Raw genomic sequence first — 186,402 nt, 5'->3', positions numbered from 1 at the left:
TCGGCCGCCTCGCCGCCGACGTCGCCACGGTGCGGTCGGTCGCCGACGGCGTCGATGACCACTTCCCGGCCGGGGCTGGATCGGTCGCTGCGTTCGGCGGGCGCCGACCGGACGTCTGATCCGCGATGCCCGCGGGTCGGGGTCGGCGGCAGGGGGTCGCCCGGGCCGGACCAGGGCGGTCGCTGCGTCGGCGGGCGTCGACCGTACGCCGGACCGCCGTGCCCGAGGTTCGGGGCACGGCGGTCCGGGGTGGCCAGGAGTGGCCGGGCGGTGGTCAGGAGCCGGGGGTGTTGCCGGCGCCCTTCGTGGTGGCCGCGAGGTAGTCGCGGTTGAGCCGGCCGATCGTGTTCAGCGGGATGCCCTTCGGGCAGGCCACCGTGCACTCGCCGGCGTTCGTGCAGCCACCGAAGCCTGCCTCGTCGTGCGCGTCGACCATGCCGATCACCCGGGTGTAGCGCTCCGGCTGGCCCTGCGGCAGCAGCGAGAGCTGGGTGAGCTTGGCGGCGGTGAAGAGCATGCCCGAGCCGTTCGGGCAGGCCGCCACGCACGCGCCGCAGCCGATGCAGGCCGCCGACTCGAAGGCGGCGTCCGCGTTGGCCTTGGCGACCGGGGTGGAGTGCGCCTCGGGCGCGCTGCCGGTCGGCGCGGTGATGTAGCCGCCGGCGGCGATGATCTTGTCGAAGGCGCCCCGGTTGACCACCAGGTCCTTGATGACCGGGAAGGCGCTGGCCCGCCACGGTTCGATGTCGATCGTCTCGCCGTCGGTGAACTGCCGCATGTGCAGCTGGCAGGCCGTGGTGCCGCGCTGCGGCCCGTGCGCGTCACCGTTGATCATCAGGCCGCACATGCCGCAGATGCCTTCGCGGCAGTCGTGGTCGAACGCCACCGGGTCCTCGCCGTCGAGGATCAGCCGCTCGTTGAGTACGTCGAGCATCTCCAGGAACGACATGTCCGGGGACACGTCGTTGACCGGGTAGGTCACCATCCGACCCTTGTCCTCAGGGCCCTTCTGGCGCCAGATGCGCAGGGTCAGGTTCACTTGTAGCTCCGCTGCGTGGGGTGGACGTATTCGAACTTCAGGTCTTCCTTGTGCAGCACCGAGGGCTCACCGGTGGCGGTGAACTCCCAGGCCGCCACGTACGCGAACCGGTCGTCGTCGCGCTGCGCCTCGCCGTCGGGGGTCTGGTGCTCGGCCCGGAAGTGCCCTCCGCAGGACTCCTCGCGGTGCAGGGCGTCGATGCACATCAGCTCGGCCAGCTCGAAGAAGTCGGCCACCCGGCCGGCCTTCTCCAGCGACTGGTTCAGCTCCTCGCCCGTGCCGGACACCTTGACCCGCTGCCAGAACGCGTCGCGCAGGTCGCGGATCTCGCCGATCGCCTTGCGCAACCCGGCCTCACTGCGCTCCATGCCGCAGTGCTCCCACATGATCTGGCCCAGCTCGCGGTGGAACGAGTCGACGGTCCGGTCGCCGTTGACCGCCAGCAGCCGCTGGATGCGGTCCTCGACGTCGGTACGCGCCTCGACCGCCGCCGGGTGGCTGGCGTCGACCTTGTCGAGGGGGCCCGAGGCCAGGTAGTTGGCGATCGTGGTGGGCAGCACGAAGTAGCCGTCGGCGAGGCCCTGCATCAGCGCCGAGGCTCCGAGGCGGTTCGCGCCGTGGTCGGAGAAGTTCGCCTCGCCGATCACGAACAGGCCCGGGATGCTCGACTGGAGGTCGTAGTCGACCCACAGGCCGCCCATCGTGTAGTGCACGGCGGGGTAGATCCGCATCGGCACCTCGTACGGGTCCTCGCCGGTGATCCGCTCGTACATCTCGAAGAGGTTGCCGTACTTGGCCTCGATGGCCTTGCGGCCCAGCCGGTCGATCGCGTCGGCGAAGTCGAGGTAGACACCGAGCTTGGTGGGCCCGACGCCCCGGCCCTCGTCGCACACGTTCTTCGCGGCGCGGGAGGCGATGTCGCGGGGGACCAGGTTGCCGAAGGAGGGGTAGATCCGCTCCAGGTAGTAGTCCCGCTCGTCCTCGGGAATGTCGCGCGGGTTGCGGTCGTCGCCCTTGTTCTTCGGCACCCAGACCCGGCCGTCGTTGCGCAGCGACTCGCTCATCAGCGTCAGCTTCGACTGGTGGTCGCCGGAGACCGGGATGCAGGTCGGGTGGATCTGCGTGTAGCAGGGGTTGGCGAAGTACGCGCCCTTGCGGTGCGCCCGCCAGGTGGCGGTGACGTTGCAGCCCTTGGCGTTGGTGGAGAGGTAGAAGACGTTGCCGTAGCCGCCGGAGGCGAGCACCACCGCGTCGGCCATCTCGGTGCTGATCTCGCCGGTGACCAGGTCGCGGACGACGATGCCGCGGGCCTTGCCGTCGACGATGACCAGCTCCAGCATCTCGTGCCGGGCGTTCATCTCGACGTTGCCCAGGCCGATCTGCCGCTCCAGGGCCTGGTACGCGCCGAGCAGCAGCTGCTGGCCCGTCTGACCCCGGGCGTAGAAGGTGCGCTGCACCTGGGCGCCACCGAAGGAGCGGGTGTCCAGCAGGCCGCCGTACTCGCGGGCGAACGGCACACCCTGGGCGACGCACTGGTCGATGATGTTGACCGACACCTCGGCCAGGCGGTGCACGTTCGACTCCCGGGAGCGGAAGTCGCCGCCCTTGACGGTGTCGTAGAACAGCCGGTGCACCGAGTCGCCGTCGTTGCGGTAGTTCTTCGCGGCGTTGATGCCGCCCTGCGCGGCGATCGAGTGCGCCCGGCGCGGGCTGTCCTGGTAGCAGTAGGACTTGACGTGGTAGCCCTGCTCGGCCAGCGTCGCCGCGGCCGAACCGCCGGCCAGGCCGGTGCCGACCACGATCACCGTCATCTTGCGGCGGTTGGCCGGGTTGACCAGCTTGGCCTCGAAGCGCCGGGTCTCCCAGCGCTTCTCGATCGGGCCGGCGGGAGCCTTCGTGTCGGCGATCGGGTCGCCCTCGGTGAAGAGTTCCATGTCAGGACACCAATCCGGTGAGAACGGCGAACGGGACCACCAGGTATCCGGCGCAGAGCACCACGGCGAAGACGAGCGCGGCGTTGCGCGCCCGCCGCTCGCCCCGGGGTGTCTGCTGGCCGAGGCTGCGGAACGCGCTGAACGCGCCGTGGCGCAGGTGGAAGCCGAGCGTGACGATCGCCAGGGTGTAGAAGAGCGTGACGTACCAGCGCTCCGGCGCGAAGTCGGCGACGACGTTGCCGTACGGCTTGCCCTCGGTCCCGACCGGGTTGAGCGTGCCGGTGGTCAGGTCCAGGAGGTGGTAGATCACGAACAGCAGGATGATCACGCCGCCCCAGCGCATGGTGCGGGCCGCGTAGCTGCCCCGGACCTTCTTGCGGTGGGCGTACTTGACCGGGCGGGCGGCGCGGGCGCGCATCGCCAGCACGGTGGCGGCCCAGATGTGGGCGACGACGGCCACCACGAGGACGGTGCGCAGGATCCACAGGAACCAGACACCGGGCAGCAGCGGCTTACCGATGTCGCGCAGCCAGTGCGCGTAGTGGTCGAACGAGGTCTCCCCCGTGAACACCTTCAGGTTCCCGAGCATGTGGGCGATCAGGAACAGCACCAGCAGGATGCCCGTCACCGCCATGACGGCCTTGAGGCCGACGTTCGAGCGGATGGGCGACCGAGTTTTCGTCATTACCACGGGACCGACGCTAGGAGCACTTCGATCAGTCGTCCAATGCATCAAACTCGTAGTGTTAATAGCCTTAGGCTATGTAGATGCAGCTCCATCAGCTCCGGTACTTCGTTGCGGTGGCCGAAGTACGACATTTCACCCAAGCTGCCGACATCGTCGGCATCACTCAGCCTTCTCTCAGTAAGCAAATTCACGCTCTGGAGACCGACCTCGGGGCACCGCTGTTCGAGCGGGTAAGGGGCAACATCGCCCTCACCGCGGCGGGCGAGGTGCTCCTGCCGCTGGCCACCCGGATCCTCGCCGACGTGGAGACCGCGACCCGGGAGGTGCAGGAGCTGGTCGGGCTCCGGCGGGGTCGCGTCCGGCTCGGTGCGACCCCGAGCCTTGCCACCTCGCTCGCACCGCCGGTGCTGCGCCGGTTCCGCGACGCGCATCCCACCGTCGACCTGCGCGTCGAGGAGGGCGGCTCCCAGGATCTCGTGCGGGACCTGCTGCGCGGCGACCTCGACCTGGCCCTGATCATCATGCCGGCCCAGGGCGCGGACCCGGGTCTGCGGGTCGACCCGATCCTGCGGGAGAGCCTGGTGGTGGCCTCGGTGGGGGAGGTGCCCACCGCGTCGACGACCGGCGAGCTGCGCATCACCGACCTGCGCGACCAGCCGATGGTGATGTTCCGGGAGGGCTACGACCTGCGCGACGCCACCATCCAGGCGTGCCGCGAGGCGGGCTTCGAACCGAGCTTCGCGGTGGACGGCGGCGAGATGGACGCGGTGCTCAGCTTCGTCGAGGCAGGACTGGGCATCGCGCTGGTGCCGGGCATCGTGCTGGCCCGCCGCCCCGGGGTGCGGATCACCCCCCTCGCCCCGCCCGGGGTGCGGCGGACCATCGCGGTGGCCCGCCGCCGCGACATCGTGCCGACCCACGCCGGTCGGGAACTGCGGCGGATCCTGCTCGACTACATCCAGTCGGCGATCGACCGTGGCGAGCTGCCGCCCGGCGTGGAACCGCTGACCTGACGGGCCCGGCCAGGCCGGAGCCGCGCCGGCCGGCTCAGCGGCCCTCGGCGTCGTCCATCGCCCGGTAGATCCGCTGCTCGGAGACGGGGTACGGGGTGCCCAGCGCCTGGGCGAAGACGTTCACCCGCAACTCCTCGATCATCCAGCGGATCTGCCGGACGGCCGTCTCCTGGCGGCGGGCCGGCGGCAGGTTGGTGAGCAGGTCGTCGTACTCCTTCTGCACCACAGCGATCCGGTCCTGCTGCTGCTTGTCGCGCTGCGGGTTGCCGCCCAGCCGGTCCAGTCGACGTTCGATGGCGGTGAGGTAGCGCAGCAGGTCGGGCAGGCGCGCGTACCCGGTCTCGGTGATGAAGCCGGCGTGCACGAGGCCGCCGAGCTGGTTGCGGATGTCGGCCAGCGCCGCCACCACGGCCAGGTTGCGCGTCGCGTCGAGCCGCTGCTCGACCGCGTACGCGGCGGCGAGGACCTTGCGCACCCGGTCCATCACCTCGACGACTGTGTCGACCAGGTCGGCGCGGACCTTCTCCCGCAGCGCGGCGAAGCCCTCGGCGTCCCACGCCGGCCCACCGGCTTCGCCGATCAGCCGGTCGATGGCCGCGCCCGCCGCGTCCTCGATCAGTTGCTGCACACCGCCGTGCGGGTTGCGACTCAGCGCCAGCTTCGCCTCGTTGCTCAGCCGGCCCTGCAGGAACCGGGCCGGGGACGGCACGGTGAGCCGCAGCAGCCGACGGGTGCCCGCCCAGTGCGCCGCCTCCGCCTCGGCGGGGGAGTCGAACACCTTCACCCCGACCGTCGCGCCCTCGTCGACGAGCGCCGGGTACGCGGTCACCGCGTAGCCGGCGCGCACCTGCTCGATCGTCCGGGGCAGGGTGCCGACGCTCCACTCGCGCAGCCCCGTCCGGGCGACCTCCGGTGCGGCGGCCGCCACCACCTGGCGGACCTCCTGACGGAGCTGACGTTGCAGGGCCGGCAGGTCCTTGCCCTCGGCGACCGGCTTCTCGTCGGCGTCGAGCACCCGGAAGGTGACCCGCAGGTGGGCCGGCAGCTTGCCCGGCTCCCAGGCGTCGCGGGGCACGGTGACGCCTGTCATCCGCCGCAGTTGGCGGGTGAGCGCGTCCAGCAACGGCTCCTCGCCGGGTGTGATCGCGGCGAGCGCGGCCCGCGCGTAGTCCGGCACGGGGACGAAGTTGCGGCGGATCGCCTTGGGCAGCGTCCGGATCAGCGAGATCACCGTCTCCTCGCGCAGCCCCGGCACCTGCCAGTCGAAGCTCTCGGCCGGCACCTGGTTGAGCAGCGGCAGCGGGATGTCCACGGTGACGCCGTCGGTCGGCGTGCCCGGCTCGAAGCGGTACGTCAGCGGCAGGCTCACCCCCTGGGTCAGCCACTCGTCGGGGTAGTCGTTCTCGTCCACCCCGGCCCGACCGTCGTTGACCAGCACGTCGCGGGTGAAGGTGAGCAGGTCGGGCTGGTCCCGGCGGGTCGTCTTCCACCAGGTGTCGAAGTGCCGGCCGGAGACCACGTCGGCCGGGATCCGCTGGTCGTAGAAACCGAAGATGGTCTCGTCGTCGACCAGGATGTCGCGGCGTCGGGCGCGGCTCTCCAGCTCCTCGATCTCGGCGAGGAGCCGCTTGTTGTCCGCCCAGAACCGGTGGTGGGTCTGCCAGTCGCCCTCGACGAGGGCGTGCCGGATGAACAGCTCCCGGCTCAGCGCCGGGTCGATCCGCCCGAAGTTAACCTTGCGGGAGGTGACCAGGGGAACGCCGTACAGGGTGACCTTCTCGTAGGCCATCACCGCGGCCTGCTTCTTCTCCCAGTGCGGCTCGCTGTAGCTGCGCTTGACCAGGTGCTGCGCGAGCGGCTCGACCCACTCCGGCTCGACCCGGCCGGCGATGCGGCCCCACAGCCGGGAGGTCTCCACCAGCTCGGCGGCCATCACCCAGCGCGGCGGCTTCTTGAACAACGCCGAGCCGGGAAAGAGCGCGAACTTCGCGCCCCGCGCGCCCAGGTACTCGTGCTTCTGGGCGTCCTTCAGGCCGATGTGCGACAGCAGGCCCGGCAGCAGCGACTGGTGCACCTTCGGGGTGTCGATCTCCTCCGGCAGGTCCGCGCCGCCGCGCCGACCCGCACCCCGGCCGACGTCCGCGTCGTCCGAGGTGTCGCGCGCCGGTCGCCCACCCCGCCGGTCGCCGTCTCCGGGGGTACGCAGGACCTGGCGCAACTGGCTGACGATGTCCTGCCACTCGCGGATCCGCAGGTAGTTCAGGTACTCCGCCTTGCACATCCGCCGGAACGCGCTGGAGGACAGTTCACGCTGCTGCTCGCGTAGGTAGCGCCACAGGTTGAGGTACGCGACGAAGTCCGACTCCTTGTCGGCGAACCGGGCGTGCGCCTGGTCGGCCTGGGCCTGCTTCTCCGCCGGCCGCTCGCGCGGGTCCTGGATGGACAGCGCGGCGGCGATCACCAGCACCTCGGTGGCGCAACCGTTTCGTTCGCCCTCGACCACCATGCGGGCCAGCCGCGGGTCGACCGGCAACTGGGCCAGCCGCCGGCCCAGCGCGGTGAGCCGCTTGCCCGGGTCGGCCTCGGTCGGGTCCAGCGCGCCCAGCTCGTGCAGCAGGTTGACGCCGTCGGTGATGTTGCGCCTGTCCGGCGGGTCGATGAACGGGAACGCGGCCAGGTCGCCGAGCCCGATCGCGGTCATCTGGAGGATGACCGACGCCAGGTTGGTGCGCAGGATCTCCGGGTCGGTGAACTCGGGGCGGGACAGGAAGTCCTGCTCGTCGTAGAGGCGGATGCAGATGCCGTCGGACGTACGCCCGCAGCGGCCCTTGCGCTGGTTTGCCGACGCCTGGGAGACCGGCTCGATGGGCAGCCGCTGCACCTTGAGCCGGCTGGAGTAGCGGGAGATCCGGGCGGTGCCCGGGTCCACCACGTACTTGATGCCGGGCACGGTCAGCGAGGTCTCCGCCACGTTGGTGGCGAGCACCACCCGGCGCGAGCTGTGCGCGGCGAAGACCCGGTGCTGCTCGGCGCTGGACAGCCGGGCGTACAGCGGCAGGATCTCGGTGCCGAGCAGGGACCGCTTGGACTGCACCAGCTTGCCCAGCGCGTCGGCGGTGTCCCGGATCTCCCGCTCGCCGCTGAGGAAGACCAGGATGTCGCCGGACCCCTCGGCGGCCAACTCCTCGACGGCGTCGCCGATCGCCTGGATCTGGTCGCGGACGTTGTCCTCGTCGCCGTCACCGTCCTCGTCGCCCTCGGCCACCTCGACCAGCGGCCGGTAGCGCACCTCCACCGGGTAGGTGCGCCCGGAGACCTCGACCACCGGCGCGGGTACGCCCTGCGGCTCGTCGGCGGTGGGCGGGCCGGCGAAGTGCCGGGCGAAGCGGTCGGTCTCGATGGTCGCCGAGGTGATGATCACCTTGAGGTCGGGTCGGCGGGGCAGCAGCTCCCGCAGATACCCGAGGATGAAGTCGATGTTGAGGCTGCGCTCGTGCGCCTCGTCGATGATCAACGTGTCGTACTGGCGCAGCATCCGGTCGGTCTGCAACTCGGCCAGCAGGATGCCGTCGGTCATCAGCTTGACCAGGCTGCGGTCGCTGACCTGGTCGGTGAAGCGCACCTTGTAGCCGACCACGTCGCCCAGCTCAGTGCCCAGCTCGTCGGCGATCCGGTCGGCCACCGTGCGGGCGGCCAGCCGCCGGGGCTGGGTGTGCCCGATCAGGCCGTTGACGCCGCGCCCCAGCTCCAGGCAGATCTTGGGGATCTGGGTGGTCTTGCCGGAGCCGGTCTCGCCGGCCACGATCACCACCTGATGATCACGGATGGCGGCCGCGATGTCGTCCTTGCGGTCACTGACCGGCAACCCGGCCGGGTACGTGATCACCGGCACCGCCGCCCGCCGGGCGGCCAGCCGTTGCTCGGCCCGGGTCAGCTCGGCGGTGATCTCGGTAAGCGCCGCCTCCCGGCGCTGCGGGTCGCGCAGCTTGCGGGCACCGTCGAGGCGCCGCTGGAGCCGGCGTTGGTCGCGGAACATCAGGGGAGTGAGGCGGCGGTGCAGCTCGCGGACGGGATCGGTCGCGGCGGAGGCGGCTGGATTCTGCATGTCGTGCCCAAGGATAGGCAGCGCGGCGGCGGATCGCCCCTGGGTTACCGCCTCAAGCGGTGCGGCAGCGCGTCCACGGCCGTCTAGAGTTGCGGCCGACGTCGAGCGCTGGGGGGCCGGGATGGAGCTGCGGGACACCGACCGGGCGTTGGTGCAGGCCGCCACGGCGGTCGCCAAGCTGCGGTGCCGCAGCCAGCGCCACACCGGTGCGTCGGCCGCCCGGACCGCCGACGGGCGGGTGTTCTCCGGCGTGAACATCCAGCACGACAGCGGCGACACCTGCGCGGAACTGGTCGTGATCGGCACCGCCGCCACGCAGGGCGTGACCGAGCTGGAGACGATCGTCACGGTCACCGACCGGGGCCGCGCGGTCATCGAGCCGTGCGACAGGTGCGCTCAGGTGCTCGGTGCCTACTTTCCGTCGCTGCGGGTGATCGTCGGCGAGGTGGACGACCTGCGGGTGGTCCCGATCGAGGGCCTGCCCGGCTGACCGTCAAGAGCCCGCTCGGCTGACCGTCGAGGGTTCCGATTCGCCGGCTTCAGTCGCCGGAGGCCGCCTCCAGCATCGACCGGGGCATCGGCACGCTCTCGAACCGCACGTTGCCCTCGGGCACCATCCAACTCGTCACCCGTGCGACGAGCAGGCCGGCGCGGACGGCCGGATCGTCGGCGTAGAGCGCGCGTACCTCCTCCGGCGAGATCGAGAACACGACGAAGCCCCGCAGTTGCCCGTCGTCGGCGTCCAGGAACGGCCCGGCCGCCAGCACCAGCCCCTGCTCCACGAACCCCGCCTGATGGGCGAGGTGGGCGCTCTGCACCCGGTCGATCGCCTCCAGTGGCAGGTCCGGCGGATCCGACGGCCGGATCAGGAGGACGACCGTGTGCCTGTCGAATCGCATGCTCACACCCTATGGCGCGATCGGGGCCGGATGTCCCTCTTACGGGTGGCATCGGTGTTCTGTCGCACTTGTTTCCGTCCGCGAAACTCATTCTCTTATCGGGGAATGGGACGCGAATGGGAGGTGTGGCATGGTCACCAGACGAGGGCTGCTTGCCGCCGGTGCCGCCGGTGGCGCGGCGGTGCTGGTCCCGGCGGGCTCCACGGCCGCGGGCCGCGCGCTCGCCGGAGTGGCGTCGTTGGACGCCGCCGACATCCCGAAGTACGTCGCGCCGTTGCGGATCCCACCGGCGATGCCGGCCGTGGCGACCGGTCCGGAGCGGGACACGTACGTCATCGGCGTACGACAGTTCCGCCAGCAGATCCTGCCGCCTTCGTGGCCGCGTACGACGGTGTGGGGTTACGGCTCGACGGCCCACCCCGGCAGCTTCGGCTCTCCGGCGCCCAGCATCGTGGCGCGGGTGAACCACCCGGTGCGCGTGACCTGGGTCAATCAACTCGTCGACGGGCGGGGCGACTTTCTGCCGCACCTGCTGCCGGTCGATCCCACCCTGCACTGGGCCAACCCCGCCGGCGGAAACGCCAACCGGGACCAGCACGGCCGTCGCGACGGCGACCCGCGCGGATACCGCGGGCCGGTGCCCCAGGTGGTGCATCTGCACGGTGCACACAGCCCGCAGGAGAGCGACGGGCACGCCGAGGCGTGGTACCTGCCGGTGGCGCGCGATCTGCCGTCCGACTTCGCCGTCTGCGGAAGCGTGTACGACGAGTTCCGGTCCCGCTTCGCCGAGCGTTCCGGTCTGCGCTGGGCGCCGGGCTCGGCCACCTTCGAGTACGCCAACGACCAGGCGCCGGGCACCCTCTGGTACCACGACCACACGTTGGGGGTGACCGCCCAGAACGTCTACGCCGGACCGGCCGGCTTCTACCTGCTCGGCGGCGACGACCTGCCGGACGGGGTCCTACCCGGCCCGGGGCCGGCCCACGACGACCCTCCGGACGTCCGCTACCGCGATATTCCGCTGATGATCCAGGATCGGAGCTTCACCGCCGACGGCGAGTTGCTCTACCCGGGGGAGCGCTCGTGGCACGGCGCCGGCTCCACAATCGTGGTCAACGGTCGCACCTGGCCCAGCCTCACGGTGCAGCGGCGGCGCTACCGGTTCCGCCTGCTCAACGCCTCGAACAATCGTTTTCTGCTGCTGAGCGTGGCTGCCCACGCCACGGCGCGGCCGGCCCGCCCGGTGCTGCCGATCTGGCAGATCGGCAGCGACGGCGGGTTCCTGCCCGAGCCGGTGTCGCACGAACGCGTGGGCCTCGGCCCCGCCCAGCGGGTCGACGTCATCGTCGACTTCACCGACGTGCCCGCCGGGACCGAGCTGTACCTCGTCAACGAGGGACCCGACTGGGCGTACCGCGGTGGCCGGCCCGGGGTCGACTTCCCGCCGGCCGATCCGCGAACCACCGGGCAGGTGCTGCGCTTCGTGGTCACCGAGGCGACCGGCCCGGACCCGAGCGTGCCGCCGGAGCAGCTGCGGCTGCCGGCGCATCCTGGGCTGCCGGCGGCCCAGCGGGTTCGGCGGTTGTCGCTCAACGAGCGCATGTCCGGCTCGTCGGGGTCGATGACGATGCTGCTCGGCACCCTCGACGAGCGGGGCCGTCCTCGGCCCATGCGCTGGAGTGATCCGACGACCGAGCAGCCGACCCTCGGCGCCACCGAGGTGTGGGAACTGCGCAACTTCACCCGCCTGGTCCATCCGATCCACCTGCACCAGGCCCAGTTCGAAGTGCTCGGCCGCGGGCATTCGGGCCGGGTGCCGCCGGCTCCGGGGGAACGGGGACGGATGGACACGGTGCTCGCGTACCCGTGGGAGGTGACCCGGATCAAGGCGCGCTTCGACCTGCCCGGCCGCTACGCCTGGCACTGTCACCTCCTGGAGCACGAGGACAACGAGATGATGCGGCCACTGGACGTGCTGCCGGGCGGCGGTGCGGCGACCGGGGACGGCAGCACGGCGCGCGACCCGGACACGTCCGGGTCGGCATCGACCGACGCCGGTTAGGTCACTTTCTGCAGGTCGGCTAAGGTTAGGCGAACCTAAGCTCGAACGTGCAGGAGACTCGTGACCACCCTCGTCGACCGGCCGACGCCGGCCCGCAACCGGTCCGGTACCCGTACCGGCCGGCGGGTGGCCGTCACCGTCGGGGCGGCACTGGTGCTGCTGCTCGCCGTGCTGGCGAGCTTCGCGCTGGGCAGCCGGCCACTCGGTGTCGGTGCCGTGTGGCACGCCCTCGTCGCGCCGGACGGCAGCGACGCGAGCACGATCGTTCGGGAACTGCGCATTCCGCGTACCGCCCTGGGCCTCGCTGTCGGGCTCGCCCTCGCCGTGGCCGGGGTGCTGTTCCAGGCGCTCACCCGCAACCCCCTCGCCGAGCCCCGCATCCTCGGCATCAGCGCCGGCGCGTCGTTCGGCGTGGTGCTCGCCATCTCCGTCTTCGGCGTCGGCACGCTCGCCGGCTACGTCTGGTTCGGCATCGCCGGGGCGCTGGTCGCCGGGCTGCTGGTCTTCGCCATCGCCAGCCGGGCCCGCGAGGGCGCGAGTCCGGTCACCCTCGCGCTGGTCGGCGCGGCGCTCGACGCCAGCCTCGCCTCCGGGGTGTACGCGCTGCTCAGCATCGACGCCCGCACCTTCGAGGAGTACCGGTTCTGGGTCGTCGGCGGGTTGGCCGGCCGGGACCTCGGCGTCACCGCCCAGGTGCTGCCCTTCGTTCTCGTCGGGTTGCTGCTGGCGGTCCTGGTGGCCCGGGGCCTGGACGCGCTGGCCCTCGGCGACGACGTGGCGCGCGGCCTGGGCCACCGCATCGGGCTGGTCCGCCTCGGTGGTGGCCTCGCCGCGGTGCTGCTGACCGGCGCCGCGGTGGCCGCCGCCGGGCCGGTCGCCTTCGTCGGACTGGCCGTGCCGCACCTGGCCCGTGCCCTGGTCGGCGCGGACCACCGCTGGACCCTCGCCGTCTCCGCCCTGCTCGGGCCCGCACTGCTGCTCGGCGCCGACGTCGTCGGCCGGCTCGTCGCCCCGCCCGGCGAGATACCGGCCGGGATCATCACCGCCCTGATCGGTGCGCCGCTGCTGGCCGTGCTGGTCCGCCGCGCCCGGGTGGTGACCGCGTGACGACCGCCCAGCGCCCGGTCCCCGGCCCGGCAGGCCCCGCCGCCTCGCCCGGTGGCGGCTCTGCCCGACTGCCGGGACGGTCGCTGCTGCGGCTCGGCCCGGTCAGCCTGCAGATCCGCCGCCGGGCGGTGCTGGTCGCCGCCGTGCTGACCGTGCTGCTCCTGCTCGCGATGCTGCTCAGCCTGTCCCTCGGCACCCCGTACGTCGCCCCGGCCGACGTGCTGCGGGCGCTCTCCGGCGCGGGCACCCCGTACGACCTCGTCGTCTTTGATCTGCGGTTGCCCCGGATCGTGCTGGCCGCGGTGGCCGGGGCGGCCTTCGGCGTGGCCGGCACGCTGATCCAGAGCGTGGCGCGCAACCCCCTCGCCAGCCCGGACGTCATCGGCATCACCCAGGGCGCCGGCCTCGCCGCGACAGTGGCGCTGACCAGCGGTGCGGCGGCGGTGCTGGTGGCGCCGAGCGCGCTGGTCGGCGGCCTGCTGGCGGCGGTGCTGCTGTTCGCCCTCGGCGCCCGGCACGGACTGGCCGCGCAGCGGTTCGTCCTCGCCGGCGTGGCTGTCGCGTTCGCCTTCCGGGCGCTCACCGAGGTGGTCATGCTCACCGCCGACCCGATCGACGGGCTGCGGGCGCAGATCTGGCTGATCGGCACCCTCGCCGGCAAGGGCTGGACCGAGGCCGCCTGGATCGCCGGCACAATGCTGGTGCTGCTGCCGGTGCTGGCCTGGGCCGGCTGGGCGCTGAACAGCACCGCCCTGGACGACGACACCGCGCGGGGCGTCGGGCTGCGTCCCGTGGCCCGCCGGATCGGGCTCGCCGGCACCGGCGTGCTCGTCGCCGCGATGGTCACCGCCCAGGTCGGCGCCGTCGACTTCGTGGCGCTCGTCGCACCCCAACTGGCCCGCCGGCTGGTCCGCGCCGAACGGCCCCCGCTGGTCTGCGCCGCGCTGCTCGGCGCGCTGCTGCTGGTGCTGGCCGACCTGGCCGGCCGGCGGCTGTTCGCACCCACCCAACTGCCGGCCGGTGTGCTGACCGCCGCGATCGGCGGCCCGTACCTGATCTTCCTGTTGCTTCGTGGACGGCGGCGGTCGTCGTGACGCCCTCAAGGAGTCGTGTGATGCTCTCCACCCGCGACCTGGTCGTCGGCTACGACGAGAGGACCGTGCTCGACGGGCTCACCCTGGACCTGCCGACCGACGCGTTCACCGTCATCGTCGGCCCCAACGCCTGCGGCAAGTCCACCCTGCTGCGCACGATGGCCCGCCTGCTCACCCCGCGACGCGGCACGGTCCTGCTGGACGGCACCGCCATCCGTGACCTGCCCACCCGCGACGTGGCCCGCCGGCTCGGCGTCCTGCCGCAGAGCCCGCTCGTACCCGAGGGCGTCACGGTGGCCGACCTGGTCGGGCGCGGCCGGCAGCCGTACCAGCGGTGGTGGCGGCAGTGGTCGTCCACCGACGCCGCGGCGGTAGACGAGGCGATGAGCCTGGCCGACGTGGCCGACCTGGCCGACCGGCCCGTGGATAGCCTCTCCGGCGGCCAGCGGCAACGCGTGTGGATCGCCATGACCCTCGCCCAGGACACCGACGCCCTGCTGCTGGACGAACCGACCACCTTCCTCGACCTGGCCCACCAGGTGGAGGTGCTGGATCTGCTGCACCGGTTGCGCGTCGAGCGGGGCCGCACCGTGGTCGCCGTGCTGCACGACCTCAACCAGGCTGCCCGCTACGCCGACCACCTGATCGCGATGCGCGCCGGCGCGGTGGTGGCCGCCGGGCCGCCCCGGGAGATCCTCACCGCGGACCTGGTCCGGGATGTCTTCGGGCTGGCCTGCGTCGTCGTCCCCTGCCCGGTGACCGGAGCCCCGCTGGTGGTGCCCGCGCACACCGGCGGCCCCGCCCACACCGGCGGCCCCGCCGTCGGCGGCCCCGATTCGTCGACGGCGTCCGTACCGGACGCCCGACCCGCCACCGGCGACGCGGTCAACCCGCTCGCCGGCACGTACCCCTCGAAAGGACTCTGATGCGTCGTCTCGTCGCCGCTCTCGCCGCGGCCGTCGCCCTCGGGGCCGGCCTCACCGCCTGCGGTGAGAGCGACCCGGTCGCCGGCTCCGCCACCGGGGAGACCCGGGAGATCACCCACGCCATGGGCACCACCAAGGTCCCGGCCGACCCCAAGCGCGTCGTCGTGCTCGACACCGACAAGATCGACACGGCGCTCTCGCTGGGCATCACACCCGTCGGCGCGGCCACCGCAGGTGAGGCGAAGAGCTGGCCGACGTACTTCGGTGCGGACAAGCTCACCGGCATCAAGGAGGTCGGGGTGCTCACCGAGCCCGACCTGGAGGCGATCAACGCGCTCAAGCCGGACCTCATCCTCGGCAGCAAGTTCCGCCAGGAGAAGTTCTACGACGAGCTGGCCGCCATCGCGCCCACCGTGTTCACCGACAAGGTGGGCATCACCTGGAAGGACAACTTCCTGCTCGACGGCAAGGCGCTCGGCCGCGAACAGCAGGCCAAGGACCTGCTCGGCGCGTACGAGAAGCGGGCCAAGGACTTCGGCGCCACCCTCGGTGACCCCGCCGCCCGCAAGGTGTCGATCGTGCGCTTCATCCCGGGCAACATCCGGGTGTACGGCCCGGACTCCTTCTCCGGCATCGTCGTCGGCGACACCGGCCTCGGCCGCCCCGAGCGGCAGATGCTGGCCAACAAGGAGGACAAGCGCTTCGACCTGGTCAGCCCCGAGCGGATCAACGAGGTCGACGGCGACGTCATCTTCGTGACCGCGTACGGCGACAAGGCAGCCGCCGAGCAGGCCAAGGTGGCGGGCGGCACCCTCTGGAAGGGCCTCGGCGCGGTCAAGGCCGGCAAGGCGTACCCGGTCTCCGACGAGGTCTGGATGACCGGCATCGGCGTCGGCGCCGCCAACAAGATCCTCGACGACCTGGCCAAGTACCTCCCGGCCGCCTGACCAGCCGCGCACCCCGCGCGCCGGTCGCGTTTTCAAGATCCGCGCAACTTCGGAGAAACTGCTGCCTCACGAGCCTGCGAGGCAGCAGGATCCCTGAAGTTGCGCGGATCTTGGCCGTTGTGGTCAGCGGGGGTGGGCGCCAGCGCGAGAAGCCAGGGCGTGGCGGAGCTCGGTCAGGAAGCCGGCGAAGTCCTCGTGGAATCGCTTCGCGGTGACGTGCAGGACGATCCAGTCCTCACCGAGCAGACGGTTGAGGCGACGCCGGTCGCGGTGGAACTGCTCAGGATCGTGGTGCCACAATCCGTCGTACTCGACCGCCACCTTGAGATGGGGCCAGGCCAGGTCGAGACGGGCCACGAACTTCCCGTCGCGCTCCACGACGAACTGGGTCACGGGAGTACTCACCCCGGCGAGCACGATCCGCACTCGCAGTCGAGACTCCGGCGTCGACTCCGCCCCGGCGTCGGCCAGCTCGACCACCTTCGCCATGCTCTTCCAGCCTCGCCTACCGATCTGTGCTCGGGCGTCCGCGTGCAGTTGGGCGAGATCCACCAGGTGTTGGTGGGCGAAGCGGTCCACAATGGCGACAGCCTCCTCGGTCGGCAGCCATTGGGCCAGATCCCAACAGGTGCGCGTCGGGGTGGTCAGGGGGACGCCCTGACGTACCGTCACGTCGGTGACGGCAAGCGTGCCGGTGTGCACGACGAACCCTGACACCGGCCCGAATCGCTGGCCGGTGGGCACGAGCACCTCCACAGGCTGTGCGTCGGCGACCGATGCGGTGCCATAGAGCGCTGCCGCGCTGCGGCCAGCGATCACCACGCCGGGTGGCAGCACCCACTGCGCCGCGGCGGCGCAACGAGTGCGATGGGTGACTGTCAGGTTGGCATCCGCGTACACGTCCCGAAACAAGGGGCGCCATGCCGTGCTGCGCAGCTCCGTCCGGGTGAGCAGGCCTTGGGCGACGACGTGGGAGCCGCGAAAGACGCGCCCCCGCAGCCTCGGCGGCCGTCGTGGGGAAACAGGCATGACGTCACCCTGACCGCCAGGACTGCCGGTTGGCAGCCCCTGTGGATAACCCCGCGCAGCTCCCGACACGCCAAGATCCGCGCAACTTCGGGGTTCTTGCTGCCTCTCGACATCCTGAAGCAGCAGCATCGCTGAAGTTGCGCGGATCTTGGCGTACGTGGGGTGTGGGAGTCGGACAGGACAGCGGCGGTGGTCGGGGTTAGGCGGCGGTGGACCAGATGGCGCGGAAGGCGGCGGCTTCGCCGGAGAGCCATCGTTCGATCTGGTCGGGCTTGGCGTCGGCGGGTGTGCGGTGGGCCTGGCCCCGGCGGACGTCGACCAGGACCGGCTCGGCGTGCGGGAGGACCGCGTCCATGTGACGGGCCATCAGGTGCAGGGTGGCGAGCACCGACTCCTCGCTCGGTGGGGCCTCGTCGAAGTGCAGGCGGACCGCTTCGGCGCGGCCGTCGGCGTGGCGTACCCCGAAATGGGGGTTGATCTTGACGGGCAGGTCACCCAGCATGGCCAGGGCGTCGCGGGTCTGGGCGAGGTCGATGGCGGCCGGATCGCCGAGGGAGTGCAGCCAGGCCGTGGCACCGGGCACCAGGGCCTGGTAGAGCGGGCGCCACCGTGGCTTGACGATGTCGGCCACCCCGGCCAGGTGGGTGCCGCCGGTGTGGAAGGCGATGTCGGCCTTGAGCGCCTTGACGAACTGGCCGTGCGGGTTGAAGCCGGACCGGCTGGCGCGCTGCTTGCGCAGCCCGCCCACGAAGGTCGCCTTGGTGGGGCCGGTGCGGTCGACGTAGCGGGTGAAACCGAGCAACGTGGCGTACGGCGTGAGGGGCGTGGAGGCGGGCGCGGTCACGGGCGTCCTCCCAGTTCAGGAGCGGTATTAGTACATACATTCTAATCGACACCCCTGACATCGCCCAGTGAAAACGGAGGTGCGGAAGACGCGACAAAGGGGGCCGCCCGGCGTGCGGACGACCCCCTGTCGAAACGGTGGCTAGAGCTGGCCGACGTCCGTGATCCGGACGACCGCCGCCCCGACCTCGTCCGAGGCGACGAGGTCGATCTCCGCGCTGATACCCCAGTCGTGGTCGCCGTCCGGGTCGTCGAAGATCTGCCGGACGGTCCACCGCTCCCGGCCCTGCTCGATCATCAGCAGCGCCGGGCCGCGGGCGTCCGGCCCGACGCCTATCGAGTCGTACGCCTCGAAGTACGGCGCGAGGGCGTCGGCCCACGCGTCGTAGTCCCAGCCGTCCTCGGCGTCCAGCTCGGCGAGCAGGTCCCAGCGGCGCAGCGCGGCCAGCTCGACGCGGCGGAACAGCGCGTTGCGCACCAGCACCCGGAACGCCCGCGCGTTGCGGGTCACCGCGGGTGGCCGGTCGCTCAGCGAGGCGTGCGCCTGGGCCACCTCGGCCACGTCGGACGGGTTGCGCAGCCGCTCCCACTCGTCGATGAGGCTGGAGTCGACCTGGCGGACCAGCTCGCCCAACCACTCGATGAGGTCGATCAGCTCCTCGGTCTTGGCGTCCTCGGGCACGGTCTGGCGCAGCGTCTTGTACGCGTCGGCCAGATAGCGCAGAACCAGCCCTTCCGAACGGGTCAGCCCGTAGAACTGCACGTACTCGGTGAAGGTCATGGCCCGCTCGTACATGTCGCGGACCACGGCCTTGGGGGAGAGTTGGTGGTCGGCGACCCACGGGTGGCCCTGCCGGTACATCTCGTACGCGGCCTCCAGCAGCTCGGCCAGGGGCTTCGGGTGGGTCACCTCGTCGAGCAGTTCGAGGCGTGCCTCGTACTCGATTCCCTCGGCCTTCATCGCGGCGACGGCCTCGCCGCGGGCCTTGAACTGCTGTGCGGAGAGGATCTGCCGGGGGTCGTCGAGGATCGACTCGATCACGCTGAGCACGTCGAGCGCGTACGACGGGGACTCGGCGTCGAGCAGCTCGATGGTGGCCAGGGCGAGGGGGGAGAGCGGCTGGTTGAGGGCGAAGTCGAGCTGAAGGTCGACGGTGAGGCGGATCCGCCGGCCCGTCTCGTCCGGCTCGGGCAGCTCCTCGACCACCCCGCCGGCGCGCAGCGCCCGGTAGATGGCGATGGCCCGGCGGATGTGCCGGCGCTGGGCGGCCGGCTCCTCGTGGTTGTCGGTGAGCAGGTGCCGCATCGCCGTGAACGCGTCGCCGGGACGGCCGATGACGTTGAGCAGCATCGAGTGGCTGACCTGGAAACTGGAGGTCAGCGGCTCCGGCTCGGCGTCGACGAGGCGGTCGAAGGTGGGCTGGCCCCAGCCGATCGAGCCCTCCGGCGGCTTCTTGCGGACCACCTTGCGGCGCTTCTTGGGGTCGTCGCCGGCCTTGGCGAGCGCCTTCTCGTTGTCGATGACGTGCTCGGGGGCCTGCACCACGACCCGGCCGATGGTGTCGTAGCCGGCCCGGCCGGCCCGCCCGGCGATCTGGTGGAACTCGCGGTTCTTGAGCAGCCGGGTGCGCACCCCGTCGTACTTGGACAGGCCGGTGAAGAGCACGGTGCGGATCGGCACGTTGATGCCGACGCCGAGGGTGTCGGTGCCGCAGATGACCTTGAGCAGGCCGGCCTGGGCGAGGGTCTCCACGAGCCTGCGGTACTTGGGCAGCATGCCGGCGTGGTGCACGCCGATGCCGTGCCGGACCAACCGGGACAGCGTCTTGCCGAAGCCGGAGGTGAACCGGAATCCGCCGATCGCCTGGGCGATCATGTCCTTCTCGGCGCGGGTGCAGACGTTCACGCTCATCAGCGCCTGGGCGCGTTCCAGCGCGGCGGCCTGGGTGAAGTGCACGACGTACACCGGGGCCTGCTTGGTCTCCAGCAGCTCTTCGAGCGTCTCGTGCAGCGGCGTCATCGCGTACGAGAAGATCAGCGGGACCGGCCGCTCCGCCGAGCGCACGACGGCTGTCGGCCGCCCGGTGCGTCGGGTCAGGTCGTCGACGAACCGGGTGGTGTCCCCGAGGGTGGCGGACATCAGGACGAACTGGGCCTGCGGCAGCTCGATGATCGGCACCTGCCAGGCCCAGCCCCGGTCGGGCTCGGCGTAGAAGTGGAACTCATCCATGATCACCTGGCCGACGTCGGCCTTGGCGCCCTCGCGTAGCGCCAGGTTGGCCAGGATCTCCGCGGTGCAGCAGATGATCGGGGCGTCGGCGTTGACGCTGGCGTCGCCGGTGAGCATGCCGACGTTCTCGGCGCCGAAGACCTCGCAGAGCGCGAAGAACTTCTCCGACACCAGGGCCTTGATCGGCGCGGTGTAGAAGGTCGTCCGGCTGTCCGCGAGCGCCGCGAAGTGCGCCGCGATCGCCACCAGGCTCTTGCCCGAGCCGGTGGGCGTGTTCATGATCAGGTTGGCGCCGGAGACGATCTCGATGACCGCCTCCTCCTGATGGGGGTAGAGGTCGAGGCCGCGCTCCTTCGCCCAACTGGCGAACGCGTCGAAGAGGGTGTCGGGGTCGGCGCTTGTCGGCAGCGCGGCGGTGAGCGTCATATCCCGTCCATGGTGCCTGGATCATGCCCCCGCGCGCCAACCCGACCTCCGGCGGGCACCCGTCCGGGCCGGCTCGTCACCGTCGGCGGTAGATCAGGTCGGCGACCGGCCGCCCCGCGGTGATCGCCCGCCGCTCGAACTTCGTCACCGGGCGGTGCGCCGGACGCGGCGCGAAGCCGCCGTACGCGTCGACCAGCTCCGGGTCGGCGTCCAGGGTCTCCCGCATCGCCTGGGCGTACTCGGCCCAGTCGGTCGCGCAGTGCAGCGTCCCGCCGGGAACCAGCCGGGAGCGCAGCAGCGCCACGTGCGCCGGCTGGATGATCCGCCGCTTGTGGTGGCGGGCCTTGGGCCAGGGGTCGGGAAAGAAGATGTGTACGGCGTCCAGGACACCCTCGGGCAGGCCGCTGACCAGCTCCAACGCGTCGCCCTCGGCCACCCGTACGTTGCCGAGGCCACCGCGGTCCACCAGGTCGAGCAGGTTCGCGATTCCCGGCGTGTGCACCTCGACCGCCAGATAATCTCGATCCGGGTCGGCGGCGGCCATCGCGGCGGTGCTGTCGCCCATCCCCGAGCCGATCTCCAGCACCACCGGGGCCCGGCGGCCGAACAGGGCGGTCAGGTCGACGGGCTCGCCCGACACGTCCCGGCCGTACGTCGACCAGAGCCGCTCCAGCGCGTCGGTCTGGCGGCCGCTCATCCGGCCCCGTCGGGGGTGGAAGGTGCGGATCGTCCGGCCCGCGGGCGGGGCGGCGGCGGGGTCAGGGTCGGTGGTGGTCACAGCGACCCGAGCGTACGCGACGTCGTCCGCGGATCGGATGTGATGTGCGACAGGTAATGAGAGGATCGATCTGGTACGGCAGGCCGGGCGGTCCGCTGCCCGGCGCGGTCCTACGGCGTCGAGAGGGGGCATCGTGGCAGTGACCCGCAGCGGCGTGACCCTGTCGGTGGTGACCGTGCTCGCCGGCCCCCTGCTGGCCGCCGCCCCTGCACACGCCGCACCCGCTGCCGGCGGTCCCGTGGCCGCCGCGTCGGTGCTCGCCGCGCCGGCTGCCCTCGTCTCCGCCGGTCTCGTGCCCGTCGCCGGCCCGCTCGTGCTCGCCGCGCCGGCGCCCGGGGGTCAGCCCGAGAGTCAACCCGGAGGCGCACCGCAGCCCGGCCCGGTGGACGTCTTCGTCGAGGTGAGCCCCAGCACGGTGCAGCCCGGCTACCTGGTCGGCATCCGGGCCAGCTGTCGGGACAACTCGGTGGGCGCCACAGTCGTCTCCGACGCGTTCGGCGCCATCGGCGTGCAACCGCAGCGCGGCGTGCTCACCGCCGCGCCGATGGTGCGCGAGCGCACCCGTCCCGGCAACTACCGGGTCAAGTTGGAGTGCCGCGACGGCGAGACCGCGTCGACGATGCTCCAGGTGGTCAAGAAGGTGCCGTCCCCCCAGCCCAGCCGGGGCCCGGCCACCGGCTTCGGCGGCACCTCCGGGGGGATGACCGGCAAGCTGCTGTTGCCCGGCGGTGCGGCGCTCACCATCACCGGGCTGATCCTCGCCGTGGTGGCCCTGCGTCGGCCCCGCGCCGTCCGTGGCGTCGCGCGCCACTGAGCCCGCCATGGAGATCTTCCGCCCCACGCCACCCCCCGCCGGCTCCCGCCCGCCCACGGGCTCGGGCCCGCCCGCCGGTTCGTGGGCACCCGACGGCGCGGCGCCGACCGCTGGCTCGCGTCCGCCCGCTGGCTCGCGTCCGGCGCGCGATTCGCGAGTCGCTGCCGAGCGACCGCCGGTCGCCGAAAGACCACCGGCCTCCGAAAGACCACCGGTCGCGAGCCGGCCGCCGACCGCCGTCGCTCCTCGGCGCAGCCGTCCGTCGGGCCGTAGCCCCTGGTCGGTGCCGCTGGCTGTGGTGCTGGTGCTGGCGGGGGTCTTCGCCACCGGGGCGGGGCTGGGCCGCTCGGTCGGCCCGCTCGACTGGACCCCGGCGGGCGGTGACCGCCCACCGCGCAGCGAGACGGTCGGGTTGTCGGCCAGTCGCCCGGTGCGGCTCACCGTCCCGGCGATCAAGGTGGAGGCGCCGGTGGCGCCCGTCGGGCAGGCGCGAGACGGCACGATCGCCGTACCGCCGTTGGAACGGCACAACGAGACCGGCTGGTACGACCGTGGGCCGACGCCCGGCGAGCCCGGTCCGGCGGTCATCGTCGGGCACGTGGACACCAAGAGCGGCCCGTCGGTCTTCTACGACCTGGGCAAGCTCAAGCCCGGTGACCTGATCGAGGTGGTCCGGGCGGACCGGTCGACGGTGGTGTTCAAGGTCGACACCGTCGAGCACTTCCCGAAGGACCGGCTGCCCGCCGAGCGGATCTACGGCCACGACGGCCCCGCCGGTCTGCGGCTGATCACCTGCGGCGGCCAGTTCATCGGCGGTCGCACCGGCTACGCCGACAACGTGATCGCGTTCGCCACCCTCCAGTCGTCGCGCAAGCCGTGAGACGGACCCGGCCCGCCCGCCCGCCTGCTTGGACGAACCCTGGCGCTTGATCGACTCGGAATCCTTGAAGTCGCGGTGTCCGGCTGACCCGGACAGACCGGTTTCGCCGAACCCGAGTGGATCAAGCAGTACGGCCGGGCCGCGTCAGCGCAGGAAGTCCAGGAGCTGGCGAACCGTCTCGTCGGGGGCCTCCTCCGGGATGAAGTGCCCGACCGGCACGGGCCCGCCGCGTACGTCGTCGGCCCAGTCCCGCCAGATCGCGATCGGGTCGTCGTAGAGCTTCGCGACCTGACCCTCCTGGCTCCAGAGAAACAGCAGCGGGCAGAGGATCTTCCGGTTGCCGCGGTCCGCCTCGTCCTGCTGGTAGTCCAGGGTCGCGGCCGCGCGAAACTCCTCGCAGATCGCGTGGACGGTGTCAGGGTCGCTGAACTGCCTGACGTACGCCGCCCGCACCTCGGCAGGGAAGGCGTCCTTCACCGTGGGCCAGGTGCCGAGCATGTAGTCGACGAGCACGGCGGGCGCCGCGCCGATGAACTGCTCGGGCACCGGCGCCGGCGCCGCCAGGAAGGACCAGACCCAGTAGGAGAGGCTGAACGCCTTGTCGGCGCGGTTGTAGACGTCCCCGACCGGCACGACGTCCATGACCGCCAGCCGGGTGACGGCGTCCGGTTCGTCCAGCGCGAGACGGTACGCGCACCGGGCCCCGCGATCATGGCCGACCAGGTGGAACCGGTCATGACCCAGGCGCCGCATCACCTCGATCTGGTCACGGGCGATGGCGCGCATGCTGTACGGCTCGTGATCGGCGGTGCTCGGCGGTGTGCCGCTGTCTCCCCAGCCGCGCAGGTCGGTGGCGACGACCGTGAAGTGCTCGGCGAGCCGGGGCGCCACCGTGTGCCACATGAGGTGCGTCTCCGGGATGCCGTGCAGGAGCAGCACGGGTGGCCCGCTGCCGCCCCGGCGTCCGTGGATCGTCGCGCCGGACGTGGGGATGTCGAACTCTTCGAACCCGTCGAACATGGCCGGACGCTATCAGCGCAGGTCACCGCCCGGGCGGGGTTCCGACGAGCCCAGGATCGTCGGCAGGTGGGTCAGGGCGCAGGGACGTGCAGGGCGACCTCGAATTCCAGGAGGCTGGCGCCGCTGGACACCGGCGGGCGGGGCTTGTCGCCGGGGGCGGCGGCGTGGGCCTCGCGCGACGGGCCGGAGGCCCAGGCCTGGTACGCCTCCTCGCTCTCCCACCTCGTGTAGACGAAGTAGCGGGTCTCCCCAGCCACCGGGCGGAGCAGTTCGAAGCCGAGGAAGCCGGGGGAGTTCTCCACCGCGCCCGCCCGAGCCGCGAACCGCTTCTCCAACTCGGCGCCCGCGCCCGGCGGAACCTCGATTGCGTTGATCTTCACGACTGCCATCTGCCCACCCTAGCCAGCGCCGGCGCCCTCCCGCGGGAGCGCCGGCGCTCAGAACGCCTCGACGGCGGGGACCAGATCGGCGTCGACCACGATCGGGGCGTGATCGGAGGGGCCCTTACCCTTGCGGGCCTCCCGGTCCACGTACGCCGAGCGGACCGCCCGCGTGAACGGGGCCGAGGCGTACACCAGGTCGATCCGCATGCCCTTGTTCTGGTGGAACATACCGGCGCGGTAGTCCCAGTAGGTGAACGGGTGTGGCCCCTTCATCGGGGTCGGCACCACGTCGCTGAGCCCGAGGTCGCGCAGCGCGGCCAGGGCGGCCCGCTCGGCCGGGGTGACATGCGTGGAGTGGGTGAACACTGCCGGGTCCCAGACGTCGGCGTCGGTCGGTGCGACGTTGAAGTCGCCGCAGACGGCCAGCGGCGGGCCGCCGGCCAGCTCCGCCTCCAACGCGTCGCGCAGCGCCGCGAACCAGGCCAACTTGTACGCGTAGTGCGGGTCGTCCGGCGTGCGGCCGTTGGGCACGTACACCGACCAGACCCGCAGCCCGTCGCAGGTGGCGGAGATCGCGCGGGCCTCCGGTGCGGGAAAGCCCGGCTCACCCGCGAAGCCGACGCGGACGTCGTCCAGGCCGACCCGGGACAGGATCGCCACCCCGTTCCAGCGGCCGTCGCTGTGGCTGGCCACGGTATAGCCCAGCTCGCCCACCTCGGCCACCGGGAAGGCGCCGTCCGGGCACTTCGTCTCCTGCAGGCAGACGACGTCGGGCCCGGTGCCGGCCAGCCACTCCAACAGCCGGGGCAGCCGGGCCTTCACCGAGTTCACGTTCCAGGTCGCCAGGCGCATGTCTCCACCCTGCCGCATCCGCTGCCGTGTCGCCGGGTCAGCTGCCCGGGGTGTCGCCGGGACGGGTCTGTTCGGCCAGGAACCGTTCCAGCTCCGCGCCGAGCTCGTCGGCGGTGGGCAGCGGACCGGCGTCGGGGGCGAGCAGGTTCCGCTCGCCGCGACCGCGGGCGAACGCGTCGTACTGCTCCTCCAGGGCCTGGACGAGGGCTGCGGCGTCCTCGGTCTGGGCGACCTGCCGGTCGATCTCCACCCGGACCACCTCGGCGGCCGAGCGCAGCCCGTCGCCGGGCAGCAGCAGCCCCGTGCTGCGCGACACCGCGCTCAGGAGCACCTCGGCAGCGGCCGGGTACTCGGTCTGCGCCACGTAGTGCGGCACGTGCGCGGCGAACCCGAGCGCGTCGCGGCCCTGCTGGCCGAGGCGGAACTCCAGCAGGTGACCGACGCTGCCGGGCACCTGGACCCGTTGCAGCCAGGGCTCGTACCCGCTGATCAACTCCGGGCGGGTGGCGTGGGCGGTCACGCCGGTCGGCCGGGTGTGCGGCACCGCCATCGGGATCGAGTTGAGCCCGACGGTGAGGCGTACGTCCAAGCGGGCGGCGAGCCCCGCGACGGCGGCGGTGAACCGCTCCCACTGCAGGTCCGGCTCGGGGCCGGTGAGCAGCAGAAAGGGTGTCTCGTCGTCGTCGTTCAGCAGGTGCAGCTCCAGCTTGGGGGCGTCGAAGCTCTCCCAGTGGTCCTCGACGAAGGTCATCACCGGTCGCCGGGAGCGGTAGTCGAAGAGCTGGTCCACGTCGAAGGTGGCGATCGGCCGGCCCTCGAGCGACGTGAGCAGCTGCTCGCGGGCCAGCCGGCTGGCGTTGCCGGCGTCCACGAACCCGGTCAGGGCCTGGACCAGGACCGGTTGCCCGAGGTCGGGCAGATCGTCGGTGAGCTGATAGAGCTCGTGTGGGTCGAGCACCGGTGCGGACCTCCCTGAAATGTGCCTACGCGGATGCCGACACGGTGGACGGCACCCGATTCGGGCAACGTACCCGCCATCCTGGCGCATTCCTGCGTCGGGCGATCCGTCGACCGTCGGCTGGGCGGGATCGGACGAACCACCCGATTACGTCGTTCGGCCGATGGGCGGTTCGGCCCAAAGGCCGAGTTTGTCGATCATGTCGGTCCTCGCGGCCCGATGTCCGTCCCTGTCGCCGTCCGTGCCGGCCCACGTGCCGCGCCGGTTTTCTCCGGTACGCGAGGTCCGTTCCCCGGGCGGGTCGAGCCGCCCCGCTCGTCCACCCGGAGACCCTGATTCTGTGGCGAGGGCCACGTGATCACTGTGCGTGATCGGGGTTTCCGCCTGCCTAGCCTCGGTTGATGCGTGACGACGGCACCCTCGACGACCCGTACGCCCCGAGCAGCCCCACTACCGAAACGGAGGAAGGCACCTCAGCCGAACGGACAACCGCCGCGAGTCGGCTTCGGGCGTACGCCCGCGACCTGACCGGTCGACGCCGCGCCCAGGTGGCCCTCGCCACCGGCGTGGTCTGCTGCCTCGGTCTGACCGCCGTCGCACAGGTCCGCGACGAGACCGCCGGCGCGGCGACGCGTGCCGACAGCAGCACCGAGCTGGCGCAGCGCGCCGAGCAGCAGAGCGCTTCCCGCTCTCTCGACCGTGCCGCCACCCCCTCTGCCACCCCGTCCGCCTCGGCTACCTCCGCCGACCCGGACACCACCGCGCGTGCCCGCAAGGTCGCCTCGGCTCAGCCGACCGACCCGGCGCCGGTCGTCGGCCTGAGCGACGACCAGATGGAGAACGCCGAGGCGATCGTCAACACCGGACGCAAGATGGGCGTCCCGCGCCGTGGCCTGGTCATCGCGGTGGCGACCGCCATGCAGGAGAGCAACCTCTACAACGTCGCCAGCGGCGTGCTGCCGGAGTCGCAGAACTACCCGCACCAGGGCGTCGGCTGGGACCACGACTCGGTCGGTCTGTTCCAGCAGCGCTCCAGCAGCGGCTGGGGCCCGGTCGGCCGGCTGATGGACCCCGAGTTCGCCACCCGGCAGTTCCTCAGCGCGCTGGAGCAGGTGCCCGGCTGGCAGCAGATGCGGCTCACCGACGCCGCGCAGGCGGTGCAGGTCTCCGCATACCCCGAGCACTACCAGCAGCACGAGTGGCGGGCCACCCGGGTCGTCGACGCCATCGTGCCGGCCGGGCGGTAGCCTACCGACCACTGTGGACGGTGAGGGTTGAGCCTGTCGCGTCCCGGGTACATCCGTTGCGGGTTCGGGGTACACATGACTGAGGGATCACCGACAGGAGGACGTTATGTCTTTGATGCAGCGGATCAGCACCTTCCTGAGATCGCCCAAGGGTCAGCAGCTGGTGGACCGGGGCCGGCGCGAGCTGGCCAAGCCCGACAACCAGCAGAAGCTCAAGGGGTTGGCGGCGCGACTGTCCAACCGCCGCCGCTGACCGCGCCACCGGCCATCCTGCCCGTACCCACCCCTGGGGAGACCCGGTGACCGACACCCCGCCCGCCGGCGGTCAGCCCGCCGCGTCCACGCCCGAGCCATCGGCAGGCCTGCCGGCCGTGCCGGTGGCCGCGCCCGAGGGGCCGCCGGCCCGACTCTGGGACCGGATGCGCGACGATCCGCAGTACGCCCCGGAGCACCTCGCCCTGGAGGCGGTGCGCCGGCTCGGGCCGGAGGCCGCGCAGTGGGCCGCCCGCGTCCGCAGCGAGCACCCCGGTGTCTCGTCCGACGTCCTTGCCGACCAGGCGGCCCGCAAGTTCGTCAACCTGGCTCGCCTGTCCGGGGCGGTCTCCGGAGCGGCCGGGCTGCCCGGAGCCGTCCTCGACGTCGGCGTGCTGGCCTGGACCCAGGCGCGCATGGTCCTGCACATCGCCGCCGCGTACGACGTCGACCCGCTGCACAGCGACCGGGCCACCGACCTGCTCGTGCTCCAGCGGGTGCACAAGGTCGCCGAGAGCGCGCGCCTGGCGCTCGGGGTGGCCGCCGGCCGCGAACGCGCCGACGCGCTCTTCGGCCTGGGCGGCCAGCGCCCGCTCGGGCGGGTGATGTTGCAGCTCGGCGTCCGGCTGGCCCAGATGGCCGGCGTCCGGGCGGCCAAGCGACTCGTCGCCAAGATCGTCCCGGGTGCGGCGATAGTGCTCGGCACGTGGGCCAACTCGTCCGCGACCAAAGACCTGGCCGAGCGCTCCCGGGCGCTCTACCGCCGGCGCGGCACCACCGTCCCGGAGCCTCGCCGCTCCTGAACACCCTCGGGTGGTTCAGTCGGCCAGGCCGGACGAGCGCCACGTGACCTCGGCCAGCCGGCCCTGACCGGTGGCGTTGGGGTGGAACCAGTCCAGCGGGTTGAGCAGGTCCAGGGTGAAGCGGACCTTGTGCGCCGCGCCGCCGTCGTGCCGGCAGCGTGAGCCGTACGCCCGGCAGGCCGCCACCAACTGCGCGTTGTACGCGTCGATCCGGGCCCGCACGGCGGCCCGGCGGGCCTTGTCGGCGGGCGCCGTCGACGTCGCGTTGGCCAGCAGCGCCGGGCAGATGCCCCGCCGCCACGCGCGTGCCGCCCGCGCGTCGCCGTGCCCCACCTCCCAGAGCCGGTAGAGGTCGGGGATGCTCACCACCAGCACCCGGGCCTTCGGCCGGCCGGTCCGCAGCACCCGCAGACCCCTGTCGACGTCGGTCCGGAACTGCGTCACCGGGGTCATCGCGTCCACCCCGCCCCGGCAGATGTCGTTGGCGCCGATCAGCACGGTGATGTAGTCGGCCCGGTCGCGTACGGCCGCCTGGGCCTGGCCTTCGAGGGCGTCGGCACGGGCGCCGGGCCGCGCGTGGTTGTACGCCTTGCCGCGGATCGCGGAATTCTGGTCGAGCAGCCGCCGGTAGTGGCTCTGCACCCGCAGGCCGTCCCCGGTCGACCAGGAGTTGCGCTCGCAGGAGGTGAGCACCAGGCAGGAGGCGAAGCCGGTGCTGATCGAGTCGCCGAGCGCGGCGATGCCGCCAGGCCCGCCGGACGACGGTGCGCTCTTCGTCGGACGGGGGGAGGCCGACGTGCCTCCCTCGCAGGCCAGCGCCACAAGCGCGGCGAGACAGGCCAGGGCGGCAACCCAGCGTCGAGGCATGACATCCCCCGTCTAGCAGCACAGAGCGACAGCGCGGTAACTGTATGCGCTGGACGTGGTCGGGCGGGAAGTTGCTGTCGGGTATGTGGCCGAGTGCCGTCGAACGAGCTGCGGGAGTGCTATAAGCGCCACCAGCGCGGCCGATGGCTGCCGGTTAACGGCGCCGATCGGGGGTAGGTGAGGAGGTATGACGAGATCGCAGCCCCGGCGTGCCCGTGGCACGGTCGGCCACGCGTACAGCGCGCTGAACCTCCGGCTCACCCTCGCCGGCTTCGGGTTGGTGATCATGGTGCTGTTCGCGGTGCTGGCGTTCTGGGCGGGGCTCGCCTGGCTCGGCGTGCTCTGCGCGATCTTCGCAGTCGTCGCCGTGGTCGACCTGGTCGTGATCCAGCGCCGCCGCGCCGCTCGCCGCCGCGAGGAGCCAGGCGTACGACACTCGCTGTTCGAGTGACAGGAGGACGAGATGCCCCACATCGCCACCACCAACCCCGCCACCGGACAGGTGCTCAAGACCTACGAGGCGATGTCCACCGAACAGCTCGACGCCGCCATCGAGCGCACCGACCTCGCGTACCAGCAGCTGCGCGGCACAGGCGTCGACCAGCGCGCCCGGTGGATGAACGCCGCCGCCGACCTGCTGGACGCCGAGCGAGGCGAGATCGCCCGGATCATGACCACGGAGATGGGCAAGACGTACGTCGCGGCGCAGGCCGAGGTGACCAAGTGCGCCACCGCCGCCCGCTTCTACGCCGACAAGGCGCCCGCGTTCCTCGCCGACCAGCCGGCCGACGCCGCCGCCGTGAAGGCGACCCGGGCGTTCATCCGTTACCAGCCGATCGGCGTGGTGCTCGCGGTGATGCCGTGGAACTTCCCGCTGTGGCAGGTGATGCGCTTCGCCGCGCCGGCGCTGATGGCCGGCAACACCGGCCTGCTCAAGCACGCCTCGAACGTGCCGCAGACGGCGCTGCTGCTGGAGGACGTGTTCCGTCGCGCCGGCTTTCCCGAGGGGGCGTTCACCACAGTGCTGGTGGGCTCGGACGCCGTCGAGCGGATCCTCGCCGACCCCCGGGTCCGCGCCGCCACCCTCACCGGCAGCGAGGCGGCCGGGCGTTCCATCGCCCAGATCGCCGGCCGGGAGCTGAAGAAGACAGTGCTGGAGCTGGGCGGCAGCGACCCGTTCGTGGTGATGCCCTCGGCCGACATCGACGCTGCCGCCGAGGTGGCCACCACGGCCCGCTGCCAGAACAACGGCCAGTCCTGCATCGCCGCCAAGCGGTTCATCGTGCACACCGACGTCTTCGACGCGTTCGCCGAGAAGTTCGCCGCCAACATGGCCGCGCTGCGCGTCGGCGACCCCATGGAGCCGGGCACCGACGTGGGTCCGCTGGCCAGCGAACGCGGTCGCGACGAGGTGCACGCACAGGTGCGCGACGCGGCGGACAACGGCGCCACGGTGCTCTGCGGCGGCGAGCTGCCCGCCGGCGACGGGTGGTTCTACCCGCCGACGGTGGTCACCGACCTCACCCCGCAGATGCGGATGTGGTCCGAGGAGGTCTTCGGACCGGTCGCCGGCCTGTACCGGGTGTCCTCGTACGCCGAGGCGATCGAGGTGGCCAACGGCACCAGCTTCGGCCTCGGGTCGAACGCTTGGACGCGGGACGCGGCCGAGCAGGAGCGCTTCGCCACCGACCTGGACGCCGGCAACGTCTTCATCAACGGGATGACCACCTCCTACCCGGAGCTGCCGTTCGGCGGCGTGAAGAACTCCGGCTACGGCCGGGAGCTGTCCGAGCTGGGCATGCGGGAGTTCTGCAACATCAAGACGGTCTGGGTGGGTGAGGGAGCCGCGTCGGCCGGTGCCGGCGCGCACGCCGAGTAGCTTCCCGCGCGGTACGCATCACCTGACGGCGTCATGGGTAGGAAGTGCGCCCATGACGTCGTTCGGATTCCACGCCTCCCACGAGCAGATCCCACCCCGCGCCCTGCTGGAGGCGGTGATGCACGCCGAGCGGGCCGGCTTCGACGCCGCCATGTGCTCCGACCACTTCTCCCCGTGGAGCACCCGGCAGGGTGAGTCCGGCTTCGCCTGGTCCTGGCTGGGCGCCGCGTTGCAGGCCACCGGCATGTCGTTCGGCGTGGTCAACGCCCCCGGTCAGCGCTACCACCCGGCGATCATCGCGCAGGCGATCGGCACCCTCGGCGCGATGTACCCGGGCCGGTTCTGGGCGGCCCTCGGCACCGGCGAGGCCAGCAACGAGCACATCACCGGCGACCCGTGGCCGCGCAAGGATGTCCGCGCCGCCCGGCTGCGCGAGTGCGTGGACGTGATCCGGGCACTGCTGGCCGGCGAGGAGGTCAGCCACGACGGTCTGGTCCGGGTGGACCGGGCCCGCCTGTGGACCCGCCCCGAAGAGCCGCCCGCGCTGGTCGGCGCGGCCGTCAGCGTGGCCACCGCCCGCTGGTGCGCCGAGTGGGCCGACGGACTGATCACCGTGAACGCGCCGGTGGAGCACCTGCGCGAGATGATCGACGCGTACCGGGACGCCGGCGGGCGCGGTCCACTGCACCTGCAGGTGCATGTCTCCTGGGCGCCGGAGCAGGCGCAGGCCGAGGCGCTCGCGTACGACCAGTGGCGCAGCAACGTCTTCACCCCTCCGGTCTGCTGGGACCTGGAGACCGTCGAACACTTCGACGTGGTCTCGGCCGACGTGCCGCCCGAGCGGATCGCCCAGGTGGTGAACATCTCCGCCGACCTGGGCCGGCACGTGGGCTGGCTCCAGGAGTACGCGGCGCTCGGCTTCGACCAGATCGCCCTGCACCACGTGGGGCAGGAGCAGCGCGGGTTCATCGACGCGTTCGGCGCGGAGGTGCTGCCCAAGCTGCGCTCGGCGGGCTGATCGGGCGTCGCTCGCCCGACCCCTAGGCTCGTACCCCATGGAAAGCCTGTTTCCGGTCGTCGTCTTCCTGGCGATCGCCACCCTCGGCGCGGCGCTGGCCCGCCGGCTCGGCCTGCTCGCGCCGATCGTGCTGGTCGTGCTCGGCCTGGCGCTCTCGTTCGTGCCGGGCTTCCCGCACATCGAGCTCGAACCGGAGCTGGTGCTGATCGGCATCCTGCCGCCGCTGCTGTACGTCGCCGCGCTGGACACGTCGGTGCCGGCGTTCAAGAACAACATCCGGCCGATCCTGCTGCTCGCCGTGGGCCTGGTGCTGTTCACCGCGTTCGCGGTGGGCGTCGTGCTGCACCTGCTGCTGCCGCAGGTCCCGTTCGCGATCTGCCTGGCCCTCGGCGCGGTGGTCGCACCGCCGGACGCCGTGGCCGCCACGGCCGTCGCCCGCCGCGTCGGCCTGCCCCGCCGGGTGGTCACGATCCTGGAGGGGGAGAGCCTGGTCAACGACGCCACCGCGCTGGTGCTGCTGCGGGTCGCGACAATGGCCTCCATCGGCACGGCCGTCGGCACCGACCGGATCGCCCTCGAAGTGCTGCGGTCCACCGGCGGCGGCATCCTGATCGGGGCGCTCGGGGCGCTGGTGTTCGGCTTCCTGCACCGGCGGATCAGCGACCCACTGCTGGACAACGCCCTGTCGTTGATCATCCCGTTCGCCGTGGTGTTCACCGCCGAGCACCTGCACGCCTCCGGCGTGGTCGCGGTGGTCGTCACCGGTCTGGTGCTCGGGCACAAACTGCCGCAACTGCTGTCGGCGGCGTCCCGGTTGCAGGTCGGCGCGTTCTGGCGGCTGGTCCGGTTCCTGCTGGAAGGACTGGTCTTCCTCCTGGTCGGGCTGCAACTGCGGGAGGTGCTGCGCGAGCTCGACGAGCCCACCGGCTCACTCGTCCTGATCACCTTCGGCGTGCTCGCCACCGTCTTCCTGACCCGCTTCGTCTGGCTCTTCCCCGCCACCTACCTGGCCCGGTTGGTCCCCCGGATCCGCCGCCGGGATGCGGCCCCGTCACCGAAGGTCCCGATCATCATCGGCTGGGCCGGAATGCGGGGCGTGGTGACGCTCGCCGCCGCCCTGGCCCTCCCGCTGACCCTGGCCGACGACGAGGCGTACCCCCGGGCCCTGTTCATCTGGTTGGCCTTCGCGGTGATCGTGGTCACCCTGGTCGGTCAGGGCGCGACGCTGCCGGTGGTCGCCCGACGGTTGAAGCTCCCCCAGGACGACCCGGTGCAGGACGCGTTGTCGGCAGCCGGAGTGCAGCAGCAGGCCAGCCGGGCCGCACGGGACCGGTTGGAGGAGCTGGCCGAGAGCGCGCCGGGATCCGTGGTGGATCGGCTGCGCCGGGTGCAGGAGGACCGCACCAACATGGCCTGGGAACGGCTCGGCGGCGACGAGCGGGAAACCCCGTCGCAGGCGTACGGTCGGCTGCGACAAGAGATGATCGACGCCGAGCGGGACGTGTTCCGGGCCGCCCGGGACGCCGGTCGAATTCCTGAGGAGGTGCTGGTGCGGGCCTATCGTGACCTGGACCTGGAAGAGTCGTTGCTGCGGCAGGAGGTCGAGCAGTGAGTTGTCAGCACCTGACCGAGGCCGGCACTGCCGAACCGCGCACCCCCGACGAGTGCGCCGACTGCGTCGCCAGCGGCGACACCTACTGGGTGCACCTGCGTACCTGCCTGAGCTGCGGCCAGGTCGGCTGCTGCGACTCGTCGCCGAACCAGCACGCGAGCAAGCACTTCGCGTCCACCGGCCACCCGGTGATCCGCTCGGCGCAGCCGGGCGAGGCCTGGCGCTGGTGCTTCGTCGACGAGGAGATCGGCTGACCGGGTCCGAACGCCGCTGACCGGCCGGTCCTGCCCATCGCAGGATCGGCCGGTCACCGTTCACCGGCCGGTCCAAGGCGGCGTTGCCGGGCGGCCGGCGAGGGCCCAGCGGGTGAGCGCGGGGCTGGCCAGACCCACCGCGGCGAAGAGCGCACCGACGGCCACCCAGCCGGGCATCCCGCCGTCGAGCACCACGAGCGTCAACAGGGCCGGGCCGACGGCACGGGCCAGACCGGCCAGCATGCCGTCCGCTCCCTGGTAGGCGCCCACCGCGTCCGGCGGAGCGAGATCGTAGGCGAGTCCCGCTCCGCCAGCGGAGTGCCACAGGTCACCGGCGGTGTAGACGACGGTGGCGACCAGCAGCAGTGCGACGGCCGCAGTGGTGGGCAGGCGGGCCGTGGCCGCGTACAGCAGCATCGCGGCGGCCAGCACCAGGCCGGCCCGGCGCATCGTCCGCGCCGCCGGCGCGGCGGTGTCCGCGCCCCGGCTCAACCGCACCGCCAGCAGGACGGTGAGCACCGTGTTCGTCAGCAGTACCGCCGACACGACCGGCGGGGACGCTCCGACCACTGTCACCGCCCAGAGCGGCACCACCAGCGTGAGGATCGTCTGATGCAGGGCGAGCACCGCCGACGCGCCGCTCACCGCGAGGAAACGGCCGTCACGCAGCGGCCGCCCACGGTGGGCAGCGGCCGTCGGGGCCAGCGCGGTCGGGGCCGCCTCGGTCGGGGCCAGCGCGGTCGATGGCTGCTCGGTCGAGGCCGGCACCGAGGGCCGCGCGGACGAGGGCTGCGCGGTGGGGGCCGGCGCGGCCCGGCGCTGCGCGGTTGGGGGACAGGCCGGCAGCCGCAACAGCAGCGCCGCCGACACCAGATAGGTGGCCGCGTTGCCGGCCACCAGGATCTGGTACGCCAGGTGCGTGTCGGCGGCCAGCGCGAACCCGGCCAGACCCGCCCCGACCCCGATGCCCAGGTTCGCCACCGCCCGTAGCGTGGCGAAGGCGTGCACCCGACCCTGCGGGCCGGCGACGGCGGCGACCAGCGCGGCGCGGACCGCGAGGTTGCCCGAGGCCAGCAGCAGGTCGAGCACCGCGACGACGAGGAACACCGCAAACGAGCCGACCAGCAGGTACGTTGCCGCGACGACCGCCTGGAGCACCTGGAGGACGGCCCGCAGCGTACGTGGGTCACGTCGGTCGGCCAGACCGCCGAGTGGCACGCTGGCGGTCAGACCGACCAGCCCCGCGACGCTGAGCCCGACGCCCACCTGCGCGGCCGAGAGCCCCACGTCCCGGGTGAGATAGATGGCGGCGCCGGTCAGCCACAGTCCCGAGCCGACGGTGTTCGCCAACGTCGCGAGGGAGAGCGTGCGCAGCCGCCCGGACGGCGGCAGCGGCGAGACGCCCCGCATCAGCGGGCGATGACCACGGCCGAGGCGAAGTCGATGACCCGGTCGCCGGGGGTGGCGAGATCGCCGTCGGTGACCTGGGCGCGGTGCGTGGCCCGGTTGCTCCCGGTGGCCCGTTCGAACGTGTCGCCGTTGACAGTCATGGTGGCGACGCTAGGCAGGCCGGGCGGAGTTGGCGGTCCCGAACGACGCGACGCCCGTCACACCGCACGCCGCGGTGGCAGGAGCTCCGGGGCCGGGCTCTTCGTGCCTGGTCGGGGTGGGCTCTGGTCACGTCCGCTGGTGGTAGACGTTGCGGCGGGGGATCTGTTCGGGGTCGAGCCAGGCGGGTGGGATGAAGTCGGGGTGGCCGTCGTTGCCGGGGCGGATGGTCCAGTCGCCGTGGTGGATGTGTCGGTGGTGGTGGCCGCAGAGGAGCACGGCGTTGGGCAGGCTGGTGTTGCCGCCGTCGGCCCAGTGGTGGATGTGGTGGGCGTCGCACCAGCGGGGTGGGCGGTCGCAGCCGGGGAAGGCGCAGCCGCGGTCGCGCAGGACGAGGGCTCGGCGGAGTGGGCCGGTGATGAGGCGGCGTTGTCGGCCGACGTCGAGGGTCTGGCTGGTGCTGCTGAGGACGGCGGGCAGGATGGCGGCGTCGCAGGCGAGGCGGCGGACCGTCTCCGGGGTGAGACGGGGGCCGGTGTCGAGGGTGCCGGCGTCGAGCTGCCGGGCCAGCGTGTCGAAGCTGGTGGTGACGACGATCTGTGCGGGCTCGCCGCCGTGTTCGGGTAGCTCGCCGGTGCGCAGGGTGAGGCGGCAGAGGTCGGCGAGCGCGTCGTGGCGGCGTTGCCCGGGAGTGCGCGCGTCGTCCGGGCCGGATGGCGCGGTCAGCGGGTCGATCGCGGCGCGGAGCAGGCCGCCGGCCTCGGCGTCCAGGGTGCCGCTGAGCCGCAGTCGGCCGTCCGACAACTCGGACAGTGTGACGTGCCGGTCCCGGTCGCAGCGGCGGGCCTCGGCCTCCAACGCGGCCCGGGCGGCGGCGTCGGCGACTTCCGGGGCGACGTGGTCGAGGATCCGCGTGCCCAGCTTGCGCAGGACGGTCGGCTCGAACTGCCCGGCCCACCCGACCAGCACGCCGACGGCCTTGTCGGCGGCCTCGGCGCCTGCGGCGTTGTGCACGGTGCGGACCGTGTCGTCGATGACGCGGGCCTGCTCCACGCTGATGTCGCCGCTGGCCAGCGCGGCGCGCACCCCCGGCGCTCCGGCGTCCAGCGAGCCGGCGAGGCCGACCAGCCGGCGGGCGGCGGAGACGGTGAGTCGTAGCCGGTCACGCAACCAGACGGCCGTCGAGGACGCGCCCTGGGCCTGGGCCGTGCCGCGACCGTCCAGCTCACGCACCAGGGCCAGCTGCACGGCCGCCAGGCGCTGCTCGAGCCGGTGGGCGGTGTCGAGTGCCGCGACGAGGTCGGGCTCGATGAGTGCCCAGGCCGGGGCGTCGACGCACGCGGCGACCGCCGCCTCAGCCTGCGTCAACTCCTCCACCATGGACCGAGAATAGAACAGGTGTACGACAACCTTCGTGCCACGATCCGCAGCGCGTCCGGCAGCTCGACCTGCGCGATCCGCAGCGCCTGGCTGCAGCGCCCCGGTTGTGCCGTGGGTCAGCGCGCCCGTGCCGCGCAGTCGTCTGCGGCCGGGTGGCCGTGAGCACCGACCGCACCGGGCGCGAGACGCAGACCCTGAGGCACGCTGAAACGGCCCGCACCTGCCGGGTGCGGGCCGTTCTGCCGTCCGATGCCGCTGCCCGTCACATCGACTGTGGAAGCGGGTGTCAGGGCGTGCCGCCGGAGTCGCTGGCGACGCCGCTGTTGTAGGCCTGGTTGTCGTCGCCGCCGTACCCCTTGCCGCGCAGACTGCCACGGCGCTGGCGGCGCTGCTCGTACCCGCTGGCCCGGATCGCCTGGCGCGCTCGGCGCATCGTCTCCTCGGGTCCGTCGGTCCGGGCCCGGCGACTGCGCCGCAGTGCGAAGAGCGCCAGGACGGCCAGCACCACGGCTGCCGCCGCCCCGGTCAGGAGCCACGTTCGTCCATCCATGTTCGTGATGGTAGGTACGCGGGTCCAGCCGAGCTGGTGGCCGCCCGGGGGGAGGGCGGCCACCAGCCGTGCCTGCTCAGGACAGCGAGCAGGGGTTTCCGTTGACGGTGACCAGACCCGGCTTGGGGTTGGCGCCGCCGTTGGTCGTGGCGTTGAAGCCGAACGTCACAGTGCCGCCGGGCGCGATCTTGGCGTTGTACGACTCGTTGCGTGCCGTCACCGTCGCCCCGGCCTGGGTGACCTTCGCCAGCCATGCCTCCCGGACGCGCTGGTCACCGGTGAACGCGAACCGTACGGTCCAGCCGTTGACGGCGGTGGCGCCGGTGTTGCGCACGGTCAGCTGCCCCGTGAAGCCGGTGCCACCCTCCCAGGCGCCGTAGTTGGCGTAGCTCACCGAGCAGGTGGAGGCCGGCACCGCGCCGGCCTCGTCCTGGTCGGCCAGGAACGAGGAGATCCAGGCCAACGCCGAGTTCCAGTTGATCGCGACCTCGTTGGTCGAGTAAGAGTTGATGTCGTCGACGTAGCAGAACATCGGCTTGCAGCCGGCGAGCAGCTGCGCCGCGAACGGATCCTGCAGGGCCGCGTTCGCGCCACCGGCGAGGGAGCCGTCGGGCGGGCGGGGCAGGTCGGGGTTGAGCTGGTGGCCGAAGATCCGGCTGTGCTGGTTCTGGGCGTTGTGCTCGCCCCAGCCGGTGACGTACGAGATGTTCAGGGCGTTGCGGCCGAGGATGTAGTCCATCGCCTGGACGGCGCCGTCGCGGTAGGTGGCGTTGCGGGTCAGGTCGAAGGCGGTGGCCAGCACGATGGCGTTGTTGATGATGCTGCTGTTGCCGCCCCAGAAGTAGCTGGCGGCGTCACCGGGCATCGGCAGTCCGTACGCCTGCCGGCGCAGCTCGGCCAGGTACGCGTCGGCGGCACCGGTGACCGAGGCGCGGACCCGGGTCAGTTCGGCGGCCGGCAGGCCGTTCGGCACGGTGGCCAGGTCGAGGCGGCCGAGCGCCGCGACGCTCTGCCAACCGAAGCCCCGAGGGTCGAACACGTCGCCGGTGTGGTGCGGCGAGGCGCTCAGGTCGGTCAGGTAGGACTGCTCCCCGGTGCTCAGGTACAGCTCGACGGCTGCCCAGTAGAACTCGTCGGTGACGTTGCCGTCGTCGTACGCGCCGCCGCCGGTGCCGTCGTTGGGGCTGGCGTACACCGCGGGATGGGCCTTGGCGGCGGCGTAGGCCGTCTTCGCGGCAGTGGCGCAGCGGCCGGCGAACGCCGCGTCGTAGCTGGCGAACAGCCGCGCGCACTGGGCGGCGGTGGCGGCCAGGTTGAGGGTTGCCGCGGTCGACGGCGGGTGCAGCTCACGTGGCTGCGGGTCGTCCTGCGGGGCGAGCGGCAGGCCGGTCCAGTTCTGGTCGTGGATCTTGTGGTGGACCATGCCGGCGAGGGGCTTGCCGGCCGGCACCTGCATGCGCAGCAGGAACTCCAGCTCCCAGCGGGCCTCGTCGAGGATGTCCGGCACGCCGTTGCCGCGCTCGGGCACCCGCAGCGAGCCGTCGGCCAGCCCCGCGCCGCCGTCGGCGGTGGCCGCCGTCTTGGTCCGCTCGAACGTGTTGAGCATCTGGTAGGTGGCGATGCCGCCGTTGACCACGTACTTGCCGTGGTCGCCGGCGTCGTACCAGCCGCCGCGCACGTCGAGCGAGTAGTCGCAGACGCCGGGCTGGCAGGGCACGTTGGTGTCGCCCTTGTTGGGGGCCACGCCGAGGTGACCGGCGGGGCGGGCGTACTCGTCGCCGATCAGGTCACCGTCGATGGCGATGCCGCTGCGCTGGGCGTAGAAGAACTGCAGCGAGTCGGCGCGCAGCCGGTCGTAGAGGGTGCCGGAGATGTCGAACGGGTGGCTGGTCTCGCCGTCGACGGTCAGGGTCAGCCCGCTGCCGGGCGTGCGGTAGCTGGAGAAGTCGACGGTCTGCACGTTCTGCCCGGAGGCGGCGTCGACGCCGCGCGTGGTGGTCGTGCCGCTGGCCAGGACCGCGCCGGCGGCCGAGCGCAGCTGCCAGGGCAGCGCCGCGGTGGCCTCGGTGACCACTGTGGCGTTCTTCGGGCCGCCGGGCAGGTAGCCGACCTGGTTGACCCGCACCCGCGGCCCGGTGTCCGGCTCGTACGGCGCGGGCGGCTCGCCACCGCGCAGCGAGACGTCGTCCAGGCAGATGGTCTGCGCCTGCGCGCTGCCGCCGACCTGGAAGATCAGTTGGGCGTTCGGGTTGTCGTCCGGGACGGTGAAGGTCTGCTCGACCCGCTGGGCGGTGCCGGTCGCGGTGGCGTCCACGGCGGCGTACGTCGTGTACGGGGCGCTGCCGAGCTGCAGCACGGCCTTGACCGCCGCGCCGGGGGTGGCGGAGACGGCGAAGCCGAGGGTGTATTCGGCGCCCGCGATCAGCGGCACCCCGTCCTGGCCGATGCCGGCGTCCCAGGGGTTGGCCAGCCCGCCGGGGACTGTGGTGCAGAGCCGGCCGTCGGTGACCGCGAGGGCGCCGGTGCCGAAGGAGAACCAGGGGCTCACGCCGGCGCTGAAGTCGCCGTTGTCGATCTGCTCGGGGGCGTCCGGTGGAGGGTCGGCGTGGGCCGCGCCGGCGCCCGCGCCGGTGAGGGCCAGGGTGGTCGCCGCGGCCAGGAGGAGGCGGCGTCGGGATGGCGTCACGGGGAGTCCTTCCGGGACGGGAAGAGGAACGGTGATGGTGTGCGGTGGTGCGGCAAAACCTGGGAGCGCTCCCAAGTATCGGCTCGATGTTTCCAGTGGCGGATCGCCGTGTCAATTGATCTGACTGGATGGGTTGTGGCGCGCGACGAGGGCGGCCGGTCCGGTCGCGCACCGTCGTCGCGTCGGCCGGGCAACGTGAGATTGACCGCGCCACGCCCCGTCGTCCTGATCTCCTAGAGACAACTGCGCCCTTCGCCTGGCAGGCTGCCTCCCATGACCCTGAAGCTGCGTTCCGTGGGAACGAGCGACCGTGGGCTGATCCGCAGCGGAAACCAGGACGCCCTGCACGCCGGCACCTGGCTCGTCGCCGTCGCCGACGGCATGGGCGGAATGGCCGCCGGTGACCTGGCCAGCTCGCTCACCATCGACGCGGTCGCTCCGCTGGACGTGGAGACACCCGAGGACGCTCTGGTGGCGGCCCTGCAGGACGGCATCGCGCTGGCCACCGCCCGCATCCGGCAGGCGGTCGCCGACGACCCCGAGCGCCAGGGCATGGGCACCACGCTGACCGCCCTGCTCTTCGCGCGTACCGGCAGCTGCCTGGCCCTCGCCCACGTCGGTGACTCGCGGGCCTACCTGTTCCGCGAGGGTGTGCTCAAGCAGGTCACCCGCGACGACACCTTCGTCCAGATGCTCGTCGACCAGGGCGTCATCACCGCGGACCAGGCGAGCAGCCACCCGCGCCGGGCTGTCGTCACCCAGGCGTTGCAGGGCGAGGACGTCTCCCCGTCGTACGCGACGATGGTGCCCCGGGCCGGCGACCGCTGGCTGCTGTGCAGCGACGGCCTCTCCAACGTCGTCCGCCCGGACACCCTGGCGGAGGTGCTCACCGGCTACCCGGACCGGTCCGCCTGCGCCGGCAAGCTGATCGACCTGGCGCTGCACGCCGGCGGGCCGGACAACGTCACAGTGGTGGTGGCCGACGTCGTCGAGGAGTAGCCTTCCTCAGCGCCGACGCGGCGCGGCACGCCGGGTGGGCGTCGCCGTGCCCGGGTCCTCCGGCCACGGATGGCGGGGATAGCGACCGCGCAGCTCCGAGCGGACCTGCGCGTAGCCGGTACGCCAGAACGACGCGAGATCCGCGGTGACCGCCACCGGTCGGCCGGCGGGGGAGAGCAGGTGCAGCAGCACCGGCACCCGGCCGCCGCCGATGCGCGGGGCGGCCGGCCAGCCGAACGTCTCCTGGAGCTTGACCGCCAGCACCGGCGCCGCCGGGTCGGCGTAGTCCACCCGGATCCGCGAGCCGCTGGGCACCTCGATGCGTTCCGGCGCGAGCTCGTCGAGGCGCGCGGCCTGCGCCCATGGCAGCAGCCGGCGTAGCGCCGACGTCACGTCCACCCGGCTCAGGTCGGCGCGTCGGCGGGCGGCCGCCAGTTCCGGCCCCAGCCACGTCGGCGCGGCCGCGAGCAGCGCCTCGTCGCCGACGTCGGGCCACTCGTCGCCGAGGTGGTGCCGGCAGAACGCCATCCGCTCGCGCAGCCCCCGTGCCGCAGGCGTCCACGGCAGCAACCCCAGCCCCTCCTGGCGCAGACCGGTCAGCAGCGCCGCCGCCACCTCCGCCCGGTCCGGGCGGTCCAGCCGCCGCGCCACCAGCTCGATCGCGCCCAGCCGGGTCACCTCCCGGGCGACCACGTCCCCGTCGGACCAGCCCACCTCGCGGCGCGTGGACAGCAGCGGGCCGGCGGCCTCCCGGGCGGTCGCCTCGTCCAGGGGGGTGGCCCGGCGGATCCGCGCCGACGGCGTGCCGGGGCGGCGGTCCGCGACGGCCACCGCGAGCCAGTCGGACCCGGCCAGCCCCGACCCGACCGCCAGCTCCGCGGCGGTCCCGCCCGTCATGAGGTACGCGGACCCGCCCGCGCTGCGCACCCGGGCCAGCCGCTCCGGGTACGCGAGACCGACCAGCAACCCCGCGGCGAGGTCGTCGGTGAGTCCGGCCGAGGCGGCCCGCCCACCGGCGGGCAGCGCGGCGCGTAACCGGCGTACCTCGGTGCGCCAGCGGGCTGTGGCGCCCGCGTCGGTCCCGGCGCGTAGCCGACGCCAGCCGGCCACCAGGTCGTCGCCCGGGCCGGCCGCGCTCTCCTCGGCGAGCAGGGCCACCACCTCGGCGGCGCGGTCCGCACCGACCCGACCGGCGCCGTCGAGCAGCGCACGGGCCAGTCGCGGGTGCGCCCCGGCCGAGGCGATCACCCGGCCCCGCCCGGTGATCCGGCCCGTCGGATCGACCGCGCCCAGCGTCTCGAGGGTGTCCCGGGCCACCGCCATCGCCGCGGCCGGCGGCGGATCGGGCAGCGCCAGCCCGACGCCGTCCGGGCGCCCCCAGGCGGCCAGCTCCAACGCGAACCCGGTCAGGTCCGCCGTCGCGATCTCCGGCTCCGGCCGGGCGGGCAGCCGCTCGTGGGTCGCCTCGGACCAGCAGCGGTAGACGTACCCCGGGGCCTCCCGGCCGGCCCGGCCGGCCCGCTGGGTGGCGGCGGCCCGCGAGACCGGCACGGTGATCAGCGCGCCCAGCCCACGGGCCAGATCGATGCGGGGCACCCGGGAGAGTCCGGCGTCCACCACCACCCGCACGCCCGGCACGGTGAGGCTCGTCTCGGCCAGCGCGGTGGACAGCACCACGCGCCGCCGGCCGTCCGGGCCGCGGGGTCGCAGGGCCGCGTCCTGCTCGGCGGCGCGCTGGCGACCGTGCAACGGCAGGAGGTCGACGGTGTCCCGCAGGTCGCCGAGCCGGCCGGCGACCGCGGCGATCTCACCGGCCCCGGGGAGGAACACCAGCACGTCGCCGTCGTGCTCGCGCAGCGCCCGCCGGACCGTGGCGGCCACGTGGTCGAGCAGGGCACGGTCCACCGGCCCGGCCCCCGACGGCGCGACCGGCCGCGCCGGCGGCGCCCAGACCCGCCGTACCGGGTGCAGCGCCGACTCGGCCCGGACCACCGGTGCGGCGGTGGTCCCGCCCAGCAGCGCGGCGAACCGGTCGGTGTCCGGCGTGGCGGACATCGCGAGCAGCCACAGGTCCGGCCGGAGGGTGGCTCGGGCCTCCACCGTGAACGCCAGTGCGAGATCGGCGTCGAGCTGCCGCTCGTGACACTCGTCGAGCAGCACCGCACCCATGCCGGGCAGCTCCGGGTCGTGGTGCAGCCGGCGGACCAGCAGGCCGGTGGTGACCACCTCGATCCGGGTGGCCGGACCGACCCGACGCTCGCCGCGTACCGCGTAGCCGACCCGGTCGCCGACGCGCTCGCCGAGCAGTTCGGCCATCCGCCGGGCCGCGGCACGCGCCGCCACCCGTCGGGGTTGGGCGATCACCACCCGGCCGTCGACCCGGTCGGCCACCGCCAACGGCGCGAGAGTGGTCTTGCCGGTGCCCGGCGGGGCCACCAGGACCGCGGCGCCGGCCGCGTCGAGCGCGGTCAGCAGCGCCGGCAACGCCGGACGGACCGGCAGGTCCACTGTTACGTCGGAGAGCACGGCCCAGTCTCGCACCGGTGCCGGAGACTCAGCCCCGGCGGACCTCGCCGAGACCGTGCAGGAACGACCGCCAGGCGGCCGAGCCGAACGCGAGCACCGGGCCGGAGCGGTCCTTGCTGTCCCGGACGGCGATCCGACCGTCGACTGTCGCGACCTCCACGCAGTTGCCGTTGCCACTGCTGCGCGTGCTGGTGCGCCAGTCCGCCCGGGTCAGGTCGAGCGCCGTCATCCGTGGTACCTCTCGTCTGCGTCGGCGTGCCGCAGACGCGGTCACGCAAAGTTACGAGAAGCCTCCTTGAGGTGGGTCAGCGACGCCCCCGGATCGAGTGCCATCCGGCACAGCTCCTCGTGCAGAAGGCTATACCCGAGCACATGATCGGCATCCTCCAGAGCCAGGCCCATCGTCAGGTTATCCAGGTAAACCACTGACGCGTCGGCGGCGTCGGCGAAGTTGAGGATCACGTACGGGGTGGTCATCGCCGGATGCTCGCCGGCCGCGAACGGCAGTACCTGAATTGTCACATTGGGTAACTGTGCGATGTGGCTCATGTGGGCCAGTTGCTCGGCCATCACGGCGGGGCCACCGACCGGGCGCAACAGCACGGCCTCGTTGAGGACCACCGACAACCCGACCGGGTCGTCGCAGTGCAGCACCTCCTGGCGGCGCAGCCGGGCCGCGACCTTGCGCTCCAGGCCGTCCTCGCCGGCCGTGCGGCGGAAGATCGCCCGGGCGTACGCCTCGGTCTGCAGCAGCCCGGGCACCGACTCGGCCTCGTACGTGCGCAGCGTCGCCGCCTCGGCCTCCAGTCCGACGTAGAACTCGAACCACTCCGGCAGCACGTCGCTGTAGTTCTGCCACCAGCCGCGTTGCTGCGCGCCCCGGGCGATCTCGATCAGTGCCTCGGCGTCCGCGCCGGTGACCTGGTACAGGGCGAGCGCCGCCCGCACGTCGCGGGGCTTGATGCCGATCTGCGCGTTCTCGATCCGGGACAGGTTGCTCTTGGACATGTCGAGTTGACGGGCCGCCACGTCGAGGGTCATGCCCGCCCGTTCCCGGAGCTGGCGGAGCTCGCGAGCGATGCGCCGACGGCGCACGGTGGGGCTGGCGGTGGGCCGGATGGTGGAAGCGGCGGTCACCGTCCGAGTCTGTCACGACAAGATCCGCAGGTCGCGCCAGCACGGAGTGCAACTTTCAAATCTGGGAGTTGCGTTGCAGTAGCTGTCGGTGCATCCTTTTCCGGGCGCAGACACTGTGGACACAGCTGAGCGGGAGGACCGTTTGCTCATCGCCGACGAGTTCTTCCTCATCGCCCACAACGACACCCGCGGCAAGGCCAAGCTCCACCCCGCGGCGACCGGCCTCGGCCTCGCCGCCGGCCTCCTCGGTGAGCTGACCCTCTACGGGCACATCACCGTCTCCGGTGGACAGGTCACCGTCATCGACCGGCGCCCACCCGCCGACGCGCTGGCGCACACCGTGCTCGACCAGTTGATCGGTGAGTCGCAGCACCGGGAGGTCAACGTCTGGCTCAGCTTTCTGGCGCAGAGCGCGACGACCTCGGTGGGCGAGCGACTCGCCCGCGCCGGGGTGCTGCGCCGCCAGGAGAGCCGGCGGCTGCTGCGCACCTCGGTCAGCTACCTGCCGATCGACCTCAACGCCGTGGCCTGGCCGGCCACCCGGCTGCGGGCCCTGCTGGAACGCCCCGACCCGCCGAGCGTGCCGGACGCGCTGCTGCTCGGCCTGGTCGTGGCCGCCGGACTGACCCGCGAGGTGCTGTGGAGCGCCGGCCCCCGCGCCCACCACCGGCTCAGCGTTCTCATCCCCGCGCTGCCGGCGCCCCTGAAGGAGCTTGTCGGGCACACCGAGGCCGCCGTCGGTGCAGCCGTGCTGCGCGGCATCCCCTGATCCCCCCCGGTAACCCCAACCCCTCCCCTCGACAACCGGAGTAGTCGTATGCCATCGACATCGACAGTCGACCGACCCAGCAACGTCTCCGAAGCCCTCGCGAGGGGACGCCTCGGCGTCCCCTCGGTCATCTTCTTCGTCCTGTCCGCAGCCGCGCCGCTGACCGTGGTGGCCGGCGTCGTCACCACCGGCTACGGCGTCATCGGCGTGACCGGCATCCCGCTGGCCTTCCTCGTGGTCGCCGCGGTGCTCGCCCTGTTCTCGGTCGGCTACGTGGCGATGTCCCGCCGGGTCGAGAACGCCGGCGCCTTCTACGCCTACATCTCCCGGGGCCTCGGCCGGCCGGCAGGTGTCGGCGCCGCCTGGGTGGCGCTGATCGCGTACAACGCGCTCCAGGTCGGGCTCTACGGCACCATCGGCGTCGCGGCCGAGCCGGTGCTCGACCGGATCTTCGGCGGGCACCCGCACTGGTCGATCGTCGCCCTGGTGGCATGGGCGCTGGTCGGCCTGCTCGGCCTGCTCCGCGTGGACATCAACGGCCTGGTGCTGGCGGCGCTGCTGGTCGCCGAGATCGTCGTGGTCCTGATCTTCGACCTGGGCCAGCTCGGCAACCCGGCCGGCGGCGAGGTCAGCTTCGCCGGGTTCTCGCCGGACAACCTCTTCGTGCCCGGGGTGGGCGCGGTGCTGGTGCTGGCCATCCTCGGCTTCGTCGGCTTCGAGTCCGCCGTCGTGTTCAGCGAGGAGAGCAAGGACCCGAAGCGGACGGTGCCGCTCGCCACCTACCTCTCGGTGGCGATCGTCGCCGCGCTGTACGCGCTCTCCTCCTGGACCATGACCGTCGCGGTCGGCCCGGACAAGATCGTCGCCGAGGCCGGTGAGCAGAGCGTCGGGCTGATCTTCAACCTGGCCGGCGCCCAGCTCGGGGACACCGCCGTCACCATCGGCCAGGTGCTCTTCCTGACCTCGCTGCTGGCCGCGATGATCTCCTTCCACAACACCACGGCCCGCTACACGTTCGCGTTGGGCCGGGAGCGGGTGCTGCCGGCGGTGTTCGGGCAGACCTCGCCGCGGACCGGCTCGCCGCGGGCCGCGTCGCTGGCACAGAGCGCCCTCGGCCTGCTGGTCATCCTGCTCTACACCGTCAACGGCTGGGACCCGGTGGTCAAGCTGTTCTTCTGGGTCGGCACCAGCGGCGGCTTCGGCGTGTTGCTGTTGATCGCCACCACCTCGGTGGCGGTGATCGCCTACTTCGCCCGCTTCGGCGGTGACGAGACGCTCTGGCGGCGGGCCATCGCGCCCGGCCTGGCCACCATCGCGCTCGTCGTGATCATCTGGTTGGCCGTGTCGAACTTCGCCAACCTGCTCGGCGTCGCACCCGACTCCACCCTGCGGTGGGCACTGCCCGCCGTCTACCCGGTGGCGGCCGCGCTGGGCGTCGCCTGGGCGCTGCTGCTGCGCAACAACCGTCCGGACACGTACGCCCGGATCGGTCTCGGCGCGGCGAGCGCCGCGGCGGCCGTACGGTCGGGGGAGCAGCAGGCGACGACGCCGACCGCCGCGGAGGTGTCCCGATGAGCCTGCCCATCGAACGGCTCGGGCCGCAGGACACGGAGCTGGTCGCCAACCGGATCGCCGAGGCGTTCATCGCCCTGGAGGTGACCTCCTGGCTGGTCCCCGACGCGAGCAAGCGCGAGGCCGTGCTGGCCGGGGACTTCGAGATCCTGGTCGACCACGCGATGCGGCACGGGTTCGTGCACGCCACCGCGGACCGGGCCGGTGTCGCGGTCTGGTTGCCGTCGGTCGGTGAGCCGGCCCCGCCGCCGCCGGACTACGACGCCCGGCTCGCCGCGGCCTGCGGCGAGTGGACCGACCGGTTCCAGCATCTCGACGAGTTGTTCGCGGCGAACCACCCGCACCCGGACCATCACCACATGGCCTTCCTGGCCGTGCAGCCGGGACGGCAGGGACAGGGGTTGGGCACCGCGCTGATGAGGCACCACCACGCCTGGCTGGACGCCAACGCCATGCCGGCCTACCTGGAGGCGAGCAGCCCGCGCAGCCGGGACCTGTACGCGCGGCACGGTTACCGGGCCGGCGAGCCCTTCCGGGTGCCCGACGGCACGCCGTTCTGGCCGATGTGGCGGGAGCCCGCAGGCCGCTGACGGGGCCGGCCGGGCCGCTGCCCCTCGGGGGGAACGGCCCGGCCGGTGCGCCGGTCCCGACGCACGACGAAGGGCCGGGTCCACGCTGACCCGGCCCTTCGTCGTGTGGTGCCTAGTACGTGCCGTCGAGCTGGCCGCGCAGCTTGGTCAGCGCCCGGGCCAGCAGCCGGGAGACGTGCATCTGCGAAACGCCGATCTGGTCGGCGATCTGCGACTGGGTCAGGTTGCCGTAGAACCGCAGGGTGAGGATCTTCTGCTCACGCTCGTCGAGCGTGGCCAGCGCGGGGCCGAGGGCGACCCGCAGCTCGGCCAGCTCGAACTCGTTGTCCTCGCCGCCGAGCATGTCACCCAGCTCGGTGGCCCGGTCGCCGTCGCCGGTCGGGGTGGACAGCGACACCGCGTTGTACGCGCGGGCGCCCTCCAGGCCTTCCAGGACCTCTTCCTCGGTGAGCTTGAGGTGGGCGGCGATGTCGGCGACCGTCGGCGAGCGGCCGAGGGTCTGCAGCAGCGAGCTGTTGGCGTCGGAGATGGCCAGTCGCAGCTCCTGGAGGCGACGCGGCACCCGGATGTCCCAGGTGCGGTCGCGGAAGTGCCGCTTGAGCTCGCCGATGATGGTGGGGATCGCGTAGCCGGCGAAGTCGACACCGCGGGACGGGTCGAACTTGTCGATGGCCTTGATGAGGCCGACGGCGGCGGTCTGCGCCAGGTCGTCGGTCGGCTCGCCCCGCCCGCTGTAGCGGTGGGCGAGGTGGTTGGCCAGCGGCAGCCAGGCCTCGATCGCGCGGTCCCGCAGAGCGGCGCGCGACGGGTGGTTGGCGGGCAGTGCGGCCATGGCGTTGAGCAGGTCGGCGGCGCTGTCGGTGAGCGCCCGCGGGTCCAGCTTGGTGGTGCTCGTCTGCTCGGCAGCGGTGGTGCTCGCCTGCTCGGTGATCGTTGGCGCGGTCATGGGTGGTCCTCCCTGCACCTCGTCCGCGGACAAAAAGACGTGACGCTTTGGTTTAGCTTCGAATGGGCCGTTCGGGACTCACCTTAGCCTGATCGGCTCCCGGAAATCTAGCCGAAAGGTTGATGTACTTAAGGCGCGTCGGACCACAAAACGTCCAAAAGCAGCGGCTGGCGAAGAGTTTGTGAGGTCTCTTACCCGTTTAACGGGCGATCCTGCGGCACCCGGTCATCCCATCCGGCCCGACCGGTCGGTGTCGCATCCCCCGCCGACCGGTCAACATGAAATCCGACAACTGGGCAGCACTGTCGACTATCCGTCGTTGTCCCGTCGGCGGGACCGGCCGTAGCGTCGCTGGTAGACACCCGGTTCGGAGGCACCATGCTCGATCCAGCCGCTCCCCAGCTCGTCGTGAACAGTCGCACCCTGTACTTCAGCTGGTTGCCGGCGGATCCCGACGCGGTCGCCGCCCTCGTCCCCGCCGGGCTGCGCCCCCGCGCGGACCGGCAGGTGTTCCTCAACCAGTACGTCGTCGAGGACGAGACGCAGACCTCCGGCTTCGGCGCCTACTCGTTGACGTACCTCGGCGTCTCACTCGCCGGCGTGGACGCGCCCGGCGGGCTCAACCCGGGCGGCTGGTGGACCCACTACGTGGCCTCCAGCCGGCTGGTCCGCGAGTACGCCGCGGCGCGGGGCGCCCCGGTGCTCGCCGGCCGGACCAGGATCGAGGTGAGCGGCGAGGCGCTGCTCTCCGAGACCGAGGCGGAGGGTGCGCCGCTGATCCGCGCCCGGTGTCGGGTGGGGGAGACCGGCCACGTGATCAGCAGCGGCCACCACCGCTACTTCACGTGCCGCGACGGCCAACTGCTCAGCTCGGTCTACCCGTTCGTGGCCGAGCCGGTCGCGCCGTTCGAGATCGAGTCGGTGGAGTTCCTGCAACCCCGACACCCGATGTACGCGCTGCGCCCCGCCAACCCGCTGACCATCGGCTTCGGCTACTTCTCGCCGCGCTCCTCGTTCGCCTACCCCGGCGGGCTGACCGTGCACCCCGGCGCGGCCGGCCCTCCCGAGCCGGCCCGGCAGACTCACCAGGTGCCGGCCAGCCTGGCTCGCAGCGGCCTGCCGTCGGGGTCGTAGACCAGCCGGTACACCGGCAGCGCCCAGGTACGGGTGTACCAGGGCAGCCGCTCGGGGCGGTGCGGGCGCAGCCGGCCGGGTGGACGATCGCCGACCTGGCCGCCGTCGTACCACAGTTGCAGTTCGTCGGCCGCGGCCGTGATGGCCGCCACGGCGTCGGCCGGGTCGAGCAGGTCGGCGTCGTCCGCGCCGTCCGGGTCCCGGTCCAGGTGCTCGCGCCAGAGCCGCAGCCGCAGGTCCCGGGCGTAGACGCGGGCTCCGTCGCCGAGACCCGCCGGGTCGGTGGGGGTCCGCTCGTCGCGCGTGTCGTCGAGCACCGCGCAGGACAACTCGCTGTCGTGCGTCCAGGAACGGCGGTTGAAGTTGTCGCTGCCGACGCTGGCCCAGACGTCGTCGACCACGCAGACCTTCGCGTGCACGTACACCGGGGTGCCGGCGTGGTTCTCCACGTCGAACACGTGCACCCGGTCCGGCGCGGCGCGCTCGCACAGCGACAGCGCCTGCTCCCGGCCGACCATGTTGGGTGGCAGGGCCAGCCGGCCGTCCACGTCCGGGTGCCGGGGCACCACGGCGACCAGGTGCAGCTCGGGATTCTCCCGCAGCGCCTGGGCGAACAGGTTGGCCACCTCGGTCGACCAGAGGTACTGGTCCTCCAGGTAGATGAGCCGTCGCGCGCGGTGGACCGCCTTGGTGTAGCCCCGGGCCACCGTCCGCTCGCCGTCGGGCGCGAAGGAGTAGCGCGGCCGGACGGCGGGGTAGGTGCGCAGCACCTGGATCTGGTGCGGCCCGCACTCGGGCGGGTCGGCGGGCTGCTCCGGCAGCGGGTCCGGCCGCAGGTCCGCGCCGCGCAGCCGGTCCCGCGCGTACGCCATCGGATTCTCCGAGTCCAGCGGCATCGGGTCGGTCCAGCGCTCCCGGAACAGGGTGTCCAGCGCGCCGACCACCGGGCCGCGCACCGCGAGCTGCACGTCGTGCCAGGGCGGGTTCGACCCGTACCGGGAGGACATCTGCACCGCCTGCGGGTCGCCGCCGTGCGCGGCGTCGTCGCGCCGGCTGTGGCACAGGTCGATCCCGCCGGCGAACGCGATGTCCCGCTCCGGGGCGTTCGGGTGCCGCAACACCACCAGCTTCTGGTGGTGCGAGCCGCCGCGGCGGACCCGCTGGTCGAGCAGCACCTCGCCGCCGGCTGCGGAGACCGTCTCACTGAGGTTGCGGTTCTCCGCCTCGCTGTAGGCCATCGCGTCGAGGTGTGAGCGCCAGATCAGCCCCTTGACCACCACGCCGCGCTGCGCGGCCTGGGCGAAGAGCTGGGCCACGGTGGGGCCGTCGGGGCGCAACCGCTGGTCCGGGTCGCCCCGCCAGTCGGTGAAGAAGAGGTGGTCACCGGCGGTCAGCGCCTCCACCTCCTCGACCAGCCGGTCGAAGTACGCCGCGCCGTGAATCAACGGCTCGGCGAGGTTTCCCCTGGTCCAGACGGGTAACCCAGAGACCGGGTTGGCGCGTTCCTGTGCGGTGAGGAACCAGTCCTGTAACGGCACGTCCAGCCCCCCGGAGGTCGACAACGTCCTCACGGTAGGACCCCCGACGCGGGTCCGCATGCCAGGCCGACCGACCGGTGACCTGGATGACGCCCAACGCGAGCACGTGACAACAGCCGAGGAGGCCACACCATGCCCCGCGAGACGACGAACCCCGTGACCGAGTACCGCGAGCCGGCGGTGGAGAGCGAACGGGGTGCGCTGGTAGCGGTGTTGCTGATGGTGATTCTGGGCGTCGCGGGGATTTTCGCGGTCTCGTGAGGCGGCGCCGGCGCCCCGGGGAGACGGGGCGCAGGCGCCGGTTTCAGCGGTCGGTCCGGGTCAGGGACGCGGGCCCTGGCCGTCGGTGTGCGGCACCCGCTCGGTGGGGATGACGCCGAGCCGGCCGGCCTTGAAGTCCTCGAACGCCTGGAGCAGCTCGTCGCGGGTGTTCATCACGAACGGGCCGTACTGTGCCACCGGCTCCCGGATGGGCTGACCACCCATGATGTAGAGGTCCAGCGCCGGCGTGTTGCTGTCCTGCGTGGGGTCCGCGCTGATGCGCAGCGCGTCGCCCGGACCGTGCACCGCGAGCTGGCCGGTGCGGACCGGCCGGCGCTCGACGCCGACGGTGCCGCGCCCGCCGAGCACGTACACCAGCGCGTTGAAGTCGGGGTTCCAGGGCAGGTCGACCTGCGCGCCCGGCTGCACGGTGACGTGGGTGATGGTGATCGGCGTGAACGTCGACCCCGGGCCGCGGTGCCCGGCCACCTCACCGGCGATGACCCGGATCAGCGCGCCGCCGTCGGGCGTGGTGAGCAGGGCCGACTCCCGGCCCCGGATGTCCTGGTAGCGGGGCGGGTTCATCTTCGCCGCGCGGGGCAGGTTGACCCAGAGCTGCGTGCCGTGGAAGAGCCCGCCGCTGAGCACCAGGTGCTCCGGCGGCGCCTCGATGTGCAGCAGGCCGCTGCCGGCCGTCATCCACTGGGTGTCGCCGTCGGTGATGGTGCCGCCGCCGCCCTGCGAGTCCTGGTGGTCGAAGACGCCGTCGATGATGTAGGTGACGGTCTCGAAGCCGCGGTGCGGGTGCCACGGGGTGCCCTTGGGCTCGCCCGGCGCGTAGTCCACCTCGCCCATCTGGTCGAGGTGGATGAACGGGTCCAGGTCGGTCGTCGACACCCCGGCGAAGGCCCGGCGGACCGGGAAGCCCTCGCCCTCGAAGCCGCTGGGCGCGGTGGTCACCGTGCGGACCTTGCGGAAGCTGGTGGTCTCGTCGAGCTGGGGCAGGCGGGGCAGGACGAGGACGTTGTCAACGGTGATCGCGGGCATCGGGGGGCTCCTTAACGTGTGGCGTGGGTGCTCGACGTGGTCCGGGTCGCCCGCAGGCGGCGGCCGAGCCGGTCGAAGACCCGGGTGAGGCAGGCGACCTCGGCGTCGTCGAGGTCATCCATCAGGTGGGTACGCACCGACGCCAGGTGGTGGGGTGCGGCTTCGGACAGGGTGAGCAGCCCGGCGGCGGTGAGGACGGCTTCGCTGCCGCGCCGGTCGTCCGGGCAGGCCTCCTTGCTGACCAGGCCGCGCCGTTGCATCGAGGAGATCTGGTACGTCAGGCGGCTGGGGGAGAAGACCAGCCGGCCGGCCAGCTCGCCCATCCGCAGTCGTTGCCCCGGTGCCTCGGAGAGCAGGACCAGCACGTGGTAGTCGGCGAAGGTGAGGTCGCTGTCGGTGCGCAGGTCGTCTTCCAGCTGGGTGAACAGGCGCTGGCTGGCCTCGATGTAGGCACGCCAGGCGGCCGCTCGGGTGCTGTCCAGGCTCTCTGTCACGTCCACCACGGTAGCACTAGTTCAAAATTTAACTAGTGCTGTTGAGCGTTGCCTGCGTCACGTCTGTCCGGTTGGTGGCGCGCTTGGTGCAGTTTTGAACAAAGCGTGGGTCAACCGGGCGGCGGTGCCGGGGCGGTCTGTGCCAGACTCCGGCCTCGTGGAACACGTGGAACTCGCCGCCGCCGACCTGTTGCTGCGCCCGTGGCGGGAGGCGGACGCCCCGGCGGTGCGCGACGCCCTGCGCGACCCCGACATCGCCCAGTGGAACCCGCAGGGCGGCGGCCCGGTCGACGACCACGCCGCCCTGCTCTGGGTGCGTCGCCGGGCCGACTGGTCCGGCGGCGACCACGCCTCCATGGCGGTGACCGACGCCGCCGACGGCCAGCTGCTCGGCTCGGTGTCGCTGCACCACATCCACCACGGCGACGCCTCCATCGGCTACTGGACGATGCCGGCGGCGCGCGGGCGTCAGGTGGCGACGCGAGCCGTCGTCCGGCTCACCGAGTGGGCGTTCGACGACCTTCGGCTGCACCGGGTCGAGCTGTGCCACGCGGTGGCCAACGCGGCGTCCTGCCGGGTCGCCGAGCGGGCCGGCTATCTCGCCGAGGGGACGCTGCGCGAGTCGTACCAGTACGGCGACGGCCGCCGCTACGACGAGCACCTGCACGCCCGCCTGGCCACCGACCGCTAGCCGGCCGACGCCCGTCGGAAAGCGGCCCAGGTCGGGCGGCGGCCGGGGTCAGGGGGTTGGCACCTTCACCTCGCTGCCTGTCGAGCTGCCCCAGACATGGGGCGGGCATCTCCGGGCGGGGCTGTGCGGCGGCGTCTTCGACGGCCGGCCCAGATATGGGGCAGCTCGACAGGAGCGCACCCACCCGGGCGGCCCCGGCTCGGGACCGGCCGGCCGAGCCAACCCGCTCAGGCAGGCCGGCCGAGCCAACCGGCTCAGGCAGGCAGGCAGGCGGGCCGGCCGGCCGTCACTCGGTGACCCGGCGCAGGAACGCCGTGAGGTGACCGGTGGTGCGGTCGATCTTCTCGGCCAGGGTGATGGTCTCTTCGATCCGCCGCCCGGCGTCCCTCTTCTTGCCGCGCAGGTAGAGCGAGCAGGCCAGGTCGGAGCAGACGTACGCGCCCACGGAGTTGCCCTGCCGGCCGTCCCGGCCGGCCTTGCGGGCCGTCATCAACGACACGCCGTCGCCGGTGTGGGTGGTCAGGCAGAAGGAACACATGCTGCGCCGGACCCGCCCGGCCTGCTGGGGTGCCACCCGCAGCGCGACCCCGACGAGGCCCTCGTCGGCCTCGGCGATCAGGTAGGCCCGCTGCGGCGCGGCGACGTCCCGCCAGCCGAGGAAGTCCAGGTCGTCCCAGGGGCGCATTTCAAGATCGTTCGGTATGGCCAGCCGCTTCGCCTCGCCCTGAGTGCAGTTGACGAAGGAGGCGCGGATGGCGGATTCGGTGAGGGCTAACATAGGTAGTAGCCTAGCTCTCCTAGGCAAGCGATTAACGAGACTAGTTTTGGGGTGTGGTGCGTGGCACGTGCCGGAGTGACCGTCGAGCGGCTGGCCCTGGCGGCGGCCGACCTGGCCGACGAGGTGGGCGTCGAGAACGTGACAGTCGCCGCGCTCGCGCGGCACTTCGGCGTGAAGGACGCGAGCCTGTACTTCCACATCAGGAGCGCACACGACCTGCGGGTCAGGATCGCGCTGCTGGCACTCGCCGAGCTGGCCGACCGGGTCGCCGACGCGCTCGCCGGCCGGGCCGGCAAGGACGCGCTGGTCGCCTTCGCCAACGCGTACCGGGACTACGCGACGCGGCACCCGGGTCGCTACGCCGCGATGCAGATCGACCTCGACCCCGAGACGGCCGCCGCGAGCGCGGGCGTCCGGCACGCCGAGATGACCCGGGCGATCCTGCGCGGCTACCGGCTCTCCGAGCCGGACCAGACCGACGCCGTCCGGATGATGCACAGCACGTTCCACGGCTTCGTGAGCCTGGAGCGGACCGGCGGGTTCCGCCACACCCCGCGCTCGACGGACGAGTCCTGGGCTCGCGCCCTCGACGCCCTCGACGCCGTCCTGAGCAACTGGCCGCGGGGATGACGATCGGGTGGGCGCACGTCGTCCGCCCACCCGATCGTCTTCAGCCGGATCAGGGTGTCGCGGGCGCGTCCGCACGGGACGCCAGCGGGCGTCGCTGCGCGGTCCGCTGTCGGAGCAGGACGAAGCCCAGGCCGGCCAGGAACCAGGTGGCGAGGACGGCCAGGGGCACCAGCGTGTGCGAGCCGTTGAAGTAACCGAAGTTGTTGACCGCCCGCACTGCCGCGCCCGGGGGGAGCTTCGCCGAGATCGACTGCGCCCATCCCGGCAGCAGGTCGATCCCGATCGTCGCTCCGCTCGTCGCGTTGCCGATGGTGGTGAGGGTGAGCACCGCAAGCGCGATCCCGATCGGGCCGAGCCAGGCCCCGAGAGCCTTGGTCGTGAAGGCGCTGGCGGCCGACAACAGGATGAGCGACAGGGCGAGCAGCGGGAACGGCGCCGTCAGCGACCCGTAGACCGGGCCCGCGACCGTCGCCGCGATCACGCCGATCGCTACGGCGAATCCGCCCATGGCGTAGAGCCGGTGACGCAGGCGCACCTTCGCGGTGGCCGCGGTGAGCCCCTGCGCGAGGACGAACGACGACAGGGTGACCCCGAACACCACGTAGAAGGCGGACAGCCCCCGGCTGTCGTAGCTCGCCAGCGGCACGATGTCGTTCTCCTGGACTGTCGCGCCGGCCTGCCGGGCGAGACCCGCGACGAGTTGCCGGGCCGCGCCGCTCTCACTGAATCCGCTCGCGCCGGCGTAGTCGAGCGTCAGCCTGCCGGGGGCGGTCGCGCCGAGCACCGCGACGGCGTCGCCGTCGCGGACCAGGGCCGTTCCGTCCTCGACGGTGCTCACCGGGGTGACGGCGACGGCGTCGCCGAACCCGGCGTGCGCGGTGGTGGCCAGCTGCTCGCCGACCACCGCGATCGGCAGGTGGCGCGGCTCGGGACCGCGTTGCAGCCCGACGTAGACGGCGATGAAGGCCGTACCGATGATCAGCCCGGTGAGCACGAGGGAGAGCCAGGCTCGGCGGTGGGTGACGACTGGCGTTTCCCGCTCGGTACGTGGTTCGGGTGGCGACGTCATGGGTGCTTCCTCGGGTAGTGTGGTTTGAATGTCCAACCAGACGAACCGTAGCACCACCGGTTTGAATTCCAAACCGGCTCGGGACACGCTCGCTGTGGCGCTCGACGCGGTCAACGACAGGTGGTCGCTGCACATCGTGCGGGCGCTCGCCTTCGGGGCCTCCCGGTACACGGAGATCCTCCGGGCGGTCGGCGCACCCCGGGACGTGCTCGCCGCCCGGCTGCGAAAGCTCGCCGAAACCGGCATCCTGCAGGCGCGATCGACCGAGGACGGCAAGGTCGCGGGGTACGAGCTCACCCAGAAGGGCAAGGACCTCGGGCAGGTCATCCTCGTGCTCAAGCGCTGGGGCGACACCTACAGCGACGCCGAGGTGCCCAAGGTCGACTTCATCCACGACGTGTGCGGTGAGGTGTTCGTCGCCGAGGTCCGCTGCCAGGCGTGCGGCAGGCCCCTGCGGTCCGGGGAGCTGTCCCTCGATCAGGAGTCCGCCGCATGCTGACCGATCTGGAACTGGCCGACTGGCGGGAGCGGGTGGCCCGGCTGTACCTGTCCGACGTCGACCTCGCCGGCTTCCGCGCCGGCCGCGACGAGCTCTTCGCCACCCACCCGCAGAGCCCGATCCCGCCGGCCGAGCGGCAGGGCTTCACCGGTGTGCGCTACTTCGCACCGAACCCGGAGGCCGTGGTGGAAGCGCCCCTTCGGCCGGCCAGCGGCGAGCTGCGGGTGGACACCGGCGGCCCGGACGGGGTCGTCGCGTACCGGCGGGTGGCGGTTGCCGAGACGCCGTGGGGGCCGCTCACGCTGTGGTGGATCGAGGCGTACGGGGGTGGGCTCTTCGTGCCGCTGCGCGACGGCACCTGCGGCCAGGAGACCTACGGCGGAGGGCGGTACCTCACCGACACGGTGAAGGGCACCTTCGGCCGGGGCGTCGAGCTGCTGCCCGGCGACCGGGTCCGGCTGGACGCCAACTACCTCTACAACCCCAGCTGCGCGTACGACGACCGCTGGGCCTGCCCGCTCGCCCCGCCGGAGAACCGCGTCGACGTGCCACTGCGGGCCGGCGAGCTGGCGTACCACGACTGACCGGCCGCCCCGGCGAACTGCCGGGAACGGCCGGTCGTGCCGATGCGTCAGCGGGTGTTCGCCGGCGTCGAGCCGGGCACCTGCATCCGGCCCAGCAGTTGCCGGGCCTGATCGGCGAGCTGTGCGTCGACGGTCACCGCGTACTGGCCGGCGCGCAGTGAGCTGGCCGAGGTGAAGTCGCGCTGCCCGCCGGTCATCGCGTGCGCCACGGCGCCGAACACGGCGCCCCAGATCGCGCCGATGACCAGGCCGACCAGGATCACCGCCAGCCAGTTGCCGACGGTGAAGATGCCGAACAGCAGGCCGATGAAGAGTCCGAACCAGGCGCCGGTGCCGGCGCCGAGCAGCGCCGCGCGACCGGTGGTCATCCGCCCGAGCACCGTCTCCACCAGCGTGAGGTTCGTGCCGACGATGGCGCTGTGCTCCACCGGGAAGCGGTTGTCGGCCAGGTAGTCGACCACCTTCTGGGCGGACGGATAGTCCGGATACGAACCGATCGTCACGGTGGGCGGGCCGCCCTGCGGCCCGTGCCCGTCCCCGGCCGGTGCCGACAGGCGGCCTGCCGGGCCGGACGGAAGCACGTCACCACTGTGTGCGCCGGGCCGCCACGCGGCGGCCGGCCCCGAAGCTGAGGTCATGAGCATCCTCCCTCGTCAGCCGACCGCGTTCCCGCCAGCGCCGGGCGGTAACACCCGCCGCCGGAGTGGGGCCCGTGTCGCCGGTGAGGCATGTGCGGGAACGGTCCGGGTAGGCAGGCGGGTGCAGAGCGGACAGATCAGCGACCACGGGTTCCTCGCCGACGGCCGCACGGCCGCGTTGGTGGACCGCTCGGGCTCGGTGAACTGGTGGTGCCCGGGCCGGTTCGACGCGCCGTCGGTGTTCGCGCGGCTGATCGGCGAGCACGCCGGACACTGGTCGATCCGTCCGGAGGCCGACTTCACCGTCGAACGCTGCTACCTCGACGGCACCCTCGTGCTGCGGACCGTCTTTCGTACCGCGCAGGGCGAGGTGGAGCTGAGCGACGCGCTCGCCCTGGAGCCCGGGGCGCGCGAGCACGACATCGGTCTGCGCTCGCCGCAGGTGCTGGTCCGCAGTGTGCGGGGCCTCTCCGGCGAGGTGCCGATGCGGGTGCACTACCGACCCCGATTCGAGTACGGCCGGACCACGCCGTTCCTCGTCGAGCGCGACGGCGCCCTGGAGGCCGTCGGCGGGGCGAGCCGGCTCGTCCTGGTCACCGATCTGCGGCTGACCTGCGGGGACGGTGAGGCCTCCGGGACGTTCACCGTCCGCCCCGGCACGATCCACAACTTCACCCTCGGGTACGCCCCGACCTACGACGCGCCGCAGCCCCAGGTGCCCGCGGCCGACCGGACCATCGCCGACACGGCCGAAGGATGGCGCTCCTGGGTCCGGCAGCACGAGTACAACGGGATCTACGCCGAGCACGTGCGGCGCAGCGCGTTGGTGGTGCAGGGCATGACGTACCGGCCCAGCGGCGCGGTGGTGGCGTCGGTGACCACGTCGCTGCCGGAGAAGCTCGGCGGGGACCGGAACTACGACTACCGCTACGTGTGGGTGCGCGACTTCAGCCTGACACTGCGGGCGCTGTGGCGGACGGCGTGTTACGACGAGGTGCAGCGGCAGTTCGCCTGGTTGGGCCGCGCCATGGGCCGGATCGACGAGGAGCCGGTGCCCATCATGTACGGGGTGCTGGGGGAGCGGGACCTCACCGAGCACCGCCTCGATCAGCTCGCCGGCTACCGGGACAGCCCGCCGGTGATGATCGGCAACGACGCGTGGCGGCAGCGGCAGACCGACATCTTCGGTGAGGCGTTGGACGCGGCCTGGCTGATGCGCGACCGGCTGGAGCCGTTGGAACCCGACGTCTACCACCTGCTCCGGTCGCTGGCCGACAAGGCGGAGCGGGACTGGAAGCTGCCGGACGCGGGGATGTGGGAGGAGCGCGGGATCGAACGCCACCACGTGTCCTCGAAGGTGCAGTGCTGGTCGGCCCTGGACCGGGCGGTCCGCTTCGGCGCACGGCTCGGTGAGCCGCCGGACGTGGCCCGCTGGGCGGCCGCCCGCGACGAGGTGCGCGCGGAGGTGCTGCACCGGGGGTGGAACGACCGGCTCGGGGCGTACACCGGGAGTTTCGAATCCGACGACCTGGACGCGTCGGTGCTGGTGATGCCGCTGGTGGGTTTCCTCCCGGCCGACGATGAGCGGATGCGCTCGACGATCCGCGCGGTGGAGGAGCAGTTGTCGCACGACGGCCTGCTGCGGCGCTGGAACGGCGACCCGGCGGGGTTCCTCATCTGCTCGTTCTGGCTGGTGTGCTGCCTGGCGCTGGCCGGTGAGCGGGACCGGGCGCACGAGTTGTTCGACGCGCTGGCCGGGCGGCTCAACGACCTGGGACTGTTCGCCGAGCAGATCGACCCGTCGACCGGGGAACAGTTGGGCAACTTTCCCCAGGCGTTCTCGCACATCGGCCTGATCAACGCCGCAGGTGTGCTCAGTGACGTCGAGCAGAACCCGGCGCTGCGCCGGCGTGGCATGCCGGCCGGGTACTTCACACCCACGTCGCGCTGAACGGCCGGGAGCTGACCGCCCCCGTGAGCGTCCCCGGGTGGACGGCGCCCGCACGGGGGATGATGCCGGCATGAGGCTGGTGCTCACGGCGGACACGCATCTGCCCAAGCGGGCCCGGGACCTCCCGGGGCCGCTGTGGACGGCGATCGAGGCGGCGGACGTGGTGCTGCACGCCGGCGACTGGGTCGACGAGTCGCTGCTGGACGCCATGACCGCCCGGGCGCGGCGACTCGTCGGCGTGTACGGCAACAACGACGGCCCCGCGCTGCGCGCCCGGCTGCCGGAGGTGGCCCGCGCCGACCTCGACGGGCTACGGGTCGCCGTGGTGCACGAGACCGGCCCCCGCACCGGCCGGGAACAGCGGTGCGCGGCCCGCTTTCCCGACGTCGACCTGCTGGTCTTCGGGCACTCGCACATTCCCTGGGACACCGTGGCACCCAACGGGTTGCGCCTGCTCAACCCCGGGTCGCCCACCGACCGCCGATCCCAGCCGCACGCCACCTATCTGGAGGCCGAGACAACCGGAGCCCGCCTGACGCGGGTCCGGCTGCACACCCTGCCCCGCCCCTGAGCGGCGAGCTACTGGCCGCGACCCGTCTCGGCCTGCAGCTCGTCGATCCGCTTGGACGCCTCGGCCTTGGTCAGGTCGTCCGGCAGCGTCGCGTCCGCCTCCCGGGCCAGCGTGGCCAGGTACGACTCCTGGGCCGCCGTGGGTGGCTCGTCGCCGGTGACCCACTCGTCCGGGTCCTTGATCGCGCCGCGCGGGTCGGCCTGGTCGTTGCTGCGGTCCGTCATCATCATCACCCTTTCTTCGAACAGGTGTGCCAGTACCCCGATCACCGCCGGTTCATGCCCGTCCACCGCGACAGTCGGCGCCTAGGATCACCGGATGAGCGTGAACTCCTCGGGCGTGGTGGTGGTCGGGGCGGGCATCGCCGGAGTGGCCTGCGCGGTGGAGCTGACCCGGGCCGGGGTGCCGGTGCAGGTCCGGGAACGGGGACACGTCCGCGGCGGCCGGATGGCCAGCAAACGCTTCGACGGCCGCCCCGCCGACATCGGCGCCGCGTACTTCACCGTCAGCGACCCGGACTTCGCCGTCGTGGTCGACGAGTGGCGTGCCGCCGGTCTGGTCCGGGAGTGGACCGACACCTTCTGGTCGTACGACACGAACGGCCGCCACGACGCGCCCGGTCCGCTGCGCTACGCCGCGCCACGCGGGCTGCGGTCGCTCGTCGAACACCTGGCCGGCGCGGTGCCGGTGACCGTCGACCGGCTGGTGCTGGCCGTGGAGCCCGGTCCGACCGTCGACGGCGAGCCGTACGCGGCGGTCGCCCTGGCCATGCCCGGACCGCAGGCCGCCCTGCTGCTCGATCCCGCCCTGGCCGACGCCACCCGGGTCGTGCAGGCGCAGACCTGGTCGCCGACCCTGGCCGCGGTGCTGCGTTTCCCGTCCCGACGCTGGCCGCACTTTCACGGCGCGTTCGTCAACGACCACCCGGTGCTCTCGCTCATCTGCGACGACGGGGACCGGCGCGGTGACGACGCGCCGGTGCTGGTGGCGCACACCGTGCCGGAGTTCGCCGCCGGCCACCTGGCCCAACCCTCCGGCGCCGGACCGGCTATCGAACAGGCCGTCCGGGACGTGCTGGGGCTGGCCGCAGAGGCCACCGACGTGCACGTGCACCGCTGGACGTACGCCAAGCCCGCCGGCGACGGCACCGGGAACACCCACCACCTGGACGCCGACGGGATCGGCCTGGCCGGCGACGCGTTCGGCAAGCCCCGCGTGCAGAGCGCCTGGCGCTCCGGCCGCGACCTCGGCCGCGCGCTGGCCGACCGCCTCGGCTGAGCGCCGCTGCCCGGCGCTCAGCCGTGCCCGGCGGCGGCGACCGGCTGGGCCTCGCGTTCGGACGGGTCCTTCGTCCGCTCGCCCTCGCGGTCCAGCAACTGCATGACCGGGGTCGCCGCGACGCCGTGCACCACCACCGAGACGAGCACCACCAGCCCGACCGTCGCCCACAACAGCTCCGCCTGCGGAAAGTCCGCCTTCGTGGTGGCGTACGCCAGGTAGTAGAACGAGCCCACCCCGCGGATGCCGAACAGCGAGATCACCCAGTGCTCCGCTGGCCGGCCCGGTGCGCCGCGCAGCGACAACCAGCCGACAGCCGGCCGGATCAGGAAGACCAGCGCCAGCCCCACGGCCGCCGCCGGCCAGGTCAGCGGGGCGAGCAGACCGCCCACGATCGCGCCGCCGAGCAGCAGCAGCAACACCAGGGTGAGCAACCGCTCGACCTGCTCGGCGAAGTCGTGCAGCACCGAGTGGAACTCGTGGGTCCGCTCGGCGGCCCGGATGGCCCGCGCGGCCACGAACACCGCCAGGAAGCCGTACCCGCCGGCAACCTCCACCAGCCCGTACGCCAGGAAGGTGGCGGCCAGCGCCAGGAACCCCTCCGCGTGCCGGGCCAGCCGCAGCTCGCTGGGGGCCCGGAAGAACAGCTTGCCGAGCAGCCAGCCGATGAGCAGGCCGCCGCCCACGCCGACGCCCACCTTCCAGAGCACGTCGACGGTGAACCACTCGGCCATCCACTCCCGCGGGGCGAGGCTGGTCGAGGAGATCGCGATGGCCGCGTAGACGAACGGGAACGCCAGCCCGTCGTTGAGGCCCGCCTCCGAGGTCAGAGCGAAACGGACCTCGTCCTCGGAGTCCTCCACATCGGTCGGCTCGCCGACCTGCACGTCGGCGGCGAGCACCGGATCGGTAGGCGCCAGCGCGGCGCCCAGCAGCAGCGCCGCCGCCGGCACCAGGCCGGCCCACCACCACCCGAGCAGCGCCACCGCCGCGATGCACAACGGCATCGCGATGACCAGCAGACGCCACGTGGAGGACCACCGGGACCAGCTCAACGGCCGGTCGATCTTCAACCCGGCGCCCATCAGGGCGACGATCACCCCGATCTCGGTCAGGTGGGTGGTCAGCTCGGGGTGGGCCAGCGGATCCGGTGTCGGCAGCCCGACCGGCAAAAGGAAGACCAGCATGCCGAGGGCGAGGAACGCGATCGGCATGGACAGTGGACGGTGCTCCAACACCCGGGGCAGGATGCCCGCGAGCAGCGCGCCCAGGCCCACCAGCGCGAACGCGACATCTACCGGTTCCACGGACACCACCCTTTCGCCGCACCCGCGCGGTGCGGGCAGGTGGCCACAGACCATGCCCCGCACGATGTGCGGCTATGCGCGTGCGCAGCGGTGAACCGGAGTGAGTCTCACCTCGGCCGGGTGAGCGGGGAATCCGCCAGCTCGGCCAACAGCGCGGCCGGGTCGTCGTACACCGCCACCGCGCCGGCGCCGGCGAGTTCCCCACGGCTGGTGCCGCCGCAGGTCAACCCGACGCAGGGAATGTTGAGCTTGCCGGCCGCGGCGACGTCCCAGACCGAGTCGCCGACGAAGACGACGCGCTCGGCGGTCAGCCCGGACTGCTCCAGCGCCGCCTCGAGAATGTCCGGTGCCGGCTTGCTCTCCTGCGCGTCCGCCGAGGAGGTGACGGTGTCCACCACGTCGTCGGCGTTCAGGGCCCGACGCAGCGCACCCACCTCGTGCTCCGCGGCGGAGGTGGCGAGCACCACCCGCAGCCCCCGCTCGGCGCACGCCCGCAGCAGGTCCGCCGCACCGGGCAGCGGCGTCAGCCGCTCCCAGTACTCGGTGTACAGGGTGTTGTGCGCCTCGCGCAGCTTGGGGTCGTCGTCGCGGTCGCGTTCGGGGCCGAGCAGGTGGTCCAGCAGCTTGTCCGAGCCCATGCCGATCGAGCGGTGCACGGTCGCCATCGGGACCGGGTGGTCGGCCTGGCGCAGCGCCTCCCACCAGCTCACGGTGTGCAGGTAGGTGGTGTCGACGAGCGTCCCGTCGATGTCGAAGAGCACCCCGTGGGGTTGTTCGGTGGCCATGGGCGCACTCCTACCCGTTCGGCGGTCGGCTGATTCGTCCGGGAGCGCCGACGCCGGCCGGACTCAGCGCGGCTCGGCCGGCGGGACGAGGATCTCGAACCAGACAGTGGACCCGCGCACCGACGGGTCGGTGCCCCAGGCGTCACTCAGCTCCTCGATCAGGCCCAACCCGCGACCGCGACTGCTCAACGTGTCGGTGCGGGCCCGGGTCACGGTGCCGCGGGTGCCGGAATCGGCGACCGAGACCAACAGCCGCTCCGGACTGAGGTCGATCTCCACGCGGGCGGCCGTGCCGGCGTGCAGCAGCGCGTTGGTGGTCAGTTCGCTGGTGCACAGCACCGCCGCGCCGATCACCGACTCGGGCACCTGCCACTCGGTGAGCTGGCCGGTCATCCAGTGCCGGACCCGGCTGGGCGCGGTCGGCTCGGCCGGCACCTCCATCGCCGCCGACCGGCTCGGCTTGAGCGCGTGCTCGACCGCCAGCACGGCCACGTCGTCCTCCGTGCCGCCGGACACGGCGGCGGTGGCCACCGCGCAGAGGGCGCGAGGGTCACTGGTGCCGGCCTTGGCCACGGCGTCGCCGAGGGTGTCCAGCCCGGCCGTGAGGCTCTGCCGGCGGCGCTCCACCACGCCGTCGCTGAACAACAGCAGGGTGTCGCCGGGAGGGAACGCGACGGTGACGGTGCCCGGGCGCCCACCCAACCCCAGCGGGGGACCGGCCGGCAGGTCCACGTACTCGGCGTGCGACCGGCCGTCCGGGTCGCAGCGGCGGATCAGCGGAGCGGGATGACCGGCGCTGGCCAGGGTCAGCTCCCGGCGCTCGGCGTCGATGACCCCGAACGCCACAGTCACGAACAGCTCATGGGTGCCGGCCTCCACACCGAGGCTGGTCACCAGCCGGTCCAGCCCGGCCAGCACCGCGTCCGGCGCGGGATCGGCCAGGGCTAACGCCCGCAACGCCGCCCGCACCTGACCCATCCGCGCCGCGGCCTGCACGTCGTGCCCGGCGACGTCGCCCAGCACCACACCGAGCGCGCCGGTGGGCAGCAGGAACGCGTCGTAGAAATCACCGCCGGCCGCGTTGCCGTCCACCCCCGGGTCGTAGCGGGCCGCGATCCGCAGCCGGGGCAGGTCGGGAAGGTGCTCCGGCAGCATGCTGCGCTGCAGCAACTGGGCGGTGCCGTGCTGGGTCTCGAACCGCCGGGCCCGCTCCGCCGCCTGCCCGATCAGCTCCGCCGAGGCCGCCAGCAGCGCCCTCTCGGCCGCCGACCACGAGTGCGGCACCTGGTAGCCGACCGTCAACCCACCCCGGATCACCGACGTGCCCAGCGGCAGCACGGCCATCGAGCGGATCTTCTGATCGTGGCGGTCCACCGCGGTGTCACGCAGCGGCTGCCCGTCGTGCGTGAACGACGACTCGCCCGAGCGGGCCGCGGTTGCGACCGGGCCCAGCCAGTCCGCAGGCGTCCGCCGCCACAGCGGCGGCAGACGCTCGTCGGCCTCGTCCATCAGCTCACCGCGGACCCGGCGCACCATCCGCCAGCCACCGCCACCCTCGTCCACCACGAAGGCGACCCGGTCGGCGTCGAACGTGGTGATGGTGTGGCGCAGCGCGACCCGGGCCACGTCGTCGAGGGTGAGGGTGCCGGCGAGCGCGGCGGCGACCTCGCTGAGACTCTGCAACTGCTCGGTCGCGTGGGTGGTTTCGGCGGCCACCGTCAGGGTTCCCACGATCTGCCCGGCGCTGTCGCGTACGGCCGAGTGACCTCTGGTGAAGACCACCTGCTCGACCACCCCGGAGGTGTCCCGGATCAGGGGGAGCGTGGACTCCTTCTCCAGAAAGGGCACACCCTGCCGGTAGGCGCGCTCGATCACGTCACCGAAGCCGGGCAGCGTCCAGACCTCCGCGTACACCTCGGCGGCCGGTCGACCGAGGGCGGCGGGGTGTTTGCTCCCCAACAACTCGGCGTAGCCGTCGTTGTAGAGCAGGACGAGGTCGTCGCCGTACGCCAGTGCCATCGGCATCGGCGAGGCGAGGACCAGCTCGACCACGGCCCGGACCGCCGGATCCCAGCTCTCGCGCGGGCCGAGGGCGGTGGCGGACCAGTCATGGGCGAGCACGGCGGCCGCACCGGGCCCGGTGGATGCGCCGGGGACCGGAATTGCTGGCGTGGGGACTCGCCCGACCGTTCCTGGCATGTTCGCAGCCTAGCCGGCCGTCGGTCAGCCGCATCCGATCATGTGCGCGGGTCGCGGCCGACCCTGGCGGAGTGACTGTTAGGGCAGGTCAGGGCCCCTGTCTGGCGACTTGTCGGAAAAATGGCAGCGAGCTGCGCGGACTGCCGCACCGGTGGCCGGGTATGCGCCCGGCGCAGTCCATGCGACAGGAGGGACATCATGCTGAAAACCCTCGCGGTTCGGCAGGCCGACATCGGCGATGCCATCGCCGACACCTGGAGGTCGGTGCTGCTCTTCATCCCGAAGGCAGTGGCCTTCATCGTCATCCTCGTGGTCGGCTGGCTCATCGCCAGAGCGGTCCTCAAGATCGTGGATGCGGTGCTGGAACGGGTGCGCTTCGACGAGGCCGTCGAACGCGGAGGCATCAAACGGGCACTGGAGAGAACGAAGTACGACGCCAGCGACATCCTGGCCAGGTTGGCGTACTACGCCGTCCTGCTGTTCACCCTGCAGTTCGCCTTCGGAGTCTGGGGACCCAACGCGATCAGTGACCTGATCAGCGGTGTGGTGGCCTGGCTGCCGCGCGCGTTCATCGCGATCGTCATCGTCGTGATCGCGGCCGCGATCGCCAACGCCGCCCGTGATCTGGTCACCGGGGCGCTGGGCGGGCTCTCGTACGGCAAGGTTCTGGCCGACCTGACGGCGATCTTCATCATCGCGCTCGGCGTGATCGCCGCGCTGAACCAGGTGGGTATCGCCACCACGGTCACCACTCCGGTGCTGATCGCGGTGCTCGCCACTGTCGCCGGCATCCTGATCGTCGGCGTCGGCGGTGGTCTGGTGAAGCCGATGCAGAACCGCTGGGACGGCTGGCTCGACCGGGCCGCCCAGGAAGCCCGGGCGGTGCAGGAGCACCGGCGGGCCAACACGGCCGGGCGCGGCGACATGGAGCGGCAGATGGCCGACCGTGGCGGCGACCGGACCCAGGCCATGCCCCGGGTCGACGAGCAGTCGACGATGTCCGGTGGGCGCGGCACGTACCAGTCCGGTGCGGCCGACGAGACCCAGCAGTACCGCCCGTAGCGGGGCGATCGTGAGGGGGAGGGCGTCCGCGTCACGCGGGCGTCCTTCCCGCGTCCCGGTGTCGTACGGGTGACCGGGGCCGGTCAGGAACGGTCGAGCGAACGGGCCAGCGCGCAGACGGCGACGAGCCGGGTGAGCGGCCACTCCGGCTCGCTCCAGTCCACCGGACCCCGCGGCGGCGTCCACCCGTGCTCCAGGGCGGCCTCGCGTACCCCCTCGGCATAGCCGGCGAGCGTCGCGGCGGTCAACGGCCGCCGGTCGCCGTCCAGGCTGTCCCGCACGGCGGCGGCGTGCTGGTCGACAAGCGCCAGCAGTCCGGGACGCGCGGCGGCGGCGGCGAGACCGGCGGTGCCCACGGAGACGGTGAGGGCGGCCAGGGAGGACCGCGCCGAATCGACGGCGGTCCGGGAGGCGACCCGGTTGAACGACACACGCATGGTGACCGAGGCTAACCGACCGGTCACCGGGTCGGCCTCGGCCGCTCGGCGGGTGTCGGCTGTGCCACCGGACGAGTCGGTGCTGGCCGCGGGGGTCGATCCGGCACAGACGGGGCAGCAGGAGAGGGACGGCGCAGCGCGGCACAGAGCGCGGGCGGCGCCGGGTCAGGTGGCGGACAGCGTGGAGGCACCAATGGGGAACCCGACGGACGGGCCGGACGAGCGGCACCGGCGGCCGGCAGGGGTGAGCGACGAGACGGTTGCGGCGCTGGGCAAGCTCAGCGAGGCGCTGGAGTGCGTGGAACGGGCCCGTGGCCACCTGTACTCGCTGCACCAGCTGATCGGGCACGCCGACCTGATGCTCGACGACGCGGTGGAGCAGTTCCGCGCCGCCGGACATCCCCACATCGCCGAACGGATCGACGCTGAACTGCTCGGCCGCAACGTGATCGCCGGCCGGTGGACGTTCCAGATCGTCGAGGACTTCGACGACGGCTACCACGCGCTGTTCCGCGAGCTGGACCGGCAGGCCCGTGACGAGTTGGTGGGCGGGCGGCGTCATCTGTACGAGGCGGAGATGAAGGAACGCCGCCGCACCCGGGGTCGACCGGGACACGAGGCCCGGCCGGCCGGCGAGGGCTAGTCGGTCGCGTTGGCCGGCCGACGGCGAGCGGCGTCGTCGGCGATGATCACGGTCGCCACCATGAGCGCGACGCAGAGGCTGAACAGCCAGGACTCGTCCGAGACGAGCCAGGCCGACACGGGCGCCTGCAGCGCGGCGAGCAGGAAGCCGAGCCAGGCGAGGCGGCGCTGACGCGTGGAGAGGATTCCGGAGCCTTGATGCATCCCGAAATTCTTACGCGAACTGACCCGTTTGCCGTCCTCCGATCGGTCGATTCTGACTGAGCTGTCCGCTTTCTCGACCGTCCGGACACGAGTTCTTGTCGCGACGGACGGGCGGCTCCCGCCGCCGGTAAGGTGCGCTGCGGCAGGATGGTGTCCCGTGTCCACCTCGCCCGCGCCGCCCCGCGCCACGCTGCTCCTGCTGGCCTATCTCGCGTTCGTCAGCCTCGGCCTGCCCGACGGCCTGCTCGGCGTGGGCTGGCCGTCGATCCGCGCGGACTTCGGCGTACCCACCGAGGCGGTCGGACTGCTGCTCACCGCCGGCACGGTCGGTTATCTCACCTCCAGCGTGCTGGCCGGGTTCACGCTGGCCCGCCTCGGGGTGGGCGCGCTGCTCGCCGGCAGCACCCTGCTGGCCAGCCTGGCGCTCACCGGCTACGCCGTGAGCCCCGGGCTGGCCGTGCTCGTGGGTTGCGCGCTGGTGCTCGGGCTGGGCTCCGGTGCGATCGACTCCGGGCTCAACGCGTACGCCGCCGGGGCCTTCGGCCCGCGACACATGAACTGGATGCACGCCTTCTTCGGCCTCGGGGTGGCGATCGGTCCACTGATCATGACGGCGGCGCTCAGCGCCGGGCTGGCCTGGCGGTGGGGGTACGGCATCGTGGCCGGCGCCCAACTCGTCCTCGCCACCGCGTTCGCGCTCACCGTCCGCGCGTGGCGGCGCCGCGCTCCCGAGCCGGGCGTGGGGACCACCGACGCCGCGCCGGCGGTCCGGGTGCCGATCCTGACCACACTGCGGCTGCCGGCGGTCTGGTCGGGAACGCTGGCGTTCGCGCTGTACGTGGCCATCGAGGTGTCCGCCGGACTCTGGGCGTTCCTGCTGCTCACCCAGGGGCGCGGCCTGAGCGCCGCCGTGGCGGGCGGCTGCGTCTCCGCGTACTGGGGCAGTCTCTTCGTCGGTCGGGTGGTGCAGGGCGTGGTGGCCGAACGGCTCGGGCCCCGGTTGGTGTTGCGGGCCAGCCTCGCCGGCATGGCCGTCGGTGCGGGACTGATCGCGGTGCCCGGGTCGGCAGCGCTGGCAGTGCTCGGCCTGGTCGTACTCGGGTTCGCCGCCGCGCCGGTGTTTCCGCTGCTCACCCTCACCACCGCCGACCGGGTCGGCGCTGCGCACGCGGACCGGGCCATCGGGTTGCAGATCGGTGCCGCCGGTCTGGGCGCGGCGCTCGTCCCGACGGGCCTCGGCGTGCTGATCAGCACCGTGTCCGTGCAGGTGCTCGGCTCGGCCCTGCTGGGGCTCGCGCTGGCGCTGATCGTGCTCCACGAGCTGGGCACCCGCCGGCCCGCCGCCGGAAGTGGACCGGAGCAGGCCGGGCCCGGCTCCGACGCGTCCGGGCCCGGTCTTGACGCGTCCGGGCCTTCAGTGGCCGGGTCGGTCGCGTCCGGGACGCCGTCCCGGTCCCGGACCGCTCGGCCCGATGACGCGGACTATCCGTTGTCCGGTCCGGTCCGGCCGGTCGTCGACGGGCGGTAGGCGCGCTCCGGGTCGGTCGGCTCCCGCCCCGCGCCCTCGGCCTGTCCGCCCCGGTCGGCCGCCGCGGGCCCGTGCCCGAAGGCGGCCTCCTCACCGGCGTCGTTGCCGGTCACGTCGTCGGCCTGCCCGTCGATGCTGGAGCCCGCCACGGCGCGCTCCAACTCCTCCAGCGGAAGCCGTTCCTCGTCGCGCCACACCCTGTCGTCCGTCATGACCTCAGCCGTACCCGGGCGCGATGATCGCAAACGGGTACCGGCCGGCCCGAGAGACGGCGATGGCCGCCGGGAACTCCGGCGGCCATCCTCGGTCGGTACGCGGGATCACGGCTGGGGGCGGTCCACCGAGCCACGCCAGGCGCCGGTCTCCTGACCGCGCCGCTCGATGAACGTCTTGAAGCGCTCCAGATCGCCCTTGGCCCGACGGTCGACGATGCCGAGCTTGTCGCCGGCCTGCTCGACCACCCCGTGCGGCTCGAACTCGAGCTGGAGGGTGACCCGGGTCTTGCTCTCGTCCAGGCGGTGGAAGGTCACCACGCCGGCCTGCTGGGTGCCGCCGGTGGAGCGCCAGGCGACCCGCTCGTCGGGCAGCTGCTCGGTGATCTCGGCGTCGAACTCGCGCTTCACGCCGGCGATGTCGACGGTCCAGTGGGTCATCGTCTCGGAGAGCTGCCGCACCTCCTGCACGCCCTCCATGAACTGGGGGAACTCCTCGAACTGCGTCCACTGGTCGTACGCGGTGCGAACGGGTACGGAAACCTCGACGTGTTCGGTAACGCCACTCATCAGGAACCCTCCTCTGGTCGCTGGTGATGGCCGGATCGGGGGACGATCCTGCTCACCAGCGCGTTGTCTCGTTCTTGTGGCCGAGCGCGGCCCACACCTCGGAGACCGTCTGGTATTCGGTGCCCTCGGGCAGCCGCTCCAGCGCCGCCACGATGTCGTCGGGCGCCTCGTTCTCCCGGGCGCTGGCGATGAGCACCAGTCGGTCGCCGGGCAGCGCGCTCATGGAGATGAACCGGCCGAGCCGGCTGCGCTGCTCGACGTCGGTGGAACTCATCCCCTGCGGCGTGCCGGTGCGCAGGTCGCCCGCCGGGGCCGTGGTGGTTTCCGGCTGGTCCTCGCCGGCCGGTTCCGGCACCCGGGATTCCTCGACCCGGGAGCCACCGGTCCCCGGCCCCTGCACGAGGCCGCTGACCTCCTGGCTCATCTGGTCGTCGATCCTCGGTCCGTGCTTGCTGTTGCCACGCTCCATGCCTTCTGCGCTACCCGGCACCCCGCCCGGTAAACCGGCACCGTGTCACGAACCGGCTCCCGGGCCGGACATCCGGGCGGACAACAGACCTTAGGAGTCGGCGGCCTTTCGTGGTGGCAGCACGGGATCCTCCGGGTCCTTCTCGCCCGCCTGCAACTGCCGGCCGCGCTGCACCTCGGCGTTGATCTGCACCCCGAGCATGAGGGCGGAGTTGGACAGGTAGAGCCAGACCAGGAATGCGATGGCCGCGCCCAGGCTGCCGTAGGTCGACTTGTACGAGGCGAAGGTCGCCACGTAGAAGCCGAAGCCGAAGGAGACCGCCGCCCAGGAGACCAGGGCCACCGCGCCGCCGGGGGTGAGCCAGCGGAACCGGGGCTGGCGGACGTTCGGGGCGATCCAGAACAGCAGCGACAGCAACGCCATCATGATCATGGCGAGCACCGGCCACTTCGCCACGCTCCATAACGTGCGGGCGAGGCCACCGGCGTTGATCAGGTCGCCGACCGCGTCGGTGACCGGCCCGCTGACGATCAACCCGAGGGCGACCACCGCGAGCAGCACCAGGGTGATCGCGGCCAGGCCGATCTGCAACGGCCGCAGCTTCCAGACCGGCCGGCCCTCGGTCACCCCGTAGATCGCGTTGGAGGCCCGGGTGAACGCCCCGATGAAGCCCGACGCGGACCACAGCGCGCCGAGCAGACCGAAGCTCAGCAGCAGCTTGGGGTTGCTCTGCTGGAGCACCACGGCCCGGATCACCCCGATCACGCCGTTCTCGTCGTCGGTCAGCACCGCGCCGGCGCCCACCTGCTTGGCGAGGTCGACGACCGTGTCGACGGTCCGCTCGCCGGTGGAGACCAGACCGACCAGGGCCACCACCACGATGGCGGACGGAAAGAGCGCCAGGACGCCGTAGTAGGTCAGTGCGGCGGCCCAGTCCGAGCAGTTGTCGGTGACGAAGTTCCGCACGCTGCGCACCAGCACTCCACGCCACGTCCGCCAGCTCAGCTGCCGCACCCGGCGCGGAACACGCGTGTCGTCCGCGCCGTCGCGCGTCGTACCGGGCTCCGTGGTCGTCATGCCCGCTCCCTGCGCCCCGGCCACCGGATGACCGGTCGTCCGGTCGGGCCTGGCGGGCCGATACCCGGAGTGGGAAATCGACAAACCCGTGCCGACATCGCCGTGTTTGCCGTGCCGCCCGCGGGGAACGGTCATCGATGACCCTGTCGAGGATCCAGGAGGACGAGATGCCCGGGCGCGAGGACATGCCCAGCACGCTGCGACGCTCCCCGGACAAGGCGCAGCGCACCTGGGAGAAGACACACGACTCGGCGGTGGAGACCTACGGCGAGGGCGAGCGGTCGCACCGCACCGCCTTCGCCGCGGTGAAGCACCAGTTCGAGAAGGTGGGCGACCACTGGGAGCCGAAGGGCCGCAAGGGCCCGAGCGACCGCCAGGCCGCCGGCGGCGGCCCGGAGCGGCGCGCACCCACCGCCGGTGGGGTGGACGCCAACGCCAGCAAGGACCACCTCATGTCGGTGGCCCGCAAGCTGGACGTACCCGGCCGGTCGAGCATGACCAAGCCGGAGCTGGTCACGGCCATCGAGAAGGCCAACGACCGGGCCACCCGCAAGGCTCGCGGCGACTGACCCACACACAGCACGGTACGGGCGGACGCGCCACCCCTGCGTCCGCCCGTACCGTTCACCAGTGCCCGCCGCCGGGCGCCTCGATGTGCACCGCCTTCGTGGCGCTGAACTCGTCCAGCAGTTCCGGGCCGTACCCGAAGCCCTGCCCGCTGGCCCGACGGGGATGCGCGGCACCGCCGGGCGCCCCGCCGAACACCGAATTGATCTTCACGGTGCCCACCGGCAGCTCCCGCCAGGCCCGCTGCGCATGGCTCATCGACGCGGTCAGCACCGTCGCGGCCAACCCGTACTCCGAGTCCGCGGCGCAGGTCAGCGCCTCGTCGAAGGAGTCGACCACCACCACCGGGGCGACCGGCCCGAACGTCTCCTCCCGCACCAGCACCATGTCGTGCCGGCAGTCGGTCACGACCGTCGCCGGGTAGTACGCCCCGGGCCCGTCCGGCACCTCCCCGCCGGTACGCGCCCGCGCGCCGGCCGCCACCGCCGCGCTCACCTGCCCGTGCACGTGGTCGCGGTGCCGCCGGTCGACGAGCGGGCCCAGCTCGGTGTCCGGGTCCCGACCCGGCCCGACCCGCAGCGCGCCGGCCCGCCGCACCAGCGCCGCCACGAAGTCGTCGGCCACCTCCCGGTGCACGTAGATCCGTTCCACCGCGACGCAGATCTGCCCGGCGTTCGCGAACGCTCCGAGCGCGGCCTGCTCCGCAGCCCATTCGGGGTCGACACCCGCGTCGACGACCAACGGGTCGCTGCCGCCGTTCTCCAGCAGCACCTTCGCGCCCGTGCGGGCCGCGGCGGCGGCGATCTGACGCCCGGTGGCTGTGGAACCGACGTGCGCGACCACGTCCACGTCCTGTGCGGCCAGTGCCGCGCCGACCTCCGGACCACCGGTGAGCAGCGACAGCACCCCGGCGGGCAGCGCCTCGTCCAGGGCCCGCGCCAGCAGCCAGCCGGTGGCCGGCGTCCGCTCGCTGGGTTTGTAGAGCACCACGTTGCCGGTGACCACTGCCGCGCCGAGCAGTCCGCAGGAGACCGCCACCGGGTCGTTCCAGGGGGTGATCGCGGCGACCACGCCCCGCGGCTGGGGCGTCATGAAATCCACCGCGTCCGCCGCGCCGTTCAACGTCCGCCCGCCGCGCAGCGGGGCCAGCTCCGCGTACTGTCGCAGGGTGCCGATGCCCGCCTCGACGCCGCCGCGGGCGTCCGCGAGGGGCTTGCCCATCTCCGCGGTGACCGCCGCCGCCAGCTCGTCGGTGGCGGCCGCGACCGCGTCCGCCGCCCGGTGCAGCGCCGCCGCCCGCTCCGCCGGCGCGGTAGCCGCCCACGACGCCGCCGCCTCCCGCGCCGCCTGGGCCGCCTTGCCGACCTCGTCGGCGGTGGCCACCGGCACGGAGCTGACCGGTTCGCCGTCCGCCGGATCGTGGACGACCAACTCGCCGCCGGCCCCGCCCGCGCCCCACACCCCGCCCACCAGCTGCGCAACCGTGTACATGCGGCGCTGGATGCCCCGGCCCCGGCGAGACAAACGCGTTTCGCCCGGTTGCGCGCCGGGTAGGCGGATCGGGTGACTACCACCGGCGCGCAGAGCGCGGACGCCGTCGTCGTCGGAGCCGGGCACAACGGCCTGGTCGCGGCGAACCTGCTGGCCGACGCCGGGTGGGACGTGGTGGTGCTGGAGGCGACCGCCGTACCGGGCGGCGCGGTCCAGTCCGCCGAAGTGACCGCCCCGGGCTACCTGAGCGACCTCTACAGCTCGTTCTACCCCCTGGGGTACGCCTCGCCGGTGCTCAACGGCCTCGACCTGGGCCGGTACGGGCTGTCCTGGCGGCACGCCCCGGACGTGCTGGCGCACCTGCTGCCCGACGGCCGAGCGGCGGTGATCAACCGGGATCCCGACGTCACGGCCGCCTCGCTGGAGCAGTTCGCCCCCGGCGACGGCAAGCGCTGGCTGAACGCGTACACCGACTGGCTCGACGTGGCCGAGCCGATGCTGACCACCATCACCACGCCGTTCCCGCCGGTGCGCGGTGGCCTGGGCCTGCTGCGCCGGCTACGGGTCGCGGGCGCCCTGCGACTGGCCCGCCGACTCGTGGTGCCCGTGCGCAAGCTCGGCGACGAGCTGTTCGACGGTCCGGGCGGGCCGGCGCTGCTCGCCGGCTGCGCCCTGCACACCGACCTGTCCCCGGAAGAGGCCGGCTCCGGCGTGTACGGCTGGCTGCTGGCCATGCTCGGCCAGCAGGTCGGCTGGCCGGTGCCCGACGGCGGCGCGCGGCAGATCACCAACGCGCTGGTGGCCCGCCTGTCCGAGCGCGGTGGCCGCATCCTCTACGGCGCGCGGGTCGACCGGGTGCTCACCGCGCGCGGCCGGGCGATGGGCGTGCGCACCTCCGGTGGCGCGCTGTGGCGGGCCCGCCGGGCCGTCCTCGCCGACGTGCCGGCCCCGGCCCTCTACCTCGACCTCGTCGGGCCGGCGGCGCTGCCGTCGCGGCTGGTCGAGGACCTGGCGCACTTCCGGTGGGACGGCTCGACGCTCAAGGTGGACTGGGCGCTCTCCGCCCCGGTGCCGTGGACCAACCGGGAGGTCGCCGGCGCCGGCACCGTGCACCTCGGCGCGGACCTGAACGGACTGACCCGCTATGCCGGCGAACTCGCCCGCGGTGAACTGCCCCGCGACCCGTTCCTGCTGGTCGGGCAGATGTCCGTGGCCGACCCGAGCCACTCGCCGCCGGGCACCGAGTCGCTCTGGTCGTACACCCACCTGCCGTTCCGGCAGGACTGGCGGGCCGAGGAGATCGCCGGGCACGTGCAGCGCATGGAGGACGTGCTGGAGGCGGCGGCCCCGGGCTTCCGGCAGCTCATCGTGGGACGGCACGTGGCCGGGCCCGCCGAGCTGGAAAAGGGCGACCCGAGCCTGGTCGGGGGCGCGCTCGGCGGGGGCACCGCCGCCGCGTACCAGCAGCTGTTCCTACGCCCGATCCCCGGCCTGGGAAGGGCGGACACCCCGGTCGACCGGCTCTTTCTGGCCAGCTCGTCGGCGCACCCGGGCGGCGGGGTGCACGGCGCACCGGGCGCGAACGCGGCCCGCGCGGCCCTGGCCCGCGACCGCGCGCTGACCGGCACCGCCTACGCGGCGGCGATCGCCACCGCGCACCGAGCCGTCTACCCCCCGACCTGATCCGTCGACCAGGAGGTCCGCGACGCGGACCTCCCGGTCGACGAGGTGCGTCAGTTGGTGATGTTGCGGTGCTTGCTGCGGAGGCGGAACGGCATCAGGGCGCTCTCGACCTTGGTCGCAGTGGTCATCTTGGAGACGCCGTCGCGCCGCTCCTCGAAGCGGATCGGCACCTCCAGGATCGTGTGGCCCAGCTTGGTCGCCAGGTAGTGCATCTCGACCTGGAAGCTGTAGCCGTTGGACTGCACGCGGTGCAGACCGATGTCCTTCAGCGCGTCGGCCTGCCAGATCTTGAAGCCGGCGGTCAGGTCACGGATGCGCACCCGCAGCAGCGTGTGCACGTAGAGGTTCGCCCATCCGCTGAGCGCGCGCCGGTACAGCGGCCAGTTCTCATCCAGCTCGCCACCGGGCACGTACCGGGAGCCGATCACCACGCCGGCCTGGGTGGAGAGCAGCGCGCCCAGCATCCCCGGCAGCGCCTCCGGCGGGTGCGACAGGTCGGCGTCCATCTGTGCCACGAACTCGGCGCCGCCCTCGAGAGCCCGGCTCATCCCGTCCACGTACGCCCGACCCAGGCCCTCCTTGCCGGCCCGGTGCATCACCTCGATCCGCTCCGGATACTCGATGGCCAGCTTGTCGGCCACCTCTCCGGTGCCGTCGGGGGAGTTGTCGTCGGCGACGAGGATGCGCAGGCCCGGCAGCGGCAGCGCGAGCAGCCGCTCGACCAGCGCCGGGAGGTTGCCCGCCTCGTTGTAGGTGGGCACGACGACGGTCAGCTGTGCGTCTCGCCACGGCGACGGCAGTTGGACGGGCTCGATCATGTCGGACATCCTCGGTTTGCGGACTGGGCTACCTCAGAGGGTAGCCAGTTGCCCGACCCGGATTGAAAAGGCTCCCCGTCGATCGGGCGGCCGCAGGTGGCGGCCCGCTCAGCGCAGGCGACGGGCCATCGCCGTGAGGGCCATCGCGACGCCGGCGAGGGCGAGGCCGGACAACGCCGGTTTGTGGGTGCCCACCCAGAGCGCCGCCGAGCGCCGCCGAGCCTGCTCGCCGAAGATGCCCGCCGCGCCCCGGTCCCGGTCGTCGTCGCCGGGGTGGTCCAGGTTGTCCCGCCAGGTCGCCGGGTCGATCTCGTCGCCGGTCTGCTGGCTGTCGTACCCGTCGCGGGCCAGCTTGCGGTCCAGCAGGCCGGGGATCAGGATGTCGCCGAGGCGGGCCTGCCACGTCGGGCCGCCCACGTTCAACTCCCGGGTGCCCCGGTCGGCGGCCCAGACGATGGCCCGCGCCGCCACCTCGGGCGCGAAGATCGGCGGCACCGGCTGTGGGTGCCGGGGCAGCCGGGTACGCACCCAGGAGAACTGCGGCGTGTTCACGGCGGGCAGTTGCACCATCGACAGCTTCACGCCCGGGCAGTCGTGCAGCAGCTCGGCCCGCAGCGAGTCGTTGAACCCCTGCACGGCGTGCTTGCTCGCGCAGTACGCCGACTGCAGCGGAATCCCCCGGTAGGCCAGCGCGGAGCCCACCTGCACGATCGCGCCCCGACCACGGGCGCGCATGTGCCGCAGCGCCGCCAGGGTGCCGTGCACCGTGCCCAGGTACGTCACCTCGGTGACCCGGCGGAACTCGCGGGCCGGGATCTCCCAGGCCGGCGCGAACACCGACACCATGGCGTTGTTGATCCACACGTCGATGGCGTCCCAGTGGTGCACCACGTCGTCGGCGGCCTGCTGCACGGCGCCCGCGTCAGCGACGTCCACCTGGTACACCCGTACGTCGGCGGCGCCCAGCGAACGGCACTCCCGCTCGGCGGCGGCCAGCCCGGCCGCGCCCCGGGCCAGCAGCGCCAGCCGGGCGCCCCGGGCCGCGTACGCGCAGGCCACCGCGCGGCCCACGCCGGCGCTCGCGCCGGTCACCACCACCGTCTGCGTCACCGGGCGCCCTTCTGTCGGGTGGCGATGTCCGAGAGCCGGTCCAGCGTCTCCCGGTTACGCAGGTGCAGGACCAGGTCGTTGGCCTTGTTGCGCACCCAGCGCAGCGGACCGGCCGCGAAGTCCTCGCCGAGGCGGACGCGGGTGGCGCCGCCGTCGACCGGTTCCAGGGTGAACGCCACGATCGCCTCGCCGGCCGGCCACAGGCCGGCGCGCAGCACCAGCCGGTGCGGCGGCTCGCAGGCCAGCACCGTCGAGGCGTCCTGCAACGAGAACGGCCACGGCCCGGCCCGGTGGTGCAGTTGGCTGCCCACCCGCGGCCAGGCGTCGTCCACGTCGCGCACGTGCGCGGTCCCGACCACCCAGTCGCTGTACGTCCACCCGTCGGCCAGCACGTCGAACACCTGCTGCGGGGCAGCGTCGATCACTTTCTCCACTATCGCCACTGGGCTCCCATACCCGCCTCCCGGCGGAGGCTAACGGACCTGCGGGTTAGCTTCTCGGAAGTGGCGGGTAAGGCCGACCCGGGGCACCGCCGGCGGCGTTGGCCCACGGCGCCGACGACGACGTTTACTCCTCGGGGCGCCGGGAACCCGCCGGCTGTGCGACAGGACCAGGAGGATCCGTATCAGTGCAGGTCAGCCCGGGTTTACGCCGGCGTTGGCCGGGCTGGTCGCGGGCCTGTCGCACCCACCGGGGGAGTCCTGTACGACGCGGTCCTGCTCGACCGCGACGGCACCCTGATCGAGGATGTGCCGTACAACGGTGACCCGGAGAAGGTCCGTCCGGTCCCCGGGGCGCGCGCCGCGTTGGACCGGCTGCGGGCCGCCGGGTTGCGCCTGGCGGTGGTGACCAACCAGTCGGGCCTGGCCCGGGGCTACTTCAGCGAGGAGCAGATGCGGGCGGTGCACGCCCGCGTGGAGGAGCTGCTGGGCGGCTTCGACGCCTGGCTGGTCTGCCCGCACGACGACTCCGACCGGTGCGACTGCCGTAAGCCCGCGCCCGGTCTGGTGCACGCCGCCGCCCGCGAGCTCGGCACGAGCGCGTCGCGCTGTGTCCTGGTGGGCGACATCGGCCGCGACGTGGGCGCCGCACTGGCCGCCGGGGCGGCCGGGGTGCTGGTGCCGACCCCGGTGACCCGACCGGAGGAGATCGCCGCCGCCGGGTGGGTGGCCGCGGACCTGCCCTGCGCGGTCGACGAGATCCTGCGCCGCCAGCGGGCCGTGCAACCCGCCGAGGTCGGCGAACGGGTGGGCACGGCGTTGGTGGTGCGGTCGGACTCGGCCGGGGACGTGCTGGTCACCGGGCCGGCGATCCGCGCCGTCGCGGCCGGCGCGCGGCGGGTGGTGCTGCTGTGCGGCCCCCGGGGACGCGCCGCCGCCGAGCTGCTGCCCGGCGTCGACGAGATCATCGAGCACCCGCTGCCGTGGATCGACCCCGCGCCGGCACCTGTCGACCCGGACGCCATGCGGGACCTGACCGCCCGTCTCGCCGCCGTCGGCGCGGACGAGGCGGTGGTGTTCACGTCGTTCCACCAGTCCGCCCTGCCGCTCGCGTTGCTGTTGCGGATGGCCGGGATCACCCGGATCGCCGCGATCAGCGACGACTACCCGGGCTCCCTGGTGGACATCCGCCACCGGGTGCCGGTGGGCGTCCCCGAACCCGAGCGGGCGCTCTCCCTCGCCGCGGCGGCCGGCTACCGGCTGCCGGTCGGCGACGAACCAGTGCTCCGGCTCCGGGCCGACGCCGTGGCGCCGCGCCCGGCCGCTGCCGGTGACCCCGGTTACGTGGTGCTGCACCCCGGGTCGGCCGCGTCGAGCCGGGCCTGCCCGACCGAGCTGGCGGCGCGGATCGCCGCCGCGCTGACCGCCGCCGGGCACCGGGTGCTGGTCACCGGCGGGCCCGACGAGCGTACGGTCACCGCCCGGGTCGCGGCGGCCGGCGGCACCGACCTGGGCGGCCGGACCGACCTGGCCGCTCTGGCCGCGCTCGTCGCGGACGCCGCCGCCGTGGTGGTCGGCAACACCGGACCCGCGCACCTGGCCGCCGCGGCCGGGGTGCCGGTCGTGAGCCTGTTCGCGCCGACAGTCCCGTTCGGGCAGTGGGGGCCGTACCGGGTGCCCACCGTCCGGCTCGGCGACGCGAGCGCGCCGTGCCGGGACACCCGGGCGGCCACCTGCCCGGTCCCGGGGCACCCGTGCCTGAGCGGCGTCGACCCGGCCGAGGTGGTCGAGGCGGTACGCACGCTCGTGCCCAGCGGTGGTGGCAACCGATGAACATCCTGCTCTGGCACGTGCACGGCTCCTGGACCACGTCCTTCGTGCACGGCAGCCACCGCTACCTGATCCCCACCACACCCGACCGTGGCCCGTACGGCCTCGGCCGGGCCCGCACCTACCCGTGGCCGGACAGCGCCGTCGAGGTCGCCCCCGACGACCTGCCCGGCAGCGACGTCGACCTGGTCATCCTGCAACGTCCGGAGGAGATCGACCTGGCCGAGCAGTGGCTCGGGCGACGCCCCGGGCGCGACGTGCCCGCCATCTACGTCGAGCACAACACCCCCAAGGGCGACGTGCCGAACACCCGCCACCCGATGGCCGACCGCGCCGACCTGCTCGTCGCCCACGTCACCGGGTTCAACCAGATCTTCTGGGACACCGGCGCGACCCGCACCATGGTGGTCGACCACGGCATCGTCGCGCCGGCCGTGTCGTACACGGGTGAACTGGACCGGCTCGCCGTGGTGATCAACGAGCCGGTGCGGCGGGGCCGGGTCACCGGCACGGACCTGCTGCCCGAGTTCGCCGCGATCGCGCCGCTGGACGTGTTCGGCATGGGCGTCGCGGGACTCGCCGACCATCTCGGGCTGCCCGCCGACCGGCTCACCAGCCACGACGACGTGCCCCAGGACCGGATGCACGCCGAGTTGGCCCGTCGGCGCGCGTACCTGCACCTGTGCCGCTGGACCTCCCTCGGGCTCAGCCTCATCGAGGCGATGGCGATCGGCATGCCTGTCGTCGCGCTCGCCACCACCGAGGCCGTGACCGCGGTGCCACCGGAGGCGGGAGCACTCGCCACCCGGATGGACACCCTGCTCGACGCCGCCCGCCGGTTCATCGCCGAGCCGGCGGCCGCACGTCAGGCCGGCGTGGCGGCACGGGCCGCCGCGCGGGACAGGTACGGCCTCGACCGTTTCCTCGCTGACTGGGACCGGCTGCTGGAGGAGGAAGTATGCGGATCGCGATGATCTCGGAGCACGCCAGCCCGCTCGCCATCCTCGGAGGCGAGGACGCCGGCGGCCAGAACACGCACGTCGCCGAGCTGTCCGCCGCGCTTGTCGCCGCCGGGCACGAGGTGCGGGTCTACACCCGCCGCGACGCCCTCGACCTGCCGGTGACCGTGCGCGCCCCGGACGGGTACGACGTGGTGCACGTGCCGGCCGGCCCGGCCGAGCCGGTAGCGAAGGACGCGCTGCTGCCGCACATGCGGGAGTTCAGCCGCTGGCTGGTCGAGCGGTGGCGCGGCGGGGACTGGACGCCCGAGGTGATCCACGCGCACTTCTGGATGAGTGGCCTGGCCGCGTTGAACGCCGGTCGGCAGACCGGGGTGCCGGTGGTGCAGACGTACCACGCGCTGGGCACGGTCAAGCGCCGCTACCAGGGCGTTCAGGACACCAGCCCGGCCCGGCGCATCTCCTACGAGCGGGAGCTGGGCCGCTCGGTGGACCGGGTGGTCGCCCAGTGCCGCGACGAGGTCGGAGAGCTGGTCCGGATGGGCGTGCCCCGGTCCCGGATGACAGTCGTGCCCTCCGGGGTGAACCTCGCCTCGTTCTCCCCGCTCGGGCCGGTCGCCGACCGTGCGCCGGGCCGGGCCCGGATCCTGACCGTCGGCCGGCTGGTCGAGCGCAAGGGTTTCCAGACGGTGGTCCGTGCGATGGCGCTGGTGCCCGACGCCGAGTGTGTGGTGGTCGGCGGCCCGCCCGAGGGGCTGCTGGAGACCGACCCGTACGCCCGCAGGCTGCGCGCCCTGGCCGAGTCGTGCGGGGTCGCCGACCGGGTGCACCTCGTCGGCGCGGTGCCCCGGGAGGAGATGGGCCGCTGGTACCGCTCGGCGGACCTGCTGGTCGCCGCGCCCTGGTACGAGCCGTTCGGGTTGACCCCGCTGGAGGCGATGGCGTGCGGCGTACCGGTGGTCGGCACCGCCGTGGGCGGCATCCGCGACACAGTCGTCGACGGCACGACCGGCGACCTCGTACCGGCCCGGGACCCCAACGCCCTCGCCGCCGCGATCCAGCGGCTGCTCGACGACCGGATCCGCCGCTTCCGGTACGCCACGGCGGCGCGCGAGCGGGTCCGGTCGCGCTATTCCTGGGCGGTCACCGCGGAACGCCTGGCCGAGGTGTACGGCGAGGTCGCCGCCGTGCGGCGGCCGAGCCGGGTGGTGGCCTGATGCCGGCGGGCAGCCCGCTCGACGTGCACCTGACCAACCTCGCCGCGGCACTGGCGCCGTACCGCAGGTGTGAACCGCAGCTGGCGCGCTGGGGCGCGGCCCTGGCGCACCGGCTGGCCGGCGGCGGACGGCTGCTCGTCGCCGGCAACGGTGGCAGCGCCGCCGAGGCCCAGCACCTCACCGCGGAGCTGGTGGGCAAGCTGCGCGACGACCGCCAGCCCCTGTCGGCCATCGCCCTGCACGCCGAGACCAGCGCGGTCACCGCCATCGCCAACGACTACGGCTACGCCGATGTCTACGCCCGCCAGGTCCGCGCCCACGGCCGGCCCGGCGACGTGCTGTTGCTGCTCAGCACCAGCGGCACCAGCGGCAACCTGCTCGCCGCCGTGCACGCGGCGCGCGACGCCGGCCTCACCACCTGGGCGCTCACCGGGCCCGCCCCCAACCCGCTCGCCGACGCCTGCGACGAGGTGCTGGCGGTGCCGTCGGCCGACAGTCAGGTCGTCCAGGAGCTGCATCTCGTGACCAGCCATCTGCTCTGCGAGTACCTCGAACAGGAACTGCCCGCAGCGCTTGCCGTGACAGGTGCCGCCGCGGGCGTGCCCGCCGAGCCGGCGCCGGCCGGTCGGCTCGCGTCCGGGCCGGTGCGGACCGGGGTCGAGGTGGTGCTCGACGGCGGGGCCGGACAGCAGGTCGACGCGTGAGGATGAGGAGGAAAGCGTGAGGGGACCCGTGGTGGTGGTCGGGGACACCCTGCTCGATCGGGACGTGGAAGGGGTGGTGAACCGCCTCTGCCCGGACTCCCCGGTCCCGGTGCTCGACGAGACGTCGGCCGTCGACCGGCCCGGCGGCGCCGGCCTCGCGGCGGTCTTCGCGGCCGCGCAGGGCGCCGAGGTGGTGCTGGTCACCGCGCTCGCCGACGACGCCGGTGGCGCGCGGCTCAGCGCGCTGCTCGCCGCGGCCGGCGTGCAGGTGTACCCGCTGAGCCTGGCCGGGGCGACGCCCGAGAAGATCCGGTTGCGGGCCCGGGGCCGGGTGCTGCTGCGTCACGACCGGGGCGGCGCCTCCGGTGAGCCGGGCCAGCCGTCCGACGAGGTGCTGCGGGTGCTCGCTGCCGCGTCGGCGGTGCTGGTCAGCGACTACGGCCGGGGAGTGGCCCGCCAGCCCGCGCTGCGTGCCGCGCTGGCCGCCACCCGCGCGCCGGTGGTGTGGGACCCGCACCCGCGCGGTCCGGCGGCGGTGCCCGGGGTGCACCTGGCCACCCCGAACGAGTCGGAGGTACGCGAGCTGGTCCCCGCGCTGCCCGGCGCGTCCCGGCTGGCCGCCGCGTCCCGGGGCGCGCAGGGGCTGCGGCGGCGGTGGCGGGCCGGCGCGGTCGCGGTGACGTTGGGCGGGGACGGCGCGTTGCTCTGCCACGCCGGATCGACGCCGCTGGTGGTGCCCACCCCGGGCAGCGCCGAGGGCGACACCTGCGGGGCCGGCGACCGGTTCGCCGCCGCCGCCAGTCTCGCCCTGGCCGAGGGCGCGCTGGTCTCCGAGGCGGTGCAGGCGGCGGTCGCCGAGGCGTCCGCGTACGTGGCGGGCGGGGGAGTGGCCACGGCCCTGCCGCCACCGGAACAGCCACTTTCGCGCATCCTGCGAGCGGGCCGCGCACCGGCGAGCGGGCACGCGATCGCCGGCCCGGGTGGCGAGCGGGTGGGCATCGCTGCGGTCGCCACGCTGCTCGCCGAGGTGCGGGGTGCCGGCGGCACCGTGGTGGCCACCGGAGGCTGCTTCGACCTGCTGCACGCCGGACACGTGGCCACCCTGCAGGCCGCCCGCCAGCTCGGCGACTGCCTGATCGTCTGCGTGAACTCCGACACCAGCGTGGCCGGCTTGAAGGGGCCGGACCGGCCGGTCATGTCCGAGGGTGACCGTGCCCGGCTGCTGGCCGCGCTGAGCTGCGTCGACGCGGTCCTCGTCTTCGACGAGCCGACGCCCGAGGCGGTGCTGTCCTGGCTGCGCCCCGATGTCTGGGTCAAGGGCGGCGACTACGCCACCGGCGGCGGCGACGAGGCCGGGCTCCCCGAGGCCGAGGTCCTGCGCCGCTGGGGCGGGAACACGGTGGTGGTGCCGTACCTCGACGGTCGTTCCACAAGTGACCTGATCGCCCGTTCGGCCGGCGATCCGGCGCCCGGCCTGGGCGGACGACCGCAGCAGCCGGTGTCGACGACGCGGGAGCGCGCCCGATGACCGCCACGAGGCCCGGCGCCGGGCCCACCGTCCTGGTCACCGGCGGCTCCAGCGGGCTCGGCGCGGCGGTGGTCGCGGCGGTGGCCGCCTCCGGTGGCCGCCCGCTCGTGCTGGACCGGCAGGCGCCGGCCGACGGCGTGTCGTGGACCGAGTGCGACCTCGCCGACACCCGCGCCGCCGAGGTGGCCACCGTGCACCTCGCAGAGCAGGCCGGTGGCCTGGACGCGGTGGTCACGGCGGCCGGCATGGACGTGCCGGGTCGGCTCGCCGACGTGCCGGGGGAGACCTGGGACCGGATCGTCGCCGTGGACCTGCTGGCCACCGCCGCGGTGATCCGGGCCGCGCTGCCGTTCCTGCAGACCTCCCGCGGTCGCATCGTCACCGTCGCCTCGACCCTGGGGGTCAAGGCGGTCAGCGACGCCACCGCGTACTGCGCGGCGAAGTTCGGCGTGGTCGGGTTCACCCGCGCCCTGGCCGCCGAGCTCGCCGGCGAGGTCGGGGTCACCCTGCTCATTCCGGGCGGGATGCGCACCGCGTTCTTCGACGAGCGCGACCCGCAGTACAAGCCGGGGCCGGACGCCATCCTCAACGACCCCGTGGACACCGCCGCGGCGGTCATGTTCGCGCTCAACCAGCCGCCCGGCTGCGCGGTGCGCGAGCTGGTGGTCTGCGCCGAGCAGGAGACGTCGTACCCGTGATCCTCGTGCTGCGCGCCCTCGGCGTCGGCGACCTGGTCACCGCGGTGCCGGCGCTGCGGGCGTTGCGGGCCGCGTACCCCGACCGGGAGCTGGCGCTCGCCGCGCCCGGCGGCCTGGCCCCGCTTGTCGACCTGGTCGGGGGCGTCGACCGGCTGGTGGACACCGCCGGGCTGGACGGGCCGTCCTGGCCCGGCCCCGCCCCGGAGGTCGCGGTGAATCTGCACGGGCGCGGACCACAGTCGCATCGACTGCTGGCCGCCGCCCGTCCGGGGCGGCTGCTCGCCTTCGCGAACGCCGACGCCGGGTTCGGCGACGGGCCGCGGTGGGTCGCCGACGAGCACGAGGTGGACCGCTGGTGCCGGCTGCTGTCCTGGTACGACATTCCGACCGACCGCCGGAATCTCGGCCTGCGCCGGCCCGCGACGGCTGGCCGGCCGACCGGCGCCACAGTCCTGCATCCGGGCAGCAAGGTCCCCGCCAAGCGGTGGCCCGCCGAACGGTTCGCGGCCCTGGCCCGGGCTCTCGACGAACGGGGGCACCGGGTGCTGGTCACCGGTTCGGCCGACGAACGCGCGCTGGCCGCCCGGGTGGCCGACGAGGCCGGCCTGGCGCCGGACGCTGTGCTGGCCGGCCGGACCGATCTCGGCGCGCTGGCCGCGCTGGTCGCCGACGCCCGCCTGGTGGTCAGCGGGGACACCGGCGTGGCCCACCTGGCCACCGCGTACGGGACCGCGTCGGTGGTGCTCTTCGGGCCGGTGCCCCCGGCGGTGTGGGGGCCGCCGCCGGACCGGCCCCGACACCGGGCGCTGTGGGTCGGCGACGGGGATTGGCGCAGGTGGGACGGGGTAGGAAGCCACCCGACACTGACGGCCCTGCGCCTCGACGAGGTGCTGGCCGCCGTGGACGAGGTGGAGAGGGCGGTGCGGGTCTCCGGTGCGGTTGCGGCGTAGCGACCCGGGTCGGCCCGGTTACGGGCGACGCCGGCGCGGTAAGGGCTGGACCTTCGTCGATCCGGGCGGCGCGGTCGTGCGGGATCCCGCCGTCCTGGCGCGGCTGCGGGACCTGGTGATCCCGCCGGCCTGGGAGAACGTGTGGATCGCGCCGCACGCGAACGGGCACATCCAGGCGACCGGCGTCGACGCGGCCGGACGCAAGCAGTACGTCTACCACCCGGTGTGGCGGGAGAAGCAGGACGCGGCGAAGTTCGACCACATGCTGGAGGTGGCCCGGCGGCTGCCGGAGCTGCGGGATCGGGTGGGTCAGGACCTCAGCGGGCGAGGGTTGGGCCGGGACCGGGTGCTGGCGACCGTGGCCCGCCTGCTCGACATGGGGATGTTCCGGGTCGGCAGCGACCAGTACGCGGCCGGCGACGACCCGACGTTCGGGGTGTCCACCCTGCGTCCGGAGCACGCCCGTAGGCGCGGCGACTGCGTGGTCTTCGAGTTTCCCGCCAAGGGCGGCATCGAGCAGGTGCGCCGGATCGAGGACCCGGAGCTGTGCGAGGTGCTGGTCAACCTGCGCCGGCGTCGTCGACGGGCGGAGCGGCTGTTCGGCTACTGGGACGGTCGGGAGTGGCGCGACGTGCGCAGCGACGAGGTCAACGGCTACCTGCGCGATGCCAGCGGCGGCGAGATGACCGCCAAGGACTTCCGCACCTGGCATGCCACGGTGCTCGCCGCCGCGGAGTTGGCCGCGGCCGACCCGGCCCGCTCGACCACCGCCCGGCGCAGGGCGGTGGCGGCGGTGATGCGTGCGGTGGCCGAGCTGCTGGGCAACACCCCGACGGTGGCGCGGACGTCCTACGTGGACCCCCGGGTCGTCGACCTCTACCACGACGGAGTGGTGGCACCTGTGGATCCGGGTGCGCCTCGTGCGGAGATCGAGCGGATCGTGTTGGAGTTGTTGGAGAAGGCCTGACCGGCCCCGCCGACGATCCTGGGGGGGAAGCGACGGGGCCGGAGCCTCGGCCCGGGGGCGGCACCGGGCGGCCGCCCGCCGCATCCCGCGGCGGGCGCCTCGCCACGGCCCCCGTTCGTGGCCGCTGTCGAGCCCGGGTGCGCGGGCATTGCCTCGGCCACGTCGGTCGTCAGTCTGCCCGGGACGAGTTGACTCTGGACGCCAGGCGGTTGACGGGCCGCGCCGGAAGCGCCATGCCGTCGCGACACTCCTGCGGGCTCATCCCGTACTCCGCCCGGAACACGCGACTGAAGTGGGCCTTGTCGCCGAAGCCCCAGTGCGCGGCGATGACCTGCACGGGCTGGGTCCGCAGCGTCGGGTCGGTCAGGTCACGCCGGCACCGGGCCAGCCGAAGGTCCCGGATGTACGACGCGACGGTGGCGTTCTCGGCCTCGAAGAGGCGGTGCAGGGTGCGCAGCGAGATGTGCTGGGCGTCCGCGACGACCTGCGGGCTGAGCGTCGCGTCGCCCAGGTGGCGGTGGATGTACGCCTGCACCTGGGCGACCAGCGCCCGGCGGCGGACCTCCGTCGGCACCGCGTCCTCGGCGACGAGATGCCGGCCGAGCATTGTGGTGACCAGGTCCAGCCCCACCGCGCCGAGCCGGTCGGCGTCGGCGGCGTGGTACTGCTCCCGATGGCCGGTCACCTGGAGCAGGAACTGCGCCAGCAGCGCCCCGAGCCCCTCGCTGCCGGACATCCGGCCGCCGTAGAGGGCGACCATCCGCTGGCGTGGCAGCGGCAGTGCGTCGTGCGGGATCAGCGTGATGATCGAGGTGGCCGGGGTCCGTTGCGGATCGGTCGAGTGGTGACAGACGTCGTGTTCGCGGGAGGCGTCGTAGAAGGTGAACTCGCCGGCCAGGATCTCGCTGCGACGACCGTCCTGACTGGACGTGCCGACGCCTCCGGTGGTGAGGGCGAGCACGTAGAGTTCCGGGTCCGACCGGCGGACCAGCTTGCGGGTGCGGGTGGCGTCCAGCGACGGGTACTGGTACTCGACCAGTTGGATCGCGCCGAGGTCGACGAAGTCGGCCCGGGCGGCGAAGTCGGCCGTGTGTTCGGATCGGATCCGCAGCGGCGCGGAGGTGCGCGCCACCAGGTCCAGCCACATGCCGAACCGTTCACCGGGTGGCAGGACCGTGGTGTCGACGGTCTCGACGGGCAGCATCGGGGCCGCCTCAGGCCGCTCGGCGGGCGATCAGCGCCTCGATGCCGTCGAGGATCCGGTCCAGGCCGAACGTGAACTCGTCGTCCGGGTCGTCGTCCTGGTCGAGGACGCCGGCGTTGAGCACCCGCAGCAGCGCCGGGAAACGGGCCGGGTCGATCAGGCGGCCCACCATCCGGCCGTACGCCGGCATCAGCTCGCCCGGCTCGATGCCGGCGGCCCGGCTGCCCTCGGCGATCTGGTTGGTGAGTGTCGCCTCGTTGCGGACATACCCGGTGATCAGCAGGATCACCGACATCTTCTCGGCCTCGGCCAGGACGGTGGCGTCCATGCAGCGCAGCCCGTCCTCCATCCAGTCGAGCTGCTGGGGCGTGACAGGTGGGCCGGTGATCGGCACGTGCAGCAGCCAGGGGCGCTGTCGCAGCACGTCGTGTTCGGCCCAGGCCCAGCGGGTCAGGCGGGCACGCCAGTCGTCGTCCGGCGCGGCCGGGCCGGGCGACGGGCCGTAACCGGCGTCCACCATGAGCATCAGCAGCTCGTCCTTGGAGCCGACGTGCCGGTAGAGGGCCATGGTGGCCGCGCCCAACTCCTTGGCCACCCGGCTCATCGAGACGGCCGTCAGCCCGTCGGCGTCGGCGACCCGCACGGCGGCGTCGACGATGGCGGGCACGCTGAGGCCGGGTCGGGGGCCCCGCGGCGGCCGCTCGCGCAGGCCCCAGGCGCTCTCGATGGCCGGCGGGAGCGCCGGGCCGGTGTCGTCTTGCGTCTCCGCCACATTTCCTCCTTGCCCCGCCATCCTAGTTCTGCGTATGGTCTACGCATAACAGCGTACGTCATACGCAGAAGGAGTCCTCCCATGACAGCGACGACCTCACCGGCACCCCGCGCGGGCCGGCGGGAGTGGATCGGGTTCGCGGTGCTGATGCTGCCGCTGCTCCTGGTCTCGATGGACGTGTCGGTGCTCTACTTCGCCGTCCCGTTCATCAGCGAGGAGCTGCGGCCCACCGCCACCCAGCAGCTCTGGATCTTCGACATCTACGGTTTCGTGCTCGCCGGACTGCTGATCACCATGGGCGCGCTCGGCGACCGGATCGGCAGGCGTCGGCTCCTGCTGCTGGGCGCCACCGCGTTCGGCGCCGCGTCCCTGCTGGCCGCGTACGCCGACAGCGCCGCGACGCTGATCGCCGCGCGCGCCGTGCTCGGCGTCGGCGGGGCCACCCTGATGCCGTCCACGCTCGCCCTGGTGCGCAACATGTTCCACGACGCCAAGCAGCGGGGCACCGCGATCGGCATCTGGACCGCCACGCTCACCGGCGGCATCGCCGTCGGTCCGGTGCTCAGCGGCGTCCTGCTGGAGCACTTCTGGTGGGGCTCCATCTTCCTGATCAACATTCCGGCGATGGTGCTGCTGCTCCTGCTCGCCCCGGTCCTGGTGCCCGAGTTCCGCAACCCGGTGCGCGGGCGGTTCGACCTGCTCAGCGCGGCGCTGTCGCTCGGCGCGCTGCTGCCGGTGATCTACGGCATCAAGGAGATGGCCCGCGACGGCGTCAGCGCGGTCCGGGTGCTGGCGGTCGTCGCCGGTCTGCTCGTCGGGGCGCTCTTCCTGCACCGGCAGCGGACCCGGGCTCACCCGATGGTCGACCTGGCGCTGTTTCGCCGCCACGGCTTCGCCGGGTCGCTCGCGGTCAACCTGCTGGCGATGTTCGCCCTCGTCGGGTTCGCCATCTTCACCACCCAGCACCTGCAACTGGTGCTCGGCCTGAGCCCGCTGCGGGCGGCGCTGTGGAGCCTGGTGCCGTCCCTCGCCGTGGGCGGCGTCGCCCCGGCCGCCGCCGCGCTCGCCCAGCGTGTCGAGCGGGCGTACCTGATCGGCGCCGGCTTCGCGATCGCCGTGCTCGGCTTCGCGGTGCTGACCCGGGTCACCCCCGAGACGCCGCTCTGGCTGCTGCTGGTCGGCGCCAGCGTGTACGCGGGCGGCCTGGTGATGGTGATGTCGCTGGTCACCGAGCTGGTCCTCGGTGCGGCGCCGCCGGAGCAGGCAGGTGTCGCCTCCGCGCTGACCGAGTCCAGCAGCGAGCTGGGCGGCGCGCTGGGGATGGCCATCCTGGGCAGCGTGGGCGCCGCGATCTACCGCCGCGAGGTCCTGGACGAGCTGCCGGCCGGGCTGCCGGCCGACGCCCGCGACGCGGCCGGGGAGACGCTGGGCGGCGCTCTCGCCGTGACCCGGGGACTGCCGGCGGAGGTGGGAGACGCGGTGCTGCACGCGGCCCGGTTCGCCTTCACCGACGGGCTGCACCTCGCCGCGATCGCCGCCATGGTGGCGATGGTTCTGGGCGCGGTGGTCGCGCTGGTGACGCTGCGTGGCGTCCGGCCGGCCGACCCGGCGGCACTGGCCGCCGAGCCGACCGAACCGGGCGGTACGCCGCTGTCGGAAGCGTCGTCGGTCAGTCGTTGAGCACGTGGGCGAGCCGGTCGCGGAACCTCCGCTCGGAGTCGCTCACCGACTCGCCGCCGAGGCCGAGCAGTCCGCCGCTGGACGCGGCGCCGACCACCTGGTCCGCGATCTTCACGAGCCAGTGCTTGTACGCCCCGGCCTCGCCCTCGTCGACGCGGGCGGCCAGCAACGCGGACGCCTCACCGGCCCGTACCAGCACGTCGTCGATGTACCCCTGCGGGTCGGCGGGCGCGATGACCGGCAGCTCCTCGCCGGCCTCGGGGTCGCCGACCTGGGTCACGATCTCGCCGGCCACGGCGGCGACCAGCGGGCTGGCCGACTCCCGGCCCGCGCCGATGGTCTCCAACCCGGCCGCGTTCTCCGCCATGGTCCGGCGGGTGCCGTCGGACTCGGCGGCGCTCGCCGCGGTCAGCACCGACTGCGGAAGACCGACCAACAGCCCCCACTCCCCGTCGGAGAAACCGAAACCGGTGTACGCCGGCTGCTCGATCACGGCAATGCCCCTTCCGCCCTGCTCAGTGTGGTCAATCCACGGGCCCCGCACCGGTGCCCGGGTCAGGCTAGTCCAGGGTCAGCAGACCCTGCTCGGACACCACGCGCACCGACAGGGTCTTGTACCCGACCTCATCGAAGAGAACCGTCATCTTGTCGTCCTCGTAGGAGAGCACCAGGCCGTGCCCCCACTCCGCGTGGCGCACCTGGCTGTGCACCGGAAACGGCCCGACCGCGCCCTGGTCGGCCACGCTGGTGCCCCGGTGGCAGTTGTCGCAGTGCGCGCAGACCTCGGTCATCTGCTCGCCGAAGTAGGCCAGGAGGGTCTGCCCGCGACAGGCCGTGGTCTCGGCGAAGGCCCGCATCATGTCGGTTCGGGAGCGGGTCACGGTCTGCTGGCGTTCCGCCTCGGCCAGCGCCGCCGCCGCCGCGTCGGTCGGGGTGGGCGAGTAGCGGGGCGCCCCGATGCGCTGGCGGGCGCGCGGCTCGGCGGCGCCGACCTGCTCCAGCAGCGACAGGTACTGGCCCAGTTTGCGCGGGCCGAGACCGGTGGTCTCGCGCAGCTCGGTCTTGGTGGCCGGCTTGCGGCGCAGCAGCGCGGCCAGGTCCCGCAGCTCCTCGGAGTCCGGCAGGCCGCCGCTGAAGAATCGTTGCAGGCCGACGTCCTCGGCCTGCCAGAGCAGTAGCACCCGGGCCGGCTGCCCGTCGCGCCCGGCGCGGCCGATCTCCTGGAAGTAGCTGTCCGGCGAGTCGGGCAGCGCCATGTGCACCACCCAGGCGATGTTCGGCTTGTCGATGCCCATGCCGAACGCCGAGGTGGCCACCATGATCGGCACCTGGTCGGCGAGGAACGCCTCGTGCAGCTCGTTGCGCGCGCCGGTCGCCATTCCACCGTGGTAGAACTGCGCCGGGAAGCCCGCCCCGGTCAACCGCTCGGCCAGCTCCTCGGCCGACCGGCGGGTCGGCACGTAGATGATCCCCGGTCGCTCGTCGTCGCGCAGCAGCGCGATCAGCCGCCGCCACCGGTAGTCCTCGGTGGGGCAGTGCGCCACCTCCAGGAACAGGTTGGGCCGGTCCAGCCCGGACACCACCACCTCCGGCTCGCGCAGCCGCAGGCGGGCGATGATGTCGTCGCGTACGGGCGGCGAGGCGGTGGCGGTCAGCGCGACCACCGGCGGCCGGCCGATGCCCTCGATGAGGTGGCCCAGCGCCAGGTAGTCGGGCCGGAAGTCGTGCCCCCAGGCGGAGATGCAGTGCGCCTCGTCGATCGCCACCAGCGCCGGCTTCAGCGCGGCGACCTCGGCCATCCGGTCCGGGTTGCTCAACTGCTCCGGCGTGATGAACAGGAACTCCGCGCGGCCCGACTCGATCTCGGCGATCGCCTCGGCCTGCTGCGCGGCCGACTCGTTCGAACTGATCCGCACCGCCCGCAGCTCCGGACGCTGCCGCTCGTTGAGCGCCGCGATCTGGTCCTGCTGGAGCGCCAGCAGCGGAGAGATCACCACGGTCGGGCCGGGGATCAGGCTGGCCGGGATCTGGTAGATCGCCGACTTGCCGGCGCCGGTGGGCAGCACCACCAGGGCGTCACGGCGCTTCATCACCGCACGCATGGCGGCGAGCTGGTTGGGCCGCAGCGCGTTCCAGCCGAAGAGGCTCCGCGCCGCGCGGCGCAACGTCATCGAGTGCGTGGACAGTTTCATCGAGGGCCGGAGGTACCCGAGCCCATGACCGCCGAAACGCGTTCGGCGATCATGGGCTCGGCGGATCCGTGGCTCAGCGCAGGCGGGGGAGCACCTCGCGCTGATAGAGGTAGAACAGCCCCTGGTAGTGCGGGCCCGTGTTGGCCACGTACACCTCGTCGAAGCCGGCCTTGGCGTACTTGTCGATCATCTCCAGGTGTGCCTCGGCGCTGTTGCCGCAGACGAACGCGTCGCGCACCATCTCCGGCGTGACCAGCTCGGCGGCCTGCTCGAAGTGCCGCGGCGAGGGCAGCACCTGGGACAGCTCGCCCGGCACCCCGGCGTTGGGCCAGCGCTCGTACGCGATCCGCGCGCCCTCGGACTCGCTGGCCGCGTACGCCGCCTTGAAGCCGGCCTGGCACGGCTTGTCACCGCCGCCGTTCTCGCGGAAGCGCCGGACCATGTCGCCGTCGGGCATGGTGCTCACGTAGCCGTCGCCGATGCGGGCGGCCAGGTCGATGGCCTTCGGCCCGAACCCGGAGATGTAGATCGGCGGCGGCGTGTCGGGCAGGGTGTAGATCCGGGCGTGCTCGACCGTGTAGTGCTTGCCGTGGTGGTTGACGAAGCCGCCCTCCCACAGCTCGCGCAGCACCTCGACGGCCTCCTCCAACATCTCCAGTCGGACGTCGGCCTCCGGCCAGGCGTCGCCGAAGATGTGCTCGTTGAGCGCCTCGCCGGTGCCGACGCCGAGCACGAACCGCCCGCCGTGCAGCACCGCGCTGGTCGCCGCCGCCTGGGCGATCACGGCCGGGTGGATCCGTACGGTCGGGCACGTCACCGCAGTGGTCACCGGCAGCGAGCAGACCTGGCTGAGCGCGCCGATCATCGACCAGACGAACGGGCTCTGACCCTGCGCGTCCACCCAGGGGTGATAGTGGTCGGAGATCCACAGCGCCTCGAAGCCGGCCCGTTCGGCGCCGCGTGCCTGCTCCACCAGCTCGGCCGGCGTGAACTCCTCACTGGACAGAAAATAACCGATCTTCATCGTGCCCCCTCGGCGCGCGTGTCCTGCTCGATGCCGAAGCCGTACCCCGGCGGCGGCGGGTCACACACCGGTTCGGGCGCGGCGACGCCAGGTCACCGTCGGCCGAACATCGCCCGGATCGCCGCGAGCAGGAGCAGGGCGCCGACCACCAGGCCGAGAAGGCGTACGCCGGGGATGTCGGCCGGGCTCGTGGCGTCGGCCAGCAGGGCGGGATCCATCCCCGCACTCTCCCCGGGAACGGTGCCGCCGGGCAACTGTAAGGTTTATTGACTATTGAATCGCTCGGTGTGACCATGGCAGCACCGCCTGCCGGTGGCGGTGCGCCGAGGGCGCGCGAGAGATGGGGTACGGGGGCCGCATGAGCGAGCGCAACCAGCGGGTCGGCGCCACGGCGCCCGCGACCGACGTCGAGCGTTTCGGGACCACGGCGTGACCGCGCCCGCCGGGCACCTTCCGGCACTGGCCGCCGCCGTCCTGCAACCCGGGTTCGTCGGCACCACGCCGCCACCCTGGGTGTGCCGCTGGCTCGGCGAGGGGCTCGGCTCGGTGGTGCTCTTCGCCCGCAACGTCGTCGACACCGCCCAGGTGGCGGCGCTGACCGCCACGCTGCGCGCCGAGCGGCCGGACGTCATCGTGGCGATCGACGAGGAGGCCGGCGACGTCACCCGCATCGAGTCCGGCCGGGGCAGCTCCCGACCGGGCAACTTCGCCCTCGGCGCGGTCGACGACCCGGCGCTGACCGAGGCGGTCGCCCTCGACCTGGGCATCGAGCTGGCGGCGGCCGGGGTGACCCTCGACTACGCGCCCGACGCCGACGTCAACTCCAACCCGGCCAACCCGGTGATCGGCGTCCGGTCGTTCGGGGCCGACCCGGCGCTCGTCGCGCGGCACACCGCCGCCTGGATCAGCGGGTTGCAGCGCGGCGGCGTGGCCGCCTGCGCCAAGCACTTCCCCGGGCACGGTGACACCCGCGTCGACTCCCACCACGACCTGCCCCGGATCACCGCCGACCGGGCCCGTCTGGACGCCTGCGAGCTGGCGCCGTTCCGCGCCGCCGTGGCGGCCGGCGTGCAGGCGGTGATGACCGGTCACCTGCTGGTGCCCGCGCTCGACGAGCGGCTGCCGGCCACGCTGAGCCAGCGCATCCTGGGCGGGCTGCTCCGCGACGAGATGGGCTTCTCCGGCGTGGTGGTGACCGACGCGGTGGAGATGCGCGCGGTCGCCGACCGGTACGGCTTCGCCGGTGCGGCGGTGCGGGCGCTCGCCGCCGGGGCCGACGCGATCTGCGTCGGTGGTGAGCGGGCCGACGAAGGGGCGGCCCGGGAGCTGCGCGACGCCATCGTGGCCGCCGTCGTCGCCGGTGAACTGCCCGAGGAACGCCTCGCCGAGGCCGCCAAACGGGTCGGTCAGCTCGCCGCCTGGACGGTGGCCGCCCGCGCCGCCCGCTCGGGCGCCGTCCACGGGGCCTCGGATGTCGGGCTGGTCGCAGCCCGTCGTGCCGTGCGGATCACCACCGGCCCGGACGCGCCGAGCGCGCTGCCGCTGACCCGCGCCGCGTACGTGGTCGAGTTCGAGCCGCCACGCAACATCGCCATCGGCGCGGAGACCCCGTGGGGCATCGGGGAACCGCTGGGCGAGCTGCTGCCCGGCACGACGACGGTCCGCCACGCCGAGCCCGACGTGCCCGCCGACCCGGGCGCCGCAGCCGGGGACCGCCCCCTCGTTCTGGTGGTGCGTGACCTGCACCGGCACGAGTGGATGCGCGCGGCGGTGCGGCGTGCGCTCAGCGCCCGGCCCGACGCGGTGGTGGTCGAGCTGGGCGTGCCCGAGCTGGTCACCGGGGCGGTGCACCTGGCCGCCCACGGCGCCACCCGGGCCAGCGGGCAGGCCGCCGCCGAGGCGCTGACCGGCCGGGCCCGCTGACCCCCGGGTGACCGGTCGGGTTACGGCTGCTCGGCGACCAGGTCGGCGTACTCGGGGTGCTTGTCGATGAACGCCGCCACGAACGGGCACTGCGGCACCACCCGGCCGCCGCGGGCACGCACCTGATCCAGGGTGCCCCGGATCAACGCGCCGCCGACGCCCTTGCCCTGGAAGGCGCGGTCCACCTCGGTGTGGGTGAAGACCAGCACCTCCCCGCGGGGCACGTACGCGGTGAAGCCGGCCAGCGCGTCGTCGACCAGGATCTCGAAGCGGTTCTTGGCGGGGTTGTCCTCGACGAGGGTGCTCACCGGGCCATTGTCCCCGTCCGGTCGGCCACCGCGTCGAGTTCGGCCAGCAACCGGTCCACCTCGTCCGCCGTGTTGTAGTGGTAGATGCTGGCCCGCACCGCGCCGCCGCTGTCGCGCAGACCCAGCGTCTGGAAGTACTCGTAGGCGTAGTAGTCACCGGACGACAGGCAGAACCCGGCCTCGCCCAGCGCCTGCTGGGTCGCCACCGGCGACATCCCGGCGACCCGGAAGGAGACCGTCGGGCAGCGCCGCGCCGGCGAGCCGTAGACGGTGATCGCGGGCCGCGCGGCGAGACCGGCGAGCAGCCGGTCCAACAGCGCCTCCTCGTGCGCCTGCGCGGCGGCCAGTCCGGCCCGCAGCCGCGCCCGGCGGTCACCTATCGCGTCCGGGTCCAGCCCGGCGAGGTGGTCCACCGCGGCGGTCACGCCGGCCAGCAGCGCGAAGCTCGGCGTGCCGTACTCGAAGCGGTCCGGCACCGCGTCCGAGGACGGCACCAGCTTCGCCGGGCGCAGCGCCGCCCACCGGGCCGGGTCGGCCACCATCGCGGCCAGGTGCGGCCCGGACCACTTGTACGCGCTGGTGACCAGCACGTCCGCGCCGAGCGACGCCAGGTCGGTCGGCCCGTGCGGCACCGAGTGGACTCCGTCGACGCAGACCAGTGCCCCCACGGAGTGCGCGATCTTGGCGATCGCCGGCACGTCCGGCACGGTGCCGATGGCGTTGCTGCCGGCGGTCACCGCGACCAGCCGGGTCCGCTCGCCGACCAGGTCGGTGTACTGACCGGTGGGCAGCTCGCCGGTGTGCCTGTCGAACTCGGCCCAGCGCACCGTCGCGCCGGCCGCCTCGGCGGCCTGCACCCACGGGCGCACGTTGGCGTCGTGGTCGAGCCGGGACACCACCACCTCGTCGCCGGGCCGCCAACCAGCGCCGAGCGTGCGGGCCAGGGTGTACGTCAGCGCGGTCGCGCTCGGGCCCAGCACCACTCCGTCCGGCTCGGCGCCGAGCAGGTCGGCGACCGCCTGACGGGCCGCCGCCACCACCTCCAGCGAGCGGCGGCCCGGCTCGAACGCGGCGCTGCGGTTGCCGATGGCCGTCCGCATGACGTCGGTGACCGCGTCGATCACACCGGCCGCGGTCTGGGTGCCCCCGGCGCCGTCGAAGTGGGTGAAGCCCTCGGTCAGGGCGGGATAGGCGGCCCGGGTACGGGCGATGTCGAAGGCCATGTCGGGACCCTAGCCGGGGTGCGTTGCGCGCTCGCTCCCGGCTGGGCGTCGCAGACGTCTCGTACCCTTGGCGAGGTGACGAACCGACCCACCACCATCGGCCTGCCCCCCGTCCGCCGCGCCGCCGGCCTGTTCGCCGGTCTCGCGCTCGGCCTCGCCGTGCTCGCCGGTTGCAGCTCCCAGGGCGCCTCCACCGACTGTGGGCTGGACGCCTGCACCGTCACCTTCGAGCGGGGTGTCGACGCGAGCGCCACGATCCTGGGCGTCGAGGCCAAGCTCGTCGGGGCCGAGGGCGACCAGGTGACCGTCGAGGTCGCCGGCGAGCAGCTCACCCTCACCACCGGCCAGCAGGCCACCGAGGCCGGCGGCTTCGCGGTCACCGTCGACAGCGTCACCGACCAGCAGGTCAAGATCCGCGTTTCCCGCAACCCGGGCAACTGACCTGGCGGGCGGCGGTGGCCGACGTTTGGGAATCGTCGAAATCGGAGATTGTGGCAGCATGTCACTCACCCGTAGCGCCGAAGCCACCGCCTCCCGCACGGCGGACAGCCGGTGGCTGGAACTCCTCGCCCGGGCCGGCTTCATCGGCTACGGCATCGTCCACCTGCTCTTCGCCTGGTTGGCCCTGCAGATCGCGTTCGGCACGTCGTCCGACGACGGCGACCAGTCCGGCGCGCTGCGGACGCTCGCCGCGCAGCCACTGGGCAAGTTCCTGGTCATCGCCACCGCGGTCGGCCTGCTCGCCATGGCGATCTGGCAGGGGCTGGAGGCGGCGGTCGGGCACCGCGCCGAGCGGGGCCGGGAGCGGGTCACCGAACGGCTCGCCTCGGCCGGCCGGACCATCGTCTACCTCTACTTCGCCTGGACCGCGTTCAAGGTCTTCTCCGACGCCGGCTCCAACAGCGCCGACAGTCAGGAGGCGCTGACCGGCAAGCTGATGACCTCCACCGGGGGCCGCTGGCTGGTCGGCCTGGCGGGACTGGTGGTCGCCGCGATCGGTGTCGGCCTGGTGATCTACGGGCTGAAGAAGACGTTCGAGAAGCACCTGAAGACCGGCGAGATGAGCCCGCAGACCCGCAAGCTGGCCCGTCGCCTCGGGATCGCCGGCTACGTCGCCAAGGGCGTCGCGTACGGCATCGCCGGCCTGCTGGTCATCGTGGCCGCGGTCAACTACGACCCGGAGAAGGCCCGCGGCCTGGACGCTGCCCTGCGCACGCTGCGCGAGCAGTCGTACGGCACGGCCCTGCTGACCCTGGTCGCCCTGGGCATCGCCTGCTTCGGCGTCTACTGCTTCCTCCAGTCCCGGTACCGCAAGGTCTGAGCTGGTCGATACCGGGGACGTGCGGCACTATTGGGCTTTTGCCCGAAGTACCGCCCCCCCCCGGGTCGAAGGGAAGCGCCCCACTCGTGCAGAGCTATCTCGAAACGGCCGTCGCCGCGCTCGCCGCGGCGGCGGTCGCCCTTTTCCTGGTCGAGGTCATCCACCGGCTCACCCGACGGTTCGGTCGGCGCTCGCTGTTGATGACCGAGTTGACCGACCACGCGCACCGCCCGTTCCAGGTCGCCGCCACGGTGCTCGCGGTGCAGTTCGCCGTCCGCTTCAGCACCGGGTACGCCGTCGGTGAGAGCTGGCGGCGGCTGCTGCTGCACCTGCTGGTGCTCTGCGTGATCGCCAGCGCGGCCTGGCTGGTGGCGGCGTTGCTCGTCGTCGTGGAGGACACCGCGCTCGCCCGGTTCCGCGTCGACGTGCCGAACAACCGGCACGCCCGACGGGTGCGGACCCAGGTGGTGATGCTGCGGCGGCTGACCATCGCGGTGATCGTCATCCTGACCGTCGGCGTGATGCTGATGACGTTCCCGAGCGTGCGCGGCATCGGCGCCGGCGTGCTGACCTCCGCCGGTGTGGTCGGTGTGGTGGCCGCGCTGGCCGCCCAGAGCCTGCTCGGCAACGTCTTCGCCGGGCTGCAACTCGCCTTCAGCGACGCGGTCCGCCTCGACGACGTGGTGGTCGTCGAGGGGGAGTGGGGCCGGATCGAGGAGCTGACCCTGAGCTACGTGGTGGTCCAGATCTGGGACGACCGGCGGCTGATCCTGCCCACCTCGTACTTCACCAGCAAGCCCTTCCAGAACTGGACCCGGACCGAGGCGGCAGTGCTCGGCACCGCCGAGTTCGACGTCGACTGGGCCGTGCCGGTGCAGACCATGCGGGAGGAGCTGCGCCGGCTGGTCGAGGGCACCGAGCTGTGGGACGGCCGGGTCTGCGTCCTGCAGGTCACCGACGCCACCGGCGGGACGGTACGGGTGCGCGCGCTGGTCAGCGCCGCCGACGCGGGCAGCCTGTGGGACCTGCGCTGCCTCGTCCGCGAGCACCTGGTTGCCTGGATCCGGGACAACCGGCCCACCGCGATGCCGCGGATGCGTACCGAGCTGGGCGACGCCAGCAGCAACCTGCCGTGGCAGTGGGTGCAGCCCCGGCGGCCGACCCGACGTCCGGGCGGCACCGAGGCCCCCGACGACGCGCGCGTCTTCGGCGGGAGCGACGACGGCGACGCCCGCAGCGAAGCCTTCGTCGGCCCCGACGAGACCCCCACCCCCAGTCCCACTCCCGCCACCCCGTCCCGCTGACCCCCCACCCGCTGCCCGCCCACCGCTGACCCCTTCCGGTGATCAAGAGGTTTGCGTCAGTAAAGGTGCCACTCCTGACGCAAACCTCTTGATCACCGTCAAAGGGGGGTGGGTGGGGAGGTTTGGGTTGGCGTTGGCGGGGGACCTGCTGCCGGGCATCTCTGTCGGCGATCGGCGCGGCAACCGGACAACAGGAACTGTCGCCGACCCGGGGCGCTCTAGGATTGACGGGCGGCAACTCCGGGCATACAGCGCGGTGATGAGGAAAGGAGGACAGCATGGCTGACGTGGCAAATGCCCGCACATCCCGCAATGGGAGCGAGCCCTCCACCGCCGAGCTGGTGCAGCGGGCCACCGAACAGGTCTCCCGTCTGGTACGGGACGAACTGGCGCTGGCCCGGGCGGAGTTGACCCAGAAGGGCAAGCACGCCGGCATCGGGATCGGCCTGTTCGGCGGCGGCGGCGCGCTGGCGTTCTACGGCCTGGGCGCGCTGGTCGTCACGGCGATCCTGCTGCTCGACCTGGTGCTGCCCGCCTGGGCCGCCGCCCTGATCGTCGCGGTGGCTCTCTTCCTGGTTGCCGGCATTCTCGCGCTGGTGGGAAAGAATCAGGTCAGCCGTGCGGTCCCGCCGATGCCGGCGGCAGCGGTCCGCAGCCTCCGGGCTGATGTGGACACCGTCGCCGCCGCGGTGAAGGACAGGGGTCGGGCATGACGGGCAACGGGACGGGCGACACCGAGGCCCTGCGCGAGGAGATCCGCCGCACCCGGGTCGAGCTGGGCGAGACGATGGAGGCGCTGGCCGCCAAGGCGGACGTCAAGGCCCGCCTGAAGGAGTCCGCCGACCAGGCGCGGGAGCGGATGCGCGAGCAGGCGGCGCAGACCATGGCCCGGGTCCGCGGGCAGGCCGCCCGCGGCGCGGGGATGGCACGCGCCCAGGCGTACGACAAGGGCGGCCTGGTCCGCGAGAAGAGCGAGCTGGTACGACGCAACCCGGTGCCGTGGGCGGCGATCGCCGCCAGCGCGGTGGCCACCGTGGTGGTTCTGATGATCGTGCGGGGGAGGCGTAGGTGAGCAAGAGCATCGGCAGGGTCGCGTACCGGCCGGTCGGCGTGTTGTTGGGTATCGCCGCGGGTACGGTGGCCGGCGCGATCTTCCGGCAGGTCTGGAAGGTCACGGCGGGCGACGGCGAGGCGCCCAACGCCACCGACGAGGACCGCCGTTGGGGCGAGATCCTGGCCGCCGCGGCGTTGCAGGGGGCCATCTTCGCGGTGGTCCGGGCCGCAGTGGACCGGGGTGGAGCGGTTGGCGTCCGCCGGATGACCGGCCACTGGCCGGACTGACCGACATCGACGTCGGGCCCCCTTCCCCATCGACGGGAAGGGGGCCTTTCGCATGGCTCCGCACGCCGCCCAGCGATCTCGGGCATCCGTCAGGTCACATGTCGGAGAAATTCGTCGGACAGGTCGTGCAGACTTTTTGCGTACGTGATTTGCTGTTCCACGCTGTTGCGAGATGGCGTGGGTTGAGAGAAGTTCCCTTCGTGGGGGCCGCCTCAGACGCCGCTGCTCGAAAACGGCCAATCGGCCGCACGGCGTGCACGGCCGCCAGTTTTAGAAGGAGATACACATGGCGCAGGGAACCGTGAAGTGGTTCAACGCTGACAAGGGCTTCGGCTTCATCACCGTCGACGGCGGGGGTGCTGACGTGTTCGTCCACTTCTCGGCCATCCAGACCAGCGGCTACCGCACGCTGGAGGAGAACCAGCGAGTGGAGTTCGAGATCGCCCAGGGTCAGAAGGGCCCGCAGGCCGAGCAGGTCCGTCCCCTCTGACGAGGGTGGCCGGCCCCCGCCGGTCAGTGGACGACCCGGCCAGGGGTCGTTGCGATGAAGCCCCGTATCCCTTCCGGGATGCGGGGCTTCCCACATTCTTCTCGTCAGAGTCGACGGCGCGAGCGCAGGCCCAGCCAGAGCACGACCAACCCGGCCAGGGCCACGATCGGGCCGATCACCGCCCAGAGCCGCTCGTCGGTCATCGCGCTGCCGCGGACGTAGCCGAGGCCCTGCACCGTCCACACCGCACCGATCACCACGGCCAGCAGGCCGAGGGTGAGCGTCAGCCAACCTCTCATCGCGCGCCCTCCTTCGGAGATCGGGCGGCACACCGCCCGAGGCCCCCAGCATCGCCGTCGCGGCGGTGCGACGCGAGCACCCGGGGTGGGCGGTTCACCACCGGTCGTGCACCTGCGGGCGGATCAGCTCGTCGTAGACCTCGCGTACCCCGGCCAGTTGCGCGGCCGTGAGCGGCGGCAGGTCGGCCGCCGCGGCGTTGCGCCGGGCCTGCTCGGCGTCGCGGGCGCCGGGGATGACGACTGTGACGCCGGCCTGGTCCAGCACCCACCGCAGCGCGAACTGCGCCATCGTGCGGTCGGCGTCGACGAGCGGCGCGAGCCGGCGCACGGCCGCGAGCCCCTGCGTGTAGTCGACGCCGGAGAACGTCTCGCCGACGTCGAACGCCGCGCCCTGGCGGTTGAAGTTGCGGTGGTCGTCGGCCGGGAACTGGGTGTTCTCGTCGTAGCGGCCGGAGAGCAGGCCGCTGGCCAGCGGCACCCGGGCGATGATGCCGACCCCGGCCTGCGCGGCCGCCGGCAGCACCTGCTCCAGCGGCTTGTGCCGGACGGCGTTGAGGATGATCTGGACGCTGGCCACGCCGGGCCGGGCGATCGCGGTGAGTGCCTGGTCGCAGGTCTCCACGCTGACCCCGTACCCCGCGATGGCCTTTTCGGCGACGAGGGTGTCCAGGGCGTCGAAGACGGTGTCGTCGGCGAAGACGGCGGTCGGCGGGCAGTGCAGCTGGACCAGGTCCAGGGTGTCCATGCCGAGGTTGGCCCGGGACCTGTCGGTCCACTGCCGGAAGTTGGCCAGGGTGTACGCCTCCGGCCGCTGCTCGACGCGCCGGCCCATCTTGGTGGCGACGGTCAGGCCGGCGTCGGACCGGGAGCGCAGGAAGCGGCCGATCAACTGCTCGCTGCGGCCGTCGCCGTACACGTCGGCGGTGTCCAGAAAGGTGACTCCGGCGTCCACGGCGGCGTCGAGCACGCCCATGGCGTCGGCCTCGCTGACCGTGCCCCAGTCGGCGCCGAGCTGCCAGGCGCCCAGGCCAACCACTCCGACGGTCCGGCCGAGCCGGTTGAAGCTGCGCTGTTCCATACCCCGAGCCTAGTGATCGGGTTGCCGGCCTGCCACGCGAGCCGTACCGTAAACAAGACGGACGTACGGTTTGGAGGCGGAGATGTGGGATCCGACGACGTACCTGCGCTACGGCGACGAGCGCTCCCGGCCGTTCTACGACCTGCTGGCCCGGGTCCCGGCCGTCCGGCCCCGCACGGTGGTCGACCTCGGCTGCGGCCCCGGCCAACTCACCGCGACCCTCGCCGGGCGCTGGCCGGACGCCCGGATCGTCGGCCTCGACTCCGCGCCGGAGATGATCGACCGGGCGCGGGCCCTGCCGACACCTGTCGAGTTCGCCGTCGCCGACCTGCGGAACTGGCGCCCGGCCGGCGACGAGGACGTGGTGGTCACCAACGCGGCCCTGCAGTGGGTGCCCGGGCACCAGGAGCTGCTGCGCCACTGGGCCGCCGACCTGCCCGACGGCGCCTGGCTCGCCATGCAGGTCCCCGGCAACTTCGACGCCCCGTCGCACCGGGCGCTGCGCGAGGTCGCCGGCCGCCCCGCCTGGCGTGCCGAGCTGGCATCGCTACTGCGCGCCCACCCGGTCGACGACCCGGCCGACTACGCTGAGCTGCTGACCGCCGCCGGCTGCGCGGTGGACGCCTGGGAGACTACGTACGTGCACCTGCTGCCGGCCGAACCCGCCGCCGACCACCCGGTGCTCGCCTGGATGGAGGGCACCGCGCTGCGCCCCGTCCGGGCCGCCCTGGACGCGGCCGGCTGGTCGGCCTTCCGGGCCGAGCTGGGCGTACGGCTCGCCGCCGCGTACCCGGTGCGGCACGGCCAGGTGTCCTTCCCGTTCCGCCGCGTCTTCGTCGTCGCCCGCACCGGCGCTCATGCCCAGGAGAACCCGTGACCGACCTGACCACCTTCATCGCCGGCCTGCCCAAGGTGGAGCTGCACGTGCACCACGTCGGCTCCGCCTCCCCCCACATCGTCGCCGAGCTGGCCGCCCGGCACGAGGGTCGCTCGCCCGTCCCGGCCGACCCGGCGGCCCTCGCCAGCTACTTCGAGTTCCGCGACTTCGCCCACTTCGTCGAGGTCTACCTGAGCGTCGTCGACCTCATCCGCGACCCGGAGGACGTCTGGCTCCTCACCCACGAGGTGGCCCGGGAGCTGGCCCGCCAGCAGGTCCGCTACGCGGAGCTGACCATCACCCCGTACTCGCACGTACGCCGGGGCATCCCCGCGCCGGCGTTCTGCGAGGCGATCGAGGACGCCCGCAAGCGCGCCGCCGCCGACTTCGGCCTCGAACTGCGCTGGTGTTTCGACATCCCCGGCGAGGCCGGCCTGCCGGCGGCCGAGGAGACGCTGCGCATCGCGCTCGACGAGCGCCCCGACGGGCTCATCAGCTTCGGTCTGGGCGGCCCCGAGATCGGCGTGCCCCGGCCGCAGTTCCGGCCCTTCTTCGACCAGGCCCGCGCCGCCGGGCTCCACTCGGTGCCGCACGCGGGCGAGACCACCGGCCCGCAGACCGTCTGGGACGCGCTGAACGAGCTGGGCGCCGAGCGGATCGGCCACGGCATCTCCGCAGCCCAGGACCCGGAGCTGCTCGCGCACCTGGCCGAGCGGCAGATCGGCATGGAGATCTGCCCGACGTCCAACGTCCGGACCCGGGCCGTGGCCAACCTCGACGAGCACCCGCTGCCCCGGCTGGTCGAGGCCGGGCTGCTCGTCACCATCAACTCCGACGACCCGCCGATGTTCGGCACCACCCTCAACGACGAGTACGCGGTGGCCGCCCGGCTGCTCGGGGCGGGCCCGGGGGAGCTTGCCGCACTGGCCCGCAACGCGGTGACCGCGTCCTTCCTGGACCCGGCCGGCAAGCAGCGGATCACCGCCGAGATCGACGCGTACCTCGCCAGCGCCGGCTGACGCCGATCGGGCCGGGCCGCTCGGGTGAGCGGGGCGCGCGGCGGGAGCGTGGGTGTGGGGGGACCTGAGACTCCCGCCGCGCGCGCGGCTCCACCGGCCGGTGTGGGTGCGCGGTGCGCTGGCCGGTGGAACTGGTGGGTTCGTGCTCTGATCCTGTCAGCCCGCAAGCCTCTGACCGCAGTCGTTAACCGCGATCTAAGGAAGACTTGCGCCACCGCACAGCCCCGGTCCGCTCAGCCGATCGGAGCGCCCCCGTCGGCCGATCGGTCGACGATGGACAGTCGCCCGGCACGGGGGCGCTCAGTCGTCGGTGGGGCGCTGCCGGGGCCAGCGACGGCCGGTCGTCTTCTGGTCCCGGGCGTCCCGCGCCATCCGACCCACGAGGCCGAACCGGTTGACCTGCCGGGGCGTCGCCTCCGGATCGGCGAGCAGCATCACCACGCTGGCGCCGCCCAGCCGGGCCCGGTCGATGCTGACCGAACCGTTGGCCTGCAACGCCACCCGCTTGGCGATGTCCAGGCCGAGCCCGGTGGAGCCCTGGTCGCTGGTGCCCCGCCGTAGCGCCCGGTCCGGGTTGGCGATGCCCGGGCCGGCGTCGTCGATCCGGATCGCGACATACCCGTCGCGGCGGGACACCGCCACCTCGAACGCCGTTCCCTGCGGGGTGTAGCGGAAGACGTTGCCGATCACCGCGTCCAGCGCTGCGGCCAGCTCGGCGCGCGGCACGGGCGCGGGGATGCGCAGCTGGGCGCCGTTGACCCGGTGGGGCCGGTTCTGGTCACCGGCGAGCGCCGCCCAGAACACCATCCGGTCCCGGACGACCTCGCTGACGTCGCACATGGCCGGCCCGGCCTCGTGGGCCACCGCCTTGCGGGTGGTCTTGATCAGCACGTCGATCTCACCTTCGAGGGTGACGATCGCCTGCCGGATCCGCCGGATGCCCCGCAGCCGGTCCAGCTCCGCCGGGCTGAACGAGCCCACGCTGGTGTCGTCGGACTCCAGCGCCTCCGCGTCCAGCCGGAGCACTGTCAACGGCGTCCGCAGCCGGTGTGACAGGTCGGCCACCAGCTCCCGCTCATCGGTGCGCGCCGCGTCCAGCCGGTCCGCCATCCGGTTGAAGGCGTACCCGGCCTCCGCCAGCTCACGGGGGCCGGTCGGCTCCACGCGTACGCCCAGGTCGCCGTCGCCGATCGACAGGGCGGCCTTGACCAGCCCTCGGGTGGCGTCCACCGCGCGGGCGGCCACCCGGTCGACGACCAGCACCGCCGCGCCGGCCATCGCCGCGCCCACCCCGAACAGCAACAGCCAGGTGCCGCCGGCGCCCTCGCCCAACGTCGAGTCCGGCACGAACACCTCGACCACTGCCGTCCGGTCGCCGAGGACCACCGGGTCGAGCCGGACCACCCCGCCGTCGACGTCGGTGACCAGCGAGCGCCGCTCGGCGCGGGCCCGGTCCAGGTCGCTGCCACTCGCGCGGCCGGCGGACTCGTCCAACCCCAGCCCGTGCACCACCGGCCGGGTCGACGCGCCCTCACCGCTGGCCACGACGGCGCGTTCCACCACCGCCGGGTCCGTGCTCACCGCCAGCGCCCCGGTGACCAGCGCGCTGCGTCGAGCCGCGTCGGCGATCGCCTCCTCGCGCGTCTGCCCGCGCAGGCTCAACCCGAGAGGGATCAGGAACGCGAGCGCGACGAGGCTGCACATGCCGGCCGTGAGCAGGGCCAGCGCCGTCCTCAGTCCGGTGCCACCAGCCGGAACCCGACCCCCCGCACGGTGCGCAGGTAGCGCGGCTTCGCCGCGGACTCGCCCATCTTTCGGCGGAGCCAGTACAGGTGTACGTCGATGGTCTGATCCTCGCCGACCGATGGCTGCCGCCATACCTCCTCCAAGAGTTCCCGGCGGGACACTACCCGCCCGGGTCGTGCGGCGAGATACGCCAGCAGGTCGAATTCCTTACGGGTCAGCGCCAGCGGCTCGCCGTCGAGCTGGGCGCTGCGCTCACCGACGTCGACCCGCAGGCCGCCGACTGTGTGCACCGCGGGCTGCACCGTCCGGCTGGCCCGCCCGGCACGCCGCAGCACCGTGGTGATGCGGGCGTCCAGGTGCGCGCCCGTGAACGGCTTGACCATGTAGTCGTCCGCCCCGGCGCGCAGCAGCTTGACCACCGACTGCTCGTCGTCGCGGGCCGTGGCGATGATGATCGGGACGTCGGTGATGCCGCGCAGCATCCGCAGGGCGTCGGAACCGTCCAGATCGGGCAGGCCGAGGTCCAGCACCACCAGATCGGGTGTCTCCGCGGCGACCCGGCGCAACGCGTCCAGGGCGGTGCCCACGGCGTGCACGGCATGCCCCCGGTCAGCGAGGGACCGCAGCATCGCGCCGCGTACGACGTGATCGTCTTCGACCAGGAGCACGGAGGCCACGACAAGACCGTACTTGGCCTGGCAAGTTGATCGCGTTGCGACGTGCCTGGGAACCGGGCAAGCTGGTACGACGATGTCCTTCACCCTGTTCGCCGACGCCCGCCTGGCGCTCGCCCGGGACAGCCTCGCCGGCCTCTCCACCGGCGACGCGCTCGGGGCGCGGTTCTTCCTGCCGGGGCCGCCGGAGGACCTCGCCGACGGCACGCTGCCGCCCGCGCCCTGGGAGTGGACCGACGACACCGAGATGGCCTGTTCGGTGGTCGCGGAGCTGGCCGCGACGGGCGGCATCGACCGCGACCGGCTGGCACTGGCGTTCGCGCGGCGCTGCGACGCCCGGCGCGGGTACGGTCCCGGCGCGATGCTGATCCTGCGGCTGATCCGCACCGGCACCCCGTGGCCGGTGGCCGCCGCCTCCGCCTTCGACGGGCAGGGCTCCTGCGGCAACGGCGCGGCGATGCGGGTGGGCCCGCTGGGCGCGTACTTCGCCGACTCCACCGCCCGCGCCGCCGCGCAGGCCCGTGCCTCGGCCGAGGTGACCCACGCGCATCCCGAGGGAATCGCCGGGGCGGTCGCGGTGGCGGTCGCCGCCGCGCTCGCCGCCCGGGCCCGCCTCGACGGACACCGACCGGCGCCGGCCCGACTGCTGGCCGGGATCGCCGCCGCGGTCGACCCGGGCACCGAGGTGCACCGAAGCGTCAACCGGGCGGCCGGGCTGCTCGGCCGGCCGCTGCCCCGGGTGGTGGCGGCCCTCGGCAACGGTTCGCGGGTGACAGCCCAGGACACCGTCGGGTTCACCCTGTGGGTGGCCGCCACGCACCTCGACGACTATCTGGCGGCGATCCAGGTCTGCGTGCAGGCCGGCGGCGACGTGGACACCACCGCCGCCATCGTGGGCGCGGTGGTGGCCGCGTACACCGGCGTCGGCACGCCCGGCGGAGTGCCCGAGCCGTGGCTGGCCGCCCGCGAACCGCTACCCGCCTGGCTGCCCTGACCGCCGCCGTGGTGCCGGGCCGCGGTCGTGCCGGGCCGCTGTCGTGCCGGGCCGGGAGTGATCCACTCGACATCGCCGATATCGGGCTGTCCCGCCGCCGGGTCACCCCGATATCGGCGATGTCGTGTCGATCATGGTCCGAGGCCGGGTTTCGGGTCCGGCGGTGGCTCAGCCGGTGCGGGCCGGAGCACCGACCGGCACCGCGTCCGCCGTCGTGTCGGCCGCCGTCGTGTCGGCCGCAGTCGTGCCGACCGGCACCGCGTCCGCCGTCGTGTCGACCGCAGTCCGGGCGTCGTCCGTGGCCGGCGCGTCGTCCGGGTCGCCGGTGACCTCGGCCAGGGCCGCGTCCTCGGCCGGGTCGCGCCGGCGCCACCGGCTGACCAACCAGCCGATCGCCGCGCCGCCGCCCAGGCCGGCCAGCAGCCCGGCGGCGAGCATCGCGTCGGCGCTGCCGGACTCCTCGCCGGCGTCGCCCGACCCGCCCGCCGCCGCGCCAGCGCCGTTGACGTCCTGCGCGCCGGCGGCGGGACCGTTCGCCGCGTCGGGCGCCGGGGCGCCGTGCCCGCCGTGCCCGACCGGTCCGGCCGCACCCGCCGCCGCCGGCAGCAGGTTGAGCACCGGGGCCGGGTGTGCACCGTCGGCGCCCGCCCAGCGGACCACCGTGCCGTCGGCGTAGGTCTGGACGACCTCGAAGGTGAGCCGCTCGGCCTGCGGCAGCGGACCCATCGACAGGGCCAGTTGGGCCGGGCCGGACGTGCCCGCGCCGACGCGGACCCAGGTCACCGCAGTGGTCACGGTGCTCACTCCGGAGGAGTGGATGCCGGTCACCGGCTTGTCGAGCGTACGGGAGCTGATCTTGGGCGCCCAGCCGTCGACAGACATCGGGTAGACCTCGGCCACCGGCGCGTCGGCCGGCAACCGGACCTCGATCCGGGTGGTCTTCGTGCCGGCGCGCTCCTCGGGCACGCTGAACTCCAGCCGTACGGCGTCGCCCTGCCGTGCCTCGGTCGGGGTGGTCGTCACATCCGCGGCGTGCGCCGCCGTGCCGGGCCAGAGCAGCAGCCCCGCGGCGGTCAGCGCGGTCACCGCCGCGATTCGCCGCGGGCGGCCTCCGCCGTGCGTGCTCGCCATCTCGTGCCCCCATCCGTCTCGACGCGACCGGCTCCGGTTTCCGGCCACACCTTCTAGTTCGGCTGGCAGGCGCGAAAGGTTCAACGCTTCACGCGAGGAAGGTGCCCTTCCCGAGCCGGAGGGGGTGGACCGATAGCATCGGCAGGAGCCGAGGACCGGCACCGTTTCGTACTGCTTGGAGGAGTCACCGTGTCCGCACCCCGTACCCCCGCCGTGGCCGACCCTGTCGTCGTCGCCGCCGGGACGACGGCGGCCGACGCGGTGGCCGCGGCCGGACTGCCCGCGAACGGCCCCAAGGCGATCGTCGTGGTCCGCGACCCGCAGGGTCAGCTGCGCGACCTGGACTGGGCGCCAACCGAGGAGACGACGGTCGAGCCGGTCAGCCTGGATTCGCCCGACGGGCTCAACGTGCTGCGCCACTCCACCGCGCACGTGCTCGCCCAGGCCGTGCAGGACGTCTTCCCCGAGGCGAAGCTGGGCATCGGCCCGCCCATCGAGAACGGCTTCTACTACGACTTCGACGTCGCCAAGCCGTTCCAGCCCGATGACCTCAGCAAGCTCGAGAAGCGCATGCAGGAGATCATCAAGTCCGGGCAGCGGTTCCGTCGCCGCCGCTTCGGCAGCCTCGACGAGGCGCGCGCCGAGCTGGCCGACGAGCCGTTCAAGCTGGAGTTGATCGAGGTCAAGGGCGAGGGCCTGGACACCGACGAGGTGATGGAGGTCGGCGGCGGCGAGCTGACGATCTACGACAACCTCGACGCCAAGGAGGACAAGGTCTGCTGGTCGGACCTGTGCCGCGGCCCGCACCTGCCGACCACCCGACTGATCGGCGCGTTCAAGCTGATGCGCTCCGCCGCCGCGTACTGGCGCGGGTCGGAGAAAAACCCCCAACTGCAGCGGGTGTACGGCACCGCGTGGCCGACCCGCGACGAGCTCAAGGCGTACCTGAAGCTGTTGGAGGAGGCCGCCCGGCGCGACCACCGCAAGCTCGGTGCGGACCTGGACCTGTTCAGCTTCCCCGACGAGATCGGCTCGGGCCTGGCGGTCTTCCACCCCAAGGGCGGGATCATCCGCCGCGAGATGGAGCAGTACTCGCGGCGGCGGCACGAGGAGGCGGGGTACGAGTTCGTCAACACCCCGCACATCACCAAGGCGCAGCTGTTCCAGACCTCCGGTCACCTGCCGTACTACGCGGACACCATGTTCCCGCCCATGCAGTTGGAGGGCGCGGACTACTACCTCAAGGCGATGAACTGCCCGATGCACAACCTGATCTTCAGGGCGCGCGGGCGGTCGTACCGTGAGCTGCCGCTGCGGATGTTCGAGTTCGGCACCGTCTACCGGTACGAGAAGTCCGGCGTCGTGCACGGCCTGACCCGGGTCCGCGGCCTGACCCAGGACGACTCGCACATCTACTGCACCCGTGAGCAGATGGCCGGCGAGCTGACCACGCTGCTCAGCTTCGTGCTGGACCTGCTGCGCGACTACGGCCTGGACGACTTCTACCTGGAGCTGTCGACCCGGGACGACTCGCCCAAGTTCATCGGAGCCGAGGAGGACTGGGCCGAGGCCACCGAGGCGCTGCGGACCGCCGCCGAGACCTCCGGCCTCGACCTGGTGCCCGACCCGGGTGGCGCGGCGTTCTACGGGCCGAAGATCTCGGTGCAGGCGCGGGACGCGATCGGCCGGACCTGGCAGTTGTCCACCCTCCAGGTCGACTTCAACCAGCCGGAGCGGTTCGGGTTGGAGTACCAGGCCGCCGACGGCACCCGCCAGCGGCCCGTGATGATCCACCGGGCGCTGTTCGGGTCGATCGAGCGGTTCTTCGGGGTGCTCACCGAGCACTACGCGGGCGCGTTCCCGGCCTGGCTGGCGCCGGTGCAGGTGATCGGCATCCCGATCCGTGAGGATCACACCGACTACCTACACGGCTTCGTCGCCGCGCTGCGGGCCGAGGGCATCCGGGCCCAGGTGGACGCGGGTGACGACCGGATGCAGAAGAAGATCCGGACGGCGCAGCAGCAGAAGATCCCGTTCATGGTGATCGCCGGCGACGACGACGTGGCCGCCGGCACGGTGTCCTTCCGCTACCGCGACGGCTCCCAGCGCAACGGTGTGCCGATCGCCGAGGCGGTGAACCACGTCCTCGACGTGGTGACCTCCCGGACGAACATCGGCCCGTCGGCAGCGGCGGAGTAGCCGCCGCCTGCGCCTGCGCCTGGCGCAGCATGATCGCGCTCGATCCAGGATGTAGTGGCCTCCCCGCATCAGGGAGGCCACTACATCCATGTTCGAGCACGATCATGAGCGGGGCTGACGCTCGATGCCTCGCTCGCAGGGCGACCTGCGGCACCGGCCGTCAGGCAGAACCGTGGCGCGGTGGCTGTCAGATGCCGCAGGTGGGTGCCGACCAGCCGCCGACCGCCGCGACGTGGGTGTGGTCGTTGTGGTCGGGGTAGCCGGGGCCGAGGATCTGGCCGAAGCCGTGGTTGCGGGCCTGCTGGGCCAGCCGGCACAGCGACGGTGAGCCGACCAGGTCCACCGCGTCGCCGTACAGGTGGCGGCTGTTCGACGCCCCGCCGACCGCGCTGTTGCAGGTGTAGCTGCGAAAGCTGCTGCTGATCGCGATGGGCACATCACCGAGGGCGTGCCGCAGGGCCTGGAGCTTCCACATCGAGACGAGGGCGTTGGCGCGGGCGGTGCTCGCCGCGACCGCACCGCCGGACCAGGTGCTGTTGCAGTTGTTCAGTTCGGCGTAGCTGAAGTTGACGGGTGTGCAGTCGTCGTCCTGCAGGGCGTACAGCCGGTTGAAGGTCTGCGGGCCGGCGACCCCGTCCGCGCCCAGCCCGTACGCCTGCTGGAAGCGGATCACCGCGGACCGGGTGGCGGGGCCGTAGGCGCCGTCGATGGTGAGCACGGCGCCGTAGCCGGGGTAGCCGGCAACGCGGATCTGGAGTTGCCGGACGTCCTCGCCGGACATCCCCTGGGACAGGGTGCGACCCCAGGTGTAGCAGCCGTCCGCGTGCGCCGCGCTGGCGGTGAGGGTGACCCCGGTCACCGTGGTGGCGGCGGCCAGCGCGAGCGCCGCGATGATCCTGCCGAGTCGTCGGATCATGAAGCTCTCCATCCATTGATTCAAGTGCCTGAATGCATGGAAGTTTCAGGTCTGGGCGGCAATCCGTCAACAACTTGCAGCAAGGAGTTTCCCGGTGACGGGTGTCGCGGCCCGCCCACGCGGCTCCGTAGGATCGGCTCGTGACAGGGGCGGAGCGGCACACGGACAGCGACGGCATGGCGGACGGCCTGGATCGGCTCTGGACGCCGCACCGGATGACCTATATTTCCGGCGAGGACCGCCCCGCCGAGGGCTACGAGAAGCCGACCGGCTGCCCGTTCTGTCTGGCTCCCGGGCTGCCCACCGAGGAGAGCCTGGTGGTCGCCCGCGGCGAGCGCGTCTTCGTCGTGCTCAACCTCTACCCGTACAACCCGGGGCACCTGCTGGTCTGCCCCTATCGGCACGTCGCCGACTACACCGACCTCGACGAGCCGGAGACTGTCGAGCTGGCCTCGTACACCCAGACCGCGATGCGGGTGATCCGCAAGGTCAGCAACGCGCACGGCTTCAACCTCGGCATGAACCAGGGCGGCGTGGCCGGCGCCGGCATCGCCGCCCACCTGCACCAGCACGTGGTGCCCCGCTGGGGCGGCGACGCGAACTTCATGCCGGTGATCGGCCGCACCAAGGTGCTGCCCCAGCTGCTCGGCGACACCCGCGACCTGCTCGCCCGGGCCTGGCCGTCCTGACCGCGCCGTCCGCGCGGGGTCCGCGCCGGTCCGGTTAGTCGGCGCGCAGCAGCGGGACGAGCTCCGGCCAGCTCTCCACCCGGTGTACGAGCGGCAGCAACGCGGCGTGCGCGGCGACCTCCGCCCGGCGGGGCCGGAACAGGTAGCGGTGCGGCACCGAGTCGAGGTAGCCGAGCACCTCCAGCCTGTCGTCCACGAAGTGGGTCAGTTCGAGCTGCCGGGCGATCGGCGCCTTGTCGGGCCGGGTCCGGCAGAAGTGCACCCGCTCGACGGGGATCCCGGTGCGCGCCGTGAAGTCGTGGTGGGCCAGCCACTCCCAGGTCCGCCGCTCGGTGGACTCGCCGCACTTGGAGACGAGATGCACCTCGTCGAACGCCGGCCCGAGAGCCGCGAGCGCGTCGAACGCCCCGTCGACCATGGGTGTGCGCAGGTAGTGCGCGCCGAAGAAGGAGGTGTCGGCGTCGTCGTCGGCCGGCTCGATGAGCACACCGCCGATGTCCACGCCCAGCCGTCGCATGGCGTCGATCATGCCGTACGGCCCCGACGCGCGCGTACCGCGTTTGCGCGTGCGGAGTTGCTACGCCCCGGCCCGGTGAAGGTGGCACGATCGGCCGATGGCAGTGACGACACGGATGTTGGGGCGCAGCGGCATCGAGGTCAGCGCCCTCGGCATGGGGTGCTGGGCGATCGCCGGTCCCTGGGCGGAGGGCACCCAGCCGCTGGGCTGGGGCGCGGTCGACGACGACGAGTCCGTGCGGGCGGTACGCCGCGCGCTCGACGAGGGCATCACCCTCTTCGACACCGCCGACACGTACGGCGCGGGGCACGGCGAGCGGGTGCTGGGGCGGGCCCTCGCCGGCCGTCGGGACGAGGCCGTGATCGCCACCAAGTGGGGCTACACGTTCGACGAGGCGACCCGGCAGGCGACCGGGGAGGACGCGTCACCGGCGTACCTGCGGCGGGCCGTGACCGCGTCGCTGCGCCGGTTGGGCACCGACCGGATCGACCTCTACCAGCTGCACCTGGCCGACCTGTCGGTGCCCCGCGCGCAGGCGCTGATCGGCGTCTGCGAGGACCTGGTCGCCGAGGGCCTGATCCGCGCGTACGGGTGGAGCACCGACCGCCCGGACCGGGCCGCCGCGTTCGGACAGGCGGCCTCCGGCGCCACCGCCGTGCAGCACGCCCTGTCGGTGCTACGCGACGCACCCGAGCTGCTCGCCGTCTGCGACAAGTACGACCTGGCCAGCGTCAACCAGGGACCGCTGGGGATGGGCCTGCTCACCGGCAAGTACACGGCCGCGTCGACGTTGCCCCGCGACGACGTGCGCGGGTTGGCGCCGGGCTGGCTGGAGTGGTTCCGGGGCGGCCGTCCCGCCCCCGAGTGGCTGCGCCGGGTCGGGGCGGTCCGCGCCGCGCTGACCGCCGACGGGCGCACCCTCGCCCAGGGCGCGCTGGGCTGGATCTGGGCGCGCAGCGGCCGCACCATCCCGATTCCCGGCTGCCGTACGGTCGCCCAGGTCGAGGAGAACGCCGCCGCGCTGCGCCGGGGGCCGCTGGCGCCGGACCAGTTCGTCGAGGTGGAACGCCAACTCGCCGCCCTGCGCACCGCCGCTCTGCGCGACGCCGACCGCCCGCACTGGCCCCGCCCCACCCACCCCACGACCCACCCCTGACCCGCGCTAGGCGCGCAGAGGGCACACCGTCTCTGGAGCTGGAGCTGGAGCTGGAGCTGGAGCTGGAGCTGGAGCTGGAGCTGGAGCTGGAGCTGGAGCCGGAGCTGGAGCTGGAGCCGGGGCCGGAGCCGGAGCCGTTCCGAGCGGGGGCCCGTGGCGTTGGTGCGGTGGCCGTGTCGTGGCGTCGCGCGCGGTGCCGTGCGGGGCGGCGGTGCCGCATCCCGTGCTGCTGTCGCGTCCTGTCGAGCTGCCCCAGATCTGGGGCAGCGTCGGCGCGGATGCGGGATCAAGGCGTACTCGACCCGGGTCCTGCGAGTGGCTGGAGCCGGCCGGCTGGGAACGGTCCGCTCCGGCAGCGGTGCCCCGCATGTGGGGCAGCTCGACAGGACGCGACGGGGAGGAACCGCATCGCCGGTTCCTCCCCGTCCCTGCATGGCAGGCGGGGTTACGGGGTGTGTTCCTTGCGGGCCTGGTCGGCCAGGTGGGTGGGCATCGGGTCGTGGCGGACGAAGTGACGGCGGAAGGTGCCCGTGCCGGCGGTCATCGAGCGCAGCTCGACGGCGTAGCGGAGCAGTTCGGTGGCCGGGACCTCGGCGCGCACGAGGGTACGGCCGTCGGCGTCCTCGTCGGGTTCGGTGCCGAGCACCCGGCCGCGCCTGCTGGACAGGTCGCCCATCACCGCGCCCACCGAGCCGTCGGGCACCCGGATGGTGACCTCGTCGATCGGTTCCAGCAGCGTCGGCTGGGCCCGCTCGGCGGCGTCGCGCAGCGCGAGCGCGCCGGCGGTCTGGAAGGCCGCGTCGGAGGAGTCGACGCTGTGCGCCTTGCCGTCGACGAGAGTGACCCGCAGGTCCACCACCGGGTGACCGGCGACCAGTCCGCGTTCCAGTTGGGCGCGGACGCCCTTCTCGACGGACGGGATGTAGTTGTGCGGCACCGCGCCGCCGACGATCCGGTCGACGAACTCGAAGCCGGCGCCGCGGGGCAGCGGCTCCACCTCGATGTCGCAGACGGCGTACTGGCCGTGGCCGCCGGACTGCTTGACGTGCCGGCCGTGCCCCCGTGCCGGCGCGGTCAGCGTCTCGCGCAGCGACACCTTGACCGCTTCGGTGTCCAGCTCGACGCCTCCGGCGCGCAGCCGGTCCAGCACGACGTCGGCGTGCGCCTCGCCCATGCACCAGAGCACCAGCTGGTGGGTCTCCGGGTTGCGCTCCAGCCGCAGGGTGGGGTCGCCGGCGACCAGCCGGGCGAGGTTGCGGGCCAACGCGTCCTCGTCGGCGCGGCTGCGGGCGACGATCGCCACCGGCAGCAGCGGCTCCGGCATCTCCCACGGCGCGATCAGCAGCGGGTCGTCCTTGGCCGAGACGGTGTCGCCGGTCTCCGCGCTGCCCGACTTGGTGATCGCGCAGATGTCGCCGGCCACGCAGTGCGGCACCTCGCGCAGGGTCGCGCCCAGCGGGGTGTAGATGTGCCCGACCCGCTCGTCGGCGTCGTGGTCGGGGTGCCCGCGCTCGGCCATGCCGTGCCCGCAGATGTGCACGGTCTGCTCGGGGCGCAGCGTGCCGGAGAAGACCCGGACCAGCGAGACCCGACCGACGTGGCGGTCGACCGTGGTCTTGACGACCTCGGCGACCAGCGGGCCGTCCGGGTCACAGGTCAGCGGCGGGCGGGGCGAGCCGTCCACGCCGGTGACCGCCGGCAGCTCATGTTCCAGCGGTGACGGGAACGCCGCGGTCAGCACCTCCAGCAGGGTGTCCAGACCGACGCCGGTCTCGGCGCAGACCGGCACCACCGGGTAGAAGTGGCCCCGGGCGACGGCCTTCTCCAGGTCCTCGATGAGCACCTCGGTGCTGATCTCCTCGCCGTCGAGGTAGCGGTCCATGAGGGTTTCGTCCTCGCTCTCGGCGATGATCCCCTCGATCAGCTCGTTGCGGGACTCGTCGATGGCCCGCTGGTGCTCCGGGTCCGGGTCGCGTACGTCGGCGGGCAGCCCGGCGGAGTAGTCGAAGACCCGTCGGGTGATCAGCCCGAGCAGGCCCTCGGTGGAGACACCGTCGTCGCCGAGCATCGGCAGGTACAGGGGCATCACGTTGTCGCCGAAGACCCGCTGGCAGAGCGCCACCGCCTCGTCGAAGTCGGCGCGGGGCTGGTCCAGTCGGGCCACCGCGACGGCGCGCGGCATGTCGACCGCCGCGCACTCCTCCCACAGCGCCACGGTTGCGGCGTCCATCCCACCGGCCGCGGAGACGACGAACAGCGCGGCGTCGGCGGCCCGCAGGCCGGCCCGCAGCTCGCCGACGAAGTCGGCGTACCCGGGCGTGTCCAGCAGGTTGACCTTGATGCCGTCGTGCAGCAGCGGTGCGCAGGACAGGCTCACCGAGCGCTGCTGGCGTACGGCGGCGGGGTCGTGGTCGCCCACTGTCGTGCCGTCGACGACGCTGCCAGCCCGGCCGATGGTGCCGGTAGCGGCGAGCAGCGCCTCGACGAGCGTGGTCTTGCCCGCTCCGGAGTGCCCGACGAGCACCACGTTGCGAACCCGCGCGGGGTCGGTCACCACCGGCGTGCCGCCGGTGGCCCCCTTTTCCTGATTTTTCTGCGCCATGGGGCGCACCTCCCTCAGCCGGTGGTGGGTGGCGACCGCCGCGCGACGGGTAGCGGCCCGGGGCGAGTGCGCGGCGATATCCTCCGGTGGTCTGCTGCACAGCGGGAACTCAACGGGCGGGCGGGTGAGCTGGCTCACCCTTTGGCTCGATCTCACACCCGTTGCCGGACAGGCACAAGCCTGCCCCGGGCGGGTCGGAGGGACCGGCCGTATCGCCGGACCTGGGCGGACCGTTATCGTGGGGACCGCCATGGCGAAGATCTTCCAAGTGTCGGCCCGCGCGGGGATGACCCGCGTCGTCGAGCCGATCGCACGTGCCCTCCTGCGCGCGGGCGTCACTCCCAATGCCGTCACCGTCGCGGGCACCGTTGGTGTGCTCATCGGCGCGCTCGGCTTCGGTGCCCGCGGCCACCTGGTCGCGGGCGCGTTGATCGTGACCGTGTTCGCGCTCACCGACCTGCTCGACGGGACGATGGCCCGGATGAGCGGCGGCTCCACCCGCTTCGGCGCGTTCCTCGACTCAAGCATGGACCGGGTCGCCGACAGTGCCGTCTTCGGCGCGGTCGCGTACTGGCTGGCCACCCGGGGCGACCACTCCGGGGTGGCCGCCGCCCTGCTGTGCCTGGCCGCCGGCGGGCTCGTCTCCTACGTGAAGGCGCGCGCCGAAGGGCTGGGCATGACCTGCAACGTGGGCATCGCCGAGCGCACCGAGCGGCTGCTGATCGTCGGGGTCGGCGGCATCCTCACCGGCGTCGGCGTGAAGCCGGCGCTGGAGATCGCGCTCTGGCTGCTCGCTGCCATCTCGATCTTCACGGTGGGGCAGCGGATGGCGCACGTCTACCGCCAGGCCCAGCAGCTCCAGCCGGACGGCCAGGCGTGAGCGCGGCCGGCACGTCGGCGACCCGGCGTCGGACGACCGGCGGCCGAGCCGCGTGAACCTCACCGAGCTGGGCTACGTCGCCGGCTGGCGGCTGGTCCGCGCGCTTCCCCGGCCGGTGGTGGCGGCGGCGTTCCAGGCGGGCGCGGACCGCGCCCATCGCAGCGGCGGCGGGGGTACGGCCCGACTGCGCGCGAACCTGCGCCGGGTGGTCGGCCCGGAGCTGCCCGAGGCCGAGCTGGACGATCTCGTCAAGCGCGGGCTGCGCTCGTACGCCCGCTACTGGATGGAGGCGTTCCGGCTGCCCGCGTTGAGCCGGGAGCAGATCCTGTCCGGGTTCCGCCTCGACGGCGCCGAGCTGTTGGCGGCCGACGTGGCCGCCGGCCGGGGCGCGGTGGTGGCGCTGCCGCACGCCGGCAACTGGGACGCGGCGGGCGCCTGGGTCGCGGCCACCGGCTGGCCGATCAGCACCGTCATGGAGCGGCTCAAACCGGAGGGCGTGTACAAGCGTTTCATGGCCTTCCGGGCTGAGCTGGGCATGGAGATCCTGCCCACCCACGGTGGGCCGCGTCCGGCGTTCGACGTGCTGCTGGACCGCCTCCGCGCCGGCGCGGTGGTGCCGCTGCTGGCCGACCGGGACCTCTCCGCCCGGGGGGTGGAGGTGGACTTCTTCGGTGGGAAGACCCGCATGCCCGCCGGGCCGGCGCTGCTCGCGCTGCACACCGGAGCGCCGCTGTACGTGGCCTCGATGTGGTACGAGAAGGACGCGGCGTGCGCCTCGCTCGCCGGCCCGCTGCCGGTGCCCGGCCCCGAGGCGGGGCCACTGGACCAGCGGGTCCGGTCGCTGACCCAGCTGATCGCCGACGGTCTGGCGGCGGGCATCGCCCGCCATCCGCAAGACTGGCACATGTTGCAGCGGATGTGGCTGGACCAGACGAGGGCGGGGGAGGGCACGGCGCTGCCCTCGTCGGCCCCCGGCCAGGGCTGAGAGGGTGGGCTGACGCATGCGGATCGGCATCGTGTGCCCGTACTCGTTCGACGTCCCCGGCGGGGTGCAGAACCACGTCATGGATCTCGCCGAGGCGCTGATCGTGCTCGGTCACGAGGTGAGCGTGCTCGCTCCGGCGGATGAGGATTCGCCGCTGCCGGCGTACGTGGTGTCCGCCGGGCGGGCGGTGCCGCTGCCGTACAACGGGTCGGTGGCGCGGATCGCGTTCGGCCCGGTCTCCACGGCCCGGGTCCGGCGCTGGCTCACCAACGGTGACTTCGACGTGCTGCACGTGCACGAGCCGCTGACGTTGAGCCTGTCGCTGCTGGCGGTGCTCTCCGCGCGCGGCCCGGTGGTGGCCACGTTCCACACGGCGATGACCCGTTCGCGGGTGCTGGCCGCCGCGCAGGGCGTGCTGCAGATCGTGTTGGAGCGGATCACCGCCCGGATCGCGGTGAGCGCGCTGGCCCGCAAGGTGCAGGTCGAGCACATGGACGGCGGCGCGGTGGAGATCCCCAACGGGGTGGCGGTGGCGAAGTTCGCCGACGCCGAGCCGCTGCCGGGCTGGCCGGGGGAGTGCGGGCCGGGCACCGGCGGCACGGTGGGCTTCCTGGGGCGGTTCACGGAGGCGCGCAAGGGCTTCCCGGTGCTGCGGGACGCTTTCGTGGCGCTGGCGGCGACCCGCCCGGGGTTGCGGCTGCTGGTCGCCGGCCCGGGTGACCCGGACGACCTGTACGACCAGTTCCCGGCCGCGCTGCGGGAGCAGGTGACGTTCCTCGGGCTGGTCTCCGAGGCGGACAAGGCCCGGATGCTGCGCAGCGTGCACCTGTACGTGGCGCCGAACACCGGCGGCGAGTCGTTCGGGATGATCCTCACCGAGGCGCTGGCCGCCGGCACCACTGTGGTGGCGAGTGACCTGGACGCGTTCCGCCGGGTGCTCGACGGTGGGCGGGCGGGGCGGCTGTTTCCGACCGGAGACGCGGTGGGGTTGCGCGACGCCCTGTCCGAGCTGCTCGACGAGCCGGCCGGGCGGGCCACGCTGAGCGCCTGCGGCGATCAGGTGGTGGCGAATTACGACTGGCCGGTGGTTGCCCGGCGTGTTCTTGAGGTATACGCAGCGGCGATCGAGGCGACGGACGGACGGGTCATCGACCAGGAATGGGTGGGGCTGGGCTGAGCCGTGTGACGGATGGTGCGGCTGGTGACGCCGGTGACCGGCGCGGCCGCGCGCAACGGAGGAGAAACGGAGCAGCACTACGATGCCGCACATGTGGTGGGTGGTGGCCGCGAGCGTGCTCGTGGGGGTGCTTGCGGCGTACCTCATCTGGACCGCCGGCCGGGTCGAGCGGCTGCAGGGCCGCGCGGAGCTGGCGGCGCGGGCCCTCGACGCCCACCTGCTGCGCCGGGCGGCGGCCGCCGCGGTGTTGGCGGAGCGGCGTTTCGGCGTCGAGTTGTACGCGGCGGCCCGGGTCGCGCTGGACGCTCCGCCGCAGGAGCGGGAGGCGGCCGAGAACGACCTGACCCGGCAGTTGCGCGCGGTGCGGCTGGATCCGGCCGATCCGGACTGCACGGCGGTCATCGCGGCGAGCCGCCGTTTGGCGTTGTCCCGGCAGGTGCACACCGACCTGGTTCGCGACGCCCGCTCGGCGCGCAGTCGTCCGCTGGTGCGGTTGTTGCGGATGGGGCGGGGCCACCAGTGGCCGCGCTACTTCGACATCGACGACCCGACGCTCGTGGTGCCGGCGGACGTTCCCGCCGGCTGATCCGGGCGGGCGCGGGCTGATCGGGGCGGCGGCCCGGCGCGGCGGTGAGCAGGGCCACAGTGCAGGCCACCGGGGGTCTGATTGGCTGTCGGCGCGGCGTTGACCAGTGCGTAGCATTTTCGCTGCCACCCCCACCGCACGTCCAAGGAGCGTTGACCCGTGCCCGAAAACACCGCCTCGACCACCGGCACCGCCCCCGTCGTCGGCACGGCCCGCGTGAAGCGGGGCATGGCCGAGATGCTCAAGGGCGGCGTGATCATGGACGTCGTCAACGCCGAGCAGGCCAAGATCGCCGAGGACGCCGGCGCGGTCGCCGTGATGGCCCTGGAGCGGGTCCCCGCCGACATCCGCGCACAGGGCGGGGTCTCCCGGATGAGCGACCCCGACATGATCGACGGGATCATCGAGGCGGTGTCCATCCCGGTGATGGCCAAGGCCCGCATCGGTCACTTCGTCGAGGCGCGGATCCTCCAGTCGCTCGGCGTCGACTACGTCGACGAGTCCGAGGTGCTGACCCCGGCCGACTACGCGAACCACATCGACAAGTGGGCCTTCACGGTTCCGTTCGTGTGCGGGGCGACCAACCTGGGCGAGGCGCTGCGGCGGATCACCGAGGGCGCGGCCATGATCCGCTCCAAGGGTGAGGCCGGCACCGGTGACGTCTCCAACGCCACCACCCACATGCGGAAGATCCGCCAGGAGATCGCCCGGCTGTCCTCGCTGCCGGCCGACGAGCTGTATGTCGCGGCCAAGGAGCTGCAGGCCCCGTACGAGCTGGTCAAGGAGGTCGCCGAGAGCGGCAAGCTGCCGGTGGTGCTGTTCACCGCCGGCGGGATCGCCACGCCGGCCGACGCGGCGATGATGATGCAGCTCGGCGCGGAGGGCGTGTTCGTCGGCTCCGGCATCTTCAAGGCCGGCAACCCGGCTCAGCGGGCCGCCGCGATCGTCAAGGCCACCACCTTCCACGACGACCCGGACGTGCTGGCGAAGGTCTCCCGCGGTCTGGGCGAGGCGATGGTCGGCATCAACGTCGACGAGATCCCGCAGCCGCACCGCCTGGCCGAGCGCGGCTGGTGAGCGCTCTTTCGGGCGGCGTGGCACGGAGAGGAACGGTACGAACGTGACGGCACCCGTGATCGGCGTGCTCGCGCTGCAGGGCGACGTCCGTGAGCACGTCGCGGCGCTGGCCGCGGCGGGCGCGGACGCCCGCCCGGTCCGGCGTCCGGGCGAGCTGGACGCGGTCGACGGGCTGGTGATCCCCGGCGGCGAGTCCACCACCATCAGCAAGCTCGCCGACATCTTCGAGATGCGCGAGCCGATCGACAAGCGGATCGCCGGGGGCATGCCCGTCTACGGCTCCTGCGCCGGCATGATCATGCTGGCCGCCGAGGTGCTGGACGGCCGCGCCGACCAGCGCGGCTTCGCGGGCATCGACATGACGGTACGGCGTAACGCGTTCGGACGGCAGGTCGACTCGTTCGAGGCGCCGGTGGAGGTCGACGGTGTGCCGGGGGAGCCGTTCCACGCGGTGTTCATCCGCGCGCCGTGGGTCGAGCGGGTCGGCGCGGCCGTCCAGGTAATCGGCAAGGTCACCGGCGGTCCGGCCGCCGAGCGGATCGTGGCGGTGCGGCAGGGCAACCTGCTGGCCACCTCGTTCCACCCTGAGCTGACGGGTGACCTGCGCGTACACGCGTACTTCGTCGAGCTGGTGCGGGCCGCCTGAGCGGCCGGCCGGCGCGGGCGCACGGGCATGGATCCCGGCCCCCGGTCGTTGGTCCTGGACGGGCTCGACGCCGTGCCGGCACTCCGGGCAGGTCCCGGGTGTGACATGGCGGGGTGTGACCTCGGTAAGATTGCCGCGGTTCGGCAGGGCCGTCGCCCGGCGCGGCACTTCCCGCGGGGCCGACCGGCCGCCGGATCGCCGAATGCGGCGCGGAGTCGGTGCGGCAGTCGACGCAGGCGTGCAATGACAGACGGAGGTAGAAGATGTCCGGCCACTCAAAGTGGGCGACGACCAAGCACAAGAAGGCCGTCATCGACGCCAAGCGCGGCAAGATGTTCGCCAAGCTGATCAAGAACGTCGAGGTGGCCGCGCGCACCGGCGGTGGCGACCCCTCCGGTAACCCGACGCTCTTCGACGCGATCCAGAAGGCGAAGAAGAGCTCGGTGCCGAACGACAACATCGACCGCGCCGTCAAGCGCGGCTCCGGCCTGGAAGCCGGCGGCGCCGACTGGCAGACGATCATGTACGAGGGGTACGGCCCGAACGGCGTGGCCATGCTCATCGAGTGCCTCACCGACAACCGCAACCGGGCGGCCACCGAGGTGCGCACCGCGCTGACCCGCAACGGCGGCTCGCTCGCCGACGCCGGCTCGGTGTCGTACATGTTCTCCCGCAAGGGCGTGGTGATCGTGCCCAAGGAGGGCACCAGCGAGGACGACGTGATGATGGCCGTCCTCGACGCCGGCGCCGAGGAGGTCAACGACCTCGGTGAGGCGTTCGAGGTGGTCTCCGAGCCGACCGATCTGATCCCGGTACGGACGGCGTTGCAGGACGCCGGCATCGAGTACGAGTCGGCGGAGTCCTCCCTGATCCCCAGCATGAACGTCCCGCTGGACGAAGAGGGCGCTCGCAAGATCTTCAAGCTGATCGACGTCCTGGAGGACTGCGACGACGTGCAGAACGTCTACGCGAACTTCGACGTCAGCGACGACGTGATGGCGGCCGTCGACGCCTGAGGTCCGGCTCGTCCGGCCCGTCCGGCGTTCCCGGCGTGATCCACACCAGGTCGCCGAGGTGGGGGTGTCCGCGCGAGCGGTTGCCCCCACGTCGGCGACCTGACGTGTCTCAGCGCCCCCGCACGTGCGATCGACTCGATGTCGTGGACGTCGGGGCGAACGAGGAGGTTCGCAAGGTGATGGTGGAACGCCGATTCGCGCCGGGTGACGTGGTCGTCCGGCGGGAGATCCTGCGGGGCGAGGTCTGGTTCGGCTGCCCGACGATCTGCGTCGAGGACTCGCCCGACCTGCTCGCCCTCTACCTGCCGTCGGGGGCGGAGTTCGGCTTCCCGACCGACGGCGTCTTCCCCTGCGGCCGGCACCCGTGGGAGACGGCCGGGCACCGCTCCTGGTCGGGGCACGGCAAGCTGATGCTGCACCGGCCGGGCGAGGCGCACTCGGTCGACGTGTTCTGGACGGGCCCGCAGCGCGACTTCGCCGGCTGGTACTTCAACCTGCAGGATCCGCTGCGGCGTACCCCGATCGGGGTGGACACTCTCGACCACGAGCTGGACCTGTGGTGGGGCGCGGACGACGACCGGTACGTCTGGAAGGACGTCGAGATCTTCGCGCAGCGTCTCGTCGAGGGGCGCTACCCGGGCATGGCGGACGCGATCCGCGGCGAGGGCGACCGGATCGCCGCCCTGCTCGACGCGGGTGAGCGTTGGTGGGATCCGGCGTGGGCACGATGGCAACCCGATCCGGCCTGGTTGGTGCCCCGGTTGCCGGCCGGCTGGGCCACGGTGCCCACTCACTGACGACGAACGGCCACCGTGCGGGCGGCGTGGGCCGTGCGGGGCGTCAGCCTTCCGGCACCCGATCGACGAGGAACACCTGGTCGGGTTGGCCGGTGCACGGCTCGGCCACCGCCTCGGCCGGCACCTCGCTGGCGTCGTCCCGGATGCCCACGCACAGGTCGCTGTCCGATGGGCGGAGACGGTACGCGTCCGGTGCCGTCCCGGTCGGTTCGAAGCGGAACAGCTGCGCACCGTTGTCGGAGCTGCACTTGTCATAGGGCTCGATGAGGTTGCGGCCGGGATCGTCGCGCCGGACGGTGAGGCAGCCCAACCCGTTCACCGGATGGTCCCACTTGACGTAGTAGAGGTCGTCGGCGACCGGCACCAGGTAGGTCTCCGGCGGGGTGGCCCCGGCGCAGGGGCGCTGGACCGCGACCGCGTGGTCGTAGGCGCCGCTGCGGTCGCGCCCCTCGCTGATGCAGAGCTGCGGGGCGGAGGCGGGACGGATCCGGCTCCGGCCGCTGGCCGGCGGCGTGCCGTTACCGGCGACCGAGGCGCTGCCGCCCGGCGTGGCCGACGAGGTGGCGGCCGGCTTCTCCGCCGTCCGTTGTTCGTCGTCGTCGGGCCACAGCAACCAGGCGCCGAACGCGGCAAGCACGGCGACGGCGGCGAGCGCCGCCAGCGGCGCGGGTCGCGTGAACCACGACCGCGCCCCGTCGGGGCCGCCGGTCAACACGTCGCCCGGGTCTTCGAGCGACGGCGTCGCCCCGGTAGCCAGCGCAGCGGGCGACGTGAACGCGCCGGCCGCCAGGCGGTCCCGTGCCCGCAGCCACTCGTCCACCTGGTCGCCAGCGCCGCACGCACGCACGAACGCCGCCAGCACCTCGGGTCGCGGCAGCGTGGACCGGCGCAGGACGTCGGCGGCGGTGCTGCGGGCCAGCACGTCGCCGGCCGTGGCCGCGTGCTGTTCCAGTTGCCGGAACGTCAGCCGGGACCGGTCCTTGAGGCGGCGCAGCAGATCGACGAACTCGGCCGGGTCGGCCGCCTCGTCCGGTCGGAGGTCCCCCATGGTCATCGCCTGATTCTCCTGACCCCACGCGCCCCGGGGCAAGGCGCCGTGCGGCGTCTGTCCGAGATGGTCGGACAAGACCCGGACAGAAGGCCCTGAGCTGGTCGGACACCGCCGCGCCCCGACCAGGGCATTGTCTCGGACGACCCGGCTGTCTAGCGTTTTCCCCGACGGCCGCGCCGCTGACCGGCGTACGGACCGACGGCCCCGACCGGCACCGGTCCGGGTCCGACCACATCAACGACGCGGGGAGATCCGATGATTGACGCTGCCCGGGATCCGGTGCCGCAGGTGGCCACGGCGGGGGAGTACGTGGTGGCGCTTCGGGACGTGCGGCGACGCTCCGGCCTGACGTACCGGGAGATCTCGCGCCGGGCCTCGGCGGCCGGGCACTGGCTTCCTCCGAGCACCCTCGCCACGATGCTCGGGCGGAACACTCTGCCCCGCGAGCGGACCGTCGTGGCGTTGCTCGCTGCCTGCGGCACTCCGGCGGCGGACGTCGAGCGGTGGGTCGGCCTGCGCCGCGACATCGAGGCCCGGCTCAGCGAGCCCATGCGCCGGGAGGAGGAGTCGACGCCACCCGACCCGACGTCTCCCGACGCTGACAGCCCTCAGCGGACACCTGGTGACCCGCGTCGGGCCACCGGACCGGCACGTCGGCGGCTGCGGATGGGAGCGCTGGCCCTGGTGGGCGCGCTGACCGTCGGGGCGCTGCTGCCGCGCGGCGAGGGCACCACCACCCCGTCGGCCGCCGTCTGTCCGATCGTCCTCCGCCAGGGCATGTACGGCCCCTGCGTGCTGGATCTACAGGAACGCCTGGTCGCCGTCGGGCTGCGCGTACCCGTGGACGGCTGGTTCGGCCCGGACACCACCAGCCGGGTGATCGCCTTCCAGGCGTTGGCCGGTCTGTCGGTCAGCGGCACTGTGGACCAGCCGCTCCTGGACGCCCTGTCGGGTGATCCGGTGCTGCCGGTCCCCTGGCCGGAGAACCGCGTCAGCACCCACCTGCGGAAGACCTTCGCCCCGGACGCGGCCGAGGCGGTGCGGCTGGCGCGGTGCCTGTCCGGGTTGGACCCGCTGCGGGTGGAGGTGACCGCCGACGGGTCGCGGCGCTGGGGTCTGTTCCAGTTCAGCGACATGGAGCTGTCGCGGCGCGGCGTCGACCGTCGGACGGCCCTGGATCCGGGCTGGAACATCGCCGCCGCGTGGGACGTCTGGTCGCGTACCGGCGATTTCAGCCACTGGCGCTGCCTCCCGTCGGCCTGATTACACGTCGCTCCCCGCCCGGTCGACAGACCGGGCGGGGAGCCCCCCGTCACGCCGGCGGACGACTCACGGTCGCAGCCGGTTCGCGAAGACGTACGCGCCCACGGAGGTGCCGGTGGCGATTCCCGCGTCCGCGTCGAAGGGGTAGTGCACGCCCAGGTAGATCCGACTGAGCGCGTTCTCCCGGGCGGCCTCGTCGAAGCCGCTCATCCGGCGGACGACTCCGGTGGCGTGCGGGTCGTCGGTGGTGGCGTCGAAGGCGATGGAGTTGGTGCCGAAGAAGCCCTTCAGCACCGCCGCCCACGCCCCGGCGAAGGTGGCGTGACCGGAGATGTACGCCGGGAAGGACGGCGAGAACGAGACACCGTCGCGGTCCTGCGACAGCGGTTGCCAGCCGTTGCCGATGGCGCTCTCCGGTCGCCACAGGTCGATGTCGGTCAGGTACTTGGCGTCCCAGGCGGCGATGGCGGCGTCGGCGAGGGCCAGGGCGACGAGCCCGAACAGGCGGGCGTTGGCCAGGATGCCGAGTTTCCGCTGTTCCGCGACGATCCGGGTGTGGGCGAAGAGCTGGCCCGGCGGCTTGTAGGTGCCCGCCAGGTCGTTGGCCCAGAAGAACGCGATCTGCGTCTGGTCGGCGGTGCGCAGTGCCGACGTCCGGCCACCGAGGTCGCGGACCTCCTGGACCTGGTCGCGGTACTCCTGCCTGCCCAGCAGGTCCGCGTAGTCGGTCGCGCCGGCCGGCGGGCCGGGCCGGAACTGGTCGCCGGAGGTCAGCGCGAACGGGGTGACGTGCCCCCAGTTCGGGCTGACGGCCGGCTTACCGTCGGTCGGTCGCCACGACCCGTCCACCCCGTCCAACCGGTACGCGGTGGTGACGTCGGCGCCGTCGTTGGCGCGGGCCTGGAGGTTGGCGGCGGCGGCCGCGGCGCCGACGGTGTCGCCCCGCGCGGCCTCGGCGGCGTTCACACCGGACGGTCGCCGGGTGACGGCGATGCCGTGGGCGGTCTCGAAGGACGTGCGTCGCGTCGGGTACAGCGCGGTCAGCACGTCCACCGCAGCCCTGTCGATGGCCGCGTGCAGGGACGGCGCCACGACGTTGTCCATGGTGCCCGGATAGCTGACCGGCACCCGCACCCGGTAGGGGTTGCCGACGCCGGTGACCGAGACCGCGGCGTCGTGCATCGCCGCGTGCAGGATGGCCGCCTGCCGGGACGATGCGGTGGGTGGCAGGTCCAACGCCCGGTAGGTGTCCAGCAGGACACCGTTCCAGTACAGGATCGGATCGGTGCTCGGGTCGATGGCCAGCGGCGTGAGCGAGATGTTGTCCAGCCGCACGGTGGAGGCCGCCTGAGCGCCCAGGTGGAACAGGAGCACCGCCTTGGGATCACCGAACGGCGACGTGAAGTCGAACGTGAAGCGGCGCATCGTGGAGGTCAGCGCGACGGTCTGGTCGACGGCGGAGGTGAAGGGCGTGTCCACCCGGGAGACCGAGACGCGCAGGGTGCGGCCGACGTCGGCGTTGGCGTCGAACTGCAACCGGTACGGCTGCCCCGCCGTCACCCCGAACTCAAAGTGACCGACCAGGTCGTCCCAGGTGGGCTTGGTGGCCGGCCCGCTGGTGCGGATGCGCAGCTGGCCGGCGTTGACAGTGGTGCTGGTGGAGGCGAGGCGGGTCCACCAGGGGTCGGTGCTGCCGTTGTCGAAGCTGCCGTTGAGGATCAGGTTGCCCGCCGCGGCGGAGGCCGGCGCGGAACGGACGAGGGCGGGGAGTGTGCTGGCGAGCACGACCGCCAGGACCACGCTGAGCAGACGCCGCAGGCGTGGTGCTGCGCCGGAGCGTCGCGTGTCGATCGGTGGGGTCATGGAGAGCCTTTCCGGTCCGGGATCGGCGACGACCAGGTCGTTGCCGGGAGGATCGGCTCACCGTAGGAACGCCAGTGGCGTTCGCAGCCACCGAACGGGTGTGCGGACCGGTGCCGTACGGGCAGGGGAACGGCGACGGGCGCCGGTGTCCGCTCGGGACACCGACGCCCGTGTGGGCCGTCGCCGGTCAGCCGATGCTCTCGCGCTCCCGCCAGGCGGCGCGCAGCGAGGTCCGGCCGTTGGTCCGCAGCAGCGAACCCTCGTAGACGCGGGCACCGGCGACCAGGAAGGCGCCGGCGGCGACCAGCAGGATGGCCAGCGACACGATCGGCTCCCAGCCGGCAGCGTCGCCGGTGAACAGCCGCAGGGGCATCGCCGTGGGCGACGAGAACGGCAGGTACGACAGCACCCGCATCGCTGTCGCGTTGTCGTTCAGGAAGATCACCGCGAAGAACGGCAGCATGACGGCGAGCTGCACCGGCGTCGACACACCGGCGATGTCCTCCTGGCGGTTGACCAGGGCGCCGGCCGCCGCCCACATCGCGGCCAGCAGCACGAAGCCGAGCAGGAAGAACGGCACGAACCAGCCGATCGCCGGAGCGAGCAGGGTGAGCAGGTCCCCGCTGTCGCCGATCCGCATGCCGAGGACGGCCACGAGACCGATCAGCGCGATCTGCCCGAGCGCCAGGATGCCCCCGGCGATCACCTTGCCGGCCAGCAGCGCCCGTACCGGCACGGCCGCGACCAGGATCTCCACGATCCGGGTCTGCTTCTCCTCGGTGACGCTCTGCGCGATCTGCAGGCCGAAGGTCTGCGAGGTGATGAAGAAGACGAACGCGAAGACGAACGGCACCAGGAACGCCACCACCGGATCGACCGCGTCGGGGTCGAGGAGGCGCACCGGCGGCGCGGTGCTCAGCGCCCGGACCACCTCGTCGGGGGCCTCGTCCATGGCGAGCACCTCCGGACCGCTGACGACCGCGGCGTCCACGTCCCCGTCGCGGACGGCCTGCTCGGCGGCGCCGTCGTCGGCCACCACCCGGACGTCGAGCCCGGCGGCGCGCAGCGGGCCGGCCGCGTCCTGGGTGACGGCCACGCTCTTCGGACCGCCAGAGAGCAACGGCGGCAGGATGGTGCCGGCGGCCGCGATCACGAGGAAGAAGAGCGTGCCGAACAGGAAGGTGCGGTCGCGCAGCTTGACCCGGATCTCGCGTTCGGCGACCAGCCGGGTGGCCTGGGTGACGTTCACTGGGTGACCTCTCGGAAGATCTCGGTGAGCGAGGGGCTGACCGGGCGGAAGGCGCGGACCGGGCCGCGGGCGAGGGCCGCGTGCAGGATGGGCTGCTCGTCGGCGCCGACCGGCAGGTCGAAGACCGCCCGCGCGCCGTCCAGCTCGACCAGGGTGACGCCGGGCTGGTCGCGGATCCAGCCGGCGTCGGTCGCCACCACCAGCTCGAAGCGGGGCGAGGTGTACGAGTCGCGCAGCTGCGTACGACTGCCGGCGGCCCGGATCACCCCGTCATTGATGATCACCAGGTCGTCGCAGAGGCGCTCGACCACGTCGAGTTGGTGACTGGAGAACAGCACCGGCGCCCCGGCCGCGGCGCGTTCGCGCAACACGGCGACGACCGTGTCGACGGCGAGGGGGTCGAGGCCGGAGAACGGCTCGTCGAGCACCAGCACCTCGGGGTCGTGCACCAGCGCGGCGGCGATCTGGGCCCGCTGCTGGTTGCCCAGCGACAGCGTCTCCAGCAGGTCGTCGCCGCGTTCGCCGAGCCCGACCCGCTCCAGCAGAGCGTCCGTGGCGCGGCGGGCGGCGGGGGCGTCCAGACCATGCAACCGGCCCAGGTAGGTCACCTGCTCCCGTGCGGTCATCTTGGGATACAGGCCCCGCTCCTCCGGCATGTAGCCGAAGCGGCGGCGGTCCTGCCGGGTGAGCTTCGCGCCACCCCAGCTCACCTCGCCGGCGTCGGGGGCGAGCACACCCAGGATGATCCGCATGGTGGTGGTCTTGCCGGCGCCGTTGGCGCCGACGAAGCCGGTCATCCGGCCGGCGGCCACCTCGAAGGACACGTTCTTGAGCACCTGCCGGTCGCCGAAGCTGCGGTCGACGCCGTCGAGTTGGAGCGTTCTCGTCACGCGTCCACGCTAGATCGAACGCGTCGGTCCGCCGTCCGTCCGAGGGCTGAGCCGCGAGGTCCGTCGTGCGACGGACACCGGTCACCCGCCGGGGCGGACCACCCCGTTCTCGTACGCGAACACCACCGCCTGGACCCGGTCGCGTAGCCCCAGTTTCGCCAGCACCCGACTCACGTGTGTCTTCACCGTCGCCTCGCCCAGGCACATGGTCGTGGCGATCTCGGCGTTGCTCGACCCGGCGGCGAGCAGCACCAGCACCTCCCGCTCCCGTGGGGTCAGCTCGCCCAGCGCGGCCTCGGCGTCGGCCCCCCGGTGCGCGGTGCCCGCCGGATCACCGGGACGGGCGAACGTGGAGATCACCCGGCGGGTGATCTCCGGGGCGAGCAGACCGTCGCCCCGGGCCAGCACCCGGATCGCCTCGATCAGCTCCTCGGGTGTGCCGTTCTTGAGCAGGAAACCGCTGGCCCCGGCCCGCAGCGCGGTGAAGAGGTAGTCGTCGCGGTCGAAGGTCGTGAGGATCAGCACCGCCGGAGCGCCGGGCCCGTCGTCGGTGATCCGCCGAGTGGCCTCCAGCCCGTCCATGCCGGGCATCTCCACGTCCATCAACACCACGTCGGGGCGCGTGGCGCGGGCCATGGTGACGGCCCGCGCGCCGTCGGCGGCCTCACCGACCACGGTGATGTCGTCCTCCACCTCCAGGATGATCCGGAAGCCGGTGCGCACGAGATGCTGGTCGTCGGCGAGCAGCACCCGGATCGGTGCGGCGCTCACGACGACCGCCCCGCCCCGGCCGTCAACGACCGCCCGTCTCCGGTCTCGCGCTGCCGGCCGATCGCCGGATCCGCGAGCGGGAATCGGGCGCGGACCCGCCAGCCCCCACCGACCCGGGGGCCGGCCTCCAGCTCGCCGTCGTGCGCGGTGACCCGCTCGCGCATCCCGATCAGGCCGAGCCCGGCGGCACCGGCCCGGCGGCCGGTCCGTCCGTCGTCGGTCACGTCCACCTCCACCTCCCGGGCCAGGTAGCGGACCCGCACATCCAGCAGATCCGCCCCGGCGTGCTTCAGGGTGTTGGTCACCGCCTCCTGCGTCACCCGGTAGGCCGCCTGCGACACCGACTCGGGCAGTGCGACGGGCTCGCCGTACACCCCGAGGGTTGCCGTCAGGCCCGCGGCCCGCGCCCGTTCGACCAGCTCGTCGATCCGCTCGACGTCGCCGGGCGCGGGCCGCTCGACGTCGCTGTCGCCGGAGGCGCGCAGCACGCCGAGCATCCGGCGCAGCTCGTCGACCGCGGTGCGGGCGCTCTGCTCGATGGCGGCGAGCGCCGTGCGGGCCTTGCCCGGGTCACGGTCGAACACCCGGCGGCAGGCGGACGCCTGCACCCCCATCACCGACACGTGGTGGGCGACGACGTCGTGCAGCTCCCGGGCGATCCGGACCCGTTCGCCGAGCACGGCCCGTTCCCGGCCCTCGGCCTGGGACCGGCGCAGCTCCTCGGCCTGTTCGCACAGCTCGTGCTCACGTCGCGCGGCCACCCAGGCGGTCTCGCCGAAGAAGTACGCGAACCCGAAGACCAGCATGTTGACCAGGACGCCGCTGACCATCGCGGCGAGCACCGGCGGCACCGGACCTACCGCGCCGTCGAAGGCGCCGGGCGGGATGTGGTCGATCGTCACCGCGTAGTAGACGCCCAGCCAGGCGAACATCGTGGCGATCACGCCGATCCGCAGCCGGCGGGCCGTCTGGTGGTTCGGTCCCCAGGCGCCCATCGTGTAGAGGGCGCAGAACAGGGCCCACGCGGAGAACTGGGTCTCCGGCGCCGACCGGGCCTGCGCGGCGATGAACGCCACCGCGACGACCAGCAGGGTGGCGGCCGGCCAGCGCCGCCGCCCGACCAGCGGAAGCGTCACCGCGACGGTCCAGAACAGCTGCTCCGGCCCGGACGGCGGTGGCCCCAGCAGGAACGCCCCGGTGCTGCGGGCCAGGGTGAGGCTGACCAGCGCCAGCCCGGTCACCGCGAGCCCGATCCACAGGTCTATCCGCCGCTGCTCGGCCGTCGGGCCCGGACGGCGCCACTCGTCGCGCTGTGCCTCGGTCATCCGGGAACGATGCCACGTCGCCGGCCGCGTCCGCTATCCGGACGGAGCGGCGGTGACAGCGCCGACGTGCGGCGGCCCGGCGCGGTGTCCGCGTCGGGCCGCCGTGTCCGTTGTCGCTCAGATTGTCTGGCGGCGGGACTTGAGGGCCGTGTCGACCAGGTCCCACACCAGCACCAGGGCGGCGCCGAGCGCGATGAGAGCGTTGAGGAGGCTGCGGTTGTCCGCGTCCGCCAGCCAGCTCAGCCGCTCACCGAGGGCCGGGTTGAGCAGCGCGTCGGAGAGCGCCAGCCCGACCAGCGACGCCGTGAACGCCAGGTTGAGCAGCGCCTTCACCGCGAACAGCGTCCAGTTCCAGCGTCCGATCCGGTACTTGACGATTTCGAACACCGCGATGGCGACCAGCACGACGATCAGCGCCGGCAGCCAGAACGACCAGAGCGCCGGGTCGAGGACGGGGATGTTGTCGCCGTTGCCGGCGCGTACCCACGAGTGGTAGTGCTGCAGGGGCAGGTAGCCGATGGTCAGCCCCAGCATGGCCACCGACGCGATGGTGTCGACGAGCGAGACGTGGCGGTGCGCGGGGACGTCGGGCAGCTCGTCGACGGTCCAGTCGGGCAGGTCGACGGTGGGCTGGGACCTCTCGATGAGGACGAAGGTCAGGGTGAGCCAGAAGCTGATGTGCACGGCGACATGCAGGGCGACGACGATGCCAGGCCCGATGGCGCCGAAGCCGTTGCCCTCGACCACCTTGACGACCGCGACGACCGTGCCGGCGAGCGCCGGGATGAAGCTGAGCAGCAGCTTCAGCAGCCGCAGCCAGACCAGGTAGTAGGTGGGGCCGATGAGCTGGAGCCGGCGATCGGCGTAGCGGGCGGCCAACCGGTCGGGGTTGCCCAGTTCGGTGAGCACCTCCCGCTCGGCGGCTGCCGCCTCCTCGCCGCCCCCGGTCCGATCCTCGATCATGTCCTCGATCGAGGCGCGCAGCTCGGTCGCGATCTCGTCGCGACGCTGGGCGGGCACCGAGCGCAGGGTGGCGGCCAGATAGCGGTCGGTCAGGGTGTTCATCGGTCCACTCCTTGGATCAGCCCGGTGATGGAGGTCTGTACGGCGGCGAGGTCGTCGAGGAGGCGGCTCAGCATCGACGCGCCCTCGTCGCTGGTCCGGTAGAACTTGCGCGGCCGGCTCTCCTCGGTGTTCCACTCGCTGGTCAGCAGGCCCTGGTCCTCCAGGCGTCGCAGCAGCGGGTAGAGCGTGTTGGCGTCGACCGGAAAGCCGTGGTCGGTGAGCCGTTGCAGCAGTGCGTAGCCGTAGTCCGGCCGGCGGAGCGCGACCAGGCTGGCCACCACGACGGTGCCCCGACGCAACTCCTGTAGGTGCGTCTTCAGAACGTCCTCGCTAACCATGTGTCACACCATACTGTGTGGCACACAGTGTTGTCCATCCCGATATTGATGTGACTGCCGACAACGGTGTGACGGAGGCTGGCTGGGCGCGGCCTGACGCCCGGGCGCCGTCCGGGCTGGATCAGCGCTGCGGGCAGCAGCAGGGGGCGCCGACCGGGTGCTGTTGGCCCTTTGCTCTGCTTCAACCCAGGCAACACCTGCGGCCCTTCGCTGTTGCCTGGGTTGAAGCAGAGCAAAGGAGGCATGGCGATGCCGCCGGGCCGGCTTGGCTGCGGGGACGGCCACCGCCCGGTCAGGCAGCAGGGTGGGGCGCCCGGTACGGACCGGACGCCCCGAGATCTGACCCGGATCAGCAGGCCGAGCCCTGCCGGAAGTTCCGCTCGACGAAGCTGGCCAGGCCGACCTGGAAGTAGCCCACGCCCGGCCGGATCGGGTGCCCGGTGAACAGCTCCACCCGCGACCCGACCCGGACCAGGTACGCCTCGGCGTCCCCCGCGTCGTTGCGGATCAGCGACCCGCGCGGGCCGTAGATCGCCTCCAACTCCGCGAAGGACATGCCGACCCGGGCCCCGGCAGGCGACTGCGGCGGTGCGGTGGCCGTACCGATCTCCACCAGCCGACCGGCACGGAAGGCGAGCAGAAGGACACCCGCCCAGGAACCCGTCACGCCGGTGTGCACCACCCCGTCGCAGCCCGGCGCGGTCCAGTCGATGCGGCCGGCCGCGGTGAGCGCGGCCAGGCTGGCGCCGATCCGGTACACGCCGGCACCGCCGACGCTGAGCACCTGCGGGTGGTCGTGTCCGACGGTGGCGGCGAGCGGACCGCGCGCCGAGCCGGGCGCGGCGCCACCGGCCGGCGGCGCTGCCGGGGCCGGGCCCGCGGCGATCACCGCGACGAGCGTGCTGAGCGCCAGCGCGGCGGTGGTGCGAAGGATCGAGGGACGGTTCATGATGTGCTCCTTCGGTGATGGGTCTCCTGCCCTGTTAGTCACCGCGCCGGCGTCAGCGGTTCGTCGGGTTTCCGACCGGCCCGGTCTACTGTGAAGAGACCGTGCTGGCCGGGGGTGACACCGTGACGGCTCCGCAGCGGATCGGGCCGTACGCCGTCGAGCGACTGCTGGGCGTCGGCTCGTTCGCGACGGTCTGGTTGGGCTACGACGCGGTGCTCGACGCGCGTGTGGCGATCAAGGTGCTGGCCGAGAACTGGAGCCACGACCTGCGGGTCCGGGAACGCTTCCTCGACGAGGCCCGGCTGTTGCGCCGCCTGGAGCACGAGCGGCTGATCCGGGTGCACACCGTCGGTGAGTTGCCCGACGGCCGGCCGTACGCGGTCCTGGCCTGGGCGGACCGGGGGAGCCTGCGGGACCGCCTCGCCACCGGCGAGATCCCCGCGCCGACCGCGCTGCGGCTGCTCGGCGAGGTCTGCGCCGGGGTCGCCGTGCTGCACCGGCACGGGGTCGTGCACCGGGACCTCACCCCGGGCAACGTCCTGTTCCGCTCCACCGGGCCGGACGCGCCCGAAGCGGTGCTGATCGCCGACCTCGGCCTGGCCAAGGCGCTCGCCACCGCCTCGGGACTGACCGCCCGGGCCGGCACCCCCGGTTACATGGCCCCCGAGCAGGACGACCCGGGCGCGGTGGTCGACACGCGCGCCGACGTGTACGGGCTCGGCCGGCTTGGCGTCCGGCTGCTGGCCGCCGACCCGTCCGGCACGCACCCGGCCCGACCCGACTCGCCGCACGCCCCGCGGATCCGACTCCGCGACGGCCTGCCACCGGGCATCGCGGCGGTGCTCGCCAGGGCCACCGCGTACGACCCGGCCGACCGTTATTCCGACGCCGCGGCCCTGCACGCCGCGTTGGCCCGCGCGAGCGACCCGGTGCGGGAAGCGGCCGACCTGGTCGCCGCGAGCGCACGGCGGCGACCAGCACCGCGCCGTGCACGCCGGTCCCTGCTGACCGGGGTGGCCGTCGTGACCGCCGTCGCGGTGGGCCAGGTAGCCGCCGAACCGGGTGGCACCGGATCGGTTCGGTCGGTCGGTGGCACGTACACGACCGGGCCGCTGACCGTGGCGCTGCCACCCGGCTGGTCCGCCACGGGGACGACCTGGGCCGGCCAGTACAGCGCCGACGGCGAACCCGAACCGGGCCTGGTGATGTCGCCGCGACCCCGCCGCTGGGCCGCCGACGCCCGACTGCCCGGCGCGTTCGTCGGCCTCTCCGCCGCCACGGCGGCACGCACCACACCGGCCGGATTCCTGGCCGAGCGGACACACGGGGACTGCGCGCCCGCGCCGGCCCGCACCACCCAACAGGCGGGCGTCGAATGGACGGTGGTCCGCTACGTCTGCGACCAGGGCCGGCCGCAGATCGTCGAGTCGGCCGCCCTGCACCCCGGCGGCCCCGCCCTGGTGTACGTGCAGATCGCCCCACCGCCGGGCAGCGGTCCCGACTTCGTGGACACCCTGCTCGCCGGCGTACGCCTGCGGTAGGTGCGGCGGAACGCGCCCGGCGGCAGCCCGTCGGGTGTGAAGCTGTCACCGTGGCGGAGAAGCGCGAGCCGGTGGGCGCCGGCGCGCGTCGCGCGCCGATCCGAGCGCCGGACGGGTCGCAGCGTACGGATCTGCTGGAGCTGTTCTTCGATCTCGCCCTCGTCGCCGGTCTGACGATGACCTCGCGCAAGATGGCAGCCGACCAGAGCTGGACCGGCATCGTCCAGGCGCTGGTCCTGCTGTCGACGCTGTTCGCGGTGTGGGTGACCACCACGTTGATCACCGACAGCTACAGCCCGCGGAGGCGGCCGGTCCCGCTGCTGATCCTGGACAGCATGTTCGGGCTGATGCTGATGTCCGCCGCGCTGCCCACGGCGTTCGGCGACCACGGGTTGGTCTTCGGCGGCACCTGGGTCGTGATCTTCCTGGTCCGGGGGCTGGCGCTCGTCTGGTCCCTGCGGGGGCGGCGGGAGCAGGAGCGTCCCGTACGCGCCCTGATCTGGGACGTCGGCTCGGGGAGCCTCTGGGTGGCGGGCGCTCTGGTGGCCGATCGCGACTGGCGGCTCGGACTGTGGCTGGCCGCGCTGACGGCGGACTACACCGCGTACGGGTTGCGCTTTCCGATTCCCGGTCGGCCGCCGCTGCCGCGCTACCAGGTGGTGCCGGAACACCTCGCCGAGCGCTACCAGCAGATCTACATCCTGTCGCTGGGTGAACTGGTCCTGGTCAGCGTCCTGAGCCTGGGCCACCAGCCGTTCACCGCGGATCGGGTGGCCGCCTTCGGCGCCGCGTTCCTCACGGCCGCGGTGCTCTGGTGGAGCTACGCCCGGGGTGCCGGCGCGACCCTGCGGGCCGCGATCGAGTCGTCGCCCCACCCGACCCGGCTGGTGCAGACCAACCCGTACGCCCACTGGCTCATGATCGCCGGTGTGGTCGGCACGGCCGCCGGTGTCGAACGGATCATCGAGCAGCCCGGTGAGCGACCGGGCGGCCCGATGACCGCGCTCATCCTGGGCGGCGCCGGACTGGTGCTGTGCGGTCGGGCGGTGCTTGAGTACGAGGTCTACGAGCGGCTGTCGATGTTCCACGTCGTCGGCGTCGTCGTGACGATCGCGCTGGCCCTGGTCGCGCCGCACCTGCCCGGTCTGGCGGTGGGCGTCGCCGCCGGTCTGGTGCTGGCGGGGGTCGCCGCCGCCGAGTTCCTCCGGGTCCGGCGCCGGTCCACCGGCTAGCGGACCACAACGGTGATGGTGTGGTCCCGGCCCTCCTTCGGGATCGTCACGGCGACGGTGCCGGTGCGGACGAAGCGGACGTCCACCACGCCCGCCTCGTACTGCTGGGAGACCAGCTCCGGGCGGTCCACGGTGACGAGCCCCGGCCCGATGCCCTGGATCCGCAGCACCGCGCCGGTGGCGAAGCAGAGCGACCGCAGCAGCTCGATCTCGGTCTCGGCGAGCGGCAGGTCGTAGCGGACCGCGCCCTGACAGGCCGGGGTCGCGGCGGCGGTCGGCGGGGGAGTCGTCCGGGGCGTACCCCTTGTCCTGCTGGGTGCGGGCGGTGCGGCGGGCGGGCGCCCGCTGGTCGGCGGCGGCCGGGACGGCGAAGCGGTGGGCGCGGCGATCGCGGAGGTCGCCGCGGGTGCCGGCGTCGAACGGGTCGGACCGGGCGGTTGGACGGGCAGCGGCGAGACGGCGTCGGCGCCGCAGGCCGCGACCCCGACGGTGGCGGCGAGGACGACGGCGAGCCGGCGGAACGACGCCCGGCTCATCCGGCGCCGAGCCGTTGCCGGACCTGCCGCCGGGCCAGGTGCAACCGGGACTTCACGGTGCCCACCGGCACGTCGAGCAGGGCGGCGATCTCGGGGTAGCTCAGCCCGAGGACGTCGCGCAGGGCCACCACCTCGGCGTGGTCGGGGTGGACCGAGTCGAACGCGTCGAGCAGGTCGAGGCGGGTGCCCGCGACCACGCTGGTCCGTCGGGGATCGGCCTGGTCGGGCACCGGAACGCCGCCGGCCTCCAGTCGACAGCGGCGGAGCAGCGTGCGGTACGTGGAGCGGGCCCGGTTGGCGGCCAGCCGGTGCAGCCAGGTACGGAACGAGGAGCGACCCTCGAACCGGGTGATGCCGCCGGCCAGCGCCAGGAGCGTGTCCTGGCAGGCTTCCTCGGCGTCCTGGCGGTTGGGCAGGAACCGGGCGCACAGCCGCAGCACCTCCGGACGTGCCGCGACCAGCAGGGCGTCCAACGCCGCGGAGTCACCCTGCGCGGCGCGGCGGGCCAGGGCGTCGAGGTCGTCCGGAGCAGGCATGCCGGGTGTCCAATGCTCGCCGGTGCCGATCCTCAATCGTACGGCCGTCGACCCGCGGCTGCCCTCCTCCGGTCCGCCAACCGACCCGCGCTACTCGAACCGGGACACGTCCCCCGCGCCCCGGCGCAGGATCTCCGGCTCGGGTCCGGACAGGTCGATCACCGTCGTCGGCTCCTTGCCGCAGTCGCCGGCGTCGAGCACCGCGTCGAGCTGGTGGTCGAGCCGTTCCTTGATCTCCCAGCCCTGGGTCATCGGCTCGTCCTCACCGGGCAGCGCCAGGGTGCTCGACACCAGCGGCTCGCCCAACTCGGCCAGCAGCGCCTGGGTCACGGTGTGCCGGGGCACCCGCACGCCGACGGTGCGCTTGCGCGGGTGCAGCATCCGGCGCGGCACCTCCTTGGTGGCCGGCAGGATGAACGTGTAGCTGCCCGGCGTGGACGCCTTCACCAGCCGGAAGACCGCGTTGTTGATCTGCACGAACTGGCCGAGCTGCGCGAAGTCCCGGCAGACCAGGGTGAAGTGGTGCCGGTCGTCGAGGTGGCGGATCTGGCGGATCCGGTCCAGGCCGTCCTGGTTGCCCAACTGGATGCCGAGCGCGTAGCAGGAGTCCGTCGGGTACGCGACCAGCCCACCGCCGCGGATCAGGTCGGCAACCTGGCCGATGATCCGGGGCTGCGGGTTTTCCGGGTGTACGTCGTAGTACCTCGCCATGTGCACGAGCCTAGGCGCTTGTCTGTCGTCTTGGGCGGGACGGCGTCTCAGCCGTCGCGCCACTCGTTCTTGAAGGTGGATGGATAGGCGCCCTCGGGCAACACTGGGCGCAGTGCGGAGTAGACCTGCTCGGCTGCGGCCTCGGTGTAGTCATCGAAAGTCTCGGCCGCCATCAGCCACCAGCCGCCGCCGGCGAGGTGGTCGACCCGCACGAACGCGCCGGTCTTGCGCAGTCGTTCGGCGCCACCCAGGCGCTGTGCCAACGATTCGGAGATGATCGTGATCCACGAATAGCCGGGCAGGGCGTGCTCCACGGATCGCACCGTCTCCGACGAGTGCAGATAGAGCGCGTACTCGAGTCCAGTCATAAGCCTCACGCCGTAGCAGATGCCGACCTCGCCAAAGAGCGCACCTTGCTCAGCGGCCTGACGCAGCAACGCGACTGCCCGCTCGCTGACTCTGAGGAAGACAGCCCGTGGCAGTGTGATCCCGAGGACGGCCCGCCGCCCACCGTCCATCGGGTACTGCCAGAACTCCACCTCGAGTGATCCCTCGTCGAGCGCAGCCACGCCAGGGGTCGGTTGACCGTCCGCGGCGCCGACACGCAGGTACTGGAAGTCTGGCGTTCGCCAGTCGATCTCGGCGACGAACGACTGCCATTCCTCGTCGCCGAAGGGGAGTTGCCATGACCGCTCTTCGTCGTCTGCCGCGGCACCGATGACGGCTTCGATCCTCTTGGCGTCTCCGCAGGCTGCTGCGGCGAGCGCATCGGATGGCAGTAGTTCGGCAAAGAAGCTCCGGGCTGATTCAAACCACTCTCGGACGCGGCCCTTCTCGGTATCGCCGTCGGGGAGGTCGATGGTGAGCTGGAGATGGACGCTCTCGGGCCGTTTCCAGGGCCGGCCATCCGAATTGGCGACAGGCGGGGATGGCGGGTCGGCGGCGTGATCGCCGTCGTACCGAAAACCCAATGCCTTCCGGGAGTCGCTGTCCGCCTCGAAGGCGTCGCCAAGCGCCAGACTGATCGCCACTCGTTCGTCGATGTCATCCTTCTTGCCGATGCCGAACGCCCGAAACAGCTGGGTGCCGTCCTCGGGTCCGCTCCGAACCTCGATCCGCCCCCTCACCTCGACAAAGCTGGACGCCGTGACAGAGTCCTCGAAAACGTTGTTCGGACCGGCCACCACGGGCCTGTCCATGATGCTGGTCAACTCGTACGGATTCGCGAGGAGCTGCTCCAGCCGGGCCTGGGCGCGTCGCACCCCCGCAGCGTCATCGGGCTCGAACACCCACACCCAGATCTCCTGCGGGTGCCCGTCCCAACAGATGAGTTCGGGGCCGGAAAACTCGCCCTCGAGGTCGCACGTCAGCAGGGCGTCCGGGAAACGTGTCCGCAGCTCCGCTAAGCGGGTGGCGAGCCCACCCGCATATGCCGCATAGACCTTGATGTCCCATTCAACCACGGCGTCCTCCTCGTCACGGTTCGCCGAATGGTACGGATGGATCCGGCGCAGCGGCCCCTGCCCACCTGCCACCTGCACCGACCAGGGTGCTCTGCCACGCGGCCGGGCGTCGTATCTTGACGGGCCTGATGCCAGTCAACGAGCCGGGGTCGGTGGTCGATGAGTGACTTCGATATCTTGGTGGGTCGCGTGGAGGGCTCTCTCGACCTGCGGCGATTGCTGCAGGACGTGGAGAACGTCCTGGGCGTGCGCCTGTGGGAGCTGCCCGAAGGGAGTCGCCGGTTCCGGGGTGAGTTGGGTGATCACCTCATCCATGTGAACGACGAGTTCGCGGTGAACGGCATCGACAACCCCACCGAGCCGTTCAAGAGTCATCCGTACGAGGTCATCGTCGACGCGGTCGACGACGCGGACGGGAGGGCCATGGCCGTCCGTCTCTACGAGGCCATGAAGCGGTCTGGGCACTATCGGCTGATCCTGCTAAAGGAGGGAGAATTTCTCGACTCGACCCACTTTCCGGCGGGGGAGTGGTGAACGGCCGGCCCGTCGCTCACCCGACGAGACGCCGGCCACGACCCTCGGCGCGGCCGGTGGAGCCGCCGAGATCAGCTCGGTAGGGTAGGTGCCGGTCGGCTCCGACCACCGAGATCCACACCGCCGGGGGGCGCCAGGCATGGCTGATTCGTTCGCGCATCTGCACGTGCACACCGAGTACTCGATGCTCGACGGAGCGGCCCGGTTGAAGGACCTGTTCGCCGAGGCCAACCGGCTGGGCATGCCGGCGGTGGCGATCACCGACCACGGCAACATGCACGGCGCGAACGACTTCTACAACCAGGCGATGGCCGCCGGGATCACCCCGATCCTGGGCGTCGAGGCGTACGTGGCGCCGGAGTCGCGCTATCACAAGGCGCGGGTCAAGTGGGGTCGGCCGGAGCAGAAGAGCGACGACATCTCCGGTAACGGCGCGATCACCCACAAGACGATGTGGGCGAAGAACGCGCAGGGCCTGAAGAACCTGTTCACCCTCAACTCGCGCGCGTCCATGGAGGGGCACTACGTCAAGTGGCCCCGGATGGACATGGAGTTGATCGCCGAGCATGCCGAGGGGATCATGGCGACCACCGGTTGCCCGTCCGGCGCGGTGCAGACCCGGCTGCGGCTGGGGCAGTTCGACGAGGCGCTCAAGGTCGCCGCGAGCTACCAGGACATCTTCGGCAAGGAGAACTACTTCCTGGAGATCATGGATCACGGCCTCTCCATCGAGAGCCGGGTCCGCGAGGGGCTCACCGAGATCGCCCGCAAGCTGGATATCCCGCCGGTCGTCACCAACGACTCGCACTACACGCACGAGGCCCAGGCGACCGCCCACGACGTGCTGCTGTGCGTGCAGACCGGCAGCAACATCGACGACCCGAACCGGTTCCGCTTCGAGGGCGGCGGCTACTTCGTCAAGAGCGCCGACCAGATGCGTGCGGTCGACTCGTCGGAGCTGTGGCAGCAGGGCTGCCGCAACACCCTGCTGGTCGCCGAGAAGGTCGACCCGAAGGGCATGTTCGAGTTCCACAACCTGATGCCGCGCTTCCCGGTGCCCGAGGGCGAGACGGAGGAGTCCTGGTTCCGCAAGGAGACCTTCGCCGGGCTGGCCCGCCGCTACCCGAACGGCATCCCCGAGGGGCACGTCGTCCAGGCCGAGTACGAGCTGGGCGTCATCAACCAGATGGGCTTCCCGTCGTACTTCCTCGTGGTCGCCGACTTCATCCAGTGGGCGAAGAAGCAGGGCATCGCGGTGGGTCCGGGCCGTGGTTCGGCCGCCGGCTCGCTCGTGGCGTACGCGCTGGGCATCACCGACCTGGACCCGATCCAGCACGGCCTGATCTTCGAGCGGTTCCTCAACCCCGAGCGGGTCTCGATGCCGGATGTCGACATCGACTTCGACGAGCGTCGGCGCGGTGAGGTGATCAAGTACGTCACCGACAAGTGGGGTGAGGACAAGGTCGCCCAGATCGCCACGTTCGGCACGATCAAGGCGAAGGCCGCGATCAAGGACTCGGCGCGGGTGCTGGGTTTCCCGTACGCCGTCGGTGACCGGATCACCAAGGCGATGCCACCGGCAGTGATGGGCAAGGACATCCCGCTGACCGGCATCTTCGACCCGAAGCACCCGCGCTACGCCGAGGCCGGCGAGATCCGGGGCCTGTACGACTCCGACCCGGACGTCCGCAAGGTGATCGACACGGCCAAGGGCATCGAGGGGCTGATCCGGCAGACAGGTGTGCACGCCGCAGGCGTCATCATGTCCGCCGAGCCGATCATCGAGCACATCCCGTTGATGCGCCGCGACGCCGACGGGGCGATCATCACGCAGTTCGACTACCCGACCTGCGAGTCGCTCGGGCTGCTGAAGATGGACTTCCTCGGCCTGCGGAACCTGACGATCATCGACGACGCGGTCAAGAACATCGAGCTGAACCACGGCCTCAAGCTCGACCTGCTGGGCCTGCCGCTGGACGACAAGGCCGCGTACGAGCTGCTGGCCCGCGGTGACACCCTCGGCGTGTTCCAGCTCGACGGTGGGCCGATGCGGTCGCTGCTGCGGTTGATGAAGCCGGACAACTTCGAGGACATCTCCGCCGTCCTGGCGCTGTACCGGCCCGGCCCGATGGGCGTCGACTCGCACACCAACTACGCGCTGCGCAAGAACGGCCTCCAGGAGATCACGCCGATCCACCCGGAGCTGGAGGAGCCGCTGCGGGAGATCCTGGCGCCCACGCACGGCCTGATCGTCTACCAGGAGCAGGTGCAGCGCGCCGCGCAGATCCTCGCCGGCTACACCCTCGGTCAGGCGGACCTGCTGCGCCGGGCGATGGGTAAGAAGAAGAAGGAAATCCTCGACAAGGAGTTCATCCCGTTCCGGGACGGCTGCCGCGAGCGCGGCTACTCCGACGAGGCGATCCAGGCCGTGTGGGACGTGCTGGTGCCGTTCGCCGGGTACGCCTTCAACAAGGCGCACTCCGCCGCGTACGGCCTGGTGTCCTACTGGACCGCGTACCTGAAGGCGCACTACCCGGCCGAGTACATGGCCGGGCTGCTCACGTCCGTCGGTGACGACAAGGACAAGATGGCGCTGTACCTGTCCGAGTGCCGCCGGATGCGCATCCAGGTGCTGCCGCCGGACGTGAACACGTCGGCCGGGCCGTTCACGCCGGTCGGCAAGGACATCCGCTTCGGCCTGGCCGCGGTCCGCAACGTCGGCGCGAACGTCGTCGCCTCGATCATGCGGTGCCGCCAGGAGAAGGGCGACTACACCGACTTCTACGACTTCCTGTCCAAGGTGGACGCGGTGGTCTGCAACAAGAAGACAATCGAATCGCTGATCAAGGCGGGCGCGTTCGACTCGATGCAGCACCCCCGCAAGGGCCTGCTCGCGGTGCACGCCGACGCCATCGACGCGTACGCCGACGTCAAGCGCAAGGAGGCCGTCGGCCAGTACGACCTGTTCGGCGCCGGCTTCGGCGACGCCGACACCGGCAGCACGACGGTGATGCCGGTCATCGGCGACAGCGAGTGGGACAAGCGCGACAAGCTGGCCTTCGAGCGGGAGATGCTCGGCCTGTACGTCTCCGACCACCCCCTGTTCGGCCTGGAACACATCCTCGGCGCGGCGGCCGACACCACAATCGCGTCCCTCGCCGAGGACGGCGCGGTGCCCGACGGGGCGGTCGTCACCCTCGCCGGCATCCTCTCCGGCGTGCAGCGAAGGGTCACCAAGCAGGGCCGCGCCTGGGCGTCGGCCACCCTCGAAGACCTGGCCGGTGGGGTGGAGACGCTGTTCTTCCCCAACACGTACGAGGTGATCGGGCAGTACATCGCCGAGGACGCGATCGTGGTGGTCAAGGGCCGGGTGGACCGGCGCGACGACACCCCACGGATCATGGCGATGGACATGTCCATGCCGGACGTCAGCACCAGCGCCACCAACAAGCCCGTCACCCTCACCATCCCGGTGCACCGCTGCACGCCGCCGCTTGTGGAACGGCTCAAGGAGACCCTGGTCCTGCACCCCGGCGACACCGAGGTGCACGTCAAGCTGCTCAACGGCGGTCGCACCACCACCCTGCGGCTGGGCCCGTTCCGGGTGGCGGCGACGACCGCGCTGATGGGTGACCTGAAGAGCGTCCTCGGCCCGGCCAACGTGAGCTGAGCCGGCGTCGGTCCGGCCGGCAGGCGCCGGCCGGACCGTTGGGCTCAGCCGCGGTCGGGGGCCGCGATCTCACGCAGCTGGCCGTCGGCCAGCCGCAACCAGCGCTGCACGCCGATCTCGGCGAGGAACCGTTCGTCGTGGCTGACCACCACAAAGGCCCCCTGGTACGCGGTCAGCGCGCTCTCCAGTTGGGCGACGCTGACCAGGTCCAGGTTGTTGGTCGGCTCGTCGAGCAGCAGCAGCTGCGGTGCCGGTTCGGCGCAGAGCACACAGGCGAGGGTGGCGCGCAGCCGCTCGCCGCCCGAGAGCACCCCGACGGGTAGGTTCACCCGCGCGCCCCGGAACAGGAACCGGGCCAGCAGGTTCATCCGCCTGGCGTCCGGCAGGCTCGGCGCGTACGCGGCGAAGTTCTCCGCTACCGTGCGGTCGAGGTCCAGCAGGTCCAGGCGCTGCGACAGGTACGCGATCCGCCCGTCGGCCCGTTTGATCTCGCCGCCGGCCGGTTCGAGATCGCCGTCGACGAGGCGCAGCAGGGTCGACTTGCCGGCGCCGTTCGCCCCGGTGAGCGCGATCCGCTCCGGCCCCCGGATCACCAGGTCGGCGCCGTCGCCGCCGAACAGCTCCCGATCGTCGAAGCGCGCCCGCATCCCGTGGCCGGAGAAGACCGTCCGTCCGGACGGGACTGTGGTGTCCGGCAGGTCGACGGTGATGGTGTCCTCGTCGCGTACCGCCCGACCGGCCTCGTCGAGACGGGCCCTGGCCTCGCCGAGCCGGGCCGAGTGCGTCCCCTGCGCCTTGCCCGCCGACTCCTGCGCGCTGCGCTTGAGCCCACCGGCGACGATCCGGGCCAGACCGGCGTTCTTCAGATTCTTGGAGGCGTTGCTGGCCCGCCGGTCGGCCCGCTCCCGAGCCTGCTGCATCTCCCGCTTCTCCCGCTTGACCTCCTGCTCGGCGTTGCGCAGGTTGCTCTCGGCCACCTCCCGCGCCGCCTGCACCGCCTCGGTGTACGCGGTGAAGTTGCCCCCGTACCAGGTGATCTCGCCTCGTTCCAGCTCGGCGATGCGGTCCATCCGGTCCAGCAGCTCCCGGTCGTGGCTGACCAGCAGCAGGCACCCGGACCAGTCGGACAGCACGTCGTAGAGCTTGTGCCGAGCCGCCAGGTCCAGGTTGTTGGTCGGCTCGTCGAGCAGCAGGACGTCGGGCCGTCGCAGCAGTTGCGCGGCCAGGCCGAGGGAGATCACCTGACCGCCGCTGAGGGTGTGCAGCCGCCGGTCGAGCGCCAGGTCACCCAGGCCGAGGCGGTCGAGTTCGGCGCGGGTGCGCTCCTCGATGTCCCAGTCGTCACCGATGGTGGCGAAGTGCGCCTCGCTGGCGTCGCCGGCCTCGATGGCGTGCAGGGCCGCGATCCGCTCGGCGACGCCGAGCACCTGGGCCACGGTCAGGTCGCCGACCAGTGGCAGCGTCTGCGGGAGGTACCCGAGTACGCCGTCGACGGTGACGCTCCCGTCGCTGGGCGTCAGCTCCCCGGCGATCAGCCGCAGCAGCGTGCTCTTGCCGGCGCCGTTGGGCGCGACCAGCCCGGTGCGACCGCCCGGGACCGTGAAGGACAGCTCCGAGAAGACCGGGGTGTCGTCCGGCCAGGAGAAGGACAGGTTCGAACAGACGATGTACGCATCAGACATGCGAGTGACCTCAAAGGGTGGGGTGGGCGCGTCCAAGCCGCCCGACGACCAACGGGGACCGGTGAAACGACGTCATGGCCACGGCGGCTGCGTGATTACGCGCCGAGCCGTCGCCGAACATGTCCGGTCTCACCCGGAGATGTCGTCGTCACCCACCATGTCTGGTCTCCCCAGTCGTACCGCTGACCCAACTCCGCAGAGTCTAACAACGGATCTTTCGTCCGCCACCGTAATAGGACGCAGCGCTGGGTGTATAGGCCGGGCTATAGTTGGTCCATGTCTCATTAACCGCCACGTCGCTGGGCGATCAGGACGACAACGGATGTCCGCGACTGGTTGCGATCTCTGCGGCAGACCGATCCGGCGACGTACCGGTCGGTCAACGTGGCGATCGACATGCTTGCGGAGGCGGGCCCTGGCCTGGGGCGTCCGCTGGTCGACACCCTCAGAGGTTCGACCGTCAGCAATCTCAAGGAACTCCGACCGCGGTCCGGAAGGGACGTTGCCGTACGGGTGCTGTTCGTCTTCGACCCCTGGTCCCAGGCCGTGCTGCTGGTGGCCGGCAACAAGGCGGGAGATTGGAATCGGTGGTACGAGAAAGCGATCCCGGTCGCTGAGATCGCGTACGAGGGTTGGTTGGCCTTCGAGAGGAAACGGAGGGAGGGCTGATGAGCGACTTCCAGGACTGGGACGACGTTCGGGCTGAGCTGCACGATGGAGACGATGAAGCGCTCGACGCCGAACGTGCCCGCACCGAGGCGTGGATCAGCGCGTTCCATCTCGCCGAAGAGCGGAAGCGGCTGGGCCTGACTCAGCGGCAGGTGGCCGAGCTGATGGGTGTCACGCCCGGTCGAGTCAGCCAGATCGAGAACGGCGACCTGGAGGCCAATGAGGTCGCGACGCTGAGCCGATACGCACGGGCGCTCGGGGCCCGCATGCGGATCATCTTCGACTACGGCGATGACCTCCGCCAGATCGCTTGATCCGGCGGTGGTCTCGCGGTGCCGACCTGCCGACCCGGGAAAATGACCTCAAGCAGGGAAACCACCCCGGGTAGGGCGCCAGCCCTCTGGCCGTGACGGCGAGGAAGGTCAGCGCATAGTTGCGCATCATCCAGTTCGTAGCCGGGGCCTGCTCAGCGGGGGCGGTATTCGACCTCGGGGCGGCCGGGGGTGCCGTAGCGGGGGCTGCGGACCGCGCGGTCGATCGTCACCAGGTATTCGAGGTAGCGCCGGGCGGTCACCCGGGAGATCCCGGTCGCCGCGCTCACCTCGGTCGCCGACAGTCCCGCCTGCGGGCCGGTCCCGTCGGCCAGCGCCCCGCGTACCCGATTGAGGGTCTGCGCGTCCAGGCCCTTGGGCAGGCTGTGCCCGGCGGTGCCGCGCAGGGTGGCGAACATCCGGTCCACGTCGTGCTGGGCGGTGACCTCACCGTCGGCGAGCGCCTGGGCGCGGTAGTCGGCGTAGCGCTCCAGCTTGTCGCGGAACGCCGCGAACGTGAACGGTTTGAGCAGGTAGTGGGTCACCCCGAGGGACACCGCGGTGCGCACCACCGCCAGGTCCCGCGCGGACGTCACCGCGAGCACGTCGACGCTGCTGCCGGCCGCGCGCAGCGCCCGGCAGACGTCCAGGCCGTGCAGGTCGGGCAGCCGAAAATCCAGGAGTACGAGGTCCACGTCACCGCCGCCACCCGCGCGCAGGGCCGCCATCGCGGCCCGCGCGGTGTGCGCCACCCCGACGACCACGAAACCCGGAACCCGTTCGGTGTACGCGGCGTGCGCCTCGGCCAGCAGCGGCTCGTCCTCGACGACAAGCACCCGGATGTCGGTCATCGCGGTGCACCGCCGACCGGTAGGCGGACCGTGAACAGGCTGCCGCCGTCGTCCGAGCGGCCCACCTCGTAGCGGCCACCGTGGCGGCGGACCACCTGCCCGATCAGTGCCAGACCGAGGCCCCGCCCGGTGCTCTTGGTGGACCAGCCGCGCCGGAACGCGTCCGCCACCCGGTCCTCGGCCAGCCCCGGCCCGCTGTCGGCGACCCGGACCATCAGCTCGTCGTCGAGCGCGCCGACGAAGACCCGTACGGTGCGCGGCGCCGGCGTGCCGGCGACCGCCTCCAGGGCGTTGTCGATCAGGTTGCCGACGACGGTGAGCAGGTCGTTGGTCGGTAGCGGGCTGTCGTCGAGGCGGCAGTCCGGCTCGATGACGAGGTCCACGCCGCGCTCGCCGGCCTGGGCGGACTTGCCGAGCAGCAGCGCGGCCAGGGCCGGCTCGGTGACCGCGTCGACCACCCGGTCGGTGAGCTGTTGCGCGAGGGCCAGGTCCCGGGTGCCGAGCCGGACCGCCTCGTCGGCGCGGCCCAGCTCCACAAGGGTGAGGACGGTGTGCAGGCGGTTGGCCGACTCGTGGGTCTGCGCCTGCAACGCCTCGGTCAGCGCGCGGACCGAGTCCAGCTCGCTGGCGAGCGTGCGCAGCTCGGTCTGGTCGCGCAGGGTCAGTACGGTGCCGAGCGCCGCGCCCTCGAAGCGGGCGGTCCGCTGGTTGGCCACCAGCACCCGGTCGCCGGCCAGCATGGGCTCGTCGAGGGCGTCGCGCCCGGAGTCGAGCAGCTCGGCCACGGCGGGCGGCAGGTCGATCCCGACCACCGGCTGGTCGGTGACCGGTTCGTCGGCGCCGAGACCGAGCAACCGGCGGCCCTCGTCGTTGATCAGCGCCACCCGCCGATCGGTGGTCAGCACCACGAGGCCCTCGCGCACCGAGTGCAGGACCGCGTCGTAGTACTCGTACATCCGGGTCATCTGCGCCGGCCCCAGGCCGTGGGTCTGGCGGCGCAGCCGGCGGCTGAGCAGCCACGACCCGGTCGCCGCAAGCGCGAGCGCCGGCGCGGCGACGCCGAGCAGCACGGGGAGCTGGCGCAGCAGTTTGCGGTTGATGGCCCGGGTGGTGATACCCACCGAGACCAGGCCGACGATGCGCCGCTGCTCGTCGTACACCGGCACGACCGCGCGCACCGACTCGCCGAGCGTCCCGACGTTCGTGGTGGTGAACGGGTGACCCGCCAGGGCGGGCCCGATGTCGCCGACGAACGGCTCGCCGATGAGCTCCCGGGTCGGGTGCGAGAAACGGGTGCGGTCGGGGGCCATCACGACAACGAAGTCGGTGCCCGTGGCCTTGCGGGTCGATTCGGCGTACGGCTGCAGGATGCGGGCCGGGTCGGCGGTCGTGAGGGCCGCGCGGACGTCGGGGGAGCCGGCCACGGTCTGCGCCACGGCGAGCACCTCCTCCTGCGCGGCCTGGCGGGAGTCGACGCGGGCCAGCCAGACGGCGCCCGCCGCGCCGGCCAGCACGAGCAGCGTCACCACCACCGCCTGGAGGGCGAACAGCTGTCCCGCGATGCTCCACTGCCGTCGGGCCACCTCCATCACCTCCGTGTGGTTTTCGCGGTGAACAGAATGACCGCAAGGATGTCAACGGGTGAGACGCGCTTCACATTGTCGACATGGACACCACCGCATCCACCACCACGGCGGAGCCGTCGGCCCGCCGGGACCGTACCCGTTACCTGTACCTGGCCGTCATCGTGGCCGTGCTCGCCGGCATCGTGGTCGGCCTGGTCGCCCCCGATTTCGGCAAGGAACTCAAGCCGATCGGCACGGGCTTCGTCAACCTGATCAAGATGATGATCAGCCCGGTCATCTTCTGCACGATCGTGCTGGGCGTCGGCTCCGTCCGGCAGGCCGCGAAGGTCGGCAAGGTCGGCGGCCTGGCGCTGGGCTACTTCCTGACCATGTCGACCGTCGCGCTCGCCATCGGTCTGGTCGTCGGCAACCTCATCCACCCCGGCTCCGGCCTGGACCTCGGCCAGGACCTCGCAGGCGCGGGCAAGGCCGCCGCCGGAGACGAGGCCGGCGGTACGACGGAGTTCCTGCTCGGGATCATCCCGACCACGCTCTTCTCCGCGCTCACCGAGGGGGAGGTGCTCCAGACGCTGCTGGTGGCCCTGCTCGTCGGCTTCGCGGTGCAGGCGATGGGCCGGCGCGGTGAGCCCGTGCTCGGCGCGATCGCCGTCATCCAGCGGGTCGTCTTCAAGGTCCTTGCCATGATCATGTGGCTGGCGCCGGTCGGCGCGTTCGGCGCGATGGCCGCCGTCGTCGGCGCGACAGGCGTGGACGCCCTCAAGAGCCTCGCCCAGATCATGCTCGGCTTCTACGCCACCTGTCTGATCTTCGTGCTGGTCGTCCTGGGCGCGCTGCTGTGGTTCGTGGCCCGGATCTCGATCTTCTCGCTGCTGCGGTACCTGGGCCGGGAGTTCCTGCTGATCCTGTCGACGTCCTCGTCGGAGTCGGCGCTGCCGCGGCTGATCGCCAAGATGGAGCACTTCGGCGTGAGCAAGCCGGTCGTGGGCATCACGGTGCCGACCGGGTACTCGTTCAACCTCGACGGCACGGCGATCTACCTGACGATGGCGTCGCTGTTCATCGCCGACGCGCTCGGCAACCCGCTCTCCATCGGCGAGCAGATCTCGCTGCTGCTGTTCATGATCATCGCCTCGAAGGGCGCGGCGGGCGTTACCGGCGCGGGCATCGCGACCCTGGCCGGCGGGCTCCAGTCGCACCGCCCGGACCTGGTGGACGGCGTCGGCCTGATCGTGGGCATCGACCGGTTCATGTCGGAGGCCCGTGCGCTGACCAACTTCGCCGGCAACGCGGTGGCGACAGTCCTGGTGGGCACCTGGACCGGTGAGTTCGACCGGGACCGGGCGGCCGGAGTGCTGCGCGGCGACGACCCGTTCGACGAGGCCACGATGCTCGACGACCATGACGAGGACGAGTCGCCGGCACGCCCCGACGAGGCGTCCGCGCCTGCCGGCGTCCCGGCCTGACCCGGTCACGAGCGTGATCGACACGGGATCGGCGCCTTGATCGACACGAGTTCGGCGAAACCGGGGTATCCGAACGCGGCGGACCCCCCGATTTCGCTGAACTCGTGTCGATCACCGCCGAGAGGCGCCGGCAGCGCGCCGGCCCGATCACCCTCGATCACGTGCCGCCTGCAACGCCGCCGCGACCTGGATGACATCCAGATCGACGACGACTTCCTCGCCGTCAGGAACACCGCGAGAGTTGATCGCCAGGCCGATCAGAGCCAACTCTGCGGCATCGTTGCGCAGGTCGTGCTCTTCGCATGTCTCCTCACTGATCCCACCCAGTTCCTCGCGCTCCCAGGCGCCGACCGCGGAATCAGCCACAGGCTGGGGTAACCGCACGCTGATCCGACTGGTCTGAGTTTCGAGATGAGCCCCGATCGCCGCCAGCACGATTCGGTCCTCTTGGTACCGCACGTACTGCTCATGATCCTTCACGTCCGCAGAGAGTACTCAGGCTCGGTGCACGGTTATGGGTTGCCGGTGAAGCGCGAGAACTCGTGACGTGAGGCGAGATCGTTGGGGCCAAAACGGTGATTGCGGTGCTTCGGTTGATTGCCCGACAAGCACGCGGGAGTTGTGGGCGGGCGCCCAGGACCCATGGTGCCTCTATGGCTGCGGTGGGGGAGGGGCGAGCCAGGCGAGCGGTTGCCCTGCGAGAGCGGCGTCGGCGAGGCGTTGAGCGGAGGTCGTCTTGAGGGCCCCACGCGAGCTGTCGATCCAGCGTTGGACGTTGTCGATGCCCTGATGGCGATACTCGACAGCTTGAACAAGGCATTCCAGCTTGTCGGCGTCGCGGGCGACGATGGCTTCCAGAGTTTCCTGGGCCTCGTACTCGGTGACCGCAGCCGTGATCGTGTCGGCGACGGCGGGCGGGCAGTCGGCGACCTGGTCGGCGGTGACAGCGGTGTTCGGCGCTGCGCTGAGGTAGCGCTTCGCGATGTGGGGTATGTCAGTGATTCGGGTTTCCTGGGTGTCGTGCAGGACGCACATCATCGACACCCGGGCTGGGTCGGCCCCTTCCATCGCGGCAAGCATCATGCCGATGAGGGCCGTGCGAAACGAATGCTCGGCAATGGACTCGGGGTGCCTGACGCCAGCGAACCACCAGCCGGTGCGAGCTGCACGCTTGAGGACGCCTGCCTCGAAGATGAAGTTCATGGCGCCGGTGGCGTCGTCGTGGTCGTCGCTCATCTGCCCGTCCCTGTGCCGGTAAGTCCGTCGGTGCGCAGGCTGTAGACGATAGACGTTAATTCTCTTCGGGACTGCTCTGAGATCGAGCGGCCGTCGAGGAGGGCAGCACTCCGTTCGATGAGTGATCGGCCGACTGCGGGGTGGTCGAGCGCGAGTTGGCGTCGGGCGGTCAGCAGTGCCCAGGTGTTGTGAATGTTGAGGTCCACGAAGGCGCGGCTGCCGTCCAGGCGTTCGACCAGGTGTCGCAGGAGTCGAAAGCCCCGCCAGTCGGAGAGCGCTGTCGGCATGAAGGAATCGTCGCGCTGGCGGTACGGGATCTCGCCGACCCAGTAGGCCGAGTAGTTCAGGGCGGCGCGTTCGCAGGCGTCGTCGGGGTGTGCGCGGGCGATGAAGTGTCGTAGCGGCTCGGGATCGCCCTGATTCGCAAGAGACGTCGCCAATGAGCGGGCATCGGGCCACAGCGGTGTCCACGTGTGAAACCTGGTGGGTGGACGGCTGTTCTTCGCGTTGTGCTGCGTCAGCCAGGCCGCAGACGTGCCCGTGGGGTCCGTGCCGGCCAGGAAGCACGCCTGCCGATGGAGTACGACGTTGGGGTCGCGACGGCTGACGGCGCGCTCAGCGAGGACGCGGAGGTGCGTGAAGAAGGCGGCGCGTTCTTCCACGGGTATCAGCGGGCCGGCGGCCACCGGTCCACGCCGACAGCCGCGGAGCGCGAGGTCTCGCAGAAACGGCGGTGGTTGCCCGATCACCGCCCAGAGGACGAGGTCGGTCAGGCGCTGGGTAAGTACTGACCAGCCCAGCGGCTGCTGGTTGACGTCGCTCCGTTCGGCGTGGGTATCGAGCACCGCAGCCAGGATGAAGTCGGCCTCGGCGGCATCGTCGAGAGCGTCCAACAGGACGGCGTTGGCACCGAGCGTGGTCAGTTTCTGGCGGATCGCGATTGCCTGGCCGAACGCGACTGAGGTGAAGGGCCGCCGTCCCGATTCCCAACTCTGGACTGTTGCCCTCTCCACACCCAACTCGACCGCAAGGTGCTCCTGAGTCGCGGGGATGGATTCGCGGATCAGCTTCAGCAGATATCCGGTTACGCCGCCGCGTCGGCAGTGCGCGTGCCCCTGGGTCGCCATCCCGACATCCCTACGTTGACCGTTGGTCGACGTTCCAGTCCCGGCGTCTGCGTGGACCGACATGGCCTGGCCTGCTCACTCGTACTGCTGGTGAGTCCAGCCGACGCCCTAGTGATCGTAGCGTCATAGGTACCGGACGTTCCGTAACCGGCCCCGCCTCAGTGGGTCGGTCATGTCGTGCTGCCCGACCCGGCCAACGGAGACATCGATGAAGAACACCTCACTACCAAGGCAACGAGTTTCCTACGACCAGTACCTGTCAGCGGTTGCGATGACCCTGGCCCGGCGGCACCGCCCGGTGTGGTCCTGGCGTAGATGGCGATGGACATGCCGGTGCGGCGCAAACCTCCCCTGCCGGAATCGGCACCGCATCCCGATCAGCCGAGGCCACTGGCCGAGGGAGCAACAGTGAACGGCGACCGGGAGCGCCGGAACACCAGCACGTCGCGGCAGGATCAGATGCGGAGGTCAACGCCGAGCATGCACGGGCCGGTGCTACCGATCTGGAGTTGCGGGGCGTGCGATGCGCCGTGGCCGTGTCCGCCCCGACGGCGTGAACTGAGCGCCGAGTTCGATGGGGCTTCGCTGTCGCTTGCCATCTACATGGGAGCGCAACTGGTCCGCGCCTCAGCCGACCTGACCTGGGCACCGGTAGAGGCACTGCACCGGCGCTTTCTGGGCTGGGTGCGGTGAGCATCCTTCGGCCCGGAGACGAGAAGTACCACTACAGCGACGGGTCGCACAGGTGGATCCCGCCCGATCCCGGCTACGACCAGGCGGTCTGGGACGAGCAGGTCCGCCAGCACAAGCAGGGCCACCTGCGCAACGAGCGCCCGAAGGTCCGCATCCGACGGCTCGTGTGACGCGTCGATGCGTCAGCTCGTTGCTCCCAGCGCCGCCGTGCAGAACTCGGCTGGTGGCAGGTATTCGTGGGCGGCGACGTAGTGGAGCAGGAGCTGGGGTGCGGCGTACACGACGCCGTCGCCCCGGACCTCGAATTCGGCGCTCTCGCGGGCGATCACGCCCTGCCGGATGGCTTCCCTGGCGTCCCCGCCCAGGTCCCGGATGCAGATTTCGCAGTAGTGGTACCCGCGTGTCTGGCGGACCCGCGCCTTGGCCAGTGCCGTCAGAGCGGGCATCAACCAGTCCGGGGCAGCGCCGGTCGGGTACGGATGCGCGGCATCCAGCCAACCGACGTTGAGCAGCGGCAGGTCTGGCCACGGCTCGTCGGCTGCCCCTGGCTCGTCCTCGTGCCGCTCCAGGTACGTGTACGGCGTCAGGTCCGCGAAGTAGGTCACGCGCCATACGTACCATCGGCATGCCTGGATCGGGTCGGCGACCCTTGAGGATCGGTTGCGGTTGCGCCGGTCGTGTCGTGACAGTGACCTGCTCCCACTGGCTGGGGCGGTGGGCGCCGCCGGCGGTCACCGTCGGTCATCCCCGGTGGGGGGATTCGGTAGTGAGCGGTATACCGCAGAGTCATATTCATACCTCTGCGGTATACCGCTCACCAGCACGTCGACATGGCGTGCAGCCGACGCGGTAGTCCCTTGATCAAGGCCGTCAGGTGTTCTCGGTGGACTTGACAGGCAATGTGTGAGCGTTAACATCGACAACCACCACTGTTTGTCGGGAGGTCCGATGACGCTCGTCCTCGCGCGTTCCACCACTTGGCGGATGGCCGGGCTCACGGCCCTGGTCGTGCTGGTCGCCGTCGGCCTCACCGTCATCTCCCCGAAGCCCGCCGTGGCGTGGGACAACGGCACGGCGAACACCCCGCCGATGGGTTGGAACAGCTACGACTCGTTCAACTGGAGCGTCACCGAGGCGGACGTCCGGGCCAACGCCGACTACATGCGCGACAACCTGCGCCAGCACGGCTGGCAGTACGTCGTCATCGACTGGGCCTGGTACTACCCGGGGCAGCACAACAACAGCCCCAACCAGGACGCCAACCTCAATCCCCGGCTGCGGATGGACGCCAACGGACGGCTGCTGCCGGACACCACCCGGTTTCCCTCGGCGGCGGGCGGCAACGGGTTCAAGCCTCTCGCCGACTACGTGCACGACCAGGGACTGAAGTTCGGCGTCCACTTGATGCGCGGCATCCCTCGGCAGGCGGTCGCGGACAACGTGCCCATCCTCGGCACCACCTGCCGCGCCAACCAGATCAACAACAGCACCACCGCGGCCTGGCTCAACCTGATGTGGGGTCTGAACATGTCCAACGCCTGCGCGCAGGCGTACCTCGACTCGGTCTTCCAGCTCCTGGCCAGCTGGGGTGTCGACTACGTGAAGGTGGACGACATCGCGGCCCCGACGTACCGGCAGGCCGAGGTCGAGGGCTACCGGACGGCGATCCAGCACAGCGGACGGCCGATGGTGCTGAGCCTCTCGCCCGGCGCGACACCGCTGGCCAGTGGCGGCCACGTCCGGGACAACGCGCACATGTGGCGCATCGTCAACGACCTGTGGGACAACTGGTCGTCGCTCGACGCGCTGTTCGACCAGCTGCGCAACTGGACGCCGTACCGGACGACAGGCGCCTGGCCCGACCCGGACATGATCCCGATCGGGCGGCTGTCGAAGTACGGCCCGGTTGGCGCCCCCCGCTACTCCGGGCTCACCGCCGACGAGCAGCGCACGCTGATGACCCTGTGGGCGATCAACCGGGCGCCGCTGATGTGGGGCGGCAACCTGGTCGAGAACCGTGCCGCCGAGCTGGCGTTGATGACCAACGCGGCGGTGCTCGCCGTCGACCAGAACAGCGCCAACAACCGGCAGCTCGTCGGCGGCACCCGGCAGGTGTGGACCGCCGACGTTCCCGGCACCGACCACCGGTACGTGGCGCTGTTCAACCGCGAGAGCGCGACCGCCAACGTCTCGGTGAACCTGGCCGATCTGGGCATCGGCTCGGCCACCGTCACCGACCTGTGGACCGGCGCCGGTCTCGGCACCGTCACCGGCACCCTCACCCGCTCCATCCCCGCCCACGGCAGCGGCCTGTACCGCGTGGCACCGCTGACCACCGCCCCCACGCCGACCACCTACACGGTGGCCGCGCGGCACAGCGGCAAGCTCCTGGACGTCTTCAACGCGTCCACCGCCGACGGCGCGAACGTCGTCCAGTGGGGCGCGAACGGGCAGGCCAACCAGCGGTGGCGGTTCTCCGACGCCGGCGGCGGCTACGCGACGGTGACAAGCGTCAGCAGCGGCAAGTGTCTCGACGTGTACGGCGGCGCGGGTGCGACAGCCGACGGCGTCCGTGTGATCCAGTGGACCTGCAACGGCGGCACCAACCAGCAGTGGCGCGTCGAGGACCTCGGAACCGGCTACGTCAGGCTCGTGGCCCGCCACAGCGGGAAGTGCCTCGACGTGCTGAACGCCGCCACGGCGGACGGTGCGCAGGCCGTGCAGTGGACCTGCGGCACCGGCGCCAGCCAGCAATGGCGACGCACCACCGTGTAGCGCTGTCAGCCGGTGGCCTCGCGGCGGTGATGAAGTCGCGAAACGCGCCGCCCCCGGGCGGCCCGGAGAACAATGGTGGGTCGGGAAGGGGTGCCGCGACGAACCGGGGGAGCAGGCGTGCTCGCAACCAGCCTCCTTGGCCGGCTGCGCCGCCGTGACCCGGGGGACGCCGTCCTGCGGCGCGCGGTGCGCCTGACGCTCATCGCGTCAGTCGTCTTCTACGCCTGCCGGTACGGGGCGGGCAGCCCGGTGCTCGCCACGTACGGGCTGTTCGGCACGATCGCCGCCGGGTCGTTCGCGCAGTTGCCCGGTCCGGCGGCGCAGCGGGCGCGGATCCTCGTCATGTCGCTGCCGGCGGTCTGGGCGCTGATCGCGGCCGGCACGCTGTTGGCGTGGAGCACGTGGGCGGCGGCCGGCGGGATGCTTGTCATCGGGTTCGTCGTGGCGTTCGCGGGGGTCGGTAATCCGCGCCTGGTGGGTCTGGCCAGCGCGTTCCAGCTCTTCTACATCCTGGCGTCCTTTCCGCCGTACCAACCGGACACCCTGCCGCAGCGCCTGGGCGGGGTCACGCTCGCGGTCCTGCTGCTCGCCGCGGCCGAGGTGCTGCTCTGGCCCGATCCGGTGCCGGTCACCTTCCGTCAGATGCTCACCCGGGCGGCCGACGGTGTCGGGGCGTTCCTCGACGACGCCGCCGACGCGCTGACCGACCCGCACGCCGGTCCCGGTGGTCGGGACCGCCGGCGCGCACGGGCGTACGACCTGGTGGCCCCGCTCGGTCTGGGCCGCAACCCGCCGGAGCGGGCGCCGACGGCGGCGGGCGCCCAGGACCGGGCGCTGCGGATCTCGGCGACCGCGCTGCGGGAGGTGCTCGTCGAGGCGGACCGGCTCGCGGGGGACGCCCCGCCGGAGCCGATCGGGGATCTGGCGGCGGCGCGGCTGCTGCGCACCTGCGCCGACACGACCCGGGCCGCCGGCCGGAGCCTGTCGCCGGGTGCGCCGCCGGTCGACCTCACCGGTCTGGACGTCGCGATCCGCGCGGCCGAGGCCGCGTACCCGGTCGGACGAGGCGGTGGCGCCGACGCGCCGGACGTACCCCGGATGTGCCGGGACGCGACAGCGCTGGCCCTCGCCGACCACGTGCGGGTCTTCGCCGTCGGCGCCCGGGTCGCCGTCGGGGCCCGGCCCGCCGGGGGCGAGGCGTACCCCAAGCTCTCGAGTACGCGCGACACAGCCCGTGGACGCTGTACTGGTGGCAGTTCCGCTCCCACCTGGCCCCCCGCTCGGCCCACCTGCACAGCGCACTGCGGCTGGCCGTGGCGCTGTCGGTCGCCCGGGTGGCCGCCGGGGTGTTGCAGCTCAACCACGGTTTCTGGGTGCTCCTGGCAACTCTCACGGTCCTGCGGACCTCGGCCGCCGACACCCGCACCGCCCTGCGGCCCGCCGTGTTCGGCACGATCGCGGGCGTCGTCGTCAGCGGCCTGCTGGTGCTGCTCATCGAGCAGCCCATCGTGTACGCCGTCGTGCTGCCGGTCACGCTGCTGCTGGCGTTCGGTGTCGGTCGCCTGTTGGGCCCGGTGTGGCAGCAGGCGCTGTTCACCCTGCTGCTGACGGTCGTGTTCAGCCAGCTCAGCCCCGAGGGCTGGCGGCTCGCCGAGGCGCGGCTTGTCGACGTCGGGCTCGGCGCGGTGATCGGTGTGCTCGCCGGCGTCGCCATGTGGCCGCGCGGCGCGAGCCACGACCTGCGCCACAACGCCGCGCGTTACCTGACGGCCAGCGGGGACGCGGTCGAGCGGACCGTGGAGGCGGTGCTCGGCAATGCGCCGCCGCCCGAGGACGACCTCGATCGGGTCCGCCAGCGGATGGTCCTGGTCGACTCGTCCTACTGCCAGTACCACTCGGAGCGCCACGACCCGCGGCGCGCACGCGTGGACTGGGACGCCGCCCTGGGCGCCGGGCAGCACGTGGTGCCCGGCGCCGAGTCGCTGCTGCGCCGCAACCCGCCCGGCTGCCTCGCCGGCTGGCCGGCGGCGGCGGTGCTGCTGCGGGACGCGGCCGGGCACCTGCGGTCGGCGTACGACGAACTGGCCGGCGAGGTGGCGCAGGGCCGAGCCGCGGGTCCGGTGCCGACCCCGGGCGACTGTGTCGACGAGGTGGACCGGGTCCGTCCGCTGCTCGGCACGGCCGACGCCTCGGCGGTGCGGCACCTGGTGGAGGTCGACCGATGGCTGGCCGGCCTTGCCGACAGCCTCATCCGGATCCACCCACCGGGCGCGGATCAGCGTCGGTGACGTCGCTCCGGGTGGCGAGCGCCGGGTGCCGGGCACAGCCCGCAGATCCCCGCCGGGCGCCCACAGGCCGCAGGACTCCGATTGGCCGTGCCCCTGCGTGACGAGCCCGTCTAACGTCGCCGGCATGGAGATCGCGCAGGCACAGCAGTTGTGGAAGCCGGAGCCCGGCTGGTTGAACACGGCCTCCTACGGGTTGCCGCCCGAGCCGGCCTGGACGGCGTTGCAGGACGCCCTGGCCGCCTGGCGGGTGGGCAGCACGTCGTGGGAGGGCTGGGGCGAGTCGGTGCAGCGCTCCCGCAGCGCGTTCGCCGGCCTGATCGGCGTGCCGGCCACCGACGTGGCGGTCGGCGCGACAGTCTCCCAGATGCTCGCGCCGGTGGCGGCGTCCCTGCCGGCCGGCGCCACAGTTGTCGTTCCGGAGGAAGAGTTCACCTCGAACCTGTTCCCCTGGCTGGTGCAGGAGGAGCGCGGTGTCACGGTCCGCACGGTGCCGGCGGACCGGCTGGTCGACGCGATCGACGCCGACACCTACCTCGTCGCGTTCAGCCTGGTGCAGTCGGCCGACGGCTCCGTCGCCGCGTACGACGAGATCGTGGCCGCGGCCCGCGCGCACGACGCGCTGGTGGTGGTGGACGCGACCCAGGCGTGCGGATGGCTGCCGTTCGACGGCAGCCGGGCCGACGTGGTGTCGGTCGGCGGCTACAAGTGGCTGATGAACCCGCGCGGCACCGCGTACACCTATCTCGCCCCCGCGCTGCGCGAGCGGCTGCGCCCGGACGCGGCCGGTTGGTACGCGGGCCGCGACCCGTACGCCTCCTACTACGGCCCGCCGCTGCGGCTGGCCGATGACGCCCGCCGGTTCGACATCTCGCCGGCCTGGTTCAGCTGGGTCGGCGCCGCGCCGGCGATGGAGCTGATCGCCGAGATCGGCGTGCCGGCGATCCAGGAGCACGACGTGGCGCTGGCCAACCGGTTCCTGACCGGCCTGGGCCGGCCACCGGGGGACAGCGCCATCGTCGCCGTCGACGTGGCCGGCGCGGAGCAGCGTCTCGCGGCGGCTGGCATCCGGGCGGCGGTGCGCGCCGGGCGGGTCCGCGCCTCGTTCCACCTCTACTCCACCGAGGCCGATGTGGACGCCGCCCTGGAGGCGCTGGCGGGGTGACGCGGCTCAGGCCAGGTGGCCGCCGATCTTCGTGTACCCGCGCAGCAGGTCACGGGAGATGATCAGCCGCTGCATCTCGTCGGTGCCCTCGAAGATGCGGTAGAGCCGGACCTGCCGGTACCAGCGCTCGATGGGCAGCTCCCGGGTGTAGCCCATGCCGCCGTGGATCTGGAGCACCCGGTCGACCACCCGGTTGACCATCCCGGCACCGTAGAGCTTGCCCATCGACGAGGCGTGCCGGGGGTCCAGGCCCTGATCGACGGTCCACGCCGAGCGCAGCACCAGCCAGCGGGCCGCCTCCAGCTCGGTCTCCGAGTCGGCGATCATCCACTGGATGGCCTGGTTGGTGCCGATCTTCGCGCCGAACGTCTCGCGGGTGTTGGCGTGGTCGATCGCCATCTGCAGCACCCGCTCGGCGATGCCGATGGCGTGCGACGGGATGGTGTAGCGGCCCTTGCCGATCCACTCCATGCCGAGCGTGAAGCCCTGCCCGATCTCGCCGAGGATGTTGCGGTGCGGCACGCGTACGCCGTCGAAGATCAGCGACGCGGGCCCGCCCTCGCCCATGGTCTGGATGAACTCCGAGCGCCAGCCCATCGACCGGTCCACCAGGAACGCTGTCGCGCCGCCGTTGCGGGCGCCCCTCTCCCGGTCGGTCACCGCGACGACGATGGCGAAGTCGGCGTCGTGGCCGCCGGTGATGAAGGTCTTCTCGCCGTCGAGGATCCAGTCGTCGCCGTCGCGGCGCGCGGAGAGCCGGATGTTGGCGGCGTCCGAGCCGGCGCCCGGTTCGGTGATCGCGAAGCAGGACCGCCGCTCACCCTCGATCGTCGGGATGAGGAATTCCTGCTTCTGCTCCTCGGTGGCGTGGAACAGGATGTTGTCCGCCTCGCCGCCGAAGCGGAACGGCACGAACGTGTGGCCCAGCTCCGTCCAGATCAACGACTGCAGGACGGCCGGCAGGTTCATCCCGCCGTACTCCTCGGGGGTCGCCAGGCCCCAGAAGCCGAACTTGCGCGCCTTGAGTTGCAGCTCGCGCACCTCGGAGTGGTCCAGGCCCGGCTGGTGCGCCCGCTCGCGGCGCAGCACCTCCGCCTCCAGGGGCATCACCTCGCGGCGGATGAACGACCGGACGGTGTCCCGCACCGCCCGCTCCTCGTCGGTGAGCGAAAAGTCCACGGTGGTCCTCCTGGCGTCGGCGCGGCCGGTCACCCCTAAACTAGCGGTGTAAGTTTTGATGCGTCCAGACCCCTGTGCCGCCGACTCGCGAGGAGCGCAGTGCCCCGACCCCGCCAGCCCCGGCTCACCCGGCAGCTGATCGTCGACACCGCCACGGCGCTCATCGACGCCGAGGGTCTGCCCGCGCTCTCCACCCGTCGACTCGCCGCCGCGCTGGGCGTGCAGGGCCCGTCGCTCTACAACCACTTCGCCACCAAGGACGAGATCCTCGACGCGGTCGCCGACGCGGTCACCGGCACCGTCGACACCAGCGGCTTCGCCGGCCGGGACTGGGCCGGCGCGCTGCGCGACTGGGCCTGGTCGTACCGGCGGGCGCTCACCGCGCACCCGAACATCGTGCCGTACCTCGCGCAGGGTCCGGGCCGTCGGCCGGCCGCCCTCGCCATGGCCGACGCGGTCTACGGCGGCCTGGTCCGCGCCGGGTGGCCACCGGCCCGCGCCACCCACATCGGCGCGGCGCTGCGCTACTTCGTGGCCGGCTCGGCGCTCGGCTCGTTCGCCCGCGGCTTCGTCGAGGACCCCGAGCTGTACGCCGCGCACTACCCGCACCTGCGTCAGGCGCACCGGCTCGCCGAGCACCAGCAGAGCGTGGACGAGGGCGCCTTCGCCCTCGGCCTGGACGCGCTGCTGCACGGGCTGGCCGCCGAGTACGCCCGCACCGTCGGGGCGGTGGAGTCCGGGCGGCCCAGCGGGTAGCGTCCAAACTCCCAGCGCTAGTTTCACCGCCCGCCGCGACCCCTGTCGCCTCCGCCCGTCGCCCACCCCGGAAGGGACGCCATGGACCTCGCCGCCCCGCCGTCGCTGCTGCCCGACGCCCTGCGCCTCCGGCGCCACCTGCACATCGGCGGCGAGTGGACGTCTCCCGCCGGCACCGACGTGATCGACGTGGAGAACCCGAGCACCGGCGAGCTGATCGGTCAGGTGCCCGCCGGCACCGCGGCCGATGTGGACGCCGCCGTCGCCGCCGCCCGCGCCGCCTTTCCCGGTTGGGCGGCCACCGCGCCCGCCGAACGCTCCGCGTACCTCGACCGGCTGCACGCCGCGCTCGCGACGCGCGCCGACGACCTCGCCCGCACCATCGCCGTCGAGCTGGGCGCCCCGCTCAAGCTCGCCACCCGCGTGCAGGTCGCGCTGCCGCTGATCGTGCTGCGCGACCACGTGGCGCTCGCCGCCCGACCGCCGGTCGAGGAGACCATCGGCAACTCCCTGGTCGTACGCGAGCCGATCGGCGTGGTCGGCGCGATCACCCCGTGGAACTACCCCCTGCACCAGGTGATGGCGAAGGTCGCGCCCGCGCTCGCCGCCGGCTGCACGGTAGTGCTCAAGCCCAGCGAGCTGACCCCGCTGACCGCGTACCTGCTCTTCGACGCGGTCACCGAGGCCGGTCTGCCGCCGGGGGTGCTCAACCTGGTCCCCGGCACCGGCGCGACGGTCGGCGAGGCGCTCGCCGGGCACCCCGACGTCGACCTGGTCTCGTTCACCGGCTCCACTGCCACCGGCACCCGGATCATGCGACTCGCCGCCGACCGCATCGCCCGGGTCGCGCTGGAGCTGGGCGGCAAGTCCGCGAACGTGATCCTCGACGACGCCGATCTGGCCACCGCGGTCAAGGTCGGCGTCGGCAACGCCCTGATGAACTCCGGCCAGACCTGCACGGCGTGGACCCGGATGCTGGTGCACCGCGACCGGTACGCCGAGGCGCTCGACCTGGTCGCGACGACTGTGGCCGGCTACCGCGTCGGCGATCCGTTCGACCCGGCCACCCGCCTCGGCCCCCTGGTCTCCGCCGCCCAGGCGACGCGGGTGCGCGGCCACATCGAGCGGGCCCTCGCCGACGGCGCCCGCCTGGTCGCCGGTGGCCCGGACGCCCCGGTGCCGGCTCGGGGGCACTTCGTCGCCCCGACCGTCTTCGCCGACGTGCACCCGGACAGCGCGCTCGCCCAGGAGGAGGTCTTCGGCCCGGTGCTCGCCGTTCTCCCGTTCGACGACACCGACGAGGCCGTCGCCATCGCCAACAACTCGCGCTACGGGCTGGCCGGCGCGGTGTGGTCCGCCGACCCGGAGGCGGCGCTCGCGGTGGCGCGGCGGCTGCGCACCGGGGCGGTCGACATCAACGGCGCGGCGTTCAACCCACTCGCGCCCTTCGGCGGCTACAAGCAGTCCGGCCTGGGCCGGGAGCTGGGCGTGCACGGGCTCGCCGAGTTCTGCGAGCTGAAGGCGATCCAGCGATGAGCGGCACCGAGCCGGCGAGCGGGCCGGGAGTGGGTGCCGAGCTGGCGGGCGGGTCGGCGATGGGTGCCGAGCAGGCCGGCGGGTCGGTCCCCGTCCGCGCGCTTGTCGCGCGCGGGCGCGGGGCCGAACTGCGGGTCGAGCGGGTACGCCTGCCCGCGCCCGGCACCGGCGAGGTGCGGGTGACGATCCGGGCGGCCGGCGTCTGCCACTCCGACCTGTCCATGGTCAACGGCACCCTGGCCGCGACGTTCCCGCTGGTGCTCGGGCACGAGGCGACCGGCGTGGTGGCCGAGGCAGGGCCGGGCACCCGGCTGCCCGTCGGCACGCCTGTGGTGCTCAACTGGGCGCCCGCCTGTCGGGCCTGCTGGTGGTGCCGGCACGACGAACCCTGGCTCTGCGCCGCCAACACCGCCCCGACCGTGGCGCGCGGCGAGACCGAGGACGGTGTCCCGCTGCACCTCACGCTGGGTCTCGGCGCGCTTGCCGAGGCGGTGGTGGTGCCGGAGAGCGCCGTCGTGCCGATCCCGGCCGGGTTGCCAGCCGAGCAGGCGGCGCTGCTCGGCTGCGCGGTGCTCACGGGCGTCGGCGCGGTCGGCAACACCGCCCGGGTCGCGCCCGGCGAGTCGGTCGCCGTCATCGGGCTCGGTGGGGTCGGGCTCGCCGTTCTCGCCGCCGCCCGCCGGGCCGGCGCGACGACGATCCTCGCCGTCGACGTGGCCGAGGCGAAGCGGGACCTGGCCCTCGCCGCCGGAGCCACCGACTTCCTGCTCTCCGACGACCGGCTCTCCAAGGAGGTGCGGGCGCGCACCGAGGGCCGCGGCGTCGACCACGCCTTCGAGTGCGTCGGGCGGGCCGCCACGATCCGGGCGGCGTGGCGTCTCACCCGGCGCGGGGGAGCGGTCACCGTGGTCGGCATGGGCGCGAAGGACGACATGGTCAGCCTCGGCGCGCTCGACATCTTCCACTCCGCCCGTACGCTGCGCTCCTCGGTGTACGGCTCGTCCGACCCGGACCGCGAGGTGCCGGTGCTGGCCACCGAGCTGGCCGAGGGCGCACTGGATCTGGGCGTGCTGGTCAGTGGCACGGTCGGGCTGGACGAGGCGCCCGCCGCGTTCGACCGGTTGGCGCGGGGCGAGGGCGCCCGCTGGGTGGTGACACTCGACTGAGCCGAGCAGGCTCACCCGGCGGCGATCTCCGACCGGCGGCGCCGGCCGGAGATCAGTTTCGCTCAGAAGGGTGGTGTGTCCTCGCCCATCAGCGCCAGTACGACGCCACCCCTTCCGCTCTTGAGGCTCTGGACCACGACCTTGCCGGTGCTGCCGTCGGGCAGCTCCAACGTGAAGGTCTTGCCGACCGCGTTCTTGGGGCCATTGCCGGCGCTGTTGGCGGGCCGGAAGTCGCCTGCCCACGGCCGGGTCCCACCTTTGCGGGCGGGCTCGGCGAAGAGGGCGGCGGTGCCAGGGGTCCTGGTGCCGTCCGAGGAGAGAAGCACTGAGGCGCTGCGATAGGTAGCCATATGCGCCAAGGCTATCCCGGAGTGCCGTTCGCGGCAGATGACGGCGCGTGCCCATGTCGATCGCCACCGGCCCGGACGCCTTTGTCGCTGGCCTGCGCCACAGGGGTCACGCGGCGGCGCCGAGCACCCACTGTCTGGTCTCGGCGATGAAGTCGGCCGGGAAGCCGAGACTGAACCCGGTCGCCGTCTCCAGCCGCAGGACCAGTTCCGGTGGCAGCGTGACCGCGGTGCAGCCCAGGTTGTCCCGGAGTTGTTCTACGGTCCGCGCACCGATGATCGGCAGCACGCCGCTGCGTTGGCGGGTCCAGGCGAGGGCCACCTGCGCCGGGGTGACGCCCAGCTCGCCGGCGACCTCCTGCACGACCCGCGCCACAGTGAGGTCGCGGTCGCCGATCGTGTCCCGGCTCAGCCGCGTCCTCTCCTGCGGTGCGCCGGCGTTGTACTTGCCAGAGAGCACGCCGCCGCCGAGCGGGCTCCAGGCCGTCACTGTCATGCCGTACGCCTCGGCCATCGGCAACAGTTCCCGCTCGGCGTCGCGGTTGATGAGGCTGTACGGCACCTGCAGGCCGGCGAACGGGGTCCAGCCGCGCCACTCGGCCAACGTGTTCGCGCGGGAGACCACCCAGGCAGGGGTGTCCGACACCCCGACATGAAGAACCTTGCCGGCGGTGACCGCGTCGTCGAGCGCCCGGACGGTCTCGTCGATGGGCGTGCGCTGGTCCCAGATGTGCACCCAGTAGACGTCGATGTGGTCGGTGCGCAGCCGGCGCAGGCTTGTCTCCAGCGACAGCCTGAGGTTCTTGCGGTGGCTGCCGCCGCCGTTGGGGTCGGCCGGATCACGGGTCACCGTGTACTTCGTGGCCACGACGAACCTGTCGCGTCGCCCGGCGAGCAGCTCGCCCAGCATCTCCTCGCTGGCGCCACCGCGGTAGTTGATGGCGGTGTCCACGATGTTGCCGCCGGCCTCGGCGTAGATGTCGAGGATGCGTCGGCACTCCTCGATGGGCGCACCGACGCCACCCTGTTCACCGAACGTCATCGCGCCGAGTACCAACTCGGACACTCGCAGCCCGGTCCGCCCGAACGTCGTGTACTTCACGCGAACACCTCCGCCGGCTGCCCGGCCAGCTCGTCGCCGGAGACGTCGTGCAGGTGTCGGTGGGGTGCCCAGCGGTGCCCGGGCGGGTCAAGGAACTGCGCGGTGCGGTCCGCAACCTCGGTCATCGCCCGACCATACGCCGTGTCTGGTCAGCGTGTCCAGACGTCCCACACGGTACGCTGCGACACGTGATGGCCCGACGTGACGAACCTCAGCAGAGCCGCGCCGAGCTGCGGGAACGTGTCTTGACCGCCCTTCGCGAACTGCTCCGCGAGCGCACCTTCGACACGCTGAGCGTGGCCGACATCATCACCGCCGCAGGCGTCTCGCGGGCCAGCTTCTACTTCTACTTCGCCGGCAAGCAGGCGGTGCTGGCCGAGCTCGTACGTCGGGCGGTCGGTGCCGGCCACGAGGCCGCCCAACCGTGGGTGCAGGCGACGGCCGACCCGCGCGAGACGCTGCGAGCGGGTATCGACGCCGGTGCCGAACTCTGGCTCGCCAATGCCGCCGTGCTGCGCGCGATCGTGGAGACCTGGGCGTCCGACCCGCAGCTGCGCGAGCTGTGGCTGGGCCAGATGGAGACGTTCACCGACGCCACGATCGCGCGGATCGAGGCCGATCGGCGGGCAAACCCCGCCGTCGCGGCCCGGCTCGACGGTGTCGACGTGCAGGCGCTCGCCGCATCGCTGACCTGGACCGGCGAGCGGCTCTACTACCTGGCCGCGTGCGGGGTGCCGCCGTTCGACGACCGGGCGGTGCTGGTCGACACGCTCACCCACCTGTGGGTGTCGGCGCTGTACGACTGACGCGGTACCGACGACCGGGAACCCCTCTCGTGCATCTGCCGGTCGCGTGGTTTGATCACGACGTCGATGCGGAAGGGGCACGATGGGGCGCAGCGCGATCATCTTCCACGGGACCGGCGGCAACCCGGACGTGGTGTGGTACCGCTGGTTGGCGCAGCGGCTGGAGGCTCGGGGCTACTCCGTCGAGATCCCGCACCTTCCGGGCATCAACGTCGAGCCGATCGCGACGTTCCTGCCGACAGTGCTCGACGGGCACCGCTTCGACGAGGACACCGTCCTGGTGGGCCACTCCGGCGGCGCGGCCCTGCTGCTGGCGCTCCTGGAGCATGTCGAGGTGACCGTCGCCCAGGCGATCCTGGTCGCCGGCTACTGCACCCGGCCCAACACCAGCGAGGAACCGGTGCTCCAGGAGAGCTACGACTGGGCCGCGATCCGGTCGCACGTGCGGGACATCTTCTTCATCAACTCCCGCGAGGATCCGTACGGCTGCGACGACCGCCAGGGACGCGCCATGTTCGAACGGCTCGGCGGCACCCAGATCGTGCGCGACGACGGGCACTTCGGGGACTACAACCAGCCGTACGAGCGGTTCGAGCTGCTGGACCGACTCATCCCCTGACGTTCGTCACATCCGCGCCCGCAGCACGTCGACCTCGCAGCCGGGCGCCGAGGGGTCGAAGCCGTGCTCGGCCAGCCAGCGGACCGCCAGCAGGCTGCGCAACGACCACCACGCCCGGATCACGTCGAGGTCGACGTCGGTGCCGTAGCCGGCCACGACGTCGACCAGGTGCTCCTCGTGGCCGAGAGTCAACGTGGCGAGGTCGAACAGGGCGTCGCCCCGGCCCGCCTCGGACCAGTCGAGCACGCCGGTGACCTCGTCACCGTCGACGAACACGTGGGCGACCTGCAGGTCGCCGTGCGTGAACACGGGTGTCCACTGCCGTAGCGCTGCCTCGGCGACGTGGCGGTTGCGGGTGACCAGGTCGGCGGGGAGAACCCCGTTCGTCACGAGCCACCCGCACTCGTCGTCGAGCTGCGTGGCCACCTCGTCGAGGCTCCGACCGGGCCAGGGCGGCAGCGGCGCGTCGTGCAGCGCCCGTACGGTGGCGCCCGCCGCGGCCCACGCCGTCGACGGTGCGGTCGACGGCTCGCCGAGGCGGCCGAGCGCCCTGCCGCGCAGGGCGGCGAGCGCGAGCACTGGCGGGTTGTGCCACAGGACCTCCGGGGTCGGCACGGGCGCCATCGCCATCGCCGCCACCTCGACGTCGGCGTGATCCGGATCGGCGTCGATCTTGAGGAAGACGTCGCCGACGCGCACGGTCGCCCGCTCCTGGTGGGCGACGACGACCTCGATCTCCTGCACGCCGGCAATTGTCGCGGGTTCGACCACCGACGCCCCAGCGGTTTTCCGCCTGCCCCGGCGGGGCCGTGGAGTCGTTGCGTTCGCGAAATACCTAGCAGTACTATGCATCGTACTTCTAGGGTTGGGTGGGAGGTCTCGTGAAGGTCGCTAAGGATCTGGTGGCCGCTTCGGCGACACCGATGGTGCTCGGCATCCTGGCCGAGGGGGAGAGCTACGGCTACGCCATCCTCCGGCGGATCAACGAGCTGTCCGGCGGTGAGCTGGACTGGACCGAGGGGCTGTTGTACCCGCTGCTGCACCGGCTCGAGCGTCTGGCCTATGTGGAGGCGAGCTGGCAGTCGGTCGCCGGTGAGCGCAAACGCAAGTACTACCGGATCACCGACCGGGGCCTGGCCGAGCTGGCCGAGCAGCGCCGACAGTGGGACACCGTCGTGGGCGCGCTCAAGGAGATCTGGCACGACCGTACGCCGCTGACCGTGCGTCCGCTGGAGGGCCTGGCATGACGGCGCACGACGGGCCCGAGGAGCTGGAAGCGCAGTTCGCGCAGTGGCGTCGCTACGTGCTCCGGCGTCGGGAGCTGCAGTCGGTGGACGCCGACGAGTTGGAAGACCACCTCCGTGGCTCGGTCGACGAACTCGTCGCGGCGGGTCTGAGCTCGGACGAGGCGTTCCTGGTCGCGGTCAAGCGCATGGGCAGTCTCGACGAGCTGTCCCGCGAGTTCGCCCGCGAGCATTCGGAACGGCTCTGGAAGCAGCTCGTGCTGACCGGCGACTCCGGTGCTCCGGCCGCCGGGGCGCGTTCCCGGCGGGACCTGTGGGTGATGCTCGGCGCGGCGGCCGGCGCGGTGGCGTCGGTCAAGGTGCCGGAGCTGTTCGGGCTGACCTTCGACGATGACGGCTCGTTCTACACGCGCAACTTCACCCTGTTCGCGCTGCCCTGGCTGGCGGCGTTCCTCGCCTGGCGTCGCAGAGCCCGGCCGGCGGTGATCGTGGCGCTGGTGGCGCTGTTCGTGCTCGGCGCGGTGGCCGCCAACGTCTACCCGCTGGCGGGCGACTCGCAGTCCTTTGTCGTCACCAGCGTCCACCTGCCGATCGCGCTGTGGCTCGTGGTCGGTCTTGCCTACGTCGCCGACGACTGGCGCTCATCGCGTCGACGGATGGACTTCATCCGCTTCACCGGCGAGTGGTTCATCTACTTCGTGCTGATGGCCCTCGGCGGTGGCGTGCTCGCCGCGTTCCTGTTCAACACCTTCGCGGCCATCGGGATCGTCCCGGAGGCTTTCGTCTCGCAGTGGCTCCTGCCCTGCGGCGCGGCGGCCGCGGTCGTGGTGGCCGGGTGGCTCGTCGAGGCCAAGCAGAGCGTCGTCGAGAACATCGCGCCGGTCCTCACGCGACTGTTCACCCCGCTCTTCACCGCCGCCCTGCTCGCCTTCCTCGTCGCCGTCGTCTGGACCAGCCACGGCATCGACGTCGAGCGCGAGGCGCTGATCCTGTTCGACCTCCTGCTCGTCGTGGTGCTGGGGCTGCTGCTCTACTCGCTCTCGGCCCGCGATCCGCTGGCCCCGCCCGGCGCGTTCGACAAGCTTCAGCTCGCGCTCGTGGTCAGCGCGCTCGCCATCGACGTGCTGGTGCTGGTGGAGATCACCGGGCGCATCACCGACAACTACGGCGGCACCCCCAACCGGGCGGCGGCGCTCGGCGAGAACGTGATCCTGCTGGTCAACCTCGCGTGGTCGGCGTGGCTCCTGCTGAGCTTCCTCCGTCGGCGTACGCCCTTCGCCGCCCTGGAGCGGTGGCAGACCGGCTACCTGCCGGTGTACGCCGCGTGGGCCTGGATCGTGATCCTCGTCTTCCCGCCGCTGTTCAGCTACGCCTAGGGGATCAGCCAGGTCGTCAACGGGATCTGGTGGAAGCTGTGGACGGGCGTGCCGTGGCGTGACCTGGCCGCCCGTCCCGGCGAACACCCAGCCCGATCCTCGTCGCCGCTGTCAGCCGGCTCAGCTGAGCGGGACCGGCCTTCATCCGGCGTCGATGAGGGACCAGTCTTGAGGAAATACGGCGTGCAGCAGGTCGGTGATACTGGCCGGTGGGAAGTCCGGCCAGGAGCGCTGCGGGTCGTGCCGTCGGTTGAGACGTCGGTCAAGGAAACGCTGCGTACGGACGAGTCCCTCGGTCGCCTCACCGACGCTGAGCGAGCCGTCCTGCACTGCCACGGCGTACTCGTCGAGATCCAGGACCCGGTAGGGGTGGTCGCCGGGTCCGACGATCACGTCGATCCACAGGTCGTCGACAGTGACCACGTCCCCATGATCGATGACTCGGACCAGGTCGCAGTACCACCAGCCCTGCTGCTCGGGTGGGAACAGGACCGGCTGATTGATCTGGAACCCATCATCGAGCAGTACGAAGCTGCGCTGCTCGTACGGTCGATTGTCGAGGTGAAATCCCCAGTCGTAGACGATGGCGTCGCCAAGACGCAGCCCCGCCGCGCGCAGCTTTCCGTCACGCACCACGGTCACCGGCGTCGCTGCACGCTCGGAAGCATCAGTCACACGCAGCAGCTTCGCTGGTCGACGACCCGACGCTCAACCGTTTTCGGGACCGACCAGCCCTGATCGCTGCGCCGGGCGATGTGCGGCTCGTCCGACCCGGACGGGAAGGGTCTCCATCAACCACGTGGTTGACAGCGTGACACACAGATGCTGGACTATCAACCAACCACTTGGTTGGGAGGATGGTGGAGGATGACCGAACGGCTCGATCGCCGGCAGGCGCTCATTCACGCGGCGTTCTCGGCGATCGCCGAGGAGGGCTTCGAGGGGTTCCGGTTGCGGCCGATCGCCGCCGCGGCCGGCATCGACCACTCCACCCTGCACCACTACTTCCGGACCAAGGCCGACCTGATCGCCGCAGTGCTCGAGCACGTGACCAGCCAATTCGAGGCGACGATGCACAACGACCTGGAACCCGCAGCCCGCTTACGGCAACACCTCAGCGAGATCGCCACCGCTGTCGCGCAACGGCCCGAGTTGTTCATCGTGCTGGACGAGCTCGATCTTCGGGCTCGACGTGACGAGTCCACCGGGGCCGACATCGAACGCGACGAACAGGGTTGGCGGGACGCGCTCGCGGCGATCTTCACCGAGGGCGTCGCGCGACACGTCTGGTCGGTGAACCTCGACGTCGCCGCCAGCGTCGAGCTGGTGATCGCCACCGTCAAAGGCATTCGTCTGCGGCCCGACAAGGCCGAGTCGGTAGTCAACCAACTCTGCGACCTCTTCGCACCAGAGAGCCACACCCATGACTGACGTGCTGATCGTCGGCGGAGGCATCGGCGGCCTCGCCCTCGCCCAGGGTCTGCGTAAACACGGCATCACCGTCGCCGTGTACGAGCGGGACCGACGCCGCGACGACCGGGTGGACCGCTACCGGCTCGCGATCAACCCGGCGGGCAGCCGGTCGCTGCGTGCCTGCCTGCCCGACCCGCACTGGCAGGCGTTCACCGACACCGCGGGCCGGCCCGGCGGCGGTTTCGGCTTCCTGGGCACGGACCTGCGCACGCTGGTGCTCGTGGAGGACTCGGTCATGTATCCCGACGATCCCGACCCCGCCGAACGGGCCTATCCGGTCGACCGTCACACGCTGCGTGGGGTTCTCCTCGACGGACTCGACGACGTCGTCCACTACGACAAGGCATTCGAGCGGTACGAGCTCGCCGCTGACGGTCGCCCCACCGCGCGCTTCGCCGACGGGACGGCCGCCACCTGCGACGTCCTGGTCGGTGCCGACGGGATCAACTCCCGGGTGCGGGCGCAGTACCTGCCGACCGCCACTGCGCGAGACGCCGGCGCGGTCGGCGTCGGGCTCAAGCTGCCGCTGAACGACGACACCCGGGCCTGGTTGCCCGCCCGGCTGGCCGAGGGCATGAACCTCATCGTGACCGGTGCGCCGTACTTTTTGTTCACGTCGGTGTTCGAACGCCAAAAGCCGGTGGGGGACGACTACCTGCTGTGCGCGTTCGTCGCCCGCAACGACCTGTTCCCGTCGCGTCCGGAGCGCCTCGACGGCCCCCAGTTGAAGGCGTACGTCGCCGGGCTCATCACCCACTGGCATCCCGCGCTCCGCCACCTGATCGACAGGTGCCCACCGGGCGATGTGAGCGCGTTCCCCTTCCAGGCGTCCGACCGTCCGGCGCCCTGGGCGCCCTCGCGGGTCACCGTGCTCGGCGACGCCGTGCACGGGATGCCGCCCGCCGGCGGAAACGGCGCCAACACCGCCCTGCGCGACGCCGCCCTGCTCACCCGCCAGTTGTCGCTGGCCGACGGCGGCCACCTGCCGCTGCTGGACGCGATCGGCGAGTACGAGGCCGAGATGCGCGAGTACGGATTCCACAGCGTCGACCTGGCCATGAGGACCCTGCGCCAGGGCCTGATGAGCAACCCGGTCGCCGTGGGTCTGACCCGTGGCTGGTTCAGCCTCTGCGGCATCGCGTCACCGCTGCGCCGGATGACGTTCGGCGCGAGCTGGGCCACGATCAGCGCTCCCCGCCAGTGGGAGCGCGCCGGCGCCAGCCGGCCGGGCTGACCCGCTCGACCGGCCCGGGGCGAGGGCGAACGTCCGACGGTCACCCCGCACCGGCGATCCTGTCGGTGCGGGTCGGCAGGATGGCGTCATGGGTTCACGTCTGGGCACTGTCGTCGTCACGGGTGCCGCCGGTCGCATTGGTTCGGCGGTCTGCCGTCACCTGCGCGACGAGGTGCGCCGCCTCGTCCTGGTCGATCGGGTGCCCGTTCTGGGACACCACGGCCGGGGCGCGGCTCGGCTATCTGCCGGTGGACGACGCGGAGGTTTTCGCCGACGGAGTGCCCGGTTCGCGCGACCCGGTCGACCCCGCCGCCCGGCAGGGCGGCGCCTTCACCGACGCCGCGTACTCGCTGCGGCACGTCCGGGCGGACGAGCCGTCCTGGTGAGCCGAGCATCCACCAGCGTGCCGCCGGCCCACCCGCCACGGGTGGGCCGGCTTCTTCTCACTTGCCGGTGACGATGCCCGGGTTGATGCACAGACCCGGGTTGGCGCCGTTCTTCTCGGCGATCTCCAGGCAGCGGGTGACCTTGTCGACCTTCGCGTTGGTCTCGGTGATCTGCTTGGAGATCTCGGCGTTCTTGCGGTCCTGCTCCAGGTTGCGGGTCTGGGCGAGCTTGTCCTGGAACGCCTTGATGTTGCCCTCGGTCTTGTCGTCGTGGTTCACCCGGGTGATGGTCACCGAGAGGATGTCCACGTCGCTGGCGAGGCGGGTGTCCGCGCTGGTCTTGATGTTCGCCGCGAACGGCTTCAGGTCGACGTTGAGGTCACCGGTCCGCGCGTCGATCTTCTCCAGCGGGTTGTACGCGGCGAAGGCGTCGTTGACCGCGCTGTCGAGCTGCACACCCACCCGCTGGCCCCGGAAGCTGTCGAAGTCTCCCTTGTAGTCCATGAACTGCTTCGGCGCGTTCTCCGGCCTGACCTGCCACTCGATGAGCACCTCGACGCAGGCGTCGGCGAGCGTGCCGGTGCGGACGCGCACGCAGTTGTTGCCACCGATGTGGTCGTACTTCTGCCGGCCGGCGTCCCACTCGCCGACCTTCTGCCAGGGGGCGACCCACTTCAGGCCGGAGCCGGTCACCTTGCCGGTGGGCTTGCCGAAGCTGGTGACGATGCCGACCGAGCGGATGGGCACCGAGTGGGCGCTGGAGGTGACACCGACCAGCAGGGTGAGGGCGAGAAAGACGAGCGTCGCGAGGGCGGCCATCCGCTTCAGGGGCCGCGCGGGGGCGACGAGTGCCAGGACGGCGCTGACCGCCAAGGCGACGGCGAAGACGATCGCCATGGTGAAGCCGACGGGCATGGGGTGGGAACCTTCCGCTGGGCTGTGTGGATCATCAACCTAGGAGGTTGGGTCAAGTCGGCCGGACAGGGGAGTGGGGTTCGCGTACGTCCCCTGCTCGCCGAATGTGGAGTCCATCGACATGGTTCGACTCGCGGGGCCGGTCGTAGGTTTCCTCCACGCGACGGCCCTGTGACCACGGTCACCGAATCGACCGTCGCCGCGACCGTGCGGAGGATGAGGCGATGGCCGGGCAAGCGCTCCTGTCGGCCCGCGGGCTGACCCGGGACTTCCGGGGCTTCCGGGCGGTCGACGAGGTCGACCTGGACGTCGCCCCGGAGAGCGTGCACGCGCTCGTCGGCCCCAACGGCGCCGGCAAGACCACTCTGTTCAACCTGCTCACCGGGTTCCTCACGCCCAGCGGCGGGCGGATCGAGTTGGCCGGGCGGGACATCACGGGGCTGCCGCCGGAGCGGGTCGCCCGGCTCGGCATGGCCCGTTCGTTCCAGATCACCAGCCTCTTTCCGCAACTGTCCGCCCGCGAGCACGTCGCGCTGGCGTTGCAGTCCTCCAGCGGGCTGGGCTGGCGGTTCTGGCGTTCGGCGAAGCTGCTGGACCGCTACACCGAACGGGCCGACGAGCTGCTGGCCGAGGTGAGGTTGGCCGAGCTGGCGCAGGCGCCGTCGGCGGCGCTGGCGTACGGCCGCAAGCGGGCCCTGGAGCTGGCCATCGCTCTCGCGCTGGACCCGAAGGTGCTCCTGCTCGACGAGCCGACCGCGGGGATGGGCCTGGAGGACGTCGACCGCACCGTCGACCTGATCAGCCGGATCCGCGCGGGCCGGACCGTGGTGCTGGTCGAGCACAACATGAGCGTGGTCGGCCGGCTCGCCGACACCGTCACCGTCCTACAGGCCGGCACGGTCCTCGTCGAGGGCCCGTACGAGCAGGTCCGCGCCGACGAGCGCGTGATCACCGCCTATCTGGGAGCCGCCGATGCTGCGCATTGACAACCTCTCCGCGTTCTACGGCGAGGCGCAGGTGCTGCGGGAGGTCGGCCTGGAGGTCGCCGCCGGCGAGGTGGTCACCCTGGTGGGCCGCAACGGCGCCGGCAAGTCCACCCTGCTGCGCTGTGTGATGGGGCTGCACTCCGGCCAGCGCGGCACGGTGGAGCTGGACGGGCGGGACATCACCAGGCTGCCCGCGCACCGGCGGGCCCGCCTCGGGCTGGGCTGGGTGCCCGACGACCGGGGCAGCTACGCCACCCTGACCGTCACCGAGAACCTCACCCTGCCCCCGACCGTCGGCCCCGACCCGTGGCCGCTGGAACGGGTGTACGAGGCGTTCCCCGCCCTGTACACCCGGCGCGACTCGGCGGCCACCATGCTCTCCGGCGGCGAGCAGCAGATGCTCGCGCTGGCCCGGGTGCTGCGCATGGGCGCCCGGCTGCTGCTCTGCGACGAGCCCACCGAGGGGTTGTCACCGCTGCTGGTGCGGCAGGTCGGCGACCTGCTGCGCGAGGCCAAGCGGCACGGGGTGACCGTGCTGCTCGTCGAGCAGAACCTGCACTTCGCCACCGGTGTCGCCGACCGGCACTACCTGCTGGCCGAGGGACGTGTCGCCGAGGCGATGGACAACTCCGAGGTGCGCTCGCGCGAACGCGAGCTGCTCGCGTACCTCGGGATCTGATTCTTTCCAACGACGAGCCGCGCGACGGCGCGCGGCATGGATGGAGTGGGCATGCGCAGGACGGTGGGTGTGGCCGCGGCGTCGGCCGCGGTGCTGCTGGTCGCCGGTTGCGGCGGCGGTGGACCCCAGGCGGGCGGCGATCAGAAGCTGACCGGCGACAAGATCGTGCTGGGCGTGCTCAACGACCAGTCCGGGGCGTACTCGGAGTTGTCCGGCAAGAACTCGGTGACGGCTGTGGAGATGGCCATCGCCGACTTCACCGCGAAGTACGGCGACAAGGCGGTGACCAGGAACATCACCGTGGAGACCGCCGACCACCAGAACAAGCCGGACGTGGCCAACTCCAAGGCCCAGGAGATGTACGACCGCAAGGGCGTCGACCTCATCCTGGACGTGCCCACCTCGTCGGCCGCGCTGAAGGTCGCCGACGTGGCCAAGGAGAAGAAGAAGCTCTACTTCAACATCGGCGCGGCGACGACCGACCTGACCGGCAAGAGCTGCAACAGGTACACCTTCCACTACGCCTACGACACGTACATGCTGGCCAACGGCACCGGGAAGACCACCACCGAGCAGATCGGCAAGAACTGGTACATCCTCTACCCGAACTACGCCTTCGGTCAGGACATGGAGAAGAGCTTCTCCACCGCGATCACGGCGGCCGGTGGGACTGTCGTCGGCAGGGACGGCGCACCGTTCCCGAACACCAGCGGCGACTTCTCCACCTTCCTGCTCAAGGCGCCGACGCTGAACCCGAAGCCGGACGTGCTCGGCACCATGCAGGCCGGCGCTGAGCTGGTCAACGTGGTGAAGCAGTACAACGAGTTCAAGCTGCGCGACAAGGGCGTCGGCCTCGCGGTGGGGCTGATGTTCCTCACCGACATCCACTCGCTCACCCCGGCCGCGCTGGCCGGCACCACGTACACCGACGCCTGGTACTGGAACTTCGACGCGAAGAACCGGGAGTTCGCCGACCGGTTCCAGCAGAAGGCCGGCACGCGGCCCACCTTCGCGCACGCCGCCAACTACTCGGCGGCGTTGCAGTACCTGGAGGCGGTGCAGGCCGCCGGCACCGACGACGCGGACGCCGTGGTCAAGGGCCTGGAGGGTAAGACCATCGAGGACGTCTTCCTGCGCAACGGCAAGATCCGCGCCGAGGACCACCGGGTGGTGCACGACGCGTACCTGGCCCAGGTCAAGCCGCAGGCCGAGGTCACCGAGCCGTGGGACTACGTCAAGGTGCTCAAGACGATCCCCGCCGCGGAGGCGTTCCGCGCGCCCTCGGCGGACTGCAAGCTGTGAGCGGCTGGCTGTGAGCGGCTTCGCGCAGAACACGTTCAACGGGCTGGTGAGCGGGGCGTTCTACGCCCTGCTCGCCCTCGGGCTCGCCGTCATCTTCGGCATGCTGCGGGTGGTCAACTTCGCGCACGGCGCGTTCTACATGCTCGGCGCGTTCGGCGCGTACGTGCTGCTCACCGAGGTGGGAGTGCCGTTCTGGGCGGCCCTGGTGATCATGCCGGTGGGGCTGGGTCTGCTCGGCATGGCGTTGGAGCGCGCCGTTATCCACCGGCTGACGAAGCTCGACCCGCTCTACAACTTCCTGCTCACCTTCGGCCTGACGCTGATCCTGCAGGATCTGGTGAAGTTGCGCTACGGCGTGCAGTCCAGCCCGTACGAGACCCCGTCGCTGTTGAGCGGGTCGGTCAACTTCGGGCTCTTCGACTTCCCGACCTACCGGGTGTTCATCCTCGGCTTCGCGGTGCTGCTCTGCGTCGCGGTGTGGTGGGTGCTCACCCGCACCCGGATCGGGATGGTGGTCCGGGCGTCCACCGAGCGGCCCGACCTGACCCGCGCCTTCGGCATCGACGTCGGGCGGTGGGTGACACCGGTCTTCGGCTTCGGGATCGGGCTGGCCGGTCTCGCCGGCGTGCTGGCCGCTCCGATGCGCGCGGTCAACCCGCTGATGGGGGCCGACCTGATCATCGTGGTCTTCGCGGTGGTCGTGATCGGCGGGCTGGGCTCGATCTTCGGTTCGGTCGCCGCCGGTTTCGGTATCGGCCTCGTGCAGGCGTGGGGTGAGGCGTACCTGTCCGCCTTCCCGATCGTCTCGCAGACCATCGTCTTCGTCGTGATGGCCGGCGTGCTGCTCTGGCGCCCGGCCGGCCTGTTCGGTCGTGAGGAGGCTCCCGCATGACCAGCACCGTGGACACTGCCGCCGACGCGTCCCGTACGACGCCGCCGTCCGGGTTGATCGCCGTGGCCCGGGCTCCCGGCTGGGTGCGGTACGCGCTGCTCGCCGTCGGACTGGCCGTCGCGGCGTGGCTGCCCAACGGCCTCTATCCGGCGGTCGCGGTGGACATCCTCTGCTGGGCGCTGTTCGCCGTCGCGGTGGACCTGCTGCTGGGCTTCACCGGGCTGATGTCCTTCGGGCACGCCGCGTTCTGGGGCACCTCGGCGTACGTCACGGGGTTGGTGGCCATCCACGCCGGCCTGCCGTTCCCCCTCGCCGTGCTGGCCGGTGCGCTCGCCGCGGCTCTGCTGGCCGTGCCGATCGGCTACCTGGCGGTCAAGCGCACCGGCATCTACTTCGCGATGGTGACCTTGGCCTTCGCGCAGATGGTCTACTACGTGGCCAACGAGTGGCGCTCGGTGACCCAGGGGGAGAACGGCCTGCAGGGCGTGCCCCGTTCGTTCTTCGGGCTGGACCTGACCGACGACTACTACTTCTACTACGCGATCCTGCCGATCGTGCTGCTCGGCCTGGCCGCCGCCTGGCGGATCGTGCACTCGCCGTTCGGCCGGGTGCTCGTCGGCATCCGGGACAACCCGGCCCGCGCCCGTGCGCTGGGCTACCCCGTGCACCGCTACAAGCTCACCGCGTTCGTGCTCTCCGGGTTCATCGCCGGGCTGGGCGGCGGGCTGTTTGCGGTCGGCCACCGGTTCGTCTCGCTGGACGTGCTGCACTGGACCACCTCCGGCAAGGCGGTCATCGTGGTGGTGCTCGGCGGGATCGGCACGCTCTGGGGCGGGGTGCTCGGCGCCGGCATCGTGGTCCGGCTGGAGGACTGGTTGTCGTTCTCCGGGTTCGAGGCGATCGGCCTGGTGACCGGCGGGATCTTCGTCCTTGTCGTGGTGCTGTTCCGGCGCGGCATCTGGGGGACCGTGGCCGACCTGGCCCGGCGCCTGGCCGTCACCCGCCGCGGATAGCTCTGGCGTGCGTCGGTGGCCTGGGCGACGAGCCCGGGTCGCCGGCTCGGCCTCTTCGCCGCCAGGCCGGTCATGCGCTCCTGCCAGGGAGTTTGCAGCCCTCTCGGCCAGCGGTGCAACCGATCGTAACTTTTTGGACACGGTGGTCGTCGAAGGCGCGAGGGGTCGTTACCCACGGGGGCGGCGACCCGACTACCATCCAGCCCACTATGACCATAGAGCGCATCCGTCGGCTCGCCACCGACGTACCGGCCGATCACGTCGCGCCCCAGCGGACCCCCCTGCCGAACTGGCTCCTCTTCCCGGGCCTGGCCCTGCTGGCCGTCTCGCTCGCGGCGTACGGCGCTTTCGTGCGCGACCGCCCGTTCCGGGGGACGGACTTCAACATGTACCTCGGGGCCGCCCACGCGTTCCTCGATGGGCAGCCCGTCTACCAGCTCGGGTACACCACGCTCGCCCTTCCGTACACCTATCCGCCGATCACCCTGCCGTTCCTGACGCCGCTGACGCTGCTCGATCCGCGGACCGCGCTCACCGTCATGAACATCGTGGGTATCGCAGCGATCTTCCTCGCCCTGTGGTTCACCACCACGATGCTCGGCTACGAGGGCACCCGGGGCCGGCTCGGTCTCGTCGCCGCCGTCGGCGCGGTGCTGCTCTGGACCGAGCCGCTGCAGCGCAACCTCGACCTCGGCCAGATCAACATCTTCGTGCTGCTGCTGGTCGTGGCGGACCTCGCCCTGCCCGGCCGGAGCCGGTTCAAGGGCGTCGGCATCGGCGTCGCAACCGCGACCAAGCTGCTGCCCGGACTCTTCGTGGTCTACCTGCTGCTCACCCGGCGAATCCGGGCCGCCATCGTCGCGACCGGCACCTTCGCCGGGCTCACGCTGCTGGGCGCGATCATCCAGCCGGGCGGCTCGTACGACTACTGGCTGACCGGGCGGGCGTTCGACTCGCACCGAGTGCTGATGTCCTCCGGTCCGCGGTACGGCGGCAACCAGTCCCTGCAGGGGTTCACCGCCCGACTGCTCGAAACCGACCAGCAGAACACCATCTGGTGGATGCTCTCCGTCGCGGTCGTGCTGGTCGGTGGCCTCGCCCTTGCCACCGCGCTTCAGCGGCACGGCGAGGAAGCGATGGCCATGGTCGTCGTCGGCTTCACCATGCTGCTCATCTCGCCCATCAGCTGGTCGCACTACTGGCTCTGGATCGGCCCGATGGCGGTGGTGTTGATCGACGTAGCGCGTCGCTCACACGGCGCGGCACGTCTGGTCGCCGGCATCGTCGCGATAGCCGCGATCGCGCCGTTTCTCATGTGGCCGGGCCCCTATTACGGCGGACTCTCCCCGCGCGGCCTGATCTGGCAGGCTAACCGGTTTGACGGGCTGGCCCAGCGGTTCGCGGTTGATCCCTACGTGTCGACGACGCTGGTGCTCTTCACGCTCGCCGCGTTGTGGCTGTACTGGCGGTCGCGTGCGGAACGGACGGTCCTGCCGCCCGTCGGCACCGCAAACCCATGATCAATTCCCTACGGCGACAGCGGCACGGAACCGCCGCGAACACCAGGAGACGTCGATGACGCAGGCGATGGACGAGCACGCGGTCGCAGCGCAGACCACCGAGCCGATGCGGGCTGGTCAACGCGCGGACCTGCCCCAGCAGGCCGGCGTGGTGGCGCCGGCCGTCGAGCGGGCGGCGGGCGGGCGGCGGCCGCGCCTGCTGGTCCTCGACGGACTGCGCCTCGGCGCTGCGCTCATGGTCGTCGCGTACCACCTCATCGGTGACAAGGTCGGTGCGTGGCAGCCCTCCGCCGCGTCCCACTTCGGGCTGCTGCACTCCGTCTCCAAGTACGGCTTCCTCGGCGTGCAGCTCTTCTTCATCATCAGCGGCTTCGTCATCTGCATGAGCGCCTGGGGACGTTCCGTCGGTGACTTCTTCGTCTCCCGCGTCGTCCGGCTATACCCCGCTTACTGGTTCGCTGTCCTGGTGGCCGCCGCCGTGCTCGTGGCCGTGCCGAGGGGTGTCGACCTCAAGCTCCGCGACGTGGTGGGCAACCTGACGATGATGCAGGAGTTCCTCGGCATCCGGCACCTCGACCTGTCGTACTGGACGCTCACCGTCGAGATGATCTTCTACCTCCTTTTCGCCATCCTCGTGGCGCGCGGCCTGACCTACCGCGGTGTGGTCGCCTTCTGCGCCATCTGGACCGTCGCCTCGCTGGTCGTGCCCAAGTTCGGCAGCGCGTGGTTCAGCGCCGTCGTGGCGGCTGGCTACTCCAGCTACTTCATCGCGGGCATCGCCCTCTACCTCATCTACCGGTTCGGCCCGAACCTGCTGCTGTGGTCGATCGTCGGCCTCTCCTTGCTGATCGCGCTGACCCGGCTGCCCAGCCTGGCCCAGGCCCGCGACGTCGCCTTCGCGCCGACGGCCGTCATCGTGACAGCCTTCGTCGTGGTGATGGCAGCGGTCGCTCTCAACTTCTTCTCCTGGGTGAAGTGGGGCTGGGTCGCGACGGCCGGTGCCATGACCTACCCGCTGTACCTCATTCACCAGACGGTCGGGCTCGCCGTCATCGACCGGCTCCAGGACCACCTGTCGCCGTGGTTGCTGATCACCACGCTGATCGCCGCTCTGCTGATCGCCGCCTGGCTGATCCACCGGTTCATCGAACGGCCCGCCGCTCGCTGGATGAAGCGGCAGCTCAACGACTCGATGCGCCAATTGCGGACCACGCGCTGACATCGGGGCCCACGCGCTGACTGTGCCGGCGGCGCTGAAGGACGCACAAACGCTCGGCCGGCGCCTCGACGGGGGCGCCGGCCGGCGTCGTCGGTGGGCTGCGGGTGCGTCACGCAGTTGCCGGCAAATCCCGCGACGGCGCATCCACCGTGCGTCGTTTCAACGAACCCCCGGGTAGAGAACGCCTACCCGGGGGTACGTCTGGTGCTGACCCATCCGATTCCGGCCGACGCCGTACAGACCGCGCACAAGGGTGTCTTCTTGGCGGCCGAGGACCTGGACGGTAACCGTGTCGCCACGTTGATGCTGGAGTTGGCCGACGAGTGGGGCGTGCCGGCGCTGTGGGAGCAGGTGTGCCGGCCGCTGCTGGCGAGGCTCTCGGGGCGTACGGCCGCCGAGATCGCCGTCGAGCATGCCCTCTCCGAGGGCGTCCGGGTGGGGCTGGACGTGCACCGGCGCGAGCCGGGCCGGTCACTGCCCACCGGCGGTGTGCTGCTGGCCGGCGCCGAGCAGGAGGCGCACAGCCTCGGCCTGCACGCGCTCGCCGCCGCCCTGCGGGAACAGGGGCGCGGCTGCCTTCACCTCGGCCCCGCGCTGCCCTGGACCGCGTTGACAAATGCGGTTTACCAGGCCCGCCCGCACACCGTCGTGCTCTGGTCGCAGACGCCGGTCACCGGCCGCGCGTACCGTCTGGTGCGCTTCGCCCGGGACTTCCCGCGCCTGCGGGTGTACGGCGCGGGGCCGGGTTGGATCGAGCCGCTCGCCGCGCCGGCGGTCCACCTGGACGCGCTGCCGGACGCCGTCGCCGCCTGCCTGGACACCACGCGACCTCGCTGAACCTCGGCGGGTGTGTCCCGGGCCGACCCGTCGTGTCCCCCGATCGGGGTGCGGACCAGACGTGATGCGCACCACATACGATACGGATCGGTTCCGTATCGTTAATGCCCGCCCGTAGGCTGTTCGCGTTACGAGTCTGGCCCGTATCGTATTGCGTGACGGGTGCAACCGGGGGGAGAACCGGGCATGGAACTGCACGAGAACACGGGACACCCGAGGAGGTGGGCGATCCTGGGGGTGCTGGTGATCAGCCTCCTCGTCGTCGTCCTCGACAACACGATCCTCAACGTCGCCCTGCGCACCCTGGCCGACCCGGTCCACGGCCTCGGGGCCAGCCAGGGCGAGCTGGAGTGGTCCATCAACTCCTACACGCTTGTCTTCGCCGGGCTGCTGTTCACCTTCGGGGTGCTCGGAGACCGCGCCGGCCGCAAGCGCTTCCTGATGATCGGGCTGGCGCTGTTCGGCCTGGCGTCGCTGCTCTCCGCGTACGCTGACAGCCCCGCGCAGCTCATCGCGGCCCGCGCCCTGATGGGGGTCGGCGGCGCGGCCATCATGCCGGTGACGCTCTCGATCATCTCCAACGTGTTCGACCCGCGTGAGCGCGGCCGGGCCATCGGCGTCTGGGCCGGCGCGGTCGGCCTCGCCGTGGCGATCGGCCCGATCCTCGGCGGCACGCTGCTGGAGCACTTCTGGTGGGGCTCGGTCTTCCTGATCAACGTCCCGGTGGTCGTCGCCGGCGTGATCCTGGTGGCGCTGCTCGTCCCCGAGTCGCGTGACCCGCGCCCCGGCCGCGTCGACCTGCTCGGCGTCCTGCTCTCCGTTGTGGGCCTGGTCGCCCTCTCCTACGGCATCATCGACGGTGGCGAGCACGGCTTCGACCGTCCGGTGGCCTGGGGCTCGATCCTGGTGGGCCTCGCCGTGCTGGCCTGGTTCGTGCGGCACGAGCTCCGTTCCGACCACCCGTCGCTGGACGTCCGGCTGTTCAAGGTGCCGCGCTTCGCCGCGCCGGTCGCGATCGTCGGCCTGGTGTTCTTCGCCGCGATGGGCGTGATGTTCTTCAGCTCGTTCTACCTGCAGTTGGTCCGCGACTACAGCCCGCTGCAGACCGGCCTGCTCTTCCTGCCCTTCGCCGGCGCCCAGCTGATCTTCGCGCCGCGCAGCGCCGCGATGGTCCGCCGCTACGGCGGCCGGGCGGTCGCCGCCGTGGGGCTGGGGCTGACCGTGGTGGCGCTTGCCGCGTTCGCCTTCATCGGGGCGTCCACCCCGATCTGGATCGTGCTTGTCGTCTTCTTCATCCAGGGCGTCGGGATGGCCAACATCATGCCGCCGGCAACCGAGTCCATCATGTCGGCGCTGCCCCGCGAGAAGGCCGGCGTGGGCTCCGCGGTGAGCAACACCGTCCGCCAGGTGGCCGGCGCGCTCGGCGTGGCGGTCCTCGGGTCGGTGCTCTCCGCGGTCTACCGCAGTGACGTGGGCGACGCGCTGACCGGCCTGCCCGCGCAGGCACAGGACGCGGCCAACGAGTCGATCTCCGGGGCGTACGCGGCTGCCGGCCAGCTCGGTCCGGCGGCGCCGACGCTGATCTCGGCGGCCAACGACGCCTTCGTCACCGCCATGCACTGGGCGGCGGCGCTGTCCGCGATCGTCGCGGCCCTGGGCATGCTCGTGGTGCTGCGGTGGATGCCGGGTCGCGAGGCCCTGGCTCCGGCGTCGGCGGCCCCCGCCGCCGAGCCCGAGTTGGCCGGCACGGCCTAGGTTCGGCGACAATGTCGGACATGACGTCCACCGCCGAGGGGGCGCGGGGGGCCCGGCGCGCGCCGCGCGATCCCCCCGCCCTGGGCCTGAAAGAGGGGCCCACAGCGC

184 protein-coding genes and 1 pseudogene are annotated in these 186,402 nt (G+C 72.3%); 98 read left to right on the top strand and 87 right to left on the bottom strand.

What is annotated here, in order from left to right; all coding sequences use genetic code 11:
* Nucleotides 1-274: 274 nt before the first annotated feature.
* From AB0B39_RS26500 to AB0B39_RS26490, 3 genes are read right to left on the bottom strand one after another with little or no spacing between them, the layout of a single operon-like run.
* Complete coding sequence (locus AB0B39_RS26500; protein ID WP_357497376.1) at nt 275-1,039, bottom strand: succinate dehydrogenase/fumarate reductase iron-sulfur subunit; 765 nt, start codon at nt 1,037-1,039, stop codon at nt 275-277.
* On the bottom strand, nt 1,036-2,973 hold the full coding sequence (locus AB0B39_RS26495; protein ID WP_357575683.1) for a fumarate reductase/succinate dehydrogenase flavoprotein subunit: 1,938 nt from the start codon (nt 2,971-2,973) through the stop codon (nt 1,036-1,038). Before AB0B39_RS26495 ends, AB0B39_RS26500 begins: the two co-directional genes overlap by 4 nt.
* 1 nt (nt 2,974) lies before the next feature.
* Nucleotides 2,975-3,658, bottom strand: coding sequence for a succinate dehydrogenase cytochrome b subunit (locus AB0B39_RS26490; protein WP_357497380.1), 684 nt, complete (start codon nt 3,656-3,658; stop codon nt 2,975-2,977).
* Between the two features lie 83 nt (nt 3,659-3,741).
* Here AB0B39_RS26490 and AB0B39_RS26485 point away from each other — a divergent pair, with 83 nt between their 5' ends.
* Nucleotides 3,742-4,674: a LysR family transcriptional regulator gene (locus tag AB0B39_RS26485; RefSeq protein ID WP_234587864.1), complete on the top strand. Its 933-nt coding sequence runs from the start codon at nt 3,742-3,744 to the stop codon at nt 4,672-4,674.
* Between the two features lie 34 nt (nt 4,675-4,708).
* Here the strand turns inward: AB0B39_RS26485 and hrpA are convergent, their stop codons facing one another.
* Nucleotides 4,709-8,779, bottom strand: coding sequence for an ATP-dependent RNA helicase HrpA (gene hrpA / locus AB0B39_RS26480; protein ID WP_357575682.1), 4,071 nt, complete (start codon nt 8,777-8,779; stop codon nt 4,709-4,711).
* A gap of 121 nt (nt 8,780-8,900) precedes the next feature.
* Here hrpA and AB0B39_RS26475 point away from each other — a divergent pair, with 121 nt between their 5' ends.
* Nucleotides 8,901-9,269 carry a cytidine deaminase gene (locus AB0B39_RS26475; protein ID WP_357497384.1) on the top strand — a complete coding sequence of 123 codons (369 nt, stop codon included), beginning with the start codon at nt 8,901-8,903 and terminating at the stop codon, nt 9,267-9,269.
* A gap of 49 nt (nt 9,270-9,318) precedes the next feature.
* Here AB0B39_RS26475 and AB0B39_RS26470 read toward each other — a convergent pair whose 3' ends face one another.
* Complete coding sequence (locus AB0B39_RS26470; RefSeq protein ID WP_234587861.1) at nt 9,319-9,678, bottom strand: YciI family protein; 360 nt, start codon at nt 9,676-9,678, stop codon at nt 9,319-9,321.
* 130 nt (nt 9,679-9,808) lie between these two features.
* Here AB0B39_RS26470 and AB0B39_RS26465 point away from each other — a divergent pair, with 130 nt between their 5' ends.
* From AB0B39_RS26465 to AB0B39_RS26445, 5 genes are read left to right on the top strand one after another with little or no spacing between them, the layout of a single operon-like run.
* Nucleotides 9,809-11,740, top strand: coding sequence for a multicopper oxidase (locus AB0B39_RS26465; RefSeq protein WP_357575681.1), 1,932 nt, complete (start codon nt 9,809-9,811; stop codon nt 11,738-11,740).
* A gap of 60 nt (nt 11,741-11,800) precedes the next feature.
* Nucleotides 11,801-12,847, top strand: a complete 1,047-nt coding sequence (locus tag AB0B39_RS26460; RefSeq protein WP_357575680.1) for an iron ABC transporter permease — start codon at nt 11,801-11,803, stop codon at nt 12,845-12,847.
* Nucleotides 12,844-13,941 carry an iron ABC transporter permease gene (locus AB0B39_RS26455; protein WP_357497391.1) on the top strand — a complete coding sequence of 366 codons (1,098 nt, stop codon included), beginning with the start codon at nt 12,844-12,846 and terminating at the stop codon, nt 13,939-13,941. The genes AB0B39_RS26460 and AB0B39_RS26455 overlap by 4 nt, the downstream gene beginning before the upstream one ends.
* A gap of 20 nt (nt 13,942-13,961) precedes the next feature.
* The gene (locus AB0B39_RS26450; RefSeq protein ID WP_357575679.1) at nt 13,962-14,867 is read left to right on the top strand and encodes an ABC transporter ATP-binding protein; all 906 of its coding nucleotides are present in this window, start codon (nt 13,962-13,964) and stop codon (nt 14,865-14,867) included.
* A complete protein-coding gene (locus AB0B39_RS26445; RefSeq protein WP_234587856.1) occupies nt 14,867-15,814 on the top strand; it encodes an iron-siderophore ABC transporter substrate-binding protein in 948 nt (315 codons plus the stop codon). Before AB0B39_RS26450 ends, AB0B39_RS26445 begins: the two co-directional genes overlap by 1 nt.
* Nucleotides 15,815-15,937: 123 nt before the next feature.
* On the opposite strand, the gene AB0B39_RS26440 is transcribed toward AB0B39_RS26445, so the two are convergent.
* The 4 genes from AB0B39_RS26440 to trmB all read right to left on the bottom strand — a co-directional run bounded on the left by AB0B39_RS26440 (nt 15,938) and on the right by trmB (nt 21,120).
* Nucleotides 15,938-16,843: a hypothetical protein gene (locus AB0B39_RS26440; RefSeq protein WP_357575678.1), complete on the bottom strand. Its 906-nt coding sequence runs from the start codon at nt 16,841-16,843 to the stop codon at nt 15,938-15,940.
* A gap of 199 nt (nt 16,844-17,042) precedes the next feature.
* A complete protein-coding gene (locus AB0B39_RS26435) occupies nt 17,043-17,687 on the bottom strand; it encodes a hypothetical protein (RefSeq protein WP_357497398.1) in 645 nt (214 codons plus the stop codon).
* Nucleotides 17,688-17,828: 141 nt separating this feature from the next.
* Complete coding sequence (locus AB0B39_RS26430) at nt 17,829-20,342, bottom strand: DUF3516 domain-containing protein (protein ID WP_357497400.1); 2,514 nt, start codon at nt 20,340-20,342, stop codon at nt 17,829-17,831.
* 76 nt (nt 20,343-20,418) lie between these two features.
* Nucleotides 20,419-21,120: a tRNA (guanosine(46)-N7)-methyltransferase TrmB gene (trmB, locus tag AB0B39_RS26425; RefSeq protein ID WP_357575677.1), complete on the bottom strand. Its 702-nt coding sequence runs from the start codon at nt 21,118-21,120 to the stop codon at nt 20,419-20,421.
* A gap of 130 nt (nt 21,121-21,250) precedes the next feature.
* Between trmB and AB0B39_RS26420 the strand changes: the two genes are divergently transcribed.
* Nucleotides 21,251-21,934, top strand: a complete 684-nt coding sequence (locus AB0B39_RS26420) for a hypothetical protein (protein WP_357575690.1) — start codon at nt 21,251-21,253, stop codon at nt 21,932-21,934.
* A gap of 283 nt (nt 21,935-22,217) precedes the next feature.
* The gene (locus tag AB0B39_RS26415) at nt 22,218-22,814 is read left to right on the top strand and encodes a class F sortase (protein WP_357497404.1); all 597 of its coding nucleotides are present in this window, start codon (nt 22,218-22,220) and stop codon (nt 22,812-22,814) included.
* Nucleotides 22,815-22,958: 144 nt separating this feature from the next.
* Here AB0B39_RS26415 and AB0B39_RS26410 read toward each other — a convergent pair whose 3' ends face one another.
* From AB0B39_RS26410 to AB0B39_RS26395, 4 genes are all read right to left on the bottom strand, one after another.
* The gene (locus AB0B39_RS26410; protein ID WP_357575676.1) at nt 22,959-23,834 is read right to left on the bottom strand and encodes an alpha/beta hydrolase; all 876 of its coding nucleotides are present in this window, start codon (nt 23,832-23,834) and stop codon (nt 22,959-22,961) included.
* Between the two features lie 71 nt (nt 23,835-23,905).
* On the bottom strand, nt 23,906-24,223 hold the full coding sequence (locus tag AB0B39_RS26405) for an antibiotic biosynthesis monooxygenase (protein ID WP_234587840.1): 318 nt from the start codon (nt 24,221-24,223) through the stop codon (nt 23,906-23,908).
* Between the two features lie 48 nt (nt 24,224-24,271).
* On the bottom strand, nt 24,272-25,069 hold the full coding sequence (locus AB0B39_RS26400) for an exodeoxyribonuclease III (RefSeq protein ID WP_357497408.1): 798 nt from the start codon (nt 25,067-25,069) through the stop codon (nt 24,272-24,274).
* A 37-nt stretch (nt 25,070-25,106) separates the two neighbouring features.
* The gene (locus tag AB0B39_RS26395; protein ID WP_234587836.1) at nt 25,107-26,027 is read right to left on the bottom strand and encodes a PAC2 family protein; all 921 of its coding nucleotides are present in this window, start codon (nt 26,025-26,027) and stop codon (nt 25,107-25,109) included.
* 401 nt (nt 26,028-26,428) lie between these two features.
* Between AB0B39_RS26395 and AB0B39_RS26390 the strand changes: the two genes are divergently transcribed.
* The 3 genes from AB0B39_RS26390 to AB0B39_RS26380 all read left to right on the top strand — a co-directional run bounded on the left by AB0B39_RS26390 (nt 26,429) and on the right by AB0B39_RS26380 (nt 28,329).
* Nucleotides 26,429-27,274, top strand: a complete 846-nt coding sequence (locus AB0B39_RS26390; protein ID WP_357575675.1) for a peptidase M23 — start codon at nt 26,429-26,431, stop codon at nt 27,272-27,274.
* Nucleotides 27,275-27,380: 106 nt separating this feature from the next.
* Complete coding sequence (locus AB0B39_RS26385; protein ID WP_007457988.1) at nt 27,381-27,527, top strand: hypothetical protein; 147 nt, start codon at nt 27,381-27,383, stop codon at nt 27,525-27,527.
* Nucleotides 27,528-27,573: 46 nt separating this feature from the next.
* Entirely contained in the window at nt 27,574-28,329 is a 756-nt protein-coding gene (locus tag AB0B39_RS26380; RefSeq protein ID WP_357575674.1) for an EcsC family protein, read from the top strand.
* A 15-nt stretch (nt 28,330-28,344) separates the two neighbouring features.
* On the opposite strand, the gene AB0B39_RS26375 is transcribed toward AB0B39_RS26380, so the two are convergent.
* Nucleotides 28,345-29,196 carry a GDSL-type esterase/lipase family protein gene (locus tag AB0B39_RS26375; protein ID WP_357575673.1) on the bottom strand — a complete coding sequence of 284 codons (852 nt, stop codon included), beginning with the start codon at nt 29,194-29,196 and terminating at the stop codon, nt 28,345-28,347.
* A gap of 187 nt (nt 29,197-29,383) precedes the next feature.
* On the opposite strand from AB0B39_RS26375, the gene AB0B39_RS26370 reads away from it, so the two are divergent.
* The 5 genes from AB0B39_RS26370 to AB0B39_RS26350 are packed head-to-tail and all read left to right on the top strand — an operon-like array spanning nt 29,384 to nt 33,959.
* Nucleotides 29,384-29,647, top strand: coding sequence for a DUF6343 family protein (locus tag AB0B39_RS26370; protein ID WP_354858297.1), 264 nt, complete (start codon nt 29,384-29,386; stop codon nt 29,645-29,647).
* Nucleotides 29,648-29,659: 12 nt separating this feature from the next.
* Nucleotides 29,660-31,075: an NADP-dependent succinic semialdehyde dehydrogenase gene (locus AB0B39_RS26365; protein ID WP_357575672.1), complete on the top strand. Its 1,416-nt coding sequence runs from the start codon at nt 29,660-29,662 to the stop codon at nt 31,073-31,075.
* Between the two features lie 52 nt (nt 31,076-31,127).
* A complete protein-coding gene (locus AB0B39_RS26360; protein WP_234587821.1) occupies nt 31,128-32,093 on the top strand; it encodes a TIGR03885 family FMN-dependent LLM class oxidoreductase in 966 nt (321 codons plus the stop codon).
* A 37-nt stretch (nt 32,094-32,130) separates the two neighbouring features.
* Nucleotides 32,131-33,705 carry a Na+/H+ antiporter gene (locus AB0B39_RS26355; protein ID WP_357575671.1) on the top strand — a complete coding sequence of 525 codons (1,575 nt, stop codon included), beginning with the start codon at nt 32,131-32,133 and terminating at the stop codon, nt 33,703-33,705.
* Nucleotides 33,702-33,959: a UBP-type zinc finger domain-containing protein gene (locus tag AB0B39_RS26350; RefSeq protein WP_234587817.1), complete on the top strand. Its 258-nt coding sequence runs from the start codon at nt 33,702-33,704 to the stop codon at nt 33,957-33,959. The genes AB0B39_RS26355 and AB0B39_RS26350 overlap by 4 nt, the downstream gene beginning before the upstream one ends.
* A 60-nt stretch (nt 33,960-34,019) precedes the next feature.
* Here the strand turns inward: AB0B39_RS26350 and AB0B39_RS26345 are convergent, their stop codons facing one another.
* The 5 genes from AB0B39_RS26345 to AB0B39_RS26325 all read right to left on the bottom strand — a co-directional run bounded on the left by AB0B39_RS26345 (nt 34,020) and on the right by AB0B39_RS26325 (nt 40,123).
* Nucleotides 34,020-35,369, bottom strand: coding sequence for an MFS transporter (locus AB0B39_RS26345; RefSeq protein WP_357575670.1), 1,350 nt, complete (start codon nt 35,367-35,369; stop codon nt 34,020-34,022).
* Nucleotides 35,369-35,509, bottom strand: coding sequence for a hypothetical protein (locus AB0B39_RS26340; protein WP_234587815.1), 141 nt, complete (start codon nt 35,507-35,509; stop codon nt 35,369-35,371). Before AB0B39_RS26340 ends, AB0B39_RS26345 begins: the two co-directional genes overlap by 1 nt.
* A 127-nt stretch (nt 35,510-35,636) precedes the next feature.
* Nucleotides 35,637-36,887, bottom strand: coding sequence for a DUF222 domain-containing protein (locus tag AB0B39_RS26335; protein ID WP_357575669.1), 1,251 nt, complete (start codon nt 36,885-36,887; stop codon nt 35,637-35,639).
* Nucleotides 36,888-37,173: 286 nt separating this feature from the next.
* Complete coding sequence (locus AB0B39_RS26330; protein ID WP_357497427.1) at nt 37,174-37,437, bottom strand: hypothetical protein; 264 nt, start codon at nt 37,435-37,437, stop codon at nt 37,174-37,176.
* Nucleotides 37,438-37,513: 76 nt separating this feature from the next.
* Nucleotides 37,514-40,123 (bottom strand): glycoside hydrolase family 9 protein, encoded by a 2,610-nt coding sequence (locus AB0B39_RS26325; RefSeq protein ID WP_357575668.1) that lies wholly within the window; start codon nt 40,121-40,123, stop codon nt 37,514-37,516.
* Between the two features lie 273 nt (nt 40,124-40,396).
* On the opposite strand from AB0B39_RS26325, the gene AB0B39_RS26320 reads away from it, so the two are divergent.
* Nucleotides 40,397-41,122 carry a protein phosphatase 2C domain-containing protein gene (locus AB0B39_RS26320; RefSeq protein WP_234587811.1) on the top strand — a complete coding sequence of 242 codons (726 nt, stop codon included), beginning with the start codon at nt 40,397-40,399 and terminating at the stop codon, nt 41,120-41,122.
* Between the two features lie 6 nt (nt 41,123-41,128).
* Here AB0B39_RS26320 and hrpB read toward each other — a convergent pair whose 3' ends face one another.
* The 3 genes from hrpB to AB0B39_RS26305 are packed head-to-tail and all read right to left on the bottom strand — an operon-like array spanning nt 41,129 to nt 44,743.
* Nucleotides 41,129-43,648: an ATP-dependent helicase HrpB gene (hrpB, locus tag AB0B39_RS26315; RefSeq protein WP_357575667.1), complete on the bottom strand. Its 2,520-nt coding sequence runs from the start codon at nt 43,646-43,648 to the stop codon at nt 41,129-41,131.
* A gap of 28 nt (nt 43,649-43,676) precedes the next feature.
* Nucleotides 43,677-43,877 carry a DUF397 domain-containing protein gene (locus AB0B39_RS26310; protein ID WP_357497433.1) on the bottom strand — a complete coding sequence of 67 codons (201 nt, stop codon included), beginning with the start codon at nt 43,875-43,877 and terminating at the stop codon, nt 43,677-43,679.
* Nucleotides 43,878-43,918: 41 nt separating this feature from the next.
* A complete protein-coding gene (locus AB0B39_RS26305; RefSeq protein ID WP_357575689.1) occupies nt 43,919-44,743 on the bottom strand; it encodes a helix-turn-helix transcriptional regulator in 825 nt (274 codons plus the stop codon).
* A 184-nt stretch (nt 44,744-44,927) separates the two neighbouring features.
* Here AB0B39_RS26305 and AB0B39_RS26300 point away from each other — a divergent pair, with 184 nt between their 5' ends.
* The 3 genes from AB0B39_RS26300 to AB0B39_RS26290 are packed head-to-tail and all read left to right on the top strand — an operon-like array spanning nt 44,928 to nt 47,716.
* On the top strand, nt 44,928-45,554 hold the full coding sequence (locus AB0B39_RS26300; RefSeq protein ID WP_234588405.1) for a GPP34 family phosphoprotein: 627 nt from the start codon (nt 44,928-44,930) through the stop codon (nt 45,552-45,554).
* Between the two features lie 48 nt (nt 45,555-45,602).
* Nucleotides 45,603-47,129: an APC family permease gene (locus tag AB0B39_RS26295; protein WP_357575666.1), complete on the top strand. Its 1,527-nt coding sequence runs from the start codon at nt 45,603-45,605 to the stop codon at nt 47,127-47,129.
* A complete protein-coding gene (locus tag AB0B39_RS26290; protein ID WP_357575665.1) occupies nt 47,126-47,716 on the top strand; it encodes a GNAT family N-acetyltransferase in 591 nt (196 codons plus the stop codon). The genes AB0B39_RS26295 and AB0B39_RS26290 overlap by 4 nt, the downstream gene beginning before the upstream one ends.
* Nucleotides 47,717-47,828: 112 nt before the next feature.
* On the opposite strand, the gene AB0B39_RS26285 is transcribed toward AB0B39_RS26290, so the two are convergent.
* Nucleotides 47,829-48,662 (bottom strand): SigB/SigF/SigG family RNA polymerase sigma factor, encoded by an 834-nt coding sequence (locus tag AB0B39_RS26285; protein ID WP_007458025.1) that lies wholly within the window; start codon nt 48,660-48,662, stop codon nt 47,829-47,831.
* 378 nt (nt 48,663-49,040) lie between these two features.
* Between AB0B39_RS26285 and AB0B39_RS26280 the strand changes: the two genes are divergently transcribed.
* Entirely contained in the window at nt 49,041-49,796 is a 756-nt protein-coding gene (locus AB0B39_RS26280) for a hypothetical protein (RefSeq protein ID WP_234588390.1), read from the top strand.
* Here AB0B39_RS26280 and AB0B39_RS26275 read toward each other — a convergent pair.
* Nucleotides 49,745-51,334: a phospholipase D-like domain-containing protein gene (locus AB0B39_RS26275; RefSeq protein ID WP_357497440.1), complete on the bottom strand. Its 1,590-nt coding sequence runs from the start codon at nt 51,332-51,334 to the stop codon at nt 49,745-49,747. The genes AB0B39_RS26280 and AB0B39_RS26275 overlap by 52 nt on opposite strands.
* Before the next feature lie 132 nt (nt 51,335-51,466).
* Here AB0B39_RS26275 and AB0B39_RS26270 point away from each other — a divergent pair, with 132 nt between their 5' ends.
* Nucleotides 51,467-51,595, top strand: a complete 129-nt coding sequence (locus AB0B39_RS26270) for a hypothetical protein (RefSeq protein WP_255787601.1) — start codon at nt 51,467-51,469, stop codon at nt 51,593-51,595.
* A gap of 60 nt (nt 51,596-51,655) precedes the next feature.
* Here the strand turns inward: AB0B39_RS26270 and AB0B39_RS26265 are convergent, their stop codons facing one another.
* Nucleotides 51,656-52,642 (bottom strand): pirin family protein, encoded by a 987-nt coding sequence (locus AB0B39_RS26265; RefSeq protein ID WP_357575664.1) that lies wholly within the window; start codon nt 52,640-52,642, stop codon nt 51,656-51,658.
* An 11-nt stretch (nt 52,643-52,653) separates the two neighbouring features.
* Nucleotides 52,654-53,136 carry a MarR family transcriptional regulator gene (locus AB0B39_RS26260; protein WP_357497444.1) on the bottom strand — a complete coding sequence of 161 codons (483 nt, stop codon included), beginning with the start codon at nt 53,134-53,136 and terminating at the stop codon, nt 52,654-52,656.
* A gap of 157 nt (nt 53,137-53,293) precedes the next feature.
* On the opposite strand from AB0B39_RS26260, the gene AB0B39_RS26255 reads away from it, so the two are divergent.
* Nucleotides 53,294-53,827, top strand: coding sequence for a GNAT family protein (locus AB0B39_RS26255; RefSeq protein WP_234588387.1), 534 nt, complete (start codon nt 53,294-53,296; stop codon nt 53,825-53,827).
* Nucleotides 53,828-54,113: 286 nt separating this feature from the next.
* On the opposite strand, the gene AB0B39_RS26250 is transcribed toward AB0B39_RS26255, so the two are convergent.
* Nucleotides 54,114-54,605, bottom strand: a complete 492-nt coding sequence (locus AB0B39_RS26250; RefSeq protein WP_234588386.1) for an FBP domain-containing protein — start codon at nt 54,603-54,605, stop codon at nt 54,114-54,116.
* Between the two features lie 60 nt (nt 54,606-54,665).
* Here AB0B39_RS26250 and AB0B39_RS26245 point away from each other — a divergent pair, with 60 nt between their 5' ends.
* Nucleotides 54,666-55,235 carry a TetR-like C-terminal domain-containing protein gene (locus AB0B39_RS26245; protein WP_357575663.1) on the top strand — a complete coding sequence of 190 codons (570 nt, stop codon included), beginning with the start codon at nt 54,666-54,668 and terminating at the stop codon, nt 55,233-55,235.
* A 49-nt stretch (nt 55,236-55,284) separates the two neighbouring features.
* Here AB0B39_RS26245 and AB0B39_RS26240 read toward each other — a convergent pair whose 3' ends face one another.
* Nucleotides 55,285-56,304 (bottom strand): hypothetical protein, encoded by a 1,020-nt coding sequence (locus AB0B39_RS26240; protein WP_357497449.1) that lies wholly within the window; start codon nt 56,302-56,304, stop codon nt 55,285-55,287.
* Between the two features lie 28 nt (nt 56,305-56,332).
* Between AB0B39_RS26240 and AB0B39_RS26235 the strand changes: the two genes are divergently transcribed.
* Both AB0B39_RS26235 and AB0B39_RS26230 read left to right on the top strand, forming a co-directional pair.
* Nucleotides 56,333-56,803 (top strand): helix-turn-helix domain-containing protein, encoded by a 471-nt coding sequence (locus AB0B39_RS26235; RefSeq protein ID WP_234588383.1) that lies wholly within the window; start codon nt 56,333-56,335, stop codon nt 56,801-56,803.
* Nucleotides 56,800-57,387, top strand: coding sequence for a DUF1684 domain-containing protein (locus tag AB0B39_RS26230; protein ID WP_234588403.1), 588 nt, complete (start codon nt 56,800-56,802; stop codon nt 57,385-57,387). Before AB0B39_RS26235 ends, AB0B39_RS26230 begins: the two co-directional genes overlap by 4 nt.
* A gap of 47 nt (nt 57,388-57,434) precedes the next feature.
* Here AB0B39_RS26230 and AB0B39_RS26225 read toward each other — a convergent pair whose 3' ends face one another.
* Nucleotides 57,435-58,025, bottom strand: coding sequence for a general stress protein (locus tag AB0B39_RS26225; RefSeq protein ID WP_234588382.1), 591 nt, complete (start codon nt 58,023-58,025; stop codon nt 57,435-57,437).
* A gap of 121 nt (nt 58,026-58,146) precedes the next feature.
* Here AB0B39_RS26225 and AB0B39_RS26220 point away from each other — a divergent pair, with 121 nt between their 5' ends.
* Together AB0B39_RS26220 and AB0B39_RS26215 are read left to right on the top strand one after the other, a co-directional pair.
* The gene (locus tag AB0B39_RS26220; protein WP_357497452.1) at nt 58,147-59,976 is read left to right on the top strand and encodes a glycoside hydrolase family 15 protein; all 1,830 of its coding nucleotides are present in this window, start codon (nt 58,147-58,149) and stop codon (nt 59,974-59,976) included.
* A 70-nt stretch (nt 59,977-60,046) separates the two neighbouring features.
* The gene (locus tag AB0B39_RS26215; RefSeq protein WP_357575662.1) at nt 60,047-60,547 is read left to right on the top strand and encodes a metallophosphoesterase; all 501 of its coding nucleotides are present in this window, start codon (nt 60,047-60,049) and stop codon (nt 60,545-60,547) included.
* A gap of 8 nt (nt 60,548-60,555) precedes the next feature.
* On the opposite strand, the gene AB0B39_RS26210 is transcribed toward AB0B39_RS26215, so the two are convergent.
* Nucleotides 60,556-60,774 (bottom strand): DUF3072 domain-containing protein, encoded by a 219-nt coding sequence (locus AB0B39_RS26210; protein ID WP_234588402.1) that lies wholly within the window; start codon nt 60,772-60,774, stop codon nt 60,556-60,558.
* Nucleotides 60,775-60,886: 112 nt separating this feature from the next.
* On the opposite strand from AB0B39_RS26210, the gene AB0B39_RS26205 reads away from it, so the two are divergent.
* Complete coding sequence (locus tag AB0B39_RS26205) at nt 60,887-61,825, top strand: FAD-dependent oxidoreductase (protein ID WP_357575688.1); 939 nt, start codon at nt 60,887-60,889, stop codon at nt 61,823-61,825.
* A gap of 17 nt (nt 61,826-61,842) precedes the next feature.
* Here the strand turns inward: AB0B39_RS26205 and AB0B39_RS26200 are convergent, their stop codons facing one another.
* The 3 genes from AB0B39_RS26200 to AB0B39_RS26190 form a co-directional block, all read right to left on the bottom strand.
* The gene (locus AB0B39_RS26200; RefSeq protein WP_357575661.1) at nt 61,843-63,132 is read right to left on the bottom strand and encodes a cation:proton antiporter; all 1,290 of its coding nucleotides are present in this window, start codon (nt 63,130-63,132) and stop codon (nt 61,843-61,845) included.
* Nucleotides 63,133-63,239: 107 nt separating this feature from the next.
* Nucleotides 63,240-63,917, bottom strand: coding sequence for an HAD family hydrolase (locus AB0B39_RS26195; protein ID WP_234588377.1), 678 nt, complete (start codon nt 63,915-63,917; stop codon nt 63,240-63,242).
* 63 nt (nt 63,918-63,980) lie between these two features.
* A complete protein-coding gene (locus tag AB0B39_RS26190) occupies nt 63,981-66,116 on the bottom strand; it encodes a SpoIIE family protein phosphatase (RefSeq protein ID WP_357575660.1) in 2,136 nt (711 codons plus the stop codon).
* Between the two features lie 198 nt (nt 66,117-66,314).
* Between AB0B39_RS26190 and AB0B39_RS26185 the strand changes: the two genes are divergently transcribed.
* On the top strand, nt 66,315-67,178 hold the full coding sequence (locus AB0B39_RS26185; RefSeq protein WP_357497460.1) for a hypothetical protein: 864 nt from the start codon (nt 66,315-66,317) through the stop codon (nt 67,176-67,178).
* An 83-nt stretch (nt 67,179-67,261) separates the two neighbouring features.
* On the opposite strand, the gene AB0B39_RS26180 is transcribed toward AB0B39_RS26185, so the two are convergent.
* A complete protein-coding gene (locus AB0B39_RS26180) occupies nt 67,262-67,615 on the bottom strand; it encodes a DUF6401 family natural product biosynthesis protein (RefSeq protein ID WP_234588374.1) in 354 nt (117 codons plus the stop codon).
* 193 nt (nt 67,616-67,808) lie between these two features.
* On the opposite strand from AB0B39_RS26180, the gene AB0B39_RS26175 reads away from it, so the two are divergent.
* Nucleotides 67,809-68,258, top strand: coding sequence for a hypothetical protein (locus tag AB0B39_RS26175; RefSeq protein ID WP_234588373.1), 450 nt, complete (start codon nt 67,809-67,811; stop codon nt 68,256-68,258).
* On the opposite strand, the gene AB0B39_RS26170 is transcribed toward AB0B39_RS26175, so the two are convergent.
* Nucleotides 68,255-68,461 (bottom strand): hypothetical protein, encoded by a 207-nt coding sequence (locus tag AB0B39_RS26170; RefSeq protein ID WP_234588372.1) that lies wholly within the window; start codon nt 68,459-68,461, stop codon nt 68,255-68,257. The genes AB0B39_RS26175 and AB0B39_RS26170 overlap by 4 nt on opposite strands.
* 157 nt (nt 68,462-68,618) lie before the next feature.
* On the opposite strand from AB0B39_RS26170, the gene AB0B39_RS26165 reads away from it, so the two are divergent.
* Nucleotides 68,619-69,989 (top strand): MFS transporter, encoded by a 1,371-nt coding sequence (locus tag AB0B39_RS26165; protein ID WP_357497463.1) that lies wholly within the window; start codon nt 68,619-68,621, stop codon nt 69,987-69,989.
* On the opposite strand, the gene AB0B39_RS26160 is transcribed toward AB0B39_RS26165, so the two are convergent.
* The 4 genes from AB0B39_RS26160 to AB0B39_RS26145 all read right to left on the bottom strand — a co-directional run bounded on the left by AB0B39_RS26160 (nt 69,944) and on the right by AB0B39_RS26145 (nt 72,317).
* Nucleotides 69,944-70,201, bottom strand: a complete 258-nt coding sequence (locus tag AB0B39_RS26160; RefSeq protein ID WP_357497465.1) for a hypothetical protein — start codon at nt 70,199-70,201, stop codon at nt 69,944-69,946. The genes AB0B39_RS26165 and AB0B39_RS26160 overlap by 46 nt on opposite strands.
* 108 nt (nt 70,202-70,309) lie before the next feature.
* Nucleotides 70,310-70,771: an SRPBCC family protein gene (locus tag AB0B39_RS26155; RefSeq protein WP_357119737.1), complete on the bottom strand. Its 462-nt coding sequence runs from the start codon at nt 70,769-70,771 to the stop codon at nt 70,310-70,312.
* A 52-nt stretch (nt 70,772-70,823) separates the two neighbouring features.
* Entirely contained in the window at nt 70,824-71,240 is a 417-nt protein-coding gene (locus AB0B39_RS26150; RefSeq protein WP_234588369.1) for a DUF2795 domain-containing protein, read from the bottom strand.
* A gap of 90 nt (nt 71,241-71,330) precedes the next feature.
* Nucleotides 71,331-72,317 (bottom strand): YihY/virulence factor BrkB family protein, encoded by a 987-nt coding sequence (locus AB0B39_RS26145; protein ID WP_357575659.1) that lies wholly within the window; start codon nt 72,315-72,317, stop codon nt 71,331-71,333.
* Between the two features lie 167 nt (nt 72,318-72,484).
* Here AB0B39_RS26145 and AB0B39_RS26140 point away from each other — a divergent pair, with 167 nt between their 5' ends.
* Nucleotides 72,485-72,886: a ChaB family protein gene (locus tag AB0B39_RS26140; RefSeq protein ID WP_234588399.1), complete on the top strand. Its 402-nt coding sequence runs from the start codon at nt 72,485-72,487 to the stop codon at nt 72,884-72,886.
* Nucleotides 72,887-72,941: 55 nt separating this feature from the next.
* On the opposite strand, the gene AB0B39_RS26135 is transcribed toward AB0B39_RS26140, so the two are convergent.
* Nucleotides 72,942-74,375: an aldehyde dehydrogenase family protein gene (locus AB0B39_RS26135; RefSeq protein WP_357575658.1), complete on the bottom strand. Its 1,434-nt coding sequence runs from the start codon at nt 74,373-74,375 to the stop codon at nt 72,942-72,944.
* Between the two features lie 72 nt (nt 74,376-74,447).
* Between AB0B39_RS26135 and AB0B39_RS26130 the strand changes: the two genes are divergently transcribed.
* The gene (locus AB0B39_RS26130) at nt 74,448-76,058 is read left to right on the top strand and encodes an NAD(P)/FAD-dependent oxidoreductase (RefSeq protein ID WP_357575657.1); all 1,611 of its coding nucleotides are present in this window, start codon (nt 74,448-74,450) and stop codon (nt 76,056-76,058) included.
* A gap of 50 nt (nt 76,059-76,108) precedes the next feature.
* Here AB0B39_RS26130 and AB0B39_RS26125 read toward each other — a convergent pair whose 3' ends face one another.
* The 3 genes from AB0B39_RS26125 to AB0B39_RS26115 all read right to left on the bottom strand — a co-directional run bounded on the left by AB0B39_RS26125 (nt 76,109) and on the right by AB0B39_RS26115 (nt 78,429).
* Nucleotides 76,109-76,876, bottom strand: a complete 768-nt coding sequence (locus AB0B39_RS26125; RefSeq protein WP_234588366.1) for a polyprenol monophosphomannose synthase — start codon at nt 76,874-76,876, stop codon at nt 76,109-76,111.
* Nucleotides 76,877-76,984: 108 nt separating this feature from the next.
* Nucleotides 76,985-77,986, bottom strand: coding sequence for an SDR family oxidoreductase (locus tag AB0B39_RS26120; RefSeq protein WP_357497472.1), 1,002 nt, complete (start codon nt 77,984-77,986; stop codon nt 76,985-76,987).
* Entirely contained in the window at nt 77,983-78,429 is a 447-nt protein-coding gene (locus AB0B39_RS26115) for an SRPBCC family protein (RefSeq protein ID WP_357497474.1), read from the bottom strand. Before AB0B39_RS26115 ends, AB0B39_RS26120 begins: the two co-directional genes overlap by 4 nt.
* Nucleotides 78,430-78,687: 258 nt before the next feature.
* Between AB0B39_RS26115 and AB0B39_RS26110 the strand changes: the two genes are divergently transcribed.
* Genes AB0B39_RS26110 through AB0B39_RS26075 form a run of 8 tightly spaced genes read left to right on the top strand, consistent with a single transcriptional unit; the run spans nt 78,688 to nt 87,279 of the window.
* Nucleotides 78,688-80,259, top strand: a complete 1,572-nt coding sequence (locus AB0B39_RS26110) for an HAD-IIIA family hydrolase (protein ID WP_357575687.1) — start codon at nt 78,688-78,690, stop codon at nt 80,257-80,259.
* Nucleotides 80,256-81,230 (top strand): glycosyltransferase, encoded by a 975-nt coding sequence (locus tag AB0B39_RS26105; protein WP_357575656.1) that lies wholly within the window; start codon nt 80,256-80,258, stop codon nt 81,228-81,230. Before AB0B39_RS26110 ends, AB0B39_RS26105 begins: the two co-directional genes overlap by 4 nt.
* Nucleotides 81,215-82,432 (top strand): glycosyltransferase, encoded by a 1,218-nt coding sequence (locus AB0B39_RS26100; protein ID WP_357575655.1) that lies wholly within the window; start codon nt 81,215-81,217, stop codon nt 82,430-82,432. The genes AB0B39_RS26105 and AB0B39_RS26100 overlap by 16 nt, the downstream gene beginning before the upstream one ends.
* The gene (locus AB0B39_RS26095) at nt 82,429-83,136 is read left to right on the top strand and encodes an SIS domain-containing protein (RefSeq protein WP_357575686.1); all 708 of its coding nucleotides are present in this window, start codon (nt 82,429-82,431) and stop codon (nt 83,134-83,136) included. The genes AB0B39_RS26100 and AB0B39_RS26095 overlap by 4 nt, the downstream gene beginning before the upstream one ends.
* A 16-nt stretch (nt 83,137-83,152) precedes the next feature.
* Nucleotides 83,153-84,664 carry a PfkB family carbohydrate kinase gene (locus AB0B39_RS26090; protein WP_357497478.1) on the top strand — a complete coding sequence of 504 codons (1,512 nt, stop codon included), beginning with the start codon at nt 83,153-83,155 and terminating at the stop codon, nt 84,662-84,664.
* Nucleotides 84,661-85,362, top strand: coding sequence for an SDR family oxidoreductase (locus AB0B39_RS26085; protein ID WP_234589389.1), 702 nt, complete (start codon nt 84,661-84,663; stop codon nt 85,360-85,362). Before AB0B39_RS26090 ends, AB0B39_RS26085 begins: the two co-directional genes overlap by 4 nt.
* Nucleotides 85,359-86,312, top strand: a complete 954-nt coding sequence (locus tag AB0B39_RS26080; RefSeq protein WP_357575654.1) for a glycosyltransferase family 9 protein — start codon at nt 85,359-85,361, stop codon at nt 86,310-86,312. The genes AB0B39_RS26085 and AB0B39_RS26080 overlap by 4 nt, the downstream gene beginning before the upstream one ends.
* Complete coding sequence (locus tag AB0B39_RS26075) at nt 86,296-87,279, top strand: DNA topoisomerase IB (protein WP_357575653.1); 984 nt, start codon at nt 86,296-86,298, stop codon at nt 87,277-87,279. Before AB0B39_RS26080 ends, AB0B39_RS26075 begins: the two co-directional genes overlap by 17 nt.
* Before the next feature lie 169 nt (nt 87,280-87,448).
* Here the strand turns inward: AB0B39_RS26075 and AB0B39_RS26070 are convergent, their stop codons facing one another.
* On the bottom strand, nt 87,449-88,483 hold the full coding sequence (locus AB0B39_RS26070) for a helix-turn-helix domain-containing protein (protein WP_357497484.1): 1,035 nt from the start codon (nt 88,481-88,483) through the stop codon (nt 87,449-87,451).
* Nucleotides 88,484-88,493: 10 nt separating this feature from the next.
* Complete coding sequence (locus AB0B39_RS26065) at nt 88,494-89,255, bottom strand: TetR/AcrR family transcriptional regulator (protein WP_357497486.1); 762 nt, start codon at nt 89,253-89,255, stop codon at nt 88,494-88,496.
* Between the two features lie 81 nt (nt 89,256-89,336).
* On the opposite strand from AB0B39_RS26065, the gene AB0B39_RS26060 reads away from it, so the two are divergent.
* On the top strand, nt 89,337-90,935 hold the full coding sequence (locus AB0B39_RS26060) for an MFS transporter (RefSeq protein ID WP_357575652.1): 1,599 nt from the start codon (nt 89,337-89,339) through the stop codon (nt 90,933-90,935).
* On the opposite strand, the gene AB0B39_RS26055 is transcribed toward AB0B39_RS26060, so the two are convergent.
* The 4 genes from AB0B39_RS26055 to AB0B39_RS26040 all read right to left on the bottom strand — a co-directional run bounded on the left by AB0B39_RS26055 (nt 90,925) and on the right by AB0B39_RS26040 (nt 94,369).
* A complete protein-coding gene (locus AB0B39_RS26055; protein ID WP_234589383.1) occupies nt 90,925-91,428 on the bottom strand; it encodes a hypothetical protein in 504 nt (167 codons plus the stop codon). The genes AB0B39_RS26060 and AB0B39_RS26055 overlap by 11 nt on opposite strands.
* Before the next feature lie 67 nt (nt 91,429-91,495).
* On the bottom strand, nt 91,496-93,127 hold the full coding sequence (locus AB0B39_RS26050; RefSeq protein ID WP_357575651.1) for an ATP-dependent DNA helicase RecQ: 1,632 nt from the start codon (nt 93,125-93,127) through the stop codon (nt 91,496-91,498).
* A 73-nt stretch (nt 93,128-93,200) separates the two neighbouring features.
* Nucleotides 93,201-94,151, bottom strand: coding sequence for a TIGR03557 family F420-dependent LLM class oxidoreductase (locus AB0B39_RS26045; RefSeq protein ID WP_357575650.1), 951 nt, complete (start codon nt 94,149-94,151; stop codon nt 93,201-93,203).
* Between the two features lie 92 nt (nt 94,152-94,243).
* Complete coding sequence (locus AB0B39_RS26040; RefSeq protein WP_255421242.1) at nt 94,244-94,369, bottom strand: hypothetical protein; 126 nt, start codon at nt 94,367-94,369, stop codon at nt 94,244-94,246.
* Between the two features lie 211 nt (nt 94,370-94,580).
* Here AB0B39_RS26040 and AB0B39_RS26035 point away from each other — a divergent pair, with 211 nt between their 5' ends.
* A complete protein-coding gene (locus AB0B39_RS26035) occupies nt 94,581-96,074 on the top strand; it encodes a glycoside hydrolase family 3 N-terminal domain-containing protein (protein ID WP_357575649.1) in 1,494 nt (497 codons plus the stop codon).
* 20 nt (nt 96,075-96,094) lie between these two features.
* On the opposite strand, the gene AB0B39_RS26030 is transcribed toward AB0B39_RS26035, so the two are convergent.
* Entirely contained in the window at nt 96,095-96,382 is a 288-nt protein-coding gene (locus AB0B39_RS26030) for a GNAT family N-acetyltransferase (RefSeq protein ID WP_357575648.1), read from the bottom strand.
* On the bottom strand, nt 96,379-97,605 hold the full coding sequence (locus tag AB0B39_RS26025; RefSeq protein WP_357575647.1) for a cysteine desulfurase-like protein: 1,227 nt from the start codon (nt 97,603-97,605) through the stop codon (nt 96,379-96,381). The genes AB0B39_RS26030 and AB0B39_RS26025 overlap by 4 nt, the downstream gene beginning before the upstream one ends.
* A 75-nt stretch (nt 97,606-97,680) precedes the next feature.
* Between AB0B39_RS26025 and AB0B39_RS26020 the strand changes: the two genes are divergently transcribed.
* From AB0B39_RS26020 to AB0B39_RS25990, 7 genes are all read left to right on the top strand, one after another.
* Nucleotides 97,681-98,046 carry a hypothetical protein gene (locus tag AB0B39_RS26020; protein ID WP_234589362.1) on the top strand — a complete coding sequence of 122 codons (366 nt, stop codon included), beginning with the start codon at nt 97,681-97,683 and terminating at the stop codon, nt 98,044-98,046.
* A 58-nt stretch (nt 98,047-98,104) separates the two neighbouring features.
* Entirely contained in the window at nt 98,105-98,926 is an 822-nt protein-coding gene (locus AB0B39_RS26015; RefSeq protein WP_234589361.1) for a DUF1206 domain-containing protein, read from the top strand.
* An 86-nt stretch (nt 98,927-99,012) separates the two neighbouring features.
* Nucleotides 99,013-100,230: a mechanosensitive ion channel domain-containing protein gene (locus tag AB0B39_RS26010; protein WP_357497501.1), complete on the top strand. Its 1,218-nt coding sequence runs from the start codon at nt 99,013-99,015 to the stop codon at nt 100,228-100,230.
* A gap of 278 nt (nt 100,231-100,508) precedes the next feature.
* Nucleotides 100,509-100,943 carry a phage holin family protein gene (locus tag AB0B39_RS26005; protein ID WP_234589353.1) on the top strand — a complete coding sequence of 145 codons (435 nt, stop codon included), beginning with the start codon at nt 100,509-100,511 and terminating at the stop codon, nt 100,941-100,943.
* On the top strand, nt 100,940-101,302 hold the full coding sequence (locus AB0B39_RS26000) for a DUF3618 domain-containing protein (protein WP_357575646.1): 363 nt from the start codon (nt 100,940-100,942) through the stop codon (nt 101,300-101,302). Before AB0B39_RS26005 ends, AB0B39_RS26000 begins: the two co-directional genes overlap by 4 nt.
* Nucleotides 101,299-101,571, top strand: a complete 273-nt coding sequence (locus tag AB0B39_RS25995; protein ID WP_234589348.1) for a DUF4235 domain-containing protein — start codon at nt 101,299-101,301, stop codon at nt 101,569-101,571. Before AB0B39_RS26000 ends, AB0B39_RS25995 begins: the two co-directional genes overlap by 4 nt.
* A 286-nt stretch (nt 101,572-101,857) precedes the next feature.
* Nucleotides 101,858-102,061 carry a cold-shock protein gene (locus tag AB0B39_RS25990; protein WP_011905669.1) on the top strand — a complete coding sequence of 68 codons (204 nt, stop codon included), beginning with the start codon at nt 101,858-101,860 and terminating at the stop codon, nt 102,059-102,061.
* Nucleotides 102,062-102,165: 104 nt separating this feature from the next.
* On the opposite strand, the gene AB0B39_RS25985 is transcribed toward AB0B39_RS25990, so the two are convergent.
* Nucleotides 102,166-102,360: a hypothetical protein gene (locus tag AB0B39_RS25985; protein WP_357575645.1), complete on the bottom strand. Its 195-nt coding sequence runs from the start codon at nt 102,358-102,360 to the stop codon at nt 102,166-102,168.
* 94 nt (nt 102,361-102,454) lie between these two features.
* Nucleotides 102,455-103,438: an aldo/keto reductase gene (locus tag AB0B39_RS25980; RefSeq protein ID WP_357575644.1), complete on the bottom strand. Its 984-nt coding sequence runs from the start codon at nt 103,436-103,438 to the stop codon at nt 102,455-102,457.
* Between the two features lie 82 nt (nt 103,439-103,520).
* Here AB0B39_RS25980 and AB0B39_RS25975 point away from each other — a divergent pair, with 82 nt between their 5' ends.
* Both AB0B39_RS25975 and AB0B39_RS25970 read left to right on the top strand, forming a co-directional pair.
* The gene (locus AB0B39_RS25975) at nt 103,521-104,315 is read left to right on the top strand and encodes a trans-aconitate 2-methyltransferase (RefSeq protein ID WP_357575643.1); all 795 of its coding nucleotides are present in this window, start codon (nt 103,521-103,523) and stop codon (nt 104,313-104,315) included.
* Nucleotides 104,312-105,334 (top strand): adenosine deaminase, encoded by a 1,023-nt coding sequence (locus AB0B39_RS25970; protein ID WP_357575642.1) that lies wholly within the window; start codon nt 104,312-104,314, stop codon nt 105,332-105,334. The genes AB0B39_RS25975 and AB0B39_RS25970 overlap by 4 nt, the downstream gene beginning before the upstream one ends.
* A gap of 300 nt (nt 105,335-105,634) precedes the next feature.
* Here the strand turns inward: AB0B39_RS25970 and AB0B39_RS25965 are convergent, their stop codons facing one another.
* Both AB0B39_RS25965 and AB0B39_RS25960 read right to left on the bottom strand, forming a co-directional pair.
* Complete coding sequence (locus tag AB0B39_RS25965; protein ID WP_234589339.1) at nt 105,635-107,038, bottom strand: HAMP domain-containing sensor histidine kinase; 1,404 nt, start codon at nt 107,036-107,038, stop codon at nt 105,635-105,637.
* Between the two features lie 29 nt (nt 107,039-107,067).
* Nucleotides 107,068-107,757, bottom strand: coding sequence for a response regulator transcription factor (locus AB0B39_RS25960; protein WP_007458139.1), 690 nt, complete (start codon nt 107,755-107,757; stop codon nt 107,068-107,070).
* A 73-nt stretch (nt 107,758-107,830) separates the two neighbouring features.
* Between AB0B39_RS25960 and AB0B39_RS25955 the strand changes: the two genes are divergently transcribed.
* Nucleotides 107,831-108,748 carry an ADP-ribosylglycohydrolase family protein gene (locus AB0B39_RS25955; RefSeq protein WP_357575641.1) on the top strand — a complete coding sequence of 306 codons (918 nt, stop codon included), beginning with the start codon at nt 107,831-107,833 and terminating at the stop codon, nt 108,746-108,748.
* Between the two features lie 168 nt (nt 108,749-108,916).
* Here AB0B39_RS25955 and AB0B39_RS25950 read toward each other — a convergent pair whose 3' ends face one another.
* The gene (locus AB0B39_RS25950) at nt 108,917-109,834 is read right to left on the bottom strand and encodes a YcnI family protein (RefSeq protein WP_357575640.1); all 918 of its coding nucleotides are present in this window, start codon (nt 109,832-109,834) and stop codon (nt 108,917-108,919) included.
* 234 nt (nt 109,835-110,068) lie between these two features.
* Here AB0B39_RS25950 and thrS point away from each other — a divergent pair, with 234 nt between their 5' ends.
* Entirely contained in the window at nt 110,069-112,078 is a 2,010-nt protein-coding gene (gene thrS / locus AB0B39_RS25945; RefSeq protein WP_234583586.1) for a threonine--tRNA ligase, read from the top strand.
* A gap of 187 nt (nt 112,079-112,265) precedes the next feature.
* Here the strand turns inward: thrS and AB0B39_RS25940 are convergent, their stop codons facing one another.
* On the bottom strand, nt 112,266-112,994 hold the full coding sequence (locus AB0B39_RS25940) for a D-Ala-D-Ala carboxypeptidase family metallohydrolase (protein ID WP_234583585.1): 729 nt from the start codon (nt 112,992-112,994) through the stop codon (nt 112,266-112,268).
* A 176-nt stretch (nt 112,995-113,170) separates the two neighbouring features.
* Here AB0B39_RS25940 and AB0B39_RS25935 point away from each other — a divergent pair, with 176 nt between their 5' ends.
* The gene (locus tag AB0B39_RS25935; protein WP_357497809.1) at nt 113,171-113,683 is read left to right on the top strand and encodes an HIT domain-containing protein; all 513 of its coding nucleotides are present in this window, start codon (nt 113,171-113,173) and stop codon (nt 113,681-113,683) included.
* 34 nt (nt 113,684-113,717) lie between these two features.
* Here the strand turns inward: AB0B39_RS25935 and AB0B39_RS25930 are convergent, their stop codons facing one another.
* Nucleotides 113,718-114,200, bottom strand: coding sequence for a hypothetical protein (locus AB0B39_RS25930; RefSeq protein WP_357575639.1), 483 nt, complete (start codon nt 114,198-114,200; stop codon nt 113,718-113,720).
* Nucleotides 114,201-114,297: 97 nt separating this feature from the next.
* On the opposite strand from AB0B39_RS25930, the gene AB0B39_RS25925 reads away from it, so the two are divergent.
* Nucleotides 114,298-115,356 (top strand): aldo/keto reductase, encoded by a 1,059-nt coding sequence (locus AB0B39_RS25925; protein WP_357575638.1) that lies wholly within the window; start codon nt 114,298-114,300, stop codon nt 115,354-115,356.
* Between the two features lie 445 nt (nt 115,357-115,801).
* Here the strand turns inward: AB0B39_RS25925 and AB0B39_RS25920 are convergent, their stop codons facing one another.
* Nucleotides 115,802-117,958, bottom strand: coding sequence for an elongation factor G-like protein EF-G2 (locus AB0B39_RS25920; RefSeq protein WP_357575637.1), 2,157 nt, complete (start codon nt 117,956-117,958; stop codon nt 115,802-115,804).
* Nucleotides 117,959-118,208: 250 nt separating this feature from the next.
* Between AB0B39_RS25920 and pgsA the strand changes: the two genes are divergently transcribed.
* From pgsA to AB0B39_RS25880, 8 genes are all read left to right on the top strand, one after another.
* Nucleotides 118,209-118,838 (top strand): phosphatidylinositol phosphate synthase, encoded by a 630-nt coding sequence (gene pgsA / locus AB0B39_RS25915; RefSeq protein WP_234583580.1) that lies wholly within the window; start codon nt 118,209-118,211, stop codon nt 118,836-118,838.
* Between the two features lie 52 nt (nt 118,839-118,890).
* A complete protein-coding gene (locus tag AB0B39_RS25910; RefSeq protein ID WP_357575636.1) occupies nt 118,891-119,823 on the top strand; it encodes a phosphatidylinositol mannoside acyltransferase in 933 nt (310 codons plus the stop codon).
* Nucleotides 119,824-119,839: 16 nt separating this feature from the next.
* Nucleotides 119,840-121,000 carry a glycosyltransferase family 4 protein gene (locus AB0B39_RS25905; protein WP_357575635.1) on the top strand — a complete coding sequence of 387 codons (1,161 nt, stop codon included), beginning with the start codon at nt 119,840-119,842 and terminating at the stop codon, nt 120,998-121,000.
* 82 nt (nt 121,001-121,082) lie between these two features.
* A complete protein-coding gene (locus AB0B39_RS25900) occupies nt 121,083-121,586 on the top strand; it encodes a hypothetical protein (protein WP_357497534.1) in 504 nt (167 codons plus the stop codon).
* A gap of 159 nt (nt 121,587-121,745) precedes the next feature.
* Nucleotides 121,746-122,663 (top strand): pyridoxal 5'-phosphate synthase lyase subunit PdxS, encoded by a 918-nt coding sequence (gene pdxS, locus AB0B39_RS25895; RefSeq protein WP_308195357.1) that lies wholly within the window; start codon nt 121,746-121,748, stop codon nt 122,661-122,663.
* A gap of 43 nt (nt 122,664-122,706) precedes the next feature.
* The gene (gene pdxT, locus AB0B39_RS25890) at nt 122,707-123,309 is read left to right on the top strand and encodes a pyridoxal 5'-phosphate synthase glutaminase subunit PdxT (RefSeq protein WP_357575634.1); all 603 of its coding nucleotides are present in this window, start codon (nt 122,707-122,709) and stop codon (nt 123,307-123,309) included.
* Nucleotides 123,310-123,572: 263 nt separating this feature from the next.
* Nucleotides 123,573-124,325: a YebC/PmpR family DNA-binding transcriptional regulator gene (locus AB0B39_RS25885; RefSeq protein ID WP_139587604.1), complete on the top strand. Its 753-nt coding sequence runs from the start codon at nt 123,573-123,575 to the stop codon at nt 124,323-124,325.
* Nucleotides 124,326-124,468: 143 nt separating this feature from the next.
* A complete protein-coding gene (locus tag AB0B39_RS25880; RefSeq protein WP_357497539.1) occupies nt 124,469-125,122 on the top strand; it encodes a DUF402 domain-containing protein in 654 nt (217 codons plus the stop codon).
* A gap of 43 nt (nt 125,123-125,165) precedes the next feature.
* Here the strand turns inward: AB0B39_RS25880 and AB0B39_RS25875 are convergent, their stop codons facing one another.
* Nucleotides 125,166-126,176: a helix-turn-helix domain-containing protein gene (locus AB0B39_RS25875; RefSeq protein ID WP_357497541.1), complete on the bottom strand. Its 1,011-nt coding sequence runs from the start codon at nt 126,174-126,176 to the stop codon at nt 125,166-125,168.
* A gap of 252 nt (nt 126,177-126,428) precedes the next feature.
* Here AB0B39_RS25875 and AB0B39_RS25870 point away from each other — a divergent pair, with 252 nt between their 5' ends.
* Nucleotides 126,429-127,436, top strand: coding sequence for a peptidoglycan-binding protein (locus AB0B39_RS25870; RefSeq protein WP_357575633.1), 1,008 nt, complete (start codon nt 126,429-126,431; stop codon nt 127,434-127,436).
* Between the two features lie 66 nt (nt 127,437-127,502).
* On the opposite strand, the gene AB0B39_RS25865 is transcribed toward AB0B39_RS25870, so the two are convergent.
* The 8 genes from AB0B39_RS25865 to AB0B39_RS25830 form a co-directional block, all read right to left on the bottom strand.
* On the bottom strand, nt 127,503-129,299 hold the full coding sequence (locus AB0B39_RS25865; protein WP_357575632.1) for a carbohydrate binding domain-containing protein: 1,797 nt from the start codon (nt 129,297-129,299) through the stop codon (nt 127,503-127,505).
* A gap of 187 nt (nt 129,300-129,486) precedes the next feature.
* Entirely contained in the window at nt 129,487-130,548 is a 1,062-nt protein-coding gene (locus AB0B39_RS25860) for an ABC transporter permease (RefSeq protein ID WP_234583569.1), read from the bottom strand.
* Nucleotides 130,545-131,438, bottom strand: coding sequence for an ATP-binding cassette domain-containing protein (locus AB0B39_RS25855; protein WP_357497547.1), 894 nt, complete (start codon nt 131,436-131,438; stop codon nt 130,545-130,547). The genes AB0B39_RS25860 and AB0B39_RS25855 overlap by 4 nt, the downstream gene beginning before the upstream one ends.
* Before the next feature lie 81 nt (nt 131,439-131,519).
* Entirely contained in the window at nt 131,520-132,209 is a 690-nt protein-coding gene (locus tag AB0B39_RS25850) for a response regulator transcription factor (protein WP_357497549.1), read from the bottom strand.
* Nucleotides 132,206-133,534 (bottom strand): sensor histidine kinase, encoded by a 1,329-nt coding sequence (locus AB0B39_RS25845; RefSeq protein ID WP_357575631.1) that lies wholly within the window; start codon nt 133,532-133,534, stop codon nt 132,206-132,208. The genes AB0B39_RS25850 and AB0B39_RS25845 overlap by 4 nt, the downstream gene beginning before the upstream one ends.
* 117 nt (nt 133,535-133,651) lie before the next feature.
* Nucleotides 133,652-134,599, bottom strand: coding sequence for a permease prefix domain 1-containing protein (locus AB0B39_RS25840; RefSeq protein WP_357497553.1), 948 nt, complete (start codon nt 134,597-134,599; stop codon nt 133,652-133,654).
* A complete protein-coding gene (locus tag AB0B39_RS25835; protein WP_357575630.1) occupies nt 134,596-134,937 on the bottom strand; it encodes a PadR family transcriptional regulator in 342 nt (113 codons plus the stop codon). The genes AB0B39_RS25840 and AB0B39_RS25835 overlap by 4 nt, the downstream gene beginning before the upstream one ends.
* A 349-nt stretch (nt 134,938-135,286) precedes the next feature.
* Nucleotides 135,287-135,886 (bottom strand): hypothetical protein, encoded by a 600-nt coding sequence (locus AB0B39_RS25830; RefSeq protein ID WP_357575629.1) that lies wholly within the window; start codon nt 135,884-135,886, stop codon nt 135,287-135,289.
* A 122-nt stretch (nt 135,887-136,008) separates the two neighbouring features.
* Here AB0B39_RS25830 and AB0B39_RS25825 point away from each other — a divergent pair, with 122 nt between their 5' ends.
* Entirely contained in the window at nt 136,009-137,427 is a 1,419-nt protein-coding gene (locus AB0B39_RS25825; protein ID WP_357575628.1) for a serine/threonine-protein kinase, read from the top strand.
* A 50-nt stretch (nt 137,428-137,477) separates the two neighbouring features.
* Nucleotides 137,478-138,659 carry a low temperature requirement protein A gene (locus AB0B39_RS25820; RefSeq protein WP_357575627.1) on the top strand — a complete coding sequence of 394 codons (1,182 nt, stop codon included), beginning with the start codon at nt 137,478-137,480 and terminating at the stop codon, nt 138,657-138,659.
* On the opposite strand, the gene AB0B39_RS25815 is transcribed toward AB0B39_RS25820, so the two are convergent.
* From AB0B39_RS25815 to AB0B39_RS25800, 4 genes are all read right to left on the bottom strand, one after another.
* Nucleotides 138,656-139,195 (bottom strand): hypothetical protein, encoded by a 540-nt coding sequence (locus AB0B39_RS25815; RefSeq protein ID WP_357497561.1) that lies wholly within the window; start codon nt 139,193-139,195, stop codon nt 138,656-138,658. The two genes, AB0B39_RS25820 and AB0B39_RS25815, sit on opposite strands and share 4 nt — an antisense overlap.
* The gene (locus AB0B39_RS25810) at nt 139,192-139,731 is read right to left on the bottom strand and encodes an RNA polymerase sigma factor (RefSeq protein WP_357575626.1); all 540 of its coding nucleotides are present in this window, start codon (nt 139,729-139,731) and stop codon (nt 139,192-139,194) included. Before AB0B39_RS25810 ends, AB0B39_RS25815 begins: the two co-directional genes overlap by 4 nt.
* 90 nt (nt 139,732-139,821) lie before the next feature.
* A complete protein-coding gene (locus tag AB0B39_RS25805; protein WP_357497565.1) occupies nt 139,822-140,442 on the bottom strand; it encodes an L-threonylcarbamoyladenylate synthase in 621 nt (206 codons plus the stop codon).
* Nucleotides 140,443-140,489: 47 nt separating this feature from the next.
* The gene (locus tag AB0B39_RS25800; RefSeq protein ID WP_357575625.1) at nt 140,490-141,905 is read right to left on the bottom strand and encodes a hypothetical protein; all 1,416 of its coding nucleotides are present in this window, start codon (nt 141,903-141,905) and stop codon (nt 140,490-140,492) included.
* 189 nt (nt 141,906-142,094) lie between these two features.
* Here AB0B39_RS25800 and AB0B39_RS25795 point away from each other — a divergent pair, with 189 nt between their 5' ends.
* Nucleotides 142,095-142,439 (top strand): hypothetical protein, encoded by a 345-nt coding sequence (locus AB0B39_RS25795; RefSeq protein ID WP_357575624.1) that lies wholly within the window; start codon nt 142,095-142,097, stop codon nt 142,437-142,439.
* Between the two features lie 139 nt (nt 142,440-142,578).
* The gene (gene dnaE, locus AB0B39_RS25790; protein WP_357575623.1) at nt 142,579-146,109 is read left to right on the top strand and encodes a DNA polymerase III subunit alpha; all 3,531 of its coding nucleotides are present in this window, start codon (nt 142,579-142,581) and stop codon (nt 146,107-146,109) included.
* A 44-nt stretch (nt 146,110-146,153) separates the two neighbouring features.
* Here the strand turns inward: dnaE and abc-f are convergent, their stop codons facing one another.
* A complete protein-coding gene (gene abc-f / locus AB0B39_RS25785) occupies nt 146,154-147,791 on the bottom strand; it encodes a ribosomal protection-like ABC-F family protein (RefSeq protein WP_357497569.1) in 1,638 nt (545 codons plus the stop codon).
* Between the two features lie 306 nt (nt 147,792-148,097).
* Here abc-f and AB0B39_RS25780 point away from each other — a divergent pair, with 306 nt between their 5' ends.
* Together AB0B39_RS25780 and AB0B39_RS25775 are read left to right on the top strand one after the other, a co-directional pair.
* Nucleotides 148,098-148,460, top strand: a complete 363-nt coding sequence (locus AB0B39_RS25780) for a type II toxin-antitoxin system RelE/ParE family toxin (protein WP_357575685.1) — start codon at nt 148,098-148,100, stop codon at nt 148,458-148,460.
* The gene (locus AB0B39_RS25775) at nt 148,460-148,774 is read left to right on the top strand and encodes a helix-turn-helix transcriptional regulator (RefSeq protein ID WP_357497571.1); all 315 of its coding nucleotides are present in this window, start codon (nt 148,460-148,462) and stop codon (nt 148,772-148,774) included. Before AB0B39_RS25780 ends, AB0B39_RS25775 begins: the two co-directional genes overlap by 1 nt.
* A 152-nt stretch (nt 148,775-148,926) precedes the next feature.
* Here the strand turns inward: AB0B39_RS25775 and AB0B39_RS25770 are convergent, their stop codons facing one another.
* Together AB0B39_RS25770 and AB0B39_RS25765 are read right to left on the bottom strand one after the other, a co-directional pair.
* Nucleotides 148,927-149,622: a response regulator gene (locus tag AB0B39_RS25770; protein WP_357575622.1), complete on the bottom strand. Its 696-nt coding sequence runs from the start codon at nt 149,620-149,622 to the stop codon at nt 148,927-148,929.
* Complete coding sequence (locus AB0B39_RS25765; RefSeq protein ID WP_357575621.1) at nt 149,619-151,211, bottom strand: sensor histidine kinase; 1,593 nt, start codon at nt 151,209-151,211, stop codon at nt 149,619-149,621. The genes AB0B39_RS25770 and AB0B39_RS25765 overlap by 4 nt, the downstream gene beginning before the upstream one ends.
* 77 nt (nt 151,212-151,288) lie before the next feature.
* Here AB0B39_RS25765 and AB0B39_RS25760 point away from each other — a divergent pair, with 77 nt between their 5' ends.
* Complete coding sequence (locus AB0B39_RS25760; RefSeq protein WP_234583548.1) at nt 151,289-152,671, top strand: cation:dicarboxylase symporter family transporter; 1,383 nt, start codon at nt 151,289-151,291, stop codon at nt 152,669-152,671.
* Between the two features lie 147 nt (nt 152,672-152,818).
* Here AB0B39_RS25760 and AB0B39_RS25755 read toward each other — a convergent pair whose 3' ends face one another.
* Complete coding sequence (locus AB0B39_RS25755) at nt 152,819-153,151, bottom strand: hypothetical protein (protein ID WP_357575620.1); 333 nt, start codon at nt 153,149-153,151, stop codon at nt 152,819-152,821.
* Nucleotides 153,152-153,198: 47 nt separating this feature from the next.
* Here AB0B39_RS25755 and AB0B39_RS25750 point away from each other — a divergent pair.
* Nucleotides 153,199-153,288, top strand: a pseudogene (locus tag AB0B39_RS25750) (NUDIX hydrolase); the annotation flags it as partial.
* Nucleotides 153,289-153,322: 34 nt separating this feature from the next.
* On the opposite strand, the gene AB0B39_RS25745 reads toward AB0B39_RS25750, so the two are convergent.
* Both AB0B39_RS25745 and AB0B39_RS25740 read right to left on the bottom strand, forming a co-directional pair.
* Nucleotides 153,323-153,907 carry an HD domain-containing protein gene (locus AB0B39_RS25745; protein ID WP_357497579.1) on the bottom strand — a complete coding sequence of 195 codons (585 nt, stop codon included), beginning with the start codon at nt 153,905-153,907 and terminating at the stop codon, nt 153,323-153,325.
* Entirely contained in the window at nt 153,904-155,034 is a 1,131-nt protein-coding gene (locus tag AB0B39_RS25740) for a helix-turn-helix transcriptional regulator (protein WP_357497581.1), read from the bottom strand. The genes AB0B39_RS25745 and AB0B39_RS25740 overlap by 4 nt, the downstream gene beginning before the upstream one ends.
* A gap of 689 nt (nt 155,035-155,723) precedes the next feature.
* Between AB0B39_RS25740 and AB0B39_RS25735 the strand changes: the two genes are divergently transcribed.
* Nucleotides 155,724-155,897, top strand: coding sequence for a hypothetical protein (locus AB0B39_RS25735; RefSeq protein ID WP_357575619.1), 174 nt, complete (start codon nt 155,724-155,726; stop codon nt 155,895-155,897).
* A 12-nt stretch (nt 155,898-155,909) separates the two neighbouring features.
* Here AB0B39_RS25735 and AB0B39_RS25730 read toward each other — a convergent pair whose 3' ends face one another.
* Complete coding sequence (locus tag AB0B39_RS25730; protein ID WP_357575618.1) at nt 155,910-156,332, bottom strand: hypothetical protein; 423 nt, start codon at nt 156,330-156,332, stop codon at nt 155,910-155,912.
* Nucleotides 156,333-156,675: 343 nt separating this feature from the next.
* Here AB0B39_RS25730 and AB0B39_RS25725 point away from each other — a divergent pair, with 343 nt between their 5' ends.
* Nucleotides 156,676-158,502, top strand: coding sequence for an alpha-galactosidase (locus tag AB0B39_RS25725; protein ID WP_357575617.1), 1,827 nt, complete (start codon nt 156,676-156,678; stop codon nt 158,500-158,502).
* Nucleotides 158,503-158,720: 218 nt separating this feature from the next.
* On the opposite strand, the gene AB0B39_RS25720 is transcribed toward AB0B39_RS25725, so the two are convergent.
* Entirely contained in the window at nt 158,721-158,933 is a 213-nt protein-coding gene (locus AB0B39_RS25720) for a hypothetical protein (RefSeq protein WP_357575616.1), read from the bottom strand.
* A 669-nt stretch (nt 158,934-159,602) separates the two neighbouring features.
* On the opposite strand from AB0B39_RS25720, the gene AB0B39_RS25715 reads away from it, so the two are divergent.
* On the top strand, nt 159,603-160,790 hold the full coding sequence (locus AB0B39_RS25715) for an FUSC family protein (protein ID WP_357575615.1): 1,188 nt from the start codon (nt 159,603-159,605) through the stop codon (nt 160,788-160,790).
* 124 nt (nt 160,791-160,914) lie between these two features.
* Nucleotides 160,915-161,952, top strand: a complete 1,038-nt coding sequence (locus AB0B39_RS25710; RefSeq protein WP_357497591.1) for an aminotransferase class V-fold PLP-dependent enzyme — start codon at nt 160,915-160,917, stop codon at nt 161,950-161,952.
* A 6-nt stretch (nt 161,953-161,958) separates the two neighbouring features.
* On the opposite strand, the gene AB0B39_RS25705 is transcribed toward AB0B39_RS25710, so the two are convergent.
* Nucleotides 161,959-163,131, bottom strand: coding sequence for an acyl-CoA dehydrogenase family protein (locus AB0B39_RS25705; RefSeq protein ID WP_357575614.1), 1,173 nt, complete (start codon nt 163,129-163,131; stop codon nt 161,959-161,961).
* Between the two features lie 99 nt (nt 163,132-163,230).
* On the opposite strand from AB0B39_RS25705, the gene AB0B39_RS25700 reads away from it, so the two are divergent.
* The 3 genes from AB0B39_RS25700 (at nt 163,231) to AB0B39_RS25690 (ending at nt 166,589) form a co-directional block, all read left to right on the top strand.
* Nucleotides 163,231-163,887, top strand: coding sequence for a TetR/AcrR family transcriptional regulator C-terminal domain-containing protein (locus tag AB0B39_RS25700; RefSeq protein ID WP_234583538.1), 657 nt, complete (start codon nt 163,231-163,233; stop codon nt 163,885-163,887).
* A gap of 81 nt (nt 163,888-163,968) precedes the next feature.
* Nucleotides 163,969-165,423: an aldehyde dehydrogenase family protein gene (locus AB0B39_RS25695; protein WP_357575613.1), complete on the top strand. Its 1,455-nt coding sequence runs from the start codon at nt 163,969-163,971 to the stop codon at nt 165,421-165,423.
* 59 nt (nt 165,424-165,482) lie between these two features.
* Entirely contained in the window at nt 165,483-166,589 is a 1,107-nt protein-coding gene (locus tag AB0B39_RS25690; RefSeq protein ID WP_357575684.1) for a zinc-binding dehydrogenase, read from the top strand.
* Nucleotides 166,590-166,651: 62 nt separating this feature from the next.
* Here AB0B39_RS25690 and AB0B39_RS25685 read toward each other — a convergent pair whose 3' ends face one another.
* The 3 genes from AB0B39_RS25685 to AB0B39_RS25675 form a co-directional block, all read right to left on the bottom strand.
* The gene (locus AB0B39_RS25685) at nt 166,652-166,939 is read right to left on the bottom strand and encodes a hypothetical protein (RefSeq protein WP_234583533.1); all 288 of its coding nucleotides are present in this window, start codon (nt 166,937-166,939) and stop codon (nt 166,652-166,654) included.
* A 106-nt stretch (nt 166,940-167,045) separates the two neighbouring features.
* On the bottom strand, nt 167,046-168,038 hold the full coding sequence (locus tag AB0B39_RS25680; RefSeq protein WP_357575612.1) for an aldo/keto reductase: 993 nt from the start codon (nt 168,036-168,038) through the stop codon (nt 167,046-167,048).
* On the bottom strand, nt 168,035-168,163 hold the full coding sequence (locus AB0B39_RS25675) for a hypothetical protein (RefSeq protein ID WP_357497602.1): 129 nt from the start codon (nt 168,161-168,163) through the stop codon (nt 168,035-168,037). Before AB0B39_RS25675 ends, AB0B39_RS25680 begins: the two co-directional genes overlap by 4 nt.
* A 66-nt stretch (nt 168,164-168,229) precedes the next feature.
* Here AB0B39_RS25675 and AB0B39_RS25670 point away from each other — a divergent pair, with 66 nt between their 5' ends.
* Nucleotides 168,230-168,844, top strand: coding sequence for a TetR/AcrR family transcriptional regulator (locus AB0B39_RS25670; protein WP_357497813.1), 615 nt, complete (start codon nt 168,230-168,232; stop codon nt 168,842-168,844).
* Between the two features lie 82 nt (nt 168,845-168,926).
* A complete protein-coding gene (locus tag AB0B39_RS25665) occupies nt 168,927-169,463 on the top strand; it encodes an alpha/beta hydrolase (RefSeq protein ID WP_357575611.1) in 537 nt (178 codons plus the stop codon).
* A gap of 6 nt (nt 169,464-169,469) precedes the next feature.
* On the opposite strand, the gene AB0B39_RS25660 is transcribed toward AB0B39_RS25665, so the two are convergent.
* Entirely contained in the window at nt 169,470-170,207 is a 738-nt protein-coding gene (locus tag AB0B39_RS25660) for an aminoglycoside phosphotransferase family protein (protein WP_357575610.1), read from the bottom strand.
* Nucleotides 170,208-170,344: 137 nt separating this feature from the next.
* Between AB0B39_RS25660 and AB0B39_RS25655 the strand changes: the two genes are divergently transcribed.
* Nucleotides 170,345-170,710, top strand: coding sequence for a PadR family transcriptional regulator (locus AB0B39_RS25655; RefSeq protein ID WP_234583526.1), 366 nt, complete (start codon nt 170,345-170,347; stop codon nt 170,708-170,710).
* Nucleotides 170,707-172,083, top strand: coding sequence for a permease prefix domain 1-containing protein (locus tag AB0B39_RS25650; RefSeq protein WP_357575609.1), 1,377 nt, complete (start codon nt 170,707-170,709; stop codon nt 172,081-172,083). Before AB0B39_RS25655 ends, AB0B39_RS25650 begins: the two co-directional genes overlap by 4 nt.
* A 141-nt stretch (nt 172,084-172,224) precedes the next feature.
* Here the strand turns inward: AB0B39_RS25650 and AB0B39_RS25645 are convergent, their stop codons facing one another.
* Nucleotides 172,225-172,758: a DUF402 domain-containing protein gene (locus tag AB0B39_RS25645; protein WP_357575608.1), complete on the bottom strand. Its 534-nt coding sequence runs from the start codon at nt 172,756-172,758 to the stop codon at nt 172,225-172,227.
* A gap of 192 nt (nt 172,759-172,950) precedes the next feature.
* On the opposite strand from AB0B39_RS25645, the gene AB0B39_RS25640 reads away from it, so the two are divergent.
* The 3 genes from AB0B39_RS25640 to AB0B39_RS25630 all read left to right on the top strand — a co-directional run bounded on the left by AB0B39_RS25640 (nt 172,951) and on the right by AB0B39_RS25630 (nt 175,176).
* Nucleotides 172,951-173,514, top strand: a complete 564-nt coding sequence (locus AB0B39_RS25640; RefSeq protein WP_357575607.1) for a TetR/AcrR family transcriptional regulator — start codon at nt 172,951-172,953, stop codon at nt 173,512-173,514.
* Complete coding sequence (locus AB0B39_RS25635; RefSeq protein WP_357575606.1) at nt 173,507-174,790, top strand: FAD-dependent monooxygenase; 1,284 nt, start codon at nt 173,507-173,509, stop codon at nt 174,788-174,790. Before AB0B39_RS25640 ends, AB0B39_RS25635 begins: the two co-directional genes overlap by 8 nt.
* An 80-nt stretch (nt 174,791-174,870) precedes the next feature.
* A complete protein-coding gene (locus AB0B39_RS25630; protein ID WP_357575605.1) occupies nt 174,871-175,176 on the top strand; it encodes a hypothetical protein in 306 nt (101 codons plus the stop codon).
* 57 nt (nt 175,177-175,233) lie between these two features.
* Here AB0B39_RS25630 and AB0B39_RS25625 read toward each other — a convergent pair whose 3' ends face one another.
* The gene (locus AB0B39_RS25625) at nt 175,234-176,091 is read right to left on the bottom strand and encodes an SPFH domain-containing protein (RefSeq protein WP_234583518.1); all 858 of its coding nucleotides are present in this window, start codon (nt 176,089-176,091) and stop codon (nt 175,234-175,236) included.
* 224 nt (nt 176,092-176,315) lie between these two features.
* Here AB0B39_RS25625 and AB0B39_RS25620 point away from each other — a divergent pair, with 224 nt between their 5' ends.
* The 9 genes from AB0B39_RS25620 to AB0B39_RS25580 all read left to right on the top strand — a co-directional run bounded on the left by AB0B39_RS25620 (nt 176,316) and on the right by AB0B39_RS25580 (nt 186,294).
* The gene (locus AB0B39_RS25620; protein WP_357575604.1) at nt 176,316-177,077 is read left to right on the top strand and encodes an ABC transporter ATP-binding protein; all 762 of its coding nucleotides are present in this window, start codon (nt 176,316-176,318) and stop codon (nt 177,075-177,077) included.
* Nucleotides 177,064-177,756: an ABC transporter ATP-binding protein gene (locus tag AB0B39_RS25615; RefSeq protein WP_357575603.1), complete on the top strand. Its 693-nt coding sequence runs from the start codon at nt 177,064-177,066 to the stop codon at nt 177,754-177,756. Before AB0B39_RS25620 ends, AB0B39_RS25615 begins: the two co-directional genes overlap by 14 nt.
* A gap of 51 nt (nt 177,757-177,807) precedes the next feature.
* Nucleotides 177,808-179,058 carry an ABC transporter substrate-binding protein gene (locus tag AB0B39_RS25610; protein WP_357497622.1) on the top strand — a complete coding sequence of 417 codons (1,251 nt, stop codon included), beginning with the start codon at nt 177,808-177,810 and terminating at the stop codon, nt 179,056-179,058.
* A 10-nt stretch (nt 179,059-179,068) separates the two neighbouring features.
* Nucleotides 179,069-179,950, top strand: coding sequence for a branched-chain amino acid ABC transporter permease (locus tag AB0B39_RS25605; protein ID WP_357497624.1), 882 nt, complete (start codon nt 179,069-179,071; stop codon nt 179,948-179,950).
* Complete coding sequence (locus tag AB0B39_RS25600) at nt 179,947-180,963, top strand: branched-chain amino acid ABC transporter permease (protein ID WP_357497626.1); 1,017 nt, start codon at nt 179,947-179,949, stop codon at nt 180,961-180,963. The genes AB0B39_RS25605 and AB0B39_RS25600 overlap by 4 nt, the downstream gene beginning before the upstream one ends.
* Nucleotides 180,964-181,172: 209 nt before the next feature.
* Nucleotides 181,173-182,483, top strand: coding sequence for a glycosyltransferase 87 family protein (locus AB0B39_RS25595; protein ID WP_357575602.1), 1,311 nt, complete (start codon nt 181,173-181,175; stop codon nt 182,481-182,483).
* Nucleotides 182,484-182,538: 55 nt separating this feature from the next.
* On the top strand, nt 182,539-183,702 hold the full coding sequence (locus tag AB0B39_RS25590) for an acyltransferase (protein ID WP_234583511.1): 1,164 nt from the start codon (nt 182,539-182,541) through the stop codon (nt 183,700-183,702).
* Between the two features lie 204 nt (nt 183,703-183,906).
* Nucleotides 183,907-184,539, top strand: a complete 633-nt coding sequence (locus AB0B39_RS25585) for a transcriptional regulator (protein WP_357575601.1) — start codon at nt 183,907-183,909, stop codon at nt 184,537-184,539.
* Between the two features lie 186 nt (nt 184,540-184,725).
* On the top strand, nt 184,726-186,294 hold the full coding sequence (locus AB0B39_RS25580) for an MFS transporter (protein ID WP_357497632.1): 1,569 nt from the start codon (nt 184,726-184,728) through the stop codon (nt 186,292-186,294).
* Nucleotides 186,295-186,402 lie beyond the last annotated feature (108 nt).

Origin of the sequence: Micromonospora sp. NPDC049114 (assembly GCF_040648635.1) — a bacterium.
Classification (GTDB): domain Bacteria; phylum Actinomycetota; class Actinomycetes; order Mycobacteriales; family Micromonosporaceae; genus Micromonospora.
The sequence above is the reverse complement of the archived record's forward strand: the minus strand, read 5'-3'. Positions and strand labels throughout refer to the sequence as shown.

Coding starts and splice junctions, on each gene's coding strand:
- AB0B39_RS26495 (WP_357575683.1), bottom strand. CDS start 2,973: ATGGAACTCTTCACCGAGGGCGACCCGATCGCCGACACGAAGGCTCCC.
- AB0B39_RS26490 (WP_357497380.1), bottom strand. CDS start 3,658: ATGACGAAAACTCGGTCGCCCATCCGCTCGAACGTCGGCCTCAAGGCC.
- AB0B39_RS26485 (WP_234587864.1), top strand. CDS start 3,742: ATGCAGCTCCATCAGCTCCGGTACTTCGTTGCGGTGGCCGAAGTACGA.
- hrpA (WP_357575682.1), bottom strand. CDS start 8,779: ATGCAGAATCCAGCCGCCTCCGCCGCGACCGATCCCGTCCGCGAGCTG.
- AB0B39_RS26475 (WP_357497384.1), top strand. CDS start 8,901: ATGGAGCTGCGGGACACCGACCGGGCGTTGGTGCAGGCCGCCACGGCG.
- AB0B39_RS26470 (WP_234587861.1), bottom strand. CDS start 9,678: ATGCGATTCGACAGGCACACGGTCGTCCTCCTGATCCGGCCGTCGGAT.
- AB0B39_RS26465 (WP_357575681.1), top strand. CDS start 9,809: ATGGTCACCAGACGAGGGCTGCTTGCCGCCGGTGCCGCCGGTGGCGCG.
- AB0B39_RS26450 (WP_357575679.1), top strand. CDS start 13,962: ATGCTCTCCACCCGCGACCTGGTCGTCGGCTACGACGAGAGGACCGTG.
- AB0B39_RS26445 (WP_234587856.1), top strand. CDS start 14,867: ATGCGTCGTCTCGTCGCCGCTCTCGCCGCGGCCGTCGCCCTCGGGGCC.
- AB0B39_RS26440 (WP_357575678.1), bottom strand. CDS start 16,843: ATGCCTGTTTCCCCACGACGGCCGCCGAGGCTGCGGGGGCGCGTCTTT.
- AB0B39_RS26430 (WP_357497400.1), bottom strand. CDS start 20,342: ATGACGCTCACCGCCGCGCTGCCGACAAGCGCCGACCCCGACACCCTC.
- AB0B39_RS26410 (WP_357575676.1), bottom strand. CDS start 23,834: ATGTTCGACGGGTTCGAAGAGTTCGACATCCCCACGTCCGGCGCGACG.
- AB0B39_RS26405 (WP_234587840.1), bottom strand. CDS start 24,223: ATGGCAGTCGTGAAGATCAACGCAATCGAGGTTCCGCCGGGCGCGGGC.
- AB0B39_RS26400 (WP_357497408.1), bottom strand. CDS start 25,069: ATGCGCCTGGCGACCTGGAACGTGAACTCGGTGAAGGCCCGGCTGCCC.
- AB0B39_RS26390 (WP_357575675.1), top strand. CDS start 26,429: ATGCGTGACGACGGCACCCTCGACGACCCGTACGCCCCGAGCAGCCCC.
- AB0B39_RS26385 (WP_007457988.1), top strand. CDS start 27,381: ATGTCTTTGATGCAGCGGATCAGCACCTTCCTGAGATCGCCCAAGGGT.
- AB0B39_RS26375 (WP_357575673.1), bottom strand. CDS start 29,196: ATGCCTCGACGCTGGGTTGCCGCCCTGGCCTGTCTCGCCGCGCTTGTG.
- AB0B39_RS26370 (WP_354858297.1), top strand. CDS start 29,384: ATGACGAGATCGCAGCCCCGGCGTGCCCGTGGCACGGTCGGCCACGCG.
- AB0B39_RS26365 (WP_357575672.1), top strand. CDS start 29,660: ATGCCCCACATCGCCACCACCAACCCCGCCACCGGACAGGTGCTCAAG.
- AB0B39_RS26360 (WP_234587821.1), top strand. CDS start 31,128: ATGACGTCGTTCGGATTCCACGCCTCCCACGAGCAGATCCCACCCCGC.
- AB0B39_RS26355 (WP_357575671.1), top strand. CDS start 32,131: ATGGAAAGCCTGTTTCCGGTCGTCGTCTTCCTGGCGATCGCCACCCTC.
- AB0B39_RS26345 (WP_357575670.1), bottom strand. CDS start 35,369: ATGCGGGGCGTCTCGCCGCTGCCGCCGTCCGGGCGGCTGCGCACGCTC.
- AB0B39_RS26340 (WP_234587815.1), bottom strand. CDS start 35,509: ATGACTGTCAACGGCGACACGTTCGAACGGGCCACCGGGAGCAACCGG.
- AB0B39_RS26335 (WP_357575669.1), bottom strand. CDS start 36,887: ATGGTGGAGGAGTTGACGCAGGCTGAGGCGGCGGTCGCCGCGTGCGTC.
- AB0B39_RS26330 (WP_357497427.1), bottom strand. CDS start 37,437: ATGGATGGACGAACGTGGCTCCTGACCGGGGCGGCGGCAGCCGTGGTG.
- AB0B39_RS26320 (WP_234587811.1), top strand. CDS start 40,397: ATGACCCTGAAGCTGCGTTCCGTGGGAACGAGCGACCGTGGGCTGATC.
- AB0B39_RS26310 (WP_357497433.1), bottom strand. CDS start 43,877: ATGACGGCGCTCGACCTGACCCGGGCGGACTGGCGCACCAGCACGCGC.
- AB0B39_RS26295 (WP_357575666.1), top strand. CDS start 45,603: ATGCCATCGACATCGACAGTCGACCGACCCAGCAACGTCTCCGAAGCC.
- AB0B39_RS26290 (WP_357575665.1), top strand. CDS start 47,126: ATGAGCCTGCCCATCGAACGGCTCGGGCCGCAGGACACGGAGCTGGTC.
- AB0B39_RS26285 (WP_007458025.1), bottom strand. CDS start 48,662: ATGACCGCGCCAACGATCACCGAGCAGGCGAGCACCACCGCTGCCGAG.
- AB0B39_RS26280 (WP_234588390.1), top strand. CDS start 49,041: ATGCTCGATCCAGCCGCTCCCCAGCTCGTCGTGAACAGTCGCACCCTG.
- AB0B39_RS26270 (WP_255787601.1), top strand. CDS start 51,467: ATGCCCCGCGAGACGACGAACCCCGTGACCGAGTACCGCGAGCCGGCG.
- AB0B39_RS26265 (WP_357575664.1), bottom strand. CDS start 52,642: ATGCCCGCGATCACCGTTGACAACGTCCTCGTCCTGCCCCGCCTGCCC.
- AB0B39_RS26250 (WP_234588386.1), bottom strand. CDS start 54,605: ATGTTAGCCCTCACCGAATCCGCCATCCGCGCCTCCTTCGTCAACTGC.
- AB0B39_RS26240 (WP_357497449.1), bottom strand. CDS start 56,304: ATGACGTCGCCACCCGAACCACGTACCGAGCGGGAAACGCCAGTCGTC.
- AB0B39_RS26235 (WP_234588383.1), top strand. CDS start 56,333: ATGTCCAACCAGACGAACCGTAGCACCACCGGTTTGAATTCCAAACCG.
- AB0B39_RS26225 (WP_234588382.1), bottom strand. CDS start 58,025: ATGACCTCAGCTTCGGGGCCGGCCGCCGCGTGGCGGCCCGGCGCACAC.
- AB0B39_RS26215 (WP_357575662.1), top strand. CDS start 60,047: ATGAGGCTGGTGCTCACGGCGGACACGCATCTGCCCAAGCGGGCCCGG.
- AB0B39_RS26210 (WP_234588402.1), bottom strand. CDS start 60,774: ATGATGACGGACCGCAGCAACGACCAGGCCGACCCGCGCGGCGCGATC.
- AB0B39_RS26195 (WP_234588377.1), bottom strand. CDS start 63,917: ATGGCCACCGAACAACCCCACGGGGTGCTCTTCGACATCGACGGGACG.
- AB0B39_RS26190 (WP_357575660.1), bottom strand. CDS start 66,116: ATGCCAGGAACGGTCGGGCGAGTCCCCACGCCAGCAATTCCGGTCCCC.
- AB0B39_RS26185 (WP_357497460.1), top strand. CDS start 66,315: ATGCTGAAAACCCTCGCGGTTCGGCAGGCCGACATCGGCGATGCCATC.
- AB0B39_RS26180 (WP_234588374.1), bottom strand. CDS start 67,615: ATGCGTGTGTCGTTCAACCGGGTCGCCTCCCGGACCGCCGTCGATTCG.
- AB0B39_RS26175 (WP_234588373.1), top strand. CDS start 67,809: ATGGGGAACCCGACGGACGGGCCGGACGAGCGGCACCGGCGGCCGGCA.
- AB0B39_RS26170 (WP_234588372.1), bottom strand. CDS start 68,461: ATGCATCAAGGCTCCGGAATCCTCTCCACGCGTCAGCGCCGCCTCGCC.
- AB0B39_RS26160 (WP_357497465.1), bottom strand. CDS start 70,201: ATGACGGACGACAGGGTGTGGCGCGACGAGGAACGGCTTCCGCTGGAG.
- AB0B39_RS26155 (WP_357119737.1), bottom strand. CDS start 70,771: ATGAGTGGCGTTACCGAACACGTCGAGGTTTCCGTACCCGTTCGCACC.
- AB0B39_RS26150 (WP_234588369.1), bottom strand. CDS start 71,240: ATGGAGCGTGGCAACAGCAAGCACGGACCGAGGATCGACGACCAGATG.
- AB0B39_RS26145 (WP_357575659.1), bottom strand. CDS start 72,317: ATGACGACCACGGAGCCCGGTACGACGCGCGACGGCGCGGACGACACG.
- AB0B39_RS26140 (WP_234588399.1), top strand. CDS start 72,485: ATGCCCGGGCGCGAGGACATGCCCAGCACGCTGCGACGCTCCCCGGAC.
- AB0B39_RS26135 (WP_357575658.1), bottom strand. CDS start 74,375: ATGTACACGGTTGCGCAGCTGGTGGGCGGGGTGTGGGGCGCGGGCGGG.
- AB0B39_RS26125 (WP_234588366.1), bottom strand. CDS start 76,876: ATGATCGAGCCCGTCCAACTGCCGTCGCCGTGGCGAGACGCACAGCTG.
- AB0B39_RS26105 (WP_357575656.1), top strand. CDS start 80,256: ATGAACATCCTGCTCTGGCACGTGCACGGCTCCTGGACCACGTCCTTC.
- AB0B39_RS26100 (WP_357575655.1), top strand. CDS start 81,215: ATGCGGATCGCGATGATCTCGGAGCACGCCAGCCCGCTCGCCATCCTC.
- AB0B39_RS26085 (WP_234589389.1), top strand. CDS start 84,661: ATGACCGCCACGAGGCCCGGCGCCGGGCCCACCGTCCTGGTCACCGGC.
- AB0B39_RS26070 (WP_357497484.1), bottom strand. CDS start 88,483: ATGCTGCCCGTCGAGACCGTCGACACCACGGTCCTGCCACCCGGTGAA.
- AB0B39_RS26060 (WP_357575652.1), top strand. CDS start 89,337: ATGACAGCGACGACCTCACCGGCACCCCGCGCGGGCCGGCGGGAGTGG.
- AB0B39_RS26050 (WP_357575651.1), bottom strand. CDS start 93,127: ATGAAACTGTCCACGCACTCGATGACGTTGCGCCGCGCGGCGCGGAGC.
- AB0B39_RS26045 (WP_357575650.1), bottom strand. CDS start 94,151: ATGAAGATCGGTTATTTTCTGTCCAGTGAGGAGTTCACGCCGGCCGAG.
- AB0B39_RS26040 (WP_255421242.1), bottom strand. CDS start 94,369: ATGGATCCCGCCCTGCTGGCCGACGCCACGAGCCCGGCCGACATCCCC.
- AB0B39_RS26025 (WP_357575647.1), bottom strand. CDS start 97,605: ATGGCCTTCGACATCGCCCGTACCCGGGCCGCCTATCCCGCCCTGACC.
- AB0B39_RS26015 (WP_234589361.1), top strand. CDS start 98,105: ATGTCACTCACCCGTAGCGCCGAAGCCACCGCCTCCCGCACGGCGGAC.
- AB0B39_RS26005 (WP_234589353.1), top strand. CDS start 100,509: ATGGCTGACGTGGCAAATGCCCGCACATCCCGCAATGGGAGCGAGCCC.
- AB0B39_RS26000 (WP_357575646.1), top strand. CDS start 100,940: ATGACGGGCAACGGGACGGGCGACACCGAGGCCCTGCGCGAGGAGATC.
- AB0B39_RS25990 (WP_011905669.1), top strand. CDS start 101,858: ATGGCGCAGGGAACCGTGAAGTGGTTCAACGCTGACAAGGGCTTCGGC.
- AB0B39_RS25985 (WP_357575645.1), bottom strand. CDS start 102,360: ATGAGAGGTTGGCTGACGCTCACCCTCGGCCTGCTGGCCGTGGTGATC.
- AB0B39_RS25980 (WP_357575644.1), bottom strand. CDS start 103,438: ATGGAACAGCGCAGCTTCAACCGGCTCGGCCGGACCGTCGGAGTGGTT.
- AB0B39_RS25975 (WP_357575643.1), top strand. CDS start 103,521: ATGTGGGATCCGACGACGTACCTGCGCTACGGCGACGAGCGCTCCCGG.
- AB0B39_RS25965 (WP_234589339.1), bottom strand. CDS start 107,038: ATGTGCAGCCTCGTCGCGCTCGCGTTCCTGATCCCTCTCGGGTTGAGC.
- AB0B39_RS25955 (WP_357575641.1), top strand. CDS start 107,831: ATGTCCTTCACCCTGTTCGCCGACGCCCGCCTGGCGCTCGCCCGGGAC.
- AB0B39_RS25940 (WP_234583585.1), bottom strand. CDS start 112,994: ATGATCCGACGACTCGGCAGGATCATCGCGGCGCTCGCGCTGGCCGCC.
- AB0B39_RS25935 (WP_357497809.1), top strand. CDS start 113,171: ATGGCGGACGGCCTGGATCGGCTCTGGACGCCGCACCGGATGACCTAT.
- AB0B39_RS25930 (WP_357575639.1), bottom strand. CDS start 114,200: ATGCGACGGCTGGGCGTGGACATCGGCGGTGTGCTCATCGAGCCGGCC.
- AB0B39_RS25925 (WP_357575638.1), top strand. CDS start 114,298: ATGGCAGTGACGACACGGATGTTGGGGCGCAGCGGCATCGAGGTCAGC.
- AB0B39_RS25920 (WP_357575637.1), bottom strand. CDS start 117,958: ATGGCGCAGAAAAATCAGGAAAAGGGGGCCACCGGCGGCACGCCGGTG.
- pgsA (WP_234583580.1), top strand. CDS start 118,209: ATGGCGAAGATCTTCCAAGTGTCGGCCCGCGCGGGGATGACCCGCGTC.
- AB0B39_RS25905 (WP_357575635.1), top strand. CDS start 119,840: ATGCGGATCGGCATCGTGTGCCCGTACTCGTTCGACGTCCCCGGCGGG.
- AB0B39_RS25900 (WP_357497534.1), top strand. CDS start 121,083: ATGCCGCACATGTGGTGGGTGGTGGCCGCGAGCGTGCTCGTGGGGGTG.
- AB0B39_RS25885 (WP_139587604.1), top strand. CDS start 123,573: ATGTCCGGCCACTCAAAGTGGGCGACGACCAAGCACAAGAAGGCCGTC.
- AB0B39_RS25875 (WP_357497541.1), bottom strand. CDS start 126,176: ATGACCATGGGGGACCTCCGACCGGACGAGGCGGCCGACCCGGCCGAG.
- AB0B39_RS25870 (WP_357575633.1), top strand. CDS start 126,429: ATGATTGACGCTGCCCGGGATCCGGTGCCGCAGGTGGCCACGGCGGGG.
- AB0B39_RS25865 (WP_357575632.1), bottom strand. CDS start 129,299: ATGACCCCACCGATCGACACGCGACGCTCCGGCGCAGCACCACGCCTG.
- AB0B39_RS25845 (WP_357575631.1), bottom strand. CDS start 133,534: ATGACCGAGGCACAGCGCGACGAGTGGCGCCGTCCGGGCCCGACGGCC.
- AB0B39_RS25840 (WP_357497553.1), bottom strand. CDS start 134,599: ATGAACACCCTGACCGACCGCTATCTGGCCGCCACCCTGCGCTCGGTG.
- AB0B39_RS25835 (WP_357575630.1), bottom strand. CDS start 134,937: ATGGTTAGCGAGGACGTTCTGAAGACGCACCTACAGGAGTTGCGTCGG.
- AB0B39_RS25830 (WP_357575629.1), bottom strand. CDS start 135,886: ATGAACCGTCCCTCGATCCTTCGCACCACCGCCGCGCTGGCGCTCAGC.
- AB0B39_RS25815 (WP_357497561.1), bottom strand. CDS start 139,195: ATGAGCCGGGCGTCGTTCCGCCGGCTCGCCGTCGTCCTCGCCGCCACC.
- AB0B39_RS25810 (WP_357575626.1), bottom strand. CDS start 139,731: ATGCCTGCTCCGGACGACCTCGACGCCCTGGCCCGCCGCGCCGCGCAG.
- AB0B39_RS25805 (WP_357497565.1), bottom strand. CDS start 140,442: ATGGCGAGGTACTACGACGTACACCCGGAAAACCCGCAGCCCCGGATC.
- dnaE (WP_357575623.1), top strand. CDS start 142,579: ATGGCTGATTCGTTCGCGCATCTGCACGTGCACACCGAGTACTCGATG.
- abc-f (WP_357497569.1), bottom strand. CDS start 147,791: ATGTCTGATGCGTACATCGTCTGTTCGAACCTGTCCTTCTCCTGGCCG.
- AB0B39_RS25775 (WP_357497571.1), top strand. CDS start 148,460: ATGAGCGACTTCCAGGACTGGGACGACGTTCGGGCTGAGCTGCACGAT.
- AB0B39_RS25770 (WP_357575622.1), bottom strand. CDS start 149,622: ATGACCGACATCCGGGTGCTTGTCGTCGAGGACGAGCCGCTGCTGGCC.
- AB0B39_RS25765 (WP_357575621.1), bottom strand. CDS start 151,211: ATGGAGGTGGCCCGACGGCAGTGGAGCATCGCGGGACAGCTGTTCGCC.
- AB0B39_RS25760 (WP_234583548.1), top strand. CDS start 151,289: ATGGACACCACCGCATCCACCACCACGGCGGAGCCGTCGGCCCGCCGG.
- AB0B39_RS25745 (WP_357497579.1), bottom strand. CDS start 153,907: ATGAGCGACGACCACGACGACGCCACCGGCGCCATGAACTTCATCTTC.
- AB0B39_RS25740 (WP_357497581.1), bottom strand. CDS start 155,034: ATGGCGACCCAGGGGCACGCGCACTGCCGACGCGGCGGCGTAACCGGA.
- AB0B39_RS25725 (WP_357575617.1), top strand. CDS start 156,676: ATGACGCTCGTCCTCGCGCGTTCCACCACTTGGCGGATGGCCGGGCTC.
- AB0B39_RS25720 (WP_357575616.1), bottom strand. CDS start 158,933: ATGACAAGCATCCCGCCGGCCGCCGCCCACGTGCTCCACGCCAACAGC.
- AB0B39_RS25710 (WP_357497591.1), top strand. CDS start 160,915: ATGGAGATCGCGCAGGCACAGCAGTTGTGGAAGCCGGAGCCCGGCTGG.
- AB0B39_RS25695 (WP_357575613.1), top strand. CDS start 163,969: ATGGACCTCGCCGCCCCGCCGTCGCTGCTGCCCGACGCCCTGCGCCTC.
- AB0B39_RS25690 (WP_357575684.1), top strand. CDS start 165,483: ATGGGTGCCGAGCAGGCCGGCGGGTCGGTCCCCGTCCGCGCGCTTGTC.
- AB0B39_RS25685 (WP_234583533.1), bottom strand. CDS start 166,939: ATGGCTACCTATCGCAGCGCCTCAGTGCTTCTCTCCTCGGACGGCACC.
- AB0B39_RS25675 (WP_357497602.1), bottom strand. CDS start 168,163: ATGACCGAGGTTGCGGACCGCACCGCGCAGTTCCTTGACCCGCCCGGG.
- AB0B39_RS25670 (WP_357497813.1), top strand. CDS start 168,230: ATGGCCCGACGTGACGAACCTCAGCAGAGCCGCGCCGAGCTGCGGGAA.
- AB0B39_RS25665 (WP_357575611.1), top strand. CDS start 168,927: ATGGGGCGCAGCGCGATCATCTTCCACGGGACCGGCGGCAACCCGGAC.
- AB0B39_RS25650 (WP_357575609.1), top strand. CDS start 170,707: ATGACGGCGCACGACGGGCCCGAGGAGCTGGAAGCGCAGTTCGCGCAG.
- AB0B39_RS25640 (WP_357575607.1), top strand. CDS start 172,951: ATGACCGAACGGCTCGATCGCCGGCAGGCGCTCATTCACGCGGCGTTC.
- AB0B39_RS25635 (WP_357575606.1), top strand. CDS start 173,507: ATGACTGACGTGCTGATCGTCGGCGGAGGCATCGGCGGCCTCGCCCTC.
- AB0B39_RS25630 (WP_357575605.1), top strand. CDS start 174,871: ATGGCGTCATGGGTTCACGTCTGGGCACTGTCGTCGTCACGGGTGCCG.
- AB0B39_RS25625 (WP_234583518.1), bottom strand. CDS start 176,091: ATGCCCGTCGGCTTCACCATGGCGATCGTCTTCGCCGTCGCCTTGGCG.
- AB0B39_RS25620 (WP_357575604.1), top strand. CDS start 176,316: ATGGCCGGGCAAGCGCTCCTGTCGGCCCGCGGGCTGACCCGGGACTTC.
- AB0B39_RS25615 (WP_357575603.1), top strand. CDS start 177,064: ATGCTGCGCATTGACAACCTCTCCGCGTTCTACGGCGAGGCGCAGGTG.
- AB0B39_RS25610 (WP_357497622.1), top strand. CDS start 177,808: ATGCGCAGGACGGTGGGTGTGGCCGCGGCGTCGGCCGCGGTGCTGCTG.
- AB0B39_RS25600 (WP_357497626.1), top strand. CDS start 179,947: ATGACCAGCACCGTGGACACTGCCGCCGACGCGTCCCGTACGACGCCG.
- AB0B39_RS25595 (WP_357575602.1), top strand. CDS start 181,173: ATGACCATAGAGCGCATCCGTCGGCTCGCCACCGACGTACCGGCCGAT.
- AB0B39_RS25590 (WP_234583511.1), top strand. CDS start 182,539: ATGACGCAGGCGATGGACGAGCACGCGGTCGCAGCGCAGACCACCGAG.
- AB0B39_RS25580 (WP_357497632.1), top strand. CDS start 184,726: ATGGAACTGCACGAGAACACGGGACACCCGAGGAGGTGGGCGATCCTG.